The organism is Nonomuraea sp. NPDC051298, from assembly GCF_055586305.1.
The window spans coordinates 336787-555325 of sequence record NZ_JBVJIM010000002.1; the positions used below are offsets into that span (position 1 = coordinate 336787).

Sequence of the window (218539 nt, forward strand, 5' to 3'; positions counted from 1 at the left end):
AGAGCACCACGGGCCGTGTCCGGCTGTTCTGCTCGGACACGTGCAGGCGAGCCAGCGTGCGTCGCAACCCTCATCACGGACGGTACGACCTGGCCATCACCTGCGGCTATCACGAGGTGGAGGACCTGGCCAAGCGGCTCGACAACCTCGACGGGCTGACCTGGCAGCGAGGCCGAACCAAGACCGCCGCCAGGTTCGTCACTTCGCATCGGGGCCTGGTCGAGTGGATAGCTGAGCATTTTGGGCAGCACGCCCACGGCAAGACCATCCCCGCGTGGGCGATGACCATGCCGCGAGCGTGGCGTGAGGCGCTGCTCGACGGCTACCTGTCAGCAGACGGCACCAAGGACGCGAAGTACACCAGGGCGTCCACCGTGTCCAAGAAGCTTGCGATCGGCATTCGGATGCTGGCCAACTCGCTCGGGCACGTCGCCAACCTTGGCTACCAGCCCGCCCGCACGCGGCAGCGAGTCATCGAGGGGCGGGCCGTCAACGAGCGGCCGACGTGGACCGTGTCCTGGGTGACGGCTGGGCCGCAGCGGTTCCAGTACGCCGAAGCCGAAGGTCACCGCTGGTCGAACACACACCATCCGGCCAGCACCAGACGCCTGGAGTTGGTCTACAACATCCACGTCGCCGACGACGAGTCGTACGTCGCGGACGGCATCACCGTCCACAACTGCCCCGCGTTCTCCACGGCCTCGGGCGAGACGCGCTACTTCGATCGAGAGAACCAGATGGCCCTCTGGGCCGACGACCTGGACAACCTGACCGAGCACCAGAAGACGCGCATCCGGTCGCGGGCTCTGATGGAGGAGGTCGTCACCTACCTTCGCCACTGCCAGGAGAAGCACGGCAAGCCGGTGCTCGGGTTCGGGGTCGAGAACGTGGTCCAGGCGAGGTTGTGGGCGCACTGGGACCGGTGGATCCGCGAGCTGCGGAAGCTCGGCTACATCATCCAGATCCACGCCGTCAACGCCGCGCACGTGCAGGGACGCACCACGCTGCCGACCCCGCAGTCCCGCGACCGGATGCTCATCTCCGGCATCCACGAGTCCGTGGGCCGCACGCCGAACTACCGCAAGTGGTTCGACCCGTACGCCTTCTGCCCCCGCCACGGCGGATGGGTGCAGGCCGTCCGCGCGTGGAAGAAGCGCGGCGTGGACATGGGCGTCTACGGCATCAAGAACGGCCAATACGTGTGGGTGTGCCCCGAGGCCGCGTGCCAAGGCCAGCTCATCGAACCGCCCCGTCTCCCGGCCGCGTACACGATCGACTGGACCGACCTCGGCACGCCGATCGGCTCCAGGAAGAAGACGAAGAAGAAGCCCGAGGGATTGGCGCCCAAGACCATCTCCCGCATCCGCGCCGGAGTCGAGGAACACTGGATCAAACCGTTCATCACACCCGCAGGCGGCACCTGGAACGACGGGCCCAGGGGAGTGGACGAGCCGATCCCCGCGCTCACCACGCGGGAGGCGAACGCGCTCGTCGTGCCGTGCGAAGGCCGCGACGGCAAGGTGGCCCGGCCGGTCAGCATGCCGAAGCGGACCAGCACCACCCGGAACGAGGATGGCATCGCCTTCCCCCCGGACGCGCAACCAGGCGTGTTCCCCTCGTTCCTGTCGCTCATGCGGTCGGGTCGGCCGCGCAACACAGACCCGACCACGGACTCTCTGGCCACCCTCGTCTCGAACGGCTCCAATCACGGGCTGGCTACTGACCCGGCTTTCAAGGACGGCATGTTGCCGCTGATGTTCCCGTTCCGGGGCGGTGGCGACGAGTTCAAATCCCGGCCTGCGTTCGAGGACCCCGCGCACGCGGTCACGGCCGGCGGCTTCCACCACGGGCTCGGCGTCCCTCCCGGCTGGGAGCCGCCGCCAGCGCTGCTCATGCGGAACAACGGCAGCCGGGGCGACGGGCACGAGCACGTCACCCCGGCCAGCGAGCACATGCGCACGGTCACCACGACCGGGCACCAGTCGCTCGTCACCGCGCCGCCGGGCCTGCCCATGCCCGAGACGCTGCTCATGGCGTACTACGGCAATGGGCGCACGCAGAGCGTGCACGAGCCGCTAGGGACGATCCCGACCCGGGACCGTTGGGCGCTCCTCACCCCGGACGGCCAGATCGACGTGTCGTCCATCCTGTTCCGGATGCTCCGGATCCCGGAGCTCCAGCGCGCCCAGTCGTTCCCGGACCGGTACGTGTTCGTCGCCGACAGCGCCCGCGACAAGGTGAAGCTCATCGGCAATGCGGTCCCCCCGCCCATGGCCGAGATCCTGACCTGCGCCCTGATCGAGGCGTTCCTCGGGATCGAGCTGTCCCGCTTCGAGTACGACCTCGCAGCCTGAGTCGCTGATTGCGGTACCGCTACTGGCTCCCGTCGCGCGTCGGCGGGGGCCTTTTCACCAGCGAAGGAGAACGGCATGGCTATCCGCCACGTCGTCCAGATGAGCGGCGGCATCGGGTCGTTCTGGGCCGCCAAGCGCGTGGCTCACCAACACGGCACCGACAACCTGGTGCTGCTGTTCGCCGACACCCTGACCGAAGACGAAGACCTCTACCGGTTCATGGACGACGCCAGCGCCCACCTGGGCATCGCGCCGACCATCGTTGCGGACGGCAGAACGCCTTTCGAGGTGTTCTTCGACGTCAAGTGGCTCGGCAACTCCCGGCTCGCGCCCTGCAGCAAGCACCTCAAGCAGGTGCCCTGCCGCAAATGGATGACCGAGCACTGCGACCCCGCCGACACCATCGCCTACGTCGGGTTCGACCAGGCAGAGTCTCGACGCCTGCCCGGCACCGTGGCCGGCTGGTCGCCGTGGCAGGTCGAGTTCCCCATGTGCGACGAGCCGCACTGGTCCAAGGACCGGATGCTCGACGAGTGCAGGGCGCTCGGCATCGCAGTGCCCCGGCTGTACGAGCTGGGCTACGAACACAACAACTGCGGCGGCCTGTGCGTCCGGGCCGGGCGTGAGCAGTGGCTGCTCACGCTGGAGACCTTCCCGGAGCGGTACGCCTACGCCGAGGAGTTGGAGGAGAAGTTCCGCGTCACGCACGACAAGGACGTGGCGATCCTCACCGAGACCATCGCCGGGGTCAAATATCCGCTGACGCTCGCGGAGCTGCGCCGCCGGTATGAGTCCGGTCTGGTCCGCCGTCGCAAGAAGGTCCGGCAGCCGAGTCTGTTCGACACCGCTGCGGCTTGTTACTGATGCACGCGCCGCTGTACCTGGCTCCGCCGTCCACCGCCCGGATTCGGGAGCACATCCACGCGCGCCGGCTCGGCGCCATCCTCACTCCCTCCTCGGGCAACCGCGTCCCTGAGTACGGCTGGTGGGCCGCCGACTCCGGCATCTTCGGCAACTCGTATGTCGGCGACGAGGCGTACATGGATTGGCTGGAGGACCGCCGCGAGCACGCTGACCGGTGCTTGTTCGCGACCGCGCCCGACGTCCCGTTCAACGCGTTCGCCAGCGTGAACCGCTCGTACCCGTACCTCGACCGCGTCCGGCGATTGGGATACCCGGTCGCGCTGGTCGCCCAGGACTACCTCGAATTCTGCGACTGGTGGGCCTGGGAGGACTTCGACTGCCTGTTCATCGGCGGATCAACGTCCTGGAAGCTCAGCCCCGCGGCGGCTGTGCTCGCACGGGCTGCGTGCGCTGCCGGGCTGTGGGTCCATGTCGGTCGCGTCAACTCGTTCAAACGGCTGCGGTACGCCGCGGCGGCGATGGACGCCGACTCCGCTGACGGAACCCTCCTCGTCAACGGTCCCGACAAGCACCTGCCGTCAGTCCTGCGCTGGACGTGGCAACTGCTGCTTGAGACAGCGCCGTCACTGATCGACGGGTGCGAGCTGGTGCACGACCCGTACGACGGCCGCTACGACCTCGCGTCCACGCGCACGGTCACGGCCGCACCGCGCACCCCCACCCATGCGCCCGAACCCGTACAACTCACCCTGATCTGAAAGGGGCCCTGATGTCCGTTATGTGCTTCCACTGCCGCGAACCGCTCGACCAGTGCAGGCGCGCCCTGCTGCAGGACGCCACCGACAAGGCGGTTAAGGAGATCGGCTTCGCCGCGCTCGCCGCCGAGTCCGACGACGACCAGGCCGTGCACGTCGTCTCCGCATGGGACGCCGCCCGCGCGGTCAACGACCTCGTGGACCTCATCGTCGCCCAGAACTACGGCATCACCGTGGACGAGGCGTACGAGCAGGCCCGCGCGCTCATCGAGGAGGCAGCCTGTGCCTAGCCGCAAGCCGACCCGGCGGCCGAGGCCGAAGACGTACCAGCCGGGCGACCGCGTGCAGCCCCGCCGCGCATACGGCGTGGTTGGCCGCGTCGTGAAGGTGATCTACCGGAACGAGCCTGCGTTCTTCGGCTACCTCGTGGACTTCGGCGACCACCAACGCGAGCTGGCCGGGACCGACGTCGTAGAGCCGCCGCGGTCGCTGCTGGAGGAGTACCGAGGCTGGCAGGACGACTACCTCGGCTGGGAGTACATCGCGCTCCTCGATGACGTCCGGCTGGCCCAGCTCCGCATGGAGTGGACGGAGGTGAACAAGATCCTTGCCGAGCTGAGGCCTGATTGGATCCCGCACCGGCGCGAGGGTGTGCAGCCGGTGCACCGGGTGACGATCACGAAGACGACCGAGCGGCACAAGAACGTGTCGTCAAACGGGGCCTTCCACTACGAGATCAACCGCCACTTCTGGTGGCTGAGGTGCCCGTGCGGCTACCACAAGGTGGTCGAATCCTCCCAAGCAGCGAAGGGGCGAAAGGCCGAGCATGACACCCCACTCGGAGAGTTCGAGTGAGCCTGCGCATCGTCCCCGTGAGCTTCCGCGACGCCTGCGGATTCGTCGAGATGTGGCACCGGCACCTTGAGCCCCCACGCGGCCACAAGTTCAGCGTCGGCATCGCGGACGCTGCGGACCGACTCGTCGGCGTCGCGATCGTCGGCCGACCGGTCGCGCGGCGCCTCGACGACGGCATGACCCTGGAAGTCACCAGGGCCGCGACGGACGGCACGCACAACGCCAACAGCATGCTGTACGGCTCGGCCTGGCGGGTGGCGAAGGCGCTCGGCTATCGCCGCCTGATCACCTACAACCACACTCGCGTGTACGGCCCTGTCTGCGGAGATCCGTGCCTGCACTCGTCATGCCGGACCGTGCGTGCAGGTGAGAGTGGGGCCAGCCTGCGTGCTGCAGGATGGCGCGTCATCGCGCAGCGTCGGCCTCGGGCCGGCTGGGACAGGCCATCCCGCCCGAGGGAGGCGTCCGGCAGCGAAGGCATTCCCCGCACGCTGTGGGAGGCGGTTTAACCACCGAAGTTGCGCGACTGGCGCAAATGATGTGTCATATGCGTCTGGCGCGTCCTCTATGGTTTCGTGTCAACCCATCGTCACTCTCGGGGGAGTGCAGCGTGAATAAGGCAGACATCATCGAGGAGTTCCGCCAGCGCACCGACGCGCCGTCCCGCGCGGCTGCGGCGCGGGGCGTCCAGGCGTTCATCGACATCATCGTCGGCACCGTCGCCGCCGGTGGTGAGGTCCGCATCGGCGGGCTCGGCGTGTTCGACCGCAGCTATCACAAGGCCACGTCCCGCCGGAACCCGAACACCAGCGAGGTGGTCGAGGTGCCCGGCAAGTGGGTCATGCGGTTCAAGGCGGCCACGAAGGTCAAGGCCGCCGTCAACAAGTAACACCAGCTCGTCGGCGGTCCGCTGCGGGGGCGCGGACCGCCGACGTTTCCATTTGCGAAGGACACCACGTGAAGCGATCTGACATGGACGCCGCCCTCGATGAGCTGTACGCCAAGGTGCCGCAGCCGGGCTGCAAGGGGCTGTGCGTCGATAGCTGCGGCCCGGTCGGGATGAACCCTCGCGAGCACCAGCGCATCCGGGAGCGGGGCGTGAACATCCCGCACTACCAGGATGCGCGGGCCCAGCTCATGGAGACCGGCGACTACTCATGTCCTGCGCTGGCGGACGGGCAGTGCAGCGTGTACGACGTCCGACCGATGTCCTGTCACCTCTGGGGCGCGGTCGAGTCGATGCCGTGCCCGTACGGTTGTCGGCCCGAGGAGGGGCTGCTGCCGGACGCGGAGGGGCACGCGCTGCTCGCGCAGTCCCTCGACGTCGGCAAGCCGGACCCGCGTAGCGCCGAGCAGCTTGGGCGTCTCAAGCAGCGGTTCGACGACCCGAACTTCCGGCGCACCTTGAAAGAGTACGTGCAGGAGAACCGGCCCACAGCGAACCCAGAGAAGACCCTTGAGCGATGGCGCAGCAAGGCCGCCGACTATGGCTTCAGCATGCCCGCGGGACCGGTCAGAGAGCGGCCCAGCCGCCGGCGTGGATGAGGCAGCGGCTCAGCTACTCGGAGTCGTCCTCGTCCACGTTGGCCAGGTCGCGCTCGTCGAGGTATGCCTCCATGGCGTCGTTGAGGACGGCCATGCCACCCATCGCTTCTTGCCTGCACGCGGCGGCGAGCCTGGCCCTCGTGTTCCGCTTGAGTCGGACCGTGGCAAGGGGCGCGACGGGGTATGCGCGAGGTGTGCCGGGCATCTGGCTGGGGTCGCGCGGCAGCGCGAGGTCGGCCTTCTTGATCGGTTCAGGGAACACAGCCTGGATGGGTGGCTGCAGCGCGTCGCAGTACGCGTTGATCGCCAACTCCCACGCTTCTTGCGGGCCCTGGCCGTCCTCTTCAAGAGCTGGGGTGAGGCGGTCGTCGAGGTGCTGGTACAGGTAGACGGAGGTGGGGGCGAGAGTGGTCCATCGGACTGCTCGAACCCGTCGCGACCCAGATCGGCGGCTTGATTGCGGCCCCGCTTCTTGCTGCTGCTCGGTGGTGAGGTCGTCGAACAAGGTGAGGCGCGAGTCCTGCGACGGCTTCGGGGTGTCCGGCATGTGTGGCTTCCTGTGGCTGTGCTGTGGCGTTTGATCTCACCGTACGGGGTTCGTGTCGCGTGTGTCGCTTGGAGCGTCCCCTACCGCACGTTTCCCCAGCTCAAATATACCACCCTCCTGATTATCTATATCGCCCTCCTTGATATACTATAAAGGTGATCGCAAGACACATGATCATTCTTTCATCGCCACCTGGTGGCACACCGCTACCAGTACCAACACCACAATCCGAAGGGCATCCGCATGGAAACCCGGCTCTACACCCGCACCAACCCCGACAACGGCCAGATCGAAATCAAGCACTACGAGATCACCCCCAACGCCCTGCCCGACGAGATCGGCCCCGTCTTCCAGACCCACTTCTGGGGGGCCGAGGCTCCGGCCGACTTCTTCGCCAACCACGACTACTACGACGACGTGGACGTGCTGTGCCTCGCGGACATCTACGACCGCTCGCTGGATGGGACGCTGCCCGAGTTCCTCGAAACCACCTGGAAGGAGCACGACGCCGAAGGCTGGGTCCTCCTGCCCGCGCCCGAACCGCACGAGTACACCTGCGCCGGCTCGCCCGTCGCAGTCCTCCGCGTAGACGGCAGCAACATCATCGAGATCGCCGCCCTGCCCGGCAATCGCACCGTCGAAGGCAGCCTCGAAAGGATCACCCTCGAAGAGGCCCAAGGACTCATCAACAGCCTCACCGACGCCACCGATGAGGAGAAGTGGGCGTGACCGGGCAGCAGCGCGTGCGAGAGACGTTCCGCCTCGGCTTCTACGCATGGAACGTCAGCGCCGCCATACGAATCGTCGAGGGCCGCGAGCCCGACTACATCCAGGTAGAAAAGGCCGCCGCGCTGCTGTGGCTGGTCTACATCAATAAGGTCCACGCTGCCACCGTGGACCTGACCCGCCCCCTGATCCTCGTCCCCTTCGCGGACACCGGGAACATCCCCATCGACGGCTGGCACCGCATCTGGAAGGCCAGGCGCGAGGGAATCGAAACGCTGCCCGCGCTCGCCCTCACACCCGAGGAAGAGTTCCGAGTTCGCATGCACGGCGGCGACAAAGGCCCTGGCTACCTCAGCTAAAAGCGGTACCGAAATCAGCTCTCTCGCCCGGAGGCAGGCGTGAGCGCGCACTACAACCTCCCCACCCTCACCTCCACCGAAAGGAACCCCTCATGAAGCCCACCATCCGCGTCGTCGTCTGCCTCGTCGCGCTGCTGCTCATGCTGGCGATGTGGCTCACCTTCGCCTACCTGATGAGGGACACCGGCCTGATCACGTGGATTCTCGGTCTGGGCCTGGTCGCGATGCTCGTCATGGGCAACTGGGTCACCGAGATGGCCGCCGACCAGCCGACCGAGCGCGAGCCCGCGCAGGGCGGTGAGAAGTAATGGCCGTTGACTTCAGTCACCTCGGCGTCACCGACGACCAGGCGCGCGACCTCTTCAAGCTCGGCGCGGCGGTCTGCGCGGCCGCCGACCTCAAGTTCAACACGCTGTGGTGGGCCCTCGACCACTTCGAGAACGAGGACGACCTGGTCGAGATCGGCGTCCGGGTCTGGGAACGCATTGACGAGCAGCACGGGAGCGTGTGATAGGCGACAACACCACGCAGCGCTGCTCCTCGACGCGGCGAAGCTGACGGATAGGCCGACGTAAGCTGGTCGTGCGTATCTGCACAAATACGCGGAGAGCCCCGATGCGCCATCTAGCACCGGGGCTCTCTTCGGTTTCCGGCTCGTCACCTTCCCGCCCGATCAGCAGACCCCTAATGTCTACAAAGGTTCCCGGTATGTATACTTCGGCCATGACGAAGCGAGGCCCCCGGGGGCCAGTGCCGATCTACCAGGTGATCGTCAACGCCATCAAGGACGACATCGCCGCCGGCACGCTCAAGCCCGGCCAGGCACTCCCCACAGAAGCCGAGATGTGCACCATCCACCAAGCGTCGCGACTGACAGTGCGCAGGGCCTTGGAGGTGCTGCGCGAGGCAGACGTCATCTACACCATCCGCGCCGATGGCTCCTACGTCGGACCGCGCGACGCTCCGCAGATCCGCGAGCCGCGGGAGTTCGAGAAGATCGCCGCCGACCTCGCAGAGGGCATCAAGCGGGGCGACTACGCGCCGGATCAGGTGCTGCCCTCACAGTTGGAGTTGATCGAGCAGTACGGCGTAGCCAAGAAGACAGCCAGTGCCGCCGTGACTTTGCTTCGTGAGCAAGGGTGGGCGTACACGGTGCCCGCGATCGGCACGTTCGCCGCGCACCGCGATAAATGGCCTACGGAGAGTTGACCTTAGCGTTTGCTGAGAATGCACGCGGCGCGCGATGTAGCCAAAATGTAGACACGGCTGGGTCGCGTGCCTCTTTTATGTCAGCGACCGGTGCTGACCTGCTCTAACTCTTCCGCGTAAATATGCGTAGCGGCTGTGACGTCATTGATGCGCGACCGCTGGCGGGTGATCAGGGTCACCGTCGCGCACGCCACCAGGCACGCCCCTCCCATGACTGCGATGTCGATGCTGCCGACCCTGCCGGTCAGGACGACGTGGACAACGGCCGCGACGAACGCCAGGTTGCCGAGGATGAAGGCCGCCACCAGGGCTGCCACCGCTCGGTTCATTGATCCCGCCTTTCTCGTAAACGATTGCCAGAGCGTTCTATCATCCCGATCCGACAAGTGCGCGCATGACCCAGGGGCGCCATCATCTGGCCATGGCGGGCCAAGCAATCGCAATCCGGCGCAAGTCGATGTCATAGAAGCGACATGTCATCAAGATGCTGCCCGAAAAATGTAGACAATCCCGGGCGAAAGGACTTTTATGGTCACTCTATGGCGTGACGCCTGCGGGTGACTAAATGTCAACTGGGCGTCCGTATCCCTTGTGTTCGTATCGTTCCAACCTCTGGGAGTTCCAACATGTCCACGCTCATGGCAGCGCTTCCGCTCCTGACCAGGTACATCGTCGCTTTCGCCGCTGCGGGCGTGCTCCTGCCGGTGTCCAGTGCTGCCTACGCCGACGACGCTACGCCGACTCCTGGGCTTGGCGTCACGGCGACCGAGCCAGCCACCGCTTCGAGCACTGACGCTCCGGCCGCAGAGTCCTCCAACCCCAGCGGCATCGACACGGCCGGCGGGTCGGCGCAGTACATCCACTTCGGTGGCATGTAGCCGCGCGGCACCACGGCCAGGATGACAGCAGGACCAGCCAGTCAGGGAGAATCATGATCTGCCACGCCATTCGCATGTGGCTTCTCGCCCTGGCCGCGATGTCAGTGGCGGCCTGGGCGGTGACCACCCTTTCGTTCTTCATCCTGTACATCGATAAGGCCAGCGGGACCATGTTCGCGCTGGTGGGCCTGTGGACCGTTGCAGTGCCCGTCCCCGTCACCGTCCAACTCCTCCGCTGGTGGCAGCGGGTTCGTGTGGCCCGCCGAGTGTTCCTTATCGCACGGTAACACAAACGTTTGTTCGAGATGCTGCACGGGGAGATCAGCTCAAGCGCACGCTGAACAACAGCCGCGCCGTCATCGGAAGGAAAGCGACGTGCCGCACCGGATCGCCAGCCTCAGCCTTGAGCAGGAACGCCTCTACCGGCACCTGCTCGCCACCGGCCCTACCAGCACCCACGTGCTGGAGGAGCAGTTCGGGGGCCAGGTCCATGATGACCTGTACGAGCTGACGGTCCGGGGCCTCGTTCATGGAAAACCCTTGATGGCGCGGCGCCCCTCGATCGCAATGAACGGCGTCCTCGTCTCGCGGGAGGAGGAACTGCGGCGCGTTCAGGCGTACGTCGAGGAATTGGACCGCATCTACGACGACGCCCACACGCCCGAGGACGGCGAGGCCGTCACCGTGCTCACGAGCCGTGAGCAGATCCAACACTGGTACGAGACGCTGAACGCCACGGCCGAGCAGGAGATCCTGCAGTTCATCACGCACCCGTTCCTCGCGCTCACATCACCCGCGCAGGCTGGTGCAGCGTCCAGTCCGGATCTTGTAAACCACCGCACCAAGTGCCGCGTCATCGTTGAGTGGAAAACCTTCCAGAGTCAGTCGGCCGTCAAGGGCCTGCACCACTCCCTCGACCGGGGGTGCGAAATCAGGCTTGCTGACAGGCTGCCGCACAAGCTCCTCATCGGGGACGGGCGCCTCGCCATGACGCCCCGCTATCCGCGGGACCGCGGCATCAGCCAGATGATGCTCGTGCGCCCTGGCACGCTGGTGGATTTCCTCGTACAGGTCTTCGAGGCCGAATGGGAGCGAGCACTACCACTTCAGCCCGACCCCGCACGATTCACCGGCGTTGGCACCTTGGATTCCGATGAGATGACGATTGTGGAGATGTTGGCAGGCGGCGCACAGGTCGAGCGCATCGCCAGCGCACTGGGAGTCCACCCACGTACGGTCAACCGCAGGCTCGACGAGCTGAAGCGCAAGGCCGACGTCACTACCTTGTTCCAACTCGGCGCCTACGCGTCGCGCCACTGGCTGAACTAGCTACTTCGGCTTGAGAATCCGCAGTTGCGCATTCGTCGCGTCGAGGGTCGCCTCGATCTGGGCCAGCATGATCGCCTCTATCTGGCTGCGCTGATCGCGGGGAACGCCCTTCAGGCTCCGTATCTGCTGGAGCATCGCCTGAAGCTTCTGCTGCACATGCTCAGGCGTGACGTCCGCGTCGACCGAGCGCAGCGCGGGATCCGCCTTCGTTCGCTCCCGGATCCAGTCGCGGAAGAGTTCGGCCGCCGCAGGCCGTTCTCGCTCGTGCAAATCGTCTGGCGTGATGACGGGCTCGTCCGCCAGGTCGTTGATGGCGGCCGCCATGAGCACGAGTTCGCGGTCGTCTGGGATCTTTTCGCCGGACTCGATGCGTCGCCAGGTGGGCTCGGACAGCGCGTCGCTGGCCAGTTCATTCGCGCGTGCTGTGGCGGCGCGGGCGGAGATGCGCCGCTTAAGCCCTCCCGGATGGTTGCGGCGCTCAATGAGGTACTGAACTACTTCTGAGGGCTGGTTGAGGTCGGCCACGGCGAGTCGGGTGTCCCTTCACGGCATTTGATGCGTCATACGAGTCTGGCGCAACGGTATCAACTGAAGTGTCACTACGTCCGCTGTCACCACAAAGTAAGCAATTACGGAGCGTGACATGCGCGAGGTAGCTGGAGTGACGCGAATGACGCGTCAGATGTTGCATGGTGCGTCGGAGCGCGATAGTGTCGGTTATGTCGGTGTGATCGTGTGCGATCGAAACGGAACGCACAGACGAAACGCCCGGCGAACCAAACCCCCAAGCCACGGAGCGTCATATCGCCATGCCCAACGGCATCCTTCGCTGGGAAGACCCAGCGCCCGTCAAAACCCACATCAACAAGGAGTACGAGCCGATCGCCGCCGAACTTCAGAAGAACCCCAACCGATGGGCTGTCGTCGCAGAAACTCCCGACACCCCCGAGGGCAGGCGTGACGCCAACCGCCTGTACAACGCCGTCAAAAACGGCTACCGCGGCTTCCGCAACGACGACAGCGGAACGTTCCACGCCCGCACCCGCACCATCACCAAGGACGGCGGCGGCAAGGCCGTCCTCGTCCATGTCCAGTACGTTCCCCGCTAACAGCGGTGCCGCAATCAGCATGACCAACGCCACGCAAGCGCCGCCTCCCGACGACCTGGCGCAGCTCATCGCCACAAAAGCTGCCGAGCACTGGAACTACGACGCCAAGTCCGCGCTCACTCGTCTGCTCGCCGACGTCCTCGGCGACTACGACGCCGCCTACCAGCTCGTCGAGGAGACCGGCCGAAAGCTTCTGGCCGCCGAATACGAAGAGGACCCCCAGTGACCCCACCGAGCCCTGCGCTCCCCACACACGCGGAGCTGACCGCCTACCTCGTCGCTCGCAAGACCAATAACCCCCAGCCCACGCCAAGCCAGCCGAGCTACCGCGGCGGACCCGCCCTCGACCCGATGACCGAGGACGAATACCGGTTCGGCTGGTTCGGCCAGGCCGACTATGACGGGCACCTCGGCGGTGGTGCGTGAGCATCACCATCCGCGAGGACGAGCGCGACGAGTACGACCCGAGCCACGCCGTCCCCACCAGCGCAGGCCGCTACTACTGCGACCCGATGCTCAGCCCGGACGACCCCAACCGGATGAAGATCTCCGTCACTAACGCCATCGACCAGCACATGATCGAGGCGCTGGCCCCGGCCGCCGCAAGGGACACCGCGATCTGGCTGATGGACAACCTCCCCGCCGCTAACCGCGCGGCCGCCGACCCCGACGACATGGAAGCGTTCATCAAGCTGGCCAAGGCGCAGTACCGAGTCCAGTGGGACAAGAAGGCCGACCTCGGTTCTCGCGTCCACGCCATCGGCGAAGCGATCAACCTCGGCAAGGCGTACATCCCCGACGAGGAAGCCGAACCGTTCGTCGAGTCCTACAGGCAGTTCCTCGCCGACTTCGGAGTGGACCTGCGCCGCGACATCGTGGCGGCTGAGTGCACCGTACTGAACCGCACGATCCCCTACGGGGGCACGAGCGACATCTGGGCCAACCTGCGGTTCCCCGGCCCGACGTCGCCGATCATCTCGAAGTTCAAGCCGCGCGCGGTTCCGGCCGACCCGCTCCCCACCCCGTCCGGGCTGTGGCTCATCGACATGAAGACCTCGCTGACCAAGCCAGCCAGCGCCGTCTACGAGGACTACGTGCTGCAGCTCGCCGCGCTGCGGAACGCGGAGGTCGCCCTGGTGTGCCCGCCGTCGTGCAGATACGGCGAGACCGACGACCACGACGACAGCCACGAGTTCATCGTGCCCGAGTTCGCGGGCGCGGCGATTCTCAACCTCCGCACGGACGGCTACGGCTTCGTGCCGCTCCCGGCCGACGCGGACGCGTTCACCGCGTTCTGCGGACTGCTCCCGCTCGCGCACTACGTCCACGGGCTCGAACTGCGCGGCTACAAGCCCATCCAGCCCCCGAGCAAGACCACCACCAGGAAGGACGCCGCCTGATGCCCATCGACCCCTCCGTACTGCAGCGCCGCCACTGGCAGGACGGCCGGATCCGCCTCGGCATCAAGAAGATCAGCCGGAACGGCAAGGAGTACCCCAGCAAGATCGACACGTTCCGGTTCACGTCGCCGTCCGAGGACATGATCCGGGGCGTCGCCGAGAAGTACGGCGGCGAGGTCAAGCCGTGGAAGTCGCCGCAGGGCCCGCAGTTCGAGGTCATCACCAACGCACAGCGCATCCCCGTCATCGTCCCGCCCAACGGACTGAGCCAGAACATGGAGCTCTGGGACGGCAAGCTGTGCATCCGCCGCTGCACCGGCGTCGCGATGCAGGCTCCGTTCGTCGGCCCGTGCCTCTGCGGGGCGGACGTCGAACTCAAGAGGCGGCCGTGCAAGCCGCACACCCGACTCGGCGTCTTCTTCAAGGAAGTGCCCAGCCTGGGCCTGTGGCGGCTGGACAGCAAGGGCGGCAACGCTGCAGCCGAGCTGCCGAACGCCGCCGAGTTCCTGGCCCACGCAGGGACGTACGTGGACGCCTGGCTGTACGTGGCCGAGCGCACCGGCTCGTTCCTCGACCCGAAGGACAACGTGGTCAAGGCCACGACGTACATGGTGCCCGGCCTGACGATCGAGGGCATCGGCTTCGACGAACTGATGTCGGGCGAGGTCGCGCGCCGCGCCGAGCTGGGCCGCGGCGGCGGCCAGCGGGCCATCGAGGCCGCGCCCGCGACCGACTACCTCGCGATGATCGAGGCCGCCCCGGACCGAGATGCGGTCGAGGCGATCTGGAGGACGTCCAAACTCGACCAGACCTGGGCGGGCAGGGAGCAGGAAGTGGTAGCCGCAGCCAAGGCGCGCGTCGCCACCTTCCCCCCGCAGCAGGACAAGAACACATCGCAGGGACAACCCGCCCCAGCCGCTACGCCGCCAGACGAGACCAAGGGCCCGCGCGAGGAGCCTCCGGCAGCCTCACCGCCCGGAGAGCAAGACGACGCGTGGGCAGGAGTGATGGCGGCTGCGGCGAGCGACCCTGAAGCCGACCGCATCCGCCAGCACATCATGACCGCGTGGGCGGGCACGACGAGCCAGCTCCACACTGCGTTCCGCGACCGCACCGGCACCACGATGAAGGCCGCGACCCTGCAGCAACTCCAGGACTTCGCCGACAAGCTCGGCCAACCCGCAGCAGGCCCGATCGCGAACGAACCGCGCAAGGCGTCCGAGCGTGCCGAAGCGCTCCTCGAGGCCGCCCGCGCGCAGAACACCGCGGCGGCGGCCGACGACGGCGACGACATCGTGGACGCGGTGGTCGTCGAGGACGAGGAGCAGCCGAAGCCCACCGCCAAGGCGCTGCGCGACCTCGGCGTCTGGTTCGGCGAGGCCGGCGTCACGGGCCACACCGGCAAGGGCTCGGCCGCGACGAACGACGAGGCCCGATTCGCCTGGATCGCCGAGCACATGGGCGTCACCGTCACTTCGACGAAGGACCTCAACGCCGAACGGGTGGACACCGGGATCAAGCTGCTCATGCAGCAGGCCGCCGCCCGCCGCAAGGACCTGCAGCAGCGCATCGTCAACGTCTGGACCGACCTCGGCGGCAACAACCAGCAGCTCTCTGCCGCGTTCGAGCAGCACATGGAGAAGCCAGTCAGCGAGGCTCACAATGCTGATCTGGCAGCGTTCCTGCAGAAGCTCAGCGACGGAGAAGTCACGCCGGGCGGCGGTCAGTGATGCGCCTGACCAACGACCAACGGGCCGCGCTGCGCGCTGACCGGCTCACCCGGCTCAAGCGCGAGCGCGAGCGGCGCGTCACCCTCTTCGCCGAGATCGCGAAGCACGCAGGAGGCTGCGACAACCGCCGCAACTGCCTGCTCTGCAAGGCGTTCGGGCTGCTCGTCGAGTACGTGCCCGAGCCCACGGTCCGCGAGGACTACGAGCAGGTCCGCCACCAGCTCGACGAGCAGCGGGAGCGCCTAGAGCGGATCCGCGACGTGCACCAGGGCTTGTCCCAAGCCGCCCGTCTCGGAACGCCGTTGGCCCGCACGGTCCACGACGCCGCATGGGTCATCCTCGTCCACCTCGCCAACGCCTGGCACGGCGACGAGGCGGAAGACCCGTACGCCCCGCTGAAGCCCGACTACTTCGCCTAACCAACCAGGCCCGGCGTCGCGCCTACCGACGCCGGGTCCGCCCCCGAGGAGCGCCCGATGAAGTCCATCACCGTCGATTACGACGACGTCACCCCCGCCACGATCGAGCACCGGCTGGCCGATCAGGAGACCGTCCTCGCGATGGGTAGCCGCCGCTACCCCGTCGCGCTGCACGACCGGGCCGCCCTTCTGGAGGCCGTGCACATCGCCGACGAGCTGTCCAAGGCCGTCGTCGGCTGGCGCGGCGACATCGTGGCCGCGCTGCAGAAGCTCGACAACGACCGGTACGCCCGCGAGAACGCCACCACCTGACCTCAACATCGTGCCCGGCACCACAGCCACGGGAGTCCGCATGCACAGGGACCCGCACATCACCCAGGAGATCGCCGCCCACATCCTCTTTCACCTCGGCTGCGGCGGCTGGCCCGGCAACACCTTCGTCCAGAAGCTCCTCCAGGCGTTCGACGCCGCTGACGCACCCAACCGTGCTCGGCTCGCCGCCGGGCTCCCGGACTACGCCGCCGCGTACGAACTGGCCAAGTCCCCTGACGGCATCGCGGTCCTCCAGGCTCGCGCCGACACCGACCACTAAGGAAGATCATGAGCCGCTACACCATCCCCAACGCCTCCGAATCACCCGAGGGTCGTGTTATCTCGGTCGGCTGGGACGCCCCCCTCGCGACCTTCTGGGCCACCGCGTTCGACCGTCCGGCCCTCGGCGACGAGGAGGACGTCGAGGAGGACGTCGAGGTCTTTTGGATCGGATACACCCCATGCGAGCTGCCCGACGTCGAATCCCTCGTCACCGCGCTCCGCGCGCACAACGTCGAGGTGCCGCCCTTCACCATGGACGCGCTCCGCAGGGACAAGCCGAGCGAGGGGGAGCACTTCGCGGGCCGGCCCGCGACCAAGCTCATCACCGAGATGACCCGGCCGCACGTCCCCGCCGACCAGCAGGCGCGCATCGACGCCGCCCTGCAGGGCGGTGGCCGATGAACCGCTACAACGACAACACCGGTCTGTGGGGCTGCGGCATCCTCGTCCTCGGCGCACTCATCTTCCTCGCAGTCGGCTTGTTCAAGCTGTCCACCGCCCGCGACGAGACGATCACCGTTGAGGACAAGGAGCGGGTCTGCGACAGCTCCAAGACGTGCCGCTACCTCATCTGGGACCGAGACGGCCACGTGTACGAGAACACCGACGCCTGGCTGTCCCTCAAGTTCGACTCCTCCACCCTGTACGGCGAGCTGAAGGAAGGCCGCACCTACCGCGTCCAAGTCAACGGCTGGCGCGTCCCGGCCACCTCGTCCTACCCGAACATTCTCAGCATCGAGGGCGAGGTCACGAAGTGACGATCGAGATCAAGGTTGAGCCGTACCAGAAGCACCTCATGCTCGGCGTGGCCATCGCATTCTCCGGCGGCCTGATCGTCTTCGGCGGTGTGATGGCGCTCATCCTCGTACCCGCCGGCCTGCTCGCCGCGATCATGTTCGGCTTGATCGTCGGCGCGGAGATGATGCGGCAGGACACCCAGACCGAGATGAACGCACTGCGCGCCCAGTACGAGACCGCGTCCGAACTGGCGTACAAGCTGAACCTGGAGCTGAACGCCGCCGCACAGCGCGCCGAGTCGGCCGAGCGAGACCTGCTCGCCACCGCCGCAGAGAAAACCGCGCTACGCACCCAGCTCGGCGCCCGCGAGGGCGGCACCACGTGAGAGACGTCCTGGCGGCGATCGGCGCGCTCTGCGTGCTGGCCGCCGCCGGGGTGCTCGTTCTGGCGGTGCTCGCCCACCGCGCTGAGCGGCTACGCCTCCGAGGCAACCGCGACCAGCGGGCGGCCCGGCCGGCTGAGCAAGTCGCCGCCAACCCCGCCTTGTGGTCCGACTTCTTCCTTGACCACGACCTGCACAAGGTCCTCAGAACCCCGAAGGAATGGAAACCGTGATCCCCTTCCACGTCGTCGGCCTCGACCTCTCCCTCACCGCCACCGGAATGGCCAACGGCCTCGGATGGTGCGAGAAGGTCGGCCGCGACGGCATCACCAACATGCCCCTGCGCACCAAGTACCGGACGCTCAACGACCTGGCCAGCCGCATCATCGTGCTCAGCAGAGCCGAGCACGCCCACCTCGTCCTCGTCGAGAAGCTGGTGTTCAACCGGCAGGACGGGGGCCGCGGCGGCGCCGGTGAGCGCTCGTACCTCTACTACCGGACGATGGGCATCATCGCGGACGCCGGAGTGCCCATCGTCGAGGTGCCGCAGGCCACGCTGAAGACGTACGCGCTCGGCAAGGGCAGCGGCACCAAGCCCCAGGTCGTCGATTCCATCGCTCGCCGCCTGCCGATGTTCGTCACCGACGGCGACGACAACATGGCCGAGGCCGCGGTGCTCGCCGCGCTCGGTGCCGACCACCTCGGGCACCCCCTGGCTGACATGCCGAAGGCGCACCGGGCCGCGCTGAACAAGCTGACGTGGCCGGAGGTGGCCCAGTGACGCGCGATCTGTACGCCGAAGCCCGACGTCGCTATTGGCAGAAGCGCGACAAGGGGAAGAAGGACGGCACCTGGCGCGGGCTCGTCGATGCGAAGGAGGCGCGCCAGCACGTCCGGGAACTGCACCGGATTTGGCTGGTCAGCTACGAGGCGATCGCCGAGCTTGCGGGAGTCTCGCACACGACGGTGAGGCACCTCGCCGTAGGCAGCGCAACTCGGCAGCTTCCGCCACCGGCACGGGTTGGGGCGCACACGGCCGAAGCGCTTCTCACCGTCACCGTGGACGACCTTCCGGACAACTGCCTGGTCAACGCCACCGGATCTATGCGGCGGATGCGTGCCCTATCGGTCGAGGGGTGGCCCGTGCGGCACGTGGCTGCCCAGATGGATGCTGCCTGGGATGGCCTCAAGCAGCTTCGCCGCGGTGAAAGAACCACAGTCGTCCTACGAACTGCCCGTCTGCTCCGGCGAACGTACGACGAACTGATCCAGCTCGACCCGTACGCGCACTGCCGCAAGACCGTTGTGACGACCCTGCGCAAGCAGGCGGCCACCAGCGGCTGGTATCCGGCCGCTGCATGGGCCGATGCTATCGACGACCCCGAGGCCAAGCCGTGGCAAGTCGTTCGCTGCTCCTACCCGACCTGCATCAACGGGTCGAAGGACGAACGCCTGCTGTGCGACACCCACCTCAAGCTGCTCAAGAAGCGAGGCACCCTCGACGGGGCCCGCCTCATGCGGAACACCCAGGCACTCCTGGAGGACGCCCGGTTCATCCTCGCCACCGACCCGCCCATCAACCCGCACACGCAGCAAATCGACGGGGAACGACTCGCTGAACGGCTCGGCACCAACTGGGAAGCCTTGGAACGCCTCCTGAACCGGGCAGAGCTCAATCTCGCCAAGCTGCGCGAGACAGCATGAGCCGACAGTGGTACCGCAATCAAGCGGACAAGCAGGAGCAACACCCATGAGCGACACGGCGACCGAGGTCATCACCGACGCCCTCACGTCCGCCGCCCCCAACGCCACAGACATCCTCGACGCGCTCGGCAACGCGGGATACCGAGTCATCCGGCCCGAGTCCGGGCCGGCCTGGATCCCCGTCACGCCGAGAAGCGTAGCCAAGGCCGAACGCGTCGCAGCGCTGATCAACAACGGCAAGACGCTGCAGCAGATCGCCGCCGAGACACGGATGTCGCTGCGCCAGGTCGAACGGTACAGCGCCGCCGCCCGCGAAATGGGGCTCACCGGGCGGAGGCGCTGATGCCCAGCCAAAAGGGGTGGCGGAACCGAGCCGCATGCCGGGGACAGGACCTCGCCCTGTTCTTCGGCCCAGGCGAAGGCGAACCCCGCGAAACCCCCAAGCAGAAGAAAGCCCGCATCGAGCGGGCCAAGCAGTTCTGCCGCGCCTGCCCCGTCCTGACCGAATGCCTGGACTTCCATCTGCAGGCCAGCGCAGCGCAATACGGCGTCGCCGGAAGCCTCGACGAAGACGAGCGCAGCGCCTACCGGCGCCGCCTGCAACGCAAAGCAGCACGAGAAAGGAGAACCCCATGCTGACCAAGGCAGCAGCAAAGGCGATGGAAGCGCTGACACAACGCATCTATGACCGTGACCGCACCGACCCCGAGGAACGGGACAGCACTACGGACTTCGCGTTCGAGTTCATCGTCTGGCTCCGCGCCAACGGCTGGGACCACATCCCGCCAACCGTCAAGCCCGCGCCCCCCGCACCGCCGAGCGGGCTCCACGGTCCAGCCATCGCCCGCCAGGCCCTGGCCCAGATCGGCAGGGGAGACGGCGATGGCCGATGACCTCGACGACGACAAGGCGTTGGTGCCGTTCGACGAGTTCGGCAACCTCCTGCGCGCCGCATGGACCCCGGAAGGGGAGATCGTGTGGCGCGCACCGGAGCCGTTCACCGCACGACTCCAGCTCGGCCAGTTCGCGCGCGGACGCGCCGCCGGCTACGTCGTGTGGCTTGACGACGAGAGCCACATGTTCCCCATGTCCATGACGGAATTCGTCGAGACCGTCCGCACGGTCGGCGTCGAGCCCGGCGGCCACGTCGAAGCCGAGTGGATCGCCCACCGCCGCGGCGGCGCGTACGGCATTCAGCTGTACATGTCGCGGCGGGAACGGCGTCAGGTGCGGCGCGGCCATGACTGAGCTGGTGCTGGCACAGCCGTCCGGATGCCGCTGGTGCGGCCTCGCGCAGCGCGACCACTTCCAGCGGTGGTCCCGCTCGGCGGGCTGGCACGGCTGGACCCCACCGACCCAAGACCAGATCAAGCAGCGCATGAAAGCGCGCCGGACCCTTCGGGGCCAGCGCGCCTCTCTCGTGATCATCGACGAGCCCGTGAACTTGGCCGCCATCGAAAGGACCGATATGCCCGCAACCGAGGTGGACCTACGCATGCGCCTGTGGAGGAGGCCCGCCACATGACCAGCAAATCCGACGTCAAGAAGCTCGTCGAAGCCGAGACCGAACGTCTCGGCTTCACGATGCAGCTCGCCAACGGCAAGTGGCTGATCACCAACCCCAACAACGGCCGCACCGGCGAACTCCCGCTGCAGGCCATGGGCCGCGGCCTCGACAACTACAAGACCAAGATCCGCTCCCTGCTGAACGACCACCCCACCAAGCCGTCACCCATGGTCGCCGCCACCGACCAGGCCACCCAGAAAGCCGACACTGTGCCCCGTGAGACCTGGTGGAGCGTCGAAGCGCTCCTCGCCGCCGCCTTCTCCAACGGCCTGAAGCCGTACGTGTCCGGCGGAGTCCTCTACACCCCTGGCCCCGTCGACGCCCAGCCATTCGCCGAGATACTGCACGCCCGCAAGGACGAAGTCATCCGGCACCTCACCAAGAACACCACCGCCACCATCGAAGGAGACACCGACGTGCCGACGATCGGCGACACCGCCCACGTCACCCGGACCCAGCCGCGCGACATCGCTGCCGACGCCGAAGCCCTGTGGGGGCTGCTACGCGAAGCGGCGCAAAAGCAGGGAGACAAGCCGCTGACCAACGGCGGCGTCGTCGGCGTGCAGTGGTGCGGCGCGCTCGCCGACATCATCAAGGCCGCCTGCCCCGACTGGGACACCCTGCACGAGAAGGACGTCCGGCAGTACCTCAACCGGACCGAGCACACCCGCTGTCACCGGCCCCGCGCCAACCCGCCCGTCTGGTGGATCGCGCTGGAGTGGAACGACGGCGGACTCACCATCACCAAGACCACGCCGAAGCCCGATCCCCGCACCGTCGCGGCCGCGGCCGGGGCGAAGGCACCCGAGCGGAAGACCAGCGCGAAGACGCCCCCGGCATCCGCCCCGGCAGTTGAGACCGCGCCGCCGACCACCGCAGGCCCCGCACTACGTGCACTCCTCGGGTTCGAGCAGGCCATCCAGCGGACCGAGGGCGAGCGGGACCAGGCGATCCGCGAACGGGACGAGGCCCGCACCGAGCGCGACCAGGCCCGCGCCGCCCACGCTGGACTCCTCGTCGAACTGGACGAGATGAAGGCCGACCGCGACCAGGTGAAAACGGAACTCGACGCCATCAACGCCGTGTTCGCCCGGTACAACGGAGGCACCGCGTGATCGAACTGTCCGGCCAGGACACGGAGGGGCAGGATGCTGTCTCTTTCTGACCTCAAGCCGTGCCAGGGCAGCAAGACCACGATGCCCCTGCGGCACGCAGGTTCGGCGGACCCGCGCAGAGAGCGGCGCCCAGCTCACTGTGGACCCCACCCCGCACCCGGCTGGCAACACCGCCGTGTGGAGGGACGTCCACAGGGTGCTCCGGTCACGGCGCATCACCGAGGACGAGCCGATCGCCCCGTGGGAGAAGCGGATGATGCCTCACGCCGCCACCTGCACCGGACGACCGCGCGTCCAGACCCCGCCGCCACCGCGGCCCCCGCGCAGACACGCCCCGGCCCGGCGGCTGTATGACCTGCTCGGCGTCGCCAGCACAGCGACCCCGGACGACATCAAGAAGGCATACCGCAGACTGGCCCGCCAGCTCCACCCCGACGTCAACCCCGACCCGGAGGCGGCCGGTCGGTTCCAGGAGGTGGGGGAGGCGTACCACGTCCTGTCCGACCCCGGCCGGCGGCAGACCTACGACGTGACCGGGCGGCCACCACGAGCCGGATGAAAGCTAAAAGCGGTACCGCTATCGTTGCGGGACGCCTCTTCCCTCGGCGGCTCCCTTGGAAAACCAGCACGTAAGGGGCCTGATGGGTTACAAGTTGGCCGACGAGGTGGCGATCAACGCGCCGAAAGCGACCCCGCCGAGGGATCTGCTCGCGCTGATCGCCATCGCTCGGCGGATCAACGACGCGACTCGTACCGGCTGGCTGACCCGTGAGGAGATCGCGCACTGGGCGAGGATCGACGTGCGGTCGGTCAAGCCGATGCGGGAGCGGCTGGTCGAGGCTGGGCTGCTCGTCGTGCTCGAAACGGGGGGCGGGCGCCGGAAGGCGACCGTGTTCTACATTCCTCCGATGCCCGGGTACTTGCCTGGGCAGCCGCCGCGTCCGCTCGACCTGGAGCTCGAAGCGGGCCCTTCGGACTTCCCCGTATCGGTGCCGCACGACCGGAAACGGGGAAGTCCAGACTTCCCCGTTTCTCCTGTGGATGACGCTGTGGACGACCGGGAGATCGGTGGAAAAGGGGGAAGTCCTGGCTTCCCCGTTTCCGGGACCGAAAGGGGGAAGTCTGGGCCGCAAAAGGGGAAGTTTGGGACCAAAAGGGGGAAGTCTGGACTTCCCCCCAATCCTCTCTCCACTCCTCACTCTCAATCCTCTTCATCTCCGTACGGGGTTGAGGAGGAACCGAGCCGACCGGCCGCCGTCCATCGACCGGAAGACGACGACAAGATCAGCAAGGAGGAGAAGAACACCCCGGCGGCCAGCCGCGCCGCCCGGGTCATCACCAAGCGCATCGGAGTGCCGCTCGACGAGGCCGAGCGCGTCGCCCAGGTCATCGCCCGTGAGAACCGCGTCCGCAAGCCGCTGCACATCTACGTCGCAGGCATCCCAGCGGCAGACCTGCGCACCTGGCTTGAGACGACGCACGACCAGGAGGTCCAGCAGCAGGCGAAGGCAGCGCGCACCACGCGCACCGCCCGCCGGTGTGACCTGCACTGGTCGTCGCTGCCCTGCATCGGATGCGCGGCCGACGCCAAGGCCATACCCGACGCGTGAGGAGCTGGTTGGCGGATAACGAGACACCCCGCAAGCCGTCTACCAGCACAAACACAGAACACGCCCACGAGGCGGACTGCCGGAATCACGCGGAAACAGGCCTAAGAGCGGCCAAAACGCGCCGGAAACCCATCAGAACGAGGCTGAGCCACCTCCTCGTCGCTGATGGGTTTTCGCATGTCTCGGGAGATGCTTTGTGACGCGTCTGACGCACTAGGGGACACAAGACGCATCCTGTGCGTCTCTGAGGGCGACGCTGAGCGACGATCACCGCTCGGTAGGTACATGGAGTACCTCTCGGGAAGTGATCACCTTAGCGTCGACCTGAGAGCGTTCTAGCAAGATCGAGACTCGAAAATCCAAGCCGGGGGTGAATGGCTGGTCGCCCGGCGGCGAACCAGGCGAATCGATGCCAATGTAGACGATCAGTCATGCTGACAATCAGTCGGACGCCCGTTCGGTTCGCGTCCCGATCCGCTCTCGGACCGTGATGTGACCGTTATGAATTCGCCAGAAAACCGTTATCGAGAATCGCCCTCTTCAAAGTCATTACTGCCCTACTGTTTGTCATGTGCAGATACGAACAAGCGAACGGGCCGCGTGGCTGGCCGCAGGTGCAGCCGCCACGCTCCTACTCGCAAACACGCTGGCAGGGGGCGGTGTGACCACGGCAACGCTGGTCGCCGCCGACCCTGTCACCACAGTGACCGTGAGCGGTCCGCCCGGACCCCCCGGACCCCAGGGAACCCAGGGGCCGCAGGGCGAGCCGGGCGCGTCTGGTCCGCCCGGACCCCAGGGCGAGACCGGCACCCAGGGCAACCCCGGTCCGTCCGGCCCGCCCGGACCCCAGGGAAGCCCCGGCCCCACCGCCACCGTCACCGCCGTCCCGGTCCCCGGACCGAAGGGCGACAAGGGAGACGCGGGGCCGCAGGGTGACACCGGACCGACCGGCCCCCAGGGCAAGCAGGGCGAGACGGGCGAGCCCGGACCGCAGGGCGAGCCCGGACCGTCCGGCCCCCAGGGCGACACCGGACCGACCGGACCGCAGGGAGAACCCGGACCCACGGGGAGCGCCGGACCGTCCGGCCCTGCCGGTACCGGCGAGCCCGGACCGACCGGAGCCGCAGGGCCCGCCGGACGGGACGGAACCGCCGGACCGTCCGGCAAGCCCGGATCGCCCGGACCCAAGGGCGACCAGGGCGACCCCAGAACGGCCGATACGGCGGAACCCGGCAAGATCGACGCGGCGAACACCGCCACCGGCGACCCCGTGACCGTGTGGTCCGCATGGGCCGCCGCCCTGCTGGCAGTCGGAGCCGCCTCGCTCGGACTGCTGATCAGGTGGCGACGCCGCAAGCGCAGGCAGATCAGCGAAACCGCTGATCAGCACGTTAAAAGCGGCACCGACATCGACGACACACAGCAGCTCTAACCAGCCCGCCCGCCCGGACCGTCCGGGCGGGCACCCAACACCACGAAAGGCAAGACCCGTGCAGATCAGCATCAACCCCGCCGAGATCTTCGACGCCATCGAGCGCGTGACCGTCGCCCACAAGGCCACGTTTTCCCGTCAGGGCGTCTCCCGCCCGACCGGCGTAACCGTGATCGGTCTCGCCGCTTCCGGCCGCCTTGACGAGCTGGCCGATGCCACCTCTGAGGGCAGCGTCGCAGAGCGGATCATCACCGGCGATGACCTGAAGGACGTTCCCGCTGAGTACGTCGCCACCCTTGGCGCTGGCAAGAACGCCATCAAGTTCACGAGCTATGCCCTGATCGGCATGCGTGTTGCCGCTCAGCTTGGGTTCAAGCCCGCGACTATCGCCTCTCTGGGCATGGTGCCCGGCACCAGCGCCCCCAAGGTTCAGAACCTTCTGGCGGAGCTTCCCGAAATGGCCGAGTACCGCAAGGAGATCGACGCCCGCAGGAAGGCCGCCGCGAAGGTCACCGCCGACACGGCCGCCGTGCGGCTCGTGTGGAAGTTCGCCGAGAAGTTCAAGGCCGACCACAACGAAGAGACGTACGCGGAGGTCATGGAAGACCGTGGCCTGTCGTTCGATCGGGTTCAGGAGATCATCCGGCTTCTGACCGCTGAGTCCGAGGTCAAGGCCGCGGAGAAGGCCGACGCCTAGCAGCACCGGGCGCGCCCGTGTCGCCACCACGGGCGCGCCCGCCCCGCCCTTCACCTACCAACGCCGCAACGCCACAGGGAGCCCCATGTTCACCGTCACCCGCGACCAGGCCGAGAACGCCCGAGACCACGCCATGAACGCGCACCGCAGCGCGACCGATCATCAGGCCACATGCCGGAAGTGCCAGACGGAAGGCGTTCCGTGCGAGTTGGGCGGCATGTTGCAGAGCGGCGCAGTCAAGATCGGCAAGGAGGCAGCGGACGCCCTAGCCGCTTACCTCCCGGTCGGGAGCACCGTGATCTACACCGGGCACATTGCCCGCTACCGTAACCGCGTGTGGCTGGTCGCCGGACTTGCCCCGCGCGCGCCTTGGTCGGGATACGTCCTGGCCACGGATGGGCTTGCCCGGATCACGGCGAGCCTGCCGAGCGTGGAGTTGAGCAGCCGTGAAGCGCAGCGGCGCGAGTACGCGCGGACCGCGCGGAAGGCTGTGGAGGCGTGCGCCGCAGTGCTCGCGCGATACCTCGTGTACGTCGACGCGACCGTGAGCATCAATGACGCCGGGTACGTCCGCGTGTCGTGGACATCATCGGAGTTCGTCCGCGCCGAGAACCGCGCCATAGAGGAGGGCAAGGAGGAGTCGGGCCAGTACATCGGCGCGGCCCTGCTCCTGTTGCAGGCTATTCGCTCTCATGTGCAGCGCGGCTCGTGGCACGACGTCGAGCGCGACGCGGACCGCGCCCGCAGGTTGCACGAACACGTAAAGGCGAACGCGTAGCGCGCATCGCGCCTATCAGCGCCGGACCGCATCGCGCGGTTCGGCGCTTTCGCATGCCCCCCGGGGCCCCGGATGCGGGCCGGCCAGGGCTGTAGTTGGCTTGGTGTCTGCGAAAAGAATTTGATCTTGTAGCCTTGTGGGCGTTTCGTCTCGGGGTCGGGGGGTGCCGTGTCTGGTCTTGCTTCTAGGGTGTCGGTGGTGTCGGGCGCGTGTGTGGGTCCGTGTAATGCGAGGTCGCGGCGGGCGTGGGCTGCTTTCGAGGCGGCTCGTGATGAGCATGCGGATCTGGTGGACGAGTGGGTGAGGAAGGGCGAGGTGGGGGAGCCGCCGCTGGAGCCGGAGGTTCCGGAGGTTCGGTGGCGGTCTGGGGTTCCGCTGGTGTGTGGTCGGTGTACGGCGTCGGTGCGGGCGGCGCTGTTGGAGGTGGATGGGTTCGCTGCGCAGCTCGCTCGGGAGGCGGATGGGTTCCGGCCGCCGTCGAAGTGGTCGAGGGTGTCGGGGTCGAGGCCGAAGCCTGCGGTGTCGCCGGTGGGGGAGCTGCTGGAGAAGCTGACGGGCGGGCTGCTCGACTTCGAGGATCGGGCGCGGGAATGGCTGGGTGCGGGGCCTCGTCTGGGCGGGGTCCGGTCGGCGGTTGCTCGGTCGCGGGCGGTGGGCTGGCTGTCGGAGTCGGGCCGCCTGGAGAGCGTCCTCGTTCGGGAGGACCTGGTGGGCCTGGTGGACTTCGTCCTGTCGTGGCGGACGGTGCTCGAACGGATGGTGGGGGATGAGCCGCCTTCGTGGACGCCGGCGCGGTGCCGGTGTGGAGAGCGGCGGTTCCACTGGGACGTGAAGGCGGGCTTCTACGTGTGCGCCACGTGTGGGACGCACGTTTCGGAGCGGGAGGCGTCGGGGCGGGTGGAGCAGGAGGCGGCCCGCTAACAGCGGTACCGCTGTCGGCTTGCGCTGACTGGTGCGGCTGTGTAACACTTCCGGGCGACGGAGAGACTTGTGCCCTCGGACCGATCATGGTTCGAGGGCTTTCCGCTGTTCGGGGGGTGTTGGTGTCCCCTGCGACGGCGAAGACCGCTGCTGTCCGGCTGGGCCGGGAGGCGGTGACGATCCGGCAGTGGGCGCGCAGGTATGGCGTGCGGGTGCTGGGCAAGTCGGGCCGCGAGGTCGTGTATGACTTCGCTGATCTGGCGACGATCGAGGGCTGTATCTGGCGGGGCGAAGAGGTGCCCGAGACGCCGGAGGGCCGGGATGCGTTGCGGGATCGGCTGGCGGCGGCAGCGTGAAATGAGACAGGCAGGGGTGGCTGTGATGGTTCGGAAGTATCAGCGGGTGGCGGGCGCGGAGCGCGAGGAGCTGAAGGCGGAGCTGAAGCGCCGGTACCTCGACGGCGAGTCGATTCGGGGGCTGTCGATCTCGACGGGCCGCTCGTACGGGTTCGTTCACCGGCTGCTGGAGGAGGCGGGGGCGCCGCTGCGCACGCGGGGCGGCAATCAGAGGACGGCCCGCGTGGCTGTTTAGGGGACGAGAAGGTTGATGGCGACGCCGACCGGGATCGACGCGAGGACGCCGAGGCCGAAGAACATCCACTGCTGACGCCGCTCGGCGCGGATGGTGGCTTTGGTTTCGCCGATGAGAATCTGTCGGATCTTTTCGGCTTGCTCCTGGTTCACGTCCAGTAACCGTGCTTGCTCCTCGGCTTGGGCAAGGAGTGCTTCACGTGCGGCCTGCTGAGCTTCTAGGTCTCGTCGCAGATCATCCATCAGGGAAGATGCCTCCGCAAAGGCATCGTTCACTCGTGCGACACGTGCTCGCAGGCTGGCGCCCGGCTCCTCCTGCGCTACAGCCACCCGGTGTGCCGAGTTCCACATCATTCGGATGGCAACGAACACAGCGCCGGGCGGCGCGAGACTCACCCAAATTAGCATCCATATGTATTGATCGTTCGCTAGGCCGAGCGCCGATAGGGCGAGGGTAGTCCCAGCCACGACGCCGGCCACCTGGATGATCGTACGGTTCGATTCCACTCATCCATTTGATTGTCTTTCGGATTTGTCTGCTCTGGAGTTAGCGCAATTGCGATCGAGGCGTTGTGATGTCCGCTCTGTTCGAGCAGTCCATGATCGCTAAAACTGTAACATAATTCACGTTATGTTCCGCTCTGCGTGCTACCCTCACGAGTGATCCACATCCCTCGTGAAAGGTGCTCCCATGAGCAACCCCAGCAGCGACCGGCTCCACCCGGCCGCCGCGTTCGATGACCTCGCGCCCGGCGGTGGCCGATGAGCATCGACTACTCCGACCTCTTCCGCCAGGGCGAGCCCGAGCACGTCCGCCGCGAGCACACCTCCGAGCGAATGAGCGACATCATCGCCCAGTACGAGGGCATCGACCTGCGCTCGGCGTCCATCACTGTGGCCGTCCTCGGTGAGCTGCTTCGCCGGGCCGGTGCGCACCCCGAGTACACGGCGGACGACCTCGACGCGATCCTGTCGCTGGCGTGCGCCAAGCTGTCGATCCGCGCGAGCGTCGAAGATGCGTGCGAGCACTTCGGCGGCGAAAGATGACCGGCGAGCTGGTCCAGGCGCCGCGCGGCGACCTCGCGCTCCCGCTCGACCTGCCGCCGATCATCCTCGACCTGACGCGGGCGTGGCTGTGGTCGTACGACTCGCCGCACACCCGCGAGGCGTACGAGCGGAACATCCGGCGGTGGTTCGAGTTCTGCGCGGAGACCGGCCTCGACCCGCTGGAGGCGCGCAAGCCGCACGGCGACGTGTTCTCCCGCTGGTTCCAGGAGACGGCCCGCCGGCCGCCCAAGCCGAAGACGGTCGCTCAGGTGCTGTCGTCGGTGTCGTCCTGGTATGAGTACCTGCACGAGACCGAAGCCCTCGACGCCAACCGGTTCAAGAAGACGCGGCGGCCGAAGATCCCGCGCAAGCACTCCGAGACGGTGGCGCTCACCAAGGGGGAGGCGCAGGACTTCCTCCGGGCGGCCGACGCCGACCACGGCCGGGAACGGCTGCGTACCGCGGCGCTGATCCGGCTGCTGCTGCAGACCGGCATCCGCATCTCCGAGGCGATCAACGCGGAGATCGACGACCTCGGGTTCGCCCGCGGGTATCGGACGCTGCGCATCACGGTGAAGGGCGGCGACACGATCACCCGGCGTCTGCCGGTGGAGACGACGCACGCGCTGGACGTCTACCTCGCTGAGCGAGCGCGCCGCGAAGGGGTCGAGCTGCAGGACCTGACGGGCCCGCTGTTCGCGACCTCGACGGGCGGTTCGTGGGACAGGTCCAAGGCGTTCGAGCTGGTGCGCCGCATCGCCAAGCAGGCGGGCATCACGTCGAAGGTGTCGCCGCACTCGTGCAGGCACACCTACGCGTCGCTGGCGCAGGAGGCCGGCGTGGCGATGCGGCAGATCCAGCTCGACCTCAATCACGCCGACGTGTCCACGACGGAGATCTACGTGCACAGCCGGGACCGGCTGGAGAAGGACGCTTCCCAGGTGGTGGCGTCGCTGCTGGAGTAGGAGGACCGCGTGCCCAGGTCGAGATCGAGCGCGCTGGACAAGTCGGCCTGGGTGCATCACTGCGGCCATGTGAACCTGGGCACGTGGACGGACCGGGCGGTCTGCGGCGGCTGCCGGTACCGGGTGGACCATGGCGAGGATGTTGAGCAGTACCGGCTCGTCCGGGTCTGGTGAGGATCCTCGGTGTCAGGTGACATCCCATCTGGCCAGTGGTCCGTGGCGTGACCTGGTGACGGCCACTCGGCTGGCAGAGTCGTCTCTGAGCCAGACCATTGGAAGTGGCCCTTCTTCGGCTGTGGGCGGCCCGCTGTTACTTGCGCGGGACCCCCTATCCCTTCCCATGAATTTAACGTAACGTAGTCATATAGTTGCTCAAGGTAGTTACAAGGAGGATCATGGGCCTCAAGCGAACCGCAACCCGCGCGCTCGGCACCCTCGCCGCCACCGCAGCCCTCTGCCTGGCCGGCACCGGCATCGCCCAGGCTGCGACCTGGCAAGACACCGGGCACGACTCGTTCTCCTATGCGGGCTGCCACGCGGATTACTACGCGTATTTCGTCTGGTCGAGCCAAGATCACCAGTGCCTAGAGTGGAGCAACCCCGGCGACCCATTCACCCGAGTCCGGCTGTGGGTACTCAGGTAACGCCTCGCCCTTAACCCCATCCCCAGACGAATTCTCCAGATCACATCCAGATCACATCTAGGGGGCCTCTGTCGCCAGCGGGCGGCAGAGGCTTCCCGTGCGCCCCGGGGTGGGGAGTGCTGGTTCCCGGTAGAGCAAGCCGAGCAGTATCGGCTCGTCCGGGTCTTGGTGAGGTGTCGCGTGAATCCTCGCATTCGTCGCGTTCCTGCACATTCGGTGCGCTGATCACGCGAGGTGCGCACGTCTCAGGTCAACGCTGACGCGCGATCATGTCTGTCCGAGTGTCCTTGGATAGGTCCGAATAGCGATCTTGTTAGCGTTGGCTTGAGACGTTTCCGCAGGTCACCGACATAACGACAAAAGCGAGAGCCGGTGATCCGCCACGAACGGGTCACCGCTCTGCGCTAGATCCATATTGTCGCCATACGGGCGGATCGCCGCCTTGCTGTAGCCGAACCAGGCTGAATACTCGTGGAACGGCGAACCGCCCCACGAGATCAGGCACTCCCAGCCGAGCCGCCCCCGGTGCCAGCACTCCAGTCGGCCCATGTGCCACTCGCCGTCGTCGCAGAAGATCTCGATCATGCGGCGCGGCCAGACGCTGGTCTGCGGGCCGCCTTCATCCAGGGTGGCCGGCCTCAGCATCGGGCGCGCGTCCTCGTGCCACATTCGGCATGTTCCCGGTGCCACGATCATCCTTCCATTATCGAACACTCGTACGGGTACGTACAGGCCGCCCCTCAAGGAGGACCGCCCGTGGCGCTGCGCCCTCCTTTCGCGTACTACGGAGCCAAGGGCAAGCTCGCCCCCTTCCTCGCCTCGCTGCTGCCCAAGCACGAGGTGTACTGCGAGCCGTTCGCCGGGTCCGCGGCGGTGTTCTTCGCCAAGACCCCCACGAAGATCGAGACGATCAACGACATCAACGGCGACCTGATCGCGTTCATGCGAACCCTGCGCGACCAGCCCCGAGCGCTGCAGCGCTCCATCCAGCTCACCCCGTACGCCCGCGCCGAGCACCAGGCGGCGAAGCTCGGCGACGCGAAAGCGAGTGACCTGGAGCGGGCGCGCCGGTGGTGGATCCAGTGCACCCAGAGCCGAAGCGGTGAGGCCGGCGCGTCATGGCGGCGGCCGACGTCCCGGACCCGCGTCAACAACCCGATGACCGCGAAGCGTCTCGGGGCGGCGCTGCGCTGGCACGCGGACCGGCTGCGGGAAGCGTTCATTGAGCAGTGCGACGCCCTGGAGCTCGTCCAGCGGATGGACTCGGCGGACACGGCGTTCTACCTCGACCCGCCGTACCTGCGGAGCACGCGGAACGCGGCCGGGTCTGGCCGGTACGTGAAGGAGATGGATGCCGATGACCAGCACCGTGACCTGCTGGAGCTGCTGAACTCCTGTCGCGGCGCGGTCGTCCTGTCTGGGTACCGGTCGCAGCTGTACGACGAGCTGCTGTCGGGGTGGCGGCGGATCGACTACCGGGTGCGTCAGGCGTCGTCGGATGTGCGGAGCCCGGCGGTCGAGTCGATCTGGGTCAACCACTGAAACCCTCGCGCTTCTCGAAGCTCGATAGGCTTTGTCTCCTTTGCTGGCGAGTAAGGCCCACCGTTACGCTACTGCCCATGACCCGCGTCCCCTGGGCAACTCTCAGCGGTCAAGATATGGAGGACCTCGCTGCCCTCCTGCTCTTCAGCGAATACCCCGACGGGGCTCAACACATCACCCCCTCCCAGGGCGATGGCGGTATAGATGTAAGGATCTGGACGCCGGACGGCTGGGATGTGTACCAGATCAAGAAGTTCTACGAAGCACTGGACTCGAGTCAACAGCGTCAGGTACGCCACTCCTTCGAGGCATTTCAGGCTGAGGCCGCCGCGACCGATATGGCCGTGAAGTGCTGGACTGTGCTCATGCCATGGGATCCGACTCGTGAGCAGCGATCGTGGTTCGAGAAGGAGACTGCTAACGAGGTCTTCCCGACTGCCTGGGAAGGGCTCACTCGTCTCGAACTGCTGGCATGCCACCACCCGGCAGCGGTCGACTACTTCATCGGCAACGGCAAGGAGCGTACTTTCGAGCTCATCGAGCGAGCCATGCGCATCGGGGACTCACCGTTGGAAGTCGGCCCAGGCGGATCCCTGGCTGCCGCGGCCCTGGCCAAAGTGGCAGAGATTGAGGCGCTCCTCCAAAAGACTGATCCGTTCTATCGCTATACCCTGACGATCGAGCCCGCACGGGACTTCGCAGACCCACAAGCTGGTCTCATCCAGCCATCTAACCTTGCCTACGTCAAGTACCACCCAATCGATGCCACTCGTTGCGTAGTTATCCGTGCTTTTCACCGCACAGAAGGCGCGGCCCAACTCGGACCGATCCAGGCGCAGTTCCGGCTGGAGCCTGAAGCAGGGTCGCCAGAGGCCGAGGCTGTCCGCGAGTTCTGGGAGTATGGACTCCCGCTGAAGGACATCCCTGGAACCGTAACGGTGCTCAACGATCCCACCGGTCTCGCTGACGAAGGACCAGCACTGATCTCCTTCTTTGCCAGCCCCGATACCTCGCTCCCTGACCTTGAAGTCCGGCTCTTGGACGAAGGCGGCCAAGTCCTCCATCGCGTTCCTCTTGTTAAGGTGGTTCGATCGGCCGGGCAAGTTGAGGGAGGCTATAGCCTCACGGCGCAGGATCAAGCAGGCATCTTCACGATGGTGGTGAAGGCCAATGTGATGAGTAGGCGCTATGGCTTCCACTTTGTGCTCAACGAGCTCGCCGGGAAGACGCCGATGCGGGCGCTTTCGGCGCTACGGTTCATGCGTGATCTCCTGCCCGGCAATGCGACCGTGCTCGGCCTACAGGGGGCGGGTGAACTTGGGAATCGTGTAGTGGTGCCGGACGGAGCCTCCCCGATTACCCAGCGTGCCGCTGACCTGATGGAGTTCGCCAGAGCACTGCGCATCTTCCAGCAGTACACCCTGACGCGGGTGACTTTTCCGCCGCTCGCCGACCTGACCGTACAGCAGATGCACCGCGTCGCTTTCGTTGTGGATCTCCTGCTAGGACGGGTTTACTCATCGGACTGGTACAGCATTTCGATCAAGGCGGCCGGAGCCCGGATGATCTCGGCACAGTCCACTTCGACCAGCGCCATCGTCCGAACGGAGCCGCTGGTCGTAGACCTAGGCAGCTACTCGATAGAATTCGATATCGAGGAGCAGTACATTTTCCAGCGACCAACGTGCCCCGTCCCTCTTGGCGAGCTTCAGAATTTGCCTGACGACGAGACCGTGGAACTGGTACCTGGTGAGGGTGGCAAGCTGATTCACCGACTGCCGGTGGAGCATGTGCCGTACGTAGTAGAGATCGATTGAGCTCTCGGGCGGGTTCTTTTCGGCTCATCCGGCAGGCTAGCCCCGTAAAGCGCGATGCGCCTGCGGGGCTAGCCTGCGTCAGGAGTTGTTGCCCTCGTCGCTCTTTCCGGTACCTGAGAAGATTGCCTTGACCCACTCAACGAAGCGGTCAAGCACTTCGAGAAGCCAGTCGCGTCGGTCCTTGGGCAGGGCAACGGAGCAAACGAGTGCTGGAACGAATGCCAGTACGGCAACCGTCAGCGGCAGCGCCATCAGGGCTGCGACGATCACACGCAGCCATAGAGGGAAACCAGACATCAAAGGTCCTTGCACCGACAGAGGCTCCTCCAGGAGTAGTCCCTGAAGTGCCTCATGGCCAACCGTCTCCACGGGCGCGAAGACGGGCAGTGCTCGCATGATCCTGAAATCGCTGAATCCTGAAATCCTGTGATCCTGAGTTTGCTTTGCGCGTGATCGTTAGATTCGTGAGTTACGTGATCGCAAGAATGATTTGCAGCGCTGAAGACGGGATCGTTTGAGACGTGGCGTGTCGAGTGCTTGTGTCGCTGTGTTTCGTGGCGTGAAGGCTATCGGCATCACGTGCGCCGAGTCGTTGAACGGGATTGTACACATGGTGGGCTCATCAATCAGCTAATCCTGGAGGTTGCCGTGCCTGCCATCGTCTCCCAGGCCTATCGCATCGTTCCGGTCGGCGACCTCGAACCGCACCCCGACAACCCTCACCAGGGCGACGTGGATGTGATCGCCGAGTCGATCGCGAACAACGGCTTCTACGGCACGGTCCTGGTCCAGCAGTCGCGGATGCGGATCATCGCCGGTGAGCACCGCTGGCGCGGCGCGAAGGCCAACGGCCTGGACCAGGTGCCGGTCCTGATCATCGACGTGGACGACGACACCGCCACCCGGATCATGCTCGCGGACAACCGCACGGCTGAGTTCGGTGGGTACGACGATCAGGTCCTGTCCGAGCTGCTGCGCGGCCTAGACGACCTCGACGGCACCGGCTGGTCCGATGGCGACTTGAACGACCTGCTCGCGGACATTGATAGCGGTATCGCTATCGTCAGCGACACGCCAGCGAGCCCACGCGCCGCCCGGGCGGACGACGGCGACGGCCAGGAGGAGCGGTCGCGGCCGCGCATCGATCTCGACGACGACGAGGACGGCCCGGACGACGACGGCGAAGACGACGACGCGCCGCCGCCCCGCCCGAAGGCCGGCCTGACGGCGGACCTCCTCATCACGCTGACCGCCGCCGAGCACGACGAGCTGAACGCTCTGCTCGGGCGCATCCGAGCTCGCAACGGCAACGCCACCACCGCGCAGATCGTGTTGGCCGCGCTGCGCGCCTACGCCGACCTTTAGCAGACCTGGAGGCCCCCATGGTTGTCGGCAAGGCGCGCCAGGTCGAGATCTCCCAGCGCCGCTACCAGGCGGTTCAGATGCGGATCGCTGGCGTGAGCCCCACCGTGATCGCTGAACGGCTGGGCTACTCGGGCGCGGCCTCGGTGTCGAAGGACATCGACCGGGCGCTGCAGAAGGCCGCCAAGCAGGAGCAGATGGCCAGCGAGCAACTCCTCAAGCTGGAGATCGACCGGCTCGACCGCATCATGGCCTCGTTGTGGCCGAAGGTCTTGAAAGGCGAGGTCAACGCGGCCGAGACCGCGCTCAAGTGCATCAACCGGCGGGCGACCCTGCTGGGCCTGGACCTCATCAACCGCAACGGCGTCGCGGACGGCGACATGGCGTCGCTGCTGGGCAACTTGCTGCTCCAGATTCAGCAGAAGCACGCCATCCCCGACCCCGACACGGACAGCCTCGTCGAGGCCGAGGTGATCGGCGAGATCGAGTCGGGGGACGGCCTGTGAGCACGCCGGCGCCGACGCCGCTGAACCTGTCTCCCAAGCAGTTGAGGTCGATCGGCGAGTCCACGGCCCGCCTGAACATCTGGTCCGGCGCGATCCGGTCAGGCAAGACGATCGCCTCGCTGCTGCGGTGGGTGATGTACGTCGCCAACGCGCCGCGCGGGGGCTCGTTGGTGATCGTAGGCAAGACGAGCGACACCATCGCTAGAAACGTCTTTGACGTGCTGCAGGACCCGGCAATTACGGGGCCGATAGCTCGGCGGATCATCTACACCCGGGGTGCCCCGACCGCGAACATCCTCGGGCGGCGCATCGAGATCATCTCGTCGAACGACGCCCGGTCGGAGAACCGGTTGAGGGGTATGACCTGCGCCGGGGCGTACGTCGATGAGATCACGCTTATCGAGCGGGAGTTCTGGGACCAGCTCTTGGCCCGGCTCAGCGTCACGGGTGCCAAGCTGTTCGGGACGACGAACCCCGACGCTCCGAACCACTGGTTGAAGCGGCAGTTCCTTGACCGCAAGTACGAGCTTGACCTGCGGCATTGGCACTTCAGGTTGGACGACAATACGGCGTTGGACCCGGCGTACGTCAAGGCGCTCAAGGCTGAGTACACCGGGTTGTGGTACAAGCGGTTCATTGAGGGCCGCTGGGTCATGGCCGAGGGCGCGATCTACGACATGTTCGACCCGGACCGGCACGTCGTCACTGAGCTGCCGCCCATGGAGCGGTGGTTGGCCCTGGGCGTTGACTACGGCACGGTCAATCCGTTCGACGCCATCCTCATCGGCGTGTCCACCCCAGACGACCAAGGGCAGCGGCGCATCTACCTCGCCAGCGAGTTCCGCTGGGACTCCCGCGCCGAGCGGAAGCAACTCACCGACGCCGAGTACAGCCAGAAGCTCGGCGCGTGGCTGGACAACCTGCCCGACACCTACGGCCCCGGCACCCGCGGGGTGCGGCCGCAGTGGGTGGTGGTGGACCCGTCCGCCGCGAGTTTCATTACGCAACTTCAGCGCGACGGCTTCACCCCGACGATGGGGGACAACTCCGTCAACGACGGCATCCGCACCGTGTCCAACCTGCTCGGTGCTGACCACCTGCGGGTGCACAGCTCAGTGTCCGGGTTCCTCGACGAAGTCGGCTCGTACGCGTGGGACGACAAGAAGGCCGAGAAGGGCGATGACGTCCCGGTGAAACTGGATGATCACGCGCTGGACGCCGTCAGGTACGGCCTGCACACCACGCAAGCGGCCTGGCTGCCGCTGCTGCAGCCGGTCTACTGACCCCCGATCGTGCACCCCCGTTCTGTGGCGGGCTGAGGGGTGCGCCGCTCCGCACGTCCACCCGCGTGCGTTGAGCACCAGGTGCGGTCCCGGCTCCGTAGTTGAGGGGCTACCAGGCCGGGGCCGCGCCTACGTCACGCCGAGCAATTCACGACTGATCGTCAGAGCCATCCGCACCGGGGTGGACCTTCTACATGTCCGGGCGGGTAACCCCGTCATCTGAGGAGCCACTTTGAAGCGCATCCCAGCCACCGGCGACATCGTCCGCTACCGCGGCAGGCAGGGCCTTTGCGCCCTGCGCGCGGCGATTGTCACGGCAGACACGACCACGCTGGACCCGGAAGGCGTCAAGATCGGCGCGGTGCCCGCGCTCGACAGCGACTGGCACGTCCACCTGTGGGTCTTCACGCCTGGGCAGGTGGGTGGCTTCCACGAGTACAACGTCGCGCCCGGTGACGCCCCAGGCACCTGGCACTGGCCGGTGACCGCCGGATGAGCAACCAGACGATCACTTGGCGACAAGCCGCCGTTCACGCCGCTGCTGTCCTGGAGCGCGCGGACTGCGAGCCCAACCCGGACATGGTCGAGGCCAAGGTCTCCATCGCCGATGGCTGGACGCAACTGGCCGTCGCCCTGTCGGAGATCGAGAAGACATGAGGAGGGTGGCCGATGCCGCTTCCCGAGCGTAATCAGGAGTGGCCGCCGCCAGCGATCCGACAGGAGATGCGGCTCTACGACACTCACGGCGCCTGGTACGGCGGCGACCCGGACAAGCTGGCGCAGGTGTACGGCGGCAACCGGGCCGCGCCGATGGTGGGAATGGACCCGAAGGGCTGGGACCGGCCGATCAGCCGCATGGGCGGCTACCTCGGGCGGGCGGTCCGCTACTTCTGGGGGACGCCCACACCGGCGGCGCAGTCGCGGGCGACGAAGCTGCACATCCCGCTCGCCGCCGACATCGCCGCGACCAGCGCCGACCTGCTGTTCAGCGAGCCTCCGACACTGAAGCTGAAGGGCAAGAAGGGGCAGCAGCGGCTCGACAGCGTGCTGCACGAGGCCGGCGTGTACGGCAGCCTGCTGGAGGCCGCCGAACTGGCCGCCGCGTACGGGGGCGTCTACCTGCGGGTGGGCTGGGACACGACGATGGCTGACCATCCGGTCGTGGACGCGCTGCCGCCGGACGCCGCCGTGCCCGAGTTCCACAACGGCCGGCTCAAGGCAGTGACGTTCTGGCGGGTCGTGTACGAGGACGACCGGTCGGGTGAGGTGTGGCGGCACCTGGAGAAGCACGAACAGGGTCGGGTCTTCCACGGCTTGTACCTGGGCGATGAGGACCACCTGGGCCGACAGATGCCGCTGGAGGATCACCCAGCGACCGCCGAGTTCGCCGAGCTGGTGGACGAGGATGGCGGGTTCGACAGCGGGTTCGAGCGTGGCCTGCTGGTCGAGTACATCCCGAACATGAGGCCGCACCGCTCGATCCGAGGCACGGCGATCGGCCGCTCGGACTATGCAGGCGTCGAACCGCTCATGGATGCGCTGGACGAGACGTGGACGAGCTGGATGCGAGATCTGCGGCTCGGCAAGGCGCGGATCATCGTCCCGGAGATCTACCTGACGACGGCCGGGCGCGGGCAGGCCGCGTCGTGGGACCCGGACCGGGAGATCTATGCCCCGCTGGGCGGCATGCTGCCGTCGCCGCAGAATCCCGGCGGCATGATCACGCTCAGCCAGTTCAAGATCCGCGTGCAGGAGCATTCAGATACGTCGAAGCACCTGGTGGAGCAGATCGTTCGTGGCGCTGGATACTCCGTGCAGAGCTTCGGTGAGGGTGGGGACGGGCAGGCCCGGACGGCGACTGAGATCCACATGCAGAAGCACCGGTCGTACTCGACGCGCGGTCGGAAGATCGGTTACTGGACGCCGCGTTTGGCCTGGCTGTCGGAGGCGATGCTGGCCGTCGATCACGCGGTGTTCGGGACGAAGGTTGTGGCCGAGCGGGCGACCGTGGAGTGGCCGGACGGCGTCATGCCGGATCCGGAGTCGATGGGCCGCACCCTGGACATGCTGAACAGGGCGCAAGCTGTCAGCCTGGATACGAAGATCCGTTGGGTGCATCCCGACTGGGACGATGTGCAGGTTCGGGCTGAGATGGAGAGGCTGCGCGACGAGCTGGGGCTGAACGTCCCCGACCCGGCGATGCTGGGCGAGACGTGGATTCCTGACGCGACCGGCGAGGACTGATGGCCATCACTCCAGCCACCGCGATCGAGGAGGGCCTGGAGCAGGCGCGGAAGGTCGCCGCCGTGTACGCCGACGCGGAGACGGCGCTGCTGGAGCGCATCGCCGCGCGGGTCGGCAAGGACCTCGACAACGACGACGGCGACGACTGGGCGGACAAGCGGCTCGCCGAGGTGGCCCAGCTCCGCAAGGAAGCCGAGTCCATCGTCCGCCGGCTGCAGGCCGCGTCGACGGCGGCCGCACAGGCGGCGGTGCTCGACACGTGGGCCGAAGGTATGGACGCCGCAGTGCGCGGAGCCGTGCTGCAGGTCCACGACCGGAAGGTCCGCAAGCGGCTGGAGCGGGTGCTGCAGGACGCGAAGAACCTTGGCGCGAGCCGGGGCATCAACGCGGGGCAGGGCGTTGCCGAGTTGGCCGTGCAGACCGTTCGCATAGTTACGTCAGTGCATGAGGGAGCACTGCGGGCGGTAGACGACATCTTCCGCAACGTCGTCGCCGAGACGGCCAGCCGGGCACTGATTGGCGCGGAGACTCGGCGGGAGGCTGCGCAGCGGGCGCTCGACCGGCTCACCGCGCAGGGCATCACCGGGTTCACCGACTCGGCCAACCCGCCCCGCACGTGGAACATGGCCAGCTACGTCGAGATGGCCATGCGGACGGCGACCGCGCGAGCAGCGGTGGACGGTCATCTGTCCACGCTCCGCGACGCCGGGATCAACCTGGTCAGCGTGTCGCGGCTGCCGTACACGTGCGACCGGTGCGCCCGCTGGGAGGGCGAAGTGCTGGCCCTGACCGGGGCGGCCGGGACGCGCGTGGAGGAAAACCCGGCGACCGGAGTGCAGGTGTTCATGCAGGTTGCGGGGACGGTCGCGGAGGCGCGGCTGGCGGGTCTGCTGCACCCGAACTGCGGGCACAGCCTGAACGCCTACCTCCCCGGAGTATCGAGGCCAGCACCCGTCGTGCAGTCGAAGACCAGCTACAAGGAGTCGCAGCAGCAGCGCTACCTGGAGCGGAAGGTCCGGGAGAACAAGCGGCGCGCGGCGGTCGCGCTCGACGACGACGCCCGCGCGAAAGCGGACGCGAAGACGGCCGACTACCAGCAGCAGCTCAAGGACCTGACGAAGGCAACAGGGCTGCGGCGCAAGACCGACCGGGAGAAGGCCGACGCGCCGCCCACGGACCTGGACAAGCTCACCGACAAGCAACTCGCCGACCTGGCCAGCAAGTTCGGCCACGACGAGCAGACGTTGGCCCGGCTTGAGCAGGAGACGAGCCGCCGCGACGAGGCCGACGAGACGGCCCGGAGAGCAGCCGGCCCAGCCGCACAGGACGACCCGATCGCCGCGCTGTCGGAGGTCAACGACCTGGGAGACCTGACCGACGACCACGTGACAGCGCTGATGGAGCGGTACCGCGACGACGAGCAGGGCATGGCCCGCGTGCTCGACGAGCTGGACCGCATCGAGCGCCAGACCCGCGAGCGCGAGAACTGGTCGTGGAACTGGCGAGAGGAGGAGACCGACGCCGATCGGGCGCTCTCGGACCTGATCGCCTCGGGCCGCTACTCCTACATGGAGGCGTACGCCGAGGTTCACGGGCTGGACCCGGCAGAGCTGGACCGCCAGGAGCGGCGGGTCCTGCTGGAGGCGGACCGCCGACCGGGCGAGGACATCGACCAGACGGTACGCCGCCTGTACGCCGAATGGCTCGACCAGATGCATGAGCGGGCCGAGCAGGTGACGAACGGGGTCTTGCTGAACGCAGGGGGCCGGGCGGCTCGGATCAACGACCGGTCGCTGTTCTCCGGACCGGCCGCGCGTGCCCGCAAGTACGCCTCGGAGGAACTGCTGCGGTTCTGGCAGGACAACGGGCGGCTGACGCTCACGGAGTTCCGCGCGCAGTGGCTCGGACGTGAGTCTGACCGGCGGGCGGCCGAGCAGATCCGCGCGGGCGGTGCTGGGAGGGAGTTCGGCGTATGACCATCTCCGAGACCGACCGCAGAGCGGCCGTCACATTCGGCCGCCTGGCCGGCGAACGCGGCATCCCGGTGACCGCCTGCCCGTACTCGGCGCGGGGCGATGACCGGGAGCGTGCGCTGCGGCTGCTGTGGATGCGCATGTACGTGCGGCACAGCTCGGGCGCATAGACGCGCTCTTTGTGGGTCCGCCAGGCGCGGGCCTTTCCCATGTTCCGACGACACGCTCCAGGAGGGCGATCTCGTCATGCCTGAAAACACTGAGCCGACCACCGATGGAAGCGGCGAAGGCCAGCCGCAGCAGGAGGAGCAGAACCCTCCGGCTGGGGCCGAGGTCACGCCGCCCGAGCAGTCGGCGGCCGACGATACGACGGTCAACCCCGACGCCAAGCGCGTGGACCAACTCCCGCCGTGGGCGCAGAAGCTCATCAAGGACACCCGCTCGGAGGCGGCCGACTGGCGGTCCAAGCTGAAGGACGCGCAGAAGACGGCCGACGAGGCGACCGCCCAGCAGGGGCCGTCGCAGGAGGAGATCACCCAGCAGGTCAAGACGGACTTCGCCCAGCAGATCGCCAAGGCCCTGGGCCTGGCGGCTGAGGAGGAGAAGCCGATCGACCCGCAGAAGGTGATCGAGACGCTGACGGCCGAGCGGGACACCACGGCGACGGAGCGCGACCAGGAGCGCGAGCGGCACCGCCGCGCCCTGATCGAGCTTGCAGTTCATCGCGCCAGCCAGAAGGTCGGCGCGGACCCGGACGCCCTGCTCGACTCCAGGTCATTCCTGAAGGCGGTCCGGGACATGGATCCGGACGCCGATGATTTCTCCACCGGCCTGGCCGAGACCATCCAGACGGCGGTGGAGAACAACCCGAAGTTCAAGTCGGCCACCCAGGCGGGGCCGCCTGCACGCTCGGGGGGTGAGTTCACCGGCGGGCCTGGTGAGCGAGCGCCGAGTTCCGAGCCCTCCATCGACGAGTTCCGCGCCAGGCGTAAGAAGCGCGCCTCGTCCTAATCGCTGATTGCGGGATCGCAATCAGCTTCCTGAAGAGGTGAAAGGCCCGAATGGCTAACACTTTTCTGACCCCGAGCATCATCGCCAAGGCGGCGCTGGCCACGCTCTACGAGACCTGTGTCATGGCCCAGCTTGTCCACCGTGACTATGAGCAGGAGTTCGTATCGCGTGTCGGCGACACGATCTCCGTGAGGAAGCCCGCCGTCTTCCAGGCGAACGAGTTCGACAGGGCGACGGGCATCCAGATCCAGAACGCGTCCGAGGGCAGCGTGCCGATCACGCTGAATCACTTCGCCGACGTCTCCTTCAGCGTGACCGCTGAGGAGTTGACCTTGGAAATCGAGGACTTCGGCACGCAGCTCCTCAACCCGGCGATGGAGGCGATCAGCCAGAAGGTCGACCGGGACATCCTGAGCCTGCGGAACGACATCGTGCAGCGGGTGGGCGTTCCGGGGACGACGCCTACGGGCCTTACCGGCGAGGTGATCCACCCGTACGACGACCCGAAGACGGCGATCGACGCCAGGCGCGTGCTCAACCAGCGCTCCGTTCCGGCGGCGGACCGCCACCTGGTGATCGGCCCGGAGATTGAGGCGCTCTGGCTGTCGGACCCGCTGTTCCATGCGGCCGACGTCAGGGGCGACACGGACGGTCTCCGTGAGGCTTCGCTGGGCAGGCGGGTTTTCGGACACGATGCCTACCAGACTCAGAACATCGACGCGCCGACTGGCACGCCGTCCACTGGACAGCCGAACACCGAGATCGGAGTGGCTTTTCATCGGACCGCGTTCGCTTTGGTGACCCGTCCCTTGGTGCTTCCGCAGGGCGCGGCAAACGCCGCTGTGGAGAGCTACAAGGGGTTTGGGGTCAGAGTGGTGATGGATTACGACATCTCCAAAAAGCAGGACATCGTGTCGGTGGACTGCCTCTACGGCGTCAAGACCCTCGACGCCAACAGGGCCGTGCTGATCCACGGAGTCGTGGCGTGACCTACGTCTACCGCAATTCCAACACCGGGCAGGTGGTCCCGCTCGACCAGCGGGACCCCTGCCTGGACATGTTGGACAACTGGCGGATCGTCGGCGGACCCGAGCCCGCCGACGCGTCCGGCCCGGCTTCGGCCGGGCCGGACCGCCCGTCCGAGCACGACAACAAGGCCGTGTGGGTCGAGTACGCGGTCTCTCGCGGCATGTCCGAGAGCGACGCCAAGGCGCTGTCGAAGGCGGCGCTGATCGAGGAATTCGGGGAGGACCCAGATGGCGAGGACTGATTTGGCCGTCCGGTCCATGCCGCGTGCCGGCGTTGCGCTCGGCGTCGGCCTGGTCGCGGCCCATGTGGACGGCAATGCCTTCGACCACACCGACCGGCGCATGCTGCTGCTCAAGAACGGCAACGGCGCGCCCGCGACGGCGACCGTGCAGATCCCCGCGACGGTCGAGGGCCAGGAGGTGGAGGACCTGCCGGTCGCCATCCCGGCCAACGACAGCGTGCTGCTGCCGCCGTTCAGTGCGGTGTACCGGCAGGAGAACGGCAAGGTCTACATCGACTACGCGGCCCCGGCCGGGCTCACGGTCGGCGTGCTCGAACAGCCGGTGTAGCCATGGCGTACGCAACTGCTGCCGACTACACGGCATACAGCGGCAAGGCCGCGCCCGACGACATCGACCGGCGGCTGGAGCGCGCGGGCGAGCGGATCGACGAGATGCTGTTCGCCTCGGTCTACCCGACCGACGACGCGGGCCTGCCGACGCGGCCGGAGGACGCCGAGGCGATGAAGCGGGCGACGTGCGCGCAGGTCGCGTGGACGGTCGCCGTGGGCGACGAGTTCGGCGTGGCGGCTGCGTTCAAGTCGGTGTCGATCGGTTCGGTCCGGCTGGACCGGGGCGGCTCCGGCGCCGCGCCGCCCCCGCGGTACTCCCCGGATGCCTCGTCGATCTTGCAGCGGGCGGGGCTGCTGCCCGGCTACATCCTCGACGGGAGCGTGTGGTGATGCTGCCCGAGTGGCTGCTGCGTCACAAGGCGATCATCGAGCCGTTCCAGGGGGACGGGGCGTACGGCCCTGTGTTCGGGGAGCCGTTCGAGTCCCGCTGTCTCGTGGACGACGAGCGGCGCCTGGTGCGTGACGCCCAGGGCGCCGAGGTCGTCAGCGATACGACCGTGTTTTTCCCTCCGGGCACGACCTGCCCGGAGGGGAGCAGGGTCACCGTCAACGGACGGGCGACCACCGTCATCACGTCCTTCTCCCGCGATGGCGGCGGTCTGCCGACGCCTGATCATGTTGAGGTGGTGTGCCGCTGATGGCCAACGCCAAGTTCAACGCGAAGATCAGTGGCGAGGAGATCGCCGCTGAGATGCGGCGGGCGGCGGCTCGCGGCCTGCGCCTCGGGACCGAGCACGTGCTGTCGGTGTCCAACCAGCAGGTGCCGCACGACGTGGGCGACCTGGAGCGGTCGGGCTCGACGGTGGTTGATCGGGAAGACCTGGTCGGCGTCATCTCGTACGACACTCCGTACGCCCGCATCCAGCACGAGAACTTGGACTACCAGCACAAGCCGGGGCGAACGGCGAAGTTCTTGGAGTTGGCGCTGCGTGAGGAAGCCGAGACGGTCAAGCTGCTCATTGCCCGGCAGCTCCAGCAGGTGTTCAAGTGACCTGGACGCGCGATCTGCTGACAGGGTTCGCGGTCCTGCTGAGCGAGGCCGGCGTGGCGACGTGGAGCCCGAACGGCATCTACACCGACGCCCAGACTGCGCTGACGATCGGTGGTCTTCCGGCCAAGCCGGATACCGCGATTGCGCTCGCCGTGTACGGCGTGGGCCAGGCTGGCGACGACGTTGAGCAGCCGGACTCCAGCGTGCAGATGCAGGCCCGGTTCCGGGCCAAGACGGACCCTCGGGTTGTCGACGACCTGGCGGACGGCGTGTTCGACGCGATTCACGGTCTGGCCAATCACGCGCTCTCGACCGGCGTGCTTGTGCTGCTCGCGCGCCGCACGCTGATCGCTCCGCTCGGCCGCGACTCCAGCGGCCGTTGGGAGCGAGCCGACTCGTTCGACTTGATGGTTCACCGGCCGTCGCCGCACCGCGACTCGTGACCTCACCTCTGCTGATTGCGGTACCGCAATCAGCGCTTTGACGTGCCCATTTATAGGAGTGATCATGGCGCTGCGAAGCCTGCTCGCTAAGGACTGGAAGCTCGACGTCGCGACGGGTTCCGACCCTGAGAACCTGACCTGGCTGCCCGTGCGGGGCCTCACCAGTTTCCAGGAGACGACCGACGACAACACCGAGGAGGATTCGGACTTCGACGATGAGGAGGGCTGGGGCAGCTCGGTCGTGACCGGCCGGACCTGGCAGATCGAGGCCGAGGGCCGCCGCAAGCGGACCGACGCCGCGGTGTTCACCGCCGACCCGGGCCAGGAAGCCATCCGCAAGGCGGCCCGCAAGGTCGGCTTCGAGGCGAACATCAAGGTCAGGTGGTACCGGCGGGACGGCGCGAACGACGCCTACGAGGGCGTTTGCACCGTCTCCGAGTTCACCAAGGGCGGCTCCGTCACCGACCTGGAGCCGTTCAACTTCACGCTGCTCGGCCAGGGCGCCCCGGTCGAGATCGAGAACCCGGTGGCCGCCCCGTGACCCAGTTCCAGGACCTCGACGAGTTCTTCGACGACAGCCTCCGGCTGCCCGTGGGTGGGAAGACGTACGTCATTCCCGCCCCCGACGCCGAGGTCGGCCTGCTGTGCCAGCGGCTCATGCACGCCAGCCTGGCCGCCGAGCAGGGCGAGACGGTGGACGACCCCAAGCTCAACGAGCTGGCCGAGGTCGTGCTCAACGATGACGAGGAGCGCGACCTGTACCAGCGCATCCTCGGTCCTGTGTGGGACGAGCTGCGCGCGGACGGTGTGTCGTGGCCGAAGGTTCAGCACGTCGGCGCGACCGCGCTGGTGTGGGTCGCGGCCGGTAAGGAAGCGGCCGCGAAGATCTGGGCCTCGGGCGGCGCGGGGGAAGCCCCGGCCCCGAACCGGGCGACGCGCCGGGCAGCGGCGGCGACCTCGACCCGCTCTCGGGGCTCCGCGACTACTACGACCCGGACGACGGCCTCTCGATCTCGCAAGGCCGCACCGTCACGTGGCACGACATCCTGACTCGCTGGGCGCTCGTCGAGCCTGACCTGCACGAGGTGTACGGCATCGACCTCGGCGAGCCCAGCGTGCTGCGCGCCCGGTCGTGGCGGTGGCTGCGGACGCGGTTGCACGGTCTGCTGACGTGTGACTCGCGGCTGGCCCGCGCGCTGGACCCGGGCGAGGGGCAGCGGTGAGACGCGTCCTCGACGCGTTCAGTTCGCCGCGAGATACGGCAGGCGTTCCCCCCGGCCTACCGGCCGCTGGCTTCACCCCATCCGAGACCCCAGGAGGTGAGACCCGGTGGCGCTGAACGTGGGCGAACTCTTCGCGACCATCGACGTGAAGGACCGGGGCACGAACACCGTGCGCCGCTTCATGACCTTCATGCGCGACGCCGCGAAGAAGCTCGACATCGACGTGGGCAAGCTCGGCAAGTCGGCCGGCTCGATGGGTGCCAAGTTCACCGCTACGGCGCTCCAGGTGTCCTCCATGGCGGCCTCGATGGCTGCGGCCGCGCAGGGTGCGGTCGGTCTGGTCGCGGCCCTGGCCCCGGCGGGGGGCATCGTCGCTGCTCTGCCGGGCGTGATCGCTCTCGGGCAGGCGGCGCTGGCCACGCTCAAGATCGCCCTGGCTGGCGTGGGAGACGCCTTCTCCGCGGCCCTGGGCGATGACCCGAAGAAGTTCGAGGAGAGCCTGCAGGGGCTCTCACCTGCGGCGCAGGCCGCCGCGCGCGAGCTGCACTCGGTCAAGCCCGCGATCGACGGACTCAAGAGCGCCGTGCAGGACGCCTTCTTTCAGCCGCTGGCCGGGCAGATCCGGGCCGTGGCGGACGTCGTGGTTGGGCCGCTCCGGTCCGGCATGCAGGGGGTAGCCAGGGAGTTCGGTCTCGCGGGTGCGGAGGCGGCGCGGTTCGCCTCCTCCTCGGCGACGGTGTCAGCGATCACGAGCATCTTCAGCTCACTGCGATCGACGGTTGCCGCGCTGCAGCCCGCCATCCAGCCTGTTCTGGCCGGTTTCCGCGACATCGCGGTTGTGGGCGCGTCCTTCTCCTCCGGGCTGGCTCCCGGCATCGCTTCAGCGGCTCAGAAATTCGGGGAGTTTCTATCGAACGCTGCTAAAAGCGGTACCGCACTTAGCTGGATGCAGGGCGCCGTGGACGTGTTCAAGCAGCTCAGCCAGGTCGGCGGCGATGTGATCGGCATCGTCAAGTCGATCTTCTCGGCGCTGTCCTCCGGCGGGTCCGGGGCGCTGGGCGTGGTCGGCCAGCTCCTCGATCAGCTCAACGCGTTCCTGGCCAGCGCGCAAGGCCAGCAGGCGCTCGTTGCGATCTTCAGTGCTTTGTCGCAGGTCGGAAGCGCCTTGATGCCGATCTTCCGAGCGCTCGGCGGCGCGCTCGCGCAGGTCGCGCCGCACGTCGGCGCCATCGCGACGGCGCTCGGTCCGGGGCTCGCTGCCGCGGTGTCCGCGCTCGGGCCGGCCCTGGCCGCTCTGGGTCCTGGGTTGACCATGGTCGCCCAGATGCTCGCACAGGCGTTCGCATCGCCTGAGCTGCAGTCGGGGTTGCTCATGCTTGGGCAGGGTCTCTCGGCTGCACTGGTTGCGGTGACCCCGCTACTGCCGGTAGTGGCCCAGCTTGCCGGGATTTTGGGCCAAGTCCTCGGTATTGCGCTGAGTAATCTCTCGGCCGCGCTCGGTCCAGTGATCGCCGCCTTGTCTAGCGCGCTGCAACCTGCCCTGTTGTCCATTTCGTCCGCTTTTGCCCAACTCGGCCCTGTGATGCAGCCCATTTATGCAGCTTTTGGGCAGATTTTGGGCGCAATTATGCAATCACTGCTTCCGCCGATCTTGCAACTGGTCCCCTCGTTGCTAAATGGGCTAGTTCCTGCCTTTATCGAACTGTTCAGTGCTGTAAGTCCGCTTATTCCGCTTTTGACCGATTTGCTCGTCATGGCGATCAGGGACATCCTGCCCGAGGTCGTCCCCGTCATCCCGATCGTGACCAAGCTGGGTCTCGCCTTCGTTGATCTTGGTGTCAAGGTCGCCGCGATCGTCGCGAAGATCAAACCCGCCATCGAGGCCGGGGTCCAGATCTTCCAGTGGATGTACAACGTCCTCGTCGGCCACAGTGTGATCCCGGACATGGTCAACGCCATCGGAACGTGGATCGGGACCAAGCTCATCGGCTGGTTCACCGCACTGCCAGGCAAGATCAAAAACGCGATGTCGTCCATAGGCCCGACCATGGCGGGCATCGCCCAGGACGTCGTTTCCGGCTTCTGGAACAAGCTCCAGTCGCTGGCCAGCGGCCTGTACAACAACGTCCGCAGCTTCTTCTCCAACATCGTCGAGAGCGCGAAGGCGGCCCTCGGCATTCAGTCGCCGAGCAAGGTGTTCGCCCAGATCGGAGCCTTCATGATGCAGGGCATGTCGATCGGCGTGGACAAGAGCCGTGGGGTCGTCGTCTCGTCGCTGAAGAAGGTCTCCGCTCTCGCGGCGCGGACGGCGATGCCGGACCTGTCGGTGCCCGGCGTGACCGTCCCGGATGGGCTCGGCGGTGGCCGGGCCATGTCGCGGACGGTGGTCAACGTGACCAACCACTACCCGCAGGCCGAGCCTACGTCGGTGACGGTGAACCGCAGCCTTCAGTACGTCGGCGCGATGGGAGTGATCTGAGGTGCCAAGCTACTCGCTCGACGGCGTGCCGCTGGACCACCCAGCCGGCTGCTGGCGAACCAAGAAGGGGACACAGCGCAGGCCCTTGCCGGGCGCTCGGGCCGTGAAGGTCAGCGTGCCGGGTCGGCACGGTGACATCCCGGTCGTCGGCCTCGACCTGGAGGCCACGAGCTTCGGCCTGACGTTCAAGGTCACGTCGGCTACCCCGTCGGGGGCGGACGGTGGCTATGAGCAGATGGAGAGGAACTTGGAGGCGTTGAGCGCTCTCCTCGGGATGCGGCATCGGCTGATGAAGTTGCAGTACCAGGCCGGGTCGCTCGTCCGCGTTGCCGACGTGACGATCACGGCGATGTCCGAGCCCGAGGTCAACACCGGTGCCGCGACCGCTCGCATCACGGCCGTGGTCGAGGTGCCGGGCGCGCTGTGGCGGGACGAATCCGTATCCACCTGGGCAGGCGCGCCCAACCAGCTCGCCCAGGCGGTGACCACGCTCGCGAACTCGACCGGGCCTATCACGGACGCGCTGCTGCGCTTCACCGGCCCGGCCGTGCAGCCGTCCATCGGGGACGTCGCCACGGGCGGCTGGATGCTTCGTCCGGGTGGTCTGCTGGCGGGTGAGAGACTGCTGATCGACTGTGGCCGGATGCAGGCCGCGGTCGTCACATCTGACACGTGGGAGCTGACCGCCGGAGACGACGTGACCGGGGAGATCGACGCGATAGGCCCCGGCTCACAGTTCAGGTGGCTGCACCTGACGCCGTCCGTCGCCGTCAGCGATCCGTTCTCCCGAGCGGTACTGATTTCTACTTCCGCCACGGGCACGGACCCCTCATCGAAGATGGAGATCCGAGCCTGCCGCGCCTTCCTGTAGGTCGCGACAGCGGGCGCGGCCTAACGGGGCGTCGGGGCGAGAAAACGGAAGCCGTGCCAAATCTACGAGTTCGGATTCGCGGGCGGTTCGGATCCACGGATGGTTCGGATCCACGGATGGTTCGGATCCACGGATGGTTCGGATCCACGGATGGTTCGGATCCACGGGCGGATCGAACCCACGGGCGGATCGAATCCACGGATGGATCGAATCCACGGATGGTTCGGATTCGCGAGCGGTTCGGATTCGCGGGCGGTTCGGATTCGCGGGCGGTTCGGATTCGCGGGCGGATCGAATCCACGGGCGGATCGAATCCACGGATGGATTGGATTGCAGGGGATTTAATTCATTTCATTTCATCCATGGATGGAATGAAATCCCGGCTGGATTGAATCCATGGGGCGGACAGCGGGGCGTCGAATCCGCAAGGAAGGTGGCTGCTGCAACGACAACGTGTAGTTGCTAGACTGGGTGAGCCCTCGCGACAGGCCGGTCCTGGCCGAGTTGAGGGATTTGGGGTAACCCCGCTCCTGGCCGCCAAACCGTAGAAGCGGGGCCTGTCGGACCAGCTAGCGCTATTAACTAGCTAGGCCCGATCCCCTTGAGGAGGTCGAGCAGGGCGATCAGTAATTGGATCATCACCAACCACTCCTGATCGTCCGGCTCGCCCGAGCCCGCTGCTTGCATTCGTCCCTCCATCCGGACCGATGTGCCTTGCAGGCGACCGTGGTCCGTTCGGCCGCTCCGCGAGCAACCCACGTGGACTGATCCAGTTGGGTCTCCCGCAGCACGGCCGAGCCAATGTGTGGCGAAGCGAAGCGTGAGCTACAAGCCGTTAGTCTAGCGCGCCCCAAACCTCGGCATGCCATTCTTTGTGGCTGTAGGAAACAGTAGGGAATGCTTCTACAACTGCGGCTTGAGTAACCTCCGCAGGTCAGCAGTCCGGGCGACACATTCGCCACACATTTTGGCCTAGTGGAATGTTTCCAAGCTTGGGTCAACAAGGAGGCGGGCCGGTGTCGTTCGACCTCCGACTTGTCGCATTTGCCCCATTCGGTGACCGGCTAGGCGTGCTCCCACATCCACTGTCAGTCGAGGCTGGCTGGCCGCTCAACGACGTGCCGTCGCTGAAGCTCAGCTATACCACCACGGCGACCGGCGCAGCCCTGCTCGACCAACCGTGCGAGATCGCCGTCGAGTGGAGCACGGACGGAACCGTGTGGACGGAGGCGCGGGACTCGCGGTTCCTGCGCATCAAGCGCCGCGGTGACGGCTCCGACCGGACGGGGCTTACCCAGTTCGAGCTGCCCGGCTTCGTCTGGATGCTCCGCAAGATCGTGCTCCACCCTGGCGTGACGCCGCTGGTGGACGGCAGGCGGGCGTTCCTCAGCGCGACGGCGGGCGAGATCCTGCAGACGTTCATCGCCGAGGCCAAGGCACCCGGACGCGAAGGGGTACCGGGCCTGGACTGGGACTTCACCCCGGAAGAGGACAGCGCAGGCCACGCCTGGAACAAGGTCATCAACCTCTACTACCAGCCCGGCATGGACGCGCTGACGGCGCTGCAGAACCTCAGCGAGCAGGGCGTGTGCGACTTCCGCATGTCCGGCCGCACCCTGCAGGTGTTCAACCCCGACACCCTGAACGACGACCTGGCGATCGGGGCCGCCCCGGTGGATCTGAGGTACGGCCGCGACATCGCGGAAGCGCCGGACGACGGGACGTTGGAGGACCTGGCGTCATCGGTGCTGCTCGTCGGAGACAACGGCCTGATCAAGACGTTCACCAACCCTGCTGCGGCGCAGCCGTGGGGACGGTGGGAGCAGTACGTTGGCGCTGGCGGCGTCTCCGACGAGGGCACTGCGACGATCCTCGCGCAGTCCGCGCTCGAGCGCGCCGGAGGCGAGCGGGTGCAGCGCACGCGCGGCGTCGTCTTGTACGGGGCGCGCTGGCTGCCGCTGAAGGACTACCGGCCCGGTGACCGGGTGCTCGCGCCGGGAGACGGCGGGACGCTGGAGTCACTGAGGGTCCGGCAGGTGACGTTGGCGCGCAGCTCCACGGGCGTGCTCGGCGGGTCTCTGGTGCTGCATGACCGATTCCTTGAGCGGGACATCCGGCTGGCCAGGCGGACAGCCGGGATCGTCGGGGGATCGACCGCTGACGGAGGGTCCGGCGCGCGACCGGCTCCGGAAACGCCCGAGCCGCGCACGCCGGCGGCCCCGACCGGGCTGATCGTGAACCCGCTCCCGTACATCGACGAGCACGGCCTGCCGCACGGGCAGGTGACGGCCACGTGGGGCGCGGTCACCGCTGACGTGGGCGGGGTCGCGTTGAACGTGGGCGGCTACGAGCTGTTCATGCGGATCAACGAGACCGGCGCGCCATGGTTCCTCATCACCTCGACCGAGGCGGGCGACACCACGGCGACGTACTCGCCGCTCGTCATCGGCAAGTCGTACGCCTTCAAGGTGCGGGCGGTGAACCTCGGCAAGGTCGGAGCGTTCTCCGAACCGGTGGTGGTGACGATCCCCGACGACGACGAAGCGCCGCCGGTGCCCACTGCTCCGCAGCTCTCCGCGCGTCTCGGCGTGGTCCGGGCCACGTGGGACGGGCTCGGCATCGGCTCGGTGCCGATGCCTCCGGACTTTCTGCACGTCCGCGCGTGGATGCAGGACCCGCTCGCGCCCGGCTGGTCGGAAATCGGCGTGCTGGGTGAGGCTGGGGCGATCCTCGTCCCGGGGCTGCCGTACGGCGCAGACAGGCAGTTCCGGTTCACGTCCATCGACAGGTCCGGCAACGAATCGGCCCCGTCCGCGTCGGCAACGATCGCCGCGGTGCAGCTCGTCCAGGGCGACGCCGCGTCCGGGTCGATCACGACGGGCGCGTTGGCCGCGAACGCGGTCACCGCCGACAAGTTGGCCGCCGGGTCGGTCGAGGCCGAGCACATCACGGCCGGCGCGGTGGTGGCCGACAAGCTCGCCACGGTGCTCACGTTGTCCACGCGGGTCGTCGCGGGCAGCGCCTCCGGGGCACGGGTCGAGCTCAACAGCTCGGGCCTGGTGGCGTTCAACGGCTCCGGCCAGCAGACCGCCAGCATTTCGGCGGCCACGGGCGCGGTGTCCATCGTGGGTCAACTCGCGTCCGGGGTGACCGGCGCGCGGATCGTGGTCAACCCTGCGGGCGCGGCAGCCCCGGAGATCCGGTTCATCCCCGGCAGCGGGATCAATCAGTCGCGCATCTACAGCGACGGCTCCCGCTTCACCGGGGAGGCGACGCTGGTCATGGAGTCGGGCACCAACCAGGCGAGCACCGCGATGTGCCGCCTCACCCATGCGGCTGGGTTCTGGCAGGCAGCGATCCTGAATCCGTCGAATGGTGAGCAGCGCGGCGGCGCGGTGTCCGCGGTCGAGGGGCAAGCGTCGATCGGGTGGATGCACCCGAGCCAGCAGGACCAGCTCCTCGTGTTCGACCAGTCCGGGACATTCCACCGGGGGACGTGGCTGTACGCCAACGACTCCGGCTTGATCATGCTGTCGGTCTCGGTGTCCAGGGGCGCCACCTACTACCAGGTGGCTCTCGGCTTCTCCTTCCCGAGCGTGCCGAAGGTCACGTTCACGGCTGAGCAGACCACGACCATGCAACTCTTCAGCCGCACCAACAGCGACCTGTTCTTCTTCGACCCGTCCGCCGGGACCCCGCCGCCGGCGCGGACGTTCCACATCTGGGCCTGGAGGTGACGCGGTGCCGGACGATTGGCAGGTCACGGAGGTGACCGACACGGCCGACGAGTCAGGGCGGGTCGAGGCGTGGGAGATCACGCTGACCCGGGCGGCCGATGGGGTGACGGTCGGGGTGTTCCTGCCGACGGTGGCGATCGAGTCCACCACCGTGGCGTGCGGGCTGGCTTCGACGGACGAGGCGATCGACGTGCTGATGCACCGTGCCGTCCACCCGATCTACGAGCCGAACCTGCCCGAGACGAACCCGTGGCAGCTCAGCGGCGAGCAGGCCCGCGCTGCCGTGCTGGAGCGGGTCGAGCGTTGCAAGCGCGACCACGCGACCGTCACGACTGCTGTACCGAAGGCTCGTACGGCGGCTGCGCGGAAGGCGGCTGACGTGCTGGCACCGCTGCGGGCAGTCCGGATCGACCCGGTGAAGGCCGCGGCCACGCGACTGGAACATCAGCGGGCGCTCCTGTCGGCGGGGGCGTGATGGAAGACCTGGTGGTTGAGCCGGGCCGGATCATCACTGTTCTGCGGCGCCGCGTCGAGGAACTGACGTACGAGAACGCCGTGCTGTCGGCGGCGGTGGACCAGCAGCGCGACGAGATCAACGAACTGAGGGGGATCAGCGTTGCAGGTGATCATCCCAGGTGAGCCCGCGAAGTTCGCACTCCGGCTGGTGGCATACGCGCCGAACGGCGGTCGGCTAGGTGTGCTGCCTCAGCACAGCGGGTTCGAGCTGGGCGACCCGCTGAACGACGTGCCCAGTCTCAAGGTGACCTACCCGGACGGCGGGCTGAACGCGGACCTGATCGCAGGGCACTGCGAGGTCGCGGTGGAGTACGCGGCCAACAGCGGCTCGTGGGTTGAGCCGCCGAATGCGAGGTTCCTGCGGATCAAACGGCGCGGGGACAGCGCCGACCGTACCGGTTCCCGGTCATATGACCTGCCGGGCTGGGCGTGGATGTTGCGGAAGGTCGTGCTATACCCGAACAGCGCGATGGTGGACGGCAAGCGCCAGTTCAACGCGGTTTCGCCGGGCGAGATCCTGGCGACCTTCATCCAGGAGGGGAAAGCGCGCGGCGCGCTGACGCACCTGGAGTTCAACTTCTCGCTGTCGGAGGACAGCGATGGGAAGGCGTGGGCGAAGGCGCTGACGCTGGCGATCGAGCCGGGCAAGGACCTGCTCAGCGTCCTGATCAACTTGAGTGAGCAGGGCGTGATCGACTGGCGGATGCAGGGCCGCGAGCTGCAGGTGTTCAACCCGGACACGGTGCTCGGCCGGGACCGCGCATCTGGGCCAGCGCCGGTTGATCTGCGTCTTGGCCGGGACGCCACCGAAGCTCCGGACACGGGGACGCTGGAAGACGCCGTGTCCGCCATCCTGATCGGCGGCGAGGCCGGCCTGTCGGTCGAGGTGACCAACGAGGCCGCCGTCGCACCGTGGGGTCGCTGGGAGACCTACCAGTCGCAGAGCGGCGTCTCGGATGTGGGCACGGCGAGGCTGCTGGGCGAAAACGCCCTGGAGCGGGTCGCCCGCGAACGGGTGCAGGTCACCCGCGGCCTGATGTTCGACCGCGCGCGGTGGCTGCCGTTCGAGCACTACCAGCCGGGAGACTATGTGCTCGCGCCGGGCGACGGCGGCGCGATGGAGTCGCTACGGCTAAGACAAATCACTCTGTCGGTGGACAAGGACGGCCAGGTCGGCGGCAACGTCGTCTTGAATGACCGCTTCTTGGAGCGGGAGATCCGTCTGGCCAGGCAGGCCGCCGGGATCCTCGACGGCGGGGTTGGGTCGGGCGGCTCCGGTGGCGAGCCGGCTCCGGAGTCGAACAACCGAGTTCCGGCGGCGCCGCAAGGTCTCGTCGTGAATCCGATCACCTACACCGACGAGAGCGGATACCCGCGAGGCCAGGTCACCGCGACCTGGGCCCCTGTCGTGGCCGACGTCGCCGGAGTGGCGCTCAACATCGACGGCTACGAGCTACTCGCCCGCGTCAACCAGGCGGGTACACCGTGGATGCAGATCGCAGTCAGCGACGCGACCACCGTGGCCTACGCACCTCTGCAGGTCGGCACCCAGTACGCGTTCAAGGTGCGCGCGACCTCGGCCGGGGTGAAGGGCAACTTCTCCTCCCAGGTCGTTGTGGAGATCGAGAACGACACGGAGCCGCCGCCGGTCCCGAGCGCGCCGCAGGTGTCCGCCCGGCTTGGAGTGATCCACGTCGCGTGGGACGGGACTGGCATCGGTCTTGCGCCGATGCCAGCCGACTTCCACAGGGTGCGGGTGTGGATGCAAGACCCGTTCAACCCTGGGCCGGCCGACGTTGGCTACCTACAGGCGGCTGGGTCGATCGTCGTCACTGGCCAGCCGTACGGGGCGCTCCGCGAGTTCTGGTTGACCGCCCTCGACCACGCCGGTAACGAGTCGGCCCCGTCCGGGAGCGCGATGATCGCCGCGGTGCAGTTGGTGGAGGGTGACGCGGCGGACGAGTCGATCACGGCAGGTGCCATCGCGGCCAATGCCGTCACCGCTGACAAGATCGCGGTGGGCGCGATCGAAGCGAGTCACATTGCCTCGAACGCGATCACGGCCGACAAGCTGGAGGCGGTCCTGGCCCTGGCCACGCGGATCGTCGCTGGTGACCCGGTCGCGGCGAGGGTGGAGCTCAACGAGGAGGGCTTGGCCGCGTTCAACGAGGGCGGCATGCAGACGGTGCTGGTCTCCTCGACTGGTGCTGTGAGTTTCGTTGGGCAGCTCGCGACGGGGTTGACCGGCAATCGGCTCGTCATCAACCCGACCGGGGCGACGCGGCCGGAGATCCGGTTCCTGCCGGGCACTGGGACGAATCCGGCGCGGATGTACGTGGACGGGTCGATGTATCCCGGTGAGGCGACCATCGTCACCGTGTCGGGTGTGAGCGGGTCGGGCACCGCGCAGGCTCAGGTGATCCACGCGGCCACGGACTACCGAGTGCACATCGTCAACCCGACAACCGGGTTCGCAGGTGGGGGCTACCTGTTCGCGAAGCCAGCCGAACTTGAGATCGGCTACAACGACATGAGCGCGAACCTGAACCGCTTCAAGTTCTCTGCTCCTTCGACCCAGTTCGCCGGGAAGTGGTCGTTCACAGGGAGCGAGGCTGGGCTGCTGATGCGGGCGGTGTCGCTGTCGGGCGGTGCAGCCTACAACGTGAACTGGACGTTCACGATGTTGACGGTCCCGCGCGTGGTTTTCACGGTCGACAACCCCATTCCTGACCGGCTGAGCTTCCACATGCGGAATCCGACGACCATGACTTTCATGCTGCGCAGTAACGAGAGCAGCTTGGGGTCGCCGCCCTTTTTCGCGGTACTGCTGAACATGTGGGCCTGGCGGATGTAGACGAGGGAGAAGCGATGGCGGTTGAGCAGTGGCGGATCACTGAGGTCCGTGAGGTGAGCAGTCCCGGTGAGGATGCATGGCTGATCACGTATGAGTCGGTAGACGGCGGGCCCGGCGCGGCGTTCGTGTCGTATGTGCCGAAGGAAGCGATCGAGGTTCGTGCCGCAGAGTACGGCCTGACCAGCGTTGACGAGGCACTGGAGGTGATCCTGCATGCGCCGCTGCTCGCTCCCGCCCACGCGGCCGGGAAACTGGACATGCCAGCCCCTGCGCTCGTCGATGTCGAGACCGCTCGCGCGCAGGCTACCGAGCAGCTTGCTACCTGCAAGGCCAAGTACGGCGTCGTGACGACGGCGGCTGCCGGGGCTAGCCGAGTGGCCAAGGCTGATCCGTTGCAGGTCATCCGGGATCAGACGAGGATCGACCCGATCAGGGCGGCCACGATCCGTATGGAGATGGACCGATACCGGCTGGCTCACGCGGCCGAGTTGGAGAAGGAGGCGGCCGGTGAGCGTGCTCCTGCCTGCTGATGTGCGCCGGTACGGGCTCTGCGCGGTGGCCAGCGAGGACCTGCTCATGGAGCTGTGCGAGATGGGCGCTGTGACGGTATGAGCGACGAAACGCCCAACCTCGCACTGGCCCTGGCGGAGCTGCGCGGCGCGGTCGAGCTGGGATTCGAGCGGACCAACGGCAGCACAGCGCTCATCCTCCAGCGGCTCGACCAGGTGGACGATCGGCACGCCGAGTTGGTCAAGCGGGTCGAGCAGGACCGCGCCGCCGCTGAGCTTCGCTACGTCACGCTGGAGGCCCGGCTGGACACGGTGGAGCGTGAGGCCGTCACACGGTCTCAGCTCACCGAGCGGACCCGGCAGATCATCGCCGTCGTCACCGTCCTGGTCGCCGTGGCGGGCGCGGTGATTGCGCTGATCCAGCTCACGCGCGGCTGACCTTTCAATTCGTATCTTCCCGCCGGGCGCGGCCGCTTTGTCGCGCCCGAAGACCCTTCCAAAGGGGGAGACAACTGATGCCTTGGCTGATGCAGCTCGCCGACGTCGCCCGTAAGACCGGCTTTCCAGTGACCGAGGTAGGCGGATGGAGGACCCGCGGGCACGGGCCGCAGCCCTCCGTCGAAGGCGTGGTCTGCCACCACACTGCCGGATGGAATGACCGGCACGTCGTGGTGAACGGTCGCCCGGGTCTGGATGGTCCACTCAGCCACATCTGGTTGCAGCACACCGGCCGTATCTGGGTTGTCGCGGCCGGGCGGTGCTGGCACAACGCGCCGAGCACCAGTCCGCACCACATGAACGCCACGAGCATCGGCATCGAGGCCGAGAACGACGGCCGCACGCCGTGGCCCGACGTACAGGTCGACGCCTACGAAGCCCTCTGCGCCGAGCTGTGTCGAGAGTTCGGCCTGTCGGCCTCACGGGTGAAGGCGCACAGGGAGGTCAACACCGGCAAGCCCGACCCGCACTCCATCAACATGACCCACTTCCGGGAGCGCGTGTCCGCGCTGATCAAGAGGCCCGGAGTCCCGATCAAGCAGGAGGAAGACGTGCCCGAGGTCATTTCCCTCGGTGCCGGTGAGGACCAGGAGGTCCCGGCTGGCGGCGAGGCGGCGGTGCGCTGGCACACCGAATACACCGACGATCCGCCCGGCCACAGCGCGGACGGTCTCGCAGTGCTGGCCAAGGCGAGCCGCTGGTGCATCGTGGACGGTCTGGTCAAGGTCCGCGGGCTGAAGCCGGGCACGGAGATCGACGTGGCCTGGTCGCGCTACTCGCGGGACGGCAAGGAGTTCGAGGACGACGCCTGGCGGCTCAGCATACGCGCCGACGTCAATGGCCGCGTCGAGTCCAGCGTGGGCGGTCAGTTCGCGCTCAACACCAAGAACCAGCTCCGGCTCCGGATCATCAACCCGACCGACGCCGCGGCGGTCGTCGAGAAGGTGTCGATGGCCAAGATCTCGATGTTCAGCCGCTGATTGCGGTCCTGCTTTCAACAGAGGAGTTACTCCCGTGTCCACCCCTACCGAGACCGCGCCAAGGATCGGCCGGATCGTTCACTACAAGCTGTCCGGCCACGACGTCTCCATGATCAACCTGGAGTCGATGCAGTCGTTCGGGGGCCAGGGCGTCATCCGCTCTCCCGCGAAGCTCGGCGACGTCCTCCCGGCGATCATCACTCGCACCTACGAGGGCAGCGGGTCCGCCGTCAACCTCCAGGTGTTCCTCGACGGCAACCACTCCTACTGGGCCACGTCGCGCTCCGAGGGCACTGACCACGGCCAGTGGTCGTGGCCGCCCCGCACCTGATCTTCAACCCATAGCTTCCCGCCGTGGTGGCGGACTGTCCCGAAGGAGAGGCACATGCACGCAGATCCCCAGGTCACCTACTCCAAGCCACCCGTCGAGACCAAGGTCAAGGCGATGGGCCTGACGGCCTACCTCGCCGGTGTCGCCGGTATGGCGGTGCTGCAGGCGGTCGCTGACGACCCGTCGATGATCGCGTTCCTGCCCGACTGGATCGAGGCGGTCACGCTGCCGTTGGTGCCGACCGCGTTGGCAGCCGTGGCCGGCTTCAAGGCCCGGCACACCCCACGGCCGGACCTCCCGGCCAACCAGCGGTAGATCCCTTCTAACGAGCGCCCCGCTCCTCCCTGTCCGGGAGGGGCGGGGCGCTCTTCGCGTTTCGGAGAGGTGCCGACGAGGGACTCAGCGAGGCGGCCGGTTGTGCCGTAGAGCTGCTGTCAGCCCCTCAGCCGCGATTTTCACCGAGCGGGTAAGCGTGTCCAGCAGCGGTTCTGACAGCTCGCCAGCTCCCAAGCCAGAAGACGCCACCAGACGGGTGAGCGCCTGTCGCTGCGGTTCGGGCAAGCGGTGGCTATGTGTGAGCACGTCGCGGGCGGCGTATCCGTCGCCGGACTCGATCGCCTCCGTGGCCACCTGGGCTTGAACACGGTCGGACGTTTCGGCGTCGGTGCCGTTTGCGAGGATGGCCACCGTCAGGCCAAGCCGGGCGCGGAAGACCGCGTAGCCGGGCAACGGTTCACTTCCACGGAACTGCTCGACCATCGCGGTAACGTTCGTGCTGGCCGACGTGGTGTTCTCGTCCGCGCACATCACGTTCAAGCAAGTGCCGACCAGGTGTTCCCAGGGCTCGGTCAGTGTGCACTCCTGCAGTGCTGCCTGGGCCGCCTGGAGTTCGCCGTGCAGGCGGTGAGCGATGATCTCGGCTTGCCGTCCTTCCATGAGATGCTCGCCGATCCCGTTGTGGACCCGGGCATGGGTGACCGCCTCGTCCCAGCGGTCCGCGAGCGCCAGAGCGCGGATGCCGTCCGCGAGGTATTGCAGCCAGACCCATTCGCGTAGTTTGTGATGCTCCTGTCGGGTGCCGGTGAGGTTGGCCAGTGGCAGGGTGCGGTCCTCGATCACCAGGTCGGTGCCGTTGACGGCCGCCTGGTACATGACGTCGAGCAGGCGTAGCGCGTGCTGCCCGTCGTTGGCGCGGATCTGGATCCGGGCGAGGTTGAGTGCGGGTTCGAGCATGTACCTCGCCTGGAGCACGCTCAGCGGGTGACCGGCGGCACGGTAGATGTTGATGTGCTGCCAGCACAGGTCACGGGCCAGTTCCGGCAGGCCGCAGTCGCTGGCCAGCAACGCGGCCTTGTTCAGCGCGTGCGCCCCCTCGTGCAGGACGTCTGCGCCTGGACGAGCGACACTGTCGGCGATGTCGGAGATCTCCTTGACCCGCTCGGGGAGCGGCGGGCACGCGGGCCGGGCACGGCCGACGAGCGGGAAGTGGCGGACGGCGGCGTGCAGCAGAGAGTCCATGGTCAAGTCCTGGGCAGGAAGGCGGCCGAGGCCGCGTGGGAGAGGATGCCTTGCGTGGTGGCCGACAGGCCGAGCCGGTTCCAGTGGAAGATCACGACGTGGGCGAGCAGCGCTCGCAGCCCGCGGTCGAGGCAGCCTTCGGCGGCGGCTCGGCCGAGCTGGTTCCCGGCGGTCTGCCACGCGGCGAGCCAGGGCGCGGCGAACGCGGCGGCACCGCCGAGGGTGAACGGCTCACTGTCGGGCTGTGCGGGTACGGCCAGCAGCGTGCGCACGTTGGCGGTCAGCTTCTCGACGCGAGCGGTGTCGGTGTCAGCAGGTGCGGGCCGCATCTGGGCCACCCGGGCGAAGACGTCGCCGCGCTCGAACCAGTCCAGGCCAGCGGCCTGCAGCAGGGCGCTGACCAGCACGATGGACAGTTCCCGGCGGCCGAGATCCGGAGTGTTCTGGCGGGCGTAGTCGAGGACGCCCCGGCTGTCGGCGCAGAACAGGGCATGCGCGGCCTCAACCCCGGCCGGGCCGCCGAACGCCGCGGTTTCCGGCTCGTACACGGTCGGCCACCAGCGGGTGAGCGCCCCGGCTTCTACCAGTTCGTCGAGGACCTGGTTGACGGCGCACATGTCGGCGTCGCGTAGCCGCAGCCGCCACCCAGGGGGCTTACGCAGGAACCACCACCCGTCGACCGCTCCGCGCGTCTGGAGCTGGTCGAGGCGCGGCCCGAGCTGGTGGGCGCCGGTCTCCTCGGCGGTGTTCCAGTCAGGGAACTGGACGCGGAGCTGATACCAGCCCGCGTCGGCGCGGCGTTCGAGCGCCGCGAGCCCGGCGGCGTGGTAGGTGATCGCGGCTTCGTCGAGGTCGGCCGCATCCACGCCGACATCGGCGGCGGCAGTCTCCAGGTCTGCCCCCGCGAGGAGGGCGAGGATACCGGGGGCGAGCTGGGGCGGCGCGGCGGTGGTCAGGTGATGAGGAGGCATGCGTCCCATCCCGAGCCCGGGGGTGTCGTGTGTCGTGCGGTTTCCAGAGCAAGGCCGACACCGGCGGCGCCGTCCGGGAGCCCTCCGGCGTCGGACGGGTTGTCTGCTGCGCGCTGTGTGAGCGCGGCCGCGAGCGCGGGGAGGCGTTGACCGATCGCGGGATTCGCGGCGTCGCCCGCGGCCCGGAAGGCGGTCTGGTACACCCCTGCCATGCCATGGCACAGCCCCGCGTCGGTGATCTTGCTGAGGTGCTGGTCCGTCAGGCAGCCGGCCATGGCCTTCTCGGCGGTCCCGCGCCGGGCGGGGTCGCCGGTAGCGAGCCCGGCGAGTTGGAGCGCGCGGGCGATCCCAGGCGTGCCGTAGCACCAGGACGGCCGGCCTGGGCCGGTCTGGATGGTGCGGCCTGTGCGCAACTCGTCGCGGGTGATCCACTGCGGCCACCACAGTCCGTCCGGCGAGGATTGCCGCCACCGGTCGAACCAACGGCCCAGCCGGTAGATCGCGTCGACTTGGCCGGGCACCCTGTAGCCGCGCAGCGCGGCAAGGGACAGCAAGGCGAGCGGCCCGGCCGCGCCGTGCGCGAGGCCGAGGTTGGCGTGCCCGCCGGGGGTGGGCAGCAGCGGGTCCGGGTCGTGATCGACCCACCAGCCCGGCAGCTCTTCGCCCTTCACACGGCGCGGCTTGGTCAACTGGATCATGTAGTCGAGGACGCCGGAGAGCAGGTCGCTGCCGGGCGCTCGCAGGAGCAGCAGCGCGCCGATCCCGGTCAGCCCGCGGAACAGGTCGTATTCGGCGAACGCGGCTGGGGCGCGTCCCCGCATCCGTTCCTCTGCGGTGGCCAGACGTCGCTTGGCCAGCCGCGCGATGTGCTTGTCCAGGGCGCGGGCCGCCGCCTGATAGCGCGGATGACCGTTCTTGGCGGCGGCGTGCAGGACGAACGCGATGGCCGGCGCCCCGTAGTAGAGCCCGGCGTGCGGCGCGCCGTCGATCGGCCCCGCCGTGGCCTGCCGGATGTGGGCGTGAGCGCTCTGCCAGTCTCCGGTACCGTTCAGGGCGCGCTCGATGTGCAGGAGCGCGGTGGCGGCGGCGGACCCCTTCGCCAGTGATTGCCGCTCCACGTCGTGCGCGCTGAGATCCACGTGTTCCCGTGTCTCGTTCATCGGGCACCTGCCAGGGCGAGGCGGCGCAGCGCGGCCGCGCGGGCGAGACGGCCCGTCACCTTCTCGAACTCCGGGTCGACGCCGAGGGCTCGCACGTGGTGGTCGTGCAGCAGGGTCCGCAGCACCATGGACGGGTCGCGCTGCAGGGCGAGGGCGTGATGGTAGACGGCCAGCGCCGCATCGCGGGCCCGCCATGTGGCGGCGACGGCTTCGCCGCCCGGAAGGGCGCGCACGGCCTGGTAGCCGTCGGCGGGGTCGGCCCAGCGGAGCGCGTGGTCGCGCAGCGCGCGATCCAGTGGCCCGGTCTGCTGTTCCAGACAGCAGACCAGCGCCCCGTAACCGGCGGCGCTGTCGGGGGCGAACGCGGCGGCGAGATGCGTCATCGAGGCGGCGGCCAGCGCCTGGCCGGGCAGATCGGCGGTGGCGGCCATCGTGATCTGCGCGATGGCCGCTTGGGTGTCGGCGGCGAACACCTGCTCGGCCGCCGCCAGGGCGGCGCCGTCGCCGTACCGGCCGGGCTGCTCATGGTAGGTGGCCAAGGTGAGCTGCGCGGGCAGGCCGCCAGCCTCCAAACGGGCGGCGAACGCGGCCAGGGCTGCCGCGACCGGCCCGTACTGGCCGGGATGGGCCAGGCGCAGGAACACCGCGAGATGCTGGTCGGCGTCAAGCCGGATCATGTCCCGGTGGCGGCGCACCCACCAGGAGGTGACCAGGTCGGCTACCTCGTCGGCGAAGGGCGGCAGGTGCCGGGTGAGGATGTCGTCGAACCGGGCCGGGTTGCCCACCAGATGGGCGCACACCATCGCGGCGGCACCCGGCCGAAGGGCGATGCCCGGGGCCGCGGTGGCCGGGAGGTGCTGGGGTGGCGGGTTGATCGCGGTCAGTGGGATCAGCAGCTCGGCCGGTCGGCCGATCCAGCCCAGCCCTGTCTGCGGGTGGTCGTCTTGAAGCTCGACTAGGCCGGCCCGCTCCAGCCGTGCCCGGAGCACGGCGCGGTCCATCGGCTGATCAAGGTCGAGCGGGAGCCGGAGGTCCTCGTGGCAGAGCAGGACGCGCGCGGGGAGCCGCCATCGATGCCGCTGCGCCTTCAGCGCCGTGTCCCAGTCCTGGCTGGTGGTGGGTAGGTCGGTGGTGGTGAGGAGCCAGCGGGCGGCGGCCAGGATGGTGCGCCGGTAGCGGATGCGCGGCAGGTATGGCAGCGTGCGGGCGGCACCGTAGTTGAACGGCCGGTAGACCGCGCTGCGCGCTTCGGCGATCTCGGCGAGGAACCGGGCCAGCGGCGGCGTCTGCAGGACGGTGTCCAGCGCGTGCGGGATCCTGGGGGCCACGCGCAGGCCGGTGGAGGACTGCACCAGGTACAGGTGGGCGGCATCGGCGGTGACCGCCAGGTCGTCAACGCCGATCGCATCGTCGCTGGGGTGCTCGCCCAGGTGCACGAGGTGCGGGAGGAGCGGCGGGACCCGCGTGACGTTCTCATTGTGCGGGCGGCGGGGCGGGAAGGAGAGCTGTACCGCCACAGCGCTGGAGCCGCCGTGCCGTGCGTGGGAGGCGGCGAGCCGGCCGCGATCGTCATCGTCCAGCAGGTGCGCGAATCGTCCGGCCATGCTGGTGCAGGCGCGGGGATTGGCAACGACGCGCAGGTCGAACTCGCCCCGGTTGATCGCCTCGGTGGAGGTGGCGTGCAGCGTGACGCCGAGTTCGACGCGCTGTGGCGGCACCACGGTGTCGTGGTCGCCCACGGTCAACGCCTGGATGTCCGCCTCGGTGAGGGTGATTTCGTCGGCTCCGGTCATGGCGGCTTTCTGGATGAGGGCCAGCAGGTGGGTGTCTCGCTCGGTGAGGGTGCGCCAGGTGGGCCGGGCGCGGGGGGCGCCGAGATAGCCGCCGGGGAAGCCGAGCCCGGAGTCGGACACCAGCTCTTTCACCGGTACGAGAGCGCCGGGGCCGTAGCGGGCGAGGAACCGGGCGTGGTAGTCCATCCACGCGGTGCGGCCGAACGGTTCGGTGGACAGGCGCAGCAGGACGGTGGCGGCGCGCGCCGCCTCCTCCAGTACCGTCTCGGGGACGGCGATCCGCGCGTCGAGAGTGACGTCGATGGCCAGCCCAGGGCGCGGGGCGAGCGCGGCCATACGCGTACTGGTCGTGGCGCGTATCGCGGCGGCCTGCTCGGGGCTGGCGGTGTTGTGGCGGGCCAGCAGGTCGCGGATGTCTTCGAGGCGGCCCAGCAGCGCAGCGATGTCGGCCAGGTCGCAGCCCGCTTTGCGCAGGACGTCGATCAGATGGACCAGTGGGTCGGTGGCCGTCATCGGCGGGCGCAGGTTGGTGATCAGGATGTGCTGGTCCACGAGCGTGTTCAGCAGCGCGAAGACCTTCTCCGAAGGCGCGTCGGGCAAGCGGGCGGCCAGTTCGGCGGCGAGCCGGTCGAACCGGATCGGTGTCGCGGCTGTGGCCAGCGCGAACCGCGTGGGCCGGGTCAGGCGCACCGACACTTCGCGCGCCGGGCCGGGGATGCGGGCGCCGCCTTGCGCCCGGGTGGCCACGATGAAGCGGCCGTCGCGGACGATCCCGAAGCTGTCGGTGACTACGGTCAGGCGCGGGCGCAGGCTCTGATGCTGCTCGATCTGGTCGATCAGGTGGGTGACCCAGTCGGCGTCCACTCGCGCGAGCGCCTGGTGCCGGGTGCCGAGGTCGGCTTTCGCGGGCCCGACGTCGGCTGCGGCGACTCCGGCGAACAGCCCGAACGGGGTCGGGCGACGCTGCCAGCGCAGCAGGTAGGTGGCGGTGGCCAGGACCGCACGGCGCACGCCGTTGGCCGAGGTCGTGGCAGCTTCGTGCAAGCCGTCGACACGGGCGGCCAAGGCGGGGCTGGCCATGCGCAGGGCTTCCCGCACGTCGTCGCGGGCCCACGCCTTCGCCAGCCACGCCCGGCCTTCCCGCAGGATGACGGCCGGGTCGTCCAGATCGAGGCGTGCGGGTAGTTCCAGGTCGCCCGGATCGGTGCTCGCTCGCACCAGGACCAGGCCGTTGTGCCGGTAGCGCGGGGGGACGCTCATCGTGATCCCCTGTCCCTGGGTGGATGGTGAGCCGCGCCGCCGGCGCCCACACACCGTGTGGGCGCCGGCGGCGGACAGTGGTTCAGGAAGGGTCGTTGGAGCTGGTGGTGCACGCGCTGGTGCTGCACGAGGTGCCGCACCCGTCGCTGGTGTCGCACATCATGGTCACCAGCGGTGTGGTGGCCTCCACGACGCGCATGTCCAGCTCGAACTCCTCATCGGCCACGACGTCGGTGGCGTCGAGGGTCACGGTTGGAGCCATCGGGTCACACTCCTCACATTCCGGGGATTGGGTGTGGGCATCCTGGCCCGCCCGGGTGGGCGGTCGCTCAGCCGGTGGGCCAGGAGATCGTGACAAGACCGTGGGTCTTGTGCAGGGTGGCCATGCCTTCGGGCAGGTGGGTGGGGGTGTTGCCGGTCGGCCAGTAGGCGAAGGTGGGCTCCGGCCGGTTCCTGGCCTGCTCGTCCCACGCCTGGATCTGCTTGACCATGGCGGTCGCCGCGTCCTGGCCGTGCGGCCCGTAGGCGCGGGCCCCGAACTCGACGCCCGCGCCCTCCAGCGCGGGGCGCACCGACAGGTAGGCGAAGGAGTCGCCGCACACCTCGGCGAAGGGGAACCAGGTCTTGCGCTCCTGGGCCAGTTCGGTTCCCTCCTCGACGGCCAGCCTGCAGAAGCCGGGCAGGAAGCTGGCCAGCCACAGGTGCAGGTCGGCGAACGACACGCCGTGCTTGATGGTGATGCCGGACCACGCTTCGCTGCGCCCGCTGGCCAGGACGCCGTCCAGCAGGCCGGGATCCTCGGGTGCGCCGTCGTCGAACCGGAGCGTGACGATGTGGCCGTGCGGGTCGGGCAGTCGGAACTCCCGGTCGAGGTGCTGGCCTTCTCCCTGCATGGGGACGAAGCCGCACACCACCGCGGACGTGCTGACGAGGTGGTCGTTCGTGCGGCGGAAGGCGATGGAGCGGCTGATGCCGTTCATCCGCAACGGCACCACGAGCGTGCCGCCCTCGGCCAACTGGCGTAGCCAGGCCGGAGCCAGGTCCCACGCGCCGACCGTCACGATGATCGCGTCGAACGGCCCGAACCCGGAAATCTCCTGCTCAGCGTCGGCTGTGATCACGGTGACCCGGTCGCCGTACCCGGCGGCGTCCAGAAGCACGATGGCGCGGTTGGTCACTTCCTCGTCGATGTCGACGCTCACGACCTGGCCGTTCGGCCCGACGATTTCCGCCAGCATCGCCGCATTCACGCCCCCTGAGCCGATCTCCAGCACGCTCGCGCCTGGCATCAGCTCGGCCTGCTCGATCATCGCGACCTGGACGTAGGCGGCGCTGACGGAGGAGATGGCCACGCCGTGCTCGTCCCGCTTGGTGACCACCGCGCTGTCGGCCTGGTAGGTCACTTCCAGCGGAGTGTCGGCTGGCACGAACGCGTGCCGCGGCACCGCGCGGAACGCGGCTTCGACCTGGGCCGACGTGATGTACCCGGCCTCCTTGAGCTCGTCCGCGAGTTTGTCCCTCAGCTCAGCGGCTCGCGCCTGGCCGATGCTCTCGTCATTCACAGATGGGTCTCCTCATGGTGTGTCTTCTTGTCGCCGGTCTTGCGGAGGGCCTTGGTGCGGCGCGGGTTCACGCTGGCCGGATCGGTCATCGGTGTCCACTGGCCACGCCGGGGCTGGGAAGCGCTGCGGGGGTGTCGTATTCCGGTTGTTCGCCTTGGCGGTGATGCTCTGCGTGGTGCTCGGTGACGAGAGCCACGTAGACGGCGACGGCCTGGGCGTTCCTGCCGCGCCCGGCCTCCTCGTACCGGCCCTCCTCGGTTTGGCGTAGCACGAAGTACTGGCCCCCCTCGGACGCCACCTCGTACTTGCCGCAGCACGAGGTGTGCGAGACCCGTAGCACGCCGCCCGAGGGGAGGTACGGCTCCCACCGGACTGCGGGTGCGCCGGGTTCAGCCGGCGGCTGGGGTTGCTTGGTCATCAGGTGTCTCCACGCTCGACCTCGTCGTTGGTGCAGGCGAGGAGGCGGCGACGGGCGACCACTCGTCGGCGGTGGGCACGCTGGGGGAGAAGCAGCCGTATGCGAGCGCGGCCAGCAGGACGGCGTCCATAGGTGGTCTCCGGAGAGGTGGAGCGCTGTTCGCGCAGGCGGAATGGGGGAGGGAGACGGGCGGCGAACACCGTCGTCCGTCTCCCTCGGCCCGGCCGTCATGCCGCGGGCGGGGTGGGCTCGCGCGACCGGAAAGAGGACGGCCGGGAGATGGATCCCGCCGTCCACGGCGTGGCGACCATCACCGTGGACGGCGAGCTTGGGCGGCGCGGGCGGGGTGAGTGTGATCGTGGATCGCCCGCCCGCGCCGCAGTGCACGGGGCCGCCCCGACCGGCCGCGCACCCGACGTGGAGCCGCTGCCGAGTTCGGCGGCCTGCCCGGTCACGTCGCGTCATCCGGCCGCTCTCCGCAGAGCGTCGGGGAGCTGCTCGGCGAGCAGAGGAGGCACCGGGCCGTTCACGGTGAGACGGCGAGCCTCGTTCTGGGTGGCGCGAATGAGCGGCCACAGCTCCAGAGGGCTGCGGCCCTTGCAGTAGATGCCGTTCTCCGTCCCGTGGCCCCGCCAGTAGGCGGTGAGGTGCTGCCCGCCTGGCTCCCAGAGGACCAGCCACCACTGGCCAACCTCCTGCTCAAGCTGGGCCGCCCACTGACGGCCGAGGCGAGGATCGATGATCAGGTTCACGACGAGCCCCCGAACGCTGCGACGGCTGCGACGAAGTGCGCCCGGCCGACCTCGAGCGGCATCGTGGTGTCCGGCCGCCAAGTGGACGCCTCGACCAGGCCGGGCGGGAGCAGGGTCAGCCCGCTCAGGAACATCCCCTCGATCACGTCCAGGGACCTCGGGTAGATGTCCGCCGTGGGCTTGTAGTCGGCGATCATCTGAGCCCGCTCCTCGCGGGTCAGGAGGTCGTCTCGGGCGTGGGAGAAGATGAAGAGACCGGCCGGGAAGTGGGCCATGTACCGGCGCAGGATGCCACCCGGGTTGGCCGAATCCGGCGCGAAGTGCGCCAAGGCCGTAGCGAGGATCGCGACGGGCCGGCTGAGGTCGAGCAGGCTGGCCTCTTTGCGGCTGAGAACCGCATCCACGTCCCAGGCGTCCGCCTGGATTACGCCGGTTGCGCTAGAAACGTCGAGCAGCGCCCGGCCGTGGACCGTCACGTGGGGGTCGTTGTCGACGTACACGACGCGGGCGTCCTTGCAGTGGCGGACGGCGATGTCGTACGTGGACGGAGAGCCCTCCGGCGGCAGACCGCACCCGAGGTTCAGCCATTGGTGTATCCCGGCCTCCGCGGCAACCACCGTGGTGGCTCGGGCGACGAACGCAAGCTGCGCCTTCGCCGCAACGACGATCTCGGGCGCGGTCTTCGCGAGCGCGCCCGCCACGTTCCGGTCGTGCGCGAGGTTGTCCTTGCCGCCCGTGACGGCGTTCCAGACGCGAGCTATCGACGGTCGTGAGAAGTCGTGACGGTCCCCGCCGCGCGCGTGAGGGGCGTCTACCTCGGCGGCGCTCATGAGGTTTTCCCTTCACGGTGCCGGCGGGTCCGGCTGGCTTTACGCTTCTGCATGGGTCAGGACCTCGATTCCTGATCAAGGCCCCGGAACTCCCCCGGTGTTCACGCACCGGGGCCGGGGCCGCTCTTTTGTGGTGGAGGCTTCAGGTGGCTGAGGCCCGGAGGTGGAGCGATGCCAAAGGCCCTCTAACGCGGCACGTAGCGAACTCGCGGCCGTGCGCTGGGCTGAGATCGTCGGCAACAACAGCCAGTACCGGCCCGGGGGCATCTGCTGCTGGGCTGGAGGGAGAACAAGGTGGCGCCTGATGTCGGCAACTTGCTGATCGGGTAGTAGCCAGTGGTCGGCTGCGCCAGCGGGCACGAGGAAGTAGAGGGCACGTTCTACGGGATCGACAATGACAGGCGTGCTCGTGTTCGACAGTCGTTGAAGCATCGCCAAGCCGACATGCCGCAGCACTCGGATGCCGTCCCACTCGGCGATCTGCGGCGTGGGCTGCACGCCAGCAGCTTCGGGGTACGCGTCTGCCGTCCTTCGCATGATCACCGTCTCTGTCGATCGAGCGACGTTTCCTGCGACGGTAGAGAAGCGAAGACGCGGCCACCCGAACTGTCAGTTCGGGTGGGCTAGCAGCTAGGGCTCAAGCGATTCCCAGCCGTTCAGCGAGCGCCTCGACTTGTCGCCGGTATGTGGGCCGGACGCGGCGACGCAGACGGCAGACCATCTCTTGAGCGAGGGGATTCCTCGCCAGGTCTTCCGGTGAGATCGCTTCCAGATCGAGCAGGTGCACGAGCACGGCTGGATCCTCTCGGCGCAGGTCGTAGCACCGCGCGACTTCCAAGAGGAAGGTGAAGCGCCGCTCTATCGACGGCAGGCCGGTGGTGTCGATCTGGTCAGCGATGCGCAGCGCCTCGGCGGCTTCGCCCGCTTCCATTTCGATGCTCACGATATGCAGCTCGACGTTGGTGGGGCCAAACACGGTCCACATGATGTTGCCTTCGCCGGCCTGTTCGGCGCGTTGTGAGGCGTTGCCCGACAGACGCTCGCGCGCTTGCCACCATTTCTTGCGCCGAGCGTCAGCGACGACAGCCACCAGTTCTAGCGCGCCGGCCATCGCGAGAGCGACTTCGTTCTCCGAGAGGTCGCGCAAAGCCTCGATGCCCTGGATCGCGGTCTGCTTGGCTCCTTCATGCTCGCCTTCGGCGAGGAGCACGTGGCCGAGGTTCCACGTGGCGGCGGCCGACCGGATCGGATCGTCTGCTTCTTCGGCTGAGCGCAATGCGCGGTCCGCAACCATGAGGGAGAGATCGATTCTCCCGGCGCGGCGGCAGTACGAGCGCAGCATGAAATACAGGTCTGCGGCTGCTCTATGGATGTCCCGCCTTGCTGCGCTGTCTGCGCTGCAGCGATGCGCCCGTATGGCGTTCTCGGTGTCGCGGATGAGTTCGGGAAGGATGGCGGCGGCCTCGGTGAACCGTTTTGGACTGGTCTGCCAGATGCGCCATGCCGATTCGACACGCTCCCGTAGTTCGGGAGCCGTGACGGGCGGCCCAACGGTCTTCGGCCCATAACCGATCAGTGCGGTAGCGACGCTGTCGGTCACGTAGGCATTCTCTGACAGAAGTTCGTTCCGGCTGTCGCTCAGCAGAGCCGCTACGGGGACGCTGAGTTCCATCGCGAGGGCAGACAGCACCTGGAGAGAGGGGACCTTCAGGCCGCGCTCAATCTGGGACAGGTACTCCTCGGTTATCCCGCACAACCCGGCCACTGCGGCCTGCGTGCGTTGCCTTCTCTCCCGCCAGAAGCGAAGACGTTTGCCGATGTGGGGGATGGGAGCGTTCACCCGGCCTCCCTTCCTGCCGTTGCATCGAGGGTAGACCGCGACGAGGCTCGCCGGGTCAGATCGGAACGAGTATGTGTCAGTCTGGAGTGCGACGCGTGACGGATGGAGGAACCTATGACGGTTCGCCGGGTCGTACTGTGGGACATCGATCACACTCTCATCGACACAAGGGGAGTCGGCCGCGAACTGTCAGCACAGGCTTTCGAGCAGGTCACAGGCGTGCCCATGGCCAGGCAGGCGAAGATTGACGGCATCACCGAACCAGTGATCTTCCGTGAAACTGCCAAGCTACATGGGCTGCGTACCGAGCGAGAGGACTTTGATCGGTTCGCCTCTGCGCTGACCAAGGCCCACCTGGAACGAGCTGCCGAGTTGCGGGAACGCGGTCACGCGCTACCCGGAGCCGCTTCCGCGTTGGACGCACTACGCGCGGTACCGGAAGTCGTACAAACCGTCCTAACGGGCAATGTCCGCATGGTCGCGGAGATTAAGCTCCAGGTGTTCGGCCTCGACAGGCATATCCGATGGGACATCGGCGCTTTCGGAGAGGACGACGATATACGCGCCGAGCTGGTACGTATCGCCTTGCGCCGAGCGACGACGGCGTTCGGGGAACCTGTCACGTCTCGTGATGCTGTACTCATCGGAGATACGCTGGCCGATGTCGAGGCAGCCCTCGCGAATGACGTGCCAGTGATCGCGGTGGCATCGGGGCGAAGCTCCAGCGATGAGCTGCGCGAAGCGGGAGCGGTGCACGTCATACAGGACTTGGAGGACGTTGACGCGCTCGTGGCCATGATCCTTGAGGATTCCCGGTAGCGACGTTCTTCGCGCTCGTCCCGGTTGGAGCGCGCGGAAATCAAGGCGAAGTGATCGGCAGCCGCTGGTCGGCGATGTGGACCCGCTGCGGGTTGAGGATGCGGCGCAGCAGTTGGAGGGGTTGGCCGGTTTCGTCGTAGGTGATGCGGGTGATGTCGAGCAGGGGACTGCCGCGGCTGACCCGGAATGCCGATGCTTCCTTCGGGGTGGCCGGGCGGACGCGGGTGCGCAGGTCCACGAGGCCGGATGACTGTTCCACATTGAAGTCTCCGTCTCCGTACCGTTCCCCGTACACGTACGTCTGGTCGAGGCACACGAGTTGCCCGTCGATGTCACCGTGCTTGCGCCAGGTGGCGACAGGGGAGCCGGGGGCGAGACGTAGGGCTCGGGCGACTTCTTCGCTCGCGGGCTCGCTTGGCATGTCGCGCAACTTCAGGTGGCCTGTGCTTCCGGCTCGGCGGCAGGCGGCGGCCCATGCGGTTGTCTCGTCGCGCCAGTCGATGGCCATAGGGATCTCGATGACGACGGCCGGCCCCTGGACGATCATGCCCTTGTTGGCGACGCGCCAGATCAGCCCTTCCTCCTTGAGTTCCTTCATGGCCCTGGTGATGACGTGCGTGCCGACACCATAGGTCTCTTTCAGGACGTCCGTGTGAGGCAGTGGTTCGCCCGCAGGGTGGGTGCCGTCGAGGATCTTGGTCCGGAGGTCGGCTAGGACCTCGGGAAACCTCGCGACGGGCACGGGCGGGCTCCTTCGTCGGGCTGTTCGGGCTGGCGTTGATCGTAGTACGAGCGGCGGAAGGGCGCGTCTCACCTGCGGGCTTGACAGTGATCGTCGGGTGATGCAGCATGTCTACAGCAAAGCTGTTTACTAGTAAACACAGCGTAGCAGGGTGCGAAAAAGCGGCCCTCCGCTCCACCGGAAAGCCGCTCACCACAAGCCCTGCGGGCCCACGCCCGGAACTCCACTTCCAGGCGGGGCCCTAAACACCAGGTCTCTCAACCCTCGCGAAAGGAACCGAGACCCGATGTCCAGCCACATCGTGGCATCGCCATGCGGCGATGTCACATCCGACCCCACCCTCGACTTTGACGCGGTCCTCCTCACCCGCGACGCAAAGTGCCGCCGGCCCGGCGCTGACCCGGACGACTGGTACCCCCTCGACGATCGCCAGGCCGACGACGAGGACCACGCCCGCACGCTGTGCTCCGATTGCCCCTTCACCGGTCTGGCCGGCCTGTGCGTGAACCGCGCCCGAACAATGCCGTTCGACGCCTGGGGCGTCATCGGCGGCACCACCCCCTCGCAGCGCCGCAGTCTCGGGATCGGCTTCTACGAGGTGGCGGCGTGAGACTGCTTGCCCCCAGCCCCGAGCGTGAGCGCGCCCGGCTCGAAGCGGAGCAGTTCCGCATCGAGCAGGAAGAGCTTCGCGAAGCGTCCCGCCGTAGGCGCGAGATCGAGGAGGCCAAGCACCGCGCCGCCCTCTCCGAGCGGGCGGGCGAGCTGGCCGAGCAGGAGCAGACCCGGACCATCGCCGAGGCCGAAGCCGAGGCCGAGCGCAACCGCACGCAGTGGCGGAAGCGGCGCAAGGTCTGGGCCGAGCGCATGCGGACGGCCGGACGTCTGGCTGTCATGAGCACCACGAACCTCGGCGTCAACCTCGTCGCGGTCTCGGGCCAGGCGATGTCGTTCACGCAGCGCGGGCTTCCGCCGCTGTGGGCCATCGTCGCGGCCGGGATCCTCGAGTCGGTCGCCGTGTACGTCTCCTGGCACGCCCACGTCGCGCTCCGGGAGGGCGACGCGGCCTGGGCCACCCGCATGTGGTCCTACGCGATCGGCGCAGGCGCGGGCTACCTGTCGTACACGCACGTGGAGGACTACCCCGAGCTGTTCGCGGCGTGCTCGCTCGCCTCGCCGTGGCTGTGGTCGATGCACTCCCGGCACCTGCACCGCAAGGACCTGCGGGCCCAAGGGTTGATCGACCCGAGGGCGCCCAAGTTCAGCGTGCTGCGCTGGCTGCTGCACACGAAGGAGACGTTCGCGGCGTTCAAGTGGGCGGTCAGCGAGGGCGCCCAGAGCCCGCACGTCGCGGTCGAGGTGGTGCGGTCCCGCCGCGCCGTCCGGACGACGTGGCAGATGGTGGACCGCGCGCAGGCGGCGGTCGTCGCGGCGCAGCGAACGCAGTTGGAGCTCGCGCTGACGCAACTCGCCGCCCTGTCGGAGGAACTGTACGGCGTGGACCCGGACGCGCTGGCGGCCAAGCAGACGATCGCGCGGTTCGTGCACCGGGTCGGCGGTGGCATGTTCCCGATGTACCGTCCGCTACCCGCCGGTGAGCTTCGTCCGGCGGACGAGCGGCCGGACGAGGCACGGACGGACGGCGCGAACGACCCCCAGACGGACACCGGCCGGACGGCGGACGAATCGGTGCGCCGTACACGGTGGCGGGATGTGCTCAAGCGCAGACGGACGGCAGACGAGAACTCCACGGACGAGCGGACGGATGAGCAGGCGAGCCCGGCGGACGAGGGCGAGACGGCCAGCGGACGGACGGCGGACGACGAGCCCGCCCAGAAGCGGACGGACGGCGCGGACGGAAAGGCCCGTCCGGGCGGACGGTCCGACAAGAAGCGGACGGACGGGCGTAGTCCGGCCGGGCGGACGAACAGAGGACGGGCGGCGCGGACGGGCGGACGAACCGCAGGTGCCACCGACGTCGCGGACGTGCTCCCGCTCGGACGGACGATCGCCGCCGCGCACGAGCGGACCGGCGTGCGGCTGACGCGCGACCGGCTCGCCGCCGGGGTCAAGGCGGCCGGACAGGCGATCAGTAACGAGCGCGCCAGCGCGCTGCTGAAGGCGCTGCGGACGGACGGCTCGTCCGCGCAGACGGACCAGACGCCGGACCGTCCGCCGTCCGACGCGGACGAAGCGGACGAGAACGGTTCGTCAGCCGACGACAACGACGACAAGGGGGCGAACTGATGACGACCGGCCGGACGGACCAGACGACCGAGTGGTCCTGCTACGTGCCGTTGTGGGACGAGGCCAACGACGAGTTCCACAACGGGTGGCTGACCTACCGGACGGACGACCCTTGGTTCGTCCGCCTGGAGATCGAGGACTGGCCCGCCCCGGTGGTCGCGCCCCGCGGCGTCCTGCTGGACGGCCTGGGCGAGCGGGCCGAGTGCCTGTCGAAGCCGGACCGCACCGCGCTGCGGGTCGAGCCGGCCTCGGACGGCAAGCACGTGCTGCTCGGCATCACGCAGGGAGACCTGCTGCTGGGCGTGTTCCGTGCCCCCGCCGACGTCCTCACGAGGCACGTGACCGGCTTCTACAAGCTGGTGCCGACCGGGGAGGCGATGGCGCGGATCGACTGGGACGCCGTGATCGCCAACCTCACGCGGGTGTGACCGGCCGTGACCAGCCGCCAGGCGGGGCTCACCACCGACCAGAGCCGCAGGCCGCCACCGCGCGCCGACCCAACGCGCGCAGGTGTACGTGCGCGCACGTGCGCGAGAGCGTACCACGGCCCCGCCAGCCGTAACCGTCCGTGACGATCGGGAGGAGTCACGTGCCCACCAAGCCGACCCGTCGTAAGGCCCGCAAGGCCCGCTATCACGCCAGCATCGTGGGCGCGCCAACCGCCAAGGAGGCGTTCCACGAGGCCATCCGCTACCTCACGGCCGAACTCGCCGACATGCACAACGCCGACGAGGCCGAGGGCGATCGGCTCTACACGCACTACGCCGCTGAACTGCGCAGCAGCGGCGACGACGTCAACCGCCAGAGGAGGTGACCATGCGCAGCATCCGCTCGCCGTACCCCACCGAGCCGCAGCCGAAGGACGAGCAGCCAAACCAGGCCGCCGAGCAATCCCAGCCCGCCACCGAGGAGGCCGAGCAGGTCGCCCCCGTGGTGCCCCTGCGCGATAACCAGCCCCAGACGCCCGCCAAGCCCGCCGCGCCGCGACTGGACCAGCTCGTCGAGTTCGTCCAGGGCCCGCTGTCGGACTGGATCGCCCGCGAGAGGCCCTCCTACCTGGCCTCGCCCATCACGTTCATCCGGGAACGGTGGTCGCCATCGTGGCTGCCGGGCGATGTCGGCGCGCTGGTGTGGGCCTGGCGGGTGCTGCTGCTGGCCCGTGCGCTGCTCTACACGGCGTTCTACGTGCCCGCCATGACGATCTTCCTCCCGGAGCTGGCCACGGCCGCGATCGTCGCCTATCTCATCCTGCACTTCTTCGCCTGAAGGGACCTCTCCCTGTGGACAACCTGCTCGTCGGGCTCGGCGCCTCGACTGCCTTGCTCCTGGCCATCGGCATCGTGCTCATCTGGAAGAAGGTCGCGCCGAAGTTCACCGCCTGGTGGATGCTCGCGGTCGGCTTCGGCCTGATCGGCACGTTCTTCGAGACCATCGTCCGCACCGCTACCGGACGGCTGAACCCCATCGTCCCGGCGGTCGCGCTCGGCATCTGCGGCACCATCTGGGTCGCGGACGTGTGGGGCAAGTCGAACAAGGTCGGCCGTGCCACCGCGCTCGTCGCTCCGCTCATCCCCACGCTGCTGGTCGTCAGCGCCATCAGCATCTTCGGCATCAACACCGCCGACCTTGGGCGCGACGTCAAGAAGGCGTGGCAGGAGACCGTGACGGCCGACGTCAAGGAGGGCCAGAAGTGATCACCGTCTTCCTGGTGCTGGCCCTGTCCGGAGCCATCACTGTCGCGCTGGTCAAGCGTCCCGACGCCCGCGCCGCCACCATGGGCGGCCTCCGGGCCGGCACGGCGCAGGCCGATCTCGAGTTCCGGCGCGGCTTCACGGCCGCTCGTACCCACTACGACCAAGCCCAGAAGTTCCTCACCCGCCCGACCGCGTCCGGCGCCCCGCCGGGACCTCGCAACCTCCGCTGGTGGACGTCCCTCGTCTTCGGAGTCGTCGGAGGCACCACCGCGGCGGTCGCGGGCGGGACGTACGGGCTGTTCAAGGTCCTCGGCGGTGCCGTCCGGATCGGCCGCCAAGCCGCCCAGGGCGCCCGCCAGGCATACCGCGACTACCAGGCCACCCGCGAGATCGAAGAAGCCGAGGTGGTCGAGGACATCGAGGAAACCGAGGAGGAAGGCCAGCACACCGAGGAGGAAGCCCTCGAGGAGACGCCCGAGCTGTCGGCCGCCGCCGACACCTGCGACCAGAAGCCCGTCACCGACCTGACCAAGTACGACACCCCGGAAGGGACCACCGTGAACGCCGAATTCGTCTCGTTCCCCCAGCTCAAGCACGACCACGACAGCGCCAACACCGACATGATGCAGGTCGCCGCCGCCATCGACGGTCAGGTGGCTGGCCTGGCTGCGAAGCGCATGGGTCGCGGCGCGCTCATCGCGGCGCTGATGGCCGCGCACGAGACCGCGACCCAGCTTGCCGCCCAGCACGCGGAGATCGCGGCCCTCGCCGCCGCGCAGTCCACGGTGGCTGAAGCTCACGCGGCGGTCGGCGGCGTGGACAACGTGGCCGACAAGGAGGCATACGCGGGCGGCTAAGCCCGGCCGTACGCCCACCACCACGCGAAAGGAGCATCCAGTGTCCAAGGTCAGCAAGCAGAAGCCGACCGATGAGGTCGCCCGGACCGTCCGGCGGGTCGCGTTCCGCCAGCGGTACCGCATGGTGATGGCGGCTCCGTTCGTCTGGTTGATTGCGCTACCGCTTTCAGCGCAAATCCACCTACTGCCGGTGCACCCGGCCGTGGCCGTCCTCATCGCGGCGGCCACGGCCGTGGTCCCGGTCCGAAAGGCGGTCCAGGCCCGCCAGAACGTCGCCGCCGCGGCGTTCGGCGCGGCCTGGCTCATCGCCACCGCGCCGATCGGCCTCAAGGGGCTGGTGGTCGAGGTCGGGGTGGCCGGCTGGCTGGCGTTCGCGCTGCTGCACTGGCGGCGTCACCGCCGCCTACCCCTGCCCGGCCGTACGGACGACTTCGACGAGAAGCTGCACATCACCGTTGAACAGGTCGAGATCGACCCCGAGGTGGCACGGATCATCAAGCGGTTCAACGAGCGCCTGGCCGCCAAGGGCAAGGCACTGGACGGCATGACGCTGACGACGCCCAAGCGGATCGACGCCGGGTACCGCGCGGAGATCCAGGCGGTGCCGGGCGAGAGGGAGACGAAGGACATCATCGCGGTCGCGGGGAAGGTGGCGTCGGCGTTCCAGACCTCGATGCAGCTCGCCGTGCTGGAGCCGTCGCCCTCGGGCGACAACTCCCGCGCCCTGTTCACCCTCCTCCAGGAGGACACGCTGGCCGAAGTGCGCCGATTCGAGGACATCCAGCCCCGCATCGGCAAGGACGGCCGCGCGCACGTCGGGTTCTTCTACGACCTGCAGCCCGCGCACTGGGCGTTCTTCACGAAGTCGGGCGGCATGCGGCACGGCATCATCGTCGGCGACTCCGAGGCGGGCAAGTCCCGGTCGGTCGAAACGCTGCTCGGCCTGACCCACGAGTCCGACAAGCTCGCGACGGTGCTGCTCGACCCGCAGGGCGGCTCCGTGCCGGATTGGAACGGGCGCACGCACCGATGCGCCCTGGGTGAGGACGACTCCATGGGCGAGCTGGAGATGTGGCACTGGGTGATGCGCCGCCGCGTGCACCACCTCGCGCAGATCCCATGGGTGGACGAGGACGGCGACGAACGGTGCGGCAAGACCCACCTTGTGCCGGGCGATCCCGACGCGGACGGCATGACCGGCATCTTCTTCGTCCTGGAGGAGGCGCCGGAGCTGCTGCTGAACGACGTGCACGGCAAGAAGGCCGTGGCCCTGCTCGCGTCCGGCGCGAAGACCTGGCGCAAGGGCGGCTGCGGCCTCCTGCTCGTCGCGCAGGACCCGAACATGACCGAGTTGGGCGGGTCGGTGACGCTGCGGGCGCAGCTCCGCAAGAACGCGTGCGCGCTGCGGACGCAGACACCCGGCGCGGCCTATCAGATGGGGCTCCCGCAAGACCCGTCGCTGCTCCCGGCGACGTTCAAGGACGGGACGCTGACGCAGGGCTTGGCGTACCTGTCCGGGATCGACCGGCGGGCCGCGCTCATGCGGTGGCTGTACACCGCGAAGCCGAAGCTCATCGCCCGCCAGCCCGCCGCCGGCCGGATCGACGACCTGACGATGGGCTGGGTCGAGGAGTACGCCAACGCGAAGAAGGACGGGCGCGAGCCGCGCGCGGGCAAGCCCGCGACCGCGGAGCCGCGTTCGACGCCTGGTGACGTGAAGGCCGCGATCATCGACGTGCTCGCCGACGCGGAGGGCCTGGCGCTGGAGTTGGGGGAGTTGCTGCACCTGGTGCTCACGCGGCGGGTGACGGCACCGCCGAGCGAGATCCACACGCAGCTCAAGAGGCTCGTGAAGGACGGGCGGGTGTGGCTGGTCGGCAAGGACGGGGGAGAAGCGTACGCGCTTCCTGAGGGGATTCTGGAGCGTCTGGAGGTCCGATGAGGGCGTTGGCTCGGGTCGAGATGGTGGCGGCGTGGCTGGCGGTCGTCTGGGCGGCCGCACCACTGACGCAAGTGGGCTGCGTGGGCCAGGCGGTGGCGGTTCCGCTCGTCGTCGTGGTGGTTGGAGCGCTGCTGGTGGTGCTGGAGCGGTACGGGGCAGGGGTGGTCGGCATCTCGCTGACGGCCGCCGCAGTGTGGGGGCTGGCGGTCGCTACGTGGGGCGTGATCGGCGGGAACGTGCTTGTGCTGTCAGCCACCGCGATTCTCGTGGGAGGCGGGGCTCCCCGCGTCAGATAACAAAAGTGGTGCACAGCGCGTTCGCCGACTAGCCCGAAAAGATCATCAGACAGGGCCGCCCCATTCGGGGCGGCCCAAATCGTCCCGACTATTTCGAGCCAAGATACGCAAAAACCAGAGCAGAGGCTCCGAGGCAGAGCCCAGCAGCTCCGCCCACAGCACCCGCGATTGGGGCACCCAGCGCCAGCAAGGCCCAGACGCTGAGCCCGCCCACGTTGAACCCCAGGCTTAGCGCCACGGTCATGCGGACTCTGCGAGTCATCCCGCCCATCTCACCTCCTCTCGCCGCGGGCTGGCGTACACGACCCCGACGAAGGAGATGCTGGCGGTAGACGAGCGGCCACCAGCAGACTCCTTCGTCTGCTGGGTCGCTCTTCCAGCTTTTTTCCCACCCTAAGGGCCTCTGGGGCCGTGTGCGCATGAAACAGAAGATAAATTCGAGATTTTGAGTTCTGTTTGATCAATGCACAAAAGATGGGAAAGTGAAGATTTTTATAGTTTGAGTTTCGATGATGCGTTGTTGTTCAAACTATACCGTCGCGCCTACGTCTTGGACGTCGGTGGAGGTGTGTGGGTGGCCGCCGGTCGTGCTGGTCTAGTGATCGGCGGGGTCCTGAATCTCGACATGTAACCGTGACGCATCTGGCGCGTCAAGTGCTTCGATTTGCGTCAAGTGTGCCACAATGGGTATGGATGACGAGGTGACGGGCAAGAACGGGAAGTGTGCGGAGGGCCCGATGACAGAGGTGCACCTGACTCCGGATGATCTGGCGACGCGGTTCAGCGTGCCGAAGAAGACGATCTACAAGATGAACTCGGATGGGACGGGCCCGAAGTACATGAGGGTCGGCAAGTACGTGCGGTACCGGGAGGCCGACGTGCGAGCTTGGGAAGACACGCGGTATGTGGAGCAGGGGGCCGCCTGAGCCCCCTCACATGCGGAAACGGCCCGGCATCGAGATTCGATGCCGGGCCGTTCTGTTCGGTCTCTGTTCGGCCAGAGGACGAGAAGGGACGGGAAACGATGAGCAAGGACGAGAATGTTTTCCCAGCTCAACGCCCGTTCTCAGGAAGATCGCCGAGGCCGGAAAACCGCTCCGTCACACATCGTAATAGAGCTCGAACTCGTGCGGGTGCGGGCGCAGCCGGATCGGGTCGACCTCGTTCTCCCGCTTGTACGAGACCCACGTCTCGATCAGGTCGGGCGTGAAGACGCCGCCTTCGAGCAGGTAGTCGTGGTCGGCCTCCAGCGCGCTGAGCACCTCGGGCAGCGAGCCGGGGACCTGCGGCACCTGGCGGGCCTCCTCCGGCGGCAGCTCGTAGAGGTCCTTGTCGACGGGCTCCGGCGGCTCGATCTTGTTGCGGATGCCGTCGATGCCGGCCATCAGCATCGCCGAGAACGCGAAGTACGGGTTGCACGACGGGTCGGGCACGCGGAACTCGATGCGCTTGGCCTTCGGGTTGGAGCCCGTGATCGGGATGCGGACGCACGCCGACCGGTTGCGCTGGGAGTAGACCAGGTTGACCGGGGCCTCGTAGCCGGGCACCAGACGGTGGTAGGAGTTGACCGTCGGGTTGGTGAAGGCCAGCAGCGACGGTGCGTGCCTGAGCAGGCCGCCGATGTAGTAGCGGGCCGTGTCGGACAGGCCCGCGTAGCCGACCTCGTCGTAGAAGAGCGGCGAGCCGTCCTTCCACAGCGACTGGTGACAGTGCATGCCGGAGCCGTTGTCACCGAAGATCGGCTTGGGCATGAACGTGACCGTGTGGCCGTATTCGAGAGCCGTGCTCTTGATGATGTACTTGTACAGCATCAGGTTGTCGGCGGTCTTGAGCAGCGTGCCGAACTTGAAGTCGATCTCCGCCTGCCCGGCCGTGCCGACCTCGTGGTGCTGCATCTCGACCTCGATGCCGCACTCGATGAGGTTGCGCACCATCTCCGAGCGCAGGTCGGTGAAGTGGTCCATCGGCGGCACCGGGAAGTAGCCGCCCTTGTAGCGCGGCTTGTAGCCGAGGTTGCCGCCCTCGGTCGCCTTGCCGGTGTTCCAGGCGCCCTCGATGGAGTCGATGTAGTAGTAGCCGGCGTTGGCCTTCGTCTCGAAGCGCACGTCGTCGAAGATGTAGAACTCGGCCTCGGGGCCGAAGTAGACCGTGTCGGCGATGCCCGTGCCCCGGAGGTAGTCTTCCGCCTTGCGCGCCACGTTGCGCGGGTCGCGGCTGTAGGCCTCACCCGTCAGCGGGTCGTGCACGAAGAAGTTCAGGTTGAGCGTCTTGTGCTGGCGGAACGGGTCGAGCACCGCGCTGGACGGGTCGGGCAGCAGAAGCATGTCGGACTCGTGGATCGCCTGGAAACCGCGGATCGACGAGCCGTCGAACATGAGTCCGTCGGTGAAGACGCTCGCGCTGAAGTTTTCGACCGGGAAGGTGAAGTGGTGGGTCGTCCCCGGCAGGTCCGTGAACCTGACATCGACGAACTGCACCCCTTCGTCGCTGATGAACTTCAGGACGTCGTCGGCGGAGTTGAACACTCTCGAACCTCCCTGGGAACTGGCCATCATGGCGACGCTAGGGCGTGGCCGTTTCCGTCTGGTGTCCCGATTGTTTCGCACGTGTTACGCAGCGTCAGGTCGGGTCGGAGGACGTGCAGCCCTCTCCATCCGGCTGATCAAGATCGTACGGGTCGGTGGGCGGCCCCGTCGGCGCCGCCGTGCCCGGCGGCGTGTCGCGGTAGACCGGACGGATGTACCCGTCGCTGAAATCGCAGCTCGCGGGGGTCGCACTCGTTCCCCAGTCCTCCGGCAGGACGACGATCCGCCCGCGCTCGCGGTGGATCCGCGCCTCGCCCGTGGCGTGCACGACAAGCCTGATCGCGGTGTCCGGACGCCCGGGGCGCTGGACGGCGTAGACGAGGACGTGGTTCAGCTTGACGCTCACTCCCCGTAGTCCGTCGTCCTCGAACGTGTCCAGGGTGGAGCTGCCCCGCACCTTCACCACGCCGGTGGTCAGTTCGGCCGTGCCGGGGGCGAAGCTGGTGACCATGTTGCGGGTGGCGTACTCGCTCCCGTCCAGGTTGTCGCGGAACCAGTCGCGCTGGTCGGCGTCCAGCAGCGCGGCGAACGCCTCGGGTGGGCCGCCGAGCAGCGCCGTACGGTCGAGATGGGCGGCGGTCAGCAGTTCGCGGGTACGTTCCAGCCCTTTGGCCACGTCCTGCTCCGACAGGCCGCCGAGCGCCTTGGGCGCGGGCAGGGCGAACCCGGTGATCCCCTCGGCGTAGTCGGCGGCCGGGGACCCGGCGAACGGGTCGCGCGCCGGCCAGGACGCCTCGGTCAGCGGCTCCCCGAGCAGCGTGTTCGCGGAGCCGAGCAGGTCGGGCCGGACGGCTGCCACGACGCACCCCGCGGCCAGCACCACCGTCAGCCCGGCCAGCGCGTACCAGGCCCGCCTGGCCCGGCGGCGGGGCGGGCGCTCCTGCGCCCAGGCGTCCCGGCCGATCCCCGCGTCGCCGCGCCGGGCGGCGGCGCGTCCGGCGCGTCCGCCGCGTCTGCCGCCGCCGGGTGAGCCGCCGGGTAAGTGGCCGAAGTCCTCGCGCGGGGCGCGTCGTGACGCCGTGGCCCGCCCGGCCCGCCTGGCCTGTTTGGCCTGCTTGGTGGCCGACGTCCGCATCCGGCGGCGTTCCTCGTCGTCTATCTGTCCGACCAGCTCGTGGAACCGCTGGTCGAGGTCGTCGTCCTCATGTGACATGGCCTACATCTTGGCGATCTTGCGACGCGGTTGGGTCACGATCCCGACCGGGCACCCGGGCGGATACCGTTGGGTGCATGAGCGGCAACGAGCCACGGTGGACACAGACCTGGCTGGGCGGGCTCCGGTCCGCAGGGGTGGATCTCGGCTACCCGGGCCAGCGCCTGGGCCTGCCCGAGGAGGGCAGCGGGTCGATCGCGGGCTGGGGGCGCAGGATCGGCGCGCTCGTCATCGACTGGATGATCTGCACATGGGTGGTCGTGCAACTGCTGCTCCGGATGAACCCGGCCGAGTCGCCGTGGGCTCCGGCGGTGGTGTTCGCGGTCCAGTACCTGGTGCTGGTCGGGTTCATGGGCCAGACGTTCGGGCACCGGCTGGCGGGCATCAGGGTCGCGGCGATGGACGGCGGCAACCCGCGGTGGCTGCCCGTCCTGGTGCGTACGGTGCTGCTGAGCCTGGTGGTGCCCGCCGCCGTCTGGGACCGCGACCACCGGGGCATGCACGACCGCGCGTCCAACACGATGATCGTCCGCATGTGAGTCGCGGGTGAGCCGCGGGTGAGTCTCAGGGGGCGGCGCAACTGAAGACGGCCGTGCCGGGGAGGTGACGGCCGCGCAGCGGGCTCCAGCCGCCCCACACCTGCTCGTGCCCCTCGGGCCATTCGGGCTCCAGCAGCCCGGTGATCGTCAGGCCGGAGGCGACCAGCAGGCCGACCCAGTCGGCCATCGTCCGGTGGTGCTCGACGTAGGTGAGCATGCCGTCCTCGTCGCGCTCCTCGTACGGCGTACGGTCGAAGTACGACCGGTCGGACGTCAGCCCCTGCGGCCCCGGGTCGTCCGGGAAGGCCCACCTGACCGGATGGCTCACCGAGAACACGAACCGGCCCCCCGGCCGCAGCACCCTGCGCACCTCGCGGAAGACGGCCCCGGGATCGGCCACGAACGGCAGCGCCCCGTACGCCGAGCACGCCACGTCGAAGCAGCCGCCCGCGAACGGCAGCGACTCCGCGTCGGCCTGCACCACCGGGACGTGCACCCCGGTGTCGAGATCGATGCGCCGCGAGTGGCGGAGCTGGCGGTGGGAGAGGTCGAACGCCACCGCCTCGGCGCCCCGCGTCACCAGCCACCGCGCGCACTGCGCGGCCCCGCAGCCCAGCTCCAGCACCCGCCGCCCGCGTACGTCGCCGAGCAGCCCCGCCTCGGCCTCGTCGAGCCCCTCCGGGCCCCAGACGAAGCCCGCGTCACCCAGGAAGCCGCCGTGCTCGACCTGGTAGTCGTCGGCGTTGCCGTCCCACCAGCCGCGGTTGGCCCGCGACGATGCCGACAGCACTAGCGCATCTTGGGGCCGCGCGGGATGCGGGCGCCCTTGGGCATCGGGCCCTTGGGCATCGGCATGTTGCGCGGCAGCGAGCGCAGCCGGTCCTTCACCTCGTTGACGGAGGGCTTCTTGAGGTTGCGCGGCAGCTTCATCAGGTGGCGCTGCAGCTTGCCGAGCGGCACCTGCCCCTCGCCGTCACCGCACTGGATGTCGTAGATCTCGACGCCCAGCACCACCCGGGAGATCCGCTTCTTCTCGGCCGTCAGCATCTTGGCCACCCGGTTGCCCGGCCCCTCGGACACCAGCACCACACCGGGATAGCCCACCACGAGGTGGACGATGTCCTGGTCGCGGTTGACCGCGATGGCCGGGGTGACCTCCCAGTTGCCGCGCATGCCCTGCAGCACGGCCGCCGCCGCGCCGGTCTGGCCGTGCAGGATCGAGTATTGGGCCCGCTGCGCGAGCTGCCCGAACACCACCAGACCCACCGTGAACGCGGCCAGGACACCGATGAACACCGAATACCACAGGTAGTCCGTGACCAGGCCGATCACGACGACCACAGCCAGCGTGCCCACCGCCGAGAGGAAGACGATCGGCATCCCCTTGGGATTGGCCTGCTTGATGATCTGCGCGATCATGCGGAGCTGCTTGATGCGCCCCGGCTTCTCTGGATCCTCGGACTTTGCCATGCTCAGAAGGATACAAACCAACTGGTGCGCTGGGGAAAACGCGGCCCCCGCCGTTTTTCCCTTGTGACCTAGTTTCTGCGGGCTGATTCCGGTGAGCTGGTTCGATCTAGTTCTCCAGGCTCGCCGAGAGGCGGAGGTCGCCCGCGCTGCGGCCCGCCTCGACGGTGTGCTCGCCCTTGATCGTGTGCCAGCCGTCCCGCCAGACCTGGAAGGCCCGCTCGGGCAGGAAGAAGGTGGTCAGCACGGTCTCGCCCGGCTCGGCCTCGACCACGTCGAACCCGGCCAGCCGCCGCCCCGCGGCACCGTACGGCGTGAGGTAGACCTGCACGACCTCCCGCCCCCGGCGGGTGCCGGTGTTGGTGATGGCCACGGTCACGGTCGTGCCCTCGGCCGCGATCGAGTCGTACGACCAGGACGTGTACCCCAGCCCGTGCCCGAACCAGAACGCCGGAGACCCCGTCCACGCCGGATAGCCGATGAGCACGCCCTCGTCGTAGGCCACCCGCCCGTCCACCGGCGTCACGGACGTGACCGGCGCGTCCGCCAGCCGGCGCGGCCAGGTCGTGGGCAGCCGCCCGCCCGGTTCCGCGTCCCCGAGCAGCACGTCCGCCAGCGCCGCCCCCGCCTCCTGCCCGGGGAACCAGGTGAGCAGCACGGCCGCCACCTCCTCCAGCCACGGCAGCTCGACCGGCGAGCCCGCGTTGACCACGACCACCGTGCGCGGGTTGACCGCGGCCACCGCACTGATCAGCTCGTCCTGGCGGCCGGGCAGGCGGAGGTCGGCGCGGTCGAAGCCCTCGCTCTCCACCTCCGGCGTGGTCGCGGCCACGACCACCGCCACGTCGCACTCACCCGCCACGCGGACGGCCTCGGCCATGAGCGCGTCCTCACCCGGCGTCGGGTCGGCGTGACCGAGCGTGAAGGACACGAACGCCATCCCGCCGCCCACGGCCGCCGGGTGTGTCACGGTCAGCTCGTACGTCTCGCCCGCGGTCATCGGGACGCCCACCCGCCGCTCGGGCGGAGCCAGGAAGGCCGCGGCGGGATCGTCCCCGTCCCCGTCCCCTTCCAGGTTCTCGTTCATGATCGTCTCGCCGTTCAGGGTGAGCGTGAAGGCGCCCACTCCGGCGACCGACAGCTCGTGCTCGCCCGTCACCTCCGGCGTGTACGCCGCCCGCAGCCGTACCGAGCGGAGCCGTTCGCCGGTCACGCCTGGCGGCAACTGCCCCATCCAGCGAGCCTCGCCGTCGGCCAGCGACTGCTCGGCCAGCACCGTGCCCGCCCCGTCCAGGAACAGCGCGGTGACCGGGCCGGGAAGCGGCGACAGGCGGAGGCGGGGGTCGGTGCCGAGGGCGTACCGGACGTCGGCGCGCTCCGCCAGGCCCCGCAGCGGCGAGACGACGTGCTCGGGGAAGACCTGGGCGCTGCCGCCGCCCATGACCCGCGCCTCGCGGGCCGCCGCGCCGATGAGGGCGACGCTCCCGCCGGGCCGGAGCGGCAGGATGCCGTCGTTCGTGACCAGGGTGAAGGCGCGCGTGGCGATCTCACGGGCCAGCGCGACCCCGTCGACGGCCGCGTCGGGCCGCACGGTGAGCGACTCGGCGGGCGGCGCGGTGCGTGGCGCGGCGGGCTGTTCCGTCTTCGGCGAGGCCACGGGCGGGTGCAGGGCGCCGACGCGTTCGGCCAGGCGCAGGATCCGCCGTACGCGATCGTCGACGGCCGCCTCCGGCACCCGCCCCTCCCGTACGGCCGCCTCCAGCCGCTCGCCCCACGGTCCGTGCGGCCCCGGCATGGCCACGTCGGTGCCGCCCACGGCGGCGGCCTCGGTCGAGCGCACGGCCGTCCAGTCGGACACCACGAGCCCGTCGAACCCCCACTCGCCCTTCAGCACCCCGTTCACCAGCTCCGCGTGCTCGGACATGGTGGTGCCGTTCACCGAGTTGTAGGCCGTCATGAGGCCCCACGCACCCGCCTGGACCACCCGCTCGAACGGCCGCAGGTACAGCTCGCGCAGCGCCCGCTCGCCGACGCGCACGTCCGCGGTGAAGCGGTCGGTCTCGAAGTCGTTGGCCACGAAGTGCTTGGGCGTGGTGGCGACCCCGCCCTCCTGCACGCCCTCGACGTAGGCGGCGCCGATCTCGCCCGCCAGGTACGGGTCCTCGGAGAAGCACTCGAAGTGGCGTCCGCCGAGTGGCGAGCGGTGCAGGTTGAGCGTGGGCGCGAGCAGCACGTGCACGCCCTTGCGCCTGGCCTCCTGGGCGAGCAGCAGCCCCGCGCGCCTGACCAGGTCCACGTCCCAGGTCGCGGCCAGGGCGGTCGGGCTGGGCAGCGCGATGGAGGGGTCACCGGCCCGCCACTGGCCGCCGCGTACGCCGATGGGGCCGTCGCTCATCACGATCCGGTCGAGCCCGATCTCGGGGACCGGGGTGAGCGACCACATGTCCGCGCCGGTGAGGAGGCGGATCTTGGTGGGCAGGTCGAGGCGGGAGAGCAGTTCGTCGAGGTCCACGATCATAGTGTTCACCACGAAACCGGTGACTCGACAGATTCGCCGCCTTCGCGTCGCGCAAAGCCCTGAACGGACGTCAGGCGGTCACGAAGAACTCCAGCAGTTCGGGCACCAGCGCCCGCGACGCCACGTCGTGCGCCTGGCCCTCCAGCACCCGCCGTACCGCCCCGGGCACGGCGGCCGCCACCGCCGCCGCGGCGTTCGCCATCCAGCGCGGGCTCTGGTCGCCGTTGAGCACGAGCGCCGGCTGCGTGACGGCGCTCAGCCGCCCGGCGGGAAGGGCGTTGCCCGGCCCCAGCACGGCCGCCTCGTAGGCCAGCGTGTGCGCCACGGCCTCGATCTCCGCCCAGGACGGTTGCGCCCGCATCGCGGCCACCGCCTGCGCGGGCACCTCGGCCGCGTCCACCATGAACCGTTCCACCGCCTCCGCCCGCCGTCCCGCCTCGACCAGCGCGCCCAGCCGGGCCGCGAAGTCGCGGGGGAGGGCGGGCGCGCCGTCGCCCACGTGATACGGCGGCTCCCACACGGCCAGCTTCGAGATCGCCGGGCTCACCGCCGCCGCCTCCAGGGCCAGGGCCGCCCCCGACGAGCCGCCGAAGACCATGGCCGACCCGCCCGCCGCCTCGATGACGGCCGCCAGGTCCTCGATCTCCCGCTCGACCGCGTACGGAGGCGTGTCCCCGCTGCCGCCCCGCCCCCTGCGGTCGTAGCCGTACACCGTGAACCACGGGGCCAGGTCGGTCGCGATGGCGGTCATCAGCGGGTGCCGCCGGTCCATGAACGCGCCCTGCACCAGCACCACCGCCGGACCCCGGCCACGGCGGTCGAAGGCGATGAGGGTGCCGTCGGCCGACTTCACCCCTGCATCAGGCACAGCGCCTCCCAGTGGTGGCCGTCGAGGTCGGCGAAGCCGCGCTGGTAGCGGCCGGGGTTCGGCTGCGCCACGCCCGCCGGGGTGGCCCCGGCCGACAGCGCCTTGTCCACCAGCTCGTCCACCTGGGCCGGGCTCTCCATCCCGAGCACCAGGATCGCCTCTGTGCTCTTGCCGGCGTCGGAGACGTCCTTGGTGACGTACGTGGCGAACGTCGGCTCGGCCAGCAGCATGACGTGCGTCTCGCCGTTGATGACCACCGAGGCCATGTCGTCGGACATGCCGTACAGGGTGAAGCCGAGGTCGGTGAAGAACTGCTTCGACCGGTCGAGGTCCTTGACCGGCACGTTCACGAAGAGCTGCATTTGATTGATCCCTTCTCGTCTTGCGGACACCCTCAGTCTGCTGGGCGGGCCGCCGCACGGTCTTGGATCTGGACGCCAGGTGGTTTGACGATCAGCGCACGGCATGCGCGCGGCGGTACTCGGTGGGCGGCATCCCGTACTCGCGCCGGAAAAGTCTGCTGAAGTGCGCCGAGTCGGGCAGCCCCCACCGGGCGCCGACCGCGCTGACCGACTGGGCGCCGCCCGCCATCAGGTCGCCGCGGCACCGTTCGAGCCGTCGCCGCCGGATCCAGGCGGCCACCGTCGTGTCCTCCGACTCGAACAGCCGGTGCAGGTGGCGTACGGAGATGTGGTGCGCGGCCGCGATGCCGGCCGGGTCGAGGCCGGTGTCGCCGAGCCGCTCCTCGATGAACGCGTGCACCCGCAGCAGCAGCGTACGCTGCCGGGCGTCCTCGGGCAGGGACCGTTCCTGGTCGAGGAGCTCGGCCACGGCGGCGCCGACCAGGTCGGTCACCACGGTCGACAGCCGCGCGGCGCTGCCGGGGCGGTAGGTGTCGTGATCGAGCGCCACCCGGCGCAGCAGCGGCGCGGCCAGCGCGGCGGCCCCCGACGCGGCCGCGATCGGTAATGCGGCCAGCTCCGCCACCGCGTCGACCGGCACGGCGAACTGGTCGCGCGGGAAGCTGAACACCGCCAGCCGCACCGCCGAATCGTAGGCCAGCTCGTAGGGGCGGGTGAAGTCGTAGATCGCGAACTCGCCGGGCTTGAGCTGCGTGAACCGGTCGTCCTGGGCCAGCCGCGGGCTGCCCGCCACGGCGAGCACCACCCGGTAGTGGTCGGGGTTGTCGCGGCGGATCAGGCCGGGGGTGCGGTGCACGCTGTGGGGCGTGGTCGTGTGGATGCGCCCGACGCCCACCGCGCCGAGCCTGCCGAACTCGATCTCTCCGCGCAGCGGCGCGTCGGGGTCGATGCGCAGGTCGAGAGGCCCGAGCGTGTCGCACACGACGCTCCGCCAGGCGTCGTGCCGGTGCTCGGGTGGCAGGTCGCTCGTCCGGATCAGCACAGCCATCGCAGGTCGCCCCCTATCGACTCCGCCGCCATGCTAGCCATCCGGGCCCGCGCCGCACCACGCTCCAGCGGCAGACCCCGCCTACGACCGGGCCACCCGCCCACGACGCAGTCCCGCCTACGACGAAGCCCCGGGGAGGGCCCGGGGCTTCGTCGTCGCTCTCGTCGCGGTGGCGGGTCAGGCGGTCTGCCTGGCCGCGATGGCCTGCTGGTAGAGGCGGCCCGCCCGGTACGACGACCGTACGAGGGGCCCCGACAGCACGCCCGCGAACCCGATCGCCTCGGCCTCGGCCTGGAGCTCGACGAACTCCTCCGGCTTGACCCACCGGTCGACCGGGTGGTGACGCGGCGTCGGCCGCAGGTATTGGGTGATCGTCAGCAGGTCGGTGCCGGCCTCGTGCAGGCCGCGCATCGCCTCGACGATCTCCTCGCGGGTCTCGCCCATGCCCAGGATCAGGTTGGACTTGGTGACCAGCCCGGCCTCGCGGGCCATCGTGATCACGTCGAGCGAGCGCTCGTAGCGGAACCCGGGCCGGATGCGCTTGAAGATGCGCGGCACGGTCTCGACGTTGTGGGCGAACACCTCGGGCTTGCTGGAGAAGACCTCTGCCAACTGGTCGCGGTCGCCGTTGAAGTCGGGCACCAGCAGCTCGACGCCGCAGCCGGGCAGCAGCGCGTGGATCTGGCGCGCGGTCTCGGCGTAGAGCCAGGCCCCGCCGTCGGGCAGGTCGTCGCGGGCCACGCCGGTCACGGTCGCGTATCTCAGGCCCATCTGCTGGACGGACTCGGCCACCCTGCGCGGCTCGTCGCGGTCGTAGTCTTTCGGCTTGCCCGTGTCGATGAGGCAGAAGTCGCACCGGCGGGTGCACTGGTCGCCGCCGATGAGGAAGGTCGCCTCGCGGTCTTCCCAGCACTCGTAGATATTGGGACAGCCCGCCTCTTCACAGACCGTGTGCAGGCCCTCGCGGCGCACGAGCGATTTCAGCTCGGTGAATTCGGGGCCCGTCCTCAGCTTGGTCTTGATCCATGGGGGCTTGCGCTCGATAGGGGTTTCGGCGTTGCGCACCTCCAGGCGGAGGAGCTTTCGGCCTTCAGGAGCAACGGTCACGTTCTCAGCTTACGTCTCCCGGGGAGTCGGCCCGGTCGAGGGTCAGGAGATGAGGCCGAACCCGCGTACGGCCCGGCTGTAGTGGGCGGTCAGCTCCTCGTCGATGCGGTCGGACTCGCTCGTGCCCAGGAGCTCCGACTGCGGCGCCGAGGGCAGCACGCCCTCCTCGGTGAGCTGGAACTTCGCCAGCGCGGCCCGCCGGATCGCCGACACGCTCTCGCCGCGCAACGCCGCCGCCTGCATCCGCGCCAGGTAGACGCCGCCCTCCGACAGCGCCGCCAGCTCGTCCAGCTCCTCGTCCGTGGCCACCCGGCGCGACAGCGCCCGCTGCCTGGCCAGGACGCGGCCCTCGCCGGACCGGGCCAGCCGCCTCAGCACGAAGCGCAGCAGCAGCACCGGGCCGCCGAACACCCGGCCCACCGCGCGGCCGAGGAACCCGAACACCTCGTACGTGGTGCCCGGATGCTCGATCCCTCCGAACGACGCGTCCACCTTGTTCTGGGCCTCCTCCCTGGTCTTCAGCGGCTTGGCCGCCCCCAGCAGGGCGTCACGCCAGGACTCCAGCGCGGCCAGCGCCTCGCTCACCACCCGCTCGTCGCCGGTGGGCAGCCGCGCGTACGCCATGGCCAGCAGGACCACCCGGTGCTTCGGCGACAGTGCCAGCCACAGCGGCAGGCCGACGACCAGGACGGGAGTGCGTCCCAGGCCCGTCCGGTCATACGTGGTCCGCGTGGCCAGGTCGCTGACCGCGACCTGGAGGGGCCGTCGCACGCCGATCCGGTCGGCCACGCGCCCGGCGACCCGGTACAGCTCAGGGGCCTCGGCCCGGTCGAGCGGCTCCGCCTCGGCGGGCAGCTTGCCCAGGCGCGGGCGCAGCGCCCACCCGAGGGCCAGGCACACGCCGCCGACGAGCCACGACAGGATCGAACCGGGGTCGCGCAGGATCATCCACCCGCCCGACGCCACGAACCCCAGCGTGAGCAGGTGCACCACGAGCGCGAGCAGGAGAGCGGAAACGCGGGCCATACGCGCGATCGTAAGCCCGGTTCGCCTACGTTTCCGCAGTAATCGGATACAGATTCGATCACCGCGCCGGACCACCGCCGGACCACCGCGCCAGATCACCGCGCCGGATCACCGGGCTGGATCACCGCCGGAGAAGGTCCTCCTCGTGGAGTTCGAACGGCTCCTTGCCGAGCGCCTCCGCCAGCCGCTTCTCCGCGATCGGCATGACCTCCTCGACCACGATGCGCCGCCCCGTCTCGGCCGACAACGAGGAGACCCCCACGTCGGGGAGGCCGCACGGTGCGATGCGGTTGAACCAGCGGGGGTCGTTGGCGCAGTTGAGGGCGAAGCCGTGCATGGTGACCCCGCGCGAGAACCGCAGGCCGACCGCGCCGAGCTGGCGGTCGGGCAGACCTAGGGCCGGATCGCCGGACGCCCACACCCCCGCCCGGCCGCTCACCCGCCGCGCCGTGACGCCGAAGTCGGCGCACACCTGGATCATCGTCTCCTCCAGGCGGCAGGCGTAGGCCACCACGTCGGTGACGGCCACGATGGGGTAGGCGACGAGCTGCCCAGGACCGTGCCAGGTCAGGCGCCCGCCCCGGTCGACGTCGACGACCGGGGTGCCGTCGGAGGGGCGCTCGTGCGCGGCCGTACGCTTGCCCGCGGTGTAGACGGGCGCATGCTCGAGGATGAGGACGGTGTCGGGAAGCTCTCTGGCGGCCCGCTTGCCGTGCACCCAGCGCTGCAGCGACCAGACCTGCTCGTAGGGGACGTCGACGCCGAGTCGGACGATGGCGAGCGCGTGGGGATCGTCCCCGTGGATGGGGCGCATGAGCCTATTGTGCCGTTCCCTCACCCTTGAAGGGTAATCAGGGGGTCAGCAGCCGTGGCTCGATCCTGAACTCCTTTACCCTCCCCGCACCTTCGTCCTGGCCGTCGTTCTCCACCCGGTACGCGTACGCGCCCGGCTCGACGCTCACCGCCTGGATGAACTCCGTGCCCACGTAGTGCAGCCCCACGCCCTCGTCGGCGGCGTATCCGCCGGGCAGCTCACCGGAGGCCACCGACTCGTGCAGCAGCCGCCGCCGCTGCGGCTCGGAGTTGTAGTGCACGCCGCACGAGTAGGGCAGCAGCGCCATGCCCTCGGCCCACACCCGCAGGTCGGGGCCGAAGGAGTCGGTGTTGCCGCCGACGTGCCAGCACAGCGCGCCCGCGCTCTGCCCCGACAGCACGATCCCGGACCGCCACGCCTCCTCGAACGCGTCGTCGAGCCCGTGCAGCCGCCACAGCGCCATCAGGTTGGCCACGCTGCCGCCGCTGACGTAGATCATGTCCTGCTCCAGCAGCCAGCCGCGCGGGTCGGCCACGTTGGGCATCGGGAAGACGGTCAGGTGGCTCACCTCGACGTCCCAGCCCGCGAAGGCGCCGTACATCTTCAGCACCCAGTCGGACGAGTCGCCCATCGCCGTGGCGACCAGGCCCAGCTTCGGGCGGTCCTGCCCGGTCAGGTCGAGGCCGTAGCGCAGCAGCGCGCTCGCCTCGATCTGGTTGTGGCGCCTGCTCGGGCGGAAGGACCCGCCTCCGATGGCGAGGATGTGCGACTGTCCTGACCGGATCATGTCAAGCTTCTCCAACCTGCTGAACGACGAACGGCCACTAGAGTACGGCGCGCAGCGCCTCGTCGAGACTGGTATGGGCGAAGCCGTGACCAGCGGCCGTCAACTTGGCGGGCCGCAGCCGGTGACTGGACAGCAGCCCCTCGCGGGCGAACTCGCCCAGCCCCGCGGCCAGCGCGAACGCCGGCACGGGGATCGGCATCGTGCCCCGGCGCAGCGCCTTGCCCAGGGCGCGGGTGAACTCGGCGTTGGTGACGGGCGCGGGCGAGGTGAAGTTGACCGGCCCCTCGATCTCCCGGTCCGCCAGCACGCGCAGCGCGGCCGACACCCAGTCGTCAAGAGTGATCCACGACCAGTATTGCCGGCCCGTCCCCAGCGGCGCGCCCAGCCCCATCTTGAAGATCGGCAGTATCCGGCCCAGCGCCCCGCCGCGCCCGCTCAGCACCAGCGACGAACGCGTGAGCGCCGTCCTGATTCCCGCGTCCGCGGCCCCGCGGGCCTCGCGCTCCCACTGCTCGCACAGGTCCGACAGGAACCCGGTGCCCTTGCCCTGCTCCTCGTCGATCACCTTGTCGCCGGTGTCGCCGTAGAAGTCCATCCCGGACGCCGACAGCAGCACCTCGGGCGGCTCGGCCAGCTCTTTCAGCGCGCCGACCAGCACGCGCGTGCCCTGGACCCGGCTCTCGACCAGCTCGCGCTTGTAGGCCGGTGTCCAGCGCCTGCCGCCGATGGACGCCCCGGCCAGGTGCACCACGGCCTCGGCGCCCTCCAGCGCGGCCAGGTCGACGACCTGCTCGGACGGCTGCCAGAACGCCTCGTCGGCGGCGCGGGGCGGGCGGCGTACGAGCTTGACGACCTCCCGCCCGCCGGCCCGCAGCGCCTCGACCAGCGCCGTACCGACCAGCCCCGACGCACCCGTCACGATGATCGCCATGCCTTCACCCTACGCCCCGTACGCGCTCCCGGCGGGGACCGGCGGCCCCGCCGGAGTCAGGGAAATGAAGGGCCGGGCGGCCCCGGGGAGCCGCCCGGCCGATCAGATGCCCGAACGCGAGAACGACGCGGGGACGACCCGGGGACTACGCGAGGCCGAGCTGCGCCTCGAAACGGCCCTCCTCGAGACGACGCTTGATCGTCGTCAGGAAGCGGGCCGCGTCGGCGCCGTCGACCAGCCGGTGGTCGTAGGTCAGCGCCAGGTAGACCATCGAGCGCACCGCGATGACCTCGCCCTCCGGCGTGTCGATCACCACGGGCCGCTTCACGACGGCGCCGGTGCCGAGCATGCCGACCTGCGGCTGGTTGAGGATCGGCGTGTCGAACAGCGCGCCCCTGCTGCCGGTGTTGGTCAGCGTGAACGTGCCGCCGGTGATCTCGTCGGGCGTCACCTGGTTGTTGCGGGTGCGCTCGGCGAGGTCGGTGATCTTACGGGCGATGCCGGCCAGGTTGAGGTCACCGGCGTTCTTGACGACCGCCGCGAGCAGGCCGCGCTCGGTGTCGACCGCGATGCCGAGGTTCTCCACGTCGAAGTAGGTGACCTCGTTGGTCTCGTTGTTGATCGTGGCGTTGAGCTTCGGGTGCTGCTTGAGCGCCTCGACCGTGGCCATCGCGAAGAACGGGGTGAAGGTCAGCTTCACGCCCTCGCGGCGCAGGAAGTCGTCCTTCGCCTTCGCCCGCAGCCGCGCGATCTTCGTCACGTCGACCTCGACGACCGACGTGAGCTGCGCCGCCGTCTGCAGCGACTCGACCATGCGCTTGGCGATGGTCTGACGCAGGCGCGTCATCTTCTCCGTACGGCCGCGCAGCGTCGTGTCGACCTCCACCGGCTCGGGCGCGGTGGCGATCGGGGCCTGCGCTGCGGCGGCCGGGGCGGCGGGAGCGGCGGCGGCTGCCGGAGCCGGGGCGGCGGCGGCCGGGGCGGTGGCCCTGTCGCGCTGCGTCTTGGCGGCCTCGAGCACGTCCTGCTTGCGGATCCGGCCGCCCACGCCGGTGCCGTTGATGGAGTCGAGGTCGACGCCGTGCTCGTTGGCGAGCTTGCGCACCAGCGGCGTCACGTAGGGGCTCTCACCCGAGGAGACCGCGGGGGCGGGAGCGGGCGCGGCGGGCCGGGCCTGCGGAGCCGGCGCGGCGGGCGCCGGAGCCGGAGCCGGAGCGGGAGCAGGGGCCGGGGCGGGCTGCGCCGGAGCCGGCTGCGGGATGGAGGAGACCGGGGGCGCGGGGGCGGGCGCGGGCTCCGGCTCGGGCTGCGGCACCGGCGCGGGGGCCGCCGCCTCGGGAGCCGGGGCGACGGCGCCCGGCTGGGCGTTCTCGTCGATGATGGCGAGCTCGGCCCCGACCTCGACCGTTTCGTCCTCCGCTACGACGATCTTGGTGAGGACACCCGCGGACGGCGACGGGATCTCGGTGTCGACCTTGTCGGTGGACACCTCGAGGAGCGGCTCGTCGGCCTCGACGCGCTCGCCCTCCTTCTTCAGCCAACGGGTTACCGTGCCCTCGGTCACGCTCTCGCCGAGCTGGGGCATCTGTACGGAGACCGGCATCGTTATTCTTCTCTCGCGTTCTGATCTCGAGGGCTGGACTAGTTGTGTACGTGCAGCGGCTTGCCGGCCAGGGCCAGCATCGCCTCACCCATGGCCTCGGACTGGGTCGGGTGTGCGTGGATGAGCTGGGCGACCTCGGCGGGCAGTGCCTCCCAGTTGTAGATGAGCTGGCCTTCCGTGACGAGCTCGCCGATGCGGCGGCCCACCATGTGGACGCCGATCACGGGGCCGTCCTTCTGGGCGATGACCTTCACGGCGCCCGCGGTGCCGAGGATCTGGCTCTTGGGGTTTCCCGCGAGGTCGTAGACCTGCTCGACGATCTCGATGCCGCGCTCCGCCGCCTGCGCCGAGGTGATGCCGACCGAGGCCACCTCGGGGTCGGAGTAGGTGATGCGCGGCACGCCGGCGTAGTCGATGGGCGGCGGGTTGAGCCCGGCGATGTGCTCGGCCACCATGATGCCCTCCGCGAACCCGGCGTGCGCGAGCTGCAGGGTCGGGATCAGGTCGCCGATGGCGTAGACGCCGGGCACCGACGTGCGGCAGTGCTCGTCGACCACGACGGCGCCGCGCTCCACGGCGACGCCCTGCTCCTCGAAGCCCATGCCGGACGACACCGCGCCGCGACCCACCGCGACGAGCAGCAGCTCCGCGTCGAGGGTCTTGCCGTTGGCCAGCGTGACCACCACACCCGTCTCGGTGGTCTTGGCGCCGTCGAAGAAGACGCCCAGCTCGTATTTGATGCCGCGGCGGCGGAAGGCCCGCTCCAGCAGCTTGGAGCTGGACTCCTCCTCGGTGGGCAGCAGGTGCGGCAGCGCCTCGACGATCGTGACCTCCGCCCCGAACGAGCGGTAGACGCTGGCCAGCTCGACGCCGATCACGCCGCCGCCGAGCACGATCACCGACGTGGGCACGCGGTCCATCCTGAGCGTGTGCTCGCTGGTGATGACGCGCTCACCGTCGATCTCGAGGCCGGGCAGCGTCTTGGGGGCGGAACCCGTGGCCAGGACGATGTTGCGGCCCTCGTAGACCTCGGAGCCCACCTGGATCCGGTTGGGCCCGGTCAGGCGGCCCTCGCCCTCGACGATCGTCACGCCCGCGGCCTTCAGCAGGCCCTGCACGCCCTTCCAGGCCCGAGTGACGATCTTGTCCTTGAAGGTGTGGACGCCCTGGACGTCGATGCCCTCGAAACGCGCCTTGACGCCGTAGGACTCGCTCTCGCGGGTCTCGTCGGCGACCTCGGCGGAGTGCAGCAGGGCCTTCGTGGGGATGCATCCCCTGTGGAGGCAGGTGCCGCCGATCTTGTCCTTTTCGATCAGGGCGACCGACTTGCCCAGCTCAGCCGCCCGCAGGGCGCAGGCGTAACCGCCGCTGCCGCCTCCTAGGACGACGATGTCATAGGCCACAGGAAGGCTCCTTGTCGGGGTGTTCGTGATGCCGTCATCTTTTCATTTGTTTCAGATGCTCGCGTGCCGCTCTGCGAGTCCGATGAGGGTGCGGGTGATGGCGCCCGTGCCGCCCTTCGGGGTGTAACCGTACGGCTCGCCCTTGTTGAAGGCGGGCCCGGCCATGTCGATGTGGGCCCAGCGCACCCCGTCGGGCACGAACTCCTTCAGGAAGATGCCCGCCGCCAGCATGCTGCCCCAGCGTTCGGGCTGGAGGTTGGCGATGTCGGCGATCGGCGAGTCGAGGCCCTTGCGCAGCTCCTCCGGCAGCGGCATGCCCCACGCGCCCTCGCCCGCGGCCCCGGCCACCTCGACCACCAGCTCCCTGACGGCGTCGTCGTTGGCCATGACACCCGCGGTGCGCCAGCCGAGCGCGACGATCTGGGCGCCGGTGAGGGTGGCCACGTCGACGATCACGTCGGGGTTGTCCTCGGCCGCGCGGGCGATGCCGTCCATGAGCACCAGGCGGCCCTCGGCGTCGGTGTCGAGCACCTCGACGGTCTTGCCGCTGTAGCTGTGGATGACGTCGGACGGGCGCTGGGCGGTGCCGCTGGGCAGGTTTTCCGCCAGGCAGAGGTAGCCGACGGCGTTGACCGGCAGGCCCAGCCTGGCGATGCCGATCAGCGCGCCCAGCACGGCGCCCGCGCCGCCCATGTCGGACTTCATCAGGTCCATGGCCGCGGACGGCTTGAGCGAAAGGCCGCCCGAGTCGAACGTGATGCCCTTGCCCACGAACGCCAGCGTCTTGCCGGCCTCGGGGTGGCTGTAGGCCAGGCGGACCAGGCGCGGCGGGTTGGCCGAGCCCTGGCCGACGCCGACGAGGCCGCCGTAGCCGCCGTCTCTGAGCTGCTTGTCGTCGAGCACCTCGACGCTCAGCCCCGCCTTGCCGCCCACCTGCTCGGCCAACTCGGCGAACTTGGCCGGCGACAGGTCGGAGGGAGGCGTGTTGACCAGGTCGCGGACGAGGGCGACCGCCTCGGCCAGCACGCTCGCCCGCTCGGCCAGGTCTTCCTGCTGCTCCGAGACCACCGTGAGCTCGGACACCGGGGCCTTGCGCTCGCCGTCGGTGCGGTAGCGGGAGAACGCGTACGCGCCGAGCAGACCGCCGAGCGCGACGGCCTCGCTCTCGTCGGCGGTGCCGGCGGGCAGGGCGAGCGCGGCGCGGGCGGTGCCGGCGAGGGAGCGCACGGCGGCGCCGGCGGCGCGGCGCAGGCCCTCGAGGCCGGGGGAGTCACCGAGACCGACCGCGACCAGCAGCGGGGCGGCGATGGCGCCGAAGGTCGGCAGCTTGGCCACCTCGCCGGCCTTGCCGGAGAAGGCCACGGCGCTGAGGGAGCCCGTGAGCTTGCCGCCGAAGGCCGCTTCGAGGGACTCGGCGCCCACTGCGGGGACCGGGCCGTCGGGGCTCGGCCGGAAGCCGACGATCAGGGCGTCGGTGTCGATGGAGACTGGATCTGCTGAGTTCAGCCGCACAGTGGTCACGTAAACCGATGCTATCCACGGTTTCTGCGTACTCACAAACAGGGGTTCATCCTACCAATCGCTGGTTGGAGCGTACTTCGCAGAATAGTGCTAGTGTCATTAGCACCATGTTGCTGACGCTCGATCTCAACGACTCCCGGCCCCTCCACGAACAGGTGGCGGGGGCGATCCGGCGCGCCATCGGCGAGGGCTCCTACCGGCCGGGCGACCGCCTGCCACCGGCCCGAGACCTGGCCGGGGCGCTGGGCATCAACCCCAACACCGTGCTGCGCGCGCTGCGCGACCTGCGCGACGAGGGGCTGCTGGAGTTCAGGAGGGGCCGCGGCGTCAGCGTGGCCGGGCGGGCCGACGGGCGCGCCCTGCTCGCCCAGCGGGCGCGCGACCTGCTCGAGGAGGCCAAGAAGCACGGCTACAGCCGTGACGACCTCATCACGATTCTGGAGGAGCTGACGTGAGACCCCGTGTCCTCGCCGCCGCGTGGGGGCTGGCCGTGACCGCCGTGCTGGTCCTGGCGCCTTACGCCCTGCGCGATCGGCTGCCCGACCCGATCGCCACGCACTGGGGGTCGTCCGGCAGCGTCCCGGACGGGTCCAGCTCCCTCACGGCACACGTGGTCACCACCGTCGTCGTCTGGGGCGTGCTGTGGGCGGCCCTGTTCGCGGTGAGCGCATGGGGCCGGTCCCGGCGCGCGAACCGGGCCACCTGGTGGGGCTGCCTCTTCGGCGGGGGCGCGATGCTGATCTCCGTGGACGCCTCGACGCTGGCGGTCAACCTCGACGCCCCCGACTGGCGGGCCGCGCTGCTGCCCGGCTGGCACGTCCCCGCGGCCCTCGGCGTCATGGCCGCCGTCGGAACCCTCGCGGGATACCTCGGCAGGGGACCCCGAGACCTGCACTCTCCCGAGGCGCAGACGCCCCCCGCGCTCAGGCTGGAGCCGGGGCGGCGCACGGTCTGGGTCAGCCGCGTGATCAACCCGTGGCTCGCCGCGGCCACGTTCGCCGCGCCGGTCGTCATCGCCGTGGTGGTCGTACTGGACGTCTCCGGCACCGTGCCAGGCGACGTCAGGGCCGGGCTCCTGCCCGTCTTCGTCATCGTCTTCGTGGCCGGCCTCGCGAGCACGTCCGTGCGGGTCAGGGTGGACGACACGGCGGTCGCGATCGGGTTCGGGCCCTTCGGTCGCCCGGAGCGCAGGATCGCCCTGTCCAAGATCGAGTCGGCCTGGGTGGAGCAGCGCCGTCCCGGTGGCGTGGGCGGCTGGGGCTTCCGCGGGCTGCCGGGAGCCGCCACCATCATGTTGCGCGGCGGTGAGTGCCTGGTCCTCGGCTACCGATCCGGTGGCACGCTGGCGATCAGCATCGACGACGCCGAGCGCGGCGCATCCCTCGTCAACGCCCTCATCGCGGAGCGTGTGCAGTCATGAAAAGACCACTCTCGAAGAGACCACAGCTCGTCTTCGTCGTCCTGGCCTTCGGGCTGTCCTGGGGGGTCGCGCTGCCCCTGTGGCTCGGCGACGGGCTGGCCTCGCCGCTGACGCAGGCGCTCGCCACGCTGATGATGTTCACGCCGGCCGTGGGCGTGCTCGGCGCGTGGGCCGTGTCGCGCACGCCGTTCCGGCAGTGGGCCGGGGAGACCGGGCTCACGCTCGGCCCGCGCAGGGGCCGTACGGGCGCGCTCGTGCTGGCCGCCTGGCTCGGCGTGCCGGCGCTGGTGTTCCTCGCCATGGGGATCAGCGTCGCCACCGGGCTCGTCTCGCTCGACCTCGACCGGCTGAGCCTGCTGCGGGCGGCGCTGGGCGCCCGCGGCCTGGAGGTCCCGGCCGACCTGGGCTCGGTGGCCCTCATGCAGATCGTGGTGGCGGTGGTGGCGGGGCCGGTGCTGAACGCCGTCCCGGTGCTGGGGGAGGAGTGGGGCTGGCGGGGCTGGCTGGTGCCGCGGCTCGTCGAGTCCCACGGGGTGACGGCCGGCCTGCTCGTCTCCGGCGCGATCTGGGGCGTCTGGCACGCCCCGCTTACCCTGCTCGGCTACAACTATCCGCGCCTGGGCTCGTGGGCGGCGCTGTTCTTCATCGGCTTCTGCGTGCTGGCGGGGGTGGTGATGGGGTGGCTGCGGCTGCGTACGGGGAGCGTGTGGCCCGCCGTGGTGGCGCACGCGTCACTGAACGCCGTCGCCGCGCCCGTGCTGCTGCTCGGCGACGCCGCCGCCCCGCCGAACGAGCTGCTCGCCGGGATCACCGGGCTGGTCGGGTGGGCGCTGCTCGCGCTGCTCGGCGTGGCCCTGCTCCGGCTCCTGCCGATCCGCCCGCGGCGGCAGCCCCGGCAGGCCGAGCCGGTCGCCTGAGCCCGTCCTCCGGGTCGGTCAGCCGAGCACCGCGTACGCCACGAGCGCGGCGGCCGTGGCCGTCTCCACCAGCGCGCCGAGCACGTCCCCTGTGACGCCGCCGAGGCGGCGCCCGGCGTGGCGCAGCAGCAGGAGGGCGGCGCCGAGCCCGGCCAGCGCCGCCACCGGCGCCACGAAGACCGCGCCGGGCGTGGTGAGCAGGCCGATCAGGGCGGCGACGAGGAGCGCGGCCAGGGTGACGAGCCAGGCGGCCGGGCGGCGTACGGTGCCCGCGACCATCGCCCCCAGCCCGTCGGGCCGGGCGGCGGCCACCCCCTCGCGGCAGGCCCAGGTCAGCGCCAGCCGCCCCGCCAGGCACGCCGTCACCAACGCCCAGAACCCGGCCTCCGCGAGCGCCGCCACCTGGACGAGCAGCGTGAGCACCAGCGTCATCACGCCGAACGGCCCGATGTCCGACTTTTTCATGATGTCGAGCGCCTGGCCGGGCGGCTTGCCGCTCCCGAGCCCGTCGGCGAGGTCGGCCAGCCCGTCGAGATGCAACCCCCGGGTGAGCAGGGCCAGCAGCCCCACCGCCAGCGCCGCCCCCAGCAGCGACCGGTCGCCGGTCAGCAGCAGCGGCGACCCGGCGACGAGCCCGAGCACCGGCCCGAGGAACGGAGCCAGCGTCATCGCCCGCCCCGCCACCTGCCGATCCACCCGTTCCACGCGAACAGGGAAGACGCTCAGCGTGCCCACGGCGAACCGCAGCCCTTCCACCAGCCGCATAACGGACGATCCTAGGGGCCACTAGGGTGGCGGGATGCACGTGGTTGAACTGGAAGGCGTAGGTGTCCGGGTCGTCGGCAAGTCGCTGCTCGACGGTGTCGACTGGCAGGTCGACTACGGCGACCACTGGGTGATCATCGGCCCCAACGGCGCGGGCAAGACGACGCTGCTGTCGCTGGCGGGCGCCGTACGGCATCCCAGTGAGGGCGCGGTCACCGTGCTGGGCCACCGGCTCGGCCGGGTCGACGTGCGAGAGCTGCGCCGCCACATCGGCCTGGTCGCGGCCAGCCAGCGGCTGGTCGACGAGGAGCTGATGGAGGAGGAGGGGGCGACCGCGCACACCGTCGTGCTCACCGGGCACACGGGCACCAGCGTTCCGCTGTGGGACAGGTACGGCGACGCCGAGCGGGAGCGGGCCCACCGGCTGCTGGCCGACCTCGGCTGCAAGGACCTGGCCGAGCGGCCCTTCCGGGTGTGCTCCCAGGGCGAGCGGGCCAGGATCAGGGTGGCCAGGGCGCTCATGGCGGACCCGGCTGTGCTCCTGCTCGACGAGCCGTTCGCGGGGCTCGACCTGCCGGCGCGGGAAGACCTCATCACCGCCGTCGAGGACCTGGCGACGACCAGGCCCGTGCTCACGACCGTCCTGGTGACGCACCACCTGGAGGAGGTGCCGGCGACGACCACGCACGCGATGCTCATGCGCGACGCCCGCGTGCTGGCCGCCGGGCCGGTGGCCGACGTGCTCACCGCACCCCTCCTCAGCGACTGCTTCGGCCGCCCCCTGCAGGTGGACCGCCTCGACGGCCGCTGGTACGCCCGCGCCGCCCGCCCGTGACGCCCTGGCCCGACCCCGCCACCGGATCCGCGCCGCCGGCCCCCACCGGGTCTGCCGCCGCCGTTGACCGGGCGGCTACAGGGCGAGCGGGCGTCCGGCCACCACCAGTGCCACGTACTCCGACTCGGCGGCCAGGCGCTCGTTGAGCCGCCCGAGCGCGTCCCTGAACGCCCGGCCGCTGGCCGTCGCGGGCACCACGCCCATGCCCACCTCGTCCGACACCGCCACCAGCGGCCGGTCCGACTGACGCCAGGCCGCCACCAGCTCCGCGCAGCGGGCCGCCACGGGTGCGCGGTCGCCCTCCCACGCGTCGTGCTCGTCGAAGACTGCCGTGAGCCACGTGCCCAGGCCGTCGATCAGCAGCGGGGTGGCCGCCGCGCGGATCGCCGCCGCCAGGTCCGTGGTCTCGACGGTGGCCCAGTGCGCGGGACGCCGCTCCCGGTGCGCGCGTACCCGTGCCGCCCACTCGCCGTCGCCCGCGCCGTCGGGGCCGGCGGCCACGTACGTGACGTACGGCTCGGCGGCCAGCCGCAGCTCCGCCTCGGCCGACTTGCCCGACCTCGACCCGCCCAGCAGCAGGGCCCGCCCCGCGCCGCCGTCGCGCCGGGGCGTCGGCGTCCCCGGCCGCAGCTCCGTGCCGTCGGGGACGGCGAGCGCCCCCCAGAGCCGCAGCCGTCTCGCCAGCTCCTCCTCCGACCGGATCCGGTGGTCGAGCCCGACGGCGGCCACCACGGTCTCCTCGTCGGCCAGGCCCATGCGGCGCAGCTCGCCGAGGCGCTCGGGGCGGTCGAGCAGGTCGATCAGCACCACGTCGTATCGGGCGGGGCCGTTCGCGGGCACGGGGCGGTCGCGGGGGAGGCAGAGCAGGCGGGAGCCGTCCGGGCAGGTCAGGCCCAGGCCGTCGGCGCAGGCGCGGTAGCCGTCCGGCAGGTCCGTGAAGGGGAACGGGACGACGCCGTCCACGACGAGGCCGAAGGGGCGGCGGTGGCCCGGGGGCAGGCGGGCGCAGGACGCGCACCGGCAACCGGGCTCAGGCCACCCCGCGCCGCCCGCGGTGCCGGTGAGAAGGACGTTCACCGCGCCGATCGTACGCCGATCGGACAAAGCCGCCCGGCCGAGGCCCGCGCGGGCGACCTCCGTACGCCGCCGGAAGGTGAGGGGCGGGCGGAACGGGGGGAGGGAGAGGAAGACGGCCGCCCCGAGGCGAGCCCGGCCGCGACACGGTGAACGCGCAGCGTCGATCGACCTCCCCAGCTCGGGAGTAGGGTTCCAGTGCCTGCGGAGGGTGCGCCGGCGAACCCGCGGAAAAGGAGCGTATGGCATGACATGGCGGTGGCGTTATGAAAATGCACGTGGTGGTGAGGTAACGGATCGCCCTTTGCCGCGAGAAGTTTTTCCGAGCCAGGCCGACGCGGAGTCGTGGCTCGGCGAAAACTGGCGTGACCTGGTGGAGGCCGGTGTTGAGCAGGTCGCGTTGCTGGACGAGGACCGCGTCGAATACACGGGATTGTCATTGCGTCCTGAGTGACCCCGGATAAGAGAAAACCCCTTGGGCGCTGTCGCGGCCCAAGGGGTTCTTGTCGCGGGGGAGGTTATGGGCGCTTGGCCGGGCTCGCGGTCTTGGCGGGGTCGCGCTCGACGATGCCGCCGAGCACGTGGTCGATCCGCTTGAGCACGTCGGCGTCGAGCTTGACGCCCGCCGCCTTGACGTTGTCGCGTACCTGGTCGGGCCGGCTGGCGCCGACGATGGCGCTGGAGACGTTCGGGTTCTGCAGGACCCAGGCGACCGCCAGTTGGGCCATGCTCAGCCCCAGGTCGGCCGCGATCGGCTTGAGCTCCTGCACGCGGGTGAGCACGTCGTCGTTCATGAAACGGGCGATCATGGCGCTGCCGCCGCTCTCGTCGGTCGCCCGCGAGCCCTCCGGCGGCTGCTGACCGGGCAGGTACTTGCCGGTCAGCACGCCCTGCGCGATGGGCGACCAGACGATCTGGCCCACGCCCTCCTTCTCGCTCAGCGGCACGATCTCCGGCTCGATGACGCGCCACAACATCGAGTACTGGGGCTGGTTCGACACGATGCGGTCGAAGCCCATCTCGTCGGCGATCTTGAGCGCCCGCGCGATCTGCTCGGCGTTCCACTCGCTCACGCCGACGTAGAGGACCTTGCCCTGGCGTACCAGGTCGTCGAAGGTCTTGAGGGTCTCCTCGAGCGGGGTCTCGTGGTCGAAGCGGTGCGCCTGGTACAGGTCCACGTAGTCGGTCTGCAGGCGGCGGAGTGAGCCGTGGATCGACTCGGTGATGTGCTTGCGCGACAGGCCGCGGTCGTTGCGGCCGGGCCCGGTCGGCCAGTAGACCTTGGTGAAGATCTCCAGCGACTCCCTGCGCACGCCCTTCAGCGCGCGGCCGAGCACCTCCTCGGCCTTCGTGCCCGCGTAGACGTCGGCGGTGTCGAACGTGGTGATGCCCTCGTCGAGTGCCGCCTGCACGCACTGCTTGGCGGCGTCCTCCTCGACCTGGGAGCCGTGGGTGAGCCAGTTGCCGTAGCTGATCTCGCTGACCACGAGACCGCTGCGACCGAGGTGTCGGAATTCCATGCGTCCGACTTTAATGCCGGCACATAGAGTGATCTATTTCGGGATAGGGTGCGCGACGTGCTCAAGCTCGTACGGTTCGCGCTGACGGCGGCCGTCCTGACCGCGATCGTGGTCCGGCTGCGCCGGCGCGCTCGCACGCCCGCCCTGAGGCCGGTCCCGCTGCCGCCGCCCCTGGCACCCGTGGCGCCCGTGGCGCCGCGTCAGGCCGGGACGCGGGGGGCGTGGGCGGGCATCGCGGCGATGGTGGCGATCACCCTGGTGGTCGGGCTGGCGCCGGCCGACGAGGGAGCCGGGGACGCCTACCGGCGGGCCTACGAGGCGCAGCGGGAGGCCCTGGCGGCGGTCGAGCGGACCGCGACGCCGTCCGCCTCCCCGGCGGGGATCGTGCTCATGCCGACCCCGATGCCCGACCCCAACTGCTCGCCCGCGCCGCGCCCGGTGACCGTCAGGCCGATCGATCCCGAGGTGAAGCGGGCCGTGGACCGCCAGTGGCGGCGCGTGGAGCGGTGGCTGAAGGCGAACGCGCCCCGTACGTACCGGACGCTCGGCGCACCCGGCAGGGCCGGCACGATCGCCGTCGCCGAGTCTCAGATGGGCGTGGACTTCCCCGACGACCTGCGCGCCTCCCTGCTGCGCCACAACGGCTCGCGCGGCGAGGGGGCGTTCGGCTTCTCGTTCGGCGGCGCGGTCAACCTCGGCACGCGCGACATCAGGGACGCCTGGCGCGAGCAGTGCCGCTGGGACCGAACCGACCTGGGCGCCGACCCGTCGACCGAGTATTGGAACGGGCGGATGATCCCGTTCGCGTCCTACCTGGAGTTCGACTCCGAGGACACGCCGTACGCCGTGGTCGACTCCGCGGGAGGAGCGGTGGGCTGGAGCGACCCGATCGAGGGCATGGCGCCCCGCGTGCCGTCGTACCACGCGCTCATGCGGGCCGTGGCCGACGCCCTGGAGCGGGGCACCCCCGTCGAGGGCCGGCGACCGGCCGTCGAGCGGGGCGTGCTGTTCTGGGAGGACGCAGGGTGAGGCCCGCCCGTCACCGCTTAGGCGGCACCGGCTTCCCGCCGGGCAGCACCAGGGGCGGCGGGAAGCGCAGCTTGCGGATCTGCAGCGCCCGCATCGCCGCGTAGAAGCCCACGCCCTTGGGGCTCTCGCCGGGCAGTTTCTCCGTCACCAGCCGCTTGACCTTCCAGGCCACGTAGACCGAGGTGAACAGCACGCCGATCATCATGATCGGCCAGCCGATCGTGACCACGTAGCCGAGCACCTGGGCGCGGATCGCCATCGGCCACGGAACCCAGGTGGCCAGCAGGATCAGTAGCGAGAACGGCAGGAAATACTGACTCGGCAGCCGCCGCGAGTCGACCCATTCGCGCGCGAACTTGCGCGCCGGGCCCTTGTCGCGAACAGGAAAATACCGCTCGTCGCCTGCGAGCATACCCTGACGGGCCTTATCCCGCTCGGCGGACTGCTTGGCACGCATCTGCCGATAAGCCTCTTTACGGTCTTTCGGCGCGGATACGTACTGGCGCCGGCTGCCCTCGGCATCCCGGCGCTTGGGTGTGGGACGACCTTTACCCTGGGGCTTAGGATCGTCAACGGGGACGGGGGTGTCGTCCACGGAGGTTTGGGAACGGCGTCGCAACACGACGTCAACCCTACCTGTACTGCAACTTAGTGACGCCCCCGTGCGTTATGCGTAGGGTAATCCCAAGGCGGCTGCGCTGCATTGGGATGACACCAGCACGACCTAGAAGGGGACGGCCGACGCGCATGAGCGTGATGAAGAGACTTTCGATGATCTTCAAGTCCAAGGCCAACAAGGCCTTGGACAAGATGGAGGATCCGCGCGAGACCCTCGACTATTCCTATCAGCGGCAGCTCGAGTTGCTGCAGAAGGTGCGGCGAGGGGTGGCCGACGTCGCCACCTCCCGCAAGAGGGTGGAGCTCCAGATAACCGGCCTGGAGAAGCAGGCTCAGCGCCTGGAGGAGCAGGGTCGCAAGGCGCTGTCCGTGGGCCGCGAGGATCTGGCCCGTGAGGCGCTGCAGCGTCGCTCCAACCTGACGACGCAGATGGCCGACCTCAAGGTCCAGCACGACAACCTGCAGGCCGAGGAGGAGAAGCTGACCACGGCTTCCCAGCGGCTGCAGGCCAAGGTCGACTCCTTCCGCACGAAGAAGGAGACCATCAAGGCCACCTACACCGCGGCCGAGGCGCAGACGCGCATCAACGAGGCTTTCTCGGGCATCTCTGAAGAGATGGGCGACGTCGGCCTGGCGATCCAGCGCGCCGAGGACAAGACGGCGCAGATGCAGGCGCGCGCGGGAGCCATCGACGAGCTGCTGGCCAGCGGCGCGCTCGACGACTTCAGCGGCACCCGCGGTGACGACATCCAGGCCGAGCTCGACCGCATGGGCGGCGGCATGGACGTCGAGCTGGAGCTGGCCAGGATGAAGGCCGAGCTGGGCCAGGGCCCGGCGCCGCAGTCGGCCATCGAGCAGGGCCAGCCGCAGCAGCAGGGCCAGCAGCAGGCCCAGCAGCAGGCACAGCCGCAGCAGCAGGGCCAGACCCAGCAGTACCGCCGACCAGGGGAGGGCGCATGATCGTCAGGATCATGGGCGAGGGTCAGGTGGAGATCTCCACCGACGACATCTCGGTCCTCAACGAGCTCGACACCGAGCTCGAAGCGGCCATCGACGCGGGCGACGAGGGCGCCTTCCGCGTCAGGCTGCACGCGTTGCTCGACAAGGTGCGCCATGTGGGCAAGGCGCTTCCCGACGACAGCCTTGAGCCGTCAGAGCTGATCCTTCCCCCCGCGGACGCCTCGATCGAGGAGGTCCGGGAGATGCTGGGCGACCAAGGTCTCATCCCGGGCTGAGCCCGTGCGTACGCGGTTCGCGTCCGACCGTGGCCTGACCAGCCGCATGGTCGTGACGATGTTCCTGCTCGGGTTGCTCTACGTCGTGTTCGTCGGCGTCCTGATCGCTCTCGGCGTGCAGGCGCTGACCGTACTGGTGCTGGCGGGCGGCCTCCTGCTGGTGCAGTATTTCCTGTCCGACCGCATCGCCCTGTTCGCGATGCACGGGCGGGAGGTCTCTCCCCAGGAGGCGCCCGAACTGCACGCGCTGATCGACCGGCTGTGCGCGCTGGCCGACATGCCCAAGCCGCGGGTGGCGGTCGCGGATTCCGACGTCCCCAACGCGTTCGCCACCGGCCGCAACCAGAAACGCGCCGTCGTCTGCGTGACGACCGGCATCCTGCGCCGCCTGGAGCCGCAGGAACTGGAGGGCGTGATCGCCCACGAGCTGTCCCACGTGGCCCACCGTGACGTGGCGGTCATGACGATCGCCTCGTTCCTCGGGGTCGTGGCGGGCCTGATGACCAGGTTCGCCCTCTACTCGGGGCTCAGCCGCCGCAACAACGGCCAGGGCGGGCTGCCCATCGGCGCGATCGTGCTGCTGGTCTCCGTCGTCGTGTACGCCGTCAGCTTCCTGCTCATCCGCGCCCTGTCGCGCTACCGCGAACTGGCCGCCGACCGCGCGGGCGCCCTGCTCACGCAGCGCCCGTCTGCCCTGGCCAGCGCCCTGACCAAGGTGAGCGGGGAGATGGCCAGGATCCCGACCCGCGACCTGCGCGAGGCGGAGCCGTTCAACGCCTTCTACTTCGCTCCGGCGCTGGCCAAGGGGGTGACGCTGGCGAGCCTGTTCTCCACGCACCCGACGCTGGAGCGCCGCTTGGAGCAACTGGCGGACATCTCCCGCCAACTGGGAAGGGGCTGAGCGCGCCCATGGGCTGGCTCGACGCACTGCTCGGCCGGACGAAGCCGGTCAAGCCCAACCTCGACGCGCTGTTCGCGCTGCCCTCGGCCGCGGTGACGCTGCAGGCCGCGACCGGTCTCGTCCCCACCGGTCTCGGCTCCGTGGCGTTCCGCGCGGCGGAGGGCGGCGCGTTCGCCGAGGTGGAGAGCGAGGCCAAGGCCCTGCTGGGCGAGCGGGTGGAGGAGTCGGACGACGGCTACGGCTACACCTGGCTGCTCGTACGCCGCCCGCCCGACGCCCTCAGCGATCTGGTGACCGAGGTGCACGCGGTCAACTCCACGCTGGAGGGCGCCGGGTTCGGGCCGTCGCTGCTGTGCTCGCTGGTGTCGTTCGCCGAGCCCGGTGGGAGGCGGCTGGCCGTGGTGTACCTGTACAAACGCGGCACCTTCTATCCGTTCGCGCCCCTGCCAGGGCAGAAGCGTGACAATCCGCTCGAACTACAGGCCAGAGGCGCTCTGGAAGGCGAGCTGCCGCTGGAGGGCGACCTCAGCCGCTGGTTCCCCGTCTGGGGAGCTCCCGGGCTCTGACGGCCCGCTCGCAGGCGCCGGGCGCAGAGGCCGCTCGCAGGCGCCGGTCACGGGTGCCGGGGGCAGGTGCTTGGTCACGGGTGCCGGTCACGGGTGCCGTCATGGGTGGCTGGTCCTGGTGTCGGTCGTGGCCGTTCCGGCGATCTGGCCGGGGGGCTTATGACCGGCGATCGCCGAGAGTGATCTAATCGTCACGTGGAGCGAAGGTTGGTGGTGCTCGCGGCTTCCGCGTTCATCGTGGCGGCCGTGCTGGGCAGCGCGTGGATGACCGGCCAGTTCACCACGCCCGCCGTCGACAGGACCGACGGCTACGTGAGCGAGCTGGCCGCCCGCGATCAGCCGTGGACGCGGCTGTTCCGGATCAGCCAGGCGCTGTCGGGGCTGGCGTGCCTGGGAGGCGTGGCGCTGGTGCCCCGGGTGGCGCGCGAGTGGCCCGGCTGGCTGGCGCTGGCCGCGTTCGGGCTGCTCAGCTTCGCCTCGGGGGTGTTCCCGCTCGACTGCGCCACGCTCAGCGACCCGACCTGCGGGCTGCGGGGCACGTCGTTCGCGCACCAGGCCCACACGGTGGCCGGGGTGCTGGGCGCCCTCGCCGTGCTCGCCGCCATGGCGCTGCTCGGCGCGCGGTGGGGCTCGTGGGTGGCGTGGCTGTTGACCTGGCTGAGCCTGGCCGCCGCGGTGCTCACCCTGGCCGGACTGGCGGGCGGGCACGGGGTGGGGCTCGCGCATCGCGCGCTGCTCACGATGATCGCCGTCTGGCTCGTCTACGTGGCGCTCCACCTGCTCGTCGCCGAGGACCCGGACGACCCGTACGCGCTGGACGCCCCGAGGATCGCGCCCGGCAGGCTGGGCGGCGTGGGCGGCGCCCGGGTGAGCACGGAGGACGCGGCCCGCGCGGCCGGTCGAGGGCGGCCGGTGAGCATGGGGGACGCGGCCCGCGCGGCCGGTCGGGGGTGGCCGGTGAGCATGGAGAGAGTGGACTGGAGAGCGGGCCGGGGCCGGTCGGCGAGAGCGGAGAGAGCGGGCCGGAGCGTGGAAGGGGCGGACCGGGCGGCAGGTCAGGGGCGGTCGCACGTCGTCGAGCAGGGCGCGGGACCGGCGGTGCTGATCACGGTCGGCCCAGGGGGCGCCTGGTTCCATTGGGACGCGGTGGCCGTGAGACTCGCCCGCAGCCGCCGCGTCATCCGCTTCGACCGTCCAGGACTCGGCCTGAGCCCCGGCTCGCCCGCCCCGCCCAGCCTGTACGGCGAGGTCGCCCGCCTGGCGGCGCTCGCCCCCGCGCATCCCGAGCAGGTCACCCTCGTCGCCCACGGGGTGGCCTGCTGGCACGCGGAGGCGTTCGCCCGGCTGCACCCGCTGCGCCTGGCCGGGCTCGTCCTGGTGGACCCGGTGTGCGCGGCCCGGCGCCGCCCGCTGCCCGCGGCCAGGGCGGCGGGCAGATGGCTGCCGGCGCTGGGCGGGACCTGGGGCGCGACCGCCGTGGCCCGGCTGACAGGACCGGCCACGCACCGGCTGCTCACGGGGCTGCCGGACCTGTCGCGGATCTACAGCAGGGGCAAGGTGTGCGCCGCGATGGCCGGGGAGTGGCTGGCCCGCCGCGACATGGCCGCCGACCTGCACCGGCTGCGGGCCGAGATGCGCTTCCCCGACGTGCCGGTGACCGTGATCAGCGTGGGCGACCGGGGCGGGTGCCTGGAGCGGCTCGCCGGCGAGCTGGGCGCCGCGCACGTACGCCTGGCAGGGAGGGGCGGGCGGATCCAGCTCCGCGAACCGGGGGCGGTGGCAGACGCCGTCCTCGCGGCCACCTCCTAGCCTCTCGGCCCGGGTCCCGCGGGGGTGTCCGGGCACGCGGGAACCGGTGCCGCGGGCCCGCGGCGTTGGCCGAACGGATGACGTGGACCCGCGCCACCCACCAGAATGGCGAGAAAGACGCCATATGTGGGGGTTGCCAATGCCGGACCTCGCGGCCCTGAGGCCAGGGGATCCCGCGACGGTGGGCGGATACACCCTGGCCGGACGGCTCGGCGAGGGCGGACAGGGCATCGTCTACCTCGCCACGGCCCCAGCCGGGACGACGGCCTCGGGCGGGGCGACGGCCTCGGGCGGGGCGACGGGCTCGGGCGGGGCGAAGGTGGCGCTCAAGCTGCTGCGCGCCGACCTGGCGGGTGACGCCGAGGCGTCGGAGCGGTTCGTGCGCGAGGTGGCGATGGCCCGCAGGGTGGCGCCGTTCTGCACGGCCCAGGTCATCGAGACCGGGCTGTTCGGCGGGCGGCCGTACATCGTCAGCGAGTACATCGACGGGCCCACCCTCACCGACGTCGTACGCGAGCAGGGCCCCCGCTCGGGCACCGCCCTGCACCGGCTGGCCATCGGCACCGTCACCGCGCTGGTCGCCATCCACCAGGCCGGGATCGTGCACCGCGACTTCAAGCCGTCGAACGTGGTCATCGGCTCCGACGGGCCCCGCGTGATCGACTTCGGCATCGCCAGGGCGCTCGACCTCACCTCGACGCTCACCGCGGCGATCATCGGGACGCCGTCGTACATGGCGCCCGAGCAGCTCTCCGCGTCGAGCCCGGGGCCGCAGGCCGACATGTTCGCCTGGGCGTGCACGATGGTGTTCGCCGCCTCAGGACAGCCGCCGTTCGGGCAGGACAGCGTGCCCGCCGTGGTCAACCGCATCATGCACACCGAGGCGGACGTCGGCCACATCGCCGATCCGGCCCTGCGCGCGCTGGTCGCGGACTGCCTGGCCAAGGATCCCGCCCGGCGGCCCGCGGCGGGCGAGGCGCTCATGCGCCTGCTCGGGCACGCCCCCGCCACCCAGCCGCCAGGACTGCTCCAGCAGGGCAGCGCCGCGGCCGCCCCGCACCCGGCCGGTCCCCGGCCAGGCGTGTCGCAGGGGGCGGCGGGCACCCCCTGGGCGGCGGGGCCCGCGCACCCGCCGCCGCACACCCGCCCCGGGCAGCCCGCCGCCCCGGCCGGGCGCGGGAACACCGGCTGGATCGTCGCGGGCGCCGCCGCGGGCGCGCTCATGCTGGCCGTGGCGGGAGCTTTCGTCGCCGTACGCATCGCACTCCCCGAACGTCCGGCGACCCCCACGCCCACGGCCGCCAGCACCCCGACGACGAGCACTCCCACGACGGGCACCCCCACGACACCCGCCACGAGCCCGCCCGCCACCCGCTCGGTCACGCTGCCCGGCACGTCGGTACGGCTCCAGGAGCGCGACACCGACCCCATCAGGCTCGCCTCCTACACCCTGGACAGCGGCGACCGCCTCTACGTCAGGAAACACGCCACCGGCGAGTTCACCCGCGACACCCGCTACTTCGAGTACGCCCTCGACCCCGCCACCGGCCGCGCCCTGGCCACCGACGTCGACTACAGCACCGACCTGTTCGCCACCGTCTCCATCGTCGACCACGTCACCGGCGACAGGCGCGTCGTCAAGCTCAGCCGCAAGCCGGTCTTCCCCACCACGCCCCGCTGGTCCCCCGACGGCAGGTACGGCCTGGTCACCCTCTACAAGGACAGCGACGGCGAATCCACCGAGTACGGCTACGGCCTCATCGACGTCGCCGCGGGGACGGGCCGGGCGTTCCAGGTCAAGGAGAACGGCGCGGGGGAGTGGCGCTTCTTCTGGGACGCCGGCGGCCAGGCGGTGGGCACCTGGGTCGGGGGCCGGATGAAGTTCTACGACCTCGACGGCGGGCTCGTGCGCACCCTGTCCGGCGTGGGGACGCCGGTGTGGGTGGAGGGCGACGACATCTCGCCGTCGGGCACCCGCTTCCTGGCCCACTGCACGACGGCCGGCACGTCGTTGTGCGCCCACTCCAGCTCGGGCGACGACACCGAGCCGGTGACGATCCCGGTCTCCACCAAACGGCTCATCGGCTGGTGGGACGACGACCACGTGGCGGTCTGGCGCACCAAGGGCGCCGGGTACGAGGCCGTCGTCGCCGATCTGTCCGGCCGGGTCAGCCGGGTGCTGGCGACCGCGCCGCGCAAGGCCGAGTTCGACAAGATGGCCCTGCGCTTCGGCCGCGGACCGTCGTAGGTCCTTGCGGCCCGGCGGTCGCGTTCTAGGATCAAGGAACTGGGACCCACGCGAAGGGGCTGGCCCGTGGACATCACCGTGATCGGCGAGGGCACCGTTCTGGCCGCGCCCGACATCCTGCGACTGCACGCGGGCGTCGAGGTCCGGCGGGCCTCGGCCGCCGAGTCCTTCGCCGCCGCGCGGGCCGCGGCGGCCAGGCTGGCGCAGGCGCTGGCGCGGGCGGGGGTCGCGCCTCAGGACGTGACGACGGTCGAGCTGGGTCTGGGCCCCGAGTACGAGTCCTATCCGAAGGTGGCGGCCTACCGGGCGGTGCAGGGGGTCGAGGTCGTCGTGCGCGACGTGAGCCGGGCCGACCACGTCATCGACACGGTGGCGGGGGTGGGGGAGGAGGCCCGGCTCAACGGGGTGGCCTTCGAGGTGTCCGACCCGGCCGCGGCGCTGGCGGAGGCCCGCGTCAGGGCCTTCAGGGACGCCGCGGCTAAGGCGTCCCAGTACGCGGAGCTGGCCGGACGGCCGCTGGGGCGCGTGGTGTCGGTGAGCGAGGAGCTGACGGCGGGGCCGCCGCAGCCGATGCGGCAGGTGGCCACGATGGCCGCCGAGTCCGCCCCCTCGGTCAGTCCCGGCCGCCGGGCGCTGACGGTCAGCGTGAAGGTCGGCTACGACTTCGCCTGACGGCTGCTCCCACGCCACCGCGCCGCCACCGGGCCGCCATGGGTTACGGCAGGGCCAGCATCCGGTCCAGGGCGACCTTGGCCCAGTGGGTGGTGTCGTCGTCCACCGTGATTTGGTTGACCACCTCGCCCAGCACCAGCGACTCCAGCGCCCACACCAGGTGCGGCAGGTCGATCCGGTTCATCGTGGAGCAGTAGCACACGGTCCGGTCGAGGAACGAGATGTTCTTGTCGGGGAATTGCCGCGCCAGCCGCTTGACCAGGTTCAGCTCCGTGCCGACGGCCCAGCTCGAGCCCGAGGGGGCCGCCTCAAGCGTCTTGATGATGTGCTCCGTCGAGCCGACGTGGTCGGCCTTGAGCACGACCTCGTGGCGGCACTCCGGGTGCACGATCACGTTGACGCCCGGGACGCGCGCGCGTACGTCGTCGACGGACTCGGCCGTGAAGCGGCCGTGCACCGAGCAGTGGCCGCGCCACAGGATCATCCTGGCCCGCTCCAGCTCCTCGCGGGTCAGGCCGCCGGAGGGCCGGTGCGGGTTCCACACCACGCAGTCCTCCAGCGACATGCCCATCTCCAGCACCGCCGTGTTGCGGCCCAGGTGCTGGTCGGGCAGGAACAGCACCTTCCCGCCCTGCTCGAACGCCCAGTCCAGCGCGCGCCGGGCGTTGGAGGAGGTGCAGACGGCGCCGCCGTTGCGCCCGCAGAACGCCTTGATGTCGGCACTGGAGTTCATGTACGTGACCGGGATCACCTGATCGGCCAGCCCGGCGTCCTCCAGCGCCTCCCAGCACTCCTCGACCTGGTCGAACGTGGCCATGTCCGCCATCGAGCAGCCGGCCGCCAGGTCGGGCAGGATCACCTTCTGGTCGCCGGAGGTCAGGATGTCGGCGGACTCGGCCATGAAGTGCACGCCGCAGAACACGATGAACTCGGCCTCGGGCCGCGCTGCCGCCTGCCTGGCGAGCTTGAAGGAGTCACCCGTGACGTCGGCGAACTGGATGACCTCGTCGCGCTGGTAGTGGTGCCCGAGCACGAACAGCCGGTCGCCGAGCGCCTCCTTGGCCTTGCGCGCGCGTTCCACCAGGCCGGGGTCGGAGGCGGGCGGCAGCTCGCCGGGGCACTCGACCCCCTTCTCGCTGTGCGGATCGGCGCCCTGGCCGAGGACGAAGAGCGGCAGCCCAGTCTGGGTGGCCATGGCCATACCCCCTTATCGTCGTTATGACGATACTCATGATGACACACGGACGAACGTGGTCATTCCCGGGCATGCGGTACCGGGAATGTGTGACAGGGGCCGGGTGTTGGTAGCGTCATCAGTAGGACGTCGAAACAGACAGCCGGGTTAGGGAGTCAGCAGATGACGGTTGAGAGCAGCGAGACCACGGCGCAGGGCCTGAACCTGACCGACGCGGCCGCCGCCAAGGTCAAGAGCCTGCTGGAGCAGCAGGGCGAGGAAGGTCTGCAGCTTCGGGTCGCCGTGCAGCCGGGAGGCTGCTCCGGCCTGCGCTATCAGCTCTTCTTCGACGACCGTTCGATGGACGGCGACGTCGTGTCCGACTTCGGCGGTGTCAGCGTGGTCACCGACCGGATGAGCGCCCCCTACCTGATGGGTGCCTCGATCGACTTCGTCGACACGATCGAGAAGCAGGGTTTCACCATCGACAACCCCAACGCCACGGGCTCGTGCGCCTGTGGCGACTCGTTCAACTAGCACGGGCGGACGGTGGCCGGCAGGTCCCGCTCGCCTTTGTGCGCGCGGGACCTTCGCGTATTCTCGTGGGGCCCATTGGCCTGCTGACAACGAGGAAGAAGAACCCCGTGCGCATCGCCGTTACCGGCTCCATCGCGACAGACCACCTGATGACCTTCCCAGGAAGCTTCGGCGATCAGCTCATCGCCGAGCAACTCGATCGGGTGTCGCTCTCGTTCCTGGTCGATGACCTGCAGATCCGCCGTGGCGGCTGCGCCGCGAATATCGCCTTCGGAATGGGCTGCCTCGGCCTCAAGCCGATCCTCGTGGGTGCCGTCGGCAACGACTTCGCCGACTACCGCTCGTGGCTCGAGCGCCACGGCGTCGACTGCGGCTCCGTGCACATCTCGGAGACCCAGCACACCGCCCGCTTCCTGTGCACCACCGACGAGCACCACAACCAGATCGCCTCGTTCTACACCGGGGCCATGGCCGAGGCGCGGCTCATCGAGCTGCGGCCCGTGTCCGACCGCGTGGGCGGGCTCGACCTGGTGCTGATCAGCCCCAACGACCCCGACGCCATGCTCCGCCACGCCGACGAGTGCCGTCAGCGGGGCATCCCGTTCGCGGCCGACATCTCCCAGCAGCTCGCCCGCATGGAGGACGAGCAGATCCGCCAGCTCGTCGACGGCGCCGCCTACCTCTTCTCCAACGACTACGAGAAGGGGCTCATCGAGCAGAAGACCGGCTGGTCCGACGGTGAGATCCTGGGCCGGGTCGGCGTCCGCGTCACCACGCTCGGCCCCAAGGGCGCCGTCATCGACCGCGAGGGCGAGCCGTCCATCCAGGTCGCCCCCGCCCCCGAGCGCGGCAAGGCCGACCCCACCGGCGTCGGCGACGCCTTCCGCGCCGGGTTCCTGTCGGGGCTGGCCTGGGGCCTGCCGCTGGAGCGGTGCGGGCAGATCGGCAACCTCACGGCCACGCACGTGCTGGAGCGCGTCGGCGGCCAGGAGTACGAGCTGGGGCAGACGAGCTTCATCGAGCGCTTCGGGGCGGCGTACGGCGCCGAGGCGGTCGAGGAGATCTCCGGGCACGTGCGCTGCTACCACCCCTGAGCCCGGGTCATGGGCGTCGTCCCGCCACCGCTCGCGCGGCGGGACGGCCGTCCTGATGGACCGAAGAACAGCAGGCCGGAAGATTCAGTAGTTGCGTCTCACGTGGATCGCCCAGCCGCCGTCCGGCAGCTCGTACGACCCCACATGGCGATGCGACTTCAGCCTGCACCACGCCGGCACGTCCGTGTACGCCGCCGGATCGTCGGCCAGCACGGCCACCACGGCGTTCAGCGGGACGTAGTTGATCTGCTCGGCGAGCATGATGATCGGGATCGGGCACTTCTTCCCGAGCGCGTCGATCGTCAAAGCCGGCTGGGTAACCTCTGTCATGCGACTCCCGCGTCCTGCCGGATGCGGCGCACCAGCTCGGGCAGCACGGCGAGGAACCTGTCGACCTCGTCCGCGGATGTGCCCCTGGGCAGCGACACCCGGACATTTCCATGCGTCAGCACGCCCATCGCTTCCAGAACGTGCGATGGACGAAGCGTACTAGCGGTGCACGAACTTCCGGACGAGACGGCGAATCCGGCCTTGTCCAGCTCGGTCAGCAGCGCCTCGCCGTCGACGTACAGGCACGAAAAGGTCACGATGTGCGGGGCCCGGTCGACCGGGTCGCCGATGACCTCCACGTCGGGCACCACCTTCGGGACCGTCTCCCTGATCCTGGCCACGAGCCCGGAGAGCCTGGACTGCTCCTCCCGCGCCTCCGCGGCCATCGCGCGAAGGGCCGCCGCCGCCGCGACGACGGCCGGCACGTTCTCGAAGCCCGGCACGCGCCGCCGCTCGCGCTCGTCCTCCGGCAGGAACGAGCGGAACCGCGTGCCCTTGCGCACCACCAGCACCCCCACCCCGGCCGGGCCGCCCCACTTGTGCGCGCTGGCCGTCAGCACCGACCAGCCCGGCGGAACCGGCGCCCGGCCGGCCGTCTGCGCCGCGTCGACCAGCAGCGGCACCCCGTGCGCGCGGCAGGCCGCGGCCGCCTCCGCCACCGGCTGCAGGGTGCCCACCTCGTGGTTGGCCGTCTGCAGGCACGCCAGCGCCGTGCCAGGACGCGCCACCGCCTCGGCGAACCGCCCGGCGTCGACGCGCCCGGTCAGGCCCACGCCCACCGTCTCGACCGTGCCGCCCTCGCTCTCGTGCACCTGACCGGCGTGCAGCACGCTGGAGTGCTCGACCGCGCTCACCACCAGATGGCGCCCGGCCCTGCGCCTGCCGTGTAGGGTGCCGAGCACGCCGAGATGCACGGCCTGCGTGCCCGACGCGGTGAACGACACCTCGTCGGGGCGCGCGCCGAGCAGCTCGGCCACCTCCGTACGTGCCTGCTCCAGCAGCAGGTGCGCGCGGCGGGCCTGGCCGTAGAGTCTCGCGGGGTCGGCCCAGCCGGCGTCGAGAGACGCCAGCAGCGCCTCGCGCGCCTGGGGGTGGAGCGGCTCACCGGAAGCCGCGTCGAAATACGCCACGAGACTCATCGTCCCACTTGCGGGGCCATCGAGGGGTCGCGCGGTGGGGCGAGGCACCTGCACGCTAATGTGTCTGCATTCAGTCTGTGCATCTGTAAAGAAATACGAGCGCCCAAGGGAAAGACTCTTGGGCTTCATCTGTGGGGTAGGCGATCCGTGAGTCCGACTCGCCGTACGACGCGGCGTTCGTTGGCCCGGCGCAGAGTGCCGCGCGCCGCCGCTTTGGCGTTGCTGCTGGCCTCTGCTACGGCGTGTGCAAATGACTTCCCCGAGGCCGACTGGTCTCGCGGCCTTCTTCCCGACCACGTCACCGAGCAGGGCACCGTGGTCCAAAACCTGTGGAACGGGGCCTGGATCGCCGCACTCGCCACGGGCGCGGTCGTCATCGCACTGATCGTGTGGGCGGCCATCTTCCACCGCAAGCGCAGGGCCAAGGCCGAGCTTCCGCCGCAGGTTCGCTACAACCTGCCGATCGAGATGCTCTACACCTTGATCCCGCTCGTCATGGTGTCGGTGTTCTTCTTCTTCACCGCCCGCGACAGCGACGTGCTCACCAAGGTCGACGGCGACGCGGCGGTCAAGGTCAAGGTCGAGGCGTACCAGTGGAGCTGGCGCTTCACCACGACCGTCAACGGCAAGACGCTGCAGCCGGTCGCCGGCGTCCCGGTGAGCAACTACCACCAGGGGCCCCAGCTCGTGCTGCCGGCGAAGACGAAGATCGAGTTCGATCTGTCGACCGACGACGTCATCCACTCCTTCTGGGTGCCGGAGTTCCTCTTCAAGCGTGACGTCATCCCGGGCATCCCCGAGGACAGCCCCGGCAGGAAGTTCGAGATCACGACGCTTGACAGGACCGGCGTCTTCGCCGGGCGCTGCGCCGAGCTGTGCGGCGTCGACCACAGCCGCATGCTCTTCTCGGTGAAGCTCGTCAACCAGCAAGAGTGGAACCAGTACATCGCGACCCAGGCTGGGAGTGCCCAGTGACCGCCATCCAAGAACCCCTGACCACGACGCCGACGATCCGGCCCACCACCAAGGGCCAGATCCTCGCCAAGTGGATGTCCTCGACCGATCACAAGATCATCGGGCACATGTACTTGATCACGTCGTTCGCCTTCTTCCTCATCGGCGGCGTGATGGCGCTGGTCATGCGGGCCGAGCTGGCGCAGCCGGGTCTCCAGTTCACCAGCTCCGAGCAGTTCAACCAGCTCTTCACCATGCACGGCACGATCATGCTGCTGATGTTCGCGACGCCGCTGTTCGCGGGCTTCGCCAACGAGCTGATGCCGCTGCAGATCGGCGCCCCCGACGTGGCGTTCCCGCGCCTCAACATGGTCAGCTACTGGCTCTACCTGTTCGGCAGCCTCATCGCCGTCTCCGGGTTCCTCACGCCGGGCGGCGCGGCCTCGTTCGGGTGGTTCGCGTACACGCCGCTGTCGAACGCGATCAACTCGCCGGGCATCGGCGGTGACCTGTGGATCATGGGCCTGGCGCTGTCCGGCCTGGGCACGATCCTCGGCGCGGTCAACTTCATCACCACGATCATCTGCATGCGGGCGCCGGGCATGACCATGTTCCGGATGCCGATGTTCACCTGGAACGTGCTGCTGACCAGCATGCTCGTGCTGATGGCGTTCCCCGTGCTGGCCGCCGCGCTGCTGGCGCTGGAGTCCGACCGCAAGCTCGGCACCCAGATCTTCGCCTCCGACAACGGCGGCGCGCTGTTGTGGCAGCACCTGTTCTGGTTCTTCGGCCATCCCGAGGTCTACATCATCGCGCTGCCGTTCTTCGGCATCATCACCGAGATCCTGCCGGTGTTCAGCCGCAAGCCGATCTTCGGTTACATCAGCCTGGTGGCGGCGACGATCTCGATCGCGGGCCTGTCCATCACGGTCTGGGCGCACCACATGTTCCCGACCGGCCAGGTGCTGCTGCCGTTCTTCTCGTTCATGACGTTCCTCATCGCGGTGCCGACCGGCGTGAAGTTCTTCAACTGGATCGGCACGATGTGGCGCGGCCATCTGAGCTTCGAGTCGCCGATGCTCTTCTCGGTCGGCTTCCTCATCACCTTCCTCCTGGGCGGTCTGACGGGCGTCATCCTGGCCTCGCCGCCGCTCGACTTCCCACTCAGCGACAGCTACTTCGTCGTGGCGCACTTCCACTACGTGGTCTTCGGCACCGTCGTGTTCGCGATGTTCGCCGGGTTCTACTTCTGGTGGCCCAAGTTCACCGGCAAGATGCTCGACGACAAGCTCGGCAAGCTGCACTTCTGGCTGCTGTTCGTGGGCTTCCACACGACGTTCCTCGTGCAGCACTGGCTCGGCATGGCGGGCTTCCCGCGCCGCTACGCCGACTACAGCGCCGCCGACGGCTTCACCGACCTCAACATGATCTCGTCGGTGGGCGCGTTCATCCTCGGCGCGTCGACGCTGCCGTTCTTCTACAACGTCTGGAAGACCTGGCGCAGCGCGCCCAAGGTCACCGTGGACGACCCGTGGGGCTACGGCGGCTCGCTGGAGTGGGCCACCTCGTGCCCGCCGCCGCGCCACAACTTCACCTCGCTGCCGCGCATCCGGTCCGAGCGTCCCGCCTTCGACCTGCACTACCCGCACGCTTCCAGCAAGTCCGCCCCGGAGGTTGAGTCCCGATGAAGGTGCAGGGTTGGCTGTTCCTCGCGTGCGGCGTGTTCTTCGCCGGCGTCGACATCGCCTACTGGTTCTGGACGAAGTCGGCGACCGGCCACGGCGAGCCGGTCGGCACCACCGCCATGGCGATCTCGGTCGGGTTCGCGTTCATGGTGGGCTACTACCTGATGTTCACCGCGCGGCGCATCGGCGCGCAGCCGGAGGACAACAAGCAGGCCGACATCAGCGACGGCGCGGGCGAGATCGGGTTCTTCAGCCCGAGTAGCTGGTGGCCGCTGTTCCTGTGCCTGGCGGCGGCCTTCGCCTTCGCCGGGTTCGTGATCGGCTTCTGGATGTTCCTGATCGGGGTCTTCCTGATCATCATGGCCATGATCGGGTTCGTGTTCCAGTACTACAGGGGGAACTTCTCCCACTGACCACAGGCTGAGCCCCACACCTGGAGCGGGCGCCCTCCCCGGGGGAGGACGCCCGCTTTTTGGTGTTCTTTACCAGTGTACGGATGCGGTGAATCGGTCACTCAGGGTAGTAAAGGAGGCAGAAGGGGTTCGATCTTGGACGAGGGAGTACTCGTGGGGAGCGGAGCGTATGGAACGGCGGGCCTGCTGGCCTTGGCGCTGCTGACAGCGTGCTCGGCGAGCCGTCCGACGGAGAAGCCCCAGGGGGTCGCCATGGCGGGAGGGGCACGCAGCGCCCCTGTAGGGGTCTCTCCGGCCGACAAGACCTCGAACGTGCCCACGGACCAGCCCGTGGTCGTGTCGGCCACTGAGGGCAAGCTGAAGAGCGTACAGGTGGAAGGGGGCAAGGCCGGGCCGCTGAGGGGCATCCTCAGCTCCGACGGCACCCGCTGGCGCAGCCTCGGCACCGCCCGGCCGGGCACCTCGTACGCGGTCACCACCGTCTCCGTCGACGCCGCGGGGAAGCAGAACGAGACCAAGAGCACGTTCTCCACGGTCAAGGGCAACAAGACGTTCGACATCAAGACGATCACCCCGAACAAGGACGACACCGGGCTCACCGTCGGGGTGGGCATGCCGGTCATGATCGCCTTCGACGCGCCCGTCACCGACCGGGTCTCGGTGGAGCGCAACCTCTCCATCCACAGCTCCAGGCCGGTGGAGGGGGCCTGGCACTGGTTCGACGACCAGCACGTGGACTTCCGGCCGCAGAAGTACTGGCCCGCGCACACGAAGGTGCGGGTGGAGGCCAAGCTGGCCGGGGTGCGCGGCGGGCCCGGCATGTACGGCAAGCGGGACGTACAGGTCGACTTCAAGATCGGCCGCAAGCAGATCACCAAGGGCAGCACCGACGAGCACGTGCTGGTCGTCCGGCGGGACGGCGAGAAGGTCCGCACGATGCCCATGAGCGCCGGGCAGGGCGGGCAGTGGAAGTACCACACGACCTCCGGCATCCATCTGGCCATGTCGCGCGAGCCGGTCACCGTGATGACCTCGCCGGGGATCGGGCCCGGGCAGTCCGGGTACTACAGCCTCACGGTCTACAACACCGTACGGATCTCCAACAGCGGCGAGTACGTGCACAGCGCGCCCTGGTCGGTGGGCTCGCAGGGCAACTCGAACGTGAGCCACGGGTGCGTGAACATCAGCCCGGACAACGCGTCCTGGTTCATCAAGAACACCCTGATCGGCGATCCGATCATCATCACCGGCACGCCGCGGAAGCTGGAGCCCACCAACGGGTGGGGGCACTGGCAGGAGGACTGGCCCCAGTGGCTCAAGTGGAGTTCGCTGAAGGACGGCCCGACCATGATCCTGCGCCACTGAGCCCGCCCAGGCGGCCGGGCGGCTCGCTCGGCCGCTGATCCAGCCCAGACGTGCCCTGCGGCCCTGCGCCCAGGCGGGGCCTGCGCCGCCCTGCGCCCAGGCGTGCCCTGCGCCCTGCGGCCCGCTCAGGCGGTGGCGGCGGAGCCGCTGATCTCGATCCAGCGGTCGAGGGTGTCGGCCGCGGCGCCGGAGTCGACCGCCCGGACCGCGCGCGCGTACGCGCCGACCATGGCCGCGTCGAGGTCGTCGCCGGGCCCGTCGAGCGCCACGAGGGCGGCCGCCGTGTTGAGCAGCACCGCGTCGCGCACCGGGCCCGTCTTCCCGCGTACCAGGTCGTGGACGGCCTGGGCGTTGAACGCCACGTCGCCGCCCCGCAGGGCCCCCACGTCGGCGCGCGGGATGCCGAGCACGGCCGGGTCGAACGCGGCCTGCGTCGCCGTGCCGTCGCGCACGACCCACACCGTCGAGGTGCCGGCGATGGTCAACTCGTCGAGGCCGTCGTCGCCGCGGAAGACCAGGGCGGAGACGCCGCGCTCGGCGAAGACGCCGGCGAGCACCGGCAGCATGCGGGCGTCGTAGACGCCGATGGCCTGGGCCGAGGGGCGGGCCGGGTTGGTCAGCGGGCCCAGGAAGTTGAAGACCGTGGGGACCCCGATCTCCTTGCGCGTCGGCCCGGCGAAGCGCAGCGCCGGGTGGTAGACGGGCGCGAAGCAGAAGGCGATGCCCGCCTCGCGGGCCACCCGCGCCGTCTGCTCGGGCGTGAGGTCGAGCCGGATGCCCAGGTGCTCCAGGACGTCGGCGGCCCCGCAGGACGACGAGGCGGCGCGGTTGCCGTGCTTGACGACCCGGGCGCCCGCCGCGGCGGCCACGATGGCGGCCATCGTCGAGACGTTGACCGTGTGCGCGCGGTCGCCGCCGGTGCCCACCACGTCGACCACGGGCCCCTCGACGCTCAGCGGGGTGGCCAGGTCGAGCATGGTGCGCGCCAGGCCCACGACCTCGGCCACGGTCTCGCCCTTCGCCCGCAGCGCGATCACGAAGCCGGCGATCTGGGACGGCGTCGCGGCGCCGGACATGATCTCCCGCATAGCCCAGGCCGACTCGTCGGCGGTGAGGTGCTCCCCGGACAGGAGAGCGGACAGCAGCGTGGGCCAGGTCGTCCGGGAGTCCATGGGCACCTACTCGGCGTTGAGGCGGGTGGAGGAACGGCGGCGCATCAGGTCGGCCACCGTGTCGGCCAGGACCATGGGCTCGAGGGGCTGCGGCACGACGGCGTCGGCCTTCGACCAGTCGGCCAGCCAGCGGTCGTCGCGCCTGGCGATGATCAGGCAGATGGGCGGGCAGTCGTAGACCTCGTCCTTGGCCTGACGGGCGATCCCCATGCCGCCCGCCGGCTGCGTCTCGCCGTCGAGGACGGCCACGTCGATCTCGCCGGAGCCCAGCCACTGGTGCACCTTGGGCTCGGTGGCGCACTCCACGATCTCCACGAACGGTACGTCGGCCGCGGGGCGCCTGCCGATGGCCTGGCTCACCTCGGCCCTGGTGGTGGCGTCGTCGCTGTAGACGAGGACCTTCATCGTCTCGTCGGTGCTCCCAGTGGACATGGGTCGCGCTCACTATCAGTCGAAGAGGTATGGTCACCTGGGATCGTACCGGTGCGCCGGTGCGCTGACCGAGGCCACCATGCCTGGCGGGTGTTCTGTGTTGATTATCCCAGGTTGGTTGGTGGTTTGTACCTGCTAACGGGGGGTCGTGCGCCGGACCGACCACCGGAGCCGCAATAATGCTGCCCGTGGCGACAGCATCCGCAATTACTTCGACGACGACAGCCCAGTCGTACCGCAGACCGAACCTGGTCAGTGTCGGTACGATCGTCTGGCTGTCCTCTGAGCTCATGTTCTTCGCGGCGCTGTTCGCGATGTACTTCACCATCCGGTCGGTGAGCGAGGGCAAGGGCCTCGAGTGGGGACCCGCGCTCCTTCCTGCTGGCGCAGAGGCCGCGGAGGCCGCTCACCTGAACATCCCGTTCGCGACGGTCAACACGATCATCCTGGTGCTGTCGAGTGTGACGTGCCAGCTCGGCGTGTGGGCCGCGGAGAAGGGGCAGGTCGGCAAGCTCCGCTTCTGGTACATCGTCAGCTTCATCATGGGCGCGATCTTCGTCGCCGGGCAGCTGTACGAGTACATGGAGCTGGCGTCAGAGGGCGCGACCCTGTCCGCCAACGCCTACACTTCGGTGTTCTACCTGACGACGGGCTTCCACGGCCTGCACGTGACCGGTGGCCTGATCGCGTTCCTGTTCATGCTGGGACGCACGTACGCCGCGAAGCGCTTCACGCATGAGCAGGCCACCAGCGCGATCGTGGTGTCGTACTACTGGCACTTCGTAGACGTCGTCTGGATCGGTCTTTTCGCGACCATTTACATCATTCGTTAAGGAACGGGATCTCTGTGACTAGGATCACCGCTTGGCGGCGGCATCCCCTCGCGAGATATGCCGTCCTGATTTTGGCGTTGGCGCTGGTCGGGATGGTATACGCCGCCTTTGTCCAGGCGGGTAAGCCTGCCGACGCGGCGCTGGCGGCAGGCAAGGTCGACGACGTGGCCGAGGGCAAGAGCTTGTTCGTCAAGCACTGCTCGAGCTGCCACGGCATGAACGCCCAGGGCACCAGCTCGGCGCCCACCCTCGTCGGCGTCGGCGCCGCGGCGGTCGACTTCCAGATGAGCACCGGGCGCATGCCGGCCGGCGCCCCCGGGCCGCAGGCCCCGCGCAAGCCCCTGCCGGAGTGGGTCAACGAGACGAAGATCCGCCAGATCTCGGCCTACGTGCAGTCGCTCGGCGGCGGCCCGCAGGTGCCCGGAGCGGAGCAGGTCGACGGCAAGCTCGGCGACGCCGGCAAGGGCGGCGAGCTGTTCCGCGCCAACTGCATCCAGTGCCACAACTGGGTCGGCGCGGGCGGCGCCCTGACGCAGGGCAAGTACGCCCCCAACCTCAATGAGGCGACCCCCACGCAGATCTACGAGGCGATGGTCACCGGCCCCCAGGCGATGCCGGTCTTCAACGACACGACGATCACGCCGGAAGAGAAGCGTGACATGATCGCCTACATCACCCAGGTCCGCAGTCAGCGTGACCCGGGAGGTTTCGCTCTCGGGCGCATCGGCCCGGTCACCGAAGGTCTCGTGGCCTGGATCGTGGGTCTCAGCGCCCTCGCGCTCGCCGCCATCTGGATCACCGCGAAGAAGCGACAGAAGTCATGACAGACGACAACGAGCACGAGATCGAGCAGCCGGACGAGCGCGTCCCCAAGCGCGTCATCGGCACTCCCGCGCCGGGCACCTCGATGCTCGGCAGCGCGCCGGCCGCCGAGGTCGCCCAGCGCGACGTCCCCGGGGTGGCGCAGCAGGACGAGACCAAGGCGCGCAAGGCCGAGAAGATCGTGGCGCTGTGCTTCACGATCACGTTCCTGGCCTCCATCGCGTTCATCATCTCCTACGTGGTGTTCCAGGTCGGCAGCCCCGAGGCGACCGGCAACTCCAACCTGGCGCTGGGCACGTCCCTCACCCTGGCGATCCTCGGCCTGGCGGTCGGCATCGTGATCTGGGTCCGCCAGATCATGCCGAAGTACACGCTCGTCCAGGAGCGCCACCCGATGGTCTCCGACGCCGACGACCGCGAGGTGGTCGGCGAGACCTTCATCCAGGGCGCCAACGAGAGCGGCTTCGTCAAGCGCAAGCTGCTGCGCCGCACGCTGCTGCTGGCCGCCGCGCCCCTCGGCCTGGTGCCTGTGGTGCTGCTGCGCGACCTCGACAACAGCAAGATGCCGGGCTCGAGGTTCAACACCACGCTGCGCCACACGGTCTGGGGCACGAAGACCAAGGAGGGCAAGCCGCTCAGGCTCGTCGTCGAGGGCACCGGCCAGCCCATCAGGGCCGCCGACTTCAACTCGCCCGGCGGCATCCTGTCGGTCGTCCCCGAGGGCTACGAGCACGACCTGAACGCCCTGGCCAAGGCCACGCTCATCCTGATCAAGTTCCGTCCGGAAGAGCTGAAGAGCGGCACCAGGCAGAACTGGACGCACGACGGCATCGTGGCGTACTCCAAGATCTGCACCCACGTGGGCTGCCCCGCCGCACTCTACGAGCAGAACACCCACCACATCCTCTGCCCGTGCCACCAGTCGACGTTCGACGCCACCGACGGCGCGAAGGTCATCTTCGGCCCGGCCGCCCGGCCGCTGCCGCAGTTGCCGATCACCGTCGACTCCGAGGGTTACCTCATCGCCCAGGGCGACTTCGAGGTGCCGGTCGGCCCCAGCTACTGGGAACGCGGTGACGCCGAGGCCGAGGCCAGGGCCAAGGGAGGCCAGGCATGAGCGATGAGCTGAAGGCCGCGCCGAAGGCCATCACCGGGCCGTCGAACTTCCTCGACGAGCGCCTGGGCGGGGCCAACTTCCTCAAGCGCAACATGCGCAAGATCTTCCCCGACCACTGGTCGTTCCTGCTGGGGGAGATCGCCCTCTACTCCTTCGTCATCCTGCTGCTGACCGGTACGTTCCTGACGTTCTGGTACAAGCCCAGCATGGCGGAGATCGCCTACGACGGCTCTTACGCGCCGCTCAAGGGCGTCATGATGTCCCAGGCCTACGCGTCGTCGCTGGAGATCAGCTTCGACGTCCGGGGTGGTCTGCTCATGCGGCAGATGCACCACTGGGCGGCCCTGCTCTTCGTGGCCGGCATGATGGTGCACGCGCTGCGGGTGTTCTTCACCGGCGCCTACCGCAAGCCGCGCGAGATCAACTGGATCATCGGCGTGCTGCTGCTGACGCTGGCGCTGGCCGAGGGCCTGACCGGCTACTCGCTGCCCGACGACCTGCTCTCCGGCGCCGGTCTGCGGATCACCGAGGGTGTGGCGATCTCGCTGCCGCTGGTGGGCACGTACATCACGTTCTTCCTGTTCGGCGGGGAATATCCGGGCGAGGATGTCGTCTCCCGGTTCTACTCGCTGCACATCCTGCTCATCCCGGGCATTCTGCTGGCGCTGATCTCCGCCCACATGGTGCTCATGTGGGTGCAGAAGCACACCCAGATGCCGGGCAAGGGCCGCGACAACCACAACGTCGTGGGCGCCCCGTTCTACCCGGCCTTCATGGCCAAGGCGGGCGCGTACTTCCTGTTCACGCTGGCCGTGATCACCGGTCTCGCGACGTTCACCCAGATCAACCCGATCTGGCTGTTCGGCCCGTACACGCCGGCCGACGTGTCGGCGGGTTCGCAGCCCGACTTCTACATGGGCTTCCTCGAAGGCGCGCTGCGCATCATGCCGGCCTGGGAGATCAACCTCTTCGGTACGGCCCACGCGGGCACGCTGCCGCTGAGCGTCATCATCCCGGCGCTGGTGCCGATGGGCATCATCATGACGGGCCTGGCGCTCTATCCGTTCCTCGAACGCTGGGTCACGGGCGACAACCGCGAGCACCACGTCGCCGACCGTCCGCGCAACAACCCGCACCGCACCTCGATCGGCATCTCGGCGATGACGTTCTACGGTGTGCTGTGGCTGCTCGGCGCCAACGACGAGATCTCGGCCTTCTTCCACGTCAGCCTCAATCACACGACCTACGCCGGTCGAGTGCTGATCTTCGTCGCGCCGGCCCTGGCCTACCTGATCACCTACCGTATGTGCCTCGGGCTGCAGCGCTCCGACCAGGCGATCATCTCGCACGGTGTGGAGTCCGGTGTGATCAAGCGGCTGCCGCACGGTGAGTTCATCGAGGTCCACACGCCGCCGGCGGAGGACATCGAGGCTCACATGCGGGGCAAGCGGCCGGTGCCGATGCTCCCGGTCGCCGAGGACAGCTCGGGCATCCCGCCGAAGGGCATGCGCGGGCCGCTGGGCAAGCTGCGTGGGCGCATGTCGAAGGCGTACGGCGGGGAGAAGATCCCGCTGGACGACGGGCACGGCCACGAGGACGAGCACGCCGCCATCGGCGCAGGGGAGAGCGACGAGCGCAGCATCTCCCACTGACCGCTGACGCCACAACCGCACGGGCCCGGACGAGGAATCAGGAATCCTCGTCCGGGCCCGTCGGCGTCCGGAAGGCCAATGGCGGCCAATGGCGACCCCGGCCTCCGCCCCCGGCCTCGGCACGGCCTCGCTCCTGGCCCGGCCTCGGTCCCGGATCCGGGCACGCGAGAACCCGGTCCCGCCGGGGACCACGTGTGATGGAAGCAGGGAAGCCCGGCCTGCGGTTCTCGGGCCGGGTGGGTTTTCGGGGGCCCGGTGGGGTCAGTCGGCTTCGGGGAAGCCGATGGAGAAGGCGGCGTCCAGGTCGTGCCTGGAGTAGGCGCGGAAGGCGATGTGCGTCTCCGTGTGCAGCACCCCGGCCACCTTGTTGATCCGTCCCGGCACGACCTCGGCGATCTCTTCGTACTCGGCGACCCTGACCATGGCCAGCAGGTCGTATTCGCCGGTGATGGAGTAGACCTCGCTGACCCCTTCGATCTCGGCGATCGTCTGGGCGACCTCCGGAATCCGGTCTACCTCTGCGTTTATGTGGACGATTGCCGTGACCATGGGCCAACTCTACCGTTTCACCTCAAAGGTCGCCCCTCGCGAGGGCGAGGCCGATCGAGAGGGCGGTAGGCGAGATCGATGCGGGCCTTGTGCCTGGCGGCGCCCCGCGCGGGCAGGCTCCACACGCCGTCGACCTCCACCAGCCGCACCCCAGGGGACTCGAGCCAGCGCAGGATGCACTCGGTCTCCTCGGCGCTGGCGGCGTGCACCGGCCCAGGGCCGGGCAGCACGACCTCGGCCGCGGCGACCAGTGAGGCGACGAACGGGGTCGGGTGGGTGCCCTTCCGCATGACCCCGGCCGCGGCCAGCCGCCCGTAGCGGACGACGTGGATGTCCCAGCCGCCGCCGAAGGCCGGGCTGGCCGCCACGAGTTGCGGGATGCTGGTGACGGCGCTCAGCCGCTGCATGCGGGCCGCCGTGCGGACGAACGAGGCCAGCCGGTCACGGTCGACCGACGCCTCCTCGTAGCGCTGCTCCACCGACAGGCGCTCCATGCGGGCCGACACCGCGGTGAAGACGGGGGAGGCGTCGAGCGTCATGGCGCGGCGGGCGTTCTCGGCGTGCAGCGCGTACTGCTCCGGGCTCTCCTGGCCCGCGCACGGCGCTCCGCAGCGGCCCATCTCGTGCAGCACGCACGCGGCCCGCCGGGTGCGCGGCGTGATCGGCTGGGTGCACTGGCGCAGCGGGATCGCCTCGTGCAGGGCGATGCGGGCGTCGTCGGCCAGCCGGGCGCTGGTGAAGGGACCGAGGTAGGTGGCGCCGTCGTCCTTCAGCTCACGCACGATCGACAGGCGCGGGAACGCCTCGTCCGTGAGCTTGAGCCACAACATCTTCTCGGGGAAGCGCGAGCGGCGGTTGTAGCGCGGCTTGGCCCCGCCGATCAGCCGCAGCTCCCTGACCTCCGCCTCCAGCGCGGTCGAGCAGACGATGTGGCGCACCCGGTCGGCGATGCCGATCATCTCCCTGATGCGCGGCCTGGTCTCGCCCGCCGTGAAGTAGGAGCGCACCCGGTTGCGCAGGTTGGTGCTCTTGCCGATGTAGAGGACCTCGCCGCGCTCGTCCTCGAAGAGGTAGACGCCGGGCGCGTGCGGCACCGACTCTGCCAGGTGGCGCTTGCGCTGCTGCTCGGGCGTGGGGGCCCGGACGAACGACTTCAGCTCTTCCAGTGTGTGCACCTGGAACGACCCGGCCCGCTCGATCAGCCCGTGCAGCACGTCGACGGTGGCCCTGGCGTCCTGAAGGGCGCGGTGGCACGGCTCGACGGGGCTGCGGAAGAACCTGGCCAGCGTGGACAGCTTGGCGTTGGGCGTCTCGTCGCGGGTCAGCACCCGCCGGGCCAGGTCGACGGTGTCGACCACCGGGTTGACCGGCGGCGGATAGCCGAGCCCCGCGCACGCGGCCTTGACGAAGCGGGTGTCGAAGCCGGCGTTGTGGGCAACCAGCACCGCGCCCCGGATGAACTCGAGGAAGCTCGGCAGCACCGCCTCGATCTTGGGGGCGGCCACGACCATGGCGTCGGTGATGCCCGTCAGCACGGAGATGAACGGCGGGATCGGCCCGCCAGGATCGACCAGCGTGGAGAACTCGCCCAGCACCTCGCCCGCCCGCACCTTGACCGCGCCGATCTCGGTGATGGCGTCTTCGGCAGGCGCGCCGCCGGTCGTCTCGAGGTCGAACACGACGAACGTGACGTCGCTCAGCGGGGTGCCGAGCTCGTCGAGAGTGCCTTGAACCGGGTCCACGAACCAAGACCATAGAGAGCAAGACCGACAGGATCGAGTAACCACCCCTCTTGATCCTTAGTTACCCTTCCCTTTATGTCCGCCGGAAGACTCGCCGGCCGCTACTCCCTGCTCCGCCCGCTGGGCGCGGGCGGCATGGGGAAGGTGTGGCAGGCCAGGGACGAGATGCTTGACCGCGACGTCGCGGTCAAGGAGCTCACGCTGCCCGAGGGCATGTCGCCCAAGGAGCGGGCCGATTCGGTGACGCGGGCCGTGCGCGAGGCGCAGGCCACCGCGCGCCTGCGCCATCCCGGCATCGTCGCGCTGCACGACGTGGTGGTCGAGCAGGAGCGGCCGTGGCTGGTCATGGAGCTGTTGCGGGGCCGCACCCTGGCCGAGACCGTGCACGAGTTCGGCCCCATGCCGCCCACCCACGCCGCCAGGGTCGGCGCCGACGTGCTCGAAGCGCTCATGGTGGCCCACTCCCAGGGCCTGCAGCACCGCGACGTCAAGCCGGGCAACGTCTTCCTGACCGGCAGCGGCCGGGTGGTGCTCACCGACTTCGGCATCGCCAGGCAGGAGGGCCAGGCCACGCTCACCGAGCAGGGGCTGATGATCGGCTCGCCCGGCTTCATCGCGCCCGAGCGGCTGGAGGGCCACCCCGGCGGCCCGGCCAGCGACCTGTGGTCGCTCGGCGCCACCCTCTACGTCGCGCTGACCGGCGCGGCGGCCTTCGAGGGGTCGGTGGCCGAGCGCGTGCGCGCCACGCTGACCCGGCCGGTGCCCGTCGCGCCCGGTCCGCTCGGGCCGCTGGTGGCCGCGGTGATGGCCCAGCAGCCCGCGGCCCGGCCCGACCCGCGCGTGGTCGTGCAGGCGCTCAGGCAGGTGGCCGCGGGCGGCCCGGTCCCGCGCCTGCCGGTCAACGCCGACGTGACCGCTCCGGCCAGGATCGGGCGGCGCGGGCGTACCGTGCTCTGGGCCGTCGTCGCGGCGGTGGCGGTGGCCGGGGCGGGCGCGGCCGGGTTCGTCCTGCTCGACGGCGACGGCGGCGGCACGCCCACGGCGTTCACCGTGCCGATGGACGTGTGCACGCTGATCGGGCCCGAGGAGGTGGGCGCGCTGTTGCGTACGCAGAGCCCGCCCAAGGCCAAGCCGGGCTCCGACGAGGAAGGCCCCGAGTGCGACTGGTCGACGACCGGCACCGGGGTGAGCCTGCAGGTGCAGAAAGACTCCGACACCGTCGACCCCTGGTCGATGACCGAGCCGTCGGCCCGCAGGCTGTTCCAGAACCAGCAGCGCTCCTGGTCCAAATACGGCACCGTCGACTGGACCTGGCCCGAGATCGGGGTGAAGAACTCCCAGCGGGCCGCCCGCACCCCGGTGCGCCAGATCGCCGGGCTGGGGCAGGAGGCGTTCGGCTTCGAGCTGAAGGGCTCCACCGGCCGGGTCCACACGGCTGTGATCCTCTACCGGCTGGCCAATCTGGTGGTGAGCGTTCATTATTCGGCGCTGGGCGACCGGCCGACCGACGACGACATCAAGCAGTCGGCGCTGAGAGCCGCACAGGCGAGCGAGCGGACGTTGCGCGATGCCGGGTGACCTCTACTTACTGGCGGGCCGTTACCGGCTGATCGAGCGGCTCGGGCATGGCGGCGCCGGCACGGTGTGGCGGGCCATCGACGAGACGCTCGACCGGCAGGTCGCCGTCAAGCAGGTACGCGTGCCCGAGGGGCTGACCTCGCGCGAGCACGCCGAGTTCGCCGACCGGGCCATCCACGAGGCCAGGTCCGCAGGGCGGCTGCGCGATCCGGCCATCGTGCTCGTGCACGACGTCGTCCTGGAGGGCGGCCAGCCGTGGATCATCATGGACCTCGTCACCGGCCGCTCGCTCGACAAGGTGATCAAGGCGCAGGGGCCGCTGCCCCCGGGGTTCGTGGCCGCGGTCGGGCTGCGCGTGCTGTCGGCCCTGGAGGTCGCCCACGCCCACGGCATCCTGCACCAGGACGTCAAACCGGCCAACATCCTGCTCGACGCCGACGGCTCCGCCATGCTCACCGACTTCGGCATCGCCGCGCCGATGAGCGGGCAGGGCAGCAGGTTCGGCGGCGCGGGCTCGCCCGGTTACATGGCCCCTGAACGCCTCAACGAGCAGCCCTCGGGCCCCGCCTCCGACCTGTGGTCGCTGGGGGCCAGCCTCTACACCGCCGTCGAGGGCCGCGGGCCGTTCGAACGCGAGCTGCCCGCCGCGGTCGCCGCGGCGGTCCTGCTGCACGAGCCGCCGTTCCCCGCCAGGGCCGGGCGTGACCTGGGCCGCCTGCTCATGGCCATGCTGGCCAAGGATCCCGCGGTCCGGCCCTCGGCGGCGCAGGTACGCCAGGCGCTGAGCGGGCTGAGCCGCGGCGCCACGGCCTCCCACGGCGACCGGCGCGCCGCCCGTCCCCGCGGGTGGCTGCTGCCGGTCGTGCTCGCCGCCGTGGCGGCGCTGGGCGGTGGCGGCTGGTACGCGGCCACCGCGCTCGGCGGGCCCGGTCAGGAGACGGGCAGGTTCGCCAAGGCGCCCGACCCGTGCGCGCTTCTCACCTCCGCCCAGGCCGCGCAGCTCATGGAGGGCGCCCCCGACCGCACCCTCACCAGGCCGGGCGAGTGCCAGTGGCTCGTCCGCCGCGAGACGGGGGCGGCCCACCGCCTCGTCGTACGCACCTGGGCCGAGCCGCCCACCGCCGACCTCAGCGGGCCCCAGGTGGCCGAGCGCCGCTTCGGCAGCGAGAGGAGCACCCGCGCCGCGGCCGAGGGCGTCTCGGGGTCCGACAACTACGGCGGAGTCAAGGAGGTCGCCGGGCTGGGGGAGACGGCGATCGTCCAGAACCGCTTCCGTTTCGCCATGAACAGCACGGAAAGCGGCAGATCCGACAGCACACTGCTGTTCCGGACCAGTAATCTGCTGGGCGAGGTGGTATGGCAACGCGAGGACGTGAAGGCCGACGCCGACGTGGCCGACGAGGACACAGCGGTCGCCGCCGCCCGCCTGGTCGCCGCGGCGCTGGCGAAAGCGGAATGAGGCGCGAACGACATGAGGTCCGACAGCGCTGCGACCACCTCGCGAGTCGCGTGGCCGGCAGGTCACCCCGCAAGTCAGGGCAACCCCAGGAGTCTGCGTGAATCCCGGTAGCGAGTACGACCCGCCCCCCACCCCTTACCAGGTGCCGGGCGGCCCGTCCGAGCCACCGGGCAACCCTCCCGCCCAGCCACCCGCCGGGCCGCCCGCCCAGCCACCTCACGGTCGGCCGCCCGCGCAACCGCCCGCCGGGCCGCCCGGCCAGTGGTCCGCCGGGCCGCCCGGCCAGCCATACGGCCAGCCACCCGGTCAGCCACCCGGTCAGTCTCAGGGGCCGTGGCACGGTCAGCCATACGGTCAGCCTCAGGGGCAGTCTCAGGGGCAGCCGCACGGTCAGTCACACGGGCACCCGCCCGGCCGCCCTCAGGGGCAGCCTCCCCTGGTGTCGTCGGGGATGCCCGCCACGATGCCCGAGACGATGCCCCCCATGCCCCGCCCGCCCCGGCAGGGGCGGCCCGCCTGGTTGGTGCCCACGCTGGCGGCCGCGCTCGTCGTCCTGGTGGCCGCGGCCGGGGTCGGCGCCTTCCTCCTGTACGGCAAGGTCTCCGGCGTCGCCCTGCCCCCCGCGCCCACGGAGTCGCCCGCCGGCCGGTCCGCGGAGAAGCCCGCCGCCGCGGCGATCGGCGTGGATGTGTGCGCCATGCTGCCGGCGGACGAGGCCGACCGGCTGGTGCCCGACGCCACCGTGGGCAAGTCCTCCAGAGACGGCGACTACACGGTCACGTTCTCCTGCAACTGGACGAACCGGCGCATCTCGTTCGGGGAGTTCTGGCGCAGCCGCGAGATCGACGTCAAGATCGACCAGCACAAGGGCGAGAAGGCCAGGACCGGCCGGTTCATGGCCCAGAACTCCTACGAGATGGACTACAGGAACGGCAGGTTCAGCGAGACCGCCAAGCCGTCGCTCGACCCCGAGGAGAAGGAGTACATCTCCCCCGTCAAGGAGATCCCGGGCGTCGGCGACGGCGCGTTCGCGCAGTACACCTGGCGACGCGACGGCACGTCCCTCTGGTACGCCTACGGCACCGCCCACGCCCGCGTCGGCGACATGACGATCGAGGTCGAGTACCAGGCCAGCCAGCAGCGCAAGGACGCCCAGATCCTGACCAGCGAGGGCACGCAGGCCGTCACGGAGGAGAACGCCATCCGCGAGGTGAGCGGCCTGATCGCCCACTTCGCCAAGGGCGCGGCCGCCTGGCAGACGCAGCACCCCGGCGTGCTGGCCGAGCCGGAGCCGTCGGCCGGGGCGACCCGGTCGCCGAGCGCCCGTCCCACGCCCTCGCCCACCGTGCTGGCCGACTTCCCGGCCGAGTGCGGCGCGGTGACCGCGGCCGCCACCCGCATCGTGCCCGAGCCGACCACCCGGGCGCGCGGCACGGAGGTCGGCGCCGACAGCCAGACCGAGTGCCGCTGGCTCAACGTCGACCTGTCCGGGGGCGAGGGCGTCAAGAAGGTCCGCAGCGTGCTGATCACCGTGCACCGGTTCACCAACCGGGCGGGCGCGGTGGACGAACCCGCGGCCAAGTCGTTCTACGCGAGCGAGTACGGGCGCGCCAAGGGCACCGCCGGATCCGCCATCGGGCCGATCACCTGGGGCGAGCTGACCGAGGTCGAGGACCTGGGCGACCAGGCGTACCGGCAGTTCGTGCAGAGCCGCAGCGGCGAGGTCTCCGCCTCCAGCGGGTCGGTGGTCGTCCGCGAGGGCGCCAGCGTGATCGAGGTCGACTTCTCCGGCCACCAGCGCCCGGAGGGCGCGGCCATGAACTCGCCCAAGGTCGAGTTCATGTCGGAGAAGGAGGCCATGGAGGGCGTTCGCATCGTGGCCAAGGCGTACCTGGACGGTCTCGCGGGTGGTCCCGGGGGAGACTGACCCCGCTTCCTCCGGGCCGGAGCGTTCTCCTGACCCGGAGTTCGCGCAGGCAGTTAATGAGGCTGCAACCCGCTTGCAAGTGAGACAAATACCGTTATGTCTGCAAGCACTTGAGCCGCGCGATCACGTTTGTCCAGTACAGGGGCATGGGCAAACCGTAGGGATCACGCGGCTCACTTCTTTTTGCGCGACGGGCCTCCGCTACGAGGCGCCTTCACGGATCAGGAACGGGTCCAGCAGCCCGGGGACCGCGTGCGCGGCCAGGTCCAGGCCGTCGGCGCGGCCCACGTCCACCACGTCGTAGTGCCCCCGGCCCGCCGCCGTCGTGGCCGACACGGTCAGCAGGCCGGAACGGCGCTGGAAGAGCGACTCGGTGATCGTCCAGCCTGCGATGCCGCGGCGGTCGAGCGCCACCGTGCGCCGCACCACGGCGCCCCTCCTGGCGACCAGGTGGCGCGGACCCAGGGCGTGGCCGAGGCTCGCGGCGCCCGCCACGGCCAGCCACATCCCGTACGCCAGCGTCACCGCGGGCACCAGCCACACCCAGCCGCGCGCCCAGTCCCAGGGCACGAGCGCCGCGCCCGCCGCCATGACGGCCGTCGTCCCCAGGGCCCTGACCACCCGCCTGCGCCGGGCGGTGGCCGGGTGGGGCGAGAGCGAGGGCAGGCCGGTGCCGGAGACCCGGGCGGCCACCCGTACGGCCAGGGCGCGGGGGACCGGCGGGGTGAGCGCGGCGGCGTCCTCGGTCTCGTCGTCGGCCGCCTTGCCCAGGCCGGTGGCGATCGTCCGTACCCGGGCGCCGCCGCCCAGCCGCAGCAGCAGCGGCTCGGTGATCTCCACGCCGCGCAGCCTGCGCTCCTCCAGCGTCAGCGAACGGGTGGTCAGCAGGCCGCGGCGCAGCCGGAGGCGGCCGGGCTCCCGCTCCAGCCGGTAGCGGCCCCACGACTCGGCGAACAGCAGGACCGCGCCGAGCACCCCGACCGCCAGGTTGACCCCGAGCAGCAGCGGGACCGCCACCAGCGGATTCGCCGTGACCCACTCCCACGCGCCGGTCGCCACCCGGGTGGTGAGCCGCTTGACGCCGAACGAGTCGAGCACCTTGTACAGGGCGCCGAGCACGACCGCCGCGCCGGTGAACGTCCACACGGACAAGGGCGCGTAGCGGATCCACGACCAGCTCAGCTCCGCCAGCGGGCCGTCGGCGGGCTCTTCCGCCGCGTCCTGGTGCAGCAGCGTGCGGCGCAGGGCCTCCGCGTCGCGCCTGCTCAGCGGGTCGAGGACGAGTTCGGACCCCTCGGCCGCGTGCTCGCCCGTGCCGACCTTGACCACGCTCAGGCCGAACGCCCTGCGTACCGGGTCGGCGCGGAGGTCGACGCTGCGCACCCGGTCGCGGGGGACCGAGCGGTGCTGGCGGGTGGTGAGGCCCGAGCGCAACTCCAGACGCTCGGGGGTCAGGCGCCAGCGGGTGGTGCGCAGCCTGAGCAGGTCGTACGCGACGACGACGGCGACGATCGACACCGCCGCCCCGGCGCACGCGGCCACGATGCCGCCCGCCGGCCAGTCACGGCCCACCAGGAACCGCGCCAGCGGGATCGCGGCGGCCACCACGATCGCCAGCGACTTCACCCCCGACGCCCACGGACTCCGCCCGGCCAGCCCCCGCCACCCGTCGTCCGGCCCACCGGGCGGCACGGTCTCGGGGCCGGGGCCGGGGAGGGGACGCGCTTCCGCGCTCACGTCGCGTCTCCCGGCGTGGCCTGGGTGATCGCGGTCAGGCGTTCGGCCAGCTCGGCGGCCACCTCGTGATCCAGCGCCTCGATCTTGACGGCCCCCGCCGACGAGGCCGTGGTCACCGTGACGTCGGCCAGTCCGAACAGCCGCTGCACCGGCCCCCGCGCGGTGTCGACCCGTTGGATGCGCGACATCGGCGCCACCCGCCATGTGTGCGTCAGCCAGCCCTTGCGGGTGTAGACCGCCTGGTCGGTGACCTCCCACCGCTCCACCCGGTACGAGGCGCGCGGCCCCACCACGGCCAGCACCAGGCACCCCGCCGCGAACACCCCGGCGACGACGCCCAGCCAGAGCGCCCGTTCCGTGAACATCCAGTACGCCGCCACGGCCGCCCCCGCCACCGGCACCATGAGGATCAGCCACTGCACCGTCCACCACGGGACCGCCCGCGGATCGGCCCGGTTGCGGGGTGGCCGGAGCCCGGTCGCGCTCATTCCCCGCCCTCCGCTCGCCGCACCGACCCGGCCACGGCCAGCAGCGCGAAGCCGAGCACCCCGATCACGATGGACGCGAACACCTCATATCCCTTCAGGACCGGCAGGAGGTTGACCACGAGCAGGTCGTGGGCCCACCGCCACCATCCCAGCAGGGTGTTCACCAGGCCGCCCGCCCCTTGGACGAGCAACAGCCAGCCGAACACCGTCAACACCGCTTGCATGGCAACAGCCTCGCCCTGCCGCCCGGCCTCCCGCGTCGTCCGTCGGTCTCGTCCGGTACCGACTTTGGTCGCTGTCATCCGCCCGCGACAGGCCGTAACCTCGATGAACGTGACGGAACTGCGGGGAGACGGCGCGCACGCCCACGAATACCGGTGGGTGCTGCCGTCCGTGCTGCTCGGCGACCCCCGTGAGGGGCGGCGCGTGCGGCGCTCGACGCGCGACTGGATCGTCGACACGCTCCTGTTCCTGGTGGCCTGCGGCTTCACGTTCCTGTCGCTGGCCGAGCTGGAGAGCCAGCAACAGCCGGAGCCGCTGGTCGCCGTCGAGCAGGTGATGGGCGCGCTGGCCTGTGTCGCGGTGTGGGCGCGGCGCAGGTGGCCGGTCGTGCTCGCGATCGTGACCGCGCTGCTCTCGTCCTACCTGGAGCTGGTGGGTGGCGCGTCGGTGGTGGCGCTGTTCACGGTGGCGGTGCACCGGCCGTTCAAGATCTCCGGCCCCGTCACGCTGTTCAACGTCCTCACCCTGGCCCCGTACATCCTGCTGCGACCCCAGACCGACCTCGACCGGATGGAGACGGGGGCGGTCGGCGGGGCGATCGTGCTGACCGTGTTCGCGTGGGGCATCGTGATCAGGGCCAGGCGGCAGCTCGTCTGGTCGCTCAGGGAGCGGGCCGACAGCGCCGCCGAGGAGGCCAAGCGGCTCGAACGCGAGCGCATCGCCAGGGAGATGCACGACGTGCTGGCCCATCGCATCTCGATGCTGAGCCTGCACGCGGGCGCGCTGGAGTTCCGGCCCGACGCGCCGCCGGGAGAGATCGCCAGGGCGGCCGGGGCCATCAGGACCAACGCCCACCTGGCGCTGCAGGACCTGCGGGAGGTGATCGGCGTGCTGCGCCACTCGGCCCCCGACGGCGACGACGTGGTGCCCGACCGGCCGCAGCCCACGCTCGCCGACCTGCCCGCGCTGGTGGAGGAGTGCCGCCAGGCGGGCATGGACGTACGCTTCGAACCGGCCGTCGCCGACGCGCCCGAGGGGCTGGGCCGCAACCTCTACCGCATCGTCCAGGAGGCGCTCACCAACGCGCGCAAGCACGCGGGCGGGGTGCCGGTGACCGTCAGCGTCGAGGGCGAGCGGGGCAAGGGGCTGTCGGTGGAGGTGCGCAACCCGTTGTGGGCCCGCCACGGGACCCGCCATGGGGCCCGCATCCCCGGCGCGGGGGCCGGGCTCATCGGGCTGACCGAGCGGGCCGAACTCGCGGGCGGCCGTCTGGAGCACGGCGCGACGCCGGAGGGGGAGTTCGTGGTGAGCGCCTGGCTGCCCTGGCCGGTGGAGGCGACTCAGGAGGTGGACGCGTGAGTAGTGCGGCCGGGGGACACGACGTGGGAGGCGGGCGGATGACCACACAGGACGGCGGGCCGATCAGGGTGCTGATCGTGGACGACGACGCGATGGTGCGGGCCGGGCTGGCGATGATCCTCGGCGGCGCGGGCGACATCGAGATCGTCGCGGAGGCGGGCGACGGGGCCGAGGTGCCGCCCCTGGTGGCCGCGTACCGTCCTGACGTGGTGCTGATGGACATCCGCATGCCCGGCATCGACGGGCTCACCGCCACCGAGACGCTGCGCCGTGCCTCGGAGCCGCCCGAGGTGGTGGTGCTGACCACGTTCCACGCCGACGCGCAGGTGCTGCGGGCGTTGCGGGCGGGGGCGGCCGGGTTCCTGCTGAAGGACATCGCGCCCGGCGACCTGGTGGCGGCGATCAGGAGGGTGGCCTCGGGCGAGCCGATCCTGTCGCCGCCGGTGACCCGGCAGCTCATCGCGCACGTGTCCGACGGCGGGGCCGACGAGCGCGGCGAGCGAGCCAGGAAGCTGCTCGGCCGCCTCAGCGAACGCGAGCGGGAGGTGGCCACGGCCGTCGGCAAGGGCAGGTCGAACGCCGAGATCGGGCGCGAGCTGTTCATGAGCGTGCCCACGGTCAAGGCGCACGTCTCGCGGATCCTCACCAAGCTCGACCTGAACAACCGGGTCCAGGTGGCGCTGCTGGTCTACGACGCGGGCTCGTAGCCGGCCAGCAGGCGTTCGATGGTGGCCCGGTGCAGCACCAGGTCGTCGGGGTCGTCGGGCATGGGCTGCTCGCCGAAGTGGATGCGCCGCCGCCAGACCCTGGCCATGATGACGCCGTGGCGGAGCGCGGCGTACAGCTCGTGGAAGTCCAGGTCGCGGGGCTCGTGGCCGGTCAGCTCCCGATAGGTGCGGCAGACGTCGTCGCGGCGCATGAAACCGGGCAGGCCGGGCAGGCCCGCGTCCTCCGTGAGGTCCTGGAAGAAGCGGTGCAGGAAGATCATCCAGGAGAGGTCCAGCTCGCGCGGCCCGACGGCGGCCATCTCCCAGTCGAGCACCGCGACCGGGGCGAAGTCCCTGAACATCATGTTGCCGATCCGGGCGTCGCCCCAGGTGAGCACGTCGGGGCCGGGGTCGTCCGGCCAGATCGCCTCCAGTCGGGCGAACGCCCGTTCCAGCAGCGGGATGCGGTGCCCGCCGTGCGCCCACTCGTAGTAGGCCCGCTGGGCGTCGACGTGGGCGCGCAGCCCGGCGGGGCCGAAGGGGGCCAGTTCCCCGGGCGTGAACGCGGTCTGGTGCAGCGCGGCCAGGACCCGTACGCTCGCGTCCTGCAGCCTGCGCCGGTCGGCGGGGGACGCGTCGTGCAGCCACCCCCCGAACGTGTACGGCATCACGTCCGCGGGGACGTCCCCCTCGGCGCGCTCCATGACGAGGAACGGCGTGCCGAGCGGCTCGGGGTCGGGCTCGTACCAGAGGGCGCGGGGCGCTGGGATCCCAGCTTTTTCCCTGGCCAGGCGCATCACCTCGAACTGGGCCCCCAGGTCGTACGCCGGGAAGACCGGAACCGCCCCGGGCGCAGGTGCGAGCCTGGCTACGCAGCGCGTAACGTCTCCGTCCCAGGAGGCGGTGAAGAACAGGGTCTCGCTCGACAGCCCGTTCTCCGACGGCCTGGACATCTCCGACACCGCGGCGCTCGCGCCCACCTGGGAGCGCAGCCAGGCGGTGGCGCGTTCCCGCAGTTCCGCGAGGTCACGGGTGGAGGTGCGCAGTTGCTCGGTCATGACCGGCCTCCCGGGTGGACATGAGCCCTTTGACAGTCGTATACCGCCTAGCAAGCGCTTGTCCATATACGGGTGGCCGTTACGGTCAGGTACGCAACAGCCGTACCCTTGTCTGAAAGGGCATGTCGCGAAGGGACAAGTGGGATGAGTTCAGCGGGTGAGGGCCTGGCTCGCCCGCTTCCCGAGCAGGTGCGGCTCAACGTCGTCGACCTGGCGTCTCAGGTTCTCGGCGCGGTGCCCGCTGCGTCCGTGCCGCCGCCGCTGCGGGGCATCGCCAAGTTCGACCCCCGCAAACGGGCCAAGCTGGGCGGGGCCCCCATCGCGGCGCAACTGGAGAACGACAAGAAGTTCCGCGAGCTGGTCGCCGAGTCCGTGGCGGCCGGCTGGCCCGAGCTGGTCGCCTCGCTGGCCGAGGGCAACGTCCCCCCGGCCGCCGACCCGGTGCTCGTGGCCGCGGCAGCCTACCTCACCAGGCCGCCGGGCTGGGCGGAGATGATCGAGGCGGCCCGTACCGATCTGGAGCAGACGGCCGTGGCGGCCGAGAGCTCCGAGCGCGAGGAGGCCGTGGCGCGGCTGCGCGAGCAGCTCACCGCGCAGAAGAGCGCGGCCAAGGAGGAGACCGACCGGCTGCGCGAGCAGATCAAGGCGGCCCGCGCGGAAAACTCCGATCTGCGCCGCAAGCTGCACGACGCCCGCGAGCGGGCCAAGTCGGCGGTGCGGCGGGCCGAGGAGATGGAGCACGCGGCCGACGAGGCAAGGTCGGCCGCCACCGCCGCGGGCAGCGGCGCGGAGTCCGAGCTGCGGCGGTTGCGCGAGCGGCTGGCCGACGTGGAGAAGCAGCTCGAAGCCTCGCGCCGGGCCGCCCGCGAGGGCCGGAGCATCGAGGACGCCCGCATCCGCGTGCTGCTCGACGCGCTGCAGGACGCCTCGGCCGGGCTGCGCCGCGAGCTGGCCCTGCCCACCACGATCAGCCGGCCCGCCGACTCGGTCGCGGCGGTCACCGGTGAGCGCCCCGGGGTACGCGGGGTGCCCGCGCGAGCCCTGGCCGACGACGACCCCCAGCTCCTCGACCAGCTCCTCGCGCTGCCGCAGGTGCATCTGATCATAGACGGTTACAACGTCACCAAGACCGGCTACGGCACACTCACCCTCGCCGACCAGCGCACCCGGCTCATGAACGCGCTCGGCGGGCTGGTGGCGCAGACCCGGGTCGAGGTGACCGTGGTGTTCGACGGCGCGGAGCTGAACGCCCCCGTTCAGGTGGTGGCGCCGCGCGGGGTGCGGGTGCTGTTCAGCGCGCCGGGGGAGATCGCCGACGACGTCATCCGCCAGCTCGTACGCGCCGAGCCGCCAGGCCGGGCCATCGCCGTGGTGTCGTCCGACCGGGAGGTGGCCGAGTCGGTCAGGCGGATGGGCGCCAGACCCGTTCCGTCTGGCTTGCTGCTGCGTCGGCTGAGCCGCGCATAAGTTATGAATTGCCGGGTTTGGGCGATGCCTCACCCGTCCCTTCTGTACTATTTCGCCCCAGGTGGAATCCCTGGGAGGCGACGCTGTGAGGTTCGGCGGGGTACCGGTGGCCGCGGGGCTCGCGTTCGGGCTGGTGCTGACTCCTCTCGGAGCGGCCGTCGCTGACCCCGAGCCCACGCTCGCCCAGGCCAAGGCCAAGCTCGACAAGCTCAACGACCAGGCCGACAAGGTCGTCGACCGGTACAACACCGCGAACGAGCGCTACAAGAAGGCCAAGACCACCTACACCAAGCTGAACGACGGCTACAAGCGCAAGCTGGCGACCGTCGCGGACCTGCGCGCGCAGGTGGTCGGCATGGCCGTCGACAGCTACCAGCTCGGCGAGGACGTCACCTCCTGGCCCGGCATCGTCGGCTCGGAGAACCCCGCGGGGATGCTGGCGGGGCTGGCGGTGGCCGGGCAGCTCGCGCGGGAACGGGCCCAGAAGCTGGCCGTGTTCGACCGGGAGAACCGCGGGCTCAAGGGCGAGCGGGACAAGGCCGAGGCCGCGCTGAAGGACGCCGACAAGGAACGGGACTCCGTCCAGGAGGAACGCTCCGAGGTGCAGAAGCTGATCACCCAGCAGAAGAAGCTGCTGAAGAAGCTGGGGGCGTACAACCCCGGAAACCCGGACAGCGTCGGCATCAAGTACACGGGGCCCGCCTCGGGGAACGCGGCCGCGGTGCTGCGGTTCGCGTACGCGCAGGTGGGCAAGCCGTACATCTACGGCGGCACGGGGCCCAGGGGGTACGACTGCTCCGGGCTGACGCAGGCGTCCTGGGCGGCGGCGGGCGTGTCGTTGCCGCGTACGACGTGGCAGCAGTGGGCGTGGGGGGCGAACCGCAAGGTGGACCTCGACGACCTGCAGCCGGGGGATCTCATCTTCAGCGAGGGGCTGGGGCACGTCAGCATCTACGCCGGCAACGGGGACATCGTCCACGCGCCGCAGACGGGCGACGTCGTCAAGGTCGTCAAGCTTTCCGCGTACGGCCGCAACCTGGTCGGCGCCATCCGCCCCTGACCCGGGCGAGGTCATCGTTCGGCCGGCACCTTCTCGGCGGGCCTGAGGAAGAAGATGCCGAGGGCCAGGATCAGGATGAAGGGGATGTCGGTCAGGAACTTGCTCCAGTAGCGGTCCAGGTCCGTGGCCGCCTGCGCGACCATGAGCAGGGCGTGGGCCAGGTTGGCCCACATCGTGAAGGACAGGAACGACCTGTGGGCAACCGGGTTCCTGGCCGCCGCCAGGAGGAACACGGCCCACACGATGTAGATCGCGAACAGCATGGGCGGCACGTGGGCCTGCTCGTGGCCGGAGCTGACGTCGTTCCAGATCGTCCAGTTCAGCGGGCCACCGGTCTCCGCCAGCAGGGGTGTCCGCACCATGAACCCGATGAAGAGCGGTACGAAGATCACGAGCGACAGCACGCCGTAAACGCGTAGGAACACGGCGAGGGCGCGCGGCCTTCTGTCTTGGTTGTGGTCGTCCATGTCGAGCCTCTCTCGCAGCCGTTGCATGGTCGGACACTACAACTCTCTAGTTGGAAAAGACAACTATGAAGATGGATTCAAGGACTGTCGCTGGTAGGGTAGGAGCATGGCGGGCAAGCGGAGTTACGGCGATGGATGCGCGATCGCGCACGCTCTCGAGCTCGTGGGAGAGCGCTGGGCGCTGCTGGTCGTGCGGGAGCTGATCCTCGGGCCCAAACGTTTCACGGACCTGCGCGCCGGTCTGCCGGGGATCAGCGCGGACATCCTGACCCAGCGCCTGCGCGAGCTTACGGACGCCGGCATCGTGCGGCGCCGCAAGCTCTCCCCGCCCGCCGGCTCCTGGATCTACGAACTGACCGATTGGGGCGCCGAACTGGAGCCCATCGTCACCGACCTCGCCCGCTGGAGCAGCCGCTCCCCCTCGCTGCCACACGGTGCCCCGCTCAGCGCCGATTCCGCCGCCCTGTCGCTGAAGGCCCTGTTCGCGCCCGCTGTCGGCGAAGCGCTCCACCTCGCCGTTGGCCTGCGGCTCGGCGAGCACCATTTCCTGCTGCGGGTGGACCGTGACCGCCTCCACCTGGCCCGCGTCGACTCCGGCCTGCCACAGGCGGACCTGGTCATCGAGACCAGCCCGCAGACCCTGGCCGCCGTGCTCGGCCGCGCCCGCACTCTCGACGACGTCCTCACCCGGGGTGACCTCACCCTGGCCGGACCGCGGGCCACCGCGGAACGCTTTCTACGCCTCTTCGCGCCCCCGGAGCCGATCGCCGAAATGTCGGCGCGTCAAGGGTAGGGGGTGGGCGTGCGGCTGGACGCTCGTGCGTGAGTCGCTCGTGCGCGGCGCTGACTTCCGGCTTCCCGCTCGGTCCTCGTCACCGGCTGTCCCCGGCGGAGGCGCTTCGACTTCGCTACTATCCACCATAGTAGCTATGTTGATCTCCGGGGCAGGACCGGGCTTTCTTCAGGCCATTTGGGTATGGCGACGGATCGTAGAGTGTGGCGATATTTCGCGAAATGTGTGGTGATGGCGGACCGGTGGGCGGCCGTTCGAGGGTGTTCGCGGAATCGGCGTCGGTGTGACGGATGTGACGAAAGGGATGTCTGGGACCTGACAATCTTGGACGTGTCCAAGTGTGAGCAGGGTCACATTCTGGTAACGAAGCTTGGGGTTCCAGCAGGGGTTTCAGCTCTGACATCACCCTCTGTCTGATCTTTACAGCCCGGTGTGCGCTTTGCCGATCCTTGAACCTTCGGCGTAGCTTCTGGCGTCGTCGCGGTGCACAAGCCATGTCCCCCGCGAACCGGCATCGGTCCTCCCGATGTGAGACAGACAAAGATCCGCCGGTCGCCCCCGATACCCCTCGAGGAGCAGCACCCTCATCGGGCGGCGACCTGCCGAATCCGTGCAGTCATGAGGCACGGAGCCGGGGACCCAGCGATCCCGTTTCTTCCCGAGGGATCAGGGGTGAGTCGGCGCGCGAGTCGCGCCGTAGGGCTACTTCCAGGCCCGAATCCGTCAGCTAACCCGGTAGGCGTTCGTGGAAGACGCGAGGAGAAATCCTGTCCACCTCCCTGCAGAACCCCCGCCTGTCCCGCTTCGCCCTGAGCGGCGTAGCACTCACGATGACCGTGACGGCCGGAGGTCTTGTCCTCCATGCCCCCACGGCTCAGGCGACGACGACGAGCGACTCGGCCGGAACGACGGCGACGGTGGCCACCACCGCCGGCGCCTCGAAGACGGCCACGGCTGCCCGGCAACGGGCCGCCAAGGTCGCCCGGCAACAGGCGAAGGCCCGCAAGGCCGTCGCCGCGGCCAAGGACCAGATCGGTGACCCGTATCGGTACGGGGGCACAGGGCCTGGTTCGTTTGACTGCTCCGGCCTCGTCCTGTTCGCCTGGAAGAAGGCCGGCGTCAAGCTCCCGCGCGTGGCGAGCAGCCAGTTCGCCCGCATCAGGAACAAGATCTCCTGGCGCAACCTCAAGCCAGGTGACCTGCTGTTCTTCAGCGGGCTCGGCCACGTGGGCATGTACGTCGGCAAGGGCAAGATGATCCATTCACCACGGACGGGTGAACGGGTACGCATCGACAAGCTGGACGGATGGCGCAAGTCGTCTTTCGTCGGCGCGGTCCGTCCCGGCATGTGAAGAAGCCCCGCCCGGATTCCCCCCGATCCGGGCGGGGCTCTCGCCTGTCCCCACGGGCGGCCGCGAATCCGCCCCCGCAGCACGCGGCTGCGGCGGCTGCCAGGCGGTGGAGGCGGTGACCTGGAGGTGGCCACGAATCCGCGCAAGCGCACGTGGCGGCTGCCAAGCGGCAGCCGCGAACTCCCCCAAGCGCACGTGGCGGTTGCCAAGCGGTAGCCGTGAATCCGCCCGAGCGCACGTGGTGGTTGCCAAGCGGTAGCCGTGAATCCGCCCGAGCGCACGTGGTGGTTGCCAAGCGGCGGCCGTGAGTCCGCGCAAGCGCACGTGGTGGTTGCCGGGCGGTGGCCGTGGATTCGCGCAAGCGCGGGCACGAGTGCCGGGCGGCTACGATCGGCCCCGTGTCCGAGCAGGTGAGCCGACGAGCCGTGGTGGCCGTCCTCCTGCTCCTGGTTCCGGGCGCGGCACCGCTTCCCGATCCCTCTGCCCTGCCCCCGGAGATGCGCGACCTGTGGCCCGGCCGCACGGTCGTCAGCCGGGGCAGGCACTCCGTGGTGGCCGGGCATGACTCTGCCGGGCGTGACTCCGGCGGGCATGAGCCCGCCGGGCACGACGCCGCCGGGCTCGCTGATCTGGCCCGGAGGGCGGATGCGGCCGGGCTCCGTGTCTCCGCCGTCCTGGGCGGGCGGGTACGACCGCTCGTCGTCGTTCCGGCGTCCGCCCGCGAGGCCGCCGCGCTGGCCGGAGTGGACCGGCTCGACGGCCTGGCCGCCGTGGCCGACCGTGGGCGCGTGATCGTCGTCCCCGAACTCTTCGCCACCCTCAACCCCACCGGCAAGGACATCGTCCTGACCCACGAGCTGACCCACGTCGTGGCCGGGACCGAGGGCCTGCCGGTCTGGCTCTACGAGGGGTTCGCGGACTACGTGGCCTACCGCGACGCCGGGTTGCCCGTCGCCACGGCGGCGGCCGAACTGGCGGCCGAGGCGCGGGCCGGGCGCCTGCCGAGCGCTTTGCCCGGACCTGCGGCTTTCGCGGCGGACGGGTCCGACCCGGTCCGGCTCGCGCGTGCGTACCAGGAGGCTTGGCTGGCGTGTCGCTTCTTCGCTGACCGGTTCGGTGAGGGGACCCTGGTGAGGCTCTACCGTGCGGCCCAGCGGGCGGGCGTCGATCGGGCGCTCGCCTCACTGGGCCTCTCCGTCGCCACGCTGACGGCGCGGTGGCGCGAGTACGTGCGGGATCAGCTCGTGTGAAGGGGAGGCAGATGAGCGAACGGCGAGATGAGGAAGACGCGCCGCACGACACCGGCAGGCCGGAAGCGGAGACGCCGGTGACGGGCGCGCGAGAGGCGGAGACGTCGGCGGCCGGGACGCGCGAACGCGACGTGCCGGACGGAGAGATGGCCGCCGTAGGGGTGAGCGCCGCACACTCTGACGGTGCCGCACACTCTGACGGTGCCGCACACTCTGACGGTGCCGCACACTCTGACGGTGCCGCACACTCTGACGGTGCCGCACACTCCGACGGCGACGCGCACTCAGGCGCGGACGGGCGTTCGGGGTCGGACGCGGACCTGGGAGGCGAGCGGCACGCGTGGGGTGAGTCCCGCTCGGGGCCGGAGCCCGGCGGCGACGCGGCGGCCTCCGGCGGCGCGGGAGGGACGGGGGAGGCGGCCGTGGCGGCGTCAGGGAACGGCGCGCTGCGACGGCAGGCCGGGATCGCGCTGGCGCTGCTCGCCCTCGTGATCGTGGCCGTGGCCGCGTTCAGCACCCCCTGGCACGTGCTGACCGGCGGCCCGCCCGATCCGGCGCGCGACTTCAGCGCCGCCCAGATCGCCAGGTCGCAGGCGTTCGACGCGGCCACGAGCCTGCCGAGCTACCTCTCGCTGGCGCTCACGATCATCTTCGCGGCGGTCCTGGTGGCCACCCCGTTCGGGGCCAAGGTGCTGGGCCGCCTCAAAGGCCCCTGGTGGGTGCGGACGATCCTCGGCGTCGTGGTGCTCACGGCGATCGTGGAGCTGTTCAGGTGGCCGCTCGGCATCTGGTTCGAGACGATCCTGCGCGACTACGGCCTGTCCACCCAGGACTGGGGGAGCTGGACCGGGGACCGGCTGAAGAGCCTGGGCGTGGAGACGTTCCTGCTGTGCGTGATGCTGCTGGCCCTGGTGGCGCTGGCCCGCAGGTTCAGGCGGTGGTGGATCCCCGCGGGGGTGGGCGCGTTCGCGCTGGCGGTGCTGGCGTCGTTCGTGTATCCGGTGGTGTTCGAGCCGCTGTTCAACGACTTCACCCCGATGGCGCAGGGCCCGCTGCGGACGAACCTGCTCCAGATGGCCGAGCGCGACCGGGTGCCGGTCGAGGACGTCCTGGTCGCCGACGCCTCACGCAGGACGACGGCGCTCAACGCGTACGTGTCGGGCTTCGGCGCCACCCGCCGCATCGTCGTCTACGACACGCTGCTCCAGGCCCCGCAGCCGGAGGTGGAGCTGGTCGTGGCGCACGAGCTGGCCCACGCCAAATACAACGACGTGCTCTACGGCACGCTCATCGGCGGTCTGGGCGCCGGTCTGGGGGCGATCGTCCTGTTCCTGGTGTTCGATCCGCTGCGGCGTCGCGTCGGCGTCGCGTCGATCGGCGATCCGCGCGCGGTGGGCGTGGTCATGGGGCTGATGACCATCGGCTCGCTGATCATGGGACCGGCCCAGAACGTGATCAGCCGCCACATCGAGGCCAGGGCCGACCTGCACGCGCTCGATCTCACCGGGGACCCGGCGACGTTCATCGCCATGCAGAAACGCCTGGCGGTCACAAATATTTCGGATCTGTCGCCGGATGCGGTGGAATATGTGCTCTATGCCTCCCATCCTCCAGGTCCCGAGCGCATCGCCATGGCCCGCGCGTGGGCCAAGCTGAACGGCGTCCCCGTACCGTGACCGATCCCGTGACCGCCCCCGTGGGCGGCGTGCTCTTCGTGACCAACGACTTCCCGCCCAGGCCGGGCGGGATCCAGTCGTTCGTGCACGGGCTCGCGCTGCGCACGCCGGGCGTCACGGTCTACGCCCCCGCCTGGCCGGGCAGCGCGGAGTTCGACCGGCGGCAGCCGTACCGGATCGTGCGGCATCCCCGCAGGCTCATGCTGCCGACACCGGCCGTCGCGCGTACGGCGGCCGGGTTGGTGGCCGGGTACGGCGTGCACACGGTCGTGTTCGGCGCCGCCGCGCCGCTCGGGCTGCTGGCCCCCCGCCTGCGTCGGGCGGGGGCGCGGCGGGTGGTGATGCTCACCCACGGCCACGAGGCGTCGTGGGCGAGCGCGCCGGGCTTCCGCTCGGTGCTGCGCAGGATCGGCGCGCACGCCGACGTGGTGACGTACCTGGGGGAGTACACGCGCCAGCGGCTGGCCGCCGTCATCCCGGCGGCCAAGCTCGTACGGCTCGCGCCCGGCGTGGACGTCGAGCAGTTCCACCCCGGCGCGGCCAAGGCCGAGCTGGGCCTGCCGGGGCGGCCGGTGGTCGTGTGCGTGTCGCGCCTGGTGCCGCGCAAGGGCCAGGACCAGCTCATCAGGGCCTGGCCCCAGGTGCTGCGCTCGGTGCCGGACGCGGTGCTGCTGCTGGTGGGCGGGGGGCCGTACCGGAAGGCGCTGGAGCGGCTGGCGGCCGGGCACGAGTCGGTCAGGTTCACCGGGACGGTGCCGGCGTCCGGCCTGCCCGGCTACTACGCGGCGGCGGACGTGTTCGCCATGCCGTGCCGTACCCGGTTGAAGGGGGTGGACGTGGAGGGGCTCGGGATCGTGTTCCTGGAGGCGTCCGCCAGCGGGCTGCCGGTGGTGGCGGGCGCGTCCGGTGGCGCTCCCGACGCGGTGCGGCCCGGCGAGACCGGCCTCGTCGTGGACGGGGCGGACGCGGGGGAGGTGGCGCAGGCCGTCGTCGAGCTGCTCACCGACCCCGACAAGGCGCGCAAGATGGGCGCGCGGGGCCGCGACTGGGTGACCGGCGAATGGGCGTGGGACCAGGTGGCCGCCCGCTTCGGAGGCCTCCTCCGTCCGCCGGACCACTAGCCGGGACCGGCGGACGGAGAAGGCCGCCGGGTCACCCCTTGGTCGAGCCGAGCGTGAGCCCGGCCACGAACTGCTTGTGCAGGAGCTGGAAGACGATCAGCGTCGGCAGCGCCACCAGCACCGACCCGGCCGCCAGCAGGTTGAAGTCGGTGAAGAACTGGCCGCGCAGGTTGTTCAGCGCCGAGGTGACGGGCAGCTTGTCGCCCGACGACATCAGCACCAGCGCCCACAGGAAGTCGTTGTACATCCAGGTGAACTGCAGCGTCGACAGCGCCGCCAGCACCGGTCGGCACAGCGGCAGCGTCAGGCGCCAGTACCGCTTCCACACCCCAGCCCCGTCCACCAGGGCCGCCTCGGTGATCTCCTCGGGGATCGTGCGCATGAAGTTCGCCATCACGAAGACGCAGAAGCCGAACTGGAACGCCACGTGGATGAGGATCAGCCCCAGGTAGGAGTCGTAGAGCGACTGCGAGTCCGACAGCCAGGCGGGCAGCGGGACGAGCGTGTAGAGGGTGTAGAGCGGGGTGATGAGGACCTGCGGCGGCAGCAGGTTGCCCGCCGTGAACACGATCAGCAGCGCCCTGCGGCCGGGGATGCGCAGCCGGGCGATCGCGAAGGCCGTGAACGAGGCCAGGAAGAGCGTCACCGCCACCCCGGGGACCACCACGATCAACGTGTTGAGGTAGTAGCGGGGCAACTCGGCCTGCGTCCACGCCTGGCCGTAGTAGTCGAGCGTGAGGTGCTCGGGCAGCGAGAAGTAGCCAAGGCGGGCGGTCTCCTCGTACGGCCGCAGCGAGGCGTACACGGCGAGGACGAGCGGCAGCAGCCACCCCAGCCCCACCAGCGCGAGGAAGACGTGCAGCAGGATCCGCAGCGGACGGACCGGCCGGCGCGCGGGCGCGCGGGCCGCCTGCTGGGCCGGGGGAGCGGGGGCGGTCAGCGTCATCGCTCCTCCTTGAACAACTGCGACAGGTACGTGACGATGAACCCCAGCGAGATCGCCAGCAGGATCACCGCGATCGCCGAGCCGAACCCGATCCGGCTGGCCTCGCCCACGATGTTCTCGGTGACCAGCACCGACAGCAGCTCAAGCCCGTTCCTGCCCTTGTTGACGGCGTAGACGACGTCGAACGCCCGCAGCGCCTCGATCACCGTGATGACCAGCACGATCACGTTGACCGGCCGCAGCGTCGGGAACACCACCCGGAAGAACGCCTGCCGCTCGCTCGCCCCGTCGATGGCCGCGGCCTCCTTCAGCGCCGGGTCGACCGCCTTCAGCCCGGCCAGGTAGATGATCATGACGTAGCCCACGTGCCGCCAGGCCGCCGCGACCATGATCACCCAGATGTTGATCGAACGGTCTCCGAGCCAGTCCACGTTCAGCCCGGTCACCGCGTTCAGCACGCCGTAGTCGGAGGAGTAGACGAGTTGCGCGATGAAGCCCACCACGGCCAGCGACAGCACGACCGGCATGTACAGGGCGCTCTGGTAGACCCGCGACAGCCGCAGCCGCCGGTCCAGCAGCACCGCGCAGAACAGCCCGAACGGCGTGGCGACCAGCCCCAGGAAGGCCAGCCACAACACGTTGTTGCGGACCGCCGACCAGAACGGCGGATACTCGGCCGCCAGGTCGTGGTAGTTCTGGCCGCCCACCCACTCGATGGGCCCGATGCCGTTCCAGTCGGTGCCCGACAGCCCGATGGAGGCCAGCGTGGGCCCCCAGATCAGGCCCACGTTGACGATGACGGCCACCCCCAGCCCGATGACCAGCACGGTCAGATCCCGGGCGGAGTAGCGACGGGTCTTGACGGCCATCAGCGGAAGATGTTCGCCTTCTGCTGCTCGATGCCGGCCAGCAGCGGGTCTATCTCGTCGGGTTCGCCGACGAACGCCTGCAGCGACGGGATCATCACGGTCGAGGCGAAGTCGGGCCGCGTGTCGCGGTCGAGGAACTGCGCGATGTGCGTGGCCTTCGACACCAGCTCCGCGCCGCGCTTCTGCAGGGAGCTGTAGCCGGAGGTGTCGGCCTTGGAGCTGGCGGCCAGCGTGCCGGGGTCGAGGCCGGTGGCGACGTTCTGGGCGGACGCCTGGGCGAAGTGCTTGAGCAGGGCCTTGGCGCCGGCCACGTTCCTGGCCTTGGCGGAGATCATGTAGCCGTCGATGGGGGCGTCGATCGAGTCGGTCCCGTACGCGGGGTTGATCTCGGGGAAGGTGAAGAAGTCGAGGTCGTCGCGGTCGGCCTCGGGGATCTGCTGGGCGACGAACATCCCGAGCAGGTACATCCCGGTCTTCTTCTGCGCGAGCGACTGCGCGGCCTCCTGCCACGTACGTCCCAGCGCGGCCGGCTGGTGGAACTCCATCAGCCCCCGCCAGGTGTCGAACACCTGCCTGACCCGAGGGTCCGTCCACGACTCCTTGCCGCCCATGAGGGAGACGTGGAAGTCGTAGCCGTTCGTGCGCAGGTTGAGGATGTCGAACGTGCCCATCGCCGGCCAGCCGTCCTTGTCGGCGAACGCGATCGGGATCAGGCCGTCGGCCTTCATCCTCCTGGCCAGCGCGGTGAACTCGTCCAGCGTGGCCGGGGGCTCGTACCCCTTGTCCCGCCACAGGCTCTTGCGGTAGAAGACCGCCCACGGGTAGTAGGTGAACGGCACGAAGTACTGCTTGCCGTCGACGCCGGTCGACTGGTCCTTGAACGCCTGCGTGTAGTCGCCGCCGATCTCCTGCCACACGTCCGAGATGTCCACGGCGAGCCCCTGCTCGGCGAAGAACTGCATCCGGTAACCGGCGAACCAGGTGAACACGTCGTCGGGCGTGCCCCTGAGATAGCGGTTGATGTTCTCCTGGAACGTGTTGTGGTCGACCGTGTTGATCCGGGTCGCGGCCTGCGTGAAGCTCTTGACCACGGTGTCGAGGGACTTCTTCGGGATCTCGTCGGAGGCGTTCGAGCCGATCGTGACCGTGCCCAGGGCGCCTGGGCCCGTGCCGGACGGCCCTGGGGCGGGGGCGCCGCCGGAGCCGCACCCGACGAGGGCGGCGGGGACGCCGAACGCGGCGGCTCCGAGCAGGAGATTTCGGCGGGAGATCGGCGGCTGTCGGTCCATGGTGGGTTCCTCCTTGCCGGATCCTGCACATTCCCCCGAGTTCGCTCATCTTCCTTCATCGAAAAGCCAACATTTCGGACTGTCAACGCCCGGTTTCCTGACGACGGCGGGAAGGCGGCAGCGTCGCCTCCGTTCACGGCGCGGAACGGGACGTGTCCAAACCTGTTGGGATGTGGGGTGTTGCGAGGCGCGGGCGCGACCGGCCGGGCGCTCTACTATCGTGGCTAGTAGAGCGCCGCGCCGCTAGTGGCCCTCGTACAGCTCGTCGATCTCCTTGGCGAAGTCGCGCATGATGAGGCTCCGCTTGACCTTGAGCGTGGGCGTGAGGTGCCCGCTCTCCTCCGTGATGTCCCCGCCGAGTATCGTGAACTTCTTGATCTGCTCGGGATGCGACACCGTCAGGTTCGCCCGGTCCACCGCCGCCTGGATCTGCGCCCGCACCGCGGGGTCGTCGCGCAGCCCGTCGATCGTCGACCCGGCGGGCACCGCCTCCGGGTCGAGCGTGATCAGCGCCGCGACGTACGGCTTCCCGTCGCCCACGACCATCGCCTGCGAGATCAGCGGGTGGGCGCGCAGCGCGTCTTCGAGCGGACCGGGCGCGACGTTCTTGCCCGCCGCCGTGACCAGGAGCTCCTTCTTGCGTCCCGTGATCCACAGGTAGCCGTCGGCGTCGAGCTTGCCGACGTCGCCCGTGTGGAACCAGCCGTCGGGGTCGATCACCTCGTCGGTGGCCTCGTCGTTGTTCCAGTAGCCGGGGAAGATGTTGCGGCCCTTGGCCAGGATCTCCCCGTCGTCGCCGATGCGCAGCGTGACCCCAGGCAGCGGCTTGCCCACGGTGCCGATCTTGTTGCCGCCCGGCATGTTGACCGAGAGCGGGGCCGAGGTCTCGGTCAGGCCGTAGCCCTCGAAGACCTCGATGCCCACACCGCGGAAGAAGTGGCCGAGCCGGTCGCCCAGCGCCGAGCCGCCGGACACCGCCGCCGAGAGCCGGCCGCCGGTGGCCGCGCGCAGCTTGGCGTAGACCAGCTTGTCGAACACCGCGCGCCGCAGCCGCAGCCCGAGCGGCGCGCCGCCCGCGCTCTCGGCCTTGCTCCAGGCCACCGCCACGTCGACCGCGCTGGCGAAGATCTTGCCCTTGCCGCCCGCGATGGCCTTCTGCTCGGCGGCGTTGTAGACCTTCTCGAACACGCGCGGCACGCCCAGCAGGAACGTCGGCTTGAAGTCCTGCAGGTCGGGGGCGACGTTCTTCATGTTCGGGGTGTGCGCGATGACCGCGCCCGCCTCGACCAGCACCACCTGGATCATCCGCGCGAAGCTGTGCGCCAGCGGCAGGAACAGCAGCGCGGCCGGCTCCTTGCCCGCGAACAGCGGCTCCAGCGGGCCGCGCAGCACGTTGAGCGCGGTGAACAGCAGGTTGTCGTGGGTGAGGCGGCAGCCCTTCGGGCGGCCCGTGGTGCCGGAGGTGTAGACGATCGTGGCCAGGTCGGCGGAGCCGACGCTCTTCCTGCGCTCGTCGAGGTCGGAGTCGGTGACGTCGCCGCTCTCCGGCGTGGCGTCGACCCGCCAGACCGGCGCCAGCTCGGGCGCCGCCTCCCTGAGGGCCTCCTCGTGCCCGTCCAGCTCGACGAACGCCGCCTTGGCCTCGCTGTCGCCCAGGATCCACCTGATCTGCTCGACCGAGGAGGTCTCGTAGATCGGCACGGTGACCCCGCCGACGGCCCAGATGGCGTAGTCGACCAGCGTCCACTCGTAGCGGGTGCGCGACATCAGGGCGACCCGGTCGCCGTGCCCGACGCCCGCCGCGATCAGCCCCTTGGCCACCGCGGCCACCTGGTCGCGGAACTCGGCCGCGGTCACGATCGGCCAGCCGGAGCCGACCTTGCGGCGCATCACGATCGCCCCGGGCTCCTGCTCGGCCCGCCGGAAGACGGTGTCGGCCAGACCGGCCGAGGCGGGGACGTCTACCAGGACGGGGACGCTGTACTCGCGCACGAAACCAACTCCTCTGCGGAGACCTCAACTCCCCTGCGGGGACCGCCTGGACGCTACCGTTTCGGGTTACCAGCCGGTAGCCCCGTCATTGAGGCGTTATGAAGGGCATTCAACACGCTAGCAGCCGAGTGCCCGCCCTGCGGCGCACGACGAGCCCCGCACCATGAGCCGCGCACAAGTGCGCTCAGGGAACGGTGCGCCTAGGATCTGACCATGAGGGTCCATGTCGTCAGCGACGTCCACGGCCGGGCCGACGCGCTGGCCAGGGCCGGTGACGGGGCCGACGCGCTGATCTGCCTGGGCGACCTGATCCTGTTCGTCGACTACGACGACCACTCGCAGGGCATCTTCGCCGACCTGTTCGGCGCGGAGCGGGCCGACGAGTTCATCGCCCTGCGCACGGCCAAGCGCTTCGACGAGGCCAGGGCCATGTCCGCGGGGCTGTGGGCCACGCTCGACGGCGACCCGCGCGAGCACATCGAGCGCAACGTGCGCGCCCAGTACGCCACCCTCTTCGCCGCCATGCCCACCCCGGCCTACCTCACGTACGGCAACGTGGACCTGCCGCGCCTGTGGGGCGACTACGTCCGGCCCGGCCACCACGTGCTCGACGGCGAGGTGGCGGAGATCGGGGGCCTGCGGTTCGGGTTCGTGGGCGGCGGGCTCAAGACCGCCTACCGCACGCCCCACGAGCTCGGCGACGAGGAGTACGCCGCCAAGGTCGAGGCCGTCGGCGAGGTCGACGTGCTGTGCTGCCACATCCCGCCCGCCCTGCCCGAGCTGCTCTACGACGTGGTGGCCAGGCGGTTCGAGCGCGGCAGCGAGGCCACGCTGGCGGCCATCAGGCGCACCCAGCCGCGCTACGCCCTGTTCGGCCACGTGCACAACCCGCTGCACCCGCGGGTGCGCGTGGGCCGTACCGAGTGCGTGAACGTGGGCCACTTCCGCGGTAGGGGTGTGCCGTACGTGCTGGAGTGGTGAGTCGGCCCAGCGCGCGGGCGTGATCGGCCCATGATCGGCCTCATGATCGGCCCGTGTGCGCGTCCGCCGCGATCGGCGGTTTGTGCACTAACGTGGTCGCATGGCTGATCGCACCACTTCGAGCACCACCGTCGGCGCCGGTCGCGCCGACGTGATGGCGGTCATCGCGGACTTCCCCTCCTACCCGGAATGGGCCGGGCAGGTCAAGCACGCCGAGGTCCTCACCACCGGCCCCGACGGCAGGCCGCGGAACGTTCGCTTCGTGCTGGACGCCGGCCCGATCAGCGACACCTACACCCTCGGCTACACGTGGCAGGGCGACGAAGGCGTGAGCTGGCAGGCGGTCGAGCCCGGGAAGATGATCTCCGACCTCCGGGGGAGTTACCGGCTGGCCGACGCGGGCAGTGGCACCGACGTGACGTACGAGCTGGCGGTCGATCTCAGCGTGCCCATGATCGGCCTGATCAGGCGCAAGGCCGAGAAGGTGATCGTGGACACCGCGCTCAAGGGCCTCAAGAAGCGCGTCGAAGGCCGCTGAGTTGAGCCCGCGGGTCCTGCTCTTCACCGGAAAGGGCGGCGTCGGCAAGACCACGGCCGCCGCCGCGACCGCCACGCTGGCCGCCCGCCGTGGCCTCAAGACGCTCATCGTCTCCACCGACACCGCCCACTCGCTGGCCGACGCGCTCGCGGCCGGGCCCGGCGAGATCGCCCCCGGCCTGCACCTGCACCAGGTCGACACGCAGAAGTCGCTCGAGCGCCACTGGGGCGAGCTGCAGGACTACGCCAGGGGCGTGCTGGCCGAGCTGGGCCTCGACCAGATCACCTCCGAGGAGATCACGGTCCTGCCGGGCGCCGAGGAGGTCATCGCCCTGCTGGAGCTGCGCGAGCACGCCCGCGAGGGCCGCTGGGACGTGATCGTCGTCGACTGCGCGCCCACCGCCGAGACGCTGCGGCTGCTGGCGCTGCCCGAGGCGCTCGACTGGCACGTCAACCGGCTCATGCCGGTCGGCCGCAAGGTCATGCGGCTGGTCGCGCCGTTCGTACGGGGCGTCGCCCACGTCAGCGCCCCCGGCGAGACCGTGATGAACGCGGCCGAACGCCTCCACCGCGGCCTCATGGAGGTGCGCGAGCTACTCACCGGCGACCACGCCTCCGTACGGCTCGTGCTCACCCCCGAGTCGGTGGTGCTCGCCGAGGCCAGACGCACCCTGACCTCGCTCAACCTGTACGGCTACCGCGTCGACGCCGTCATCGCCAACCGGGTCTTCCCCGAGGGCGGCGCCGACGAGTGGCGGGCCCAGTGGGTGGCGGCGCAGTCGCGGCTGCTGGCCGAGGCGGAGCAGTCGTTCGCGCCGCTGCCCGTGCACGTCGTCCCCTACCTGCCCGCCGAGCCGGTCGGCGAGCGGGTGCTGTCCGAGGTGGGCGCCGCGATGTACGCCGGATCCGACCCGTTCGCCCCCCACTCCGTCGAGCCGCCGCTGCGGATGAGCGCCGACGAGCTGACGCTCAGCCTGCCCGGCGCCGACCGCGACGACGTCGACCTGGCCCGCAAGAGCGACGAGCTGATCGTCACCGCCGGGCCCTACCGCAGGATCCTGGCGCTGCCCGCGGCGCTGGCGAGAAGGAAGATCAGCGGAGCCGCGCTCCGCGACGGCGTGCTCCGCGTCACATGGTCCGCCGAGGGAGCGAATCCGCGACCAGATGAGTTGAATGGATGAGCGACCACGAGCAGGGAGGGCCAGAAATGAGCGAGCACGACAGAGACGCCAACAGAGATCCCGGGAGAGATCCCATCGGCACGGTGGCCGACGAGGCGCGCAAGTTGTTCGAGTCGATCCAGGGGCGGGCCACCCGCCAGGTCGGCAAGAGCGTGTTCAACTCCTTCACCGGCGGCGGCGCCCGCAAGGAGCGGGACGTGTGGGAGGAGGCCGTGTCCGAGCCCCACGACGAGTACATCTGCCGCGCCTGCCCGGTCTGCCGGGCGATCGCGGCGCAGCGCGAGTCGGGCGGCGACGTCACCGGTCACCTGATGGCGGCGGGCGGAGAGCTGTTCGCCGCCTTCCGCGGCGCGCTCGACGCGCTGAGCAAGCCCGCCCCCCGCAGGCCGGGTGACGGCGGCGGCCGTGACAACAACCGCGACAACGACCGCCGTGACGACCGGAGTGACGACCGGCGTCACGACGTGGAACACATAGATCTCGGATAGGGAGACACGGGGCATGCTCACGATCGGTGTCGACATCGGCGGGACGAAGGTGGCCGCCGGTGTGGTCGACGACCAGGGAGAGATCGTCGAACACACGCTGCGGCCCACCGCCGCCGACCGCCCCGACGTGGTGGCGGAGACGGTGGTCGACGTCGTTCGCGAGCTGTCCGAGGGCCGGGAGATCGAGGCCGTGGGCGTGGGCGCGGCCGGGTTCGTGGACGAGACCCGGTCCGTGGTGCGCTTCGCCCCCAACCTCGCCTGGCGCGACGAGCCGCTGCAGAAGAAGATCAGCGACCTGGTCGGCCTGCCGGTCGTGATCGAGAACGACGCCAACGCCATGGCCTGGGGCGAGACCAGGTTCGGCGCGGGCAGGGGCCAGTCCCACGTCGTCTGCGTGACGCTCGGCACCGGCATCGGCGGCGGGCTGGTCATCGACGGCGCGCTCTACCGGGGCCGCTGGGGCATGGGCGCCGAGCTGGGCCACATGCAGGTCCTGCCAGGCGGACGTCTGTGCGGGTGCGGCAACGTCGGCTGCTGGGAGCAGTACGCCAGCGGCCAGGCCCTGGTCAAGGACGCCAGGGAGATCGCCGAGGCCGAGCCGGAGCGGGCCCGTACGCTGCTCGGGCTGGCCGGCGGCAAGATCGAGGGCGAGGAGGTCACCGAGGCCGCCCGGCTGGGCGACGACGCCTCGCTGGCCGCCTTCCGCAGCCTGGCCGACTGGCTCGGGCAGGGCATGGCCGACCTGGCCGCCCTCCTCGACCCCGGCTGCTTCATCGTCGGCGGCGGCGTCTCCCGCGCCGCCGACCTGTTCATCGACCGGGCCAGGCAGGTCTTCGCCGAGCGGATCACCGGCCACGGGCACCGCCCGCTGGCCGAGATCAGGCTCGCGGAGCTGGGCGCCTCGGCCGGGGTCGTGGGCGCCGCCGACCTGGCCAGGCTGCGCTAGCGCCGCGCGCGTACGGCCGGGGCACACGTGACGATCAGGGTCGCCACCTACAACCTGCACGGGCTGCGCGACGACCGTGCCGCACTCGCCAGGGTCGTCGCCGCGCTGGACGCCGACGTGCTGTGCGTGCAGGAGGCGCCCAGGTTCGTCCGCTGGCGGGCCCGGCGCGCGGCCCTGGCCGCCCCGGCCGGGCTCGCGGTGGCGACCCCCGGCCGGGTGGGGGGTGTGGCCGTGCTCGTCGGGCGGCGCGTACGCGTGCTGCACGCCGAGAGCCACGCCCTGCGGACCTTCGTCGGGCTGGAGCGGCGCGGGCTGGCCGTGGCCGTCGTCCAGGTCAAGGGGGCGATGCTGGCGATCGGCTCGCTCCACCTCGACCTGCACGACCCGGCCAGGCTGCACCACGCCGCCGAGGCGGTGGCGCTGATGGAGACCGCGGCGGGTCGCCATGGCGCGCAGATCGTGCTCGCCGGCGACGTCAACGAGCAGGCGCACCAACCGGCCTGGCGCTACCTGGCCGGACGGCTGGCCGACTGCTACGCCGTGGCGCCGAAGGGCGACGGCCTGACCTTCCCCGCCGCGAGCCCGTCCGTACGCATCGACGGGGTCTTCGCCGCGCGCGGGACGCGGGTCGTGTCGTGCGGGGTCGTGGACGCCGCCATGCCCGATCTCGCCGGAGCCAGCGACCATCTGCCGGTCGTCGCCGAGTTGCGAGTTGGGCACTAGCGGGCAAGATCGGCGCACGAGCCCGTAGCATTTCCTCATGACCCGTCGCTCTCAGCGGCGTGCGCTCTCTCTGATCTTGGCGACGTTCGTGGCCTTGACGCAGGCCACGCCCACCGCGCATGCCGAGCCCCGCCCCGCCGCCGAGGCGTGGCAGCAGTCGACCAGCGTGCGCCTCCAGGCCGACGGCTCGCTGTCCGACGTGCTCGCGATCACGCCGAACGACGTGTGGGCGGTGGGTCAGCAGGAGATCTGGGACGTCTGGAAGAACCGCGGCACCATCCGCCACTGGAACGGCAGCAAGTGGGCCGAGGTCGGCGTGCGCGACGGCACGGCCGCGGGCAACCTGCGCGGGCTGGCCGCCGCCTCGCCCTCCGACGTCTGGGTGGTCGGCGACGGGCACGACGGGCTGCCTTACCTCGTGCACGGCGACACGGCCGGGTTCGACCGGGTCAGGCCGCAGGGCATGCGGGCCGGAGACTGGCTGGGCGGCATCGACGCCAAGCCTGGCCGGGTCGTGGCCGTCGGCAGCCGCGAGAAGAACGGGCTCATCCTCACCGGCCAGGGCAGCACCTGGACCGTGCAGGAGACCAAGGAGGAGGGCGCGCTCTACGCGGTGTCAGGCGGGTTCGCCGTCGGCGACACCGGCACCGAGCCGCTGATCGTCCACTACTCCGGCGGGTCGTGGAAGTCGATGCCGCTGCCTTCCATCCCCGGCGGCTACCTGCGCGACGTGCAGGTCGACAGCTCCAAGCGGGCGGTGGCCGTGGGCGGCGTCTACCGCGGGCCCGGCGAGACCTCGCCGCTGGCGCTGGTCTGGAACGGCAAGCGCTGGCGCGAGCTGCCGCTGCCCGGCTCGTCCGAGGCCAGGGTCTACGGGGTGACCGGCGACGGCAAGGGGCGCTACTGGATGACCGGCTACGACCCCGCGCGGGCCGCCGAGCCGTTCATGGCGCGCTGCGAGAAGAACCGGTGCGAGATCATCAGGGGCGGCGCCAGGCCGGGCAGGAGCAGCGTGCGACTGCAGGCCGTGACGTATCTGGCGGGCAAGGGCACGGTGTGGGCGGTCGGGCACGCGGTCGACGCCGCCGACCGCTACACCGACGTGGTGGAGTCGTTCGCGCCCAAGACCACCACGGAGAAGTCGTAGCCGCCGGCGCCGACGAGAGCCCGGCGGGCTCGGGGAAGAGCCCCGGCCCGCGGACGGATGCCGGGTGTCAGAGGACGGCGCCGTCGTCCCAGCCCGAGTCGTTGGGCGGCCCGTCGCCCATGCGCACCACCAGCGCCACGAACCCCCCGATGAACGCCGCCACCGCCGTGAACAGCGCCCACCCCTCCATCTGCCAGTTCGCCATCGCCGCCACCAGCAGGTAGGCGGGGCCGCCGAACAGCGCCACCCACGCCAGCTTGGTCGGCAGGTCGAGCTTGGGCAGCGGCGGCGGGGCAGGGGGCACGAAGTGACCCTCGTCCTCGTCGTCGCCCTCGTCTCCCGGATCGTCGTCGGCGTCGGCGTCGGAGTTGTCGGCGGAGTTGTCGGCGGCGGCGAGATCCTCCTCCGGGGGCTTGACCACCCGGCGGGTCGGCTCGACCGGGAGATTTTCGCTGTCCGGCCATGGCTGGTCGGCCGAGTCGCGCTCGGCTGTGTCGTTGAAGGACGCGACGATCTGCCGCCAGACCTCGTCCTCGTCACTCTGGGGCGTCACCTAGATGGGCCTCTCCGCAGCGATCGCGACTTCCCCCTGGGTGCGATCAGTCCCTCTGCAAGGGTACCGAGGCATGTGTCCGGATGAAGTCGAGGCTCCCGGCAAAGATCCTGTCGGCATCGTTGTCCAGCGTCGCAACATGGTAGCTATCGGTAAGCTCCTCGATCGTGGCCTGCGGGACCTTCGCGCGGAGGATGGCGACACTCGTCGGTTTCACCACATGGTCCTGCGTGCTGTGGAAGACCAGCAGCGGCTGTGTCACCTTCGCCAGGTCGGCCTGCACCAGCGACCACAGCCCCGGCAGCGAGGCCGCGGCCTTGACCGGGGTGCGGGTGTAGGCCAGCTCGATCACGCCGGGCTTCTTGACGTCGCCGGCGACCCCCGGCACCGAGGGCACGAACCACTTGAGCAGCGGGGCCAGCCTCAGCAGCGGCACGTCGTTCGCGATCGACGGGTTGACCACCATCACGCCCCTGATCGCGCTCCCGTGCACCTCGGCCAGCCGCAGCGCCAGGCAGCCGCCCAGCGACAGCCCCGCCACGAACACCTCCGCGCACCGGCCCTGGAGGTCGGCGAACGCCTTCTCCACCTCGGCGTACCAGTCTTCCCAGCGCGTCCGGTTCATCTCCTGCCACCTGGTGCCGTGTCCGGGCTGACGGGGCAGCGAAACGCTGATCCCGTGCCCGGCCAGATACTCACCCCACGGCCGCAGCGACTGCGGCGTGCCGGTGAACCCGTGACACAGCAGCACGCCGATCTGGCCTGCTTCGTGGTGGTAGGGCTCCGCGCCTGGCATGAGCGGCATAACAGCTCCTCCGTGCCGTTTCATTCCGGTAATTTCCTCCGGAACGGCCTGATCGTCGCACGTTCCAGGGTATTTGTGCGAGAGCTGATGTAGGAGCATGGTTGTTGAGATGGAAAGATGGGCTCTGCCCGCAGACAGCGCCCGCCGAGCTGAGAATGTCCGCAGAGCTGAGAATGTCCGCTGACGGTTTGCCGAACGTCTTCATCATCCGTGCACACTCACAGTGCCCGCATACGCTGACAGTAGACAGTGTCGGCGAGAGGTTCGTGAGAGCCGGCGTTCGCAGGAGCGTTCGCAGTGGTTTCGGCGACAGCGCTCGGATCGTGCCCGACAATGCTCATAGGCCGCTGCTCGCGGGCGACGCCGCCGAGGAAGTGCGCAGGAAGAGGTGCCAGGGTGTTCTACTGGGTGGTCAAGGCCATCTTGGGGCCGTTCCTCCGCCTCGTGTTCAGGCCGTGGACGGAGGGCGGCGACCACGTGCCCAAGCAGGGGCCCGCGATCCTGGCCGGCAACCACCTCTCCTTCGCCGACCACTTCTTCGGCCCGCTGCAGATCCGCCGCAAGGTCATCTCGCTGGGCAAGGCCGACTACTTCACCGGCCGGGGCGTCAAGGGCTTCTTCACCCGGCTGTTCTTCAGCGGGGTCGGCACCGTGCCGATCGACCGCTCCGGTGGCAAGGCCAGCGAGGCGGCGCTGCGTACCGGCCTGCGCATCCTGCGTGAGGGGCACGTCCTGGGCATCTACCCCGAGGGCACCCGTTCGCCCGACGGCCGCCTCTACAAGGGCAAGACCGGCGTGGCCCGGCTCGCCCTGGAGTCGCGGGCGCCGGTGATCCCGTGGGCGGTGATCAACACGTACGAGATGATGCCGCCCGGGCGGCCGCTGCCCAAGCTGGGCATCCGGCCGGGTGTGAAGTTCGGCAAGCCGCTCGACTTCTCCCGTTATTACGGGATGGAGGATGACCGCCTGGTGCTGCGCGCGGTGACCGACGAGATCATGTACGCGCTCATGGAGCTGTCGGGCCAGGAATACGTCGACAAGTACGCCGCCAGCGCCCGGGTCGAGATGGAGCGCGCCGCGCGCGCCGCCGCCAAGGGCTGACTGCCCGCCAGGAGCCCTGTGCCGGGGGCCCTGTGCCGGGGGTCCGTGCGCCCGCCGGAGGCGGTCACACGGACGAGCGTAAGGCGTCCTCCGTCTTCCTCATGGCGCTCGTCATCGCGTGCAGCTCGTCGCGGCTGAGCCGGTCGATCAGGTACGCGCGCACGACCTCCACGTGACCCGGCGCCACCCGTTCCAGGCAGCGCCGGCCCTGGTCGGTGAGCACCGCCAGCACGCCCCGCTCGTCGGACGGGCAGGTCGCCCGCTCCACCAGGCCCGCCTTCACCAACTGGTTGACCTGGTACGTCAGCCCGCTCTTCGACACCACGACGTCCCTGGCCAGCTCGGTCATGCGCATCTGCTGCCCTGGCGCCTCGGAGAGCACGACGAGGATCTCGTACTGCGGGTGCGTGAGGCCGGCGGCGGCCTTGAGCTGCTCTTCGATTCGGCGTTCGAGCAGGTGGGAAGTGAACAGGAAGGCACGCCACGCGGCCATCTCCGTCGTGTCCAGCCATCGGGGGTCCGTCACCGATACAGTGTACTGTCGTTCGAATTTGAACATTCACTGCTAGAGTGGTCGTTCGAATCTGAACAACACTCGAGGAGACGGCATGGTGGACCAGGCGCGTCCCGTCGTACTGCTGCTGGCCAGGATCGCCATCGGGGCGATCTTCCTGGTGCACGGCTACCAGAAGTTCGCGACGATGGGCATCGCGGGCACGACGAAGTTCTTCGAATCCGCCGGCATCCCGCTGGCCGGGGTCGCGGCCCCGGCCGTGGCCGCGCTGGAGGTCGTGGGCGGGGTGGCGCTCATCCTCGGGGCCGCCCTGCCGATCGTGGGCGTGCTGCTGGCCCTCGACATGCTCGGCGCGATCGCCTTCGTCCACGGGGCCAACGGGCTCACCGGCGAGGGCGGCTACGAGCTGGTGCTGGCGCTCGCGGCGGCCAGCCTCGCCATCGGCTTCACGGGCGGCGGCGCCCTGGCCCTCGACCGGGCCATCCTGCGCCGCCGCAGCACGGCCCCGGTCACCGCCTGATCGGGGCGGTCGTTCAGGACAGGTGGGCGCGGACCTGTCTGATGTGCTCGGGCGTCGTACGGCAGCAGCCGCCGATCAGCGACGCCCCCGCCCGCTGCCACTCCTTGGCGGCCTGGCCGTACTCCACCGGGTCGGCCAGGCCCAGCCAGCGGCGGCGGCCGGAGTCCCACGTCTCGCCCGAGTTCGGGTAGACCACCACGGGCAGTCCGCCCGACAGGCACGCGATCAGCCCGGGGATGTGGCGTGGCGCGGTGCAGTTCGCGCCGACGGCCACCACCTGCGGGTTGCCGCCGAACAGGGCGGCGGCCTGGCGGATCGGCGTGCCGTCGCTGAGCCGCTCGCCGTCGCGGCACGAGAAGCTCACCCACGCCTTCACCCCCGGCGTGCCGCGCAGCAGCCTGGCCAGGGCCCGCGCCTCGGGATAGGACGGTATGGTCTCGCAGGCCAGCAGGTCGGCCCCGGAGTCGGCCAGGATCTCCCAGCGGGGCAGGTGCCAGGCGTACAGGCCCTCCTCGTCGAGGTCGTAGTCGCCGGTGTATTCGGCGCCGTTGGCCAGGAAGGCGCCGTACGGGCCCACCGAGGCCGCCACCAGCCCCCGCCCCGCCTCGTCGCGGGCCTGCCCGGCCAGCTCGACCGACAGCCGCAGCAGCCGCTCGCCCTCCGCCGCGTCGATCCCGTGCCGCGCGAAGCCCTGGAGCGTGGCCTGGTAGCTCGCGGTGGTCGCCACGTCGGCGCCCGCCGCGAAGAAGCAGGCGTGCGCGCGCCGGATCAGCTCGGGCTCGGCCGGCAGCAGCCGCGCCGACCACAGCTCGTCGCGCAGATCCGCGCCGAGCCGTTCGAGCTGGGTGGCCAGCCCTCCGTCGAGGACGAGTGTCGTCACCTATCCAGGGTACGAGCGCGCCGATCTGCCCGGGAACGCGCCGATCACGTGGTCGAGCAGGTCGGGGGTGTCCTCGGGCGCGCCGACCGTGAAGTCCGCCCGCCTGGCCAGCTCGTCGCCCGTCTCCCCGTTGGCCACCGCGACCCGCACCCCCAGGAACGCCGGGTCGCGCAGCTCCCTGTCACGCAGCACGTCGAACGCCCGGCCGTCGGACAGGTCGTCGCCGAAGTACCAGGCGCGGGTGAGGGTCTCGGTCTCGCGTTCGACGACCGTGCCCTTGTCGTGCTCGACGGGGGGACGCAGCTCGACCACCATGCGGCCGTACTGCTCGCGCAGGCCCAGCTCGGCCGCCTTGTTCGAGGCCCAGCGCTCCACCGCGCCGCGCAGCGCAGGGGCCGTCCGGTAGTGCAGCGCCACGAGCAGCGCCTTGTCCTCCACCAGCACCTCGCCGGGCAGGTCGCGCAGGGCGTCGGCGGCCAGGTCGCGCATGAGAGGGGCCCAGGGCCGGGCCTCGGCGTCGGTGCGCACCTGGCCGTCGACGACGGTCTGCATGCCGTACAGGCCGTACAGGCCGTACAGGCGCACCTGCGGCACGGCGGCGAACCGGTCGGACAGGAACGCGGCCGGTCGGGCTGAGACGATGGCGACCCGGCTCACCAGCCCGGCCAGCACCCGCAGCCGCTCCACCGCCCCTGGCACGGGGAACACGGCGGCGGGATCCCGCAGGACGGGGGCGATCGTGCCGTCGAAGTCGAAGAAGAAACCGGACTTCGCGCTCTCCGAGACGGTGGCGGACACCGCGTCGGCGAAGCGGAGCGGGGCGCGAGAGGTCGCCATGCTCAGTGACGATAGAACAGCCCGACAGGCTCGGATAGACGCCGGGAAGTAAACTCCACGGCCCTTGATCCGCAACGGCGCACCGGCCGGTACGCGGCCTCAAGGAGGCCGCACCCGGTGGCCGTCGGGCGTCGGCCTCCGGCCGGCCAGGCGGGCGCACAGGCGGACGGACAGGCGGACGGCCGGGTGCGCGTAGCGAGCGGGGCGCACACCGGGCGGCCGGGCGCGCGTCCCGAGCGGGACGCACACCCGGAGACCGGTCAGGTGTGCGTACTGAGCGGGACGCGCACGCGGAGGCCGGTCAGGAGCGTTTCCAGAAGGGGCCGCGCCGGGTGCCGGAGGGCCCGGATCCGGGCGGCGGGGTGCCGTGGTCGCCGACGAGTCCCTTCAGGACCTCGACCGCGCGGTCGTGCAGCGCCCGCGCGTCCGCGCCCGGCCGTTCGGCCGCCTCCAGCTCGCGGGCCAGCCCTTCCAGCTCCGCGTTCCCTCCGAGGTAGGCCGCCAGCGCCGCCAGCCGTGTGCCCAGATCCGCCAGGTACAGCACGTCGGGCGCGGGCAGTGCCACGAGCCGGTCCAGCTCGGCCACGAGCTGGGGCCGTACCGACGCCAGCCGTCCCCCGGCCCCGCGCCCGCGCAGCGCCGGTCCGCCGGGCGCCCCCGGCCCACCGGCCAGTGGCGACCTGGGCGTCCCGGCGCCGGGCCTGCCGAACACCGGCCCGCGACCACCGGAGATCGGCCCCTCGAACGCCGGGCCGCCGTCCTGCGGGCCACCGGCCACGAACCCCTGATCCGCCCCCTGATCAGCCCTCTGATCAGCCAGGTCGAGCCCGAGACCGGGCTCGGGCATCCGCATCCGGGGCGCGGCGGCCGGGGCGGCGGCCAGCATGACGTTGGCGGTGAACCCGCCCATCGCCGCTCCCGCGCGCGGCGGCTCCCAGCCGCTCGGCGGCTCGACCGGCTGGATGACGCGGTGCTGCGGCCCCTCCCCGGCGACCTGCCGGGTGTCCACCGCCACGTACGCGGTGAACCGGCAGAGCACGCCGTGATCGAGCGACGTACGCACGATGCGGGGCTCCAGGTCGTGCTCGCCCATCGCGTACCGGTCCTCCAGCTCCCGCAGGTGCGCGCGGGCCCAGACGGCACGGATGGCCGGATTGTCCACCGTCACCCCGGCGACCTGCCTCTCCCACGGCCCGTCGGCCGCGAGCCCGCGCACGGTGACCGAGGCGCCCTCGCGAAGCCGCCCGTACGCGCGCAGCGGCACGCCGGGGAAGATCGACCCGAGATGGGTGACGGTGCCGGGCTCGACGTCCAGGCCCTTGAGCGACAGGTCGGTGACCAGGGGAGCGCCGATCCGGCGGTGGATGTGCTCCATGGCGGCGTCGAGCCGGTCCTCCGACTCGACCAGCTCGCACCGGCCCGCGCCGAGCCCGGCCAACCGGCCGAGGAACCCGGCGTTCACGGCCCGGTCGATGCCGACCGTGTGCACGCGCATGGCCGACAGCGCGCCGCCCGCCTGCTCCAGGATCTGGTCCTCGTTGCCGACCTGTCCGTCGGTGACCAGCACCACCACGCGCTCGCGGCCGGCGGTCCGGCCGTTCAGCAGCGCGATGGCCCGGCGCAGCGGCTCCAGCAGCTCGGTGCCGCCCCGGGCGTCCACCCGCGACAGGTGCTCGACCGCGCGGTAGCGGTTGCGGTCGGACGCCTCCACCAGCCCCTCGAACGCCTCCTCCACCACCGAGTCGAACGTCAGCACGGCGAACCTGTCCTGCGGCGTGAGCGTGTCGACGATCCGCGCGGCGGCCCGGCGGGCGCAGACCATCTTCCAGCCGCCCATGCTGCCGGAGCGGTCGAGCAGCAGCACCAGGTCGCGCGGGGTGCGGGTGCCCTCCAGCGCGGGGGGCAGCACGGTAAGCGCGAACGTGCCCCGGCCGTCGAGCTGCAACGCCGTGGAGGCGTCGAACGACAGCCGCAGGACGAAGTCGCGGTCGAGCCGTTCGCCGGGGCGCAGCCGTACGGTGTGGCGCTCGTCGTCGCGGGTCTCCTCCACGACGTGCAGGCTGGAGGCCAGCTCGCGCAGGTCGAGCCCGGCGGCGTCGACGGTGGTGGTCAGCGAGAGGCGTACCGGGTCGGGGAAGCCGGGCAGCAGCACGGGCGGGCTGATCCGGGAGGCGTCGGGCACGGCGTCGGTGTCGGGCGCGACGCCGTCACCGGCCGGTGGGCCGTCGATCGGGCTCCCCGGGATGTAGCGCGGGGCCACGACCAGCGGGAACCTGAACGTGGCCGCGCCGTCCTCGTACGGGAGGGGCTGGCTCATGGTGAGCTTCACCGAGACGCGCTCGCCGGGCAGGATGTTGCCCACCCTGATCGTGAACACGTCGGGCCTGTCCTCCTCGGCGATGGCCGCCCGCCTGCCCTCGCGCAGCGCGCGGTCGTAGTCGGCCCTGGCCTGGCCGCGCTCCTTCAGCACGCCCTCGATCACGCGGTCGTCGGCCTCCATGCGGAACGCGGTGACGGCCGCCCGGTCGGGGAGCGGGAAGACGTACGTCGCCTCGAGGGTGACGTCGAACGGGTTCCTGAACCCCTGGGTGACCTCCACCCCGGCGATGAGGCCCGAGATGGACGCGGCCACGTCGACGCTCTCCAGCGGCAGGTTGCCGCGCTCGGTCAGCAGCGCGCCGAACCCGGCGTCCGGCACCGGCAGGCACCGCGCGGGCTCCAGCGAAGTGATCCTCATGTCAGCTCCCTCTCTTCGAGCACCGCGAGCAGCGGCCCCGCCGCCGCCAGCACCGCCTGGACGTCCTCCTCGGACGGAACGCGGCCCGCGTCCAGCACCAGCCGCACCCCGCCCGCCAACCTGATCCCGCTCACGACCCCGCTCACGACCCCGCTCACGACCCCGCTCACGACCCCGCTCACGACCTCGCCCCCCGGCCCGTCGGCGGCCGGGTCGGTCCCCGTGCGCGCCGCGTCGTGGGCGGGTGCGGCCAGGTCGGATCCCGCGCGCGCCGCGTCGGGGGCGGGTGCGCCGCCGCCACCCGGCCGCTGGGCCCAGAACCGTGCCCGCCGCACCTCACCGTCACGCTCACCCGGCCCGACACCACCCGGCCCGGCACCACCCGGCCCGGCACCACCCGAGCCCGCCGTGTCGGACGGTGTCGCCGGGGCGGGGTCGCTCAGCCCGGCGGCCGTCTCCAGCATGCGGTCGGTCGCGCCCGCCAGCACCGCCTGGATCTCGGCGATCGACCGCCCGGACGCCTGGAGCCGCTTCACGGCGACGAGCTGCAGCAGGTGGCGCCGCCCGTAGCGCGCGGTCCTGCCGCGCCTGGTCAGCGGCGGGTCGACCAGCCCGATGGTCGTGTACCACCGGATCAGCCGGGCTCCTGGCACGTCGCGGACCCGGCCGTTGGCAGGAGGCGGCGCGCCCGCGCGCAGGGCGCGCGCCGCGTGCTCGGCCAGCTCGCCGATCGTCCAGGTGTCGCTCATACCTTCACAATGACACTGTCACTATTACACTGTCAACAATGCTCAGGGACAGTGAGCCACAAGACACCGCAAGGTCGGAAGAACAGCAGGTCCAGCGTGGTTTTTCCTTGTGTAAGGTCCGACCGACGGGGAGGAACCACACATGGCAGCCATTACCGGCCCACTCTCGGGCGATGCCAGGAACACCGTCGTCGAGGCCCTCCAGGGCACCCTGGTCGACCTCATCGACCTGTCGCTGGTCGCCAAGCAGGCCCACTGGAACCTCATCGGCTCCCACTTCCGCCCGATCCACCTCCAACTCGACGAGGTGACCGAGCTGGCCAGAACCCACATGGACACCATCGCGGAACGCGTCGCCGCCCTCGGCGGCAATCCCGACGGCCGCGCCGCCACGGTCGCCCGTTCCAGCAAGCTGCCGCAGCCGGAAGGCGGCCGGCTGGACGACGGCAAGGTGGTGGCGACCGTCACCGACATCCTCGACGGCATCAGCAGGCGCATGTACGAGCGCATCCGGGCCACCGACGAGCCCGACCCCGTCAGCCAGGACCTGCTGATCGCCGTGGCACAGGACGTCGACAAGCAGCACTGGATGTTCCAGGCCCAGCGCTGAGCGACCGCGGGAGCCCTGGCCACGACCCGGGCTCCCGCACGTCCGGACGCCTCCGAGCCGCACGTCCGGACGCCTCCGGCGCGCACGCCGGGACGCCCCGGAAAGGTGCGCGGAACGCCGCCGGCCGCAGCCGGTCCGGCGGGCCCCGCAGGGGTTTGCGCAGAGTTTGATGTCGCGAGTCCCTGCCATTCATGTCGGTGCGGTCGACTAGCGTGGCACCTAGAGGGAGGCCCCACGATGTCACACAAGACTCTCCTCCGCACGGGCCCGCTCTTGCCGGGTGGCATCAGCCCGTACGGACCGCTCGGCCTGCCGGGCTCAGACGGTCTCGCGCTGCCCGCCGGGTTCACCGGCAGGGTCGTGGCCCGCTCGGGTCACAAGGTCGCCGGTCTGACCTGGCACGCCGCCCCCGACGGCGGCGCCTGCTTCCCCGACGGCGACGGCTGGATCTACGTGTCCAACTCCGAGCTGCCGCTGCTCGGCGGCGCCTCCGCGCTGCGCCTGCGCGCCGACGGCAGCGTCGGCGACGCCTACCGCATCCTGTCGGGCACCGACCTCAACTGCGCGGGCGGGGCCACGCCGTGGCACACCTGGCTGTCGTGCGAGCTGGGCCACCGGGGCCGCGTCTTCGAATGCGACCCGTACGGCGCGCGCGCCGCGCGTCCCCGGCTGTCCATGGGCCGGTTCAAGCACGAGGCCGCCGCCTGCGACCCGGAGCGGCGCGTGATCTACATGACCGAAGACGAGCCCGACGGCTGCTTCTACCGGTTCCGGCCGAGCGACTGGGGCGACCTGACCGAGGGCACCCTCGAGGTGCTGTGCTCGTCCGGCCACTGGCAGGTGGTGCCGTCGCCGGCCGCGTTGCTCAAGGAGGCCCGCCACCAGGTCGACGACGCCCGCCACTTCGACGGCGGCGACGGTTGCCACTACGCGGGCGGGGTCTGCTACTTCACCACCAAGGGCGACAGCGGCCTGTGGGCGTACGACGCGCACACCTCGACGCTCGACCGGCTGGGCGCGGGCGTGCGCGCCATCACCGCCGCGCCCTCCGGCGACCTCTACGTCGCCAGGGAGCGCCCCGAGATCGACGTGATCGCCCCCGACCGCGCGGTCACCCCGTTCCTCAGGCTGGAGGGGCACGACGGCGCCGAGCTGACCGGCCTGGCCTTCTCCCCGCGCGGTGACCGCCTCTATTTCTCGGCCAGGCGCGGCCGCACGGAGGGCTACACCTTCGAGGTGGCCGGCCCGTTCCGCCCCTGAGCCACCCGCCGGGCTCAGCTCAGGTAGCGCACCAGCATGAGTTTCAGCTCGGCCACCAGCTCCGCCGACCGGTCGGGCGCGGACGACGTGATCATCGGCATCACCGCCTTCACCACGGCCAGCGCCATCGTCCCCATGAGCCGCGCGCGATCCTCCGGCAGGCCGGGGGCCCGGCGCCGCAGCATGGCCGCGAGGTGCCCGGCGATGTCCGCGTGCAGCCGCTGTGAGGCCGTCGCGAGCCGGTCGCCGGTCGCCGTCCCGTAGAGCAGCGACCAGTAGGCCGGTGAGGCGGTCTTGAACTGCACGCTCTCGTCCACGAGCCGGGACACCAGCGCCTCCAGCGGGACCTCGGGCGTGACGGCGGCCAGCCGCGCGGCCCAGAACTCCTCCCGGTCGACGGTGTAGCGGGCCACGAGCCCGTCGAGCAGCTCGTCCTTGTTCCTGAAGAACTGGTACAGCGTCCCCGGCGACACCCCGGCTCGGGCGGCGACCTGGTTCGTGGTCAGCTCCGGGTAGCCGATCTCGGCGATCACCAGTTCGGCGGCGTCGAGGATCTCGGCCATGCGCTTGAGACCGCGCGCCTGCCTGCGGACCGTGCGTTCAGCCATGAGTCTCCTCGTTGACAAATACGAGCTTTTACTTGTATTTATGGTAGCGACGTAAAACACGAGTAGTTTACCGATTTTTTGGGAGAGGGCTCATGACAAGCGTGCCCGAGAGCGCCAGGGTGGCGCCGGCATGGCGGTGAACACGCGGGCCCGTCCCGCCCACCAGGCCACCCCGGGTGGCCCGCCCCTGCGCAGGCTGGGGTTCCTCCTCGTACGCCGCCGCAGACTCGTCCTGTCCCTGGCGCTGGCCCTGCTGATCGGCGCGGGCGTGCTGGCGGCGGGGGCGGTGCCGGGGTTGTCGCTGGCCAGGTTCGAGGCCCCGGGCTCCGAGTCGGACCGGGCGCAGACCGAGCTGGTCGAACGGTTCGGCACGGGCAGCCCCGACATGATCTTCCTGGTGACGGCCAGGAGCGGCACCGTGGACGACCCGGCGGTCGAGGCGGCGGGCCGGGCGCTGACCGAGCGCGTGGGCAGGTCGGAGGGCGTGGCCGAGTCGGCCTCGTACTGGACCCGTGGCAAGCCCGCCACCCTCCGCAGCGAGGACGGCAGGCACGCCCTCATCGTCGTACGCATCCCGGGCGACGCCGACCACGTGCGCGCCGAGGTGCTGCCCAGGCTGGTCCCCGAGATCACCGGGGGAGCGGAGGGCGCCGGGCCGCTGCAGGTGCGGGCCGGGGGCGGCGAGGAGGTGTTCCGCGAGACCGTGCCGCTGGCCAGGCAGGACTTCGTCCGGGCCGAGCTGGTCATCTTCCCGCTGGCGTTCGTGCTGCTCTGGCTCTACCAGCGGCGGGTCATGGCGGCCCTGGTGCCCATCCTGGCCGGGGTGTACGCGATGGTGATCGCCCTGGCGCTGCTGAGCGGGGTCCTGGCGTTCACCGAGATCTCCACGTTCGCGCTCAACCTGGTCCTGGCGATGGGGCTGGGCCTGGGCATCGACTACTGCCTGTTCGTCGTCCAGCGCTTCCGCGAGGAGACGCGCGACGGCAAGGACCGGGCGGCGGCGGTGGCCGGGGCCGTCGAGCACGCGGGCAGGACGGTGCTGTTCAGCGGCCTGACCGTGGCCTCGTCGCTGGCGGTGCTGTTCGCGTTGCCGTTCGACTTCCTGCGGTCCTTCGCCTACGCCGGCATCGCGGTCGTCATCGGCGGCCTCGTCGCGGCGGTCGTCGTGCTGCCCGCCGTGCTCGCCTCGATCGGCGGCACGATGCTGCCCAGGCGGGCCGCGCGTGAGCGGGGCGGGCCTGAGCGGCTGGGCGGGTTCTGGCACGGGCTGGCCACGCGGGTGATGCGCCGGCCGCTGGTCGCCGGCGGGCTGGCCACGGCGCTGCTGCTGGTGCTCGCCTCGCCGTTCCTCGGCCTGCGCTTCGGCGTGGCCGACGACCGCATCCTGCCTCCGGAGGCGTCGTCGCGGCAGACGCAGGAGATCATCCGCCAGTCGTTCCCCGCCGAGGAGACCGACGCGATCCAGCTCGTCTCCAGGGACGCCTCCAGGGACGTGGCGGCCGGGGACGTCTCCGCGTACGCCACGGCCCTGTCCAGGCTGCCCGGCGTGGCCCAGGTGGACTCGGCGGCGGGCTCGTACGCGGGCGGCGCCCGCGTGGGTGACGGCGAGACCGCCAGGTTCCAGGGGGAGGGCACCTGGCTGTCGGTGGTGCCGTCGGACGAGGCGCTGGCCGACGACCCCGTACGCCTCGTCGAGGCCGTACGCGCGGTCGCCCCTCCTTTCGAGGTGCTGGTCGGCGGCTACCCGGCCGAGCTGTCGGACTACCGGTCCTCCGTCGTGGACCGCCTCCCGCTGGTGCTGGCGCTCATGCTGGGCATCACGTTCCTGGTGTTGTTCCTCATGACCAGGAGCATCGTCATCCCGATCAAGGCGACCCTGCTGAACGTGCTCAGCCTCGGCGTCATGTTCGGCGCCCTCGTCTGGATCTACCAGGACGGCAACCTGTCGGGGCTGCTCGGCTTCACCCCCACGGGCACGCTCGACCCGAGCATCCCGATCCTGATGCTCTGCGTCGCCTACGGCCTGTCCATGGACTACGAGGTCTTCCTGCTCTCCCGCATCAAGGAGGAGTACGACAGGACCGGCGACACGGAGGAGGCCGTGGCCACGGGCCTGCAGAGGGGCGCACCGCTGATCACGGCGGCCGGTGGCATCCTGGCGCTCACGTTCGCCGCCTATGCCACGGCGCAGGTGATGTTCGTGCAGATGCTGGGGGTGGGCATGGCGGTGGCCGTGCTGGTGGACGCCACCGTGATCAGGGCGGTGCTGGTGCCGAGCCTGATGCGGCTGGCGGGGCCGCTCAACTGGTGGCCGAGCGGCCGCCCGAGCGGGACCCCTGGGACCACGGGGACTACAGATCGCGTGACCACACCTGCTCGGTGACCTCGATCCCGTTCTCCGTGCCCTTCTCCTCCGACTCCAGCTCGAACCCGGCTGCCTGGTAGATGCGCCGCGCGCTCACCAGGCAGTCGCGCGTCCACAGGGTGATCCGCTTGCGGCCTTCGGCCCGCGCGTGCCGCAGGCACTCCTCCACGAGCCGCCGCCCGAGACCCAGCCCCCGGGCGGACGGCTCGACCAGCAGCATGCGCAGCCTGGCCGTCGTGTCGTCCTCGCGCACGCAGAACACGCACCCGGCCCGCTCGCCGTCCACCTCGGCGATCCAGCCGGCGTCGCGGGAGAAGTCGAGGCCGCCCACGATCCCGGCGACGAGCTGCTCGAACGCGGTGCCCCAGCCGTACTCGGCGCTGTAGAGCGCGCCGTGCCGGGAGACGACCCAGCCCAGGTCGCCGGCGCGCGGGGGCCTGATCACGTACGGCTCGCGCTCCCGCGTCCCGTCCAGCAGCCCGCGAATCGCCGCCATGCTGGACACCAGCCGCTGCTGCTCCTCCTCGGCCAGGCCGTCGAGCAGGCGCCCGATCTGCCCGGCGGAGCGCCGGTCGAGCCGGGCGAAGACGTCGGCGCCCGCCGGGGTGAGCCGGACGAGCTGCCTGCGCGCGTCGGCGGCCGAACGCTCGCGCACGACCAGCCCGTCCCGCTCGAAGCGGGCCAGGATCCTGCTGAGGTAACCCGCGTCCAGGCCCAGCAGGCCGCGCAGCCCGCCGGTCTCGGTGCGCTCGGCCTGCGCCAGCTCGAACAGCACCCGCACCTCGGTGAGCGAGTACGGCGAATCGAGCATCCCCGCCTGGAGCGCCCCGATCACCTTCGTATAGAACCGGTTGAAGGCTCTGACCTCAGAGACCCTTGCCTCAGTCAACGAACTCATTGCCCCAGCCAACCACAGGAGGAACCCCGCTGTGAAGCACCTGCGCATAGGCGGATACGGCCCGGGAATCGTCACGATCGGCGACGGCGGCCCGGCCCGCCTCACCCGGGTGGCGTCGCCCTCGTTCCTGGCCGCCCACCCCACCCTGCCGATGCTGTACGCGGCGGGCGAGCTGGAACGCGGCTGGCTGACCGCCTTCCACGTGGACGACGAGGAGCTGAGCCCCCTGGACGAACGGCCCAGCGAGGGGCACACCCCGTGCCACGTCGCCGTGGAGCCCGGCGGCGCCCTGCTCGCGACCGCCAACTACGGCGACGGCACGGCCACCCTCTACCGGCTCGACGAGCGGGGCGCGTTCGCGGGGGAGCCGATCGTGCTGCGCCACAAGGGCTCGGGCCCTGACGCCGCCCGCCAGGAGGGCCCGCACGCCCACCAGTGCGTCTTCCACGACGGCGTCCTGCACGTCGCCGACCTCGGCACCGACGAGATCCGCCGCTACCGCTACGACGGCACCCCGCTGGAGCCCGTCCGGATGCACCCCGGCTCCGGGCCGCGCCACTTCGCCTTCTCCGGCTCGCGCCTGTACGTGGGGGGCGAGCTGGACGGCACCGTCACCCTCATCGAGGGCGAGCGCCGCACGGTCGTCCCCGCCTCCCGGCAGGGCGGCGACAACGCCATCTCCCACCTGCAGCTCGACGGCGACCACGTCTACGTCGCCAACCGCGGCCCCGACACGATCTCCGTGCTGCGCGCCGCCGACCTGTCGCCCGTGGCCGAGGTGCCCTCGGGCGGTGCCTGGCCCCGGCACTTCGCCATCGACGGCGACCGCCTGTACGTGGCGAACCAGCACTCCGGAGCCGTGACCGTCTTCGCGCTGCGCGACGGGCTGCCTACGCCGACGGGGGAGTCGTACGAGGTGGAAAGCCCGGGGTGCGTGCTGATCATGTAAGGAGTTCGCCAAGTCGCGAACCGGCCCGGCCCGCCGCGCCGACCATGGGCTCGTGCGCAAGATCATGCTCGTACTCGTCCTGCTCCTGCCGGTCGGCGGCTGCGGCGAGCCGCCCGCCGTCACACCGCCGCCCGAGCGGGCGGCGCCCGCCCCGGCCGCCAAGGCCCCGGCGCCTGAAACGCGGCCGGAGGCGGGCACGGAGGTCCAGGAGTCGTGGCGGATCGGCCGGCGCGGCGCCGAGCACGAGATCGAGGGCTACGCCGACCGGGTGAGCGTGCTGCCGGGCGAGCGCTTCCGGCTGCACGTCTCCACCACCGCGCCGCGCTTCACCGCCCGCGCCTTCCGCATGGGCGCGAACCCGGCGCGGGTGTGGGAGTCGGCGCCGGTCAGGGGCGTACGCCAGGCCCCGGCCAGGCTGGTGGACGGGACGGTGAGCGCCGCCCACTGGTCCCCGTCGCTGACCGTGGACACCAGGGGCTGGCCCGAGGGCGCGTACCTCATCAGGCTCGACGCCTCGTCCGGCGGCCAGCGCCACGTCCCCGTGACCGTGCGCTCGGCCTCCACCGAGGGACGCGTGGTGATCGTGAACGCGGTCACCACCTGGCAGGCGTACAACCTGTGGGGCGGGCGCAGCCTCTACCAGGGGCCCGGCGGGTTCGGCGACCGTTCGCGGGCGGTCACCTTCGACCGCCCCTACGACGGCGGCGGGGCCAGGCTCTTCCTCGACTTCGAGAAGGAGGCCCTGGCGGTGGCCGAGCGGAGCGGGGTGCCGCTGGCGTACCTGACGAACCTCGACCTCGTGCCGGGCGCGCTGGACGGCGCCCGCGCGGTGGTGTCGCTCGGCCACGACGAGTACTGGTCGCCCGGCATGCGCGAGGTCGTCACCCGGGCCCGCGACCACGGCACGAACCTCGCCTTCCTCGGCGCGAACGCCGTCTACTGGCGCATCGCCACGCAGGGCAGGAAGGTCGCCTGCGACAAGGAACGCCTGTGCCGGCTGTGGCGCGAGTCGCGGCCGGAGAGTTCGCTGGTGGGCCAGATGTACGACTGCTTCCCCGCCGACGGCGTCTACCGGGTGAGCAGGCCCGGCCACTGGATCTTCGCGGGGACGAAGGGGCGGCGCTTCCCCGGGCTCGTCGGCGTGGAGACCGACCGGGTGTCGCGGGGCTCGCCGGAGGGGGTGAAGGTGCTGGCGGAGTCGCCGTTCTCGTGCGGCGGCCGGCCGAGCGTGGCGCACAGCACGTACTACACGGCGCCGAGCGGGGCGGGGGTGTTCGCCTCGGGGACGATGCGGTGGGTGTGCGGGCTGCGTGGCCGTCGCTGCGGCCACGGGGTCACCGAGCCGGCCGCCGCCTTCACCCGGCGGGCCACGCTCAACCTGCTCACCCGTTTCGCGGCGGGCCCGGCGGGCAGGGCTCCTCAGGCGGGGACTCGGAACGGGGTGCAGTGAGGGCGGACGCGCGGCAACGCCGCCGCGATCGTGAAATTTCCGCCACTTCTTCGGCAAGAGCAGGTTTAGTCGCGAAGCCTGGCGTTTGGTCTAGACCATTGCCTGTGAGGTTGGGCACAATGCGAGTCTGACCTCAAAGGTTTGGTTCGTGACCCCAATCGGGAGGAACCCGCCATGCGTATTGGAGTGCTCACCGGAGGCGGCGACTGCCCCGGCCTCAATGCCGTGATCAGGGCCGTGGTGCGTAAGGGGGTGAGCGTCTACGGTCACGAGTTCGTCGGCTTCCGTGACGGCTGGCGCGGTCCCCTGGAGGGCGACACGATGCCGCTCGACATCCAGGCCGTACGCGGCATCCTGCCACGTGGCGGGACGATACTCGGCTCGTCCCGCACCAACCCGATGAAGATCGACGGCGGGGTCGACCGGATCAAGGACAACCTGGCCGCGGCCGAGGTGGACGCGCTGATCGCCATCGGCGGTGAGGACACCCTGGGCGTCGCCAAGCAGCTCTACGACCGCGGCGTGCACGTCGTGGGCGTGCCCAAGACCATCGACAACGACCTGTCGGGCACCGACTACACCTTCGGCTTCGACACCGCGGTCAACATCGCGGTCGAGGCCATCGACCGGCTGCACACCACCGCCGAGTCCCACCACCGGGCGCTCATCTGCGAGGTCATGGGCCGCCACGCGGGCTGGATCGCCCTGCACGCGGGCATGGCGGGCGGCGCGAACGTCATCCTCATCCCGGAGAAGCCGTTCGACATCGACCAGGTCTGCGAATACGTCGAGTCCCGCTTCCGCACCCGCTACTCGCCGATCATCGTGGTGGCCGAGGGCGCGCACCCGATCGAGGGCCAGATGGAGCTGCAGGCGGGCACGCTCGACGCCTTCGGCCACGTCCGCCTGGGCGGCATCGGCGAGGTGCTGGCCAAGGAGATCGAGAAGCGGACCGGCAAGGAGGCCCGCACGACGGTGCTCGGCCACATCCAGCGCGGCGGCACCCCCACGGCCTACGACCGGGTGCTGGCCACCAGGTTCGGCCTGCAGGCCATCGACGCGGCCCACGAGGGCGACTACGGCAAGATGGTCGCGCTGCGCGGCACGGACATCGTCAGGGTGGGGCTCGACGAGGCCACGGCCGAGCTGAAGACCGTGCCGGCGTCGCGGTACGCCGAGGCCGAGGTGTTCTTCGGCTGAGGTGTTCTTCGGCTGAGTGAAAGCGGCTTGCAAGCGGGCGGCCGTACCTTCGGAGGCAGCGGGGTTACCGCTACAACCCCCTCCGGGTACGGCTTGCGCCGCAACGAGTCGGCGGCCCACTTCGCGTCGCAAGCCGTACCCTTCACAGGTCGCTCAAGGGGCGGGCGGAGAAGCGCGGCCCGTGCCGTGCCCCGCGCGACTACCTGCGCCGCGCCTGCAAGGGCTGCTGCTGCATCGGCTGCTGGTGCTGTTGCTGCTGCATCGGCTGGTGCTGCTGGTGGTGTTGTTGTTGCTGCTGGTGGCGCGGGGTCGGGGCGGGGTAGCTGAGCTGTTGCTGCTGGGCGGTGCGACGGCGGAGTTCGAGCTTGGCGACGAGTTCCGCGTCCTCGTGCAGTTCTTCCTCTGAGGGCGACAGGATCACCATGAGGAGCATGGTCAGGGTGATCAGGCTGATGACGGTCATGAGCGGGACGAGGAAGTCGAGCGCGTCGGCCCCGGAGACCACGCCGGGCTCGGCGTCCACGGTGACGTGCATGGCGAACATGCCGGTGAAGTGCATGCCGGAGACGGCCACGCCCATGACGAGGGCCGCTCCGGTGATCCAGATGGGCTTCTTGACCCGCAGGGTGAACCACAGGGCCACGGTCGCGGCCACCACGGCGATGCCGACGGAGGCGGCGACGGTGATGCGGTCGTAGGAGACGCGCGCCGACATGTTCATCGCGTACATGCCGAGGTAGTGCATCGAGGCCACGCCGAGGCCCGTGAGCAGGCCGCCGCCGAGCAGCGACAGCACGCGGCCGCCGCCGTAGGAGACCAGGAAGAGGCCGGTGCCGACGACCACGATGGCCACCAGGGCCGAGCCCGCGGTGAGCCAGACGTCGTACTTGATCTGGGTGCCCTCCACCTCGAAGCCCATCATGGCGATGAAGTGCATGACCCAGATGCCCGTGCCGCCGATGGAGACGGCCGCGCCGAGCAGCCACCGCACGCGAGAGCCGCCGCGCGAGGCGTGTGCCTGCGCGGTGAGCCGCAGTCCGAGCATCGAACCGATGCAGGACATGACATATGCGAGTAACGGCGTGATCAGTCCGTAGGTGAAATGATTCACAGCGGAGGTCATCTATCGGTTCCTTGCATTAGGGGTCGTCGGATTCTGGCATCCCGAATGTCCCTATCGCATAGATACTTCCACTATCTGTAAACGCCCGTAGTCGGAAATATGAGAAGGGCTCATGGCTATCGAGGGGCCGTTCTGGCGGGCGATCGCGGTCTACCGGGTGGCGTCGCTGGTCTACGCGGCGCTGCTGCTGGCCCAGCACCGCGGCTACGCGCAGCCCGTGCTCGGCTGGCTGGTCATCGGGGTGATGGCGGCGTGGACGGCGGGGGCGACGTACCTCTATTCCGGCCTCTACTCCGGCCGGGTCCCGGCCGGGGCGCGGCGGCGGTGGCCGCTGCTGGGCGCCGACCTGGCGGTGACGATGGCGTGCCTGCTGGCCAGCCCGTACGTGGAGGGCGACCGGCTGGGGGCGGCCGGCACCATGCCCGTGCCCGCCACCTGGGTGGCCGCGCCCGTGCTGGCCTGGGCCGTCCACGGCGGCCGTCGTGCGGGCGCGCTGGCGGCGGCCGTGGTCGCGGCGGGCGACCTGTGGTTGCGGGCGAGCGCCGGCGACGTGCCCATCGTCCTCAACGGAGCCGTCCTGCTGTTCCTGGCGGGCGTCGTGGTCGGGCACGTGGCCCGGCTGGCCAGGCAGGCCGAGGAACGCATGCAGCGCGCCGCCGAGATGGAGGCCGCCCAGCGCGAGCGCGAGAGACTGGCCCGCGGCATCCACGACTCCGTGCTCCAGGTCCTCGCCCTGGTGCAGCGCAGGGGGCGGCAGCTCGGCGGCGAGGCGGCCGAGCTGGGCCGCCTGGCCGGTGAGCAGGAGGCGGCGCTGCGCGAGCTGGTCGCGGGCGGCCCGCCGCCGCCCAGGGGCACGACGGACCTGCGCGGGCTCCTGGCCCGCCACGGCTCCCCTGAGGTGACGGTCTCGACCCCGGCCACGCCGCTGGTGCTGCCCACGGAGGTGGCCGAGGGCGCCGCGGCGGCCGTCGGCGCGGCCCTGGACAACGTGCGGGCGCACGGCGGGAGCGGGGCGCGGGCGTGGGTGCTGGCGGAGTCGGGGCCGGGCACGGTGACGGTCAGCGTCCGCGACGACGGGCCGGGGATCCCGGACGGGCGGCTGGAGGAGGCGGCGGCCGACGGGCGGATGGGGGTCGCCCGCTCGATCCGCGGGCGGGTGGCCGAGCTGGGCGGCGAGGTCTCCATCGTGAGCGTCCCGGGCCAGGGCACCGAGGTCGAGATCACCCTCCCCGCCTGAAGAGACGGCGCCGTCGGCCCTGTGGCCCGTCCCGCCCGCCGGGGCGGTGGCCGGGGACGTGGAACCGCACGGAAGGCTTCGCCGCCCGCCTGGGCCGCTGCCCGAGGTTAGAGTGGCCGCATGGTGCGGGTCATGGTTGTGGACGACCATCCCATGTGGCGTGACGGCGTCGCCAGGGATCTCGCCGAGGCGGGTTACGAGGTCGTCGCCGCCGTGGGGGAGGGCGCGCAGGCGGTGCGGGTGGCCGGGGCGGTGCGGCCCGACGTCGTCGTCCTCGATCTGCGCCTGCCCGACCTGCCCGGCCACGCGGTGGCCGCCCGCCTCGCCCAGGTCGAGCCCGCGCCCAAGGTGCTGGTGCTGTCGGCCAGCGCCGAGCAGGACGACGTGCTCGCGGCCGTCAAGGCCGGCGCCTGCGGATACCTGGTCAAGTCGGCCGGTCGCGAGGAGTTCCTCGACGCCGTGCGCCGTACGGCCGAGGGCGACGCCGTGTTCACCCCCGGTCTGGCCGGTCTCGTGCTGGGGGAGTACCGGCGGCTGGCCGCGCAGCCGGAGCCCGCGGTGGGGCCGCGGCTGACCGAGCGCGAGACCGAGGTGCTCAGGCTGGTCGCCAAGGGCCTGAGCTACCGGCAGATCGCCGCGCGGCTGGTGCTGTCGCACCGCACCGTGCAGAACCATGTCCAGAACACGCTCGGCAAGCTCCAGTTGCACAACCGGGTGGAGCTGGTGCGATATGCGATCGAGCGGGGACTCGACGCGGACTAAACTCGATGGGTCGCGACGTTGCCACCAACGGCGCGCTTCCCCGTCTTCCCGGAGGTTCCACCATGACGATGTCCGCCCTGGGCGAGCCGTGCGTTCTGCTCAAGCTGGGCGAAATCGTTCTCAAGGGCAAAAACCGCGAGCTGTTCGAACGCCGCCTGATCAGCAACATCCGCGACGCGCTCCGTACGGTGGGCGTCCAGGTCGACGTGCGCAGGCGGCACGGCGTGATCGCGATCTTCCTGCCCCAGGGGGCCACCGCCGAGCAGGCCGGCGCCGTGGCCGAGCGGGTGGCCGAGGTGCCGGGGCTGGTCTGGATCCACCGCGCCTGGCGGGTCGCCAAAGACCCCGACGCCGTGCTGAAGGCCGGTCTCGAGCTGGTCGGCGAGAGCGAGGAGGCCAAGCGGGGCGCCCGCTTCGCGGTCCGCTCCCGCCGCCGCGACAAGCGCTTCCCGCTGCGCTCCAACGAGCTCGACCGGCTCGTGGGCGGCGCGATCAACGACGAGTACGGCCTGCCCGTCGATCTGAAGAACCCCGAGCTGACGGTCTCCATCGAGGTCGACAGGGACGAGGTGTTCGTCTTCACCGGAGGCATCCCCGGTCAGGGCGGCCTGCCGGTCGGCAGCAGCGGGCGGGCGCTGGTGCTCATGTCGGGCGGCATCGACTCGCCGGTGGCGGCCTACCGGATGATGCGGCGCGGCCTGCACGTCGACTTCCTGCACTTCTCTGGCATCCCGTTCACCACGTCCGAGTCGATCTACAAGGCGTACGCGCTGGTCAGGAAGCTCGACCGGTTCCAGGGGAAGTCGCGCCTGTGGGTGGTGCCGTTCGGCAAGGCGCAGCAGTCGATCCGCACGTCCGGCCAGGACCGGCTGGCCGTGATCGCGCAGCGGCGGCTCATGCTCAAGACGGCGGAAGAGGTCGCCCACCGCATCCGGGCCGCCGCGCTGGTCACCGGTGACGCGCTCGGCCAGGTCTCCTCGCAGACGCTGACCAACATCACCGCCCAGGACAACGCCGTCGAACTGCCGATCCTGCGGCCGCTGGTGGGCTGGGACAAGACCGAGATCATGGCCGAGGCCCGGCGCATCGGCACGCTCGAGATCTCCGAGCTGCCCGACGAAGACTGCTGCTCGCTGCTGGCGCCCAAGCGGGCCGAGACCCGGGCCAAGATCGAGGACCTGAAGCTCATCGAGAAGCGGCTGGACGCCGAGGAGCTGTGCGTGCAACTGGCCGACTCGATCCAGGAGTACACGCTCTAGCCGCGTCCGGCTCCGTGCCGCCGCCCGCCCCGTTCCTCGGCGCTCGTGCGCCGTCGGGGCGGGCGGCGGGCCGCTCAGGCGTCGACCTTGTACGGGTCGTGCTCGCTCAGCAGCTTGTCCAGCCGGGCCTGGTCGACCCGGTTGCTGACCTCCGCCAGCTCGTGCCGGTCGCGTACGACCTTGCACAGGGTGATCGTCGAGGTGACGACGTAGAGCAGGCCGAGCCCGAGGAAGGCCCTGATCCACCCCTCGGTGGGCAGGTAGACGAGGGCGATCACCACGGAGGCCAGCGAGACGGCGAACGACAGGACCGCCTGGACGTAGAACGCGGCGGTCTGCTTGGTGCGAATGGGCTTCGTCATGAGGTCATCGTGCGCCGGGGGAGAAGCCCGGCGCATGAGGCCCCGTACTTAAGTTACTCGTGAGTACGACAGGTCCGGCCTGCCCGGATCCCGGCGGGTCAGGCGGCCGCGGGCACCGCGGCGCGCTTGCCGAGCAGCACCGGGAAGTCGGCCATGACCTGCGCCAGCTCGCCCAGATCGGCGTCGACCAGGGCCTGCGGCCCGTCACAGAGCGCCTGCTCCGGACGCGGGTGCACGTCGATGATGACGCCGTCGGCGCCCACCGCGACGGCCGCCCGGGTCAGCGGCAGCACCAGGTCGCGCCGCCCGCCCGAGTGCGAGGGGTCGACGATCACCGGCAGGTGCGACAGGCGCTGCGCCACCGGCACGGCCGACACGTCGAGCGTGTTGCGGGTGGCCGACTCGAACGTCCTGATGCCCCGCTCGCACAGCACGATGTCGAGGTTGCCGCGCTGCGCGATGTACTCGGCGGCCATCAGCCACTCCTCGATCGTGGCGTTCATGCCGCGCTTGAGCATGACCGGCCGCCCGGCCGCGCCGACCGCCTGCAGCAGCGCGAAGTTCTGCATGTTGCGGGTGCCGACCTGCAGCATGTCGGCGTAGGAGGCGACCAGCTCGACGTCCTGGGCGTCCACGACCTCGGTGACGATGGGCAGGCCCGTCTCCTCGCGCACGTCGGCCAGGATGCGCAGGCCCTTCTCGCCCAGCCCCTGGAAGGCGTACGGGGAGGTGCGCGGCTTGAACGCCCCGCCGCGCAGCAGCACCGCCCCGGCCGCCTGCGCCATCCTGGCCGCGTCGAGCGTCTGCTGGTGGGTCTCCACCGCGCACGGCCCCGCGATCAGCGTCACGGTGTCGGGGCCGATCGGCACGCCGCCCACGTGGACCGTGGAGCGTTCCGGATGGTTCTCCCTGCTGACCAGCTTGTACGGGGTCGACACGCGCATGACGTCGCGCACCCCGGCCATGCCCCGCAGGCTCGCCGCGTCGAGCTGGGCCACGTCGCCGACCAGGCCGACGATGGTGCGCCGCACCCCCTTGCTGACGAACGCCTCCACCCCTGCCGCCTGGACGACGGACACGATCGCCGCGAGATCGTCCGCGGTGGCCTCGGGGCCCATCACGATCACCATGTGCTGCTCGCTCTCTGTGTGGGAAAACCGCTGGAAAACTGGGAAACCGCTGGAAAAACGCAGAAGGCCCCGGGTCCTCGTGGACCCGGGGCCTTCGTTCGCCTGTCTGCTAGCGCAGCATCAGATGGCGAACGGACTCGGGTCCGTCGCCATACCAAAACAGCCACGCGGTGCGCATAGTCACCCAGGTTAGCGCACCGCACCCACTGGTGAGGCACTGGCCGTCCGGTGGCAGGATGGCCCAAGACGCGAGACCGGTGAGGGGAGTGATCGTGGAGGAGTCGCGCCTGCCTCCAGGCCAGTACGTCCCGCGCGGCCGGCCCGTGATCCACTACGGCAGGGTGCCCGTGTTCAAACCCGACACCTGGGACTTCCGCGTCTTCGGCGCCACCGCCTCGGGCCAGGAGCACTGCCTGTCCTGGGACGACTTCGAGCGGCTGCCCCGCACCACGTCCATCGCCGACTTCCACTGCGTCACCAAGTTCTCGCTCATGGCCAACGAGTGGCGCGGCGTGGCCCCGGCCACGATCATGGGCGCCGCCCCGCCCGGCCCCGGCGTGCGCCACGTGATGATCTGGGCCGAGTACGGCTACAGCGCCAACCTGCGGATGTCCGACTTCGCCGCGCCCGGCACCCTGTTCGCCATGGAGCTCGACGAGAAGCCCCTCAGCCCCGACCGGGGCTTCCCGCTGCGCATCGTGGTGCCCCACCTGTACGCGTGGAAGAGCGTCAAGTGGGTGCGCGGCATCGAATACCTCCTGGAGGACCGCCGCGGCTTCTGGGAGGAGCGCGGCTACCACAACGTGGCCGACCCCTGGTGCGAGCAGCGCTACTCCTACCAGGAAGAACCCGGCGAAGGGCCGCCCTGACCTCACTGCGGGTTTCCTCCCGGGCACGCTCGGTTTTGGCTACGGTTTCCGCATGCTGACCACCGCGTGCGTGGCGGCGTCCGGTCTGGTGTCCGGTCTGGCGTTCGTGCTGGGCTACGGGCTCGCCCGCGCCCTCGGACGCCGCCAGGGGCCGCCGGAGCGCCGCAGGGCGGACGACGCGACGTTCACCACGTTGCACGTCGCCGCGCTGGCCGCCCCGGCCCTGCGCGCCGGGCTCGACCGCGACTCCGCCCGCAAGGCCGTACGGCACCTGCGCGCCCTGCTCGGCACCCAGGCCGTCGCCATCACCTCCGTCGACGCCGCGCTGGCCTGGGAGGGGCCGTGCACCGGCGACGTGCTCGCCCACGCCCGCGCCACGCTGGCCGCGGGACGGGCGCAGGTGTTCCCCGGCGAGCCGCAGGGGGCCGTCGTGGTGCCGCTGACCGTGGCCGGCTCGGTGGTGGGCGCGCTGGCCGCCTTCGACGACCAGGTCAGCGCCGCGCTCGTGCGTACCGTGACCGAGGTCGGCCGCTGGGTGTCCGGCCAGCTCGAACTGGCCGAGCTGGACTCCTCCCGGCGGCGCGCGACGGAGGCCGAGATGCGCGCCCTGCGCGCCCAGATCTCGCCGCACTTCGTCTACAACGCGCTCACCACGATCGCCTCGTTCGTGCGCACCGACCCCAGGCGCGCCCGCGAGTTGCTGCTCGACTTCGCCGACTTCTCCCGCTACGCCCTGCGCCGCGCCCGCGACTTCACCACCCTGGCCGACGAGCTGACCTGCGTCGACCGCTATCTGCTGCTCGAACGCGCCAGGTTCGGCGACAGGCTGCGCTTCAGCATGCGGGTGTCGCCGGAGGTGCTGCCCGTGCCGGTGCCGTTCCTGTGCCTGCAACCCCTGGTCGAGAACGCCATCAAGCACGGCATGCGCGGCCGCGGCGGGCTCGGCGAGGTCCGCGTGGTGGTGCGCGACGCGGGCCTCGAGGCGCACATCACGGTCGAGGACGACGGCGCCGGGATGGACCCCGAGTGCGCGCGCCGCCTGCTGGACGAGGACCCGGCCCGCGAGGGCAGCGGCATCGGCCTGGCCAACGTGGACCTGCGCCTGCGCCAGATCTACGGCGACGGCTACGGGCTCGTCGTGGAGACCGGCCTGGGCGCGGGCACGAAGGTGAGCCTTCGCGTGCCCAAGACCAGACCTGGCTCCATGTGGTCAAAACATTACGCTATGCTGACGTGACTCTTGTGACCTGTGCTCTTATACGGCAGCGTGGTGCACATGCTGAGGGTTCTGGCCGTCGACGACGAAGTGCCCGCTCTGGAGGAGCTCGCCTACCTGCTGCGCCAGGACGAGCGCGTCGAGCACGTCGCGACCGCGGCCGACGGCGTCACGGCGCTGCAGGACATGGTCCAGATGATCGGTGGCGGGGAGCGGCTCGACGGGGTGTTCCTCGACATCCGGATGCCCGGCCTCGACGGGCTCGACCTGGCCAGGCTGGTCGGCGGCTTCCCCAGCCCGCCGCGGCTGGTGTTCGTCACGGCCCACGACGACTGCGCGGTGCAGGCGTTCGAGCTGGAGGCGGTCGACTACCTGCTCAAGCCGGTCAGGGCCGAGCGCCTGTCGGAGGCCGTACGCAGGCTGGAGGCCGTCACCTGCCCCGCGCCCGAGCCGGCCCAGGACGACGTGATCCCGGTCGAGCTGGGCGGGCGCACCCGGTTCGTGCCCCAGCAGGCCGTCTGGTACGCCGAGGCCAAGGGCGACTACGTCCGCCTGCACACCGTCGACGGCAGCTACCTCGTCCGCATGTCGCTGGCCGCGCTGGAGCGGCGCTGGTCGGAGGCCGGGTTCATCCGCATCCACCGCAGCACGCTGGTCTCGGGCCGGCACGTCAGCGAGCTGAGGTTCGACGGCGGCCGGGTGACGCTCACCGTCGGCACCGAGACGCTGCGGGTCAGCAGGCGCCACAGCCGCCAGGTACGCGAGCAACTCGTCCGCCAGCACCGGGAAGTGATCTCGTGACCCCGCCCGGACGCAGGGGCGTGGCCCGGTGAACGAGGGCCGGCGCGTCGTCGTGTCGCGACGGCCCGCCGCGCTCGGGCGCGGCTCCGCCTCGGTCCGCCCTGCCTCGGTCCGTCTCGCCTCCGTCCGCCCTGTCTCCGTCCGTCCCGCCTCCGTCAGCTCCCCCGACGGGAGCGCCGCCACCGGCGTGCCCGCCATCGTGGGCCTGCAGTTGCGGCAGGGGCTGCGCACCGTGGCCGCCGTGGCCGGGCTGCTGGTCGGCGCGCCCGTCCTGGCGGCCTGGGTGCCCGACCCGTGGGCCTGGGTGGCGCTGTCGGTGGCCGTGCAGGCGGCGTGGGTGGCGCTGGCCGTGCGCCAGCTCAGGCGGGCCGAGCGGCTGGAACGATGAGCCTCGCGGTGCTGACCGGGATCGCCTTCGTCGGCGTCCTGGGCGTCGTGGCGGGGGCCGCGCGGCCACGCCGTTCCGTCGGGGCGTCGGACTTCCACGTGGCGGCCAGGGCCGTTCCCCCCTGGTGGAACGGCGCGGCCATCAGCTCCGAGTTCACCTCGGCCGCCGCCTGCCTGGGCACGGCCGGGCTCATCGCCGCCCACGGCTCGCCGATGCTGTGGTATCCGGCGGGGGCGGCGGCCGGGTTCGTCCTGGTGCTGGCGCTGGTGGTGGCGCCGTTGCGGCGCTCGGGGACGTACACGCTGCCGGACTTCGCCGAATGGCGGCTGGGCTCGGCGCGGCTGCGCGGCTTCACCACCTGCTTCGTGCTCGTCATCGGGCTGGTCCTGCTGGTCGCGCAGTTGCACGCGGCCGGGGCCGTGGTGCGGCTGCTGACCGGGCTGCCGCCGTGGCTGGGCTGGGCGGCCGTCGCGGCGGCGGCGCTGGGCGTGGCGTTCGCCGGAGGGCTGGGCAGCGTGACGAGCGTGCAGGCCGCGCAGTTCTGGCTGAAGCTGGTCGTCTTCCTCGGGGTGGGGGCGGCCTGCTGGTGGGCCTCGGGGGGCCGGTCGCCCACGGGCGGGGCGGCCTGGTTCGAGGGGGCGTACCGGGCCGGGGGCGCGGAGCTGGCGGGGGCGGGCGACCCGTCGCTGCCGGGGGTGCTGGCCGTCCTGCTGGCTTGCGCGCTGGGCACCGTGGGATTGCCGCACGTGATCGTGCGGGTCTACACGTGCGGCGACGGGAGCGGGGCCCGGCGGGCGATCGTGGCCACGCAGGTGATGCTGGCCACCTTCTGCGTCGTGCCGCCGCTGTACGGGGTGCTGGGGCACGTACATGTGCGGGGGGCCGCGGCCGACGAGATGATGCTCCTGCTGCCCGCCAGGCTGCTTCCCGGGGGTGTGGGGGAGGCGCTCACGGGTCTGCTGGCCGCCGGGGCGTTCGCGGCCTTCCTGGCCACCACGGGAGGCGTGCTGGCGGCCGTCGGGGGCGCGGTGTCGGCGTGCGTGTCGCGGGGTGGCGTGCGGGGTGGCGTGCGGAGTGGGGCTCGGGGTGGGGCGCGCTCGTTCCGGGCGGCGGTGGCGGCGGTCATGGTGGCCGCGCTGGCCCTGACGGCGGCCTCCGCGCCCGGGGCGTCGGTGCCGCTGATGCTGCTGGGCTTCAGCCTCTCGGCGGCCACGTTCTGCCCCATGCTCGTGCTCGCCATCTGGTGGCCCCGGCTCACGGACGCGGGCGTGGTGGCCGGGATCGCGCTCGGCGGGGGCGTGACGGCGGCGCTGGTGGTGGCGGAGCAGGCAGGCGTGTGGACGGGGGCGCTCACTTCCTGCCCCGCGCCGGTGGCCGTACCCGCCGCGTTCGCAGGGATGATAATGATTTCCCTGGTCACACCGGGTCGCGCGCCTCGGGGAGTGGGCTCGATGATGGCCAGGATGCATCTGCCCGAGCGACTCGCGGGCCCCCCGGCCCACCGTTCGTCGCACCACGAAGGCCGCTCGTCGCATGAGCACGCTCCGTATGTCGATGACTACTGACCGTTCGACGCGCTGTCCGTAAACGGGGTTTCGCCCGCAAGATCGCGACCGTAGTGTTTCGGCATCGGAAGCCAACCCGGCGCATCGGGGGGGACGAGCCGGAAGGCTCACGACAGGTCTGGTGCGCCGGCTTCACCGGCGACGCGCAGGTCGCCGCGGCGGTCGGGCCCTGACCGGGGGGTGGGGCCCGCCACGCCGGGTCCGTGAAGGGGCGCCTGCGCGGCCGCTGAACCGGCCCGCGATCCGGCCTTCGGGGGCGGTGGGATCGCGCACGTGGGCGCCCCTGTCACGGTGCGTGCGCCGATGGGAGCGTCATCCGCCTTTGCGGGCGCATGGTCTTCGCGGGCACACGGTCTTTGCGGGGCACACGGTCCGACGCGGGCACACGGCACGGGCCCGGCCGACGCCGGGGACGCGTGGGCGCGCGCACAGCCGTCGCCGAAGGCCGGGAGCGCGGGCTCAGGTGAGGCCGGGGCGCGGGCTCAGGTGTCGCGCAGCTTCTTCAGCAGGGCGATGTCCTCGGCGTGCTTGGGAGCCTTGCCCGGCGTCTCGATGCAGATCGGCACCCCGGCCACCGCCGGATGCCGCATCAGCTCGGCGAACGGCTCCGCGCCGATGTGCCCGGCCCCGATGTTCTCGTGGCGGTCCTTCTTCGCGCCGCACACGTCCTTGGAGTCGTTGGCGTGGATCAGCTTGAGCCGGCCGGGCGCGATGGCGTGCAGGGCGTCGAACGTCTCCTTCACCCCGCCCTCGGCGGCCAGGTCGTGCCCGGCGGCGAAGGCGTGGCAGGTGTCGAGGCAGACGCCCACGCGCGGATGCCGGTCGAGCGCGGCCAGATAGGGCTCGAGGTCCTGCACGGTGGCGCACAGCATGGCCCCTTGGCCCGCCATCGGCTCCAGCAGCAGGTCGGGCCCGCCCTCCGGGATCTCGTCGAGCAGCGGCAGCAGGTTTTCGCGCACCTGGCGCATCGCGTCGTCGTGCGGCTGCGTCACCGCCGAGCCGGTGTGCACCACCACCCCCTTGGCGGCGATCTCCGCCCCGCGCCGCAGCGTGTGGCGCACGGTCGCGATGGAGTGGGCCAGCGTCTCGGGGCTGGGCGAGCCGAAGTTGACCAGATAGGTCGTGTGGACGAACGTCTCCACGCCCGACTCGGCCAGCTTCGTGTCCTCCTCGGGCCTGCCCTCGGTGAGCGCCCACCCGCGCGGGTTGGTGACGAACACCTGGATCATCTCGGCGCCGATCTCGGCCATGTACTTCAGGCCGCCCGTAGCCAGGCCGCCCGCCACGGACACGTGTCCGCCGATCAGGGATTTCGCGCTCATGATGCTCCAAGTCTAGGCGCGGCGGCGGACGCCTCCGTCACGGTGACGCCCTCGGACCGGTGCGTACGGACAAAGGTTGGTCCAAGACACCGGGCCCGCGCCCTTCGGGCCGCCCGCCGCGGGGAACGTCCTGACGCGTCCGCCCGCAGGCCAGACAGGAGAGTCCATGCGTGCCATCGCCATTTCCGACTTCGGGGCAGCCCCGGAGCTGGTGGAGACGCCCGAGCCCGAGCCTCAGCCAGGCGAGCTGCTCGTACGCCTGCGCGCCGCCGCCTACAACCCGGTCGACGCCAAGATCGCCGCTGGGGCCATGAAGCACCGGATGCAACCCAGGTTCCCGTTCATCATGGGCCAGGACGGCGCAGGGGTCGTCACCGCGGTGGGCGCCGAGGTGAGCGGCTTCCGTCCGGGCGACGAGGTCTACGGTCGCTTCAGCGACCCCGCGCGCGGCCTGGGCAGCTACGCGGAGTACGGAGTCGTGGCCCAGGACGGCCCCGTCGCCCGCATGCCCAAGGGCATGATCCCCGAGCAGGCCGCCGCGGTGCCCACCGCCTGCGCGACCGCCAGGACCCTGGTGGAGGCCGCCCGCCTGGACGAGGGCCACACGGTGCTCGTCGTCGGCGCGACGGGCGGCGTGGGCCAGGCGGTCATCCAGCTCGCGGCACTGGCGGGGGCCCGGGTCGTCGCCACCGCCGCGCCCGCCGACGTGGACCTCGTACGCGGGCTGGGCGCGGCCGAGACCGTCGACCACACCACGGGCCGGCTCGCCGACCAGGTGCTCGCCGCCCACCCCGACGGCATCGACGCGGTGCTCGACCTGGTCACCCCGGCCGGCGCCACCAAGCCCGTGGAGGAGCTGCTGCGTCCTGGCGGCGTGATCTGCAGCATCGTGCACGCGCTCGACCTCGACGCGCTGGCCGCCAGGGAGCTGCGCGGCGTGAACGTGGTCAACCGGGTCACCGGCCAGACGCTGGCGGAGCTGGCCGACCTGATCGACGCCGGTCGGCTCAGGGTACGGGTGCAGGCCCAGGTGCCCCTGGACCAGGCCCCCGCCACGCTGTCCCGCCTGGCCGCCGGGCACGCCAGGGGGAAGACCGTCTTCACCATGTGAGCGGGGGTTGGAGCATGCCACGAAAAGTGCCGCCGATCCGGGGCGCGAATTGGGAGTTCTCGGGGATGGACCGGGCAGCGGGCGCGTGTGTGTACTGCTGACATGCCCGACAACGACCCTGACGACGACCCCGGCACCGGCGGTGACGCCGCGCTCCTGGTCTTCAACGCCCGGCCGCCCGCCGAGGCCGAGGCCGGTCTGCTGGCCTGCTGCGCCTCGCCCGCGTTCGCCGCGCGGGTGGCGGCGCGCAGGCCGTACGGGGACCTGGACGGGCTGCTGGCCGCCGCCGAGGCGGCCGTGCGGGCACTCGGCTGGGACGACGTGCTGGAGGCCCTGAGCGCGCACCCCAGGATCGGGGAGCGGGCGGACGGCGGCGGCAGGCAGGCGGCCTGGTCCCGGCAGGAGCAGTCGGGCGTCGAGGACGGCCTGCGCGCCGCCCTCGCCGACGGCAACCGCGCCTACGAGGAGCGGTTCGGTCACGTCTACCTCGTCTGTGCCACCGGGCTCTCCGGCTCCCAGATGCTGGCCGGGCTCAGGGAACGGCTGGGCAACGAAGGGCGGCGGGAGCGCGAGGTCGTCCGCGCGGAGCTGGCCGCGATCACCCGGCTGCGGCTGGGGAAGCTGATGCGGGAGGGGGCATGAGCTTCTCCACCCACGTGCTGGACGCGGTCACCGGCCGCCCCGCCGCCGGCCTGCGCGTACGCCTCGAGCACGACGGCCGGGTCGTGGCCGAGGGACGCACCGACGCCGACGGCCGCCTCAAGGGCTGGGACCCCGGGGCCGGGGTCCACCGGGTGGTGTTCGACACGGGGGAGTATCTGGAGGAGACGTTCTACCCCGAGGTGGTCGTCACCTTCACCGTGACCGACCCCGGTCAGCACTATCACGTGCCGCTCCTGCTCAGCCCGTACGCCTACTCCACCTATCGAGGGAGCTAGATGACCGTCAGGCTCGGCGCGAACCGCTACGGCAAGGCGGAGACCAGGCTCGTCCACGTGGTCAGGGACGGCCCCGTGCACCACCTCAAGGACGTCAACGTCAGCGTCTCGCTGTCGGGCGACATGGAGGCGGTCCACCTGACCGGCGACAACGCCGCCGTGCTGCCGACCGACACGCAGAAGAACACCGTCTACGCCTTCGCCAGGCGGCACGGCGTCGGCCAGATCGAGGAGTTCGCGCTCCGGCTGGCGGGGCACTTCACCGCCACGCAGCCGACGATCCACCACGCCAGGGTGGAGATCGAGGAGTACGGCTGGAACCGCGCGGGACCGCACTCGTTCGTGCGCGACGGGGGCGAGGTGCGCACGTGCGTGGTGCACCACGACCGCGACGGGCGTCGTACGGTGGTGTCGGGGCTGACGGACCTGGTGGTGCTGAACACGACGGGGTCGGAGTTCCACGGTTACCTCGTGGACGAGTACACCACGCTCCCGCCCGCCGCCGACCGCGTGCTGGCCACCGCGGTCGCCGCCCGCTGGCGGCACGCGGGGGACGAGACCCGCTCCTACGACACGTCGTACGAGCAGGTCAGGGGGGCGCTGCTCGACGCGTTCTCGGGCACCCACAGCCTTTCCCTCCAGCAGACCCTCTACGCCATGGGCGAGCGGGCCCTGGCCGCCTGCCCCGGGATCTGCGAGATCAGGCTCTCCCTGCCGAACAGGCACCACTTCGCGGTGGACCTGTCGCCGTTCGGCCTGGACAACGACAACGAGGTCTTCTACGCCGCCGACCGCCCGTACGGACTCATCGAGGGCGGCGTGCTGCGCGAGGACGCGCCCGACGCCGGATTCGCCTGGGAGTAGGCAGACTGAGAGTAGGCAGACATGGACTTCTTGCGCCCCACGACGTGGGAGGAGGCGCTGGCCGCCAAGGCGGACCGGCCCGAGGCCGTGCCCATCCAGGGCGGCACCGACGTGATGGTCGAGCTGAACTTCGACGTGCGCAGGCCGGAGACGCTGCTCGACCTCAACCGGGTGGCCGAGCTGCGGGAGTGGTCGATCGCGGGCGGGTTCTGCCGGGTGGGGGCGGGGGTGCCGTACGCGGCGGTCATCGAGGAGCTGGGCGGGCCGCTGCCGGGGCTGGCGCAGGCCGCCCGTACGGTGGGCTCGCCGCAGATCCGCAACCGCGGGTCGGTGGGCGGGAACCTGGGCGCGGCCTCGCCCGCGGGCGACAGCCACCCGCCGCTGCTGGCGGCAGGTGCGGTGGTCGAGGTGGAGTCGTACGGGCGCGGGGTCAGGATGATCCCGGCCGCCGAGTTCTACCTCGGCGTCAAGCGCAGCGCGCTGGAGCCGGACGAGCTGATCAGGGCCGTCCACGTGCCGCCCGCCACCGGGCCGCAGTACTTCTCGAAGGTCGGCACGCGCAACGCCATGGTGATCGCGGTGTGCTCGTTCGCGATCGCGCTGCACCCGCGCGAGCGGCGGGTCGGCACCGGGCTCGGCTCGGCCGCGCCCACCCCGCGCCGCGCCCTGGAGGCCGAGGAACTGCTGGCCGCCGAGCTCGACTGGGACGCGCCGCTCGACCCCGCCCTGCTGCGGCGCTTCGGCGAGCTGTGCGCGCGCGCCGCCGCGCCGATCGACGACGTGCGCGGCACCGCCGCCTACCGCGTTCACGCGATCGGCGTGCTGGCCCGCCGCACGCTCACCTGGGCCTGGAACGACCACCTGGAGAAGAGGGCCGCCTGATGCGCGTCACGTTCACCGTCAACGGCCGCGAGGAGAGCGCCGAGAACGTCTGGGAGGGCGAGAGCCTCCTGTACGTGCTGCGCGAGCGCCTGGGCCTGCCCGGCTCCAAGAACGCCTGCGAGCAGGGCGAGTGCGGCTCCTGCACGGTCTACCTGGACGGCCTGCCCGTCTGCGCCTGCCTGGTGGCCGCGGGGCAGGCCGAGGGGCGGCGGGTGCGCACGGTCGAGGGCCTCGCCGACGGGGACCGGCTCGATCCGGTGCAGGAGGCGTTCGTGGAGTGCGGGGCGGTGCAGTGCGGCTTCTGCACGCCTGGACTCCTGGTGCAGGCACACGACCTGCTCGAACGCGTGCCCCGGCCGTCGGACGCGGAGATCAGGGAGGCGCTGGCGGGCAACCTGTGCCGGTGCACCGGCTACGAGAAGATCCTCGACGCGGTACGCCTGGCCGCCGCACGCAAGGCGGACACCCTGTGACCGGCACGACAGTGATCATCGAGAACGTCCATGTGGCCCCCGTCACCGGCCCCGAGATCGAGTCCGGATACCTCAGGATCGAAGGGGACAGGATCGCCGAGGTGGCCGCCGGGCCCGCCCCCGAGATCCCCGGCGCCACCCGGATCGACGGCACCGGCTGCCTGGCCACCCCCGGCCTGGTCAACACCCACCACCACCTCTACCAGTGGGCCTCGCAGGGGCTGGCCCAGGACGCCACGCTGTTCGAGTGGCTGGTCGCCCTCTACCAGGTGTGGGCCGCCATGGACGCCGAGGTCGTCGCGGGCGCGGCCACGGCCGGGCTGAGCTGGCTCGCGCTGTCGGGCTGCACCACCTCCAGCGACCACCACTACATCTTCCCCAAGGGCAGGGGCGACCTGCTCGCGGCCGAGATCGAGGCCGCCCGCGCGGTGGGCCTGCGCTTCCATCCGGCGCGCGGCTCCATGGACCGGGGGGAGTCGCAGGGCGGGCTGCCGCCGGACGACGTCGTCGAGAAGCTGGACGAGATCCTGACCGCCACGGCCGAGGCCGTGGACGCCTACCACGACCCGTCGCCCTCCTCCATGCTGCGCGTCGCCGTCGCGCCGTGCTCGCCGTTCTCGGCCAGCGCCGAGCTGATGACCGAGTCGGCGGCCCTGGCCCGCGCGAAGGGCGTACGGCTGCACACGCACCTCGCCGAGACGCTCGACGAGGAGGAGCACTGCCGGGAGCAGTTCGGGCTGCGGCCCGTCGACTACATGGAGAAGCTGGGCTGGCTCGGGCCGGACGTCTGGTTCGCCCACGCCGTGCACCTGAGCGACGCCGACCTCGGCAAGCTGGCCGCCACCGGCACCGGCTCCGCGCACTGCCCCTCCTCCAACGGGCGGCTCGGCGCGGGCATCGCCCGGGTGTCGGAGATGCTGCGCCAGGGGGCGAACGTGGGGCTGGGCGTGGACGGCAACGCCTCCTCCGAGCTGACCCCGCTGGCCGGGGAGATGCGCCAGGCGCTGCTCTTCCAGCGCGCCAGGTACGGCCCCGAGGCCCTCACCGCCAGGCAGGCCCTGGAGCTGGCCACCCTGGGCGGCGCCCGCAACCTGGGCAGGGAGGCCGAACTCGGCACGCTCGAACCCGGCAAGCTCGCCGACCTCGCCCTGTGGCGGATCGACGGGCCGTTCACGGCGGCCGTCGCCGACCCGGTCTGCGCGCTGGTCTTCGGGCCCCCGCCGCCGCTGGCCAGGGTGCTGGTCGGGGGCCGCACGGTGGTGGCCGACGGCGAGCTGCGCACGCTGGCCCAGGACGCGGCAGGGCGCGCGGGCGCCGAGGCCCACCGGCGGCTGCTGCGGCTGGCGCGCGAACGCGGCGTCACGGCCGGCCGGCAGGTCCGCAGCGAGGACGGCGTGGGGGCGTAGTGGCCGGGGGAATCCCGTCCCGTGCCTGCGTACTAGGGTGGAAAGGTAGGAAACGAGAGGGAAAGGGCGGTCTCGTGGCGGAGGAACTCCCAGACGGGCGGCTGGCGCAGCTCAAGAACACGTTCGCGGCGATCGACACCGACGGCGACGGCTACATCAGCGAGGCCGAGCTGAGGCGGCACTTCCCGGGGCTCTCGGAGGAGGCGCTCGGGGCCATGAGCCAGGAGGCCGACTTCGACCAGGACGGCCGTTACTCCTTCGAGGAGTTCGTCCGCACGGTGTCGTAGGTGCGCAGGGGCTCGCCCCTCACGGTCCTGGAGCGGACAGCGTCCGTTCCAGCGGGGTGCGGAAGCGGGGCGTGACCCGGACGTCGCCGAGCCAGGCGGCCAGCCCGGCCGCCTCGGCCTCGATCATGGCCACGGCGTCCGCGCCCACGTCCTCCAGCAGCCGCCACCCGATCTCCCCGTCGGGGCGCTGCGCCCAGCCGCCCACGACCCGGCCGTCCCACCACACGGTCGGCCCCACGTTGCCGCTGCGGTCGAACAGCTCGGCCCGGTGCTCGGGAGGCAGGTACCAGTCGCGGGCCTGCCAGCCCATCGGGGTCGGGTCGAGCGCGGGCAGCAGCGCCGCCCACGGCTCGGGCCCACCGTCCGGCCCGTCGTGGGGTTCTTCGCCGGGGAGGTCGTCCGGCAGGACGTAGCCGGCGCCCTCGTCCAGGCGCACGGCCACGGCGCCGACGGCGGCCAGGGCGCGGCGGACGTCCTTGAGCGTCCAGCCGGTCCACCACTTGAGGTCCGCCTCCGTGCCGGGGCCGAACGCCGCCAGCCACCGGCACACCAGCTCCGCCTGCGCCTCGTGCGCGGCCAGCTCCGCCATCTCGGGGGCCAGGCCCCAGTAGTGCGTGCCGCTGACCCAGGTGCCGGACACGCGGGCGCCCCTGACGAGCCTGCCGTCCATCGCCATCAGGGGCAGCAGGCGCGACCCCACGCTCACCACCCCCTCGTACGGCTTGCCCACGGCCACCCTGAACCGCTCGCGCAGCCGCGGCTCCAGCACCCCCAGCTCGGCCGCCGTCGCGTCGCCCGACTCGGCCAGCAGTCGCAGCACGGCGGCCTCGACGTCCTCGAGCCGCGCCGCGTCCCAGCCGCCCTCCGCGACCAGCTTCAGCACCGACGCGCGCTCCTTGCGGGCGATGGCCAGTGCCGAGGAGTGGTGCACGACCGGTACGAGCCGCGCGGGCACCACGAAGACCGTACGCCGCATGCCGGTCATGCGTACCAGCGTGCGGTCCGCGTACAGGGATCGCTCGACCGGCGCGGGATCGGGGGCGGCCAGCCGCGCGCCCGCCGACAGGAACACCGTGGCCGGGTCGGTGCCGTGCAGCGCCACCACGGAGGCCGCCGCCTCCTCCGGAGTGGCCGCCTTACGGGCCAGCCGGTGCCGCAGGGCGAGCCGCGCCCGCCGCCGCAGGGTCGAGACGAGCGGCGGCGAGGACTGCGCCGGCCGGACTTGCGGTGGTGGAATCGTCACGAACGCCCCCTTTCCCGTGGTGAGCATAACGGGCGTCCGGCCGGGCGGCGGGCGTGACGAGGCCCACGCCACCGCCGTCGACGGGGCGTGGGCCCGAGGGGTCAGCCGACCGCTACTCGACGTACCACGTCGTCCAGCGCGGCGGCCTGGCCGTGCTGAACACGTCCTCACAATTGCAGTTGCCGCATCCAGGGAGCATTTCCGCACCTCGCCTTTGCCTAGGGGACTAGGTCTTCTACCCGTCGCGACGTGCCCCTACGCTGACGCGCCTGCCAGAGTTCCGGACGAGTCCCGGCGGGACACCGGCGTGGCTCCCCGTAACACGCGAATGCCAGGATGTTGAGTCACGCCTTCCTGCCCGCTCGCACCGGGCAGGAAGGCGTGTCAGGACATTGTTCATCATCAGGTGGGAGTTCGTTGTGGTTCAGCACGTTCTTGTCGCCCCTGACAAGTTCAAGGGGTCGCTGACGGCCGCCGAGGTGGCCTCCCGCGTGTCCGCCGGTCTCGGTGTGCCCACGGTCGAACTGCCCGTGGCCGACGGCGGCGACGGGACGGTCGACGCCGCCGTCGCGGGCGGCTTCAGCCGGATCACGATCGACGTCACCGGGCCGACCGGTGAGCGCGTCCCCGCCTCGTACGCCTGGCACGCCGCCGACACGGCCGTGGTCGAACTGGCCGAGGCGTCCGGGCTGCGCCGCCTGCCCGGCGAGCCGGAGCCGCTGACCGCCACCAGCTACGGCACCGGGGAGCTGATCGCCGACGCCGTGCGCCGCGGCGCCAAGCGGATCGTCCTGGGCCTGGGCGGCAGCGCCTGCACCGACGGGGGAGCGGGCCTGGCGCAGGCCCTCGGCGCCCGCCTGCTCGACGCCGACGGCCACGACCTGCCGCGCGGTGGTGCTGCGCTGCGGGAGCTGGCCCGCATCGACCTGTCGGGCTTCCTCGACGTCGCGGGGGTCGAGTTCGTGGTGGCCAGCGACGTCGACAACCCGCTCCTCGGCCCCCACGGCGCCGCCGCCGTCTACGGGCCGCAGAAGGGCGCCACCGCCGACGACGTCGCGACGCTGGAGGCCGGTCTGGCCCGGCTGGCAGCCGTCGCCACCGCCACCCACGGGCTGATGGGGGCCGTGGAGCACGACGGCGTCCCGCGCGCGATGGGCGTGGCGGGCGCGCCGGGGGCGGGGGCGGCGGGCGGGGTGGGGTTCGCGGCGCTGGCGTTCCTGCACGCCGAGATCCGGCCCGGCATCGACTACCTGCTCGACCTGCTCGGGTTCGGCGAGCACGTGAAGGGGGCCCGCCTGGTGATCACCGGCGAGGGCTCGCTCGACGAGCAGTCGCTGCGCGGCAAGGCGCCCATCGGCGTGGCGCAGGCCGCGGCCAGGGCGGGCGTGCCCGTGGTCGCCGTCTGCGGGCGCCGTACGCTCGGCGACGCCGAGCTGAAGGCCGCGGGCATCGGGGCCGCCTACGCCCTGACGGACCTGGAGCCCGACCCGGCCCGCTGCATGTCCGAGGCCGGGCCGCTGCTCGAACGCCTCGCCGCCCGGCTCGCCGCCGACCAGCTTCCGGGGGGAGCTGAATGACCCCTTTCGACCTGGTCGTCAGGTCCCGCAGGACCGTCACGCCCGAGGGTGAGCGGCCCGCCGCCGTCGCCGTACGGGGGGAGAAGATCGCCGCCCTGTACGACCACGCCGCCCCGCTCGCCACCACCGTGGACATCGACCTGCGCGACCTGGCCCTCCTGCCCGGCCTGGTCGACACCCACGTGCACGTCAACGAGCCAGGGCGGGCCCACTGGGAGGGCTTCGCCTCCGCCACCAGGGCGGCCGCCGCCGGGGGCGTCACCACGATCGTGGACATGCCGCTCAACTCGATCCCCCCGACCGTCACCACGGAGGCCCTCGACGCCAAGCTGCGGGCCGCCGAGGGGAAGTGTCACGTGGACGTCGGGTTCTGGGGCGGGGCCGTGCCCGGCAACGTCAAGGACCTCGCGCCTCTGCACGAGCGCGGCGTCCACGGGTTCAAGTGCTTCATGTCGCCGTCCGGGGTCGAGGAGTTCCCGCCGCTGTCGGTGGCGGAGCTGCGGGTCGCGCTGGAGGAGGTGGCCGGGTTCGGCGGGCTGATGGTGGTGCACGCCGAGGACCCGGCGCTGCTCGCCGAGCCGGGCGGGCCGGGCTACCGGGAGTTCCTCGACTCGCGGCCCGGCGCCGCCGAGCGCAGCGCGGTCGAGACGGTCGTCCTGCTGGCGGAGGAGACCGGGTGCCGGGTGCACATCCTGCACGTCAGCGGCGCCGAGTGCCTGGAGGTCCTGGAGGCGGCCAGGGCCGGGGGCGTGGCGGTGACGGCCGAGACCTGCCCTCACTACCTGACGCTGGCGGCCGAGCAGGTGCCCGAGGGGGAGACGGCGTACAAGTGCTGTCCGCCCATCCGTTCGCGGGCCAACCGCGACCTGCTGTGGGACGGGCTGGCCAGGGGCGTGCTGAGCTGCGTGGTGTCCGATCACTCGCCCTCGACGGCCGAGCTGAAGGTGCCCGACTTCGCGGCCGCGTGGGGCGGGATCGCCTCGCTCCAGCTCGGGCTCTCCGCCGTCTGGACGGAGGCCGCGCGGCGCGGGCACGGCCTGGCGGACGTCGTACGCTGGATGTCAGCCAATCCGGCCTCAATAGCCAATATTTCCGGAAAAGGTGGGATAAAGGTTGGCAATGATGCCGACCTCGTGGCCTTCGACCCCGCGGCCGACCACCTGATCGACGCGGCCCGCCTCCACCACAGGAACCCCGTCACCCCGTACCACGGCCGCACGCTCAAGGGCGCCGTCCTGACCACCTGGCTGCGCGGCCGCCCGGTGGACGGCGGCCCGCACGGACGATTCCAGTGGGGAGCCCGTTAGATGACGCCCTTCACCAGCCTGCCCGACCTCGCCCTGCGCGCCTACGGCGGCTCGGTCGTGGCGGCCAGCGACGAGTCCTTCGCCGAGAAGGAGAGCCTGATCAGGCCCGGCCGCCCGGTCTTCCGCCCGGAGACGTTCGGCAACAAGGGCCAGGTCTACGACGGGTGGGAGACCCGCCGCCGCCGCACGCCCGGCCACGACTGGGCCGTGGTGCGGCTCGGCCTGCCCGGCGTGATCCGGGGCGTGGTGATCGACACGGCCTGGTTCAAGGGCAACTACCCGCCGTACGCGTCCGTCGAGGCGGCGGCCGTGTCCGGGCACCCGTCGCCCGAGGAGGTGCTCGCGGCCCCGTGGACCGAGATCGTGCCGAGGTCGGCGCTCAAGGGGGACATCGAGCACCACTTCGAGATCGCCGACGAGGGCCGGTACACCCACGTACGGCTCAACATCCACCCCGACGGGGGCGTCGCCCGGCTCCGGGTGCACGGGGAGGTCCGCCCCGACCTGACCGCGTACGAGGGCCTCGGCCTCGACCTGGCCGCCCTGGCCAACGGCGGCCTGGTCACCGCTTGCTCCGACGAGTTCTACTCGACCCCCGCGAACGTCATCGCCCCGGGGCTCGCCCGCCACCAGGCGGAGGGCTGGGAGACCGCCCGGCGGCGCGACCGGGGCAACGACTGGCTCGTCATCCGGCTGGCCGGGCGCGGCCTCGTCAGGCTGGCCGAGATCGACACCACAAACCTGCTGTTCAACGCGCCCGGCGCGGTGTCGCTGACCGGCCTGGACGGCGAGCGCGAGGTGCCGCTGCTGCCCAGGACCCGGTTGCAGCCCGACACGCCGCACCGCTTCCGCCTCGACCCGGCCGAGCCCGTCACCCACGTGCGGGTGGACATCTACCCGGACGGCGGCCTGGCCCGGGTCCGCCTCCACGGCCACCTGGCCTGACGCCCGGCGGGTCGCGCGGGTCTACTGCCAGAGGTAGACCGTGCTGCCCGAGGGGCGCTCGCTGTTGGGGAGGGGGCGCTGGTACTGCACCACGCCCCCGTTCGCCAGCCGCTGCACCTTCACCGTGAAGCCCAGCGCCTTCAGCTCGGCCTCGGCGTCCTTGACGTTCTTCCCGATCACCCCGGGCACCAGGCTGAACTGCTGGTCGTCGCGGGCCTCGGCGTCGCCGCCGCTGAACCACTGCCAGAAGTCCGTCTGACACCGCGCCACCGTGATCATGACCGGCGCGCCCTGGTTGACCTCGGCCTTGGCCTTGGGCGCCTGGGCGATGACCGTGCACGGCTCGGCGTCGTCGTCGACCTCGTTGACCTGCACCTGGAAGCCCTGCCCGCCGAGATAGCCGGCCGCCTCGTCCTTCGGCATGCCGGAGACGTCGGGCATGACGAGCCCGGCGCTGACGAGGATCTTGATCCTGGCGTTCTTCTTGACCTTCGCGCCGACCTGCGGCGAGGTGCTGATCACCTTGTCGCGCTCGACCCCCGCGTTGGGCACGCGGGTGACGGTGCCGACCGTCAGCCCGGCCTTGGCGATCGCGGCGCGGGCGTCGTTGCCGGTCATGCCCGACACGTTGGGCACCACGATGCGCTCGGGGCCCAGTGAGAGCACCAGCGTGACCGTCGAGCCCTCCTCCAACTCGGCGCCGGCCACCGGGGAGGTGTTGAGCACCAGACCCTCGGCGAGCTTCTCGTCGTACTGGCCGTCGGCCTCGCGCACCTGCAGGCCCCGGGCCGCCAGCTCTCTCTCGGCGTCGGTGAGCTTCGAGCCGATCAGGCTGGGCACGGTGACGTATTCGGGCTGGGCGATGTACCAGCCGACCAGCCCGACCACGACCACCAGCACGGCGGCCAGCGTCACCAGGGGCCACTTGGGCCGGCGCGCGCGGTGCGCGGGCGCCTCCGCGCGCGGCTGGATCAGCGTGTGACCGGGGGCCGCCTGCGGCACCGACTGCGCCGCCGACTGCGCCGCCGAGTGGGCCGCCGACGCCGCGGACATGGCGTGGGCCGCCGGCGGCTGGGTGTGCGACAGGACCGGGCCGGTGCCCGGCGGGACGCTCATGCGCGGCAGCATGCGGTGCGCGTCGACCGCCGCCACCAGCAGCGCGGTCGCGTCGGCGGGCCGCTCCTGCGGCTCACGGGCGGTCGCGTGGCCCACCAGCGTGTCGATCAGCGGCGGCACGTCGGGCGCCACCGAGGACGGCGGCGGCACGGTGTCGTGGACGTGCCGGTAGGCCACCGCCATCGGCGTCTCGCCGTCGTAGGGCTGCTGCCCCGTCACCAGCTCGAACAGCATGATGCCCGCCGCGTAGACGTCGCTGCGGACGTCGGCGGCGCCCATGGTGACCTGCTCGGGCGCCATGTAGCCGACCGTGCCGATCATCATGCCGGTGCGGGTCTGGTTGGTCGCCTCGATCGCCCTGGCCAGGCCGAAGTCGACGACCTTGACCCGGCCGTCGTCGGTCATCAGCACGTTTTCCGGCTTGACGTCGCGATGCACCATCCCGGCCTGGTGGGCCGCGCCGAGGGCGGCCAGCACCGGGATCATGATCTCGAGGGCCTCACGGGCCGGGAGCCTGCCGCGCTCGCGCAGGATGTCGCGCAGGGTGCGGCCGGGGACGTATTCCATCGACAGGTAGACGATGTCGTTGTCGGTGCCCTGGTCGAAGACGTGCACCACGTTGGGGTGGGACAGGCTGGCAACCGACTTCGCCTCGCCGATGAACCTCCGGACGAACGCCGGGTCGTCGGCGAGCGAGCGATGCATGACCTTCAGCGCCACCGTCCGGTCGAGCCGGATGTCCAGCGCGAGGTAGACGGTCGCCATACCGCCCCGGGCGATCCGGCTCTCGATGCGGTAGCGCCTATCGAGAAGCCGCCCGACCAGGGGGTCCGCAGTCGTCGTATCCACCCCGCCGAGTTTACGGGCGTTTTGGCCCCGGCATGGCCCTACCGCCCGAAACCGATGCGGAGACGTGCCGTTGGAACGCCCTCACCTCGGGGCGGCACCTCCACGGCCAAGGCCGCGCGAGTGGCACCTCCACGGCCGGGGCCGCGCGGGTGGAACCGACGTCACGCCGTCATCGGCGAGGACGCCTCGGCGTAGCGGCGGCGCGGGATGCGCCCCGCCTGCCGCGCCTGCCGCCCGGCCGCCACCGCCCCCTTCATGGCCGCCGCCATGAGGTCGGGCCGCTGCGCCCGGGTGACGGCCGTGGCCAGCAGCACGGCGTCGCAGCCCAGCTCCATCGCCAGGGCGGCGTCGCTGGCCGTGCCGATGCCCGCGTCGAGGATCACCGGCACGCCGGCGGCCTCCACGATCAGCTCGATGCTGTGCGGGTTGCGGATGCCCAGCCCGGAGCCGATCGGCGCCCCCAGGGGCATCACGGCCGCGCAGCCGGCCTGCTCGAGCCGCCGCGCCAGCGCGGGATCGTCCCCGATGTACGGCAGCACCACGAACCCGTCGGCCACCAGCCGCTCGGCCGCGTCGAACGTCTCGATCGGGTCGGGCAGCAGCGTGCGCTCGTCGGCGATGACCTCGAGCTTGACCCAGTTCGTGCCCAGGGCCTCCCTGGCCAGCCGCGCCGTCAGCACGGCGTCGCCCGCGGTGAAGCAGCCCGCGGTGTTCGGCAGCACCTTGATGTCGCGCCCGCGCAGCACGTCGAGCACGGAGCCGCGCGCGCCGGGGTCGAGCCGCCGCATCGCCACCGTGGTCAGCTCGGTGCCCGACGCCGCCAGCGCCTGGTCGAGCACCTCGAGCGAGGGGGCGCCGCCCGTGCCCATGATGAGCCGGGAGGAGAACTTCTCCCCGGCGATGATCAGATCATCCACCTTGCACCGCCGTCAGAACCTCCACGCGGTCACGGTCGCTGAGCGCCGTCGTCTCCCAGGCGCCGCGGATGACCACCTCGTCGTTCAGTGCCACGGCCACGCCGGTGGTGGCCGAGGTCAATGTGCGTACGGCCTGCGCCACGGTCGTGCCTTCGGCCACCTCGTGCGCGGCCCCGTTGATGCTAACAATCATGAAATTTCCCGAAATCTCCCTGGGGCGCACAGCGCCGCCAGCTCGCTCTCCTCGCCCAGCAGGATGGCCGTCGTGAGCGGGGCCAGCAGCACGCCGCCCCGATGGTGCCCGGTCGCGTACGTCAGCCCCGGGGTGCCGCTCGGGCCGATGAGCGGCAGGTTGTCCGGCGTGCCGGGACGCAGCCCGGCCACCACGTCGCCGATCTCCAGCTCGGTGACGCCCGGCACCAGCTCTCTGGCGTCGCGCAGCAGCTCGTACAGGCCGCCGGCCGTGACCCGGGTGTCGAAGCCCAGCTCCTCCTGGGTGGCCCCGACCACCAGCTCACCGTCGCCCCGGGGGACCAGGTAGACCGACGAGCCGTGCACGGTGCCGCGTACGCAGCGGGTGAGCAGCGGCCGCGGCGAGCGCAACCGCATGATCTGCCCCTTGACCGGGCGTACCGGCACCTCGGCCAGCTCGGTGCTCCAGGCTCCGGCGGCCAGCACCACCCGCTCTGCCTCCAGGATCTCGCCACCGGGCCCGTCGAGGCGCACGCCGGTGATCGCGCCCGTGACGGCGCCGCCCGCGCGCAGCAGCTCGCGCGCCCGCGCCCGCACCACGGGCACGCCGCGCCGCTCCAGCGCGGTCAGCAGCGCCGCCGTCACCCGGCGCGGGTTCACCCAGGCGTCGCCGGGCGCCAGCAGCCCGCCGCGTACGGACGGGGCCAGCATGGGCTCCAGGCGGCGGCACTCGCGCCCGGTCAGGCGCTCGACCGTCAGCCCCAGCTTCTCCATGAACGCCGCCAGCTCGTCCAGCGCGGCCAGGTCGTCGGCGCCGAAGGCCACGTCGAGCGTGCCGTCAGAACGCAGATCGAGCAGGCCACCACCGCCCGTGCCGACCTCCGCGCCCGCCTCCGCGGTGAGTTCGGCGGCGAAGGCGGGCCAGCGGCGCAGTGCGGCCACCCCCAGCCGCAGCAGCGGCGCCTCGGTGTAGGTCACCTCGCTGACCGGGGCCAGCATCCCCGCGGCCGCGTGCGAGGCCCCCGTGCCCGGGGCCGGGTCGACGACGGTGACGGGCCGCCCTTCGCGCGCCAGCCGCCAGGCCACCGACAGCCCGACGACCCCGCCGCCCACGATCACGTCCACCTGCGCTCCCTTCGCCGGCATGATCCGGATCAGGTGTCTTGCGGTCGAAGGCCCGGCAAAGCCTTCCTCTCAGCCCGGTTACGGCCGGACTCCCGCGCGTCTTACGCCCACAGCCTACGGCCTCGGTGACGGACGCACGCACCGCCCCCGTTATGGTCATGAACGTGAACCATGTCGTGGTGGTGGGAGCCGGCCTGGCCGGAGTGCGTACGGTGGAGGCCCTGCGCGGGCGCGGCTTCACCGGCCGGATCACCCTGCTGGGTGAGGAGCGCCATCGGCCCTACGACCGGCCGCCCCTGTCCAAGGCCGTGCTCAAGGGCGAGGCCGACACGAGCTTCGTCGACACCGACCTGCACGCGATGGAGGTCGACTTCCGCCCGGGGGTGAGCGCCAAGTCGCTGCGCGCGGGCGTCGTGGAGACGACCGAGGGCGAGCTTCGCTACGACGGCCTGGTCATCGCCACCGGCGCCGAGCCGATCAGGCTGCCCGGCGACGGCCCCCAGCACGTCCTGCGCACCCTCGACGACGCCCACGAGCTGCGGGCCGTGCTCGTGCCGGGAGCCCGCGTCGTGGTCATCGGCGCGGGCTGGATCGGCGCGGAGGTGGCCACCGCGGCCCGCCGCGCCGGGTGCGCCGTCACGGTCGTCGAGAGCGCCGCCACCCCGCTCGCCACCGCCGTCGGCACCGGGATCGGGGCCCGCACCCTGCCCTGGTACGACGGCATCGACCTGCGCCTGGACACCATGGTCGAGTCGGTCGACGAGGGCGGCGTGCGCCTGGTGGGCGGCGAGTTCGTCGAGGCCCACGTCGTCGTGACCGGCATCGGCGTGCGTCCCGCGATCGAATGGCTGGCCGGCGCCGACATCGACCTGCACAACGGCGTCGTGACCGACGAGCACCTGCGCGCCTCGCTGCCCGGCACCGTCGCCGTCGGCGACTGCGCCGCCTGGTGGTCGCGCCGCTGGCGGACCAGGCTGCGGGTGGAGCACTGGGACACCGCGCTCAACGCCCCCGAGGTGGCCGCCGCGACGCTGCTGGGGGAGGAGGCGGTCTACGACCCGGTGCCGTACTTCTGGTCCGAGCAGTTCGGCCACATGCTCCAGTACGCCGGCCACCACCCCGCGGGCGAGCGGCTCGTCTACCGGGGCGAGCCCGAGGGCAAGTGGTCGGCCGTGTGGCTCACCGAGGGCGACACGCTGGCCGCGGTGCTGGCCGTCGACCGGCCGCGCGACCTCGTCCAGGGGCGGCGCATCATCGAGGCCGGCCACCGCCTCGACGTGGAGCGCCTGGTAGATCCACAGGTCTCCCTACGGGATTGTGTTGTTTGAGCAAGCGCGCCATGTGGTAGTTGTGGTTTCGTGACGCTTTCTGTTGCACAGATCGACCGGGAGACCGACCAGCTCGTCGACGAGTGGCTCACTCTCCCCGAAGTGGCCACGCGCCTCGACCTTCCGCTCGGGCGGGCCAAACAACTCCTCAAGGACCACAAGCTCCTCGGCGTGCGCCGGGGCAGCGGCGGGCCGCAGGTGCCCGCGGTGTTCCTCGACGGCCAAGACGTGATGAAGGGCCTGCCCGGCACGCTGACCGTGTTGCAGGACGCCGGCTACGACGACGTCGAGTCGCTGCGCTGGCTCTTCACCCCAGACGAGACCCTGCCGGGGTCGCCCATCCAGGCGATCAAGGCCGGTCGTCACACCGAGGTGAAGCGGCGTGCCCAGGCCCTCGCTTTCTGACGCCCGCCTCTACCTCTGCACAGACGGCCGCCGCGACCGCGGCGACCTGGCGGAGTTCCTCGATGCGGTGCTGGCCGGCGGAGTGGACATCATCCAACTGCGGGAGAAGGGTCTCGAGGCGCGCGAAGAACTCGCGCTCCTCGAGCACTTCCGCGACGCCTGTGACCGGCACGGCAGGCTGCTGGCCGTCAACGACCGGGCGGACCTCGCCTACGCCGCCCGCCCCGACGTGCTCCATCTGGGGCAGGACGACCTTCCCGTGACGGTCGCGCGAGAGATACTCGGCGACGACATCGTCATCGGACGGTCCACCCACTCCGCCGCCGAGGCTTCCGCCGCGGCCGTGGAGGAGGGCGTCGACTACTTCTGCTGCGGGCCCGTCTGGCCCACCCCCACCAAACCCGGGCGTCCGGCCCCCGGCCCGTCCCTGCTGGCGCACGCGGCGGCGCTGGGCACGTCGCGGCCGTGGTTCGGGATCGGCGGCATCGACCTGGGCAACCTCGACGACGTGATGTCGTACGGGGTGAGCCGGGTGGTGGTGGTCCGCGCGATCACCGACGCCGACGACCCCGGCGCGGCGGCCGCGGAGTTCGCCAAACGCCTCGCAGCGGGCTGATCATCCCCGAGGCGCCCGCCTGACCGGCGGGCGCCCCTTACCCTTCTCGGGGCCTCAGGTCTTGCGCGAGGTGGCCGCGATCGCCAGCTCGGCCAGCGCCGTACGCGCCTCCGAGGTGACCGGGGCCGACTCGAGGGCCGCCAGCGCCTCGCCCAGGTAGTCGCCGATCAGGTCCTCGCACTCCCGCAGCGCGCCCGTGTCGTCGATGATCTCCCGCAGCGCCTCGACCCCGCGCTCGTCCAGCCCGGGATCGCCCAGCAGCCGCCGCACGGTCTCCGCGGCCGCGGGGGAGGCCGCCGCCAGCGTGCGGGCGATGAGCATCGTACGCTTGCCCTCGCGCAGGTCGTCGCCCGCGGGCTTGCCCGTCTGCGCCGGGTCGCCAAACACCCCGAGGATGTCGTCGCGGAGCTGGAACGCGATTCCGACCCGGCGGCCGTAGCCGGTGCACAGCTCGTCCATCCACGGCGCGTTCTCGCGGGCGGCGAGCGTCAGGCCGAGCCGCAGCGGCTGCTCCACCGAGTATTTGCCGCTCTTGTACAGCGCCACCCGCAGCGCCGACTCGAACGTGTTCTCCCCGGTCGCCTGCTCCAGCAGGTCGAGGTACTGGCCGCACATCAGCTCGCTGCGCATGTGGTCGTGGACGGGCTGGGCCGCCTCCAGCGACTCGCGCGGCAGCCCGCTGCGCCGCCACATCTCGCCCGACCAGATCAGCAGCAGGTTGCCCAGCAGGATCGCCGCGCCCTCGCCGAACTGGCCCGCCGAGCCCTGCCAGCCCGAGCGCACGTGCATCGCCTCGAAGCGGCGGTGCGCCGACGGCATGCCCCGGCGCAGGTCGCTCTTGTCCATGACGTCGTCGTGCACCAGCGCGCTGGCCTGCAGCAGCTCCAGGGAGGCGGCGGCGGTGAAGATGCCGGGCACGTCGGCGCCCCCCGCGCCGCGCCAGCCCCAGTAGCAGAAGGCCGGGCGCAGGCGCTTGCCGCCCGACAGCAGCTCGTCGGCGGCCTTGCGCAGCGGCGCGAAGTCGGGCTCGCCGTCCGCCGGCAGCCGCCGTTCGACGAACTCCGCTAGGGCGCGCTCCACCTGCGCGCGCAAGGTGCCCATGCCGGCGGCGTCAGTGGTCATGCCAGCAGACTAGTGGCCGTACGGCCGGGCACGGATGCCCAGGTGTCTCCAGCGACCCGGTGGATCGGCGGAACTGACGGTAGCCTTGGGCTCATGGCGCTTGGTCGATCCTCCATCCGGCCCGATCGTGTTCCCACCGTCCGCGACATGCTCGCCTCCGGCGCGCGGTCGTTCTCCTTCGAGTTCTTCCCGCCGAAGACCGACGAGGGGGCGCGGCAGTTGTGGCGCGCGATCAGGGAGCTGGAGTCGTTGCGGCCCACGTTCGTGTCCGTGACGTACGGGGCGGGTGGGTCCACCCGCGACCGCACGGTCGACATCGTCGAGCGGATCGCCCACGACACGACGCTGACCCCCGTGGCGCACTTCACCGCGGTCAACCACTCCGTGCGCGAGCTGCGCCACCTCGTGGGCCGCTTCGCCGACGCGGGCGTGCGCAACATCCTGGCGGTGCGCGGCGACCCGCCCGGCGACCCGGCCGCCGAGTGGGTGCGCCATCCCGAGGGCGTGCTCTACGCCGAGGATCTCGTACGCCTGATCCGGCAGGCCGGAGACTTCTGCGTCGGCGTGGCCGCCTTCCCCTACAAGCATCCGCGCTCGCCGTCCATCGAGTCCGACACCGAATACTTCGTCCAGAAGTGCCGGGCGGGGGCCGACTATGCGATCACCCAGATGTTCTTCCAGGCCGACGACTACCTGCGGTTGCGCGACCGGGTGGTGGCCAAGGGCTGCGACACCCCGATCATCCCGTGCATCATGCCGGTCACGCAGATGAGCACGATCGCCCGCTCGGAGCAGCTCTCGGGCGCCCCGTTCCCGCCCGGCGTGGCGGCGCGCTTCGAGGCGGTCAAGGACGACCCGGCGGCGGTGCGGCGGCTCGGCATCGACCACGGCGCCGAGCTGTGCCAGCGCCTGCTCGACGAGGGCGCTCCGGGGATCCACTTCATCACGTTCAACCGGTCGAGCGCGTCTCGCGAGGTGTTCGAACGACTCGACCAGGTCTCCCTCTCGGCCTGACCGCCGCTGAAACCGGGTCCTGGCAGTGGGGAGCCCGCCACCCGCCCGCAGGGGGACCGGGCGGGTGACGGGCAGGGGACAGTAGCCATGGAGTAAAGGTGCCGTCACTTTCTGTCATGAATGGTGCCCGCACGTCATGCTCGGCAAACCCGTGGGCCACAGAGACCTCAGCCGTGAAGCCCAGGTAAAAGGGTCGGGCAAAGGGAGGGGTGGCCGTCAGGGGAGCGGCAGGGGGCGGCCCGCGATCGCGTACTCCTCGTGGCCGCCAGGGAAGACGAACGCGGTCAGCAGGTCCGTGAAGCCCATGCTGGCGTAGAGGTGGCGGGCGGCCGTGGGCTGGTCGTGGGTCGACAGGATGGCCGAGCGCTCGCGGCGGCCGGCGCACAGGGTGCGGATCATGGCGCGGCCGATGCCCTTACCCTGGTAGTCGGGGTGTACGTGGATCTCGGCCAGCTCGAACGCGTGCCCCATCCAGGCGCCGGCCGCCTCGGGGCCCAGCCGCTCGGCCAGGCCCCGCAGGACGACGTCGTGCCACCACTGTCCCGGCGCACCCCGGAAGCCGTAGGCGAACCCGACGATCGGGAATTCGGGGACAGAAGCCGCATCTAGCGACGAATCACGCAATTCTGCGAAATAGCACTGGAAATAGGGATATGTCGAGTGATTTCGCATGATGGTCTTGCGGCCGGCGATCTGCTCCTGCGGGGGATTCATCGCCGCCGTGTAAATGCCGATCACCGTCTCCAGCCGTTCGGCGAACTCGGCCGGACCGGCTCCGCGAAACTCGATCACCCGTCGCACATTACTCGACGTCGACGGGTGTGCCCCCGGTGATGCGCACCAGCTCGTCGAACGTGGTCGGGAACACCGTGTGCGGGTGCCCGCCGGCCGCCCACACCACCTCGTGCTTGCCCAGCCAGTTGTCCACCAGGGTCCGTACGGGCGCCGGATGCCCGACCGGCGCCACCCCGCCGATGGGCTGGCCGGTGGCCTGCCTGACGAACTCCGGCGTGGCCCGGCGTACCCGCTCGACGCCCGCCGTACGGGCGATCAGCTCGACGTCCACGCGATGCGCGCCGCTGGTCAGCACGAGCAGCGGCGACCCGTCGGCGTCGAAGATCAGGCTGTTGGCGATCGCGCCCACCTCGCACCCGAGCTGCGCCGCGGCGGTCGCCGCCGTGGGAGCCTTCTCCGGCAGGACGACGATCTCACCCTGCGCGCCCAGTTCGCGCAGCGCGGATTCAACGACAACGGCGTTCGCCGGCAACTTCTCAGACATGGGGACACTCTAAACAGGTTGGCGCTCCGATTACCCATTGTTGGTAAGTGGTATAGGGTCTCCTGATCTGTTGGTGAATGGTGGGAGAGGTGGTAAACGTGGAGGTTCGACGGCTGCCCGGAGCGGCTGCTCTCCTGACGGCCGGAGCGGTCGTCCTCTCGGGTTGCGGGACGAGGGCGGCGCAGGTCGACCATGCCGCGCCCGCTGCGCCGTCCACCGCCTTAGCCACCACGCAGACCGCCCCGCCCGCCGCGGGGCAGGGCGGACCGGCCGCCACGCAGGCGCCGGTGGCCGCCCCGCGCAAGACGCTCAAGCTGGGCGCCAAGGGCAAGTCGGTCACCTGGCTGCAGAAGCGGCTGAAGGAGTTGGGCTACCGGCCGGGCAAGGCCGACGGGCGTTACGGCGGCACCACGCTGGCGGCCGTGTGGGCGTTCCAGAAGGTCAACGGCATCAAGCCGGCGAGCACCATCGCCGGTCGCACGTGGGACGCGCTGGAGACGCCGAAGACGCCGAAGGTGCTGGCCGCGAACGGCAAGCCCACCCGCGCCGAGGTCGACCTGACCAAGCAGATCATGGTGCTGTACGTCCGCGGCGAGGTGAAGCTGATCACCCACGTGTCCTCCGGCAGCAACGTCCCGTACTGCGAGACCGCCGACTGGCAGGGCAAGACGCAGCGCTTCTGCGGCTCGGCGAGCACGCCGACCGGCAACTACCGCACGACGTGGCGGGCGAGCGGGTGGCACAAGTCGTACCTGGGCGAGCTGTACAACCCGATCTTCTTCAACGGCGGGATCGCCTTCCACGGGGCGCTGTCGGTGCCGCTCTACCCGGCCTCGCACGGATGCGTCCGCCTGCCGATGAACGTGGCAGAGGAACTGCCCAAGCTGCTGGGCAAGGGCGTGCCGGTGCACGTCAGGGGCAAGTTCAAGCGCGCCTGAGCGACCCGCTCGGCCGGGCGCTGACCGTATAACGCCCGCATAACCGGATGTGGTGACGGGCCGGTTATCGGGTTTTTGGTGGGCTTCCTCCGGACTTTCTGGAGGAGCTCATGACGACTGCGTTCGTGGCGAGGCCGCCGGCCCCCGCCGTGCTCGGAAGCCAGGCAAGGCCGCGGCGGGTGTGGTGGCTGCTGGCCGCCGGGTGGGCCGCACAGGTGGTGCTGCGGCTGTGGTTGTACCGCTATCACACCGGGCCCGTGGCGAACCCGGACGAGATCGGCTACCTCCTCGCCGCCCGGTGGATGGCGGGCGGGGCCGGGGCCGACCTGTCCGGCACGACGTTCTACCAGGCCGGGTACGCGCTGCTGCTGGTGCCCGCGTTCTGGCTGACCTCCGACCCGGTGGTGGCCTACCGGCTGGTGGTCGTGGTGGGGACGGTGGTGGCGGCCGGCGCTTACCCGGTGGCGTACGTGCTGCTGCGCCGGTTGCGCGCGCGCCGGGGCACGGCCCTGGCGGTGGCCTTCGCGGTCGGGCTGTCGCCCGCGCTGATGCTGTTCGCGGGGCTGGCGCTGGCCGACGCTATCCTGCCGGTCGTGGTGCTGGGCTGGCTGGTCGCGGTGCACGACTTCGCCGCCCGCGGCTCGGTACGGGCCGGGATCGCGATGGGCGGACCGGCCGCGTACGCGATGGCGGTCCACCTGCGCGGAACCGTCATCCTGGCGGTCACCCTGCTCACCGTGGCCGTGCTGGCCCGGCGGGTGCCGCGCGGGGCCGTGCTCGCGGCGCTGACCTGCTCGGTCGCCGGCGCGGCGGCGGGCTGGGCGCTCAACGCGCTGCTGCGGGCCGAGCTGTATCCCACCGGGACGCGGGACCTGGGCGGCCTGCTGCTCACCAGGCTGACCAGCCTGGAGGGCCAGGCGTGGGCGCTGTCGGGGGCGGCCGGGCAGCTCTGGTACCTCGTCGCCGGCACGTGGGGACTGGCGGGCGTCGGGTTGTCGGGCGCGGCCGTCCTGCTGGCGCGGCGGGCCGCGCCCCTCGCGCAGCGCGCCGTGGCCGGTGCGCTGCTGCTGGCGACGCTGGGCATCGCGTACGCCTCCTCCGCCGCGCTCCCCGACGAGCACCGCGTGGGCAACTACGCCTACGGCCGCTACCTGGCCTGCGTCGCCGTGGCCTGGACGCTGGCCGGGATGCTCACGTTGCTGCGCAGTGGCCGTCCGGCGGCGGTCCGGCACGCGGCGGTCGCCGCCGGGCTGCTGGCCGTGACCGGCGGGGTGACCCTCTGGTACGCGGGCGACCGGCTGGAACGCTACGCCTTCATCGCGTTCGACTTCCCTGAGATGATCTTCCTTACCGGTGAGCCCGGCGCGTTCGACCTGGTCGGCGCGTCGCTGTCGGCCCTGGCGCTGCTGGCCTGCCTGGCCGGTTGCGCCCTGCTCGGCCCTCGCCTGGCCGGGCCGCTCGCCGTGGGTGCGCTGATGCTCGTCCACGGCGCGTTCGCGGTGTACCTGGCGCCCCGTCCGCCCGCGCCGGGCCGTGCCTGGCTGCCCGCGCCGTCCCTGGGCGGGGTGGCGGTGGACGCCCGGGTGGCGTGGAACGTGCGGCTGCCGCTGGCGTACCGGGTGTGGTGGACGGAGATCGAGCGGTTCGCCGGCCCGCCGCCACCGGGCGCCTGCACCGCCGTTGTGCCGCCGGCCGCCGCGCCGCCCGAGGGCTGGGCCGCCACCGGCGAGGGCGGCGTCCGCCAGGGCTGGACGAGCTGGGCGAACCGGCGCTGCGGCTGACCCCCGACCGCCTCCCGGGGCCGTCTCAGGGCTCGGGGTCTCGCGCGGTGGCCGCCTCCTTGGTGGCGCGCCTGCCCTGGGCGGCGGTCATCGACATCCCGACGGCCTGGACCAGCCCGGCGGCCAGCAACAGGACGGCCGTGAACGGCTGCCAGGCGGGCAGGCCGGCGACGAAGTCGGGAGAGCGCAGGGAGCCCAGCATCCTGACGGGATTGATCAGCGCCACGAAGAAGCCCAGCGCGTACGGCAGGATGAGGAAGCCCGAGACCACCAGCAGCGTCGTCCGGCCGCGCCTCGGCCGCAGCAGCAGCGCCCCGATGACGGCGACGGCCAGCGCCACCACGCCGGTGACCAGGGCGGTGAGGCCGGTCAGATGCCAGGTGTCCACGCCCAGCGAGGTCATCCCGGAGCCGTCGATCCGGCCGCCCTCCCACGAGGGGCCCGCGACCTGCTCCCGCACCGCCGCCCGGACGGCCGCGTGACCCGCGCCCGCGTACGCCGCGACCAGGACCGGCCCCAGCCCCAGCAGGACCAGACCGACCGGCCGCCCGAACCCCGCCATCCGCTCTCCTCTTCGCCTGATCCGCCCGGCTCCGGTGGACAGCCTCTCAAAGGAACGCGGTCTCGGGCGACTCGGAAGCCCTCAGCCTTCGGGGACGGACTCAGCCCAGAGCATGGACTCGGTCGGGGGACGGTCTCAATCGAGGGCGGCTCGGTCGCGAGCGGCGCGGCTTGGTCGAGGGCGGCTCGGGTCAGTCGAGAGTGCGCAGCCCGGACAGCGCGACCTCGGAGGCGCGGCGAGCGACCGCCCACACCTCCTCCAGCGAGCGGTGGCGCTGCACGTTGACCATCGCCGCCAGCTTGATCGCCCCGATGAGCGCCCCGACGGCCGCCGCCGCGTCCTCCTGGGTCAGCCGCTCGGGGAACGCTTCGTACAGGGCCCTGGAGATCCTGATCTGGCTGTCGAACAGCAGGAGCAGCGCCCGTGCCTGCAGCGCGGGCTCGGTCAGGATGAGCCGCGCCCGCAGCGCCGCGTCCTCGGGCGTCAGGCCCTCGTAGGCGGCCGCCTGCTCAAAGCTCTGCTCGACGACCCTGAGCAGCACGCCGGTCACGGAGTCGCCCGGCCTCCTGGCGGCCAGGGTCGTGACGGCCATCTCCAGCCGTTCGTGGGTGTCGTAGAAGACGACGTCTT

The 218539-nt window shown here is 70.5% G+C and carries 243 protein-coding genes and 2 riboswitches (2 of these 245 running past the window's edge); of the genes, 167 read left to right on the forward strand and 76 right to left on the reverse strand.

What is annotated here, in order from left to right; translation table 11 throughout:
* The 8 genes from ACZ6S0_RS06675 to ACZ6S0_RS06710 form a co-directional block, all read left to right on the forward strand.
* Positions 1-2354, forward strand: the 3' portion of a protein-coding gene (locus ACZ6S0_RS06675) for a DNA cytosine methyltransferase (RefSeq protein WP_465914044.1). Its footprint begins 778 nt before the window's first position; the window shows 2354 of its 3132 coding nt (coding positions 779-3132); the start codon falls outside the window, past its left edge; the stop codon is at positions 2352-2354.
* Between the two features lie 75 nt (positions 2355-2429).
* Positions 2430-3218, forward strand: coding sequence for a hypothetical protein (locus tag ACZ6S0_RS06680; RefSeq protein WP_465914048.1), 789 nt, complete (start codon positions 2430-2432; stop codon positions 3216-3218).
* Positions 3218-3976, forward strand: coding sequence for a hypothetical protein (locus ACZ6S0_RS06685; RefSeq protein WP_465914052.1), 759 nt, complete (start codon positions 3218-3220; stop codon positions 3974-3976). The genes ACZ6S0_RS06680 and ACZ6S0_RS06685 overlap by 1 nt, the downstream gene beginning before the upstream one ends.
* 11 nt (positions 3977-3987) lie before the next feature.
* Positions 3988-4263 (forward strand): hypothetical protein, encoded by a 276-nt coding sequence (locus ACZ6S0_RS06690; protein ID WP_465914056.1) that lies wholly within the window; start codon positions 3988-3990, stop codon positions 4261-4263.
* Positions 4256-4828 carry a hypothetical protein gene (locus ACZ6S0_RS06695; protein ID WP_465914060.1) on the forward strand — a complete coding sequence of 191 codons (573 nt, stop codon included), beginning with the start codon at positions 4256-4258 and terminating at the stop codon, positions 4826-4828. The genes ACZ6S0_RS06690 and ACZ6S0_RS06695 overlap by 8 nt, the downstream gene beginning before the upstream one ends.
* Entirely contained in the window at positions 4825-5337 is a 513-nt protein-coding gene (locus tag ACZ6S0_RS06700; protein ID WP_465914064.1) for an XF1762 family protein, read from the forward strand. The genes ACZ6S0_RS06695 and ACZ6S0_RS06700 overlap by 4 nt, the downstream gene beginning before the upstream one ends.
* A 101-nt stretch (positions 5338-5438) precedes the next feature.
* Complete coding sequence (locus tag ACZ6S0_RS06705; protein WP_465914069.1) at positions 5439-5717, forward strand: HU family DNA-binding protein; 279 nt, start codon at positions 5439-5441, stop codon at positions 5715-5717.
* Positions 5718-5785: 68 nt separating this feature from the next.
* On the forward strand, positions 5786-6373 hold the full coding sequence (locus ACZ6S0_RS06710) for a YkgJ family cysteine cluster protein (protein WP_465914073.1): 588 nt from the start codon (positions 5786-5788) through the stop codon (positions 6371-6373).
* A gap of 13 nt (positions 6374-6386) precedes the next feature.
* Here ACZ6S0_RS06710 and ACZ6S0_RS06715 read toward each other — a convergent pair whose 3' ends face one another.
* Entirely contained in the window at positions 6387-6920 is a 534-nt protein-coding gene (locus ACZ6S0_RS06715) for a hypothetical protein (RefSeq protein ID WP_465914077.1), read from the reverse strand.
* Positions 6921-7115: 195 nt separating this feature from the next.
* Here ACZ6S0_RS06715 and ACZ6S0_RS06720 point away from each other — a divergent pair, with 195 nt between their 5' ends.
* The 5 genes from ACZ6S0_RS06720 to ACZ6S0_RS06740 all read left to right on the forward strand — a co-directional run bounded on the left by ACZ6S0_RS06720 (position 7116) and on the right by ACZ6S0_RS06740 (position 9214).
* Positions 7116-7649 carry a hypothetical protein gene (locus tag ACZ6S0_RS06720; protein ID WP_465914080.1) on the forward strand — a complete coding sequence of 178 codons (534 nt, stop codon included), beginning with the start codon at positions 7116-7118 and terminating at the stop codon, positions 7647-7649.
* Positions 7646-8005, forward strand: a complete 360-nt coding sequence (locus ACZ6S0_RS06725; protein ID WP_465914084.1) for a hypothetical protein — start codon at positions 7646-7648, stop codon at positions 8003-8005. Before ACZ6S0_RS06720 ends, ACZ6S0_RS06725 begins: the two co-directional genes overlap by 4 nt.
* A gap of 92 nt (positions 8006-8097) precedes the next feature.
* A complete protein-coding gene (locus ACZ6S0_RS06730) occupies positions 8098-8313 on the forward strand; it encodes a hypothetical protein (RefSeq protein ID WP_465914088.1) in 216 nt (71 codons plus the stop codon).
* Positions 8313-8516: a hypothetical protein gene (locus ACZ6S0_RS06735; RefSeq protein ID WP_465914092.1), complete on the forward strand. Its 204-nt coding sequence runs from the start codon at positions 8313-8315 to the stop codon at positions 8514-8516. Before ACZ6S0_RS06730 ends, ACZ6S0_RS06735 begins: the two co-directional genes overlap by 1 nt.
* A gap of 212 nt (positions 8517-8728) precedes the next feature.
* On the forward strand, positions 8729-9214 hold the full coding sequence (locus tag ACZ6S0_RS06740) for a GntR family transcriptional regulator (RefSeq protein WP_465914093.1): 486 nt from the start codon (positions 8729-8731) through the stop codon (positions 9212-9214).
* 80 nt (positions 9215-9294) lie between these two features.
* On the opposite strand, the gene ACZ6S0_RS06745 is transcribed toward ACZ6S0_RS06740, so the two are convergent.
* Positions 9295-9531: a hypothetical protein gene (locus tag ACZ6S0_RS06745; protein WP_465914095.1), complete on the reverse strand. Its 237-nt coding sequence runs from the start codon at positions 9529-9531 to the stop codon at positions 9295-9297.
* A gap of 309 nt (positions 9532-9840) precedes the next feature.
* Between ACZ6S0_RS06745 and ACZ6S0_RS06750 the strand changes: the two genes are divergently transcribed.
* The 3 genes from ACZ6S0_RS06750 (at position 9841) to ACZ6S0_RS06760 (ending at position 11421) form a co-directional block, all read left to right on the forward strand.
* Positions 9841-10092: a hypothetical protein gene (locus ACZ6S0_RS06750; protein WP_465914096.1), complete on the forward strand. Its 252-nt coding sequence runs from the start codon at positions 9841-9843 to the stop codon at positions 10090-10092.
* A gap of 53 nt (positions 10093-10145) precedes the next feature.
* Positions 10146-10379: a hypothetical protein gene (locus tag ACZ6S0_RS06755; protein ID WP_465914097.1), complete on the forward strand. Its 234-nt coding sequence runs from the start codon at positions 10146-10148 to the stop codon at positions 10377-10379.
* 88 nt (positions 10380-10467) lie between these two features.
* Entirely contained in the window at positions 10468-11421 is a 954-nt protein-coding gene (locus ACZ6S0_RS06760; protein WP_465914101.1) for a hypothetical protein, read from the forward strand.
* On the opposite strand, the gene ACZ6S0_RS06765 is transcribed toward ACZ6S0_RS06760, so the two are convergent.
* Positions 11422-11946, reverse strand: a complete 525-nt coding sequence (locus tag ACZ6S0_RS06765; protein WP_465914105.1) for a hypothetical protein — start codon at positions 11944-11946, stop codon at positions 11422-11424. It lies immediately after the preceding gene.
* 284 nt (positions 11947-12230) lie between these two features.
* Here ACZ6S0_RS06765 and ACZ6S0_RS06770 point away from each other — a divergent pair, with 284 nt between their 5' ends.
* The 28 genes from ACZ6S0_RS06770 to ACZ6S0_RS06905 all read left to right on the forward strand — a co-directional run bounded on the left by ACZ6S0_RS06770 (position 12231) and on the right by ACZ6S0_RS06905 (position 28208).
* Positions 12231-12530 carry a hypothetical protein gene (locus ACZ6S0_RS06770; protein ID WP_465914109.1) on the forward strand — a complete coding sequence of 100 codons (300 nt, stop codon included), beginning with the start codon at positions 12231-12233 and terminating at the stop codon, positions 12528-12530.
* 19 nt (positions 12531-12549) lie between these two features.
* The gene (locus ACZ6S0_RS06775; protein ID WP_465914112.1) at positions 12550-12756 is read left to right on the forward strand and encodes a hypothetical protein; all 207 of its coding nucleotides are present in this window, start codon (positions 12550-12552) and stop codon (positions 12754-12756) included.
* On the forward strand, positions 12753-12956 hold the full coding sequence (locus ACZ6S0_RS06780) for a hypothetical protein (protein ID WP_465914115.1): 204 nt from the start codon (positions 12753-12755) through the stop codon (positions 12954-12956). The genes ACZ6S0_RS06775 and ACZ6S0_RS06780 overlap by 4 nt, the downstream gene beginning before the upstream one ends.
* Positions 12953-13930: a hypothetical protein gene (locus tag ACZ6S0_RS06785; protein ID WP_465914118.1), complete on the forward strand. Its 978-nt coding sequence runs from the start codon at positions 12953-12955 to the stop codon at positions 13928-13930. Before ACZ6S0_RS06780 ends, ACZ6S0_RS06785 begins: the two co-directional genes overlap by 4 nt.
* Positions 13930-15660, forward strand: a complete 1731-nt coding sequence (locus ACZ6S0_RS06790) for a recombination directionality factor (RefSeq protein ID WP_465914122.1) — start codon at positions 13930-13932, stop codon at positions 15658-15660. The genes ACZ6S0_RS06785 and ACZ6S0_RS06790 overlap by 1 nt, the downstream gene beginning before the upstream one ends.
* Positions 15660-16079 carry a hypothetical protein gene (locus tag ACZ6S0_RS06795; protein ID WP_465914126.1) on the forward strand — a complete coding sequence of 140 codons (420 nt, stop codon included), beginning with the start codon at positions 15660-15662 and terminating at the stop codon, positions 16077-16079. Before ACZ6S0_RS06790 ends, ACZ6S0_RS06795 begins: the two co-directional genes overlap by 1 nt.
* A gap of 57 nt (positions 16080-16136) precedes the next feature.
* On the forward strand, positions 16137-16391 hold the full coding sequence (locus ACZ6S0_RS06800; protein WP_465914130.1) for a hypothetical protein: 255 nt from the start codon (positions 16137-16139) through the stop codon (positions 16389-16391).
* A gap of 40 nt (positions 16392-16431) precedes the next feature.
* Positions 16432-16671 carry a hypothetical protein gene (locus ACZ6S0_RS06805; RefSeq protein WP_465914134.1) on the forward strand — a complete coding sequence of 80 codons (240 nt, stop codon included), beginning with the start codon at positions 16432-16434 and terminating at the stop codon, positions 16669-16671.
* A gap of 8 nt (positions 16672-16679) precedes the next feature.
* Positions 16680-17075 (forward strand): hypothetical protein, encoded by a 396-nt coding sequence (locus ACZ6S0_RS06810; RefSeq protein WP_465914136.1) that lies wholly within the window; start codon positions 16680-16682, stop codon positions 17073-17075.
* Positions 17072-17431 carry a hypothetical protein gene (locus ACZ6S0_RS06815; protein WP_465914140.1) on the forward strand — a complete coding sequence of 120 codons (360 nt, stop codon included), beginning with the start codon at positions 17072-17074 and terminating at the stop codon, positions 17429-17431. Before ACZ6S0_RS06810 ends, ACZ6S0_RS06815 begins: the two co-directional genes overlap by 4 nt.
* The gene (locus ACZ6S0_RS06820; protein WP_465914143.1) at positions 17428-17796 is read left to right on the forward strand and encodes a hypothetical protein; all 369 of its coding nucleotides are present in this window, start codon (positions 17428-17430) and stop codon (positions 17794-17796) included. Before ACZ6S0_RS06815 ends, ACZ6S0_RS06820 begins: the two co-directional genes overlap by 4 nt.
* On the forward strand, positions 17793-18026 hold the full coding sequence (locus ACZ6S0_RS06825; RefSeq protein WP_465914145.1) for a hypothetical protein: 234 nt from the start codon (positions 17793-17795) through the stop codon (positions 18024-18026). The genes ACZ6S0_RS06820 and ACZ6S0_RS06825 overlap by 4 nt, the downstream gene beginning before the upstream one ends.
* The gene (locus ACZ6S0_RS06830) at positions 18023-18574 is read left to right on the forward strand and encodes a hypothetical protein (RefSeq protein ID WP_465914147.1); all 552 of its coding nucleotides are present in this window, start codon (positions 18023-18025) and stop codon (positions 18572-18574) included. The genes ACZ6S0_RS06825 and ACZ6S0_RS06830 overlap by 4 nt, the downstream gene beginning before the upstream one ends.
* Entirely contained in the window at positions 18571-19497 is a 927-nt protein-coding gene (locus ACZ6S0_RS06835) for a hypothetical protein (protein WP_465914149.1), read from the forward strand. The genes ACZ6S0_RS06830 and ACZ6S0_RS06835 overlap by 4 nt, the downstream gene beginning before the upstream one ends.
* A 46-nt stretch (positions 19498-19543) precedes the next feature.
* On the forward strand, positions 19544-19840 hold the full coding sequence (locus ACZ6S0_RS06840) for a hypothetical protein (protein WP_465914150.1): 297 nt from the start codon (positions 19544-19546) through the stop codon (positions 19838-19840).
* Positions 19840-20136 carry a WhiB family transcriptional regulator gene (locus ACZ6S0_RS06845; RefSeq protein ID WP_465914152.1) on the forward strand — a complete coding sequence of 99 codons (297 nt, stop codon included), beginning with the start codon at positions 19840-19842 and terminating at the stop codon, positions 20134-20136. Before ACZ6S0_RS06840 ends, ACZ6S0_RS06845 begins: the two co-directional genes overlap by 1 nt.
* The gene (locus tag ACZ6S0_RS06850; RefSeq protein WP_465914154.1) at positions 20130-20390 is read left to right on the forward strand and encodes a hypothetical protein; all 261 of its coding nucleotides are present in this window, start codon (positions 20130-20132) and stop codon (positions 20388-20390) included. The genes ACZ6S0_RS06845 and ACZ6S0_RS06850 overlap by 7 nt, the downstream gene beginning before the upstream one ends.
* The gene (locus ACZ6S0_RS06855) at positions 20380-20745 is read left to right on the forward strand and encodes a hypothetical protein (protein ID WP_465914155.1); all 366 of its coding nucleotides are present in this window, start codon (positions 20380-20382) and stop codon (positions 20743-20745) included. Before ACZ6S0_RS06850 ends, ACZ6S0_RS06855 begins: the two co-directional genes overlap by 11 nt.
* A complete protein-coding gene (locus ACZ6S0_RS06860) occupies positions 20738-21022 on the forward strand; it encodes a hypothetical protein (RefSeq protein ID WP_465914157.1) in 285 nt (94 codons plus the stop codon). The genes ACZ6S0_RS06855 and ACZ6S0_RS06860 overlap by 8 nt, the downstream gene beginning before the upstream one ends.
* A complete protein-coding gene (locus tag ACZ6S0_RS06865) occupies positions 21019-22179 on the forward strand; it encodes a hypothetical protein (RefSeq protein WP_465914159.1) in 1161 nt (386 codons plus the stop codon). Before ACZ6S0_RS06860 ends, ACZ6S0_RS06865 begins: the two co-directional genes overlap by 4 nt.
* Positions 22180-22375: 196 nt before the next feature.
* The gene (locus ACZ6S0_RS06870; protein ID WP_465914163.1) at positions 22376-22738 is read left to right on the forward strand and encodes a DnaJ domain-containing protein; all 363 of its coding nucleotides are present in this window, start codon (positions 22376-22378) and stop codon (positions 22736-22738) included.
* A gap of 82 nt (positions 22739-22820) precedes the next feature.
* The gene (locus ACZ6S0_RS06875) at positions 22821-23789 is read left to right on the forward strand and encodes a hypothetical protein (protein ID WP_465914167.1); all 969 of its coding nucleotides are present in this window, start codon (positions 22821-22823) and stop codon (positions 23787-23789) included.
* A gap of 661 nt (positions 23790-24450) precedes the next feature.
* The gene (locus ACZ6S0_RS06880) at positions 24451-25221 is read left to right on the forward strand and encodes a hypothetical protein (protein ID WP_465914170.1); all 771 of its coding nucleotides are present in this window, start codon (positions 24451-24453) and stop codon (positions 25219-25221) included.
* A gap of 58 nt (positions 25222-25279) precedes the next feature.
* Positions 25280-25918 (forward strand): hypothetical protein, encoded by a 639-nt coding sequence (locus ACZ6S0_RS06885; RefSeq protein WP_465914174.1) that lies wholly within the window; start codon positions 25280-25282, stop codon positions 25916-25918.
* 85 nt (positions 25919-26003) lie between these two features.
* Positions 26004-26696 carry a hypothetical protein gene (locus tag ACZ6S0_RS06890; protein WP_465914178.1) on the forward strand — a complete coding sequence of 231 codons (693 nt, stop codon included), beginning with the start codon at positions 26004-26006 and terminating at the stop codon, positions 26694-26696.
* A 528-nt stretch (positions 26697-27224) separates the two neighbouring features.
* Positions 27225-27617 (forward strand): hypothetical protein, encoded by a 393-nt coding sequence (locus ACZ6S0_RS06895; protein WP_465914182.1) that lies wholly within the window; start codon positions 27225-27227, stop codon positions 27615-27617.
* 122 nt (positions 27618-27739) lie between these two features.
* Positions 27740-27973: a MerR family transcriptional regulator gene (locus tag ACZ6S0_RS06900; protein WP_465914184.1), complete on the forward strand. Its 234-nt coding sequence runs from the start codon at positions 27740-27742 to the stop codon at positions 27971-27973.
* A gap of 25 nt (positions 27974-27998) precedes the next feature.
* On the forward strand, positions 27999-28208 hold the full coding sequence (locus tag ACZ6S0_RS06905) for a helix-turn-helix domain-containing protein (RefSeq protein ID WP_465914188.1): 210 nt from the start codon (positions 27999-28001) through the stop codon (positions 28206-28208).
* Here the strand turns inward: ACZ6S0_RS06905 and ACZ6S0_RS06910 are convergent.
* Entirely contained in the window at positions 28205-28687 is a 483-nt protein-coding gene (locus ACZ6S0_RS06910; protein ID WP_465914191.1) for a hypothetical protein, read from the reverse strand. The two genes, ACZ6S0_RS06905 and ACZ6S0_RS06910, sit on opposite strands and share 4 nt — an antisense overlap.
* 282 nt (positions 28688-28969) lie before the next feature.
* On the opposite strand from ACZ6S0_RS06910, the gene ACZ6S0_RS06915 reads away from it, so the two are divergent.
* From ACZ6S0_RS06915 to ACZ6S0_RS06930, 4 genes are all read left to right on the forward strand, one after another.
* On the forward strand, positions 28970-29254 hold the full coding sequence (locus tag ACZ6S0_RS06915) for a hypothetical protein (RefSeq protein WP_465914195.1): 285 nt from the start codon (positions 28970-28972) through the stop codon (positions 29252-29254).
* Positions 29251-30219 carry a tyrosine-type recombinase/integrase gene (locus ACZ6S0_RS06920; protein ID WP_465914199.1) on the forward strand — a complete coding sequence of 323 codons (969 nt, stop codon included), beginning with the start codon at positions 29251-29253 and terminating at the stop codon, positions 30217-30219. Before ACZ6S0_RS06915 ends, ACZ6S0_RS06920 begins: the two co-directional genes overlap by 4 nt.
* A 9-nt stretch (positions 30220-30228) precedes the next feature.
* Positions 30229-30393, forward strand: a complete 165-nt coding sequence (locus ACZ6S0_RS06925; protein WP_465914203.1) for a hypothetical protein — start codon at positions 30229-30231, stop codon at positions 30391-30393.
* A 221-nt stretch (positions 30394-30614) separates the two neighbouring features.
* Positions 30615-30863 carry a hypothetical protein gene (locus ACZ6S0_RS06930; protein ID WP_465914207.1) on the forward strand — a complete coding sequence of 83 codons (249 nt, stop codon included), beginning with the start codon at positions 30615-30617 and terminating at the stop codon, positions 30861-30863.
* 342 nt (positions 30864-31205) lie between these two features.
* Here the strand turns inward: ACZ6S0_RS06930 and ACZ6S0_RS06935 are convergent, their stop codons facing one another.
* On the reverse strand, positions 31206-31559 hold the full coding sequence (locus ACZ6S0_RS06935) for a hypothetical protein (RefSeq protein WP_465914211.1): 354 nt from the start codon (positions 31557-31559) through the stop codon (positions 31206-31208).
* A gap of 60 nt (positions 31560-31619) precedes the next feature.
* Between ACZ6S0_RS06935 and ACZ6S0_RS06940 the strand changes: the two genes are divergently transcribed.
* Together ACZ6S0_RS06940 and ACZ6S0_RS06945 are read left to right on the forward strand one after the other, a co-directional pair.
* Positions 31620-32405 carry a DNA adenine methylase gene (locus ACZ6S0_RS06940; RefSeq protein WP_465914215.1) on the forward strand — a complete coding sequence of 262 codons (786 nt, stop codon included), beginning with the start codon at positions 31620-31622 and terminating at the stop codon, positions 32403-32405.
* 77 nt (positions 32406-32482) lie between these two features.
* Positions 32483-34222: a hypothetical protein gene (locus tag ACZ6S0_RS06945; protein WP_465914220.1), complete on the forward strand. Its 1740-nt coding sequence runs from the start codon at positions 32483-32485 to the stop codon at positions 34220-34222.
* 78 nt (positions 34223-34300) lie between these two features.
* On the opposite strand, the gene ACZ6S0_RS06950 is transcribed toward ACZ6S0_RS06945, so the two are convergent.
* Entirely contained in the window at positions 34301-34519 is a 219-nt protein-coding gene (locus ACZ6S0_RS06950; protein ID WP_465914225.1) for a hypothetical protein, read from the reverse strand.
* Between the two features lie 351 nt (positions 34520-34870).
* Between ACZ6S0_RS06950 and ACZ6S0_RS06955 the strand changes: the two genes are divergently transcribed.
* The 30 genes from ACZ6S0_RS06955 to ACZ6S0_RS07100 all read left to right on the forward strand — a co-directional run bounded on the left by ACZ6S0_RS06955 (position 34871) and on the right by ACZ6S0_RS07100 (position 60008).
* Positions 34871-35587 (forward strand): ParB/RepB/Spo0J family partition protein, encoded by a 717-nt coding sequence (locus tag ACZ6S0_RS06955; protein WP_465914228.1) that lies wholly within the window; start codon positions 34871-34873, stop codon positions 35585-35587.
* 17 nt (positions 35588-35604) lie between these two features.
* Positions 35605-36090, forward strand: a complete 486-nt coding sequence (locus tag ACZ6S0_RS06960) for a hypothetical protein (RefSeq protein WP_465914232.1) — start codon at positions 35605-35607, stop codon at positions 36088-36090.
* The gene (locus tag ACZ6S0_RS06965) at positions 36087-37373 is read left to right on the forward strand and encodes a PBSX family phage terminase large subunit (RefSeq protein ID WP_465914237.1); all 1287 of its coding nucleotides are present in this window, start codon (positions 36087-36089) and stop codon (positions 37371-37373) included. Before ACZ6S0_RS06960 ends, ACZ6S0_RS06965 begins: the two co-directional genes overlap by 4 nt.
* Before the next feature lie 232 nt (positions 37374-37605).
* Positions 37606-37869 carry a hypothetical protein gene (locus ACZ6S0_RS06970; protein WP_465914240.1) on the forward strand — a complete coding sequence of 88 codons (264 nt, stop codon included), beginning with the start codon at positions 37606-37608 and terminating at the stop codon, positions 37867-37869.
* Positions 37866-38030, forward strand: coding sequence for a hypothetical protein (locus tag ACZ6S0_RS06975; RefSeq protein ID WP_465914243.1), 165 nt, complete (start codon positions 37866-37868; stop codon positions 38028-38030). The genes ACZ6S0_RS06970 and ACZ6S0_RS06975 overlap by 4 nt, the downstream gene beginning before the upstream one ends.
* Positions 38031-38042: 12 nt before the next feature.
* Entirely contained in the window at positions 38043-39617 is a 1575-nt protein-coding gene (locus ACZ6S0_RS06980; protein WP_465914246.1) for a phage portal protein, read from the forward strand.
* Positions 39617-41593, forward strand: a complete 1977-nt coding sequence (locus ACZ6S0_RS06985) for a phage minor capsid protein (protein ID WP_465914251.1) — start codon at positions 39617-39619, stop codon at positions 41591-41593. Before ACZ6S0_RS06980 ends, ACZ6S0_RS06985 begins: the two co-directional genes overlap by 1 nt.
* Positions 41590-41760 (forward strand): Rmf/CrpP fold protein, encoded by a 171-nt coding sequence (locus ACZ6S0_RS06990; RefSeq protein WP_465914255.1) that lies wholly within the window; start codon positions 41590-41592, stop codon positions 41758-41760. The genes ACZ6S0_RS06985 and ACZ6S0_RS06990 overlap by 4 nt, the downstream gene beginning before the upstream one ends.
* Before the next feature lie 76 nt (positions 41761-41836).
* Entirely contained in the window at positions 41837-42601 is a 765-nt protein-coding gene (locus tag ACZ6S0_RS06995; RefSeq protein ID WP_465914257.1) for a hypothetical protein, read from the forward strand.
* A gap of 50 nt (positions 42602-42651) precedes the next feature.
* A complete protein-coding gene (locus ACZ6S0_RS07000; RefSeq protein ID WP_465914261.1) occupies positions 42652-43590 on the forward strand; it encodes a major capsid protein in 939 nt (312 codons plus the stop codon).
* Positions 43587-43871 carry a hypothetical protein gene (locus tag ACZ6S0_RS07005; RefSeq protein WP_465914265.1) on the forward strand — a complete coding sequence of 95 codons (285 nt, stop codon included), beginning with the start codon at positions 43587-43589 and terminating at the stop codon, positions 43869-43871. Before ACZ6S0_RS07000 ends, ACZ6S0_RS07005 begins: the two co-directional genes overlap by 4 nt.
* Positions 43858-44199, forward strand: coding sequence for a hypothetical protein (locus ACZ6S0_RS07010; RefSeq protein WP_465914266.1), 342 nt, complete (start codon positions 43858-43860; stop codon positions 44197-44199). The genes ACZ6S0_RS07005 and ACZ6S0_RS07010 overlap by 14 nt, the downstream gene beginning before the upstream one ends.
* 2 nt (positions 44200-44201) lie before the next feature.
* Positions 44202-44591 carry a hypothetical protein gene (locus tag ACZ6S0_RS07015; RefSeq protein WP_465914267.1) on the forward strand — a complete coding sequence of 130 codons (390 nt, stop codon included), beginning with the start codon at positions 44202-44204 and terminating at the stop codon, positions 44589-44591.
* Positions 44588-44899 (forward strand): hypothetical protein, encoded by a 312-nt coding sequence (locus tag ACZ6S0_RS07020; RefSeq protein WP_465914268.1) that lies wholly within the window; start codon positions 44588-44590, stop codon positions 44897-44899. The genes ACZ6S0_RS07015 and ACZ6S0_RS07020 overlap by 4 nt, the downstream gene beginning before the upstream one ends.
* Positions 44899-45252 carry a hypothetical protein gene (locus tag ACZ6S0_RS07025; protein ID WP_465914269.1) on the forward strand — a complete coding sequence of 118 codons (354 nt, stop codon included), beginning with the start codon at positions 44899-44901 and terminating at the stop codon, positions 45250-45252. The genes ACZ6S0_RS07020 and ACZ6S0_RS07025 overlap by 1 nt, the downstream gene beginning before the upstream one ends.
* Positions 45249-45695 carry a minor capsid protein gene (locus tag ACZ6S0_RS07030; protein WP_465914270.1) on the forward strand — a complete coding sequence of 149 codons (447 nt, stop codon included), beginning with the start codon at positions 45249-45251 and terminating at the stop codon, positions 45693-45695. The genes ACZ6S0_RS07025 and ACZ6S0_RS07030 overlap by 4 nt, the downstream gene beginning before the upstream one ends.
* Before the next feature lie 64 nt (positions 45696-45759).
* Positions 45760-46236, forward strand: coding sequence for a phage tail tube protein (locus tag ACZ6S0_RS07035; protein WP_465914271.1), 477 nt, complete (start codon positions 45760-45762; stop codon positions 46234-46236).
* Complete coding sequence (locus ACZ6S0_RS07040) at positions 46233-46745, forward strand: DUF7426 family protein (protein WP_465914272.1); 513 nt, start codon at positions 46233-46235, stop codon at positions 46743-46745. Before ACZ6S0_RS07035 ends, ACZ6S0_RS07040 begins: the two co-directional genes overlap by 4 nt.
* A gap of 35 nt (positions 46746-46780) precedes the next feature.
* Positions 46781-46918, forward strand: a complete 138-nt coding sequence (locus ACZ6S0_RS07045) for a hypothetical protein (RefSeq protein WP_465914273.1) — start codon at positions 46781-46783, stop codon at positions 46916-46918.
* Positions 46919-47024: 106 nt separating this feature from the next.
* Complete coding sequence (locus ACZ6S0_RS07050) at positions 47025-49397, forward strand: phage tail protein (RefSeq protein WP_465914274.1); 2373 nt, start codon at positions 47025-47027, stop codon at positions 49395-49397.
* A 1-nt stretch (position 49398) separates the two neighbouring features.
* Positions 49399-50268 carry a hypothetical protein gene (locus ACZ6S0_RS07055; RefSeq protein WP_465914275.1) on the forward strand — a complete coding sequence of 290 codons (870 nt, stop codon included), beginning with the start codon at positions 49399-49401 and terminating at the stop codon, positions 50266-50268.
* Positions 50269-51338: 1070 nt separating this feature from the next.
* On the forward strand, positions 51339-54005 hold the full coding sequence (locus tag ACZ6S0_RS07060; RefSeq protein WP_465914276.1) for a phage tail protein: 2667 nt from the start codon (positions 51339-51341) through the stop codon (positions 54003-54005).
* Between the two features lie 4 nt (positions 54006-54009).
* The gene (locus ACZ6S0_RS07065; protein ID WP_465914277.1) at positions 54010-54480 is read left to right on the forward strand and encodes a hypothetical protein; all 471 of its coding nucleotides are present in this window, start codon (positions 54010-54012) and stop codon (positions 54478-54480) included.
* Positions 54480-54644: a hypothetical protein gene (locus ACZ6S0_RS07070; RefSeq protein WP_465914278.1), complete on the forward strand. Its 165-nt coding sequence runs from the start codon at positions 54480-54482 to the stop codon at positions 54642-54644. Before ACZ6S0_RS07065 ends, ACZ6S0_RS07070 begins: the two co-directional genes overlap by 1 nt.
* Positions 54622-57375 carry a hypothetical protein gene (locus ACZ6S0_RS07075; RefSeq protein WP_465914279.1) on the forward strand — a complete coding sequence of 918 codons (2754 nt, stop codon included), beginning with the start codon at positions 54622-54624 and terminating at the stop codon, positions 57373-57375. Before ACZ6S0_RS07070 ends, ACZ6S0_RS07075 begins: the two co-directional genes overlap by 23 nt.
* Before the next feature lie 14 nt (positions 57376-57389).
* Positions 57390-57905: a hypothetical protein gene (locus tag ACZ6S0_RS07080; RefSeq protein WP_465914280.1), complete on the forward strand. Its 516-nt coding sequence runs from the start codon at positions 57390-57392 to the stop codon at positions 57903-57905.
* Between the two features lie 78 nt (positions 57906-57983).
* The gene (locus tag ACZ6S0_RS07085) at positions 57984-58322 is read left to right on the forward strand and encodes a hypothetical protein (RefSeq protein WP_465914281.1); all 339 of its coding nucleotides are present in this window, start codon (positions 57984-57986) and stop codon (positions 58320-58322) included.
* Between the two features lie 89 nt (positions 58323-58411).
* Positions 58412-59362, forward strand: a complete 951-nt coding sequence (locus ACZ6S0_RS07090) for a peptidoglycan recognition protein family protein (RefSeq protein WP_465915214.1) — start codon at positions 58412-58414, stop codon at positions 59360-59362.
* A 34-nt stretch (positions 59363-59396) separates the two neighbouring features.
* The gene (locus ACZ6S0_RS07095) at positions 59397-59693 is read left to right on the forward strand and encodes a hypothetical protein (RefSeq protein ID WP_465914282.1); all 297 of its coding nucleotides are present in this window, start codon (positions 59397-59399) and stop codon (positions 59691-59693) included.
* Positions 59694-59747: 54 nt separating this feature from the next.
* Complete coding sequence (locus ACZ6S0_RS07100; protein WP_465914283.1) at positions 59748-60008, forward strand: hypothetical protein; 261 nt, start codon at positions 59748-59750, stop codon at positions 60006-60008.
* Between the two features lie 84 nt (positions 60009-60092).
* Here the strand turns inward: ACZ6S0_RS07100 and ACZ6S0_RS07105 are convergent, their stop codons facing one another.
* The 10 genes from ACZ6S0_RS07105 to ACZ6S0_RS07150 form a co-directional block, all read right to left on the reverse strand.
* Positions 60093-61211: a hypothetical protein gene (locus ACZ6S0_RS07105; protein ID WP_465914284.1), complete on the reverse strand. Its 1119-nt coding sequence runs from the start codon at positions 61209-61211 to the stop codon at positions 60093-60095.
* Between the two features lie 2 nt (positions 61212-61213).
* Positions 61214-62182, reverse strand: coding sequence for a thiopeptide-type bacteriocin biosynthesis protein (locus tag ACZ6S0_RS07110; RefSeq protein ID WP_465914285.1), 969 nt, complete (start codon positions 62180-62182; stop codon positions 61214-61216).
* Positions 62164-63342 (reverse strand): lanthionine synthetase C family protein, encoded by a 1179-nt coding sequence (locus ACZ6S0_RS07115; protein WP_465914286.1) that lies wholly within the window; start codon positions 63340-63342, stop codon positions 62164-62166. The genes ACZ6S0_RS07110 and ACZ6S0_RS07115 overlap by 19 nt, the downstream gene beginning before the upstream one ends.
* A complete protein-coding gene (locus tag ACZ6S0_RS07120; RefSeq protein WP_465914287.1) occupies positions 63339-66395 on the reverse strand; it encodes a lantibiotic dehydratase in 3057 nt (1018 codons plus the stop codon). Before ACZ6S0_RS07120 ends, ACZ6S0_RS07115 begins: the two co-directional genes overlap by 4 nt.
* A gap of 82 nt (positions 66396-66477) precedes the next feature.
* A complete protein-coding gene (locus ACZ6S0_RS07125) occupies positions 66478-66657 on the reverse strand; it encodes an FxLD family lanthipeptide (RefSeq protein ID WP_465914288.1) in 180 nt (59 codons plus the stop codon).
* A 67-nt stretch (positions 66658-66724) separates the two neighbouring features.
* Positions 66725-67957, reverse strand: coding sequence for a methyltransferase, FxLD system (gene fxlM, locus ACZ6S0_RS07130; RefSeq protein WP_465914289.1), 1233 nt, complete (start codon positions 67955-67957; stop codon positions 66725-66727).
* A gap of 85 nt (positions 67958-68042) precedes the next feature.
* Positions 68043-68375 (reverse strand): hypothetical protein, encoded by a 333-nt coding sequence (locus ACZ6S0_RS07135; protein ID WP_465914290.1) that lies wholly within the window; start codon positions 68373-68375, stop codon positions 68043-68045.
* Between the two features lie 461 nt (positions 68376-68836).
* Positions 68837-69127 carry a hypothetical protein gene (locus ACZ6S0_RS07140; RefSeq protein WP_465914291.1) on the reverse strand — a complete coding sequence of 97 codons (291 nt, stop codon included), beginning with the start codon at positions 69125-69127 and terminating at the stop codon, positions 68837-68839.
* Positions 69124-69957 carry an SAM-dependent methyltransferase gene (locus tag ACZ6S0_RS07145; protein ID WP_465914292.1) on the reverse strand — a complete coding sequence of 278 codons (834 nt, stop codon included), beginning with the start codon at positions 69955-69957 and terminating at the stop codon, positions 69124-69126. Before ACZ6S0_RS07145 ends, ACZ6S0_RS07140 begins: the two co-directional genes overlap by 4 nt.
* 637 nt (positions 69958-70594) lie before the next feature.
* A complete protein-coding gene (locus ACZ6S0_RS07150; RefSeq protein ID WP_465914293.1) occupies positions 70595-71797 on the reverse strand; it encodes a helix-turn-helix domain-containing protein in 1203 nt (400 codons plus the stop codon).
* 114 nt (positions 71798-71911) lie between these two features.
* Here ACZ6S0_RS07150 and ACZ6S0_RS07155 point away from each other — a divergent pair, with 114 nt between their 5' ends.
* Positions 71912-72616 carry an HAD family hydrolase gene (locus ACZ6S0_RS07155; protein WP_465914294.1) on the forward strand — a complete coding sequence of 235 codons (705 nt, stop codon included), beginning with the start codon at positions 71912-71914 and terminating at the stop codon, positions 72614-72616.
* 40 nt (positions 72617-72656) lie between these two features.
* On the opposite strand, the gene ACZ6S0_RS07160 is transcribed toward ACZ6S0_RS07155, so the two are convergent.
* Positions 72657-73358, reverse strand: coding sequence for a GntR family transcriptional regulator (locus ACZ6S0_RS07160; protein WP_465914295.1), 702 nt, complete (start codon positions 73356-73358; stop codon positions 72657-72659).
* Between the two features lie 286 nt (positions 73359-73644).
* Between ACZ6S0_RS07160 and ACZ6S0_RS07165 the strand changes: the two genes are divergently transcribed.
* The 10 genes from ACZ6S0_RS07165 (at position 73645) to ACZ6S0_RS07210 (ending at position 81317) form a co-directional block, all read left to right on the forward strand.
* Positions 73645-73968: a WhiB family transcriptional regulator gene (locus ACZ6S0_RS07165; protein ID WP_465914296.1), complete on the forward strand. Its 324-nt coding sequence runs from the start codon at positions 73645-73647 to the stop codon at positions 73966-73968.
* Complete coding sequence (locus ACZ6S0_RS07170) at positions 73965-75602, forward strand: hypothetical protein (protein WP_465914297.1); 1638 nt, start codon at positions 73965-73967, stop codon at positions 75600-75602. The genes ACZ6S0_RS07165 and ACZ6S0_RS07170 overlap by 4 nt, the downstream gene beginning before the upstream one ends.
* A complete protein-coding gene (locus tag ACZ6S0_RS07175; RefSeq protein ID WP_465914298.1) occupies positions 75602-76030 on the forward strand; it encodes a hypothetical protein in 429 nt (142 codons plus the stop codon). Before ACZ6S0_RS07170 ends, ACZ6S0_RS07175 begins: the two co-directional genes overlap by 1 nt.
* A gap of 161 nt (positions 76031-76191) precedes the next feature.
* Positions 76192-76416: a hypothetical protein gene (locus tag ACZ6S0_RS07180; RefSeq protein WP_465914299.1), complete on the forward strand. Its 225-nt coding sequence runs from the start codon at positions 76192-76194 to the stop codon at positions 76414-76416.
* 2 nt (positions 76417-76418) lie between these two features.
* On the forward strand, positions 76419-76868 hold the full coding sequence (locus tag ACZ6S0_RS07185; RefSeq protein WP_465914300.1) for a hypothetical protein: 450 nt from the start codon (positions 76419-76421) through the stop codon (positions 76866-76868).
* Positions 76869-76882: 14 nt separating this feature from the next.
* Complete coding sequence (locus ACZ6S0_RS07190) at positions 76883-77296, forward strand: hypothetical protein (RefSeq protein ID WP_465914301.1); 414 nt, start codon at positions 76883-76885, stop codon at positions 77294-77296.
* On the forward strand, positions 77293-78153 hold the full coding sequence (locus tag ACZ6S0_RS07195) for a hypothetical protein (RefSeq protein ID WP_465914302.1): 861 nt from the start codon (positions 77293-77295) through the stop codon (positions 78151-78153). Before ACZ6S0_RS07190 ends, ACZ6S0_RS07195 begins: the two co-directional genes overlap by 4 nt.
* 40 nt (positions 78154-78193) lie before the next feature.
* Entirely contained in the window at positions 78194-80095 is a 1902-nt protein-coding gene (locus ACZ6S0_RS07200) for a hypothetical protein (RefSeq protein ID WP_465914303.1), read from the forward strand.
* Positions 80092-80391 carry a hypothetical protein gene (locus tag ACZ6S0_RS07205; protein WP_465914304.1) on the forward strand — a complete coding sequence of 100 codons (300 nt, stop codon included), beginning with the start codon at positions 80092-80094 and terminating at the stop codon, positions 80389-80391. Before ACZ6S0_RS07200 ends, ACZ6S0_RS07205 begins: the two co-directional genes overlap by 4 nt.
* A gap of 689 nt (positions 80392-81080) precedes the next feature.
* On the forward strand, positions 81081-81317 hold the full coding sequence (locus ACZ6S0_RS07210; RefSeq protein ID WP_465914305.1) for a helix-turn-helix transcriptional regulator: 237 nt from the start codon (positions 81081-81083) through the stop codon (positions 81315-81317).
* Between the two features lie 174 nt (positions 81318-81491).
* Here the strand turns inward: ACZ6S0_RS07210 and glnA are convergent, their stop codons facing one another.
* Both glnA and ACZ6S0_RS07220 read right to left on the reverse strand, forming a co-directional pair.
* Positions 81492-82916 carry a type I glutamate--ammonia ligase gene (gene glnA / locus ACZ6S0_RS07215; RefSeq protein ID WP_465914306.1) on the reverse strand — a complete coding sequence of 475 codons (1425 nt, stop codon included), beginning with the start codon at positions 82914-82916 and terminating at the stop codon, positions 81492-81494.
* Positions 82917-83010: 94 nt separating this feature from the next.
* Positions 83011-84129, reverse strand: coding sequence for a hypothetical protein (locus ACZ6S0_RS07220; protein ID WP_465914307.1), 1119 nt, complete (start codon positions 84127-84129; stop codon positions 83011-83013).
* 77 nt (positions 84130-84206) lie between these two features.
* Between ACZ6S0_RS07220 and ACZ6S0_RS07225 the strand changes: the two genes are divergently transcribed.
* Positions 84207-84668, forward strand: coding sequence for an RDD family protein (locus tag ACZ6S0_RS07225; RefSeq protein ID WP_465914308.1), 462 nt, complete (start codon positions 84207-84209; stop codon positions 84666-84668).
* Between the two features lie 25 nt (positions 84669-84693).
* On the opposite strand, the gene ACZ6S0_RS07230 is transcribed toward ACZ6S0_RS07225, so the two are convergent.
* The 14 genes from ACZ6S0_RS07230 to ACZ6S0_RS07295 all read right to left on the reverse strand — a co-directional run bounded on the left by ACZ6S0_RS07230 (position 84694) and on the right by ACZ6S0_RS07295 (position 100123).
* Positions 84694-85458, reverse strand: coding sequence for a class I SAM-dependent methyltransferase (locus ACZ6S0_RS07230; RefSeq protein WP_465914309.1), 765 nt, complete (start codon positions 85456-85458; stop codon positions 84694-84696).
* The gene (locus tag ACZ6S0_RS07235; protein ID WP_465914310.1) at positions 85458-86138 is read right to left on the reverse strand and encodes a DUF4191 domain-containing protein; all 681 of its coding nucleotides are present in this window, start codon (positions 86136-86138) and stop codon (positions 85458-85460) included. The genes ACZ6S0_RS07230 and ACZ6S0_RS07235 overlap by 1 nt, the downstream gene beginning before the upstream one ends.
* Positions 86139-86244: 106 nt before the next feature.
* The gene (locus tag ACZ6S0_RS07240) at positions 86245-88653 is read right to left on the reverse strand and encodes a glycoside hydrolase family 3 protein (protein ID WP_465914311.1); all 2409 of its coding nucleotides are present in this window, start codon (positions 88651-88653) and stop codon (positions 86245-86247) included.
* A gap of 70 nt (positions 88654-88723) precedes the next feature.
* The gene (locus ACZ6S0_RS07245; RefSeq protein ID WP_465914312.1) at positions 88724-89521 is read right to left on the reverse strand and encodes an alpha/beta fold hydrolase; all 798 of its coding nucleotides are present in this window, start codon (positions 89519-89521) and stop codon (positions 88724-88726) included.
* The gene (locus tag ACZ6S0_RS07250) at positions 89503-89883 is read right to left on the reverse strand and encodes a VOC family protein (protein WP_344889020.1); all 381 of its coding nucleotides are present in this window, start codon (positions 89881-89883) and stop codon (positions 89503-89505) included. Before ACZ6S0_RS07250 ends, ACZ6S0_RS07245 begins: the two co-directional genes overlap by 19 nt.
* A gap of 91 nt (positions 89884-89974) precedes the next feature.
* Positions 89975-90931: an AraC-like ligand-binding domain-containing protein gene (locus ACZ6S0_RS07255; RefSeq protein WP_465914313.1), complete on the reverse strand. Its 957-nt coding sequence runs from the start codon at positions 90929-90931 to the stop codon at positions 89975-89977.
* Positions 90932-91108: 177 nt separating this feature from the next.
* Positions 91109-92038, reverse strand: a complete 930-nt coding sequence (gene lipA / locus ACZ6S0_RS07260; protein ID WP_344889014.1) for a lipoyl synthase — start codon at positions 92036-92038, stop codon at positions 91109-91111.
* A gap of 42 nt (positions 92039-92080) precedes the next feature.
* On the reverse strand, positions 92081-93064 hold the full coding sequence (locus ACZ6S0_RS07265; protein ID WP_465914314.1) for a M48 family metallopeptidase: 984 nt from the start codon (positions 93062-93064) through the stop codon (positions 92081-92083).
* Between the two features lie 121 nt (positions 93065-93185).
* The gene (gene lipB / locus ACZ6S0_RS07270) at positions 93186-93878 is read right to left on the reverse strand and encodes a lipoyl(octanoyl) transferase LipB (RefSeq protein WP_465914315.1); all 693 of its coding nucleotides are present in this window, start codon (positions 93876-93878) and stop codon (positions 93186-93188) included.
* Positions 93879-93915: 37 nt separating this feature from the next.
* A complete protein-coding gene (locus tag ACZ6S0_RS07275) occupies positions 93916-94665 on the reverse strand; it encodes a Type 1 glutamine amidotransferase-like domain-containing protein (RefSeq protein WP_465914316.1) in 750 nt (249 codons plus the stop codon).
* A gap of 37 nt (positions 94666-94702) precedes the next feature.
* On the reverse strand, positions 94703-95596 hold the full coding sequence (locus ACZ6S0_RS07280) for a TIGR01777 family oxidoreductase (protein ID WP_465914317.1): 894 nt from the start codon (positions 95594-95596) through the stop codon (positions 94703-94705).
* A gap of 145 nt (positions 95597-95741) precedes the next feature.
* A complete protein-coding gene (gene sucB, locus ACZ6S0_RS07285) occupies positions 95742-97199 on the reverse strand; it encodes a 2-oxoglutarate dehydrogenase, E2 component, dihydrolipoamide succinyltransferase (RefSeq protein WP_465914318.1) in 1458 nt (485 codons plus the stop codon).
* 38 nt (positions 97200-97237) lie between these two features.
* Positions 97238-98602, reverse strand: a complete 1365-nt coding sequence (gene lpdA, locus ACZ6S0_RS07290) for a dihydrolipoyl dehydrogenase (protein ID WP_465914319.1) — start codon at positions 98600-98602, stop codon at positions 97238-97240.
* A 51-nt stretch (positions 98603-98653) separates the two neighbouring features.
* Positions 98654-100123, reverse strand: a complete 1470-nt coding sequence (locus tag ACZ6S0_RS07295) for a leucyl aminopeptidase (protein WP_465914320.1) — start codon at positions 100121-100123, stop codon at positions 98654-98656.
* A 107-nt stretch (positions 100124-100230) separates the two neighbouring features.
* Here ACZ6S0_RS07295 and ACZ6S0_RS07300 point away from each other — a divergent pair, with 107 nt between their 5' ends.
* Genes ACZ6S0_RS07300 through ACZ6S0_RS07310 form a run of 3 tightly spaced genes read left to right on the forward strand, consistent with a single transcriptional unit; the run spans position 100231 to position 102460 of the window.
* Entirely contained in the window at positions 100231-100578 is a 348-nt protein-coding gene (locus tag ACZ6S0_RS07300) for a GntR family transcriptional regulator (RefSeq protein WP_344894111.1), read from the forward strand.
* The gene (locus tag ACZ6S0_RS07305) at positions 100575-101543 is read left to right on the forward strand and encodes a DUF1648 domain-containing protein (RefSeq protein ID WP_465914321.1); all 969 of its coding nucleotides are present in this window, start codon (positions 100575-100577) and stop codon (positions 101541-101543) included. Before ACZ6S0_RS07300 ends, ACZ6S0_RS07305 begins: the two co-directional genes overlap by 4 nt.
* Complete coding sequence (locus ACZ6S0_RS07310) at positions 101540-102460, forward strand: lysostaphin resistance A-like protein (protein ID WP_465914322.1); 921 nt, start codon at positions 101540-101542, stop codon at positions 102458-102460. Before ACZ6S0_RS07305 ends, ACZ6S0_RS07310 begins: the two co-directional genes overlap by 4 nt.
* An 18-nt stretch (positions 102461-102478) precedes the next feature.
* Here ACZ6S0_RS07310 and ACZ6S0_RS07315 read toward each other — a convergent pair whose 3' ends face one another.
* Positions 102479-103225: an adenosylcobinamide-GDP ribazoletransferase gene (locus ACZ6S0_RS07315; protein ID WP_465914323.1), complete on the reverse strand. Its 747-nt coding sequence runs from the start codon at positions 103223-103225 to the stop codon at positions 102479-102481.
* A 34-nt stretch (positions 103226-103259) separates the two neighbouring features.
* On the opposite strand from ACZ6S0_RS07315, the gene ACZ6S0_RS07320 reads away from it, so the two are divergent.
* Positions 103260-104060 (forward strand): ABC transporter ATP-binding protein, encoded by an 801-nt coding sequence (locus ACZ6S0_RS07320; protein WP_465914324.1) that lies wholly within the window; start codon positions 103260-103262, stop codon positions 104058-104060.
* Positions 104061-104135: 75 nt separating this feature from the next.
* On the opposite strand, the gene ACZ6S0_RS07325 is transcribed toward ACZ6S0_RS07320, so the two are convergent.
* Positions 104136-105137 carry a bifunctional adenosylcobinamide kinase/adenosylcobinamide-phosphate guanylyltransferase gene (locus ACZ6S0_RS07325; protein WP_465914325.1) on the reverse strand — a complete coding sequence of 334 codons (1002 nt, stop codon included), beginning with the start codon at positions 105135-105137 and terminating at the stop codon, positions 104136-104138.
* 244 nt (positions 105138-105381) lie between these two features.
* Between ACZ6S0_RS07325 and ACZ6S0_RS07330 the strand changes: the two genes are divergently transcribed.
* Complete coding sequence (locus tag ACZ6S0_RS07330) at positions 105382-105588, forward strand: hypothetical protein (protein ID WP_465914326.1); 207 nt, start codon at positions 105382-105384, stop codon at positions 105586-105588.
* A 64-nt stretch (positions 105589-105652) separates the two neighbouring features.
* On the opposite strand, the gene ACZ6S0_RS07335 is transcribed toward ACZ6S0_RS07330, so the two are convergent.
* Positions 105653-106654, reverse strand: coding sequence for an aldo/keto reductase family protein (locus tag ACZ6S0_RS07335; protein WP_465914327.1), 1002 nt, complete (start codon positions 106652-106654; stop codon positions 105653-105655).
* Between the two features lie 57 nt (positions 106655-106711).
* On the opposite strand from ACZ6S0_RS07335, the gene ACZ6S0_RS07340 reads away from it, so the two are divergent.
* The gene (locus ACZ6S0_RS07340; RefSeq protein WP_465914328.1) at positions 106712-107683 is read left to right on the forward strand and encodes an SMI1/KNR4 family protein; all 972 of its coding nucleotides are present in this window, start codon (positions 106712-106714) and stop codon (positions 107681-107683) included.
* Between the two features lie 10 nt (positions 107684-107693).
* Here the strand turns inward: ACZ6S0_RS07340 and ACZ6S0_RS07345 are convergent, their stop codons facing one another.
* Complete coding sequence (locus ACZ6S0_RS07345) at positions 107694-108278, reverse strand: DUF3043 domain-containing protein (protein WP_465914329.1); 585 nt, start codon at positions 108276-108278, stop codon at positions 107694-107696.
* A 152-nt stretch (positions 108279-108430) separates the two neighbouring features.
* Between ACZ6S0_RS07345 and ACZ6S0_RS07350 the strand changes: the two genes are divergently transcribed.
* The 7 genes from ACZ6S0_RS07350 (at position 108431) to ACZ6S0_RS07380 (ending at position 115732) form a co-directional block, all read left to right on the forward strand.
* Complete coding sequence (locus tag ACZ6S0_RS07350) at positions 108431-109261, forward strand: PspA/IM30 family protein (RefSeq protein ID WP_465914330.1); 831 nt, start codon at positions 108431-108433, stop codon at positions 109259-109261.
* Entirely contained in the window at positions 109258-109536 is a 279-nt protein-coding gene (pspAA, locus tag ACZ6S0_RS07355) for a PspA-associated protein PspAA (RefSeq protein ID WP_465914331.1), read from the forward strand. Before ACZ6S0_RS07350 ends, pspAA begins: the two co-directional genes overlap by 4 nt.
* Before the next feature lie 4 nt (positions 109537-109540).
* A complete protein-coding gene (gene htpX, locus ACZ6S0_RS07360; RefSeq protein ID WP_465914332.1) occupies positions 109541-110437 on the forward strand; it encodes a zinc metalloprotease HtpX in 897 nt (298 codons plus the stop codon).
* 8 nt (positions 110438-110445) lie between these two features.
* Complete coding sequence (pspAB, locus tag ACZ6S0_RS07365) at positions 110446-111003, forward strand: PspA-associated protein PspAB (RefSeq protein WP_465914333.1); 558 nt, start codon at positions 110446-110448, stop codon at positions 111001-111003.
* A gap of 195 nt (positions 111004-111198) precedes the next feature.
* On the forward strand, positions 111199-112812 hold the full coding sequence (locus ACZ6S0_RS07370; protein ID WP_465914334.1) for an alpha/beta fold hydrolase: 1614 nt from the start codon (positions 111199-111201) through the stop codon (positions 112810-112812).
* Between the two features lie 181 nt (positions 112813-112993).
* A complete protein-coding gene (locus ACZ6S0_RS07375; RefSeq protein ID WP_465914335.1) occupies positions 112994-115060 on the forward strand; it encodes a serine/threonine protein kinase in 2067 nt (688 codons plus the stop codon).
* A 66-nt stretch (positions 115061-115126) separates the two neighbouring features.
* Positions 115127-115732, forward strand: coding sequence for an SIMPL domain-containing protein (locus tag ACZ6S0_RS07380; RefSeq protein ID WP_465914336.1), 606 nt, complete (start codon positions 115127-115129; stop codon positions 115730-115732).
* Positions 115733-115775: 43 nt separating this feature from the next.
* Here the strand turns inward: ACZ6S0_RS07380 and nadA are convergent, their stop codons facing one another.
* A complete protein-coding gene (gene nadA / locus ACZ6S0_RS07385; protein ID WP_465914337.1) occupies positions 115776-116933 on the reverse strand; it encodes a quinolinate synthase NadA in 1158 nt (385 codons plus the stop codon).
* Between the two features lie 156 nt (positions 116934-117089).
* Here nadA and erpA point away from each other — a divergent pair, with 156 nt between their 5' ends.
* The gene (erpA, locus tag ACZ6S0_RS07390; protein ID WP_465914338.1) at positions 117090-117443 is read left to right on the forward strand and encodes an iron-sulfur cluster insertion protein ErpA; all 354 of its coding nucleotides are present in this window, start codon (positions 117090-117092) and stop codon (positions 117441-117443) included.
* A 107-nt stretch (positions 117444-117550) separates the two neighbouring features.
* Positions 117551-118537: a carbohydrate kinase family protein gene (locus ACZ6S0_RS07395; protein WP_465914339.1), complete on the forward strand. Its 987-nt coding sequence runs from the start codon at positions 117551-117553 to the stop codon at positions 118535-118537.
* A gap of 84 nt (positions 118538-118621) precedes the next feature.
* Here the strand turns inward: ACZ6S0_RS07395 and ACZ6S0_RS07400 are convergent, their stop codons facing one another.
* Positions 118622-118867: a sulfurtransferase TusA family protein gene (locus ACZ6S0_RS07400; protein ID WP_195899870.1), complete on the reverse strand. Its 246-nt coding sequence runs from the start codon at positions 118865-118867 to the stop codon at positions 118622-118624.
* Positions 118864-120006, reverse strand: coding sequence for a cysteine desulfurase family protein (locus ACZ6S0_RS07405; protein WP_465914340.1), 1143 nt, complete (start codon positions 120004-120006; stop codon positions 118864-118866). The genes ACZ6S0_RS07400 and ACZ6S0_RS07405 overlap by 4 nt, the downstream gene beginning before the upstream one ends.
* A gap of 195 nt (positions 120007-120201) precedes the next feature.
* On the opposite strand from ACZ6S0_RS07405, the gene ctaC reads away from it, so the two are divergent.
* The 4 genes from ctaC (at position 120202) to ACZ6S0_RS07425 (ending at position 124423) form a co-directional block, all read left to right on the forward strand.
* Positions 120202-120981: an aa3-type cytochrome oxidase subunit II gene (gene ctaC, locus ACZ6S0_RS07410; RefSeq protein ID WP_465915216.1), complete on the forward strand. Its 780-nt coding sequence runs from the start codon at positions 120202-120204 to the stop codon at positions 120979-120981.
* A 74-nt stretch (positions 120982-121055) separates the two neighbouring features.
* The gene (gene ctaD, locus ACZ6S0_RS07415) at positions 121056-122648 is read left to right on the forward strand and encodes an aa3-type cytochrome oxidase subunit I (protein WP_465915218.1); all 1593 of its coding nucleotides are present in this window, start codon (positions 121056-121058) and stop codon (positions 122646-122648) included.
* A complete protein-coding gene (locus tag ACZ6S0_RS07420) occupies positions 122645-123058 on the forward strand; it encodes a cytochrome c oxidase subunit 4 (RefSeq protein ID WP_465914341.1) in 414 nt (137 codons plus the stop codon). Before ctaD ends, ACZ6S0_RS07420 begins: the two co-directional genes overlap by 4 nt.
* A gap of 153 nt (positions 123059-123211) precedes the next feature.
* On the forward strand, positions 123212-124423 hold the full coding sequence (locus tag ACZ6S0_RS07425; protein ID WP_465914342.1) for a L,D-transpeptidase: 1212 nt from the start codon (positions 123212-123214) through the stop codon (positions 124421-124423).
* Positions 124424-124548: 125 nt separating this feature from the next.
* Here ACZ6S0_RS07425 and trpD read toward each other — a convergent pair whose 3' ends face one another.
* Together trpD and ACZ6S0_RS07435 are read right to left on the reverse strand one after the other, a co-directional pair.
* On the reverse strand, positions 124549-125595 hold the full coding sequence (gene trpD, locus ACZ6S0_RS07430) for an anthranilate phosphoribosyltransferase (RefSeq protein WP_465914343.1): 1047 nt from the start codon (positions 125593-125595) through the stop codon (positions 124549-124551).
* A gap of 6 nt (positions 125596-125601) precedes the next feature.
* Complete coding sequence (locus ACZ6S0_RS07435; RefSeq protein ID WP_344892428.1) at positions 125602-126027, reverse strand: hypothetical protein; 426 nt, start codon at positions 126025-126027, stop codon at positions 125602-125604.
* A gap of 179 nt (positions 126028-126206) precedes the next feature.
* On the opposite strand from ACZ6S0_RS07435, the gene ctaE reads away from it, so the two are divergent.
* Genes ctaE through qcrB form a run of 4 tightly spaced genes read left to right on the forward strand, consistent with a single transcriptional unit; the run spans position 126207 to position 130451 of the window.
* Entirely contained in the window at positions 126207-126860 is a 654-nt protein-coding gene (gene ctaE, locus ACZ6S0_RS07440; RefSeq protein ID WP_344892425.1) for an aa3-type cytochrome oxidase subunit III, read from the forward strand.
* Positions 126861-126874: 14 nt separating this feature from the next.
* Entirely contained in the window at positions 126875-127684 is an 810-nt protein-coding gene (gene qcrC, locus ACZ6S0_RS07445; RefSeq protein ID WP_465914344.1) for a cytochrome bc1 complex diheme cytochrome c subunit, read from the forward strand.
* Positions 127681-128799: a cytochrome bc1 complex Rieske iron-sulfur subunit gene (gene qcrA / locus ACZ6S0_RS07450; protein WP_465914345.1), complete on the forward strand. Its 1119-nt coding sequence runs from the start codon at positions 127681-127683 to the stop codon at positions 128797-128799. The genes qcrC and qcrA overlap by 4 nt, the downstream gene beginning before the upstream one ends.
* Complete coding sequence (gene qcrB, locus ACZ6S0_RS07455; RefSeq protein WP_465914346.1) at positions 128796-130451, forward strand: cytochrome bc1 complex cytochrome b subunit; 1656 nt, start codon at positions 128796-128798, stop codon at positions 130449-130451. Before qcrA ends, qcrB begins: the two co-directional genes overlap by 4 nt.
* Positions 130452-130712: 261 nt before the next feature.
* On the opposite strand, the gene ACZ6S0_RS07460 is transcribed toward qcrB, so the two are convergent.
* Together ACZ6S0_RS07460 and ACZ6S0_RS07465 are read right to left on the reverse strand one after the other, a co-directional pair.
* On the reverse strand, positions 130713-131000 hold the full coding sequence (locus ACZ6S0_RS07460; RefSeq protein WP_344892413.1) for an Lrp/AsnC family transcriptional regulator: 288 nt from the start codon (positions 130998-131000) through the stop codon (positions 130713-130715).
* Between the two features lie 17 nt (positions 131001-131017).
* A complete protein-coding gene (locus ACZ6S0_RS07465; protein ID WP_465914347.1) occupies positions 131018-132742 on the reverse strand; it encodes a DEDD exonuclease domain-containing protein in 1725 nt (574 codons plus the stop codon).
* A 75-nt stretch (positions 132743-132817) separates the two neighbouring features.
* On the opposite strand from ACZ6S0_RS07465, the gene ACZ6S0_RS07470 reads away from it, so the two are divergent.
* From ACZ6S0_RS07470 to ACZ6S0_RS07480, 3 genes are all read left to right on the forward strand, one after another.
* Positions 132818-134320, forward strand: a complete 1503-nt coding sequence (locus tag ACZ6S0_RS07470; RefSeq protein WP_465914348.1) for a serine/threonine-protein kinase — start codon at positions 132818-132820, stop codon at positions 134318-134320.
* A complete protein-coding gene (locus tag ACZ6S0_RS07475) occupies positions 134310-135779 on the forward strand; it encodes a serine/threonine-protein kinase (RefSeq protein ID WP_465914349.1) in 1470 nt (489 codons plus the stop codon). The genes ACZ6S0_RS07470 and ACZ6S0_RS07475 overlap by 11 nt, the downstream gene beginning before the upstream one ends.
* Before the next feature lie 484 nt (positions 135780-136263).
* Positions 136264-137706: a hypothetical protein gene (locus tag ACZ6S0_RS07480; RefSeq protein ID WP_465914350.1), complete on the forward strand. Its 1443-nt coding sequence runs from the start codon at positions 136264-136266 to the stop codon at positions 137704-137706.
* Positions 137707-137907: 201 nt separating this feature from the next.
* On the opposite strand, the gene ACZ6S0_RS07485 is transcribed toward ACZ6S0_RS07480, so the two are convergent.
* Genes ACZ6S0_RS07485 through ACZ6S0_RS07495 form a run of 3 tightly spaced genes read right to left on the reverse strand, consistent with a single transcriptional unit; the run spans position 137908 to position 140155 of the window.
* Complete coding sequence (locus tag ACZ6S0_RS07485) at positions 137908-139443, reverse strand: PH domain-containing protein (protein ID WP_465914351.1); 1536 nt, start codon at positions 139441-139443, stop codon at positions 137908-137910.
* The gene (locus tag ACZ6S0_RS07490) at positions 139440-139931 is read right to left on the reverse strand and encodes a PH domain-containing protein (RefSeq protein WP_344877155.1); all 492 of its coding nucleotides are present in this window, start codon (positions 139929-139931) and stop codon (positions 139440-139442) included. The genes ACZ6S0_RS07485 and ACZ6S0_RS07490 overlap by 4 nt, the downstream gene beginning before the upstream one ends.
* Positions 139928-140155: a hypothetical protein gene (locus ACZ6S0_RS07495; protein WP_465914352.1), complete on the reverse strand. Its 228-nt coding sequence runs from the start codon at positions 140153-140155 to the stop codon at positions 139928-139930. The genes ACZ6S0_RS07490 and ACZ6S0_RS07495 overlap by 4 nt, the downstream gene beginning before the upstream one ends.
* A 109-nt stretch (positions 140156-140264) precedes the next feature.
* On the opposite strand from ACZ6S0_RS07495, the gene ACZ6S0_RS07500 reads away from it, so the two are divergent.
* Positions 140265-141512 carry a sensor histidine kinase gene (locus ACZ6S0_RS07500; RefSeq protein ID WP_465914353.1) on the forward strand — a complete coding sequence of 416 codons (1248 nt, stop codon included), beginning with the start codon at positions 140265-140267 and terminating at the stop codon, positions 141510-141512.
* 38 nt (positions 141513-141550) lie between these two features.
* Complete coding sequence (locus ACZ6S0_RS07505; RefSeq protein WP_465914354.1) at positions 141551-142219, forward strand: response regulator; 669 nt, start codon at positions 141551-141553, stop codon at positions 142217-142219.
* On the opposite strand, the gene ACZ6S0_RS07510 is transcribed toward ACZ6S0_RS07505, so the two are convergent.
* The gene (locus ACZ6S0_RS07510; RefSeq protein ID WP_465914355.1) at positions 142201-143277 is read right to left on the reverse strand and encodes a phosphotransferase family protein; all 1077 of its coding nucleotides are present in this window, start codon (positions 143275-143277) and stop codon (positions 142201-142203) included. The genes ACZ6S0_RS07505 and ACZ6S0_RS07510 overlap by 19 nt on opposite strands.
* Positions 143278-143421: 144 nt before the next feature.
* On the opposite strand from ACZ6S0_RS07510, the gene ACZ6S0_RS07515 reads away from it, so the two are divergent.
* Positions 143422-144744, forward strand: a complete 1323-nt coding sequence (locus tag ACZ6S0_RS07515; RefSeq protein ID WP_465914356.1) for an NYN domain-containing protein — start codon at positions 143422-143424, stop codon at positions 144742-144744.
* A gap of 85 nt (positions 144745-144829) precedes the next feature.
* Positions 144830-145804, forward strand: coding sequence for a C40 family peptidase (locus ACZ6S0_RS07520; protein WP_465914357.1), 975 nt, complete (start codon positions 144830-144832; stop codon positions 145802-145804).
* An 11-nt stretch (positions 145805-145815) separates the two neighbouring features.
* Here ACZ6S0_RS07520 and ACZ6S0_RS07525 read toward each other — a convergent pair whose 3' ends face one another.
* A complete protein-coding gene (locus ACZ6S0_RS07525) occupies positions 145816-146298 on the reverse strand; it encodes a DUF6632 domain-containing protein (RefSeq protein WP_465914358.1) in 483 nt (160 codons plus the stop codon).
* A gap of 79 nt (positions 146299-146377) precedes the next feature.
* Here ACZ6S0_RS07525 and ACZ6S0_RS07530 point away from each other — a divergent pair, with 79 nt between their 5' ends.
* The 5 genes from ACZ6S0_RS07530 to ACZ6S0_RS07550 all read left to right on the forward strand — a co-directional run bounded on the left by ACZ6S0_RS07530 (position 146378) and on the right by ACZ6S0_RS07550 (position 152463).
* Positions 146378-147064, forward strand: coding sequence for a winged helix-turn-helix transcriptional regulator (locus tag ACZ6S0_RS07530; RefSeq protein ID WP_465914359.1), 687 nt, complete (start codon positions 146378-146380; stop codon positions 147062-147064).
* A gap of 590 nt (positions 147065-147654) precedes the next feature.
* Positions 147655-147821: riboswitch (cyclic di-AMP (ydaO/yuaA leader) on the forward strand.
* Between the two features lie 160 nt (positions 147822-147981).
* The gene (locus tag ACZ6S0_RS07535) at positions 147982-148416 is read left to right on the forward strand and encodes a C40 family peptidase (RefSeq protein ID WP_465914360.1); all 435 of its coding nucleotides are present in this window, start codon (positions 147982-147984) and stop codon (positions 148414-148416) included.
* A gap of 398 nt (positions 148417-148814) precedes the next feature.
* Positions 148815-149666 (forward strand): gluzincin family metallopeptidase, encoded by an 852-nt coding sequence (locus ACZ6S0_RS07540; RefSeq protein ID WP_465914361.1) that lies wholly within the window; start codon positions 148815-148817, stop codon positions 149664-149666.
* Positions 149667-150088: 422 nt separating this feature from the next.
* Entirely contained in the window at positions 150089-151342 is a 1254-nt protein-coding gene (locus ACZ6S0_RS07545; protein WP_465914362.1) for a M48 family metallopeptidase, read from the forward strand.
* Between the two features lie 20 nt (positions 151343-151362).
* Positions 151363-152463, forward strand: coding sequence for a glycosyltransferase family 4 protein (locus ACZ6S0_RS07550; RefSeq protein WP_465915220.1), 1101 nt, complete (start codon positions 151363-151365; stop codon positions 152461-152463).
* A 31-nt stretch (positions 152464-152494) separates the two neighbouring features.
* Here the strand turns inward: ACZ6S0_RS07550 and ACZ6S0_RS07555 are convergent, their stop codons facing one another.
* The 4 genes from ACZ6S0_RS07555 to ACZ6S0_RS07570 all read right to left on the reverse strand — a co-directional run bounded on the left by ACZ6S0_RS07555 (position 152495) and on the right by ACZ6S0_RS07570 (position 157559).
* A complete protein-coding gene (locus tag ACZ6S0_RS07555; RefSeq protein WP_465914363.1) occupies positions 152495-153409 on the reverse strand; it encodes a carbohydrate ABC transporter permease in 915 nt (304 codons plus the stop codon).
* Positions 153406-154278 (reverse strand): carbohydrate ABC transporter permease, encoded by an 873-nt coding sequence (locus ACZ6S0_RS07560; protein ID WP_344877133.1) that lies wholly within the window; start codon positions 154276-154278, stop codon positions 153406-153408. Before ACZ6S0_RS07560 ends, ACZ6S0_RS07555 begins: the two co-directional genes overlap by 4 nt.
* A complete protein-coding gene (locus ACZ6S0_RS07565; RefSeq protein WP_465914364.1) occupies positions 154278-155567 on the reverse strand; it encodes an ABC transporter substrate-binding protein in 1290 nt (429 codons plus the stop codon). The genes ACZ6S0_RS07560 and ACZ6S0_RS07565 overlap by 1 nt, the downstream gene beginning before the upstream one ends.
* A gap of 243 nt (positions 155568-155810) precedes the next feature.
* Complete coding sequence (locus ACZ6S0_RS07570; RefSeq protein WP_465914365.1) at positions 155811-157559, reverse strand: AMP-dependent synthetase/ligase; 1749 nt, start codon at positions 157557-157559, stop codon at positions 155811-155813.
* A gap of 213 nt (positions 157560-157772) precedes the next feature.
* On the opposite strand from ACZ6S0_RS07570, the gene ACZ6S0_RS07575 reads away from it, so the two are divergent.
* From ACZ6S0_RS07575 to ACZ6S0_RS07605, 7 genes are all read left to right on the forward strand, one after another.
* Complete coding sequence (locus ACZ6S0_RS07575; RefSeq protein WP_465914366.1) at positions 157773-158540, forward strand: metallophosphoesterase family protein; 768 nt, start codon at positions 157773-157775, stop codon at positions 158538-158540.
* Between the two features lie 100 nt (positions 158541-158640).
* Positions 158641-159078: an SRPBCC family protein gene (locus ACZ6S0_RS07580; protein ID WP_465914367.1), complete on the forward strand. Its 438-nt coding sequence runs from the start codon at positions 158641-158643 to the stop codon at positions 159076-159078.
* 1 nt (position 159079) lies between these two features.
* Complete coding sequence (locus ACZ6S0_RS07585) at positions 159080-160258, forward strand: ArsA family ATPase (RefSeq protein ID WP_465914368.1); 1179 nt, start codon at positions 159080-159082, stop codon at positions 160256-160258.
* A 26-nt stretch (positions 160259-160284) separates the two neighbouring features.
* Positions 160285-160746: a DUF5304 family protein gene (locus ACZ6S0_RS07590; RefSeq protein WP_465914369.1), complete on the forward strand. Its 462-nt coding sequence runs from the start codon at positions 160285-160287 to the stop codon at positions 160744-160746.
* Between the two features lie 13 nt (positions 160747-160759).
* Positions 160760-161692, forward strand: coding sequence for an ROK family glucokinase (locus tag ACZ6S0_RS07595; protein ID WP_344877119.1), 933 nt, complete (start codon positions 160760-160762; stop codon positions 161690-161692).
* Between the two features lie 27 nt (positions 161693-161719).
* Positions 161720-162415, forward strand: coding sequence for an endonuclease/exonuclease/phosphatase family protein (locus tag ACZ6S0_RS07600; RefSeq protein WP_465914370.1), 696 nt, complete (start codon positions 161720-161722; stop codon positions 162413-162415).
* Between the two features lie 37 nt (positions 162416-162452).
* Positions 162453-163562, forward strand: coding sequence for a hypothetical protein (locus ACZ6S0_RS07605; protein WP_465914371.1), 1110 nt, complete (start codon positions 162453-162455; stop codon positions 163560-163562).
* A 67-nt stretch (positions 163563-163629) separates the two neighbouring features.
* Here the strand turns inward: ACZ6S0_RS07605 and ACZ6S0_RS07610 are convergent, their stop codons facing one another.
* Positions 163630-164115 carry a hypothetical protein gene (locus ACZ6S0_RS07610; RefSeq protein WP_465914372.1) on the reverse strand — a complete coding sequence of 162 codons (486 nt, stop codon included), beginning with the start codon at positions 164113-164115 and terminating at the stop codon, positions 163630-163632.
* Positions 164116-164161: 46 nt separating this feature from the next.
* Positions 164162-164920, reverse strand: coding sequence for an alpha/beta hydrolase (locus tag ACZ6S0_RS07615; protein ID WP_344877111.1), 759 nt, complete (start codon positions 164918-164920; stop codon positions 164162-164164).
* 396 nt (positions 164921-165316) lie between these two features.
* On the opposite strand from ACZ6S0_RS07615, the gene ACZ6S0_RS07620 reads away from it, so the two are divergent.
* A complete protein-coding gene (locus ACZ6S0_RS07620) occupies positions 165317-166021 on the forward strand; it encodes a lysophospholipid acyltransferase family protein (protein WP_465914373.1) in 705 nt (234 codons plus the stop codon).
* A 64-nt stretch (positions 166022-166085) separates the two neighbouring features.
* Here the strand turns inward: ACZ6S0_RS07620 and ACZ6S0_RS07625 are convergent, their stop codons facing one another.
* On the reverse strand, positions 166086-166547 hold the full coding sequence (locus ACZ6S0_RS07625; RefSeq protein WP_465914374.1) for a MarR family winged helix-turn-helix transcriptional regulator: 462 nt from the start codon (positions 166545-166547) through the stop codon (positions 166086-166088).
* A gap of 82 nt (positions 166548-166629) precedes the next feature.
* Here ACZ6S0_RS07625 and ACZ6S0_RS07630 point away from each other — a divergent pair, with 82 nt between their 5' ends.
* Positions 166630-167055: a DoxX family protein gene (locus tag ACZ6S0_RS07630; RefSeq protein WP_465914375.1), complete on the forward strand. Its 426-nt coding sequence runs from the start codon at positions 166630-166632 to the stop codon at positions 167053-167055.
* A gap of 13 nt (positions 167056-167068) precedes the next feature.
* On the opposite strand, the gene mmuM is transcribed toward ACZ6S0_RS07630, so the two are convergent.
* The 4 genes from mmuM to ACZ6S0_RS07650 all read right to left on the reverse strand — a co-directional run bounded on the left by mmuM (position 167069) and on the right by ACZ6S0_RS07650 (position 172258).
* Positions 167069-167935 (reverse strand): homocysteine S-methyltransferase, encoded by an 867-nt coding sequence (gene mmuM / locus ACZ6S0_RS07635; RefSeq protein ID WP_465914376.1) that lies wholly within the window; start codon positions 167933-167935, stop codon positions 167069-167071.
* Positions 167936-168772, reverse strand: coding sequence for a trehalose-phosphatase (gene otsB / locus ACZ6S0_RS07640; RefSeq protein ID WP_465914377.1), 837 nt, complete (start codon positions 168770-168772; stop codon positions 167936-167938).
* A 301-nt stretch (positions 168773-169073) separates the two neighbouring features.
* On the reverse strand, positions 169074-171509 hold the full coding sequence (locus tag ACZ6S0_RS07645; protein WP_465914378.1) for a VIT domain-containing protein: 2436 nt from the start codon (positions 171507-171509) through the stop codon (positions 169074-169076).
* Positions 171506-172258 carry a helix-turn-helix domain-containing protein gene (locus ACZ6S0_RS07650; RefSeq protein WP_465914379.1) on the reverse strand — a complete coding sequence of 251 codons (753 nt, stop codon included), beginning with the start codon at positions 172256-172258 and terminating at the stop codon, positions 171506-171508. The genes ACZ6S0_RS07645 and ACZ6S0_RS07650 overlap by 4 nt, the downstream gene beginning before the upstream one ends.
* A gap of 142 nt (positions 172259-172400) precedes the next feature.
* Between ACZ6S0_RS07650 and ACZ6S0_RS07655 the strand changes: the two genes are divergently transcribed.
* Positions 172401-172868, forward strand: a complete 468-nt coding sequence (locus ACZ6S0_RS07655) for a Dps family protein (protein ID WP_465914380.1) — start codon at positions 172401-172403, stop codon at positions 172866-172868.
* A 237-nt stretch (positions 172869-173105) separates the two neighbouring features.
* A complete protein-coding gene (locus ACZ6S0_RS07660) occupies positions 173106-174128 on the forward strand; it encodes an alkaline phosphatase PhoX (protein ID WP_465914381.1) in 1023 nt (340 codons plus the stop codon).
* Positions 174129-174142: 14 nt separating this feature from the next.
* Here the strand turns inward: ACZ6S0_RS07660 and ACZ6S0_RS07665 are convergent, their stop codons facing one another.
* The gene (locus ACZ6S0_RS07665; RefSeq protein ID WP_465914382.1) at positions 174143-174736 is read right to left on the reverse strand and encodes a TetR/AcrR family transcriptional regulator; all 594 of its coding nucleotides are present in this window, start codon (positions 174734-174736) and stop codon (positions 174143-174145) included.
* 130 nt (positions 174737-174866) lie between these two features.
* Here ACZ6S0_RS07665 and ACZ6S0_RS07670 point away from each other — a divergent pair, with 130 nt between their 5' ends.
* Complete coding sequence (locus tag ACZ6S0_RS07670) at positions 174867-177119, forward strand: MMPL family transporter (protein WP_465914383.1); 2253 nt, start codon at positions 174867-174869, stop codon at positions 177117-177119.
* On the opposite strand, the gene ACZ6S0_RS07675 is transcribed toward ACZ6S0_RS07670, so the two are convergent.
* The gene (locus ACZ6S0_RS07675) at positions 177088-177999 is read right to left on the reverse strand and encodes a bifunctional helix-turn-helix transcriptional regulator/GNAT family N-acetyltransferase (RefSeq protein WP_465914384.1); all 912 of its coding nucleotides are present in this window, start codon (positions 177997-177999) and stop codon (positions 177088-177090) included. The genes ACZ6S0_RS07670 and ACZ6S0_RS07675 overlap by 32 nt on opposite strands.
* Before the next feature lie 31 nt (positions 178000-178030).
* Between ACZ6S0_RS07675 and ACZ6S0_RS07680 the strand changes: the two genes are divergently transcribed.
* The 3 genes from ACZ6S0_RS07680 to ACZ6S0_RS07690 all read left to right on the forward strand — a co-directional run bounded on the left by ACZ6S0_RS07680 (position 178031) and on the right by ACZ6S0_RS07690 (position 181598).
* A complete protein-coding gene (locus ACZ6S0_RS07680; protein ID WP_465914385.1) occupies positions 178031-178948 on the forward strand; it encodes a lactonase family protein in 918 nt (305 codons plus the stop codon).
* Between the two features lie 52 nt (positions 178949-179000).
* On the forward strand, positions 179001-180398 hold the full coding sequence (locus tag ACZ6S0_RS07685) for a N,N-dimethylformamidase beta subunit family domain-containing protein (RefSeq protein WP_465914386.1): 1398 nt from the start codon (positions 179001-179003) through the stop codon (positions 180396-180398).
* A gap of 174 nt (positions 180399-180572) precedes the next feature.
* On the forward strand, positions 180573-181598 hold the full coding sequence (locus ACZ6S0_RS07690; protein WP_465914387.1) for a 6-phosphofructokinase: 1026 nt from the start codon (positions 180573-180575) through the stop codon (positions 181596-181598).
* Between the two features lie 199 nt (positions 181599-181797).
* Here ACZ6S0_RS07690 and ACZ6S0_RS07695 read toward each other — a convergent pair whose 3' ends face one another.
* Positions 181798-182721, reverse strand: a complete 924-nt coding sequence (locus tag ACZ6S0_RS07695) for an MHYT domain-containing protein (RefSeq protein WP_465914388.1) — start codon at positions 182719-182721, stop codon at positions 181798-181800.
* A 112-nt stretch (positions 182722-182833) separates the two neighbouring features.
* Between ACZ6S0_RS07695 and macS the strand changes: the two genes are divergently transcribed.
* The 3 genes from macS (at position 182834) to thiI (ending at position 185979) form a co-directional block, all read left to right on the forward strand.
* Positions 182834-183958 (forward strand): MacS family sensor histidine kinase, encoded by a 1125-nt coding sequence (macS, locus tag ACZ6S0_RS07700; RefSeq protein WP_465914389.1) that lies wholly within the window; start codon positions 182834-182836, stop codon positions 183956-183958.
* A 120-nt stretch (positions 183959-184078) separates the two neighbouring features.
* The gene (locus ACZ6S0_RS07705) at positions 184079-184720 is read left to right on the forward strand and encodes a response regulator (RefSeq protein ID WP_465914390.1); all 642 of its coding nucleotides are present in this window, start codon (positions 184079-184081) and stop codon (positions 184718-184720) included.
* Positions 184721-184782: 62 nt separating this feature from the next.
* A complete protein-coding gene (gene thiI, locus ACZ6S0_RS07710; protein ID WP_465914391.1) occupies positions 184783-185979 on the forward strand; it encodes a tRNA uracil 4-sulfurtransferase ThiI in 1197 nt (398 codons plus the stop codon).
* 74 nt (positions 185980-186053) lie between these two features.
* Here thiI and ACZ6S0_RS07715 read toward each other — a convergent pair whose 3' ends face one another.
* On the reverse strand, positions 186054-186341 hold the full coding sequence (locus ACZ6S0_RS07715; protein ID WP_465914392.1) for a YiaA/YiaB family inner membrane protein: 288 nt from the start codon (positions 186339-186341) through the stop codon (positions 186054-186056).
* 98 nt (positions 186342-186439) lie between these two features.
* A complete protein-coding gene (gene aroF, locus ACZ6S0_RS07720; protein ID WP_465914393.1) occupies positions 186440-187471 on the reverse strand; it encodes a 3-deoxy-7-phosphoheptulonate synthase in 1032 nt (343 codons plus the stop codon).
* A gap of 272 nt (positions 187472-187743) precedes the next feature.
* Here aroF and ACZ6S0_RS07725 point away from each other — a divergent pair, with 272 nt between their 5' ends.
* From ACZ6S0_RS07725 to ACZ6S0_RS07745, 5 genes are read left to right on the forward strand one after another with little or no spacing between them, the layout of a single operon-like run.
* Positions 187744-188340: a molybdopterin-dependent oxidoreductase gene (locus ACZ6S0_RS07725; RefSeq protein ID WP_465914394.1), complete on the forward strand. Its 597-nt coding sequence runs from the start codon at positions 187744-187746 to the stop codon at positions 188338-188340.
* A 52-nt stretch (positions 188341-188392) separates the two neighbouring features.
* A complete protein-coding gene (locus ACZ6S0_RS07730) occupies positions 188393-189577 on the forward strand; it encodes a sensor histidine kinase (protein ID WP_465914395.1) in 1185 nt (394 codons plus the stop codon).
* Positions 189578-189616: 39 nt separating this feature from the next.
* Positions 189617-190357 carry a LytR/AlgR family response regulator transcription factor gene (locus tag ACZ6S0_RS07735; RefSeq protein WP_465914396.1) on the forward strand — a complete coding sequence of 247 codons (741 nt, stop codon included), beginning with the start codon at positions 189617-189619 and terminating at the stop codon, positions 190355-190357.
* A gap of 28 nt (positions 190358-190385) precedes the next feature.
* A complete protein-coding gene (locus tag ACZ6S0_RS07740; protein WP_465914398.1) occupies positions 190386-190745 on the forward strand; it encodes a hypothetical protein in 360 nt (119 codons plus the stop codon).
* Positions 190742-192310 carry a sodium:solute symporter family transporter gene (locus ACZ6S0_RS07745; protein ID WP_465914399.1) on the forward strand — a complete coding sequence of 523 codons (1569 nt, stop codon included), beginning with the start codon at positions 190742-190744 and terminating at the stop codon, positions 192308-192310. The genes ACZ6S0_RS07740 and ACZ6S0_RS07745 overlap by 4 nt, the downstream gene beginning before the upstream one ends.
* A gap of 482 nt (positions 192311-192792) precedes the next feature.
* Here the strand turns inward: ACZ6S0_RS07745 and ACZ6S0_RS07750 are convergent, their stop codons facing one another.
* The gene (locus ACZ6S0_RS07750; RefSeq protein WP_465914401.1) at positions 192793-193632 is read right to left on the reverse strand and encodes a deoxyribonuclease IV; all 840 of its coding nucleotides are present in this window, start codon (positions 193630-193632) and stop codon (positions 192793-192795) included.
* 166 nt (positions 193633-193798) lie between these two features.
* Here ACZ6S0_RS07750 and ACZ6S0_RS07755 point away from each other — a divergent pair, with 166 nt between their 5' ends.
* The 8 genes from ACZ6S0_RS07755 to ACZ6S0_RS07790 all read left to right on the forward strand — a co-directional run bounded on the left by ACZ6S0_RS07755 (position 193799) and on the right by ACZ6S0_RS07790 (position 199593).
* Positions 193799-194743: an NADP-dependent oxidoreductase gene (locus tag ACZ6S0_RS07755; RefSeq protein WP_465914404.1), complete on the forward strand. Its 945-nt coding sequence runs from the start codon at positions 193799-193801 to the stop codon at positions 194741-194743.
* Positions 194744-194845: 102 nt separating this feature from the next.
* The gene (uraD, locus tag ACZ6S0_RS07760) at positions 194846-195385 is read left to right on the forward strand and encodes a 2-oxo-4-hydroxy-4-carboxy-5-ureidoimidazoline decarboxylase (RefSeq protein ID WP_465914406.1); all 540 of its coding nucleotides are present in this window, start codon (positions 194846-194848) and stop codon (positions 195383-195385) included.
* On the forward strand, positions 195382-195681 hold the full coding sequence (uraH, locus tag ACZ6S0_RS07765) for a hydroxyisourate hydrolase (RefSeq protein ID WP_465914407.1): 300 nt from the start codon (positions 195382-195384) through the stop codon (positions 195679-195681). Before uraD ends, uraH begins: the two co-directional genes overlap by 4 nt.
* Positions 195682-196545, forward strand: coding sequence for a factor-independent urate hydroxylase (pucL, locus tag ACZ6S0_RS07770; protein WP_465914410.1), 864 nt, complete (start codon positions 195682-195684; stop codon positions 196543-196545). It abuts the gene before it with no gap.
* A gap of 21 nt (positions 196546-196566) precedes the next feature.
* On the forward strand, positions 196567-197427 hold the full coding sequence (locus ACZ6S0_RS07775; protein WP_465914412.1) for an FAD binding domain-containing protein: 861 nt from the start codon (positions 196567-196569) through the stop codon (positions 197425-197427).
* Positions 197427-197900, forward strand: coding sequence for a (2Fe-2S)-binding protein (locus ACZ6S0_RS07780; RefSeq protein WP_465914414.1), 474 nt, complete (start codon positions 197427-197429; stop codon positions 197898-197900). The genes ACZ6S0_RS07775 and ACZ6S0_RS07780 overlap by 1 nt, the downstream gene beginning before the upstream one ends.
* Positions 197897-199306, forward strand: coding sequence for an 8-oxoguanine deaminase (locus tag ACZ6S0_RS07785; protein WP_465914416.1), 1410 nt, complete (start codon positions 197897-197899; stop codon positions 199304-199306). The genes ACZ6S0_RS07780 and ACZ6S0_RS07785 overlap by 4 nt, the downstream gene beginning before the upstream one ends.
* Positions 199307-199380: 74 nt before the next feature.
* On the forward strand, positions 199381-199593 hold the full coding sequence (locus ACZ6S0_RS07790) for an EF-hand domain-containing protein (RefSeq protein ID WP_465914418.1): 213 nt from the start codon (positions 199381-199383) through the stop codon (positions 199591-199593).
* 19 nt (positions 199594-199612) lie between these two features.
* Here ACZ6S0_RS07790 and ACZ6S0_RS07795 read toward each other — a convergent pair whose 3' ends face one another.
* Entirely contained in the window at positions 199613-200836 is a 1224-nt protein-coding gene (locus ACZ6S0_RS07795; protein WP_465914419.1) for a winged helix DNA-binding domain-containing protein, read from the reverse strand.
* A 419-nt stretch (positions 200837-201255) separates the two neighbouring features.
* On the opposite strand from ACZ6S0_RS07795, the gene ACZ6S0_RS07800 reads away from it, so the two are divergent.
* The 3 genes from ACZ6S0_RS07800 to alc are packed head-to-tail and all read left to right on the forward strand — an operon-like array spanning position 201256 to position 204665.
* Positions 201256-202413, forward strand: a complete 1158-nt coding sequence (locus ACZ6S0_RS07800; protein WP_465914420.1) for a glycerate kinase — start codon at positions 201256-201258, stop codon at positions 202411-202413.
* Positions 202410-203720, forward strand: coding sequence for an allantoinase AllB (allB, locus tag ACZ6S0_RS07805; protein ID WP_465914422.1), 1311 nt, complete (start codon positions 202410-202412; stop codon positions 203718-203720). The genes ACZ6S0_RS07800 and allB overlap by 4 nt, the downstream gene beginning before the upstream one ends.
* Positions 203721-204665 (forward strand): allantoicase, encoded by a 945-nt coding sequence (alc, locus tag ACZ6S0_RS07810; RefSeq protein ID WP_465914424.1) that lies wholly within the window; start codon positions 203721-203723, stop codon positions 204663-204665.
* 21 nt (positions 204666-204686) lie between these two features.
* Here the strand turns inward: alc and pknB are convergent, their stop codons facing one another.
* The 4 genes from pknB to thiO form a co-directional block, all read right to left on the reverse strand.
* Positions 204687-206630 (reverse strand): Stk1 family PASTA domain-containing Ser/Thr kinase, encoded by a 1944-nt coding sequence (gene pknB, locus ACZ6S0_RS07815; RefSeq protein ID WP_465914426.1) that lies wholly within the window; start codon positions 206628-206630, stop codon positions 204687-204689.
* A gap of 161 nt (positions 206631-206791) precedes the next feature.
* Positions 206792-207547: a thiazole synthase gene (locus ACZ6S0_RS07820; protein ID WP_465914428.1), complete on the reverse strand. Its 756-nt coding sequence runs from the start codon at positions 207545-207547 to the stop codon at positions 206792-206794.
* Positions 207540-207740, reverse strand: coding sequence for a sulfur carrier protein ThiS (gene thiS, locus ACZ6S0_RS07825; protein WP_465914430.1), 201 nt, complete (start codon positions 207738-207740; stop codon positions 207540-207542). The genes ACZ6S0_RS07820 and thiS overlap by 8 nt, the downstream gene beginning before the upstream one ends.
* On the reverse strand, positions 207737-208885 hold the full coding sequence (thiO, locus tag ACZ6S0_RS07830) for a glycine oxidase ThiO (protein WP_465914432.1): 1149 nt from the start codon (positions 208883-208885) through the stop codon (positions 207737-207739). Before thiO ends, thiS begins: the two co-directional genes overlap by 4 nt.
* Positions 208854-208970: riboswitch (TPP riboswitch) on the reverse strand. Its footprint overlaps the gene before it by 32 nt.
* Positions 208971-209028: 58 nt before the next feature.
* On the opposite strand from thiO, the gene ACZ6S0_RS07835 reads away from it, so the two are divergent.
* Genes ACZ6S0_RS07835 through thiE form a run of 3 tightly spaced genes read left to right on the forward strand, consistent with a single transcriptional unit; the run spans position 209029 to position 211213 of the window.
* Entirely contained in the window at positions 209029-210192 is a 1164-nt protein-coding gene (locus tag ACZ6S0_RS07835) for an NAD(P)/FAD-dependent oxidoreductase (protein WP_465914434.1), read from the forward strand.
* Between the two features lie 30 nt (positions 210193-210222).
* Positions 210223-210597: an Rv2175c family DNA-binding protein gene (locus ACZ6S0_RS07840; RefSeq protein WP_465914436.1), complete on the forward strand. Its 375-nt coding sequence runs from the start codon at positions 210223-210225 to the stop codon at positions 210595-210597.
* Entirely contained in the window at positions 210575-211213 is a 639-nt protein-coding gene (thiE, locus tag ACZ6S0_RS07845; RefSeq protein ID WP_465914438.1) for a thiamine phosphate synthase, read from the forward strand. Before ACZ6S0_RS07840 ends, thiE begins: the two co-directional genes overlap by 23 nt.
* Before the next feature lie 54 nt (positions 211214-211267).
* Here the strand turns inward: thiE and ACZ6S0_RS07850 are convergent, their stop codons facing one another.
* Complete coding sequence (locus ACZ6S0_RS07850; RefSeq protein ID WP_465914440.1) at positions 211268-212335, reverse strand: polyprenyl synthetase family protein; 1068 nt, start codon at positions 212333-212335, stop codon at positions 211268-211270.
* 93 nt (positions 212336-212428) lie between these two features.
* On the opposite strand from ACZ6S0_RS07850, the gene metF reads away from it, so the two are divergent.
* Positions 212429-213349, forward strand: a complete 921-nt coding sequence (gene metF / locus ACZ6S0_RS07855) for a methylenetetrahydrofolate reductase [NAD(P)H] (RefSeq protein WP_465914442.1) — start codon at positions 212429-212431, stop codon at positions 213347-213349.
* 216 nt (positions 213350-213565) lie between these two features.
* Here metF and ACZ6S0_RS07860 read toward each other — a convergent pair whose 3' ends face one another.
* A complete protein-coding gene (locus ACZ6S0_RS07860; protein ID WP_465914445.1) occupies positions 213566-214141 on the reverse strand; it encodes a GNAT family N-acetyltransferase in 576 nt (191 codons plus the stop codon).
* Between the two features lie 10 nt (positions 214142-214151).
* On the reverse strand, positions 214152-214628 hold the full coding sequence (locus tag ACZ6S0_RS07865; RefSeq protein WP_465914447.1) for a YbaK/EbsC family protein: 477 nt from the start codon (positions 214626-214628) through the stop codon (positions 214152-214154).
* Positions 214629-214726: 98 nt separating this feature from the next.
* Between ACZ6S0_RS07865 and ACZ6S0_RS07870 the strand changes: the two genes are divergently transcribed.
* Both ACZ6S0_RS07870 and ACZ6S0_RS07875 read left to right on the forward strand, forming a co-directional pair.
* A complete protein-coding gene (locus tag ACZ6S0_RS07870) occupies positions 214727-215566 on the forward strand; it encodes a L,D-transpeptidase family protein (protein ID WP_465914449.1) in 840 nt (279 codons plus the stop codon).
* A 110-nt stretch (positions 215567-215676) separates the two neighbouring features.
* The gene (locus ACZ6S0_RS07875; RefSeq protein ID WP_465914451.1) at positions 215677-217347 is read left to right on the forward strand and encodes a hypothetical protein; all 1671 of its coding nucleotides are present in this window, start codon (positions 215677-215679) and stop codon (positions 217345-217347) included.
* Positions 217348-217372: 25 nt separating this feature from the next.
* Here ACZ6S0_RS07875 and ACZ6S0_RS07880 read toward each other — a convergent pair whose 3' ends face one another.
* Positions 217373-217909, reverse strand: a complete 537-nt coding sequence (locus ACZ6S0_RS07880; RefSeq protein WP_465914452.1) for a hypothetical protein — start codon at positions 217907-217909, stop codon at positions 217373-217375.
* A gap of 190 nt (positions 217910-218099) precedes the next feature.
* Positions 218100-218539, reverse strand: the 3' portion of a protein-coding gene (locus tag ACZ6S0_RS07885) for a TetR/AcrR family transcriptional regulator (protein ID WP_465914454.1). It continues 166 nt past the right edge of the window; 440 of the gene's 606 nt are visible here — the last part of the coding sequence; the start codon falls outside the window, past its right edge; the stop codon is at positions 218100-218102.

What these genes read in the sequence shown, in the direction of transcription:
- ACZ6S0_RS06680 (WP_465914048.1), top strand. Translation starts at nt 2,430, where the DNA reads ATGGCTATCCGCCACGTCGTCCAGATGAGCGGCGGCATCGGGTCGTTC.
- ACZ6S0_RS06685 (WP_465914052.1), top strand. Translation starts at nt 3,218, where the DNA reads ATGCACGCGCCGCTGTACCTGGCTCCGCCGTCCACCGCCCGGATTCGG.
- ACZ6S0_RS06690 (WP_465914056.1), top strand. Translation starts at nt 3,988, where the DNA reads ATGTCCGTTATGTGCTTCCACTGCCGCGAACCGCTCGACCAGTGCAGG.
- ACZ6S0_RS06715 (WP_465914077.1), bottom strand. Translation starts at nt 6,920, where the DNA reads ATGCCGGACACCCCGAAGCCGTCGCAGGACTCGCGCCTCACCTTGTTC.
- ACZ6S0_RS06730 (WP_465914088.1), top strand. Translation starts at nt 8,098, where the DNA reads ATGAAGCCCACCATCCGCGTCGTCGTCTGCCTCGTCGCGCTGCTGCTC.
- ACZ6S0_RS06735 (WP_465914092.1), top strand. Translation starts at nt 8,313, where the DNA reads ATGGCCGTTGACTTCAGTCACCTCGGCGTCACCGACGACCAGGCGCGC.
- ACZ6S0_RS06740 (WP_465914093.1), top strand. Translation starts at nt 8,729, where the DNA reads ATGACGAAGCGAGGCCCCCGGGGGCCAGTGCCGATCTACCAGGTGATC.
- ACZ6S0_RS06750 (WP_465914096.1), top strand. Translation starts at nt 9,841, where the DNA reads ATGTCCACGCTCATGGCAGCGCTTCCGCTCCTGACCAGGTACATCGTC.
- ACZ6S0_RS06755 (WP_465914097.1), top strand. Translation starts at nt 10,146, where the DNA reads ATGATCTGCCACGCCATTCGCATGTGGCTTCTCGCCCTGGCCGCGATG.
- ACZ6S0_RS06770 (WP_465914109.1), top strand. Translation starts at nt 12,231, where the DNA reads ATGCCCAACGGCATCCTTCGCTGGGAAGACCCAGCGCCCGTCAAAACC.
- ACZ6S0_RS06775 (WP_465914112.1), top strand. Translation starts at nt 12,550, where the DNA reads ATGACCAACGCCACGCAAGCGCCGCCTCCCGACGACCTGGCGCAGCTC.
- ACZ6S0_RS06790 (WP_465914122.1), top strand. Translation starts at nt 13,930, where the DNA reads ATGCCCATCGACCCCTCCGTACTGCAGCGCCGCCACTGGCAGGACGGC.
- ACZ6S0_RS06795 (WP_465914126.1), top strand. Translation starts at nt 15,660, where the DNA reads ATGCGCCTGACCAACGACCAACGGGCCGCGCTGCGCGCTGACCGGCTC.
- ACZ6S0_RS06800 (WP_465914130.1), top strand. Translation starts at nt 16,137, where the DNA reads ATGAAGTCCATCACCGTCGATTACGACGACGTCACCCCCGCCACGATC.
- ACZ6S0_RS06805 (WP_465914134.1), top strand. Translation starts at nt 16,432, where the DNA reads ATGCACAGGGACCCGCACATCACCCAGGAGATCGCCGCCCACATCCTC.
- ACZ6S0_RS06810 (WP_465914136.1), top strand. Translation starts at nt 16,680, where the DNA reads ATGAGCCGCTACACCATCCCCAACGCCTCCGAATCACCCGAGGGTCGT.
- ACZ6S0_RS06815 (WP_465914140.1), top strand. Translation starts at nt 17,072, where the DNA reads ATGAACCGCTACAACGACAACACCGGTCTGTGGGGCTGCGGCATCCTC.
- ACZ6S0_RS06840 (WP_465914150.1), top strand. Translation starts at nt 19,544, where the DNA reads ATGAGCGACACGGCGACCGAGGTCATCACCGACGCCCTCACGTCCGCC.
- ACZ6S0_RS06845 (WP_465914152.1), top strand. Translation starts at nt 19,840, where the DNA reads ATGCCCAGCCAAAAGGGGTGGCGGAACCGAGCCGCATGCCGGGGACAG.
- ACZ6S0_RS06850 (WP_465914154.1), top strand. Translation starts at nt 20,130, where the DNA reads ATGCTGACCAAGGCAGCAGCAAAGGCGATGGAAGCGCTGACACAACGC.
- ACZ6S0_RS06855 (WP_465914155.1), top strand. Translation starts at nt 20,380, where the DNA reads ATGGCCGATGACCTCGACGACGACAAGGCGTTGGTGCCGTTCGACGAG.
- ACZ6S0_RS06860 (WP_465914157.1), top strand. Translation starts at nt 20,738, where the DNA reads ATGACTGAGCTGGTGCTGGCACAGCCGTCCGGATGCCGCTGGTGCGGC.
- ACZ6S0_RS06865 (WP_465914159.1), top strand. Translation starts at nt 21,019, where the DNA reads ATGACCAGCAAATCCGACGTCAAGAAGCTCGTCGAAGCCGAGACCGAA.
- ACZ6S0_RS06875 (WP_465914167.1), top strand. Translation starts at nt 22,821, where the DNA reads ATGGGTTACAAGTTGGCCGACGAGGTGGCGATCAACGCGCCGAAAGCG.
- ACZ6S0_RS06890 (WP_465914178.1), top strand. Translation starts at nt 26,004, where the DNA reads ATGTTCACCGTCACCCGCGACCAGGCCGAGAACGCCCGAGACCACGCC.
- ACZ6S0_RS06905 (WP_465914188.1), top strand. Translation starts at nt 27,999, where the DNA reads ATGGTTCGGAAGTATCAGCGGGTGGCGGGCGCGGAGCGCGAGGAGCTG.
- ACZ6S0_RS06915 (WP_465914195.1), top strand. Translation starts at nt 28,970, where the DNA reads ATGAGCATCGACTACTCCGACCTCTTCCGCCAGGGCGAGCCCGAGCAC.
- ACZ6S0_RS06920 (WP_465914199.1), top strand. Translation starts at nt 29,251, where the DNA reads ATGACCGGCGAGCTGGTCCAGGCGCCGCGCGGCGACCTCGCGCTCCCG.
- ACZ6S0_RS06930 (WP_465914207.1), top strand. Translation starts at nt 30,615, where the DNA reads ATGGGCCTCAAGCGAACCGCAACCCGCGCGCTCGGCACCCTCGCCGCC.
- ACZ6S0_RS06935 (WP_465914211.1), bottom strand. Translation starts at nt 31,559, where the DNA reads ATGATCGTGGCACCGGGAACATGCCGAATGTGGCACGAGGACGCGCGC.
- ACZ6S0_RS06945 (WP_465914220.1), top strand. Translation starts at nt 32,483, where the DNA reads ATGACCCGCGTCCCCTGGGCAACTCTCAGCGGTCAAGATATGGAGGAC.
- ACZ6S0_RS06950 (WP_465914225.1), bottom strand. Translation starts at nt 34,519, where the DNA reads ATGTCTGGTTTCCCTCTATGGCTGCGTGTGATCGTCGCAGCCCTGATG.
- ACZ6S0_RS06960 (WP_465914232.1), top strand. Translation starts at nt 35,605, where the DNA reads ATGGTTGTCGGCAAGGCGCGCCAGGTCGAGATCTCCCAGCGCCGCTAC.
- ACZ6S0_RS06975 (WP_465914243.1), top strand. Translation starts at nt 37,866, where the DNA reads ATGAGCAACCAGACGATCACTTGGCGACAAGCCGCCGTTCACGCCGCT.
- ACZ6S0_RS06980 (WP_465914246.1), top strand. Translation starts at nt 38,043, where the DNA reads ATGCCGCTTCCCGAGCGTAATCAGGAGTGGCCGCCGCCAGCGATCCGA.
- ACZ6S0_RS06985 (WP_465914251.1), top strand. Translation starts at nt 39,617, where the DNA reads ATGGCCATCACTCCAGCCACCGCGATCGAGGAGGGCCTGGAGCAGGCG.
- ACZ6S0_RS06990 (WP_465914255.1), top strand. Translation starts at nt 41,590, where the DNA reads ATGACCATCTCCGAGACCGACCGCAGAGCGGCCGTCACATTCGGCCGC.
- ACZ6S0_RS06995 (WP_465914257.1), top strand. Translation starts at nt 41,837, where the DNA reads ATGCCTGAAAACACTGAGCCGACCACCGATGGAAGCGGCGAAGGCCAG.
- ACZ6S0_RS07000 (WP_465914261.1), top strand. Translation starts at nt 42,652, where the DNA reads ATGGCTAACACTTTTCTGACCCCGAGCATCATCGCCAAGGCGGCGCTG.
- ACZ6S0_RS07010 (WP_465914266.1), top strand. Translation starts at nt 43,858, where the DNA reads ATGGCGAGGACTGATTTGGCCGTCCGGTCCATGCCGCGTGCCGGCGTT.
- ACZ6S0_RS07015 (WP_465914267.1), top strand. Translation starts at nt 44,202, where the DNA reads ATGGCGTACGCAACTGCTGCCGACTACACGGCATACAGCGGCAAGGCC.
- ACZ6S0_RS07025 (WP_465914269.1), top strand. Translation starts at nt 44,899, where the DNA reads ATGGCCAACGCCAAGTTCAACGCGAAGATCAGTGGCGAGGAGATCGCC.
- ACZ6S0_RS07035 (WP_465914271.1), top strand. Translation starts at nt 45,760, where the DNA reads ATGGCGCTGCGAAGCCTGCTCGCTAAGGACTGGAAGCTCGACGTCGCG.
- ACZ6S0_RS07070 (WP_465914278.1), top strand. Translation starts at nt 54,480, where the DNA reads ATGGAAGACCTGGTGGTTGAGCCGGGCCGGATCATCACTGTTCTGCGG.
- ACZ6S0_RS07080 (WP_465914280.1), top strand. Translation starts at nt 57,390, where the DNA reads ATGGCGGTTGAGCAGTGGCGGATCACTGAGGTCCGTGAGGTGAGCAGT.
- ACZ6S0_RS07085 (WP_465914281.1), top strand. Translation starts at nt 57,984, where the DNA reads ATGAGCGACGAAACGCCCAACCTCGCACTGGCCCTGGCGGAGCTGCGC.
- ACZ6S0_RS07090 (WP_465915214.1), top strand. Translation starts at nt 58,412, where the DNA reads ATGCAGCTCGCCGACGTCGCCCGTAAGACCGGCTTTCCAGTGACCGAG.
- ACZ6S0_RS07100 (WP_465914283.1), top strand. Translation starts at nt 59,748, where the DNA reads ATGCACGCAGATCCCCAGGTCACCTACTCCAAGCCACCCGTCGAGACC.
- ACZ6S0_RS07105 (WP_465914284.1), bottom strand. Translation starts at nt 61,211, where the DNA reads ATGGACTCTCTGCTGCACGCCGCCGTCCGCCACTTCCCGCTCGTCGGC.
- ACZ6S0_RS07110 (WP_465914285.1), bottom strand. Translation starts at nt 62,182, where the DNA reads ATGCCTCCTCATCACCTGACCACCGCCGCGCCGCCCCAGCTCGCCCCC.
- ACZ6S0_RS07115 (WP_465914286.1), bottom strand. Translation starts at nt 63,342, where the DNA reads ATGAACGAGACACGGGAACACGTGGATCTCAGCGCGCACGACGTGGAG.
- ACZ6S0_RS07120 (WP_465914287.1), bottom strand. Translation starts at nt 66,395, where the DNA reads ATGAGCGTCCCCCCGCGCTACCGGCACAACGGCCTGGTCCTGGTGCGA.
- ACZ6S0_RS07125 (WP_465914288.1), bottom strand. Translation starts at nt 66,657, where the DNA reads ATGGCTCCAACCGTGACCCTCGACGCCACCGACGTCGTGGCCGATGAG.
- ACZ6S0_RS07135 (WP_465914290.1), bottom strand. Translation starts at nt 68,375, where the DNA reads ATGACCAAGCAACCCCAGCCGCCGGCTGAACCCGGCGCACCCGCAGTC.
- ACZ6S0_RS07145 (WP_465914292.1), bottom strand. Translation starts at nt 69,957, where the DNA reads ATGAGCGCCGCCGAGGTAGACGCCCCTCACGCGCGCGGCGGGGACCGT.
- ACZ6S0_RS07155 (WP_465914294.1), top strand. Translation starts at nt 71,912, where the DNA reads ATGACGGTTCGCCGGGTCGTACTGTGGGACATCGATCACACTCTCATC.
- ACZ6S0_RS07165 (WP_465914296.1), top strand. Translation starts at nt 73,645, where the DNA reads ATGTCCAGCCACATCGTGGCATCGCCATGCGGCGATGTCACATCCGAC.
- ACZ6S0_RS07175 (WP_465914298.1), top strand. Translation starts at nt 75,602, where the DNA reads ATGACGACCGGCCGGACGGACCAGACGACCGAGTGGTCCTGCTACGTG.
- ACZ6S0_RS07185 (WP_465914300.1), top strand. Translation starts at nt 76,419, where the DNA reads ATGCGCAGCATCCGCTCGCCGTACCCCACCGAGCCGCAGCCGAAGGAC.
- ACZ6S0_RS07205 (WP_465914304.1), top strand. Translation starts at nt 80,092, where the DNA reads ATGAGGGCGTTGGCTCGGGTCGAGATGGTGGCGGCGTGGCTGGCGGTC.
- ACZ6S0_RS07210 (WP_465914305.1), top strand. Translation starts at nt 81,081, where the DNA reads ATGGATGACGAGGTGACGGGCAAGAACGGGAAGTGTGCGGAGGGCCCG.
- ACZ6S0_RS07220 (WP_465914307.1), bottom strand. Translation starts at nt 84,129, where the DNA reads ATGTCACATGAGGACGACGACCTCGACCAGCGGTTCCACGAGCTGGTC.
- ACZ6S0_RS07225 (WP_465914308.1), top strand. Translation starts at nt 84,207, where the DNA reads ATGAGCGGCAACGAGCCACGGTGGACACAGACCTGGCTGGGCGGGCTC.
- ACZ6S0_RS07235 (WP_465914310.1), bottom strand. Translation starts at nt 86,138, where the DNA reads ATGGCAAAGTCCGAGGATCCAGAGAAGCCGGGGCGCATCAAGCAGCTC.
- ACZ6S0_RS07240 (WP_465914311.1), bottom strand. Translation starts at nt 88,653, where the DNA reads ATGATCGTGGACCTCGACGAACTGCTCTCCCGCCTCGACCTGCCCACC.
- ACZ6S0_RS07250 (WP_344889020.1), bottom strand. Translation starts at nt 89,883, where the DNA reads ATGCAGCTCTTCGTGAACGTGCCGGTCAAGGACCTCGACCGGTCGAAG.
- ACZ6S0_RS07255 (WP_465914313.1), bottom strand. Translation starts at nt 90,931, where the DNA reads ATGGCTGTGCTGATCCGGACGAGCGACCTGCCACCCGAGCACCGGCAC.
- ACZ6S0_RS07265 (WP_465914314.1), bottom strand. Translation starts at nt 93,064, where the DNA reads ATGGCCCGCGTTTCCGCTCTCCTGCTCGCGCTCGTGGTGCACCTGCTC.
- lipB (WP_465914315.1), bottom strand. Translation starts at nt 93,878, where the DNA reads ATGCGCCCCATCCACGGGGACGATCCCCACGCGCTCGCCATCGTCCGA.
- ACZ6S0_RS07275 (WP_465914316.1), bottom strand. Translation starts at nt 94,665, where the DNA reads ATGATCCGGTCAGGACAGTCGCACATCCTCGCCATCGGAGGCGGGTCC.
- ACZ6S0_RS07280 (WP_465914317.1), bottom strand. Translation starts at nt 95,596, where the DNA reads ATGGCGATCATCGTGACGGGTGCGTCGGGGCTGGTCGGTACGGCGCTG.
- sucB (WP_465914318.1), bottom strand. Translation starts at nt 97,199, where the DNA reads ATGCCGGTCTCCGTACAGATGCCCCAGCTCGGCGAGAGCGTGACCGAG.
- ACZ6S0_RS07300 (WP_344894111.1), top strand. Translation starts at nt 100,231, where the DNA reads ATGTTGCTGACGCTCGATCTCAACGACTCCCGGCCCCTCCACGAACAG.
- ACZ6S0_RS07310 (WP_465914322.1), top strand. Translation starts at nt 101,540, where the DNA reads ATGAAAAGACCACTCTCGAAGAGACCACAGCTCGTCTTCGTCGTCCTG.
- ACZ6S0_RS07315 (WP_465914323.1), bottom strand. Translation starts at nt 103,225, where the DNA reads ATGCGGCTGGTGGAAGGGCTGCGGTTCGCCGTGGGCACGCTGAGCGTC.
- ACZ6S0_RS07320 (WP_465914324.1), top strand. Translation starts at nt 103,260, where the DNA reads ATGCACGTGGTTGAACTGGAAGGCGTAGGTGTCCGGGTCGTCGGCAAG.
- ACZ6S0_RS07330 (WP_465914326.1), top strand. Translation starts at nt 105,382, where the DNA reads ATGACATGGCGGTGGCGTTATGAAAATGCACGTGGTGGTGAGGTAACG.
- ACZ6S0_RS07335 (WP_465914327.1), bottom strand. Translation starts at nt 106,654, where the DNA reads ATGGAATTCCGACACCTCGGTCGCAGCGGTCTCGTGGTCAGCGAGATC.
- ACZ6S0_RS07350 (WP_465914330.1), top strand. Translation starts at nt 108,431, where the DNA reads ATGAGCGTGATGAAGAGACTTTCGATGATCTTCAAGTCCAAGGCCAAC.
- pspAA (WP_465914331.1), top strand. Translation starts at nt 109,258, where the DNA reads ATGATCGTCAGGATCATGGGCGAGGGTCAGGTGGAGATCTCCACCGAC.
- pspAB (WP_465914333.1), top strand. Translation starts at nt 110,446, where the DNA reads ATGGGCTGGCTCGACGCACTGCTCGGCCGGACGAAGCCGGTCAAGCCC.
- nadA (WP_465914337.1), bottom strand. Translation starts at nt 116,933, where the DNA reads ATGGCCATGGCCACCCAGACTGGGCTGCCGCTCTTCGTCCTCGGCCAG.
- erpA (WP_465914338.1), top strand. Translation starts at nt 117,090, where the DNA reads ATGACGGTTGAGAGCAGCGAGACCACGGCGCAGGGCCTGAACCTGACC.
- ACZ6S0_RS07400 (WP_195899870.1), bottom strand. Translation starts at nt 118,867, where the DNA reads ATGACAGAGGTTACCCAGCCGGCTTTGACGATCGACGCGCTCGGGAAG.
- ACZ6S0_RS07405 (WP_465914340.1), bottom strand. Translation starts at nt 120,006, where the DNA reads ATGAGTCTCGTGGCGTATTTCGACGCGGCTTCCGGTGAGCCGCTCCAC.
- ctaD (WP_465915218.1), top strand. Translation starts at nt 121,056, where the DNA reads ATGTCCTCGACCGATCACAAGATCATCGGGCACATGTACTTGATCACG.
- ACZ6S0_RS07420 (WP_465914341.1), top strand. Translation starts at nt 122,645, where the DNA reads ATGAAGGTGCAGGGTTGGCTGTTCCTCGCGTGCGGCGTGTTCTTCGCC.
- trpD (WP_465914343.1), bottom strand. Translation starts at nt 125,595, where the DNA reads ATGGACTCCCGGACGACCTGGCCCACGCTGCTGTCCGCTCTCCTGTCC.
- ACZ6S0_RS07435 (WP_344892428.1), bottom strand. Translation starts at nt 126,027, where the DNA reads ATGTCCACTGGGAGCACCGACGAGACGATGAAGGTCCTCGTCTACAGC.
- ctaE (WP_344892425.1), top strand. Translation starts at nt 126,207, where the DNA reads ATGCTGCCCGTGGCGACAGCATCCGCAATTACTTCGACGACGACAGCC.
- qcrA (WP_465914345.1), top strand. Translation starts at nt 127,681, where the DNA reads ATGACAGACGACAACGAGCACGAGATCGAGCAGCCGGACGAGCGCGTC.
- qcrB (WP_465914346.1), top strand. Translation starts at nt 128,796, where the DNA reads ATGAGCGATGAGCTGAAGGCCGCGCCGAAGGCCATCACCGGGCCGTCG.
- ACZ6S0_RS07460 (WP_344892413.1), bottom strand. Translation starts at nt 131,000, where the DNA reads ATGGTCACGGCAATCGTCCACATAAACGCAGAGGTAGACCGGATTCCG.
- ACZ6S0_RS07470 (WP_465914348.1), top strand. Translation starts at nt 132,818, where the DNA reads ATGTCCGCCGGAAGACTCGCCGGCCGCTACTCCCTGCTCCGCCCGCTG.
- ACZ6S0_RS07475 (WP_465914349.1), top strand. Translation starts at nt 134,310, where the DNA reads ATGCCGGGTGACCTCTACTTACTGGCGGGCCGTTACCGGCTGATCGAG.
- ACZ6S0_RS07480 (WP_465914350.1), top strand. Translation starts at nt 136,264, where the DNA reads ATGCCCCGCCCGCCCCGGCAGGGGCGGCCCGCCTGGTTGGTGCCCACG.
- ACZ6S0_RS07490 (WP_344877155.1), bottom strand. Translation starts at nt 139,931, where the DNA reads ATGAGCGCGACCGGGCTCCGGCCACCCCGCAACCGGGCCGATCCGCGG.
- ACZ6S0_RS07495 (WP_465914352.1), bottom strand. Translation starts at nt 140,155, where the DNA reads ATGCAAGCGGTGTTGACGGTGTTCGGCTGGCTGTTGCTCGTCCAAGGG.
- ACZ6S0_RS07505 (WP_465914354.1), top strand. Translation starts at nt 141,551, where the DNA reads ATGACCACACAGGACGGCGGGCCGATCAGGGTGCTGATCGTGGACGAC.
- ACZ6S0_RS07510 (WP_465914355.1), bottom strand. Translation starts at nt 143,277, where the DNA reads ATGACCGAGCAACTGCGCACCTCCACCCGTGACCTCGCGGAACTGCGG.
- ACZ6S0_RS07515 (WP_465914356.1), top strand. Translation starts at nt 143,422, where the DNA reads ATGAGTTCAGCGGGTGAGGGCCTGGCTCGCCCGCTTCCCGAGCAGGTG.
- ACZ6S0_RS07525 (WP_465914358.1), bottom strand. Translation starts at nt 146,298, where the DNA reads ATGCAACGGCTGCGAGAGAGGCTCGACATGGACGACCACAACCAAGAC.
- ACZ6S0_RS07530 (WP_465914359.1), top strand. Translation starts at nt 146,378, where the DNA reads ATGGCGGGCAAGCGGAGTTACGGCGATGGATGCGCGATCGCGCACGCT.
- ACZ6S0_RS07555 (WP_465914363.1), bottom strand. Translation starts at nt 153,409, where the DNA reads ATGACGCTGACCGCCCCCGCTCCCCCGGCCCAGCAGGCGGCCCGCGCG.
- ACZ6S0_RS07560 (WP_344877133.1), bottom strand. Translation starts at nt 154,278, where the DNA reads ATGGCCGTCAAGACCCGTCGCTACTCCGCCCGGGATCTGACCGTGCTG.
- ACZ6S0_RS07565 (WP_465914364.1), bottom strand. Translation starts at nt 155,567, where the DNA reads ATGGACCGACAGCCGCCGATCTCCCGCCGAAATCTCCTGCTCGGAGCC.
- ACZ6S0_RS07575 (WP_465914366.1), top strand. Translation starts at nt 157,773, where the DNA reads ATGAGGGTCCATGTCGTCAGCGACGTCCACGGCCGGGCCGACGCGCTG.
- ACZ6S0_RS07580 (WP_465914367.1), top strand. Translation starts at nt 158,641, where the DNA reads ATGGCTGATCGCACCACTTCGAGCACCACCGTCGGCGCCGGTCGCGCC.
- ACZ6S0_RS07590 (WP_465914369.1), top strand. Translation starts at nt 160,285, where the DNA reads ATGAGCGAGCACGACAGAGACGCCAACAGAGATCCCGGGAGAGATCCC.
- ACZ6S0_RS07595 (WP_344877119.1), top strand. Translation starts at nt 160,760, where the DNA reads ATGCTCACGATCGGTGTCGACATCGGCGGGACGAAGGTGGCCGCCGGT.
- ACZ6S0_RS07605 (WP_465914371.1), top strand. Translation starts at nt 162,453, where the DNA reads ATGACCCGTCGCTCTCAGCGGCGTGCGCTCTCTCTGATCTTGGCGACG.
- ACZ6S0_RS07615 (WP_344877111.1), bottom strand. Translation starts at nt 164,920, where the DNA reads ATGCCGCTCATGCCAGGCGCGGAGCCCTACCACCACGAAGCAGGCCAG.
- ACZ6S0_RS07630 (WP_465914375.1), top strand. Translation starts at nt 166,630, where the DNA reads ATGGTGGACCAGGCGCGTCCCGTCGTACTGCTGCTGGCCAGGATCGCC.
- otsB (WP_465914377.1), bottom strand. Translation starts at nt 168,772, where the DNA reads ATGGCGACCTCTCGCGCCCCGCTCCGCTTCGCCGACGCGGTGTCCGCC.
- ACZ6S0_RS07645 (WP_465914378.1), bottom strand. Translation starts at nt 171,509, where the DNA reads ATGAGGATCACTTCGCTGGAGCCCGCGCGGTGCCTGCCGGTGCCGGAC.
- ACZ6S0_RS07650 (WP_465914379.1), bottom strand. Translation starts at nt 172,258, where the DNA reads ATGAGCGACACCTGGACGATCGGCGAGCTGGCCGAGCACGCGGCGCGC.
- ACZ6S0_RS07655 (WP_465914380.1), top strand. Translation starts at nt 172,401, where the DNA reads ATGGCAGCCATTACCGGCCCACTCTCGGGCGATGCCAGGAACACCGTC.
- ACZ6S0_RS07660 (WP_465914381.1), top strand. Translation starts at nt 173,106, where the DNA reads ATGTCACACAAGACTCTCCTCCGCACGGGCCCGCTCTTGCCGGGTGGC.
- ACZ6S0_RS07665 (WP_465914382.1), bottom strand. Translation starts at nt 174,736, where the DNA reads ATGGCTGAACGCACGGTCCGCAGGCAGGCGCGCGGTCTCAAGCGCATG.
- ACZ6S0_RS07670 (WP_465914383.1), top strand. Translation starts at nt 174,867, where the DNA reads ATGGCGGTGAACACGCGGGCCCGTCCCGCCCACCAGGCCACCCCGGGT.
- ACZ6S0_RS07675 (WP_465914384.1), bottom strand. Translation starts at nt 177,999, where the DNA reads ATGAGTTCGTTGACTGAGGCAAGGGTCTCTGAGGTCAGAGCCTTCAAC.
- ACZ6S0_RS07690 (WP_465914387.1), top strand. Translation starts at nt 180,573, where the DNA reads ATGCGTATTGGAGTGCTCACCGGAGGCGGCGACTGCCCCGGCCTCAAT.
- ACZ6S0_RS07695 (WP_465914388.1), bottom strand. Translation starts at nt 182,721, where the DNA reads ATGACCTCCGCTGTGAATCATTTCACCTACGGACTGATCACGCCGTTA.
- macS (WP_465914389.1), top strand. Translation starts at nt 182,834, where the DNA reads ATGGCTATCGAGGGGCCGTTCTGGCGGGCGATCGCGGTCTACCGGGTG.
- ACZ6S0_RS07705 (WP_465914390.1), top strand. Translation starts at nt 184,079, where the DNA reads ATGGTGCGGGTCATGGTTGTGGACGACCATCCCATGTGGCGTGACGGC.
- thiI (WP_465914391.1), top strand. Translation starts at nt 184,783, where the DNA reads ATGACGATGTCCGCCCTGGGCGAGCCGTGCGTTCTGCTCAAGCTGGGC.
- ACZ6S0_RS07715 (WP_465914392.1), bottom strand. Translation starts at nt 186,341, where the DNA reads ATGACGAAGCCCATTCGCACCAAGCAGACCGCCGCGTTCTACGTCCAG.
- aroF (WP_465914393.1), bottom strand. Translation starts at nt 187,471, where the DNA reads ATGGTGATCGTGATGGGCCCCGAGGCCACCGCGGACGATCTCGCGGCG.
- ACZ6S0_RS07730 (WP_465914395.1), top strand. Translation starts at nt 188,393, where the DNA reads ATGCTGACCACCGCGTGCGTGGCGGCGTCCGGTCTGGTGTCCGGTCTG.
- ACZ6S0_RS07735 (WP_465914396.1), top strand. Translation starts at nt 189,617, where the DNA reads ATGCTGAGGGTTCTGGCCGTCGACGACGAAGTGCCCGCTCTGGAGGAG.
- ACZ6S0_RS07745 (WP_465914399.1), top strand. Translation starts at nt 190,742, where the DNA reads ATGAGCCTCGCGGTGCTGACCGGGATCGCCTTCGTCGGCGTCCTGGGC.
- ACZ6S0_RS07750 (WP_465914401.1), bottom strand. Translation starts at nt 193,632, where the DNA reads ATGAGCGCGAAATCCCTGATCGGCGGACACGTGTCCGTGGCGGGCGGC.
- ACZ6S0_RS07755 (WP_465914404.1), top strand. Translation starts at nt 193,799, where the DNA reads ATGCGTGCCATCGCCATTTCCGACTTCGGGGCAGCCCCGGAGCTGGTG.
- uraD (WP_465914406.1), top strand. Translation starts at nt 194,846, where the DNA reads ATGCCCGACAACGACCCTGACGACGACCCCGGCACCGGCGGTGACGCC.
- uraH (WP_465914407.1), top strand. Translation starts at nt 195,382, where the DNA reads ATGAGCTTCTCCACCCACGTGCTGGACGCGGTCACCGGCCGCCCCGCC.
- pucL (WP_465914410.1), top strand. Translation starts at nt 195,682, where the DNA reads ATGACCGTCAGGCTCGGCGCGAACCGCTACGGCAAGGCGGAGACCAGG.
- ACZ6S0_RS07775 (WP_465914412.1), top strand. Translation starts at nt 196,567, where the DNA reads ATGGACTTCTTGCGCCCCACGACGTGGGAGGAGGCGCTGGCCGCCAAG.
- ACZ6S0_RS07780 (WP_465914414.1), top strand. Translation starts at nt 197,427, where the DNA reads ATGCGCGTCACGTTCACCGTCAACGGCCGCGAGGAGAGCGCCGAGAAC.
- allB (WP_465914422.1), top strand. Translation starts at nt 202,410, where the DNA reads ATGACCCCTTTCGACCTGGTCGTCAGGTCCCGCAGGACCGTCACGCCC.
- alc (WP_465914424.1), top strand. Translation starts at nt 203,721, where the DNA reads ATGACGCCCTTCACCAGCCTGCCCGACCTCGCCCTGCGCGCCTACGGC.
- thiS (WP_465914430.1), bottom strand. Translation starts at nt 207,740, where the DNA reads ATGATTGTTAGCATCAACGGGGCCGCGCACGAGGTGGCCGAAGGCACG.
- thiO (WP_465914432.1), bottom strand. Translation starts at nt 208,885, where the DNA reads ATGCCGGCGAAGGGAGCGCAGGTGGACGTGATCGTGGGCGGCGGGGTC.
- ACZ6S0_RS07850 (WP_465914440.1), bottom strand. Translation starts at nt 212,335, where the DNA reads ATGACCACTGACGCCGCCGGCATGGGCACCTTGCGCGCGCAGGTGGAG.
- metF (WP_465914442.1), top strand. Translation starts at nt 212,429, where the DNA reads ATGGCGCTTGGTCGATCCTCCATCCGGCCCGATCGTGTTCCCACCGTC.
- ACZ6S0_RS07865 (WP_465914447.1), bottom strand. Translation starts at nt 214,628, where the DNA reads ATGTCTGAGAAGTTGCCGGCGAACGCCGTTGTCGTTGAATCCGCGCTG.
- ACZ6S0_RS07875 (WP_465914451.1), top strand. Translation starts at nt 215,677, where the DNA reads ATGACGACTGCGTTCGTGGCGAGGCCGCCGGCCCCCGCCGTGCTCGGA.
- ACZ6S0_RS07880 (WP_465914452.1), bottom strand. Translation starts at nt 217,909, where the DNA reads ATGGCGGGGTTCGGGCGGCCGGTCGGTCTGGTCCTGCTGGGGCTGGGG.